This window comes from Enterococcus infantis, from assembly GCF_049166715.1.
GTDB lineage: Bacteria > Bacillota > Bacilli > Lactobacillales > Enterococcaceae > Enterococcus_C > Enterococcus_C leclercqii.
Genome location: NZ_JBMHFB010000008.1, coordinates 1 through 225,947, shown reverse-complemented (window position 1 = coordinate 225,947; position 225,947 = coordinate 1). Strand labels below are relative to the sequence as shown.

Here is a 225,947-nt window from a genome sequence, read left to right as displayed (position 1 = left end):
CTTTTTTAGCCTTTTAAGGGCTGTGTCGGTTGCAGACGTGTTGTGGAAGAATTGCACGCTAGTTGCGGATCATGAAAGTGGGCTTTAAATTTGGAAAGCGACAACAGGAGAGATAGGATTTTTCCGGTAAAAAAATATGAATTCTTCTTGAATTACCAGTGGAACCAAAATCTGAATCGCAGAAAAAGGTTGCTATTACAAGGTATTTTAGGTTGTTTAGGGATTAGCACTCGGACATCCAGAGTGCTAATTTTTGAGTTGTCTTTCTTGACTTCTGAGTCAGATATGGTATATTTATAATCGTGTTAGCACTTAAAAGAGATGAGTGCTAACGAGAGGTGATAGAAATGTTGACAAACAGGCAACAAGATATTCTACGTCTCATCATCCAGCATTACACACAGACCGGACAGCCGGTAGGTTCGAAAAAACTGATGGAAGAGGGCATCGAAGCCAGTTCTGCGACAATTCGCAACGAGATGAAAGCTCTGGAGGAACAGGGCCTTTTGCAAAAAACGCATTCTTCATCGGGACGGGTTCCTTCTATTGAAGGGTATCGGTTTTATGTGGACCACCTGCTGAAACCTGGACGGGTTGAGAAACGGGAGATGCAGACGATCCGCCGATCATTTGGCGGTGAGTTTCATGAAATCGATGAAATCATTCAACAGTCTGCGGACATTCTCTCGCAGCTGACCAGTTACACGGCCTTGTCGCTGGGTCCGGATGTCAAAGAGCGTAAGTTGACCGGTTTTCGAATCGTACCTCTTAACAACCGTCAGGTGATTGCCATCATTGTGACGGACAAAGGAAACGTTGAAAGCCAAGTCTTCACGATACCAGTCTCTGTCTCTGGAGAAGATTTGGAGAAGATGGTTCGGATTATCAATGACAAACTGGTGGGAGAATCACTAATCACCGTTTATCATCGTCTGCGGACCGAAATTCCAATGATCCTCCACAAATACTTTCAGACGACGGAAGGAATCTTGACCTTGTTTGATACGATGTTGGGTCAAGCTTTCGAAGAAAAGGTATTTGTTGGCGGGCGGATGAATCTGCTGGATTTTGAAGGATCGAATGATGTTACGCAATTCAAATTGATGTATACATTGATGAAAGATCCGGAAGAGCTAAACCAGCTGTTACTGCCAGAAAGTCAAGGCATTCAGATCCGTATCGGCAACGAGCTGGGCAATCAATTGTTTCAAAACATGAGCTTGATTCAAGCGTCTTATGAGATCGACGGACATGGTCAAGGAACGATTGCTTTGTTGGGACCAACCAGCATGCAATATTCCCGAATGTTTGGCTTGATCGACGCATTTCGTCATGAGCTGGCTTCAAAACTAGGAGATTATTACCGTTCCTTAGAGGGTGACCTTGACTGGAGCTGACGAAGACTTAAGAAGGGAAGTAACGACGTGTCAGAAAAAGAGCAAGAGTTTAACGAAGAAGTCGCTGAACTAAAAGAGTTAGAGACAGCTGAAACTGAAAAAGACGAAGCTGTAGAAGAACAGTCAGAACTGGCTAAAGTGACGGCTGAAAAAGAGGCATTGGAAGATCAATACTTGCGAGCGCAAGCGGAGATCGCCAATATGACAAAACGGAATCGTCTGGAGCGAGAAACGCTACAAAAATATCGTTCTCAAGACTTAGCCAAAAAACTCCTCCCTTCAATTGATAATTTGGAACGGGCGCTGATGACTGAGGTCTCAGATGACCAAGGTGCCGGATTGAAAAAAGGAGTAGAAATGGTACTTGAAAGCCTGCTGAACGGGCTGAAAGAAGAAGGAATCGAAGAAGTACCTGCTGAAAAGGGAACCCCTTATGATCCTAATATCCATCACGGGGTACAAATCGTGCCTGCATCAGAAGAAACTCCTGCTGATACAATAGTAGAGGTTTTCCAAAAAGGGTACAAACTCCATGATCGCGTATTGCGCCCAGCGATGGTCATCGTCGCTCAGTGAGGAACTAGAAAAAGCAGATCCAAGTAATCTGATTACTTTTCAAAATTAAACTTTATTTACAAAGGAGATTATTACTATGAGCAAAATCATCGGTATCGACTTAGGTACAACAAACTCAGCAGTTGCTGTTTTGGAAGGCAGCGAAGCTAAAATTATCGCCAATCCAGAAGGCAACCGGACAACACCATCTGTGGTTTCTTTCAAAAATGGTGAAATTCAAGTGGGGGAAGTTGCTAAACGTCAAGCTGTAACGAACCCGAATACAGTCGCTTCGATTAAACGTCACATGGGTGAAGCAGGCTACAAAGTTGAAGTGGAAGGCAAGTCTTACACACCACAAGAAATTTCTGCTATGATCTTGCAATACCTGAAAGGTTTTGCAGAAGATTACCTCGGTGAAAAAGTTGAAAAAGCGGTTATCACTGTACCTGCTTACTTCAACGATGCCCAACGTCAAGCAACCAAAGATGCTGGTAAAATTGCCGGTTTGGAAGTTGAACGTATCGTCAATGAACCTACTGCCGCAGCGTTGGCATACGGGATGGACAAAACCGACAGAGATGAAAAAATCTTAGTATTTGACCTTGGTGGCGGTACCTTCGACGTTTCCATCCTGGAATTGGGTGATGGGGTCTTTGATGTCTTGTCTACTGCTGGTGATAACCACCTTGGTGGGGATGACTTTGACAACAAGATCATTGATTACATGGTTGCAGAATTCAAAAAAGAAAACGGCATTGACTTGTCACAAGACAAAATGGCCTTGCAACGGTTAAAAGATGCAGCGGAAAAAGCGAAAAAAGATTTGTCCGGTGTAACATCAACTCAAATTAGCCTGCCATTTATTACAGCTGGTGAAGCAGGACCATTGCATTTGGAAATGACATTGACTCGTGCCAAATTTGATGAAATCACCGCCGACTTAGTTGAACGCACGAAAGTTCCTGTACGGCAAGCGCTGAAAGATGCCGGCTTGTCACAATCTGAAATCGACGAAGTTATCCTGGTGGGTGGTTCGACTCGTATCCCAGCAGTGGTGGATGCAGTGCGTAAAGAAACTGGCAAAGAACCAAATAAATCTGTGAACCCTGACGAAGTTGTTGCAATGGGTGCTGCCATCCAAGGTGGCGTAATCACTGGTGATGTTAAAGACGTGGTACTGTTGGATGTTACGCCGTTGTCATTGGGTATTGAAACAATGGGTGGTGTCTTCACTAAATTGATTGACCGCAATACGACAATTCCAACTTCTAAATCACAAGTCTTCTCAACCGCCGCTGATAGCCAACCAGCCGTAGATATTCATGTGTTGCAAGGGGAACGTCCAATGGCAGCTGACAACAAGACGTTGGGACGCTTCCAACTGACGGATATTCCACCAGCACCTCGTGGTATCCCACAAATCGAAGTTACATTTGATATCGACAAAAACGGGATCGTGAATGTTTCTGCCAAAGATTTGGGTACTCAAAAAGAACAAAAGATTACCATCAAATCTTCTTCAGGTTTATCAGATGAAGAAATCGAACGGATGGTCAAAGATGCAGAATCCAATGCGGAAGCTGATAAGCAACGCAAAGAAGAAGCAGATTTGCGTAACGATGTAGATGCCCTGCTCTTCTCAGTTGACAAAACATTGAAAGAGTTGGAAGGCAAAGTGGATGCCGATGAAGTCAAAAAGGCTGAAGATGCCCGTGACGAATTGAAAGCTGCTGTTGAAGCCAACAATTTGGAAGAAATGAAGACCAAACGGGATGCCTTGAATGAAATTGTACAAAATCTGACCGTGAAACTTTATGAACAAGCGGCGCAACAACAAGCGCAAGAAAATCCTGAAGCTGCCCAACAAGCACAAGGTGGCGCAGATGATGTGGTTGATGCCGACTTTGAAGAAGTTGACGGCGACGACAAGTAAGCAGCAAACCGGTCCCAAGCTAGTCTTTAATGAGTAGCAGTTATTGTGTTTGATGAACATTTTCATACGGCTTTTGCCGAAAGCCAGAAAGCCAAAGTTTTTGAAACTTTGGCTTTTTTGCGGGAGAAATCAGATGACAGGAAGCATTAAAACTTTGCAAAACGGGTTCAGCTTACGAGTCGAATATGTTAGAATACACGAGTGCAGAAACAAAGCAGTTGTCAGTTTTTGTGGCAATACCTGGCTGTCTTTTCGTCAAGGTGCCAGATGTAACGAAAGTGAGCAGATTAGTTTGTATGCTGACTGTCGCAAGCTGATAAAGAAGCAGGAGGAAAGCCAATGGCAGAGAAACGAGATTATTACGAAGTCCTGGGAGTCGCAAAAGGGGCAACGGATGATGAAATAAAAAAAGCATACCGCAAGCTTTCCAAACAATACCATCCAGATATCAACAAGGAAGCGGACGCTGAAACAAAATTTAAAGAAATTTCAGAAGCATATGAGATCCTCAGCGATCCTCAAAAGCGGGCAGCCTATGATCAGTACGGCCATGCCGGGACAGACCCTAACTATGGTGGTGGCGGTTACGGCGGTGGATACGGCGATTTCGGCGGATTTTCCGGTGGGGGATTCGGTGGTTTCGAAGATATTTTTGAGTCCTTCTTTGGTGGGAGCGGTCGTACGGCGAATCCAAATGCCCCTCGTCAGGGAGCGGATTTACAGTATTCCGTCAATCTAAAGTTTGAAGAGGCGATTTTCGGCGTTGAAAAAACCGTGAAATACAATCGGGAAGAGACGTGTCATACTTGTGGCGGAAACGGTGCCAAGCCTGGCACCCAGCCCGTGACTTGTTCTAAGTGTGGCGGTTCCGGTCAGATCAATGTTGAACGACAAACTCCTCTTGGACGCGTCATGAGCCGACAAACCTGTGATGTCTGCCATGGGACAGGGAAAGAAATCAAGGATCCTTGCGAAACTTGTCACGGGACTGGCCATGAAAAACGGGCCCATGAAGTCAAAGTAACTGTACCTGCTGGTGTGGAAGAAGGTCAGCAGATGCGTCTTTCCGGCCAAGGGGAAGCTGGTATGAATGGCGGCCCTTATGGCGATTTGTATGTGGTATTCCGGGTGGAAGAAAGTGATATCTTCGATCGTGACGGTGCCGAGATTTATTACGAGCTGCCGTTGAACTTTGTGCAAGCGGCTTTGGGAGACGAGGTCAATGTACCCACTGTTCATGGAGATGTGAAGCTGAAGATTCCGGCGGGTACTCAAACAGGTACTAATTTCCGCTTACGAGGCAAGGGTGCTCCGAAATTGCGGGGAACCGGTAACGGGGATCAGCAGGTCAAAGTGAAGTTAATCACACCGAAAAACTTGAGTGAAGAACAAAAAGCAGCGTTACGGCAGTTTGCTGAGGTTTCCGGCAGCAAGATTGACGAGCAGCATGCAGAAGGTTTTTTTGACAAAATGAAGGATGCGTTTAGCGGTAAGAAGAAATAAAGAGTAGACGGCCGCCCAAATTTTTCTTGGGTCGGGCGTCTTTTTTTGCTATTCTTGAATAAAATAAAGGAGGCGATGATGTGATACGCAGGTTTTCTAGTCCGCAAACTTATATTCAAGGGCCAGATGTCTTCAAAACTCAACTAGGACAACTTCGACGTTTAGGAAATTATGGAATCATTGTGACGGACGGCTTTGTCAAAGCGCACTTTGGCGACACATTGGCTGGCGATCTTGCAGCAAACGGCATACAAAGTGACTTCTATCTGGTGGATAGCTTGGATGCAGAAAAAGCAAGAAAACGAGCGCTGAACTATCAAAAAGAAGGATGTTTTGTTATCGGACTGGGTGGTGGTCGAGGGATTGATTTGGCCAAGTCCTTAGCCTACGAAGCAGCTCTACCCATCGCAGTATTGCCAACCGCCGCTTCTATGGACGCGCCGACTTCTCGAATTTCAGTAATTTATGATGACAAGGGGATTTTTCAAAGATATGACTATTACCCGACTAATCCCGAAATTCTGCTAGTGGACACGAAGGTGATTTTGGCAGCACCTAAAAAGATGCTGGCACAAGGCATCGCTGATGGGTTGTCAACTTATATTGAGGCGCGAGCTGTCTTTAAGGATGGTGGCAACAATACGACTGGTGATAAACCGACACTAGCATCATTGGCAATTGCTGAAAAATGTCGAACTGTTCTTTTAGAGAGTGCACAGCAAGCGTTGGCAGATCACAAGCAGGGTTTGTTGACCCCAGCTTTTGAAGCAGTCGTTGAAGCGAACATATTGTTGAGCGGTCTCGGCTTTGAAAACGGTGGACTGAGCCTTGCCCATGGTTTTCATAACGTCATAATGGGAGATGTTCGTTATGGCGTCAAGGCTGCGCATGGCGAGATCGTCTCGGTGGGGTTACTGCTTCAGTTAGCGGCTGAAGGTAGTGTAGATGAGTTTGACAGTTATCGAGAGTTGTTGAAAACGATTGGGATGCCGGTTACTTGTGATGAAATCGGCCTGCGTTTATCAGAAATCCCAGTAGCAGAAAAACTGATACCGGCTATCCTGGCAACAGCACAAGCTGGAAATCACATTCCAGTTGGAGTCGGAGCAACGGAATTAGTGACAGCATTCGAGACAATACAATAAAAGAGCTTGCAGCCTAATTCGGTTGCAAGCTCTTTTGTTGTCTAACTATCGTGAAAGAAATTTAGATGTTTAAGACCTTGTCCAAGAAGTCTTGTGTACGAGGATTGGTAGGGTTATTAAAGACTTCATCTGGAGTCCCGTCTTCTAAAAAGACACCACCATCGCAAAAGAGAACTCGGTCGGCCACTTCCTTGGCAAACCCCATTTCATGGGTAACAATCACCATGGTCATGCCTTTATGAGCCAGTTTTTTCATGACATTTAAAACATCTCCTACCATCTCAGGATCCAGTGCCGAAGTAGGTTCGTCAAAGAGCATAATATCCGGATTCATTGCTAAGGCACGGGCGATAGCCACCCGTTGTTTTTGACCACCGGAGAGGCTGCCGGGCTTTGCAGCCTGCTTATCTGCCAAGCCAACAGTTTCCAGTAGTGAGAGAGCCTTTTGTTCAGCTTTTTCTTTACTCATTTTGTTGAGATCAGTCGGAGCCAGTGTGATATTTTCAAGAACTGTCAAATGGGGAAACAAATTGAAATGTTGGAAGACCATACCAATGTGCTGACGAACTTGATTGATGTTGGTCTGTTTGTTCATCAAATCCGCACCGTCAATAATAATTTGGCCGCTGCTGGGCTTTTCCAGCCGATTCAAACAACGCAGAAAAGTACTTTTACCGGAACCGGATGGGCCGATAATACAGACGACTTCACCTTCTTGAATATCGATGGAGATGTCATTTAAAACCGTGTTGCTGCCGTATTTTTTTACAAGGTGTTTCACTGCGATTTTTTCAGTCATAACTCAGGCTCCTTTCTTTTCCAATTGTCTGGCCAGGCGGGTCAAACTAGTAATGACTACCAGATAAATCAAAGCGATGATTAAATACGTATAGGTACTTTGAGAAGTACGGGCGACAATGATTTTACCTGTTTGCAGCAATTCTGCGACCCCGATGACAGAAATTATTGTAGTGTCCTTCAGTGTGATGACAAATTGATTGACGAAGGAGGGGATCATAATTTTGACAGCTTGAGGCAAGATGATCTTCTGCATGGTACGAGTGTAAGAAAGACCCAAACTGCGGGAAGCTTCCATCTGTCCTTTAGGCACCGCGTTGATTCCGCCTCGTACCAATTCTGCGATATAGGCACTGGCATTCAATGTCAAAGTGATGACTCCGGCAGTGAAATCAGGGATGTTGAAGGGTAGTCCGAAGAAGATGAAAATTGCCAATACCATCATAGGAATACCTCGGATCAAATCGACATAGAGTCCGGTGAAGGTTCGCAGAGCTTTGACTGGCGAAACGCTGAACAGACCAAAAATGATTCCTAAGATAGTTGCTAAAGCAAAGGAAATCAGCGCCAATGCGATAGTTTTACCCAATCCTTTTAAGAGCGCTTGCCAATTATTTTGCAATAATCCGAAAAAAGTAGATTCGTCTGCTTTTTTCTCAGTCGAGCCAGAAGCAATGTATTTATCGACAATTTTTTGATACGTGCCGTCGGATTTCATTTTTGCTAAACCAGCATTAAACTTTTTCAGCAGCTCCTGATGGGTACCTTTTTTGACGGCAAATCCATAGGCATTTCCTTTTTGAGGATCACCCACTAATTTGAGGGGTTGGCCATTGCTGATGGCGTAGCCCAAAACCGGGTAATCATCGAAGATTGCTTGCACTTTATTACTGGTCAAAGCGTTATACAACGCATCGGCAGCGTCGTAGTTTTTGACGGTATAGCCATATTTTTCTTGATTGTCCTGTAAGAACGTTGCGCTTTCAGTTCCGACTTTGGCAGCTACTGTCTTGCCTTGTAAATCCTCATAAGTCTTGATGGTATCGTCTTTACTTGCAACTGCCATCTGAATCCCACTGTCAAAATAAGAATCCGAGAAATCAAAGTTGTTCTTGCGCTCTTCGGTGATGCTCATGCCGGCAATCATTCCATCCAACTGGCCGGATTGGACGCCCTGGATAGAACTGTCAAAGCCTAAAGGGCGCAGGTTCACTTCGAAACCCTGATCTGCAGCAATGGCTTTCAATAAGTCGACGTCAATTCCGACGTATTCATTGTCTTCGTTTTGAAATTCAAAAGGTGGGAAGGTGAGGTCCGTGCCGATCTGATAAGTTTCTTCCGCCTGGACTGAAAGTGACCCCCAACCGAATGTCAGGATTCCTGACAAGAATAGCAATGTTGTCAGAAAAGCTTTCTTTGGTTTCATAACACAACCTCCGTAGTTTAATTTGCGATGCTTTCTCCCTGGTGCGTGCTATAGCAGCGTTTTTTCACGGATATCACTGAAAGTATAACGTAAAAAAAGTGTCCCAAGAAAAAGAATCTAATGAGTATTATAAATTCTGTGACGGGTTTTGTGCAAGGTCTGATCCTAAAAAAGGAAAGAAAAACGAGGAATCCTCACTGTTCGTGTAATAAAACATGACACTAAGCTTGCAAGTGTCACTTAAAAAAACTCTAAAGACAGGTAACAGGAAGATTGTAAAAATAGCGAAAATATGTTCGGTATGGTACAATATTTTAGTTGAAGTGCTCTTGTTTTGTTTTCCACAAAGAAGAGCTTACACTTAAGTAGAATCCAATGAATTTAAAGGAGTGTGTTGGGATGATCGACAGAGATACGACCAGACGGTTTGAACTGGTTTCCAAGTACCAGCCTGCCGGCGATCAACCGGAGGCCATTCATCAATTGGTGGATGGGGTAGTGGCGGGAAAAAAAGCTCAGATCCTCTTAGGTGCTACCGGGACAGGGAAAACCTACACGATTTCCAATTTGATTAAAGAAGTCAATAAGCCGACACTGATTATCGCCCACAACAAAACATTGGCGGGACAACTCTATGGTGAGTTCAAAGAATTCTTCCCCAATAACGCAGTCGAATACTTTGTCAGCTACTATGACTATTATCAACCAGAAGCCTATGTGCCCTCTTCTGATACTTATATTGAAAAAGACTCCAGTATCAATGATGAGATTGACAAGCTTCGTCACTCGGCTACCAGTGCGTTATTGGAGCGCAATGACGTGGTGGTTGTCGCTTCTGTTTCTTGTATTTTCGGGTTGGGTTCACCGATGGAATATCAAAAACAAGTGGTTTCTTTGCGAGTGGGTATGGAAACGAGTCGCGATCAATTGCTGCGTCAGTTGATTGATATTCAATTTGAACGTAATGACATTGATTTTCAACGGGGGCGCTTTCGGGTTCGCGGCGATGTGGTAGAAATTTTCCCAGCTTCTCGAGATGAACGTGCCCTGCGAGTAGAGTTCTTCGGTGACGAGATTGATCGAATTCGCGAAGTGGATGCGTTGACCGGCGAAATTCTCGCAGAAACCGAACATGTTTCTATTTTTCCGGCTACTCACTTTGTGACAGATGAAAATCACTTGGAACACGCCATCGAAAGTATTCAAAATGAGCTGGCCTTACGTTTGCAAGTGCTGCGCAGTGAAAACAAACTGTTGGAGGCCCAACGACTGGAACAGCGGACCAATTATGATATCGAGATGCTGCGGGAGATGGGCTACACGTCCGGCATTGAAAACTACTCCCGCCACATGGATGGCCGCAAAGAAGGGGAACCCCCTTATACACTGATTGATTTCTTTCCGGAAGACTTTTTGATTGTTATCGATGAATCCCATGTAACTATGCCTCAAGTGCGGGGAATGTATAACGGTGACCGGGCCCGCAAACAGATGCTTGTGGATTATGGTTTCCGCTTGCCTTCTGCTCTGGATAACCGGCCATTGCGTTTGGAGGAATTTGAAGAACACGTCAACCAAATTGTCTATGTTTCTGCAACACCGGGACCATATGAAGAATCCCAGACAGATACGGTTGTTCAGCAGATTATCCGACCAACTGGATTATTGGATCCAGAGATTGAAGTCAGACCAATCATGGGGCAAATTGATGATCTGGTCGGTGAGATCAATGAGCGGACAGAAAAAGATCAACGGGTCTTCATCACTACTCTGACGAAGAAAATGTCAGAGGATTTAACGGATTACTTGAAAGAACTGGGAATCAAAGTCAAATACTTGCACAGTGACATCAAGACTCTGGAGCGAACAGAAATCATCCGCAATCTGCGTCTAGGAGAATTTGACGTTTTGGTGGGGATCAACTTGCTTAGAGAAGGTCTCGATGTGCCGGAAGTATCGCTGGTAGCGATTTTGGATGCTGACAAAGAAGGATTTTTGCGAAGTGAACGTTCCTTAGTGCAAACGATCGGCCGGGCTGCCCGTAATTCAGAAGGCAAGGTCATTATGTATGCAGATAAAATCACAGATTCCATGCAACGAGCGATGGATGAAACGGCCCGACGTCGCAGTATTCAACAGAAATACAATGAAGAGCACGGGATCGTGCCTAAGACGATCATCAAGGAAATTCGTGATTTGATTGCCATTACCAAAGTTGCTGAAGATGAAGAAAACTACATGACTTTGGCAGACTATGAAGACATGAGTAAAGAAGATCGGGAAACTTTGATCTTGAAGTTGGAAAAAGAAATGAAAGATGCTGCCAAAGCATTGGACTTCGAAACTGCCGCGACCTTGCGAGATACTATTTTGGAGTTGAAGGCAGCATTGTAAAGTGTTCATCATAAAAAAGACAATAGACCCAGAAAGCGACTAGCTAAGGTGAAAAGAGTTGCTTTGGGTCTGCTTTCTGCCGACAGTTACGGCTAGTGACGCAGCCATAATTGTCGCGACAGCTATTTTTAAAGGAGGCCCCACATGGCAAATGATAAAATAGTGATTCACGGTGCCAGAGCACATAATTTGAAGAACATCGACGTGACGATTCCAAGGGACCAATTAGTCGTTGTGACTGGTTTATCCGGATCAGGAAAGAGTTCATTGGCATTTGATACATTGTACGCAGAAGGGCAGCGACGCTATGTAGAGAGTCTCTCTGCCTACGCTCGACAGTTTCTGGGACAGATGGACAAACCTGATGTGGACAGCATTGATGGCTTGAGTCCGGCAATCTCCATCGATCAAAAAACCACCAGTAAAAATCCTCGTTCTACCGTCGGAACAGTGACTGAGATTAATGATTATTTGCGGCTGCTGTATGCCCGGGTCGGCCACCCAATTTGTCCTAACGACCATATTGAAATTACCAGTCAATCTGTCGAACAAATGGTTGATGCTGTAATGGCACTGCCGGATCGCACGAAAATCCAGATATTGGCGCCAGTTGTTTACCAGAAAAAGGGGCAGCATAAGAAAGTTTTCGAAATGATTCAACGGGAAGGTTATGTCCGCGTGCGGGTGGATGGTGAGATTTATGAAATTACAGAAGTACCTGAGTTGGAAAAAAACCGCAAGCATGAAATCTCCATTGTAATTGACCGGATTGTTGTGAAAGAAGGCATTCGTTCACGTTTGTTTGACTCTTTTGAAACCGCACTGCATTTGGCAAAAGGATATGCTGTAGTCGATGTGATCGGGCATGAAGAAATGCTTTTCAGTGAACATTACTCTTGTCCTTATTGCGGATTTACCGTTGGGGAATTGGAACCGCGTTTGTTTTCTTTCAATGCTCCATTTGGGGCCTGTCCTGAATGTGACGGGTTAGGTATAAAATTGGAAGTCGACGTGGATCTCGTGATACCAGATCAGACGAAAACATTGAAAGAAGGCGCCATTCTTCCCTGGAATCCTATTAGTTCTCAGTATTATCCGGAATTGCTGCGGCAAGCGTGTGACAGCTTTGGTATTGACATGGATACGCCCTTTGAAAAGCTTCCAGAAGAGCAACGTGAAATTGTTTTATACGGCTCTAATGGGGAGGTCTTCCATTTTCACTATGAGAATGATTTTGGCGGAGTGCGAGACGTTGAAGTGCCTTTTGAAGGAGTTTTAACGAATATCAAACGTCGTTATCATGAAACCAACAGTGACTTTACTCGAGAACAGATGCGTTTGTACATGACAGAGCTGACTTGTCAGGCTTGTCACGGGTACCGTTTGAATCCGCAAGCTTTGTCTGTTCAAGTGAACGGCAAAAATATTGGTGAAATCAGTGAGTTGGCGATCGACAATTCATTGGCCTTTGTGTCCGGCTTGAAATTGACAGAGCAAGAGCAAACCATCGCTTCACCAATTGTTAAAGAAATCAACGATCGGTTGAATTTCTTACGCAATGTTGGTTTGGATTATTTAACCTTAAGTCGCGCTGCGGGAACCTTATCAGGTGGAGAGGCGCAGCGAATTCGGTTAGCAACTCAAATTGGTTCAAATTTGTCGGGGGTACTGTATATCTTAGATGAGCCTTCCATCGGGTTGCATCAACGAGACAACGATCGCTTGTTGGCTTCCCTGAGAAAAATGCGGGATCTCGGCAATACGCTGATTGTAGTTGAGCATGACGAAGATACGATGCGAGCGGCTGATTATCTAATTGATGTGGGTCCTGGTGCGGGTGCTCAGGGCGGGCAAATTATTGCTGCGGGGACGCCAAAAGAAGTCGAACAGGTACCTGATTCGATCACTGGTCAATATTTGTCAGGGAAAAAGCAGATTCCGATTCCTAAAGAGCGGCGTAAAGGAAATGGTGAGAAGGTTACTGTTACTGGGGCGACAGAAAATAACCTGAAAAATATCAGTGTTGATTTCCCTCTTGGAAAATTCACTGCAGTAACGGGCGTATCCGGTTCTGGTAAGTCTACTTTGGTCAATGAAATCCTAAAAAAGGCATTGGCGCAAAAGATCAATCGCAACTCTAATAAACCTGGACGCTTTAAGAAAATTAGCGGCTATGAAAAAATTGAAAAAATCATTGATATCGATCAAAGTCCTATCGGGCGGACCCCACGAAGTAATCCAGCGACTTATACCAGCGTTTTTGACGATATTCGCGATTTGTTCGCTAAGACCAATGAAGCCAAAATACGTGGTTATAAGAAAGGACGTTTTAGTTTCAACGTCAAGGGCGGCCGTTGTGAAGCCTGTAAAGGTGACGGAATCATCAAGATTGAGATGCACTTTTTGCCAGATGTCTACGTACCTTGTGAAGTTTGTCATGGGAAACGATACAATTCTGAAACGTTAGAAGTCCATTATAAAGGGAAGAATATTTCCGAGATTTTGGACATGACTGTAGAAGATGCGGTGGAATTTTTCAAACATATTCCTAAAATCCACCGAAAGCTCCAAACCATCGTGGATGTTGGTTTGGGTTATGTTACTTTGGGGCAGCCTGCGACAACGTTATCCGGTGGGGAAGCCCAACGGATGAAATTAGCCAGCGAACTTCACAAAAATTCCAATGGCAAGAGCTTTTACATTTTAGATGAACCGACTACTGGTTTGCACACCGATGATATCGCCCGACTGTTGAAAGTGTTGGAACGATTGGCCGATGCCGGCAATACTGTGTTGGTAATCGAACACAATTTGGATGTAATCAAATCTGCGGATTGGGTGATTGACCTTGGACCGGAAGGCGGGGACGGTGGTGGAACCATTCTTGGGACTGGAACGCCGGAAGCAATTGCCAAACTGCCGGAAAGTTATACGGGACAATATTTGAAGCGTGTTTTGAAAAAAGCTGAATAGGCCTGAAATTTTTTCTAAGGGAAGATAAAGGTCACCTGGTATAAAGCGTAAAGCCTTGCTTTGCGCTTTTGCTATGGTATGATAGCGGTATTGAAAAAACGATAAAGAGTAAGATACATGGGTACTCTTTGTGACTTTAGCAGGAAAGAGGAATGTCAGGTGGAAAACTTTTTTAGTATTTTAGGTGGGATGGGTACGCTGGCTACCGAAAGTTTCGTACGGATCCTGAATCATCGGACTGTGACTCATAAAGACCAGGACTATTTGAACTATGTGTTGTTTAACCATGCAACGGTTCCTGATCGAACAGCGGCTATTTTGGATCCGCAGCATGCAAAGGATCCCTTGCCGTTTTTGTTGGACGATATTGCTAAGCAGAATCTGCTGCAGCCTAATTTTATCGTGTTGACCTGTAATACGGCTCACTATTTTTTTGACACGCTGCAAGAAGCGACGGAGATTCCAATTTTGCATATGCCGCGAGAGGCTGCTTTAGAGCTGAAACGCCAACAAAAAGGCGGCAAGGTGGCATTTTTGGGAACAGAAGGCAGTGTGAAAGCTGGTGTGTACGAACGTGAGTTGAAGCAGGCTGGCTTTGAAGTGATGATTCCTAAGCCGCAGTTGCAAAAAAAGGTCAACGATTTAATCTACCGTGACATTAAAGAGCAAGATTTCCTGAATAAGGATCTTTATTATGAGATTTTATTTGATACAGTGGAAACCTACGGCTGTGACAGCGTGGTTTTAGGCTGTACGGAATTGTCTTTGATGGAAGAGTTTGCCACCGGTCATCCGTATCATGTAGTGGATGCACAATCAATTTTAGTGGATCGCACAATTGAGCGGGCAATGGCAGATCGCAAAAAGGATGGGACGTTTTCTAAAGAGATTTAGTCACTTGTTTTAGTAGTGGAGGTTATCGGAGCGACGCGGCTTCGGTACCTTTTTTTATTTGCAGTTTCTATACTTGACTAATAGATGGGGCTTTTTTTGAGAAGAGCAGCGAAAAGGGTGAAATAGTCAACCAGAATTTGTCTACCAAAGGTTTTTGGGTGCCTTTCAGCCTAGTTATTTGTTATACTTCTTAATGATGGCAGGCAGCGATTGCCTGTCGAAGGAATCATTTAAGGAGGGGTACTCTTGACAGAAAAATCTGTTTTTCCAAAGGATTTTCTTTGGGGCTCGGCATCTGCAGCTTACCAAGTGGAAGGTGCTTGGGCTGAAGATGGCAAAGGGCCGTCCGTCTGGGATGAGTTTGTGCGGATTCCCGGAAAGACTTTTAAAGCTACAAATGGTGACTTGGCGGTAGATCATTACCACCGGTACAAAGAAGATATTGCCTTGATGAAGGAACAAGGCCTGAAAGCTTATCGCTTCTCAGTTGCCTGGACACGAATCTTTCCAGAAGGTCGCGGAAAAGTTAATCGAGCAGGGTTAGATTTTTATATTCGATTAGTGGATGAACTGATTGAAAACGGTATCGAACCAGTCCTGACTTTGTATCATTGGGACCTGCCAAAAGCATTGCAGGAAGAATATGGCGGCTGGGAATCTCGTAAAATCATTGACGACTTTGTTAATTATGCGACAGTTCTCTTTGAAACCTTCAAAGGGAAAGTTCACTATTGGGTAAGTCTGAACGAACAGAATGTCTTTATTCAATTGGGGTATATGCTGGCTGCGCATCCGCCTGGTGTGACTGATGAGAAACGGATGTATGAAGCCAATCACATTGCCAATCTGGTCAATGCTTCAGTTATTAATAAATTCCACGAGATGAAAATGCCTGGTCAAATCGGGCCGAGTTTTGCTTACACGCCAAACTATGCTTTTGATAGTGATCCCCAAAATGTGTTGGCGGCTGAAAATGCTGAAGATTTGATGGCACATTGGTGGATGGATATCTACGCTTGGGGTGAATATCCTATCGCTGTGATGGACCTGCTGAAAAAACGCGGCGTGGCTCCGACGATTGAAGAAGGAGATATGGCGCTTTTGCGTTCAGCTAAACCGGATTTCATGGGAATGAACTACTATCAGACAGCCACGAACAAATTCAACCCAATCGACGGTGTTGGTCAAGGAAAGATGAACACTACCGGTAAAAAAGGCAGTTCCGAAGAGTCTGGGATTCCCGGACTCTACAAAAAAGTCCAGAATCCTTATGTCGATCGTACCAATTGGGATTGGGAAATCGATCCGATGGGTATCCACATTGCCTTGCGTCGGATTACTAGCCGCTATCGTCTGCCGATTCTGATCACGGAAAATGGCTTAGGGGAATACGATAAGATTACCTCTGAAAACGAGATCCATGACGAGTATCGAATCAAGTACTTGAAAGATCACGTAGCGGCAGTGGGTGACGCTATTGCGGAAGGCTGTAATGTATTGGGGTACTGCACTTGGTCTTACACGGACTTACTCAGCTGGTTGAACGGTTATCAAAAGCGCTATGGTTTTGTCTATGTTGATCAAGATGAAACACAAGAAGGCAGTTTGAAACGTTACAAAAAAGATAGCTACTACTGGTACCAACGTGTGATTGCTTCAAACGGTGCCGACCTCGATTGACAAGGGAAACCTGCTTACCTGCTGTTCCATCATAAAAAGTAAGCAAATTTGATGATTTTCTTGACTACTCACCAATTCTGGTGGGTAGTTTTTTTGTCAATTCTGAAAAATCCGCAACGAGAAGGAGTTTTGTTCAGCAGTAATTCTGTGCTGTTAAATATTTTCTAAAGGTCTTTCTTTTTGGGGCGTGGTGCATGAAAGAGATGAAAAATCACTTTATAATTTTAATTAATAGAAAAATATTGAGTATTTTGAATAAAAAATGAGGGGGGGAGCTGTTATGAAGAAAATGTTGAAGTTTTTAACGGGTCTGCCACTGCTAATCAGCATTTTTATGTTGCCGCTGCTTTCAGATCAAGTGGTCCTTCATTATCGATTAGTAGGCAATTATGAAAGTTTTGGCAGTAAATATCACCTGCTTTTTCTACCTGTGATTGTATTGATTATTGGTACAGTATTGGAAGCTGCCACGGCAAGAGCGACAAAACAACCAACAGAAGAAGTCCCAGTTCTCAGAATATTGATTCTATTAGTATTGAACGGTATGAGTGTAACGGCAGTTTATGTTGCGGGAACCGGAGTTCAAGACCTTTATCAGCTTCCCGTCGGAAAAAATCACCTGCTGTTTGTCTTTGTGTCATCGGTATTCATTTTCTTAGGGCTTCTACTGCCTTATTTGCCGGTGGTGACTGGTGGTCGGAATAAAGAAGCTTGGAGCTTGTCTCGGTATACGATGGTAAAAGAAAGTCGAAAATATGAAAGCTACGCATTCTCAGCATTGGGGATTATTGGCTTGATTCTCGGCGGACTTCCTGTCAGTAATCAGCTGAGGTGGCTGCTGCTATTTACCTTGTTGTTGACAATCAGCGGAATCACCGTTGGCTGTGTCCTGACGATCCGTCGCAGACTTTTTCGAGCTCACGAACGAAGCTGAGTAATTTTCTCAAATAGAAGATAAAAGGCAAGGAAAAGAGCGGCGATATCAATCATTTTCAAGTGTTAATGGCGAACAGTTCATCGTGTTCAGCACGAAAATATATGGTACAAATCGGTGGGACAATTTTGTGTTAGTTTCCATAGAAGGAACATTGCTCTGGGTATAAGGAGAGTCAGCGTTTGAAATTTTCAACAACGAAAAGCCAAGGCCTTTCCGCTATTTTTTAATGGAAGCGCCTTGGCTTTTTTTGCTTGTGGCTCACCTTGAGTAGTGTTCGCTTGGGCAGAAGGTGATCAGAGGATTCTTATCCCCCTTTTGGTGATATGGACCAAGGACTGTTTGAGATGGAAGTAGATAGGGATTTTCTCAGCCAATCTTTGAAAAAAACAGACTTTCTGGAAAGGGCCTGTACCCTATTTAAGGCAACTGCTATAATTCAAGAAGAGGTGTAAAAAATGAAAGCATGCGGAGTGATCGTAGAATACAACCCGTTTCATAACGGACATAGATACCATGCTCAACAAGCTCGTAAACGCTCAGGAGCCGAGGTGGTGGTGGCTTGTATGAGTGGCAACTTTTTACAGCGGGGCGAGCCGGCTATTATTGACAAATGGTTGCGAACAGAAGCCGCTTTGAAAAACGGTGTCGATTTGGTTATTGAGCTGCCTCTCTGTTGGTCATTACAGGCTGCCGATTTTTTTGCTCGGGGCAGTATCAAGCTGCTTCAAGGGATTGGTTGTGAGAGTCTTTGCTTCGGGACAGATGCAGAAGACCGTTTTGACTACCAGGAGTTTGGCAATCTGGTCACGGGAAATCAGCTGCTCATTGACCAGACTTATCAGCAATTACAGGATGAAAAACTCAGTTATCCGCAAAAAATGAATCAAGTGTATTCACAACTTTTTGCAGATATGCAGCTAGCAGGGGATACCCCCAATCATATTTTGGGATTAGCTTATGCCAAAGAAAATGCAGCCTATCCTCATCCCATGAAGTTAATTTCGGTACCACGGATTGGCTCAGGATACAATGAAAGTAATCTACGACAAGGACAACTTGCCAGCGGAACCGGAATCAGAGAAGGAGTACGCAGTGGTGCCGATATTTCGAGCTTCGTTCCACCGAAGACCGCTTGGGGATTGACGCAACAATCTGCAAGTTGGGAAGGGCTCTGGCCATACCTGCGCTATCGACTATTATCAGCCAAACCGGAAGAGCTTCGACGAATCTATCAGATGACAGAAGGGCTGGAGCATCGCTTGATAGAAGCTGCCAAACAGGCGCTGGATTTTCAGCAATTCATGGCGCAAGTGAAATCTAAACGCTATACGTGGACGCGACTGCAACGTCTGTTTTGCTACGTATTGCTGGATATTAACAACCAAGAGATGCAAGCAGCCTGGCAGGAGAACCAGTTGCGGGTACTGGGCTTTACTGAAATTGGTCAGCGTTATCTCAGCCAGCAGAAGAAAAAATTGACGTTTCCTCTTGTGACTCGTGTCGGAAAAGCACAAAACCGGCAGCAAGAGTTAACATTGCGATCAGATGAGATTTATCGGTTGGCAGATCCCCGCATTCCTGAACAAGCCGTGGGACGGATTCCAATTCGTGTATGATCTGATAGAAAACTCTTCACAGATCGCGATCAGACAAGTATAATGGACAAGGACATTTTTATTGAATTTACAACAACTACAGAAAGCGAAGTGTAATTATGGGTCGTAAATGGGCAAACATCGTTGCAAAAAAGACTGCCAAGGACGGTGCGAACAGCCGGGTCTATGCCAAATTCGGTATTGAGATCTACGCTGCCGCAAAATCAGGTGATCCTGATCCCCATTCAAACCAGAAATTGCGTTTTGTCATTGAACGGGCGAAAACATACAATGTGCCTCGACATATCATTGATCGAGCCATCGAAAAAGCGAAAGGATCCGGCGATGAGACCTATCAAGAATTGCGCTATGAAGGGTTTGGTCCCAACGGCTCAATGGTAATCGTGGATGCTTTGACCAATAATGTAAATCGGACCGCTGCTGATGTTCGGGCGGCATTTGGTAAAAACGGCGGCAATATGGGTGTATCCGGTGCGGTTGCTTATATGTTCGACAATACGGCATTGTTTGGCTTTGCCGGTGATGATGCTGACGCTGTTTTGGAATATCTGATGGAAAAAGACATTGATGTTCGTGATGTGGAAGAAGAGGACGGGCAGATCATCGTTTACGGTGAGCCAGACGACTTCAGTGCTATCGATGCAGCTCTCAAAGAAAACGGAATCAACGAATTTTCTGTGGCTGAACTGCAGATGATTCCACAAAACGAAGTGACTTTAAGTGGCGACGATTTAGAAAAATTTGAAAAAATGATCGACGTATTGGAAGATTTGGAAGATGTCCAATCTGTCTACCATAACGTTGCTTTGGAAGATTAAGAAAAGCCAAAAAAACAACACCGCAGCCGACGGGAGCATCTCCAGTGGCTGTGGTGTTGTTTTGATATAGCGTGCTGCAAGACTCGCCTTGCGAGGGTTATCTAAGGCTTGTTTTTTTCTTCTTGTTGATCGGCAATCTCGTCTTGGACTTTTGCTAACATCTGCTGTAATTTCTGTTCCTTACGCTGGAGAACCACCAGATCTTCTTTGATTTCGGAGGCTTTTTCGTGCTCTGGTGGCCGAATCAAAAAATTCAAAGCGATGGCCACAAAAGTACCGATGAATGTATCAATGACCCGCTGCAAAGCGAAATAGATTGACTCATTACGGCTGACACTCAATGTAATCAAAAGCATAGTAGCGATAGCCGAAATGATGCCTGCGTTGTTGTTGATACCATCGGAGACGATGATTAAAAGAGCCACCAATAATGGTAAAAGAAAGACTTCCAATAAAAAATCTTCGTGGAAAAACTGTTTGACAAAAAAGTAAAAAATCGCAAAGGCGCCTCCGAGACTATTCCCTAAGATACGGGATTTACCAAAGGATACCGTCGTAGTCAGGTCTTGCCTCAAAGAAAAAACAGCTGCCAATGCGGCGATTAGAGGTTCACCGCGGTTGGTGAAGTGAAAGAGCAGGATGCAGATCATAACGGCAATTGCTGTTTTTAGTGTTCGCATACCGATTCGAAACCGACCCAAATGCATGGACATCACTCCCTTTCTTCGTTGGTAGGTCATCCTTATCCTTACCTTTAATGATAGCGGAAAAGATCTTAGATTGCCAATTTTAGGCGATTTTCAGTACAATGGAGAAGAAAACTGATGAAAAGGAAGATGCTTGTTGAAAATAGGATTACGTACAGTTAAAACCGCACTTTGCGCGGTATTGGCGATGATTATTGCACAAAGTTTGAATTTGCTTTATGCGCCGGCAGCTGGGATTATTGCTGTTCTAAGCGTGGGGAACACCAAGCGTTCTTCGTGGGAGATTGCCCGCAATCGGGTACTATCTCTGGTGATGGCAACTGGCATTTCATTTGTCTGTTTTTCCTTGATTGGCTACAATCCAGTTGCTTTTGGCGTTTACTTGCTGTTTTTTATCCCTTTGTCCGCCAAGTTTGGGCTGGAAGATGGGATTGTTGTCAATTCAGTATTGATTACACACTTTATGGCGGAAGCTTCGTTTGCATCGAGTATGCTGCTCAATGAGTTTTTGTTGATGGTAATTGGTGCGGGTCTGGCTTTGACGGCTAATTTATATATGCCGGATCTTGAAAAGTCATTGCGGCAAGATCAGACGGTGGCTGAAACGATGTTTGCACGTTTGTTGCTGCTGCTTTCAGAAAGCTTGAATCATCCGCAAAAGGCGGCGCAGCTGGAACAGCGCTGCCAAAATCTACTGGAATTTTTACGAGAAGCGCAAAAGAAAGCAAGTCGCCATCGAGACAATCGCTGGAGCAGTGGGGATGAGTACTTTGAAGCGTATTTTTCCATGCGACGTTCTCAATTACGCCTGCTCAATGACATGATTGGTTTTACGGCTCAAATCAGTGTAGAAGCTGAGATGGTAGCTGATTTGAAGAAACTGCTTGAAGAAACTTCGGAAACTTTTTCTGAAGAAAATGATGGTCGGGAAATCTTGGCTAAGATTATGATAATCTATGAAAATTATCGTTTGGCTCCTTTACCAAAAGATCGGGAAGAGTTTGAAAGTCGGGCGCTGTTGTTTCAATTTTTACAGAGTTTTACGAGTTTTATCGAAATCAAGGCAGAATTTGCTGAAGTCAATCAAAAACCAGCTGCCATTTAAGGCAATTAAAAAAGACCGCCGAATCGAGAAAATTCGACTGGCGGTCTAATTACGCAGGCTTTTTTAGCCTATTTTTTCCAAGCAGAAAGCATCTGATCCATTGCCGAGATGGCATCATAGGTCATAGCTAGAGACGTGTTTTCGGCTCCGTTGATAGTAGCGACCATATTGGCGACTTCGTAATTCATCGCCTGGGAGGTTTCGCCGACTTCGATGTGTTCGCGGGTGCCATCGTTATAGAAAATTTCTGCAGCTTGTGCCCGGGGGTATTCTGGAACGGTAATGTAGCCATTTTCATAAGCGACAATGCCGATTTTTGGCATTTTGGCTTGGAAGGTTAATGTGACTGCTGCCATTTCATTTTTCGCATTTTTCAAAATTGTGACAGATTGTTCATCAACACCGGTGGAAAAAGGCAGCATATCGCTAGCTACAACTTGCGGCTGGGCATTCATAAAGCGACGAACAAAGCTGACTGCATAGGTACCAATGTCCAACAGCGCACCACCAGCCAAATCCGGATTGAAGAAACGATTGCTTGGATCTGGTTCTTTATAACTGCCAAAGGGTGCTTGAATCATTTTCAGTTTTCCTAATTTACCGGAATCGGCAATCTTCTTTAACTCGGTAAACAAAGGCATGTTGAAAATGGTCATGGCTTCTTGTAAAACTAGATTTTTTTCTTTGGCAACGGCCATGACTTCTTCTAGTTCCGACAGATCCATGGTGATGGCTTTTTCGCAAAGAACGTGTTTTCCTGCGGTCAAGGCTTTTAGAATGTATTCTTTGTGGAAACGATTAGGGACAGCTACGTAGATGATATCCACTGCTTCGTCTGCCAACAGGGCGTCATAAGAACCATAGCTTGCAGGAATCTCATATTGCTTGGCGAAACGATCAGCAGTCGCCTGATTTCGGGAGCACACAGCATAGAGATTGCTTTCTGGGTTGGAAAAAGTCATCGCCAATTGATGGGCGATATCACCAGTACCGGCAATGGCCCAATTGTATTTTTTCATAACGTATAAAACTCCTCTCAAAATAACTTGAATTGACATTATTCAAATCCCACTCCTGCCGATTTTTTCCTTGCTAAGAAGCACCACTGGTCAAAAATCAAAGAAAGTGAAAAAACAAAGCCAAATCATATTTACAGTGTAACAATCCTTTAAAAAAAAGGGAAGTTCTTTGCAAAACTCTGGTATTTACAGATAATTTCAGTAAAATAGATTGAGAAGCTTTAGTAAGAGGTTGTTCGTCACAGCCGTGATTCAAGCCACTTTAGACAGAATATTTGGGAAAAGGATGAACGACTATGCATGACGTTTACATTGAAATTTTGGTTTCAACAATTAAAGAACAATATTTGACAGAAAAGAACTTTTTTGACGGGGTTCTCAGTATTTCTGAGGAAACCTGGGAAAACTGGAAGCGAGGAAGTCTCAATTTACCGGGAGAACAGAGCCAGAAAATCAAAAATCTCTTCAGTGATTATGAGTGGATGCTGGTGCAGAAGATTTTGCGTCAAACCATCATCTTTCCTGAAAAGAGAACAACTGCTGTGACAGATTATCGCCATATGAAGACTCAAATTGCCCAAAGATGGCTGAAATCCGGATTAGCAGAGGTTTCCGTAAAACAACGAGAAGAAAATCACAATGCACAGATGGTGGAGCTTTTAGTGGTGATGGATTACGGAAAATGGGGATTTGACGATATTCTGAGCTTCCGCTTGCCGGCTCGTATCCAGCAACAAATCGAAAGCGAACAGGTAGCGCTTTTGGACTGGGTCAACGAAAATCTGGAGGAAACATACCTTGAAGAGCAGTAAAATCCGCAATAAGCTTCCCGTTGGCGTGAGTTTGGGTCTGGTGATTGTTGGGGCGGCCTTAGTGATTTGGTTCTGGCCTTTTTCTGATCTGCCTTTTCGAATCGAGGGCTTTGCTACTGAAAAACAGACAACTTTTGTATCTTTTGATTCAACAGACCCGCTAAGTAAAAAATTTTCCACCGAAGATTCTACCTCAAGTGCAAGTATTGGCAAAAAACAGGTGGCAAATGACGCAGAAAGATTAAAATCACAGTTGTTGCGCGACCTTTTGCCGGAAAGTCCAACGAATTCTTTAAAACAAGGGGCAACTGCAACTCTACCGCCAGATTTTCCTAAAATAGCGGTCGCAGATTGGCGGATACAGCTCGTCGGTCCAGATCACAAACTAGCCCATGAAATGGATGAGTCACAATTGACTGAGATCAGTAGCAGTGAGCGTTTGGACAAACGTGTGGCAGATTCATTTGCTGATTTGACACAAGGAGCGGCTGATGCTGGTGTTACCATTGCTGTTGTCTCAGCGTATCGGTCAGTTGCTGATCAGACCGCTGTTTTCAATGAGAAATTTGAACGCATGAAACGTCAGGGAAAAAGTGATGAAGAAGCTGAACGCGAGACCATGACAGATATGACACGGCCGGGATACAGTGAACATCACACCGGCTTGGCTGTGGATGTTGTCGATGAATCGTGGCTGGCAAGTGACCCGGCCTGGACCTTGGAGGAGAGTTACGGAGCAACAAAAGGTGGGCAGTGGTTGGCAGCTCATGTGGCAGATTATGGGTTTGTCATTCGTTACCCGGCTGATAAAACAGCCATTACTAAAATCAGTTACGAACCGTGGCACTTGCGGTATGTTGGAAAAGATGTTGCCAAATACATGAATGCACATGGCCTTTGTCTAGAAGAGTTTGTTGCAGAAGCAGAAAAGTGGGAACAATATGGCAATTAGACGTTATCAATCCAAAAAAAAATTCAATCTACCGCTGGTTTTGTTCGGTATGCTCTTGATTGGGGTCGCCTTTGTTTTTTCATTGGCGACCCTTGCCGATTTTTCTGGAAAACCTGAAACGGAGACGACGCAAGAAGCAACGTTGTCCCGTCAGCAATTTATTGAAAAGCTGGTGCCTCACGCCCAAGAACTTCAGGCAGGCTATGGTGTTCTCCCCAGTATTATTATCGGACAGGCGGCGTTGGAGTCCAATTTTGGACAAGCAACTTTAGCCAGTGAGTACAACAATCTTTTTGGGGTCAAAGCTTTCGGAGATAAGCCCAAAGTAAATCTCGAAACACAAGAATATTTGAACGGCCAGTGGGTTACAGTCAAAGGTGATTTTCGAGTTTATGAATCTTGGGACGAATCAATGGATGCCCATACCCGCTTATTTGTGAACGGAGTGGATTGGGATCCTAAAAAATACGAGCCCGTCTTGCTGGCTAAAGATTACAAAGAGGCGGCCCAGGCTTTGCAAAAGGCGGGATATGCGACAGATCCCACCTATGCTGATAAAATAATAGCTATGATAGAAGAATATCACTTGGATCAATACGATCGTTCAAATGATCAAAAATGACTGTAAGAACAGGAGTGAGCCGATGGAGCAGAAAAAAGCTAAAAAAACTCCGGAAATTATGACTGAGTTGAGAAAGGATATTGTTCGGGTACCGGCTGTTATTCGAGAAGCCAGTGGAATTACTATCTTTGGTAAGCGAATCAAGTCGATTATCTTTACGACAGATATCGCCATTATCCGCAATACCGATGCCGATGCTGTGATTGCGGTTTATCCTTTTACACCGCATCCGGCGATTACAAAAAGTATTATTGAGGCTGCCGATATTCCGGTATTTTCCGGTGTTGGTGGTGGACTGACACAAGGAAACCGCTCTTCATATATGAGTATGTTTGCCGAGGCACAGGGATCTTTGGGCGTCGTTTTAAATGCCCCGACACCTGTTGAAACGGTAAAAATGGTGGCTCAGGTGGTGGATATTCCCGTAGTGAGTACTGTCACCTCTATCTATACGCCAATTGATGAAAAGTTGGCGGTGGGAGTCAAAATTATCAACATCAGTGCAGGAAAAGATACGGCGGCAACAGTCCGACATTTTCGCGAACGCTACCCGGATTTGGCAATTATGGCAACTGGTGGACCCACTGAAGATAGCATCAAAGAAACGATTGAGGCTGGCGCGAATGCTATTACCTATACACCACCGACTAATGGCGAGCTGTTTCGTCGCAAAATGGAGCATTACCGGGAGCAAGAAAAAGAAACTGATGAATAACCGCAATAACAATACTGACGCTTTTTATTGTTTGCGGACACAAAGCCAAATGTGATAGACAAGTAAAAGACGACAATCGCCTACTAAAAATAGAAAGGAGATTGTCGTCTTTTTAGATTAAGGGTAACTGTTTACGATACTTCAAAGAATTAGTGCATTTCCTTCTTCTTTAAAGCCGTAAATAGGCTGCAGCGCGTTGTCCTCCATGTAGAATAAATGCAGGGGGCGATGAGTCATTAGTGCGGTAAGTAGCTTTGGCATCGGTAGTGGAAGCTGGTTGTTGTCAGCTATTAGAATCAGCCGATCACCTTGATAGTCAATCCCACTGCAAGGCTTGGGTGTCCCGTTGATAGAGAGTAGTAATTGTTGCAGTTCTTGTCCTTGGCTGGGAAGCGTCAAGGCGGTTAAAAGTTCACTTGCTCGCATAAAAATCGCTACCTCTTTTCTTGGCTGGATAAGGACTCAGCTCATAATCAATCATGACTTTAGTTTTTCCCAATACCCCATAGTCTCTGGCAACAAATTGTCCTCGTTTGTTGTAGCTGCCGGAAACGACAACAGTCATACCTGGTGCGACATCAGCAAAAAAATTGAGTCCGTGGCGAGCAATCAGACAGTGTTCGTTATTTAATTGAAAATAGACTAACGGCGGATCTACTGAAATCAGTCGGCTTTTTTTTAGTTGTCCTCGTTTTGTAATCATTATGTTCATCTCCGTATCAAAGAAAGCCAGCAGGTGGAGGATAGCTTTTCAATACCTATTTAAAATGGGATTCCAGCTGCAGAAAAGTCAGCGATGGCACTTAGAAACAGAATACTTATTGATATAATTATACAAACAAATGTTCGCCTTGTAAAGCTGCAGCTTCTGTGAAAGAGAATGAAAAAATGATGAAAAGATGTTGCGACTTTCCAAAGTCGGTGTTATACTCGGCAACATAAATGGTTCAGCCTTCAAAAATTTAATAATTACCGCTTATATATCGTCGTAATCGGTCGACAGTCTCTACCCGGTACCGTAAATATCGGACTATAAGCAAAAAATGTGCGCAGACACTTTTTTTGCTTATGCAAGGAAAAGTCTGCGCTTTTTTATGACATATATCTGAGTAGATGAAAGACTTTCAGGCGACAGATGGCGGAGATCATGAAGGCCGAGCATAAAATATATTGATTAAAGGGGAGCTCTGCAAGATGAAAGAATTAATCGAACGCATCAAAACTGACGGACGCGTTTTGGGTGAAGGCGTCTTAAAAGTCGACAGCTTCGTGACCCACCAAGTAGATCCAGTATTGATGGCACAAATAGGCGAACGTTTCGCTGAGTGTTTTGCCGACAGCAATATTACGAAAGTCGTTACCATTGAAGCTTCCGGAATTGCACCGGCGCTGTATGCAGCTCAATTTTTAGGAGTTCCCATGGTATTTGCTCGTAAGTCGAAAAGCTTAACGATGAATGAAGAGCTCTTGACTTCAGAAGTTTACTCCTTCACTAAACAGATCACCAGCACGATCTCGATTTCAAGAAAGTTTCTTTCGGCAGAGGACAATGTTTTGATCATCGATGATTTTCTAGCAAATGGGCAAGCAGCTAAAGGGTTGATTGAATTGTGCCGACAAGCTGGTGCCAATGTAGAAGGTATCGGCATCGTGATTGAAAAGTCTTTCCAAGATGGCCGCCAACTGTTGGAAGACATGGGCTTAAGGGTTGTTTCATTGGCCCGAATCGAATCACTTTCAAATGGTGAAGTCAGCTTTTTGAAGGAGGATGCCTGAGTGGAAAAGCAAACACAAACAGGTAAAGCCGCGGTTTTAGGTCTGCAACACCTCTTGGCGATGTATGCGGGTGCAGTAGCGGTGCCCCTTTTGATTGGAACTGGACTTGGATTCAATGAGCAACAGATGACGTATCTGATATCCATTGATATTTTTATGTGCGGCGTAGCAACATTGCTGCAATTGACGGTCAATCGCTTTTTTGGAATCGGCTTGCCAGTGGTTTTAGGCTGTGCAATCCAAGCTGTTGCCCCTTTGATTTTAATTGGCACTAAAGCAGGTGTCGGCGCTATTTACGGATCGATTATTGCTGCTGGTATTTTCGTCGTATTGATTGCTGGTGTTTTCTCCAAGATCAAGAAATTGTTTCCCCCATTGGTTACCGGAACTGTAATTACAGTGATTGGTCTAACCTTGATTCCTGTTGCTATCACCAAGATGGGTGGTGGGGATGCGGCAGCTGGTAATTTCGGTGAGACTAACAATTTGCTCTTAGCCTTTGTTACGATTGCCTTGATTATCGGTGTTCAGATTTTTGCCAAAGGTTTTATCCGATCCATTTCAGTTTTGATTGGTTTGGTAGGTGGGACCTTGCTTGCTTATTTCATGGGAATGGTTGACTTTAGTGCGATTGGGCACGCGCCAATTTTTCATGTGCCGCAACCTTTTTACTTTGGGAAGCCGACATTTGATATTTGGTCAATTCTTTTGATGATTATTATTTCGATTGTTAGCATGGTGGAATCTACCGGGGTTTACTTCGCGTTGGGTGATATCACCGGACAGCCGATTGGCGAAGAAGATTTGAAACGAGGGTATCGTGCGGAAGGTTTAGCAGTGATTTTAGGCGGAATTTTCAACACATTTCCTTATACGGGCTTTTCACAGAACGTGGGACTTGTTCAGCTGTCAGGGATCAAAACGAAAAAGCCGATTTATTTCTCTGCTTTGTTTCTGATTATTCTAGGTCTTTTTCCAAAGATTGGCGCCATTGCGCAAATCATTCCAGAGCCTGTTTTGGGTGGCGGAATGCTGGTGATGTTTGGCATGGTGGCCGTTCAGGGGATGCGGATGCTTTCAAAAGTTGATTTTGCTAACGATAAAAATTTGTTGGTGATTGCAGTCTCCATTGGTTTTGGTTTAGGATTCAATATCATGCCACAACTGTTTGCGAAACTTCCAGAAACACTGCAAATGTTTACCGGCAATGGCATTGTGATGAGCTCCTTATGTGCGATTTTACTAAATCTGCTGTTTAATGGTATTAAAGAAGAAAGACCTTTGACTGTAATTGGGGAAGAACTTTCCCATGGATAAGGCAACGTCGGATCGATTTTTCGGTCCGACTTTTTCTTTTGAGTAAAAAGCACTTAAAAAATCCGAACGAAAAAGTTTCTTTTTTAAAAATCATTCGATATTTTTTTGACTGTTTGTCTTGAAATTGCTAAACTGTAGTGGAAAAGATGCGGTTTTTTCTGAAGTGAACTCGCAAAAAAGGAGAGACAATGATGGATGCGAAAGTTGCTGTGATCATGGGCAGCCAGTCGGATTGGGAAACCATGAAAGCTGCGTGTGAAAGCTTGGACGAATTGCAGATACCCTATTTGAAAAAGGTGATATCTGCTCATCGAACCCCAGATCTGATGTTTGAATTTGCGGAAACCGCCCGAGAAAATGGAATCAAAGTGATTATCGCCGGGGCTGGTGGAGCCGCACATTTGCCAGGAATGGTCGCAGCAAAGACGACATTGCCGGTGATCGGTGTTCCGGTGCAATCCCGAACATTGAACGGACTGGATTCGCTGCTTTCTATCGTACAGATGCCCGGAGGAGTGCCGGTGGCCACTACGGCTATTGGAAAAGCTGGCGCAGTCAATGCAGGATTACTTGCAGCTCAAATGCTTTCCATGTATGATTTAGATGTCGCGCAACGCTTGGCTGATAAGCGAGAAGCAATGCGTAAAACTGTTATGGAAAGTAGTGATCGACTTGGTTAAGCCGTTAAGACCAGGTGCTGTAATCGGCATCGTGGGAGGAGGCCAGCTGGGGCGGATGATGGCCATCAGCGCAAAAGAAATGGGATTTAGAGTCGGTGTCCTTGATCCGACAGAGGATTGCCCAGCCTCGCAGGTAGCGGATTGGCATATTGTCGCCGGCTACGGAGACATTTTTGCTTTAGAAGAGCTGGCACGACGATGTGAAGTGATCACCTATGAGTTTGAAAATGTTAGTGTCGAAGCATTAAATACGATTCTTCCTTATGCTAATGTCCCTCAAGGAACAGACCTTTTAGCGATTACACAAGATCGCTTATTGGAGAAATCTTTTTTAGAAGCCAATAACATCGTGATTGCCCCCTATGAAACGATTATCAGCCCCACCGATATTCAAGATGCCATCGATCGAATCGGTTATCCTTGTGTGTTAAAGACGACACGAGGGGGGTATGATGGAAAAGGGCAGTACGTGTTATACAGTACCGCTGATTTGGCACCATCGATGAACCTGCTGCGACAAGGTACTTGTGAACTGGAAGCTTGGATTCCTTTTGAAAAAGAGCTGTCTGTAATGGTTGCTGGAAATGGTCGAGGGGAATTCGCGGTTTTTCCGGTTGTTGAAAATATTCATCGCAACAATATTTTACATGAGACGATTGCGCCGGCGCGAGTAGCTCCCGACGTCGCTGAAGAAGCTGCCCGTATTGCTAAAGAAATTGCTCAAGCCCTAGATCTTCATGGTTGTCTGGCTATTGAGATGTTCTTGACGAAAAGCGGCAGCATTTATGTCAATGAATTAGCGCCACGCCCCCACAATTCTGGGCATTATACCATCGAAGCCTGCAATTTCAGTCAATTTGATGCCCACATTCGCGGCATCTGCGGCTGGCCGTTAGGCGAAGTTCGCCTCTTATCGGAAGCTGTGATGATCAATGTGTTAGGGGAGCACTTGACAGAAACCTATGATTTAATCGACCTTAAACCTGAGTGGCAATTTCATTATTACGGAAAAGCCGAGGCGAAAAAAGGACGTAAGATGGGGCATATTACGGTGACAACCGAAGATATTTATGGGACGTTAGAGGAAGTCTATCAGACCAATATTTGGGATTGAGAACTACCTGATTTTAAAAACAAGTAAAATGAATCCGCAAAAGGAGCACACTTATGTTAGAACGTTATTCACGACCTGAAATGAGCCATATTTGGACAGAAGAAAATCGCTACCAAGCATGGCTGGAAGTTGAAATCTTGGCTGATGAAGCCTGGGCTGAATTAGGAGAGATTCCCAAAGAAGATGTAGCGAAAATCCGGCAAAACGCCACTTTCTCCATTGAACGAATCTTGGAGATTGAAGAAAGTACCCGCCATGATGTTGTGGCCTTCACCCGTGCTGTTTCAGAATCGCTGGGAGAAGAACGTAAGTGGGTCCACTACGGACTGACCAGTACCGACGTGGTTGATACCGCCTATGGCTATTTGTTGAAGCAGGCTAACGACATTTTGCGCAAAGATTTGCAGAATTTCTTAGAGATCATCGGCAATAAGGCTAAAGAACATAAATATACCGTCTGTATGGGCCGGACTCATGGTGTGCATGCGGAACCGACGACATTTGGTCTGAAATTGGCTACTTGGTATTCCGAAATGAAGCGCAACATTGAGCGCTTTGAACACGCAGCCAAAGGAGTCGAAGCCGGCAAAATTTCTGGAGCGGTAGGGACATTTGCTAATATCCCGCCTTTTATCGAAGAGTTTGTTTGTACTAAGCTGGGTATTCGACCACAAGAAATTTCGACACAAGTGCTGCCTCGTGATCTTCATGCCGAGTACTTCGCTGCGTTGGCTTTGATTGCAACTTCTATTGAGCGTTTTGCTACTGAAATTCGTGGGTTACAAAAATCAGAGACGCGGGAAGTGGAAGAATACTTTGCTAAAGGGCAAAAGGGTTCTTCTGCCATGCCTCATAAACGCAACCCCATCGGTTCTGAAAACATGTGCGGGTTGGCTCGGGTTGTTCGTGGCCACATGTTGACAGCGTATGAAGATGTACCATTGTGGCACGAACGAGATATTTCCCACTCTTCAGCTGAACGGATCATCATTCCTGATACCACGATCCTGCTGAATTATATGCTGAATCGTTTCGGTAATATTGTGAAAAACCTGACCGTCTTCCCTGAAAACATGAAACGCAACATGAACGCAACTTTTGGCTTGATTTATAGCCAGCGTGTGATGCTGAAGCTGATCGATAAGGGGATGACCCGCGAACAAGCATATGATCTGGTGCAACCGAAAACAGCATTTGCCTGGGACCATCAAACTGCCTTTCGTCCACTGCTGGAAGAAGACGACAAAGTCACTTCCATCTTGTCTAAAGAGGATCTGGATGATGCTTTTGATTACCATTACCATTTACGCAATGTTGATGAAGTCTTCACGCGCATTGGCTTAGGAGATTAAGATAATTAAAAAGCCTTGAAAACAAGTCTGTTGAGTCTTGTTTTCAAGGCTTTTTGTATGGTTTAGGCAAAAGCGGTTTTGCTGCTGTAATAACGCATCTGTTCTTTTCGCAAGCTGTCTAGTAACAACTCAACGAATTCAAAGGATTGTTCCTCCATATTAAAGAAGACTTTGAAGTGGTAATGGTTTTTAAATAGGTGCTGTTCGTGGATCTGAGTGATCACCAACTCGTCATTTCGCTGATTACGAAATTGCAGGGTGCGTTTGCGACACTCTACATGGCGGCGACTGGCCTGACGAAATTTGCGAAAGGTGTAGAAGCTTGTCTTCCTGTTTTGCTGATAGACCGCTTCGACAGCCAGAAGATCGTTGAACAAGTCCCGTTTTTCTTCGAGGGACAAAGGATTCAGAAAATGCTCGATGGACAATTGTTGCTCTAACATACACAGGCCTCCCAAGTCACGTCTGATACGTGACTAATATAACAAAAAAAGATAATTATGTAAACGATTACCAGATGGTTTTTAAAAAATGTGTTCACAATAGAAACTCTTGTGTAAATAAAAATGAGCTGGCGTAAAGACTTGGAGTTGCTGAAAAAAGAAGAAGGATAAGAGAATCACATCATGACTTTCTTTAAATTCCGAACAATAAATGTTTTTGATAGCTTTAATATAAAGAATCGGGTTGACCCTCATAGACTGGCTTGTTAAAATAAACACAACAAAAGGCGAACATTAAGGCGCTTGTGTATAAAGATCGTTAATTTAGAGGGGTGCAGGATGGAAAAGAAGGAATTGCTCTATGAAGGCAAAGCCAAAAAGCTTTACAAAACGGATGAAGACGGTGTTTTGTGGGTAGAATACCTGGATCAGGCAACTGCTTTGAACGGCGCAAAGAAAGATGCTGTTAGCGGGAAAGGTGCGTTGAACAATCAAATTACCAGTTTGATTTTTGACCGCTTGAAAGACGAAGGAATTCCTTCTCATTTTATCGAAAAAATATCAAAAACCGAACAATTAGTCGAATCCGTAAGCATTATTCCTCTAGAAGTCGTTGTCCGTAATACTGCAGCAGGCAGCTTTTCAAAACGACTGGCGATTCCAGAGGGGACCTCGCTGGCTTTCCCTATTGTGGAGTTTTATTTTAAGGAAGACCGATTGGATGATCCGTTTATCAATGACGATCACGTTCGCGTGCTGTCTATTGCTACTACGGAAGAAATCCAAGAAATCAAGGCGTTGGCAAAGAGAGTCAACGACGCGTTGCGTACTCTTTTCCAAAAGGCTGAGATTCGTCTGATTGATTTCAAGATTGAAGTTGGTCGCGATACAAATGGCGGAATCTTACTAGCGGATGAAATCTCCCCGGATACTTGCCGGCTTTGGGATATGAAAACGCAAGAACATTTAGATAAGGATATTTACCGCCGTGATCTAGGAGATCTGGTTCCGGTGTATCAAGAAGTGCTGCAGCGTTTGGCTGACTAACCCCCATAAAAGAAAGGAAATCTGTCATGTATTTCGTGAAAGTTTATGTTACCTACAAAGAATCTGTTTTGGATCCACAAGGAGAAGCTGTGAAAGGTGCTGTCCACCGGATGGGCTTTGAAGCGATTGAAGAGATTCGAATTGGAAAGTATTTTGAAATCAAAGTCGCCAAATCCGATCGTCCGGTGGAAATGATAATCGAAGAAATCTGCGACAAATTGCTGGCAAATGTCAATATGGAAACTTACCGCTATGAAATCGCGGAGATGGAGGAAGCCTAATGAAATTTGCAGTAATCGTATTTCCCGGTTCCAACTGCGATATGGATATGCTGTGGGCGATCAAAGACATTATGGCAGCTGACGCGGAATATGTCCGCCACGACGCCGAATCATTAGCGGGCTTTGACGGGGTTTTACTGCCGGGGGGCTTTTCATATGGAGATTACTTGCGCTGTGGCGCGATTGCCCGGTTTTCACCAATCATGAAAGAAGTTGTCCGCTTTGCAAATGAAGGCAAGCCGGTTTTTGGAACCTGTAATGGATTTCAGGTGCTGACTGAAGCGGGGCTTTTACCAGGTGCTTTGATTCGCAATAAATCCTTGCACTTTATCTGTAAAACGACGCCGCTGAAGGTTGCCAACAATCAGACTGGATTTACCAGTGAGTATGAAAAAGATGAAATCATCCATATCCCAGTGGCCCACGGAGAAGGAAACTATACCTGCGACGAAGCAACTTTGGCTGAATTGAAAGCGAATAATCAAATCGTGTTCACTTATGAAGAAGACATCAACGGTAGTGTAGCAAATATTGCCGGTATCATTAATAAACAAGGCAACGTCTTGGGGATGATGCCGCATCCGGAACGAGCGATGGAAGACTTGTTGGGCTCAGCTGACGGAAAACGCTTCTTTGCTTCAATCCTGAAAAACTTTGGAAAGGTGTCTGTGACCAAATGACGAATTTAGAACCTACTCCCCAACAGATTAAAGCTGAAAAAATCTACGCGCAATGGGGACTGACAGATGAAGAATATCGCATGATTGCCGAGGATATTCTCGGACGCCTGCCAAACTACACAGAAACTGGTCTCTTTTCAGTTATGTGGAGTGAACACTGTTCCTATAAAAATTCTAAACCAGTCTTGCGCAAATTTCCGACTAGCGGCCCGCAAGTCTTGCAAGGTCCTGGTGAAGGTGCTGGGATCGTGGATATTGGTGACGGCCAAGCAGTGGTTTTTAAAGCAGAAAGCCACAATCACCCGTCAGCAGTTGAACCTTATGAAGGAGCTGCAACTGGTGTCGGAGGGATTATCCGAGACATCTTTTCTATGGGCGCCCGTCCGATTGCCATTTTGGATTCCTTGCGCTTTGGGGAACTGGACAATTCTCGTACCAAATACCTCTTGGAAGAAGTGGTAGCAGGTATTTCTGGATATGGTAACTGTATCGGTATTCCGACAGTCGGTGGCGAGGTGGCTTTTGATCCTTGTTACGAAGGCAATCCACTGGTAAACGCCATGTGTGTCGGTCTAATCGATCACAAAGACATTCAAAAAGGTCAGGCCAAAGGAGTCGGCAACGCCATCATGTATGTTGGTGCAAAAACTGGTCGTGATGGGATTCATGGGGCAACGTTTGCATCAGAAGAATTTTCAGAAGGAGAGGAACAACAGCGCTCAGCCGTGCAAGTCGGCGATCCCTTCATGGAAAAGCTGTTGTTGGAGGCCTGCCTGGAATTGATTTTGGATCATGCGGATATTTTGGTTGGAATCCAGGATATGGGAGCAGCCGGTCTGGTATCTTCCAGCTCCGAAATGGCTTCGAAAGCGGGTTCCGGTTTGAAGCTGTATCTGGACGATGTTCCACAACGAGAAACAGGTATGACACCTTATGAGATGATGCTTTCTGAATCACAAGAGCGGATGCTGATCTGTGTCAAAAAAGGCGCAGAGGATCAAGTAGAAGCGCTGTTCCAAAAATATGACTTAGATGCTGTGACGATTGGTGAAGTTACAGGTGATGGTCTGTACCGCCTGTATCACAAAGGAGTAGAAGTTGCGAATCTTCCTGTGGATGCATTGGCAGAAGATGCACCAACCTATTACAAAGAATACCAAGAACCTGCTCGAATCAAAGAATTTGCTGAAATGGCAGATTTTACACCGACTGTTGAAGATGCAACCGCTACTTTAGTGCAGCTCTTGCAGCAACCGACAATCGCTTCGAAAAAAATGATCTACGAAACATATGATGCGCAAGTACGTACCAATACGGTTGTGCTGCCTGGTTCAGATGCTGCTGTGTTACGCGTGCGGGGAACCGAAAAAGCACTGGCGATGACAACCGACTGTAATGCCCGTTATCTTTATTTGAATCCAGAGGTTGGCGGACAGATGGCAGTTGCTGAAGCGGCTCGAAACATCGTTGCTTCTGGTGGTCAACCATTGGCAATCACCGATTGTTTAAACTATGGCTCCCCTGACAAACCAGAAGGCTTCTGGGAGTTATGGACCTCGGCTGATGGCATTGCTGAAGCTTGCCGAGTTCTTGATACGCCGGTTATTTCCGGTAATGTCTCCTTATATAATGAAACAGATGGCAAAGCAATTTATCCGACACCTATGATTGGCATGGTCGGCTTGGTTGAAAAGCTCGCTCATATCACCACACAAGATTTCAAACAAGCAGAGGATTTAATTTATGTAATCGGTGAAACGAAGGCAGATTTCAACGGTTCTGAGATTCAAAAAATGCAGTTGGGACGGATTGAAGGCAAATTAATGGCATTTGATCTGGCAACAGAAAAAGCCAATCAGGATCTGGTTTTGGAAGTGATTAAAGCAGGTCTGATTCAAAGTGCCCACGACTGTGCAGAAGGCGGTCTGGCGATAGCTGTTGCAGAAAGTGCCTTTAAAAATGGGTTTGGTGTGGCGATCAACGTCGACATGACAAAAGAAAAGCTATTTTCAGAAACGCAGTCTCGCTTTGTGCTATCCGTCTCTCCAGAAAAGCAAGCTGAATTTGAAGCCAAAGCTGGTGAAAAAGCGCAATTTATCGGGAAAGTTACCGCGGATGGTCAAGTACAGATGACGGCCAATGACGGCCAAGTGCAGATCGCCACAGCGACTGCAAAGGAATTATGGGAGGAAGCCATTCCATGTCTTATGAAGTAAAAAGTTTGAACGAAGAATGTGGCATTTTCGGCGTCTGGGGTCACCCAGACGCTGCGCGTGTCACTTATTTTGGCTTACACAGTCTGCAACACCGAGGACAAGAAGGGGCGGGCATCGTATCCAACGATCAGGGGAAATTATATGGCTATCGCGATTTGGGACTGCTGTCAGAAGTCTTTAAAGACGATCGTGATTTGGAGAATTTGAAAGGTTCAGCTGCTATCGGCCATGTCCGCTACGCCACGGCTGGAAATGGGAGTGTTGACAATATTCAGCCCTTCCTCTTTAAATTCTATGATTGCTCTTGCGGCTTAGCCCATAATGGGAATCTAACCAATGCCCGTAGTTTACGAAAAGAACTGGAGCGTGATGGTGCGATTTTCCATTCCAATTCCGATACTGAAATTCTGATGCATTTGATCCGCCGCAGTAAAGCAGAAAACTGGCTGGACCAATTAAAAGAAGCTTTGAACACAGTTAAGGGCGGTTTTGCTTACATCATTATGCGAGAAGATTGTATGGTTGCAGCCTTGGATGCAAATGGCTTTCGTCCACTGGCGATCGGACAAATGAAGAACGGGGCCTATGTCATAGCCTCTGAAACCTGTGCTTTGGAAGTCATCGGTGCAGAATTCGTTCGGGACGTTCAGCCTGGCGAAATTATTATTGTCAACGATGATGGTTTTACTGTTGATAAGTTTACCGAAGATACGCAACACGCGATTTGCTCGATGGAGTATGTCTACTTTGCCCGTCCAGATTCTAATATTGCCGGAGTGAATGTTCATACTGCCCGTAAAAATATGGGGCGTATTCTTTCTAAGGAAGCTCCCGTTGACGCCGATATGGTTATCGGTGTGCCGAACTCTTCTCTTTCAGCTGCCAGCGGTTATGCAGAAGCTTCAGGGATTCCTTACGAGTTAGGTCTGGTTAAAAACCAGTACATCGCCCGCACGTTTATCCAACCGACCCAGGAGCTCCGGGAGCAAGGTGTACGCATGAAGCTTTCAGCTGTTCGTGGGGTAGTGGAAGGTAAAAAAGTGATTATGGTGGATGATTCTATCGTAAGAGGGACCACCAGCCGTCGAATCGTACAACTACTTAAAGAAGCCGGCGCGAAAGAAGTCCACGTTCGTATCGCTTCGCCACCTTTGAAATACCCGTGCTTTTACGGCATTGATATCCAGACCCGTAAAGAATTGATTGCTGCCAATCATTCAGTTGCAGAAATCTGTGAATGTATTGGTGCAGACTCCCTCAGCTTTCTGAGTGAGGAAGGGCTGATTGCTGCGATTGGTTTAAACTTTGATGCACCTTATTCCGGATTATGCATGGCCTATTTCAATGGCGATTATCCAACACCATTGTATGATTACGAAGAGCAGTACCGGGCGTCATTAAAAGAAAAAGTATCTTTCTTTGATCTATAAACGAAAAAACAAATCAAAATCCGGATCAGCAGGGATGGCTGACCAAAAAAGGAGTATTTCATTCATGGCAAATGCCTATCAAAAAGCCGGTGTCGATGTCAATGCCGGTTATGAAGTAGTGGAACGCATCAAAAAACATGTGAAAAAAACGGAGCGCTTGGGTGTTATGGGGGTGATTGGCGGTTTTGGCGGTTGTTTTGACCTCAGCTTGCTTGATGTAAAAGAGCCAGTGCTGATTTCTGGAACAGATGGGGTCGGAACCAAGCTGATGGTAGCCATTCAAGCTGATAAGCACGATACGATTGGTATCGACTGTGTAGCGATGTGTGTTAATGATATCGTAGCGCAGGGAGCAGAACCATTATATTTTCTCGATTACATCGCTACTGGTAAAAACGTTCCTGACAGATTGGAACAAGTAGTTGCCGGTGTTGCTGAAGGCTGCATGCAGGCAGGAGCGGCATTGATTGGTGGAGAAACAGCAGAAATGCCGGGAATGTATACGGCTGAAGATTATGATTTAGCCGGCTTTGCGGTAGGTATCGCAGAGAAATCACAGCTGGTCACCGGAGCAAAAATCAAAGCGGGAGATGTCCTTTTAGGTTTGGCTTCCTCAGGTATTCATTCCAACGGGTATTCACTGGTGCGCAAAGTTTTTTTTGAAATGAACGACATGACTGTCAGCAGCCGCTTGCCGGAACTTGGCGAAGAAACGCTGGGAGAGGTTTTGCTGACACCAACCCGCATCTATGTGAAACAATTGTTGCCATTAGTCAAGAAAAGTTTGGTAAATGGGATCGCTCATATTACCGGCGGCGGTTTTGTGGAAAATATTCCCCGCATGTTACCAGAAGGTCTGGCAGCAAAAATCACTGTCGGCAGCTGGCCAGTACCGGCTGTGTTCAAGGCCTTGGAAGCTTACGGCAATATTCCCCATGAAGAAATGTATGAAATCTTCAATATGGGAATTGGCATGGTCTTGGCGGTTGCGCCTGAAAAAGTGGCGACTGTGAAAGAGGTGTTGGCTGAGTTGAATGAACCTTGCTATGAACTGGGTATCGTTACAGAAAATTCAGCGCAGGTGATTACGATCAAAGGTGAGGGCCAATGAGGTTTGCAATCTTAGCCTCTGGAAACGGCAGTAATTTTGAAGCAATCGTCACAGCTTATGAAGCCGGTGACCTTCATGGTGAATTGGCTCTGGTCTTTTCCGACAAACCGGATGCGTATGTGCTGCACCGGGCTAAAGAGCATAAGGTTCCGACAAAGACATTCACCGTCAAAGAACATGGAGGAAAGGCTGGCTACGAAAAAGCGCTATTGCAAATGTTGAAAGATGAACAAATCGATTATCTGGTTTTAGCTGGGTATATGCGCATATTGGGTGAAGAATTGATTGCGGCTTTTCCTGAGGGAATCGTCAATATTCATCCTTCGCTGTTGCCATCGTTTCCCGGGCTGCACGGAATCAAGGATGCGTTTGAATACGGCGTAAAAATCACTGGCGTAACTGTTCATTTCGTCGATAAGGGTGTCGACACCGGTCCCATTATTGCACAAGAGGCAGTAACAATTGATGAAAACGAAACCCTCGACAGCTTAGAAACAAAAATCCACCAGGTAGAGCACAAGCTTTATCCGGCGGTATTGAAAAGATTGTTTGCAGAGGCAGAGTAATCTTAGGATCAAAAACGAATAATCATAACTAAAAAGGGGACAGCATGCATGAAAAAACGAGCACTTGTCAGTGTATCCGATAAAACCGGGATTGTCGAATTGGCGCAAGGACTCTTGGCTGCAGGATTGGAGATTATCTCCACTGGTGGCACAAAAAAAGCCTTGGAAGACGCTGGAATTGAAACAATCGCTATTGAAGAAGTTACTGGATTTCCAGAAATGATGGATGGGCGGGTCAAAACCTTGCATCCATTGATCCACGGAGGACTGTTGGGTCGACGAGATCTTAAAAGCCATCTGGATGCGATGAAAGCCCATGATATTACACCGATTGATGTCGTAGTGGTCAATCTCTATCCCTTCAAAGAGACCATTCAAAAAGCTGGTGTAACTGAAGCTGAGGCGATCGAAAATATTGATATTGGTGGGCCGTCAATGCTGCGTTCGGCTGCTAAAAACTTTGCCTCTGTCGTTGTGGTGGTGGATCCTAAAGATTACGCCAAAGTATTAGAGGAGCTGAAAACCTCGGGGGAAACTACGCTTGCCACACGGAAATACCTCGCAGCTAAAGTTTTCCGTCATACGGCAGCTTACGATGCACTGATTGCCGGCTACATGACTGAATTAGTAGGCGAAGAGCATCCGGAAAAACTAACATTGACGTATGATTTGAAACAAGAGCTGCGCTACGGTGAAAATAGCCATCAACAGGCCGCGTTTTATCAAGATGCGCTGCCGGCTTCTTATTCTATTGCTGCGGCAAAACAGCTTCACGGTAAAGAATTGTCCTATAACAATATCAAAGATGCCGACGCTGCGATTCGTATTGCTCGCGAGTTCGAGGCACCAACTGTCGTAGCTTTGAAACATATGAATCCTTGTGGGATCGGTACCGGTGAGACGATTGAAAAAGCCTACGATTTTGCCTACAATGCCGATCCAGTCTCCATCTTTGGCGGGATTTTAGTGGCCAATCGTGAAATCGATTTGCCGACTGCTGAAAAAATGCATCAGCTGTTTTTAGAAATTATTATCGCCCCTTCATTTACACCTGAAGCCTTGCAACTGTTAAGCAGCAAGAAGAATCTGCGGTTGATGACACTGGACTTTTCAGAAAAGAAAAGCAGTCAGGCCCCTGAAAAAGTTTCCGTGTTGGGTGGCTTATTGCTACAAGACCAGGACATTTTGAATGAAGCTCCTGAAAGTTGGGAAGTCGTCACCAAACGACAACCGACAGCAGAAGAACTGGCGGCTTTAAGTTTTGCTTGGAAAGCCGTTAAACATGTGAAATCCAACGCTATCGTCTTGGCAAACGGCCATCAAACCGTGGGAATCGGCGCCGGCCAGATGAATCGTGTGGGTTCTGTGAAAATCGCTATTCAACAAGCCGAAGAGGCAGGCAAGATGGATGGCGCAGTCTTGGCATCAGATGCTTTCTTTCCGATGGGAGATAGCGTTGAGTATGCTGCTGCCCATAAAATCAAAGCGATTGTTCAACCAGGTGGCAGTATCAAAGACCAACAGTCCATTGATGCAGCTGATGCAGCGGGGATTGCGATGGTCTTTACAGGGGTCCGTCATTTCCGCCACTAATTAGGTGCCTGCAAAGCGTTGCTTAAACTTTTATGAACTGGGAAATCTGGCCTGTTCTTTTTTGCCAGAGACAGATTGTTTGTTCGCCCAAATTTTTGACAATAAAGGAGAAATTTCCATATGAAATTGCTGGTAATCGGTTCAGGTGGTCGGGAACACGCCATCGCTAAGAAGCTGGCAGAAGACGCCACGGTCACTCAGGTGTTTTGTGCGCCAGGAAATCCTGGTATGAAAAAAGATGGCATTGAAGTGGTACCTGTAGCAGAAAACGATCAGGCTGGTTTACTTGCTTTTGCTAAAGAACAAGCAGTCGACTGGACTTTTGTTGGCCCAGAAGCTCCTCTTGCTGCTGGCTTGGTTGATGCTTTCGAGTCCGCCGGCTTAAAAGCATTTGGACCTTCAAAAGATGCGGCAATGATCGAAGGCTCAAAGGATTTTGCTAAACAGCTGATGGTGAAAAATGCCATCCCTACTGGGGCTTATCAGACATTTACGGATTTTGCCAAAGCCAAGGCCTACGTTGAAGCGCAAGGTGCCCCGATCGTCATTAAAGCGGACGGTCTAGCAGCAGGTAAGGGTGTGGTAGTAGCAGAAACAGTGCCGCAAGCCATCGCTGCACTGTCAGAAATGCTTGAGGACAACAAATTTGGTGCAAGCGGTGCCCGGGTGGTAGTCGAAGAATTTCTTGCTGGAGAAGAATTTTCATTGTTGGCTTTCGTCCGTCGTGACAAAGTTTACCCAATGGTGATCTCGCAAGACCATAAGCGCGCTTTCGATGGCGATAAAGGTCCCAACACTGGCGGCATGGGAGCCTATTCTCCGGTTCCCCAGATTCCTCAAGAGATGGTAGATGAGGCTGTTCAGAGAATTTTGATTCCTGCTGCCAAAGGGATGATTGCTAACGGTACTCCTTTTACGGGAATCTTATACGCCGGACTGATTGCAACTGAAAAAGGACCGAAAGTTATTGAGTTCAATGCGCGCTTTGGTGATCCCGAGACCCAAGTTGTCCTGCCGCGCTTAAAAAGCAGTTTGGCAGCAATTATTTCAGCGTTGTTAGCTGATGAAAAACCGGTTATCGAATGGGCAGACAACGCAGCTTTTGGTGTGGTAGTTGCCGCTGACGGATATCCTGGAACTTATGAAAAGGGGCGGCCGATTCCATTAATCGAGGATCCTGAAGTTACCGTTTATTATGCAGGGGTTTCTGAGACAGCTGGACAGCTGGTGGCTGCCGGTGGACGGCTTTTTCTAGTAGAAGCAGAAGGTGAAAACCTGCCGGAAGCGCAAGAAAAAGTCTACCGGGCATTGGCAGCGGCAAAACTGACGGGGATGTTTTACCGCAAGGATATTGGTCATCGCGCATTAAAGTAAAAATGAAAAAGTAACGGGGATTGTCTTTTACTAGACGCAGTTTGAGCAGCAAAGTTTGTTTATAGATTTTCAGATAGGTCGTTGGATGCCTGGCATCTGCTTTGCCCTGGAAATCTGCAGGCAGCTTTGGAAAAGCAAGCTGCGTCTTTTGTGCTTCAATCAAAGAAAAAATAGCCATAAAGAGAGTGGGCCTCCAAAAAAGCAACCAGAAGTACGCAATCAAAAGCTGTCAACGCTTTCTAAAGATGTGGTACACTGTTAGTGTCAATAATTTATTAGGAGGTTTGTCATGAAACAGGTCAATCTCGGTCCAAATGAAGTAGGTGCATCAAGTATTATTCTGGGGTGTATGCGTATCACCCAAGCAAAAGATCCGGTGGCAGTCATACAAACAGCTGTGGAAAACGGGATCAACTTTTTTGATCACGCGGATATTTATGGTGGCGGCGAATGCGAAGAAATTTTTGCCCAAGCTTTTAAGAAAACTGACTATAAGCGGGAAGATATGTTCATTCAATCAAAATGCGGGATTGTTCCCGGCGTGATGTTTGATTTTTCCAAAGAACACATCATCGAAGCAGTTGAAGGAAGTCTGAAACGATTGCAAGTGGATTACTTGGACAGCTTGTTATTGCATCGTCCAGATACGCTGATGGAGCCAGAAGAGGTTGCCGCTGCCTTTGATCAATTGGAGGCGCAGGGAAAAGTCAAATATTTCGGTGTCAGCAACCAGTATTCCCGCCAAATCGAACTTTTGCAAAAATATGTACGGCAGCCGCTAATCATCAATCAGCTGCAGTTTGGGGTGATGCATACCGGGATGGTGGATTTCGGGCTTCATGTGAATATGACAGATTCCCGAAGTGTCGATCATGACGACGGTGTTTTAGAATTTTCACGAATGAACGATATGACGATTCAAGCTTGGTCACCTTATCAGTACGGCTTTTTTGAAGGTGTTTTTATCGGTAATGAAAAGTTTCCTGAGCTAAATCAGAAGCTTGTGGAAATGGCAGAAAAATATCAAACGACACCTACTGGAATTGCCTCTGCCTGGATTTTGCGTCATCCGGCAAATATGCAGGTGATCGCAGGGACTATGACCCCGAGTCGGATTGAAGAAATCGCCAAGGCTGCAAATGTCCAGCTTTCCCGGGAAGATTGGTATGGGATCTACTTGGCAGCAGGAAACGATTTGCCTTGATTTTAGTAGGAGTTTCTAAAGAACGTTCGGAAAACCCGAACGTTCTTTTTGTATTGGCTTAAGAATCGAGAAAATATAGTTGCTTTCCCAAATATTCTGCGCTAAAGTACTATGGGCGCCGGAAGTAAAAACCGACAGCCCTAATATGAGTATTTTCATGGAGGATGGACAGCATGTTTGATATGAAAGTTTTTGATTATGAAGATATCCAGTTGATTCCGAATAAATGTATTGTGACCAGCCGCTCGCAATGCGACACGAGCGTAACCCTGGGGAAACACACTTTCCGGATGCCAGTGGTACCTGCCAATATGCAGACGATTATTGACGAGAAAATTGCTGAATTTTTGGCGGAAAACAACTATTTTTATATCATGCACCGTTTTGACGAAGCTGGCCGGATTCCCTTTGTTAAACGAATGAAAGAACGGGGCTTGATCAGCTCAATCAGTGTTGGGGTTAAACCTGAGGAATATGATTTTGTCGATGAATTGGCCAAACAAGAGCTGGTGCCAGACTATATCACGATTGATATTGCCCATGGTCATTCCAACAGCGTTATCGAGATGATCCAACACATCAAAAAACAATTGCCGGAAACCTTTGTCATTGCCGGCAATGTAGGCACGCCTGAAGCAGTTCGGGAATTGGAAAATGCCGGAGCCGATGCAACAAAAGTCGGAATCGGACCTGGTAAAGTTTGTATTACTAAAATCAAAACCGGTTTTGGGACCGGGGGTTGGCAGTTGGCTGCTGTGCGTTGGTGTGCCAAAGCTGCACGTAAACCAATCATCGCTGATGGTGGGATTCGAACCCACGGCGATATTGCAAAATCTGTACGTTTTGGGGCAACAATGGTTATGATTGGTTCCTTGTTTGCCGGTCACGAAGAATCGCCTGGTGAAACGAAAGTGGAAAACGGCGTAGTTTACAAAGAATACTTCGGTTCTGCTTCTGAGTTCCAAAAAGGCGAAAAGAAAAACGTAGAAGGTAAAAAAATCTGGATTCCTTACAAAGGTTCATTGTGGGACACTTTGGTGGAAATGCAGCAGGACTTACAGTCGTCGATTTCTTATGCCGGCGGAAAAGATCTGGAAGCCATCCGCAAAGTCGATTATGTGATCGTGAAAAACTCGATCTTTAACGGCGATACAATCTAATTAACTAAATAAACACCGATCTACTGGTTTTGATGAAGAGAGCTGTCATCAAGCCGGAAGTCGGTGTTTTTTTGTGACTCAAAAATGAAGAGCTGAAATCTGAGCTGTTGTTAGTAGGCAGGTGCTGAGATAGCTGGCGAGGCTGCCACAGCAAAGGCCGCGTCCTCAAGCTTCCAAAGTACTTTTTCTTGTCGAAGCTGTTGCAATTTGTGATGCAGTTGGTCAAAAGTGACGAAATTCATGAAGGGGTCTGTCAGGTAAAAAGGATGGTGCTTCAGGGCAATATCCGGAGAAAAAGTCGAGATGATTAAATCGAAATTTCCTAGATAAATATTGAGATCGTCTTTGGATAAATAGGCAGCAGGCATGGTTTCAAACGTGATATTGCGACCCAATAATTGCTGCAATTTGACAGCCATGTGTTCATCATGATTGTCGGTGAGATCACTCATCACTAGAATTCGCAATGCAATGGTTCCATAGATGATTTCCGGCAGCTCTTTCATAAGTGAAAACAGTAGATAATCTTGTGCTTGACAAGAAATTTCCAAGGATTCTTTAGCGAGAAAAGCTGCCAAGTCTTGTTTAATCTGGCTAGTTCCGTAAGGGTAAAAATCAGCTGCGCGGCTCAGAAAACTGTCTGTCGGATGACGAAAAATCCGTACAAAATCACTGTTGGTCCGAAAGGCAGTGTTTTCCTGAAGAAAGCGGGACAAAATATCCTCTAGCTGATGCTCAGTGTATGACAGCTGTTGTTGCCAAACGATTTGGTAAAGAAATCTGGCGATGCGTTCTTTTAATTGGCAAAATTCGCTGTCAGTTGCTATCGCCTGATGATAATGTTCTGAAGACAACAAATAGCAGTTGGAATAGCACAGCCAAAAAAGATCTGCATGATTCAGTTGAAGGCAGTTGCGGTCTCTCTTGGAAAAGAGGTCGGCAGTCATCGTTTGGGATTCGGCTGCCAAAAAAGTTGCTGGATCTTCAAAATAAGGATGCTGCCATGTATTTTCAAAAAGCTGATGGCCATGATGATTACGATACCAACCTATCATCATAGAAAGCAACAGTTTGGTATGTCGGTAATGATTTTCGGGAATTTTGTGATGTTTCAAAAATTTTGTCAAAAGAGTATCGATAGTATGTAATTGTGGGCTTTCAATAAAAGAGAGCGCTTCAGGTGGTCCGCCGGTTTCAGAAAAAAACTGGGTGTAAAAATGGCGGATAAACCGTTCATTCCCTGTTAGGCGCATCGGTTTGTTTATCAAAGCGATGTCGTGATCAGAAAACATTTTCTGGATTTTAAGTAGGATTCGATTGGTATGAGATACACTGAGAAAAACAGCGTCAGCACAATCTGTCTGAGTTTGGCAGTCCTCTAAAAAGAGGTGCTGCATCAATTTGACTTCTTTAGTTTTTGACAAATAGACTCGGCATAAGGCATCGTATCCTAGGGTATTCATAAAGGACATCTGGTAATTGCCATTGCTGCGAGTAAAATCAAGGCCAGGACAGCAATCAGCGAGACGAGACAGATTTTTATGCATCAAACTGGTAGAAAGTGCAAACTTTTTTTGCAACCGTAGCTCATCAACAATAAATTCATTTCTATAAAAAAAGTCCAATATTTTTAGATCACGTTGGTGCTGCTTGGTTAGAATGCTTCGAAAATCCATGCTGTTTTTGCTCCTTTTGAAAATTTCTGAAAAGAGGGGTTGACCCTTTCGTAGAATCGGGCTATGATGAGACTGTAAGTAAATAATTGTTAGGTGAGGCTCCTATTTGGACACAGGCTGCTGCCGCGAAAGGATCGAGAGACCCTTAGATGGTAGAACAGGGATGGTCGTGAAGGTCATCCATAAAGCAGCTGATAACTTTTTGTTATCTACGCCCTATAGTGCTAAAGCTCTACGATGAACAGACGTTGTATTTTTCGCGCGCTCATTGTGGAGTGCGCGTTTTTTAGTTTATTCTGATTTTGTAATTTTATCATATATAGCTATCTTTATCATCAGAAAAATATTTATATGATAAATTTTAAAGTGTGAATTAGACTACGTGCCACTCACAAGTACAACTTACCAAGAGGTAAAAGGCAAAAAAGGTATGAAAGAAAGGATGATGAACATGGAAGCACCCAGTCCCGAACCACTACAACTGAACACGTATGGCTGAGGGAGGGGCACCTTCTTCAGTCTTCGGAGAGCTTTTTTTGACAAAAGCTTGCCGATAAGAGAAGGAGGAACAAACATGTTGAACAAAAAAGCATTGTCCAAAGATACAGAATTGAAAAAATTAGCACTTTTGTCCGAACGGGAACTTTTGATGGAGTTGAGAACCTCTTTGAAAGGTCTTTCGGCTGAAGATGCACAAGAACGCTTAGAAGAATACGGTCCGAACGAGGTAAACGCTCAAAAGCCAACACCGGCGTGGCTTTTGTTTCTGGGGGCATTCAAAGACCCCTTTGTTTTAGTATTGGCATTGTTGATGATAGTTTCAGCAGCTACCGGTGACTTTGAAGCAGCTGCTGTAATGGGAATTATGATTTTAGCCAGCGCGGGAATCACTTTCGTTCAGGAATACCGTTCACAAAAAGCAAGTCTCGCTTTAAAAGAATTGATTGAAAACACGACAGCGGTGACCCGAGGTGGTGTTACACGAGAAATCCCAATGGACGAAGTAGTCCCCGGCGATATTATCACATTGGCAACAGGGGATATGATTCCTGCAGATGCCGTTTTAATCTGGACCAAAGACCTCTTTGTTAATCAGTCTTCGTTGACTGGTGAATCCATGCCAGTGGAAAAATTTGTTCGTAGCCAGACGTCTGCAGGGGCTGATTCATCGGCAATCGAGTTTCAGGATTTGGTTTTCATGGGGACAGATGTTTTGAGCGGGCAGGGAAAAGCTATCATTTTAAAGACTGGTCAGGACACTTTTTTTGGCGATATCGCTAAGAATGCTACTACTAAAAGAGGAAGTACGGCGTTTGATGTCGGCTTGAAGAAAGTTAGCCAACTGCTTTTACGCATGGTCATGGTTTTGTTCCCGGTTGTCTTTTTGATCAATGGTTTGACTAAAGGTGACTGGAGCTCTGCTTTTTTCTTTGCGATTGCGGTTGCGGTAGGTTTGACACCGGAAATGCTGCCGATGATTGTTACCAGTAACCTTGCCAAAGGAGCGTTGGCATTATCTAAGCAGAAAGTCATTGTTAAGGAGCTTCCTTCAATCCAAAACTTAGGGGCAATGGATGTATTGTGTACCGACAAGACAGGAACTATCACAGAAGATCGAGTGGTCTTAGTGCAACATCTCGACCCTTTAGGTACTGAAAATCAACAGGTGTTGGATATGGCCTACTTAAATTCTTTTTACCAGACGGGATGGAAAAACCTGATGGATATTGCCGTGATCAATTACTATGGTGAAAAGAAACAACACTTGCCATTTTCAGATGTGGTTAAAATTGATGAGATTCCCTTTGACTTTTCTCGACGGCGTTTGACGGTAGTAGTCAAGGCAGATGGACATCAAATCATGATTACTAAAGGTGCAGTGGAAGAGATGGAGCAGGTTTGCCGATATGTAGAAATCGACGGCAAAATCACGGAATTGACTGATACCTTGCGCCAAGAAATGCGACAGGTAAACCAGCGGATGAATGAACAAGGCATGCGGGTGATTACTGTAGCAATTCGTCGTGACGCACATTCAGATGCTACCTATTCTGTTGAAGATGAAAATGAAATGATTTTGATCGGGTTTATGGGTTTTCTGGATCCTGCCAAAACATCGGCTATTACTGCCATTAAGTCACTTCATCAGCATGGGGTTACGGTGAAAGTACTGACCGGCGACAATCAGATTGTCGCTAAAAAAGTTTGTCAAGATGTAGGAATCAATGTAACTACGAGTTTGCTGGGCGCAGATATCGAAAAGATGTCAGATGAAGAACTGATGGCAACAGTCGACGAAACCAATCTCTATGCCAAACTCGATCCGATGCAAAAGTCTCGTATCATTGAAATCCTTCAGAGAAAGGGCCATACAGTAGGTTTCATGGGAGACGGAATCAACGACGCACCGGCTCTCAGAAAAGCGGATGTCGGCATCTCGGTTGATACAGCAGCAGATATCACCAAAGACGCTAGTTCGATTATTCTTTTGGAAAAATCTTTGAATGTGTTGGAAACAGGTGTACTAGAGGGTAGAAAAGTCTTCAGCAATATGATGAAATATATCAAATTTACCATTTCTTCTAATTTCGGCAATGTCTTTTCTATTCTGGTAGCCAGCGCATTTCTACCGTTTCTACCGATGATTTCCATTCAACTGCTCGTGCAAAACCTGATTTACGATATGGCTCAGTTAGCGATTCCTTGGGACAACGTAGATGAAGAAGAGTTGGCACGTCCAGTTCGTTGGGAGATTCGTGATTTGTTTAAGTTTACCGTTACCATTGGGCCGGTGAGTTCAATTTTTGACATTCTCACATTTCTCGTGATGTGGTTTGTTTTTCACGCAGATACTGTCGCTCAACAGCAACTTTTCCAAACAGGCTGGTTTGTCGTAGGGTTGACGACGCAAACGTTAGTCGTTCATATGGTGCGTACGAGAAAAATCCCCTTCATTCAAAGTATTGCTTCATTGCCGGTGCTGCTATCTAGTGTTGGAGCAATTGCCGCAGGTCTAGCAATTGTTTTGTCGCCGATTCGAGAAGTCTTTGAATTTGTTCAATTGCCGAATAATTACTGGTTCTGGTTTGCCGGCATTGTCTTGTGTTACTTGATTGCCATTGAAATCGCTAAACGCCTTTATATTAGGGTCACAAAATCGTGGGTATGATTCTGACAGCCAGCAAGACAGTAAATATTTTCTAAATACAAAAAAAGTGTGCACCTCAGACGATTAGCGGTCGGGGCGCACACTTTTTTGTTATTGAGAAAGCGGGTTGCTCCCCCTCAAAGTAGCCGTTTCAATAGCAAATGAATAGTATAGAGAATTTTGCTGTGCTATAAAGATGATCGGAGTCCCGGAAAAGCTCATGATATCAGTAAGCGTTTCATATTTGTGACCGAAATCACAAATGCAAATAGTGAAATTCTGATTTTATCAGGCTTTGCTTTGCTTCAGTGGTGAGCACTTCACTTGTAAGTTCTTTGAAGAAATGATAATTTAATGATGTAAGATATTTTTGGTATTGATACAGAATACAAAGCTGTTACAACCGCCGAAAGATAATCAGAGAGGAAAGTGTGATACATGGCTAAAGAAGTAATTGATTTTAACAAGCTTTTAGAGCAAGTCAATGCCGACTTCCCGACTTACCAAGCGTTGGATAAGGACGGTAAGGTGGTAAATAAAGACTTGATTCCCGATTTGTCCGATGATGAATTGGTAGAATTGATGCGTCAGATGGTTTGGTCCCGTGTGTTGGATCAACGTTCGACTGCTCTAAATCGCCAAGGCCGCTTGGGCTTTTATGCACCAACTGCCGGACAAGAAGCCAGCCAATTGGCTAGTCATTTTGCATTTGAAAAAGAAGATCGACTGTTCCCCGGGTATCGTGATGTTCCCCAATTAGTTCAACACGGTTTGCCATTGAAAGAAGCTTTCTTGTGGTCACGAGGACATGCGGCAGGTAACCTTTACGCAGATGACCTTTATGCAATGCCACCACAAATCATTATCGGTGCTCAATATGTACAAGCTGCCGGTGTAGCGTTGGGCTTGAAAAAACGTAATAGTAAAAATGTTGCGTTTGTTTATACCGGTGATGGCGGTTCTTCACAGGGTGACTTTTATGAAGCAATCAACTTTGCTGGTGCCTATCATGCCAATGCGGTGTTCTTCATTCAAAATAACGGGTTTGCGATTTCAACCCCGCGTGAAAAACAAACCGCTGCCAAAACGTTGGCTCAAAAAGCAGCTGCAGCTGGGATTCCTGGGATTCAAGTCGACGGTATGGATGCGTTGGCAATGTATACTGTTTCTAAAGCCGCGCGAGAATGGGCAGCTAATGGCAATGGCCCTGTCTTAATTGAAACACTGACTTATCGTTATGGGCCACATACTCTTTCCGGTGATGATCCAACGCGTTACCGTTCAAAAGATCTGGACAACGAATGGCAACAAAAGGATCCGTTGATTCGTATGCGGAACTATTTGACTGAAAAAGGTCTCTGGTCTGAAGCAAAAGAAGAAGAAATCATCGAAGCTACAAAAGATGAAATCAAAGCAGCAATCGCGGAAGCGGATCGGGTACCTAAACAAAAGGTATCTGACTTCTTGAAGAACATGTATGAAGTCCAACCACAAAACATTCGCGAACAAATTGCATTCTATGAAGCGAAGGAGTCGAAATAATCATGGCGCAAAAAACGATGATCCAAGCCATCACTGATGCATTGGCTTTGGAATTGAAACGTGATGAAAACATTTTGGTATTCGGGGAAGACGTCGGTAAAAACGGTGGTGTTTTCCGTGCGACTGAAGGATTACAAGATAAATTTGGTGAAGATCGAGTCTTTGATACCCCTCTGGCAGAATCAGGTATTGGTGGTTTAGCCTTTGGTTTGGCATTGGAAGGTTATCGTCCGGTTCCTGAAATCCAATTCTTTGGTTTTGTTTTTGAAGTAATGGATGAAATTGTGGGTCAAATGGCTCGTACTCGCTACCGCATGGGGGGAACCCGTAATTTGCCTATCACAATTCGCTCACCATTTGGTGGGGGTGTGCATACACCGGAACTTCACTCAGACAACTTGGAAGGGTTAATGGCTCAATCACCTGGTTTGCGGGTTGTAATCCCTTCAAATCCTTACGATGCAAAAGGTCTTTTGATTGCATCTATTCGCAGCAATGATCCAGTCGTCTTTTTGGAACACATGAAATTGTATCGTTCTTTCCGTGACGAAGTGCCGGATGAAGCTTATGAAGTGCCATTGGACAAAGCAGCTGTAACTCGCGAAGGAAAAGATGTTTCCATCATTACTTACGGTGCGATGGTTCGTGAAGCGATTAAAGCCGCTGACAATTTGGCAAAAGAAAACATTGATGCTGAAATTATTGACTTGCGAACAGTGGCACCGTTGGACGTAAATACAATTATCGCTTCTGTTGAAAAGACCGGGCGCGTTGTTGTCGTTCAAGAAGCACAAAAACAAGCTGGTGTCGGTGCACAAGTGGTTTCAGAAATTTCAGAACGATCGATTTTGTCCTTGCAGGCACCAATTGGTCGTGTTTCTGCTCCGGATACGATTTTCCCATTCGGACAAGCAGAAAATATCTGGCTGCCTAATGCGGCTGATATTGAAGCCAAAGTCAAAGAAATCGTGAACTTTTAAGGTATAGCAGAAGGGAAGTAGAACAATGGCTTATCAATTCAAATTACCGGATATCGGTGAAGGCATCGCGGAAGGTGAAATCGTTAAGTGGTTCGTTAAACCCGGCGATACCATCAAAGAAGACGATACTTTACTGGAAGTCCAAAATGATAAATCTGTAGAAGAAATCCCCTCACCAGTTACCGGGACTGTCAAAAACGTTTTGGTACCTGAAGGGACAGTCGCACAAGTCGGCGACGTATTAGTTGAAATCGACGCGCCTGGTTTTGAAGGAAATGATGCACCAACAGCAGCTCCAGCAGCTGAAGCGCCAAAAGTAGAAGCAACACCGGCAGCTTCCGGTGGCGGTGTGTTCCAATTCAAATTGCCAGATATCGGTGAAGGTATCGCAGAAGGTGAAATCGTCAAATGGTTTGTTAAAGCCGGCGACACCATCAATGAAGATGATACTTTGTTAGAAGTTCAAAATGACAAATCCGTCGAAGAAATTCCTTCACCAGTTACTGGGACTGTCAAAAACGTCTTGGTACCTGAAGGAACAGTGGCGCAAGTTGGCGATGTGTTAGTTGAAATTGATGCACCAGGCCACAATGATGCACCAACAGCAGCCCCAGCACCGGCAGCTCCTCAAGTCGCTGCAGCACAACCGTCAAAACCAGCAGCATCAGCACCAATCACTGCTGTAGTGACAGCTGCCGATCCTAATAAACGAGTGTTGGCAATGCCATCTGTGCGTCAATACGCTCGTGAAAAAGACGTGGATATCTCACAAGTTACGGCTACCGGAAATGGCGGTCGCGTAACTAAAGAAGATATCGATGCGTTTGTTTCAGGCGGCGGCCAAGCAGTACAAGCTTCCTCAGAAACGACAGCACCACAAGCAGTCACTCAACCAGCAGCAGCTACGGCTAAAGAAGCACCAAAAGCCTTTGTTTCTAATTTGGGTGAGTTGGAAACCCGCGAAGCGTTGACACCAATGCGCAAAGCAATCGCTAAAGCAATGGTTAACAGCAAGCATACTGCTCCTCACGTAACATTGCATGATGAAGTTGAAGTTTCCAAATTGTGGGATAACCGCAAGCGTTTCAAAGAAGTGGCCGCTCAGCAAGATACTAAGCTGACTTTCTTACCATACGTAGTAAAAGCTTTGACGACTACTGTCAAAAAATATCCTGTATTGAATGCTTCAATTGACGATGCCAAACAAGAGATTGTTTATAAACACTACTATAATATTGGTATTGCAACTGATACAGATCATGGATTGTACGTACCAAATGTTAAAAATGCCGATACCAAAGGATTGTTTGCAATTGCTGATGAAATCAATGAAAAAGCGGCAATGGCTCAAGAAGGCAAACTTTCTGCTGAAGACATGCGCAATGGCACAATCACTATCAGCAACATTGGTTCAGTTGGCGGCGGCTTCTTTACACCTGTCATCAATTACCCGGAAGTTGCCATCTTAGGTGTAGGAACGATTTCTCAACAACCGATTGTCAATGCTGAGGGCGAAATCGTCGTCGGTCGTGTCATGAAACTTTCACTGAGCTTTGATCACCGCATCGTTGACGGCGCAACTGCTCAAAAAGCTATGAACAACATCAAACGTCTGTTGGCGGATCCTGAATTGATGTTGATGGAAGGATGATAAAAAAATGGTAGTTGGAGATTTTGCTATCGAATTGGATACAGTTGTAATCGGTGCTGGACCTGGCGGCTATGTGGCCGCCATCCGAGCCGCTGAAATGGGTCAAAAGGTTGCGATCATTGAACGGGAATTTATCGGCGGGGTTTGTTTGAACGTCGGTTGTATCCCTTCAAAAGCCTTGATTGCAGCTGGGCATCATCTGCAAGAATCCAAAGACTCTAGCGTTTTTGGTGTTTCTGCTGAAAATGTTCAATTGGACTTTACTAAGACTCAAGAATGGAAAGATAACAGTGTTGTTCATAAATTGACTAGCGGTGTAGAATTTCTTTTGAAAAAACATAAAGTTGAAATCTTGATGGGGGAAGCCTTTTTCGTAGATGATCATACCTTGCGTGTGATGCATCCGGATTCTGCTCAAACCTATTCTTTCAATAATGCTATCGTTGCTACTGGTTCTCGTCCTATCGAAATCAAGGGCTTCAAGTTCGGTGGTCGCGTGTTGGATTCTACTGGTGGTTTGAACTTGAAAGAAGTTCCGAAAAAATTCGTCATCATTGGTGGCGGTGTTATCGGTGCTGAATTGGGTGGCGCTTATGCCAACCTTGGTGCCGATGTGACAATCCTTGAAGGTTCTCCGCAAATTTTGCCAACATATGAAAAAGACATGGTGAAATTGGTAGAAGACGACTTCAAGAAAAAAGGCGTAACCGTTGTTACCAGCGCAATGGCTAAAGAAGCCATTGACAATGGAGACAGTGTGACCGTCAAGTATGAAGTCGACGGAAAAGAACAATCTGTAGTTGCTGATTATGTCATGGTAACTGTTGGTCGCCGTGCCAATACGGATGATCTTGGATTAGAACAAGCAGGAGTTGAAGTCGCTGAACGGGGATTGATTCCGGTAGATGCACAGGGACGGACCAATGTGAAAAATATTTTTGCTATTGGTGACATCGTAGCTGGTGCTGCCTTGGCTCATAAAGCTAGCTATGAAGCTAAAATTGCTGCTGAAGCAATTTCAGGTAAAAAAGTGGCAGTCGACTATAAAGCTATGCCAGCCGTAGCTTTCACTGACCCTGAGTTAGCTTCTGTCGGTTTGACGATTGCTGAAGCAAAAGAAAAAGGCTACGATGCCAAAGCATTCAAGTTCCCATTCTCAGGCAATGGTCGTGCTTTGTCTTTGGATAAAACGGAAGGCTTCATGCGTTTGGTAACTACCGTTGATGACAATGTCATTATCGGTGCTCAAATCGCCGGCGTTGGCGCTTCTGATATGATTTCTGAGTTGGCATTGGCCATCGAATCCGGAATGAATGCAGAAGATATCGCATTGACAATCCATCCACATCCTTCTTTGGGAGAAATCACGATGGATACAGCTGAATTGGCACTTGGTTTGCCAATCCACATTTAATTGTTGTTCAACAGTCAATCTGCCTGGAGATTCCGGGAGGTTGGCTGTTTTTTTCTATCTGTTTATGAGAAAAATCTTGTACTAGGGTGGACAGACAACTTTTACAAGCCGCTTAGTTTGTCTTCTTTTGGAAGCTGTCTGATTGTGTTACACTGGTGGAGAATGTGAGAGGTGAAACCATGCGAGATTATCAATACCCATTAGATTTGGACTGGACAACTGAGGAAATGGTAACAGTGATGAAAATGTGGGAATTACTGGAGCAAGCCTATGAAGAAGGAATTCAGGCCGAAACATTTTTGAAAGGCTATTCTCAATTCAAAAAAGTTGTTCCTTCCATTGGTGAAGAGCGGCGATTGGGCAAAGATTTCGAGAAGTTATCGGGATATTCATTGTACCGGACACTGCAGTCGGCTCGACAAAAAGAGCGAGGGCGCTTTAAAATGTCCGCTGCTTGATTAAATTGAAGTGAAGAGCACAGAAGGGAAATCATTATGACACAAATGAAACAGATTACCGAGGAAATCAAAGGCTGGATCTACGAAGCTGGTGACAAAATTAAAGCTAGTTTTGCAAACGACGATTTACAAATTGATACAAAGTCTGGACGGACGGATCTCGTTACAGAGATGGATAAAGCAACCCAGGAATTTTTGGGAAATAAAATCTTGGCTTTTGACCCGAATGCGAAAATCATGGGGGAAGAAAATGGAAAAGATCATTTAACAGACTTCTCCGGTCGCGTATTTATCATTGATCCTATTGATGGTACGATGAACTTTGTCTTAGAGCAGGAAAATTTTTGCATCATGGTGGCCATGTATGAAGACGGAATTGGCAAATTGGGCTTTGTTTATGATGTAATGAAAGACGAATTTTTATATGGTGGGCCTGACCTAGGTGTCTTTTGCAATGGTAACGTGGTAGCAGCTCCTAAAGATAAAGCATTATCTGCTGGATTAGTAGGTATGAACCATGTCATGTACCAAAGAAATGATTACCATGTGCAAGAGATTGGTGATATCGCGATGGGTGTGCGAATGTCAGGTTGTGCCGGTTACGAGCTGATTGATTTAGCCTTGGGTCGGCGAGTTGCCTATATTTCTAGATTAGCACCTTGGGACTATGCGCCTGGTGGTGTCTTGATTGAGGCCTTGGGATTGAAAATGTCCTCTATTACCGGAGATTCGTTAAAACTGGCTGGTCGCGAAGTATTTTTGGCGGGGACTCCTCAAGCTTATGAGGAGTGTTTGAAATTAGCGAGTGGAAAATAGAACGGAGTGTTTGTGAAATTGGAAATTTCTTTAAGAAAGCTTGGTTTTTTCGGAGAAATGAAACATTTTCACTATATTTCAGAAAGAGTTTCTGATATAATAAGCCGTCGAGTGAAACAATCGTGCATCGAAACCGGCCGCAATGGGCTGGTTTTTTTAAGGAAAAGAGGAGTTTACAACAGTGAAATTACGTGAAGACATCCGCAACGTGGCCATCATCGCCCACGTCGACCACGGAAAAACCACATTAGTCGATGAATTATTGAAACAATCCGATACTCTGGATAGCCATACACAGTTGGCTGAACGGGCAATGGACTCCAATGCGTTGGAAAAAGAGCGGGGAATCACCATTCTGGCGAAAAACACCGCTGTTGAATATAAAGACCACAAGATCAATATCATGGATACCCCTGGACACGCGGACTTTGGTGGCGAAGTTGAACGGATCATGAAAATGGTTGATGGTGTATTGCTGGTAGTTGATGCTTATGAAGGAACGATGCCTCAAACTCGTTTCGTATTGAAAAAAGCGTTGGAACAACATCTGATTCCAATCGTAGTAGTCAACAAAATCGACAAGCCTTCTGCTCGTCCGGAACATGTAGTTGATGAAGTGTTGGAACTGTTTATCGAATTGGGAGCCGATGATGACCAACTGGATTTTCCTGTGATCTATGCGTCTGCTTTGAATGGTACATCAAGTCTTTCCGATGATCCTGCTGACCAAGAAGCGACAATGGCTCCAATCTTTGACACTATTTTGGAACACATTCCAGCTCCGGTAGATAATAGCGACGAGCCCCTGCAATTCCAAGTATCCTTGCTAGACTATAATGAATATGTGGGACGTATCGGGATCGGTCGAGTTTTCCGTGGAACTATTCGTGTAGGTGACCAAGTGGCATTGATGAAACTGGATGGGGAAGTCAAAAAATTCCGAGTAACAAAACTGTTTGGTTTCTTCGGTTTGAAACGTCAAGAAATTCAAGAAGCCAAAGCTGGCGATTTGATTGCTGTTTCAGGGATGGAAGATATTTTCGTTGGTGAAACAGTTACGCCTGTAGACCACCAAGATGCCTTGCCAATCCTGCATATTGATGAACCAACCTTGCAGATGACTTTCTTGGTGAACAACTCACCGTTTGCTGGCCGTGAAGGGAAATTCGTCACTGCACGTAAGATTGAAGAACGTCTGATGTCTCAACTGCAAACCGATGTTTCACTGCGGGTCGATTCTATTGCACCGGATGCTTGGATTGTATCTGGTCGTGGCGAACTGCATCTGTCTATTTTGATTGAAAATATGCGTCGTGAAGGCTTTGAACTGCAAGTATCACGTCCTGAAGTAATCGAACGTGAAATCGACGGTGTCAAATGCGAACCATTTGAACGGGTGCAAATTGATACACCGGAAGAATATATGGGTTCTGTAATCGAAGCTTTGGGTGTACGTAAAGGCGAAATGCAAGACATGATCCATACCGGTAACGGACAAGTTCGGATTATCTTCTTGGTACCTGCTCGTGGCTTGATTGGGTTTAGTACAGACTTCTTATCTATGACCCGTGGTTACGGGATCATGGCTCATACCTTTGATGCGTATCTACCGATGGTTCCTGGACAGATTGGTGGTCGTCACCAAGGTGCCTTGGTTTCTATCGACCAAGGGAAAGCAACAACATATTCCATCATGTCTGTGGAAGAACGCGGAACAGTCTTTGTTGAGCCTGGGACAGAAGTTTATGAAGGCATGATCGTCGGTGAAAACTCTCGGGATAAAGACTTAACTGTCAATATTACGAAAGCCAAACAAATGACTAACGTCCGCTCTGCGACGAAAGATCAGACTTCCGTCATTAAAAAACCACGTATCTTGACGTTGGAAGAATCATTGGAATTTCTGAACGAAGACGAGTACTGCGAAGTGACACCAGAAAGTATCCGGCTACGGAAACAAATTTTGAACAAAAATGAACGTGAAAAAGCAGCTAAAAAGAAAAAAATTGCTGCCGAATAATTTTCGCAAAGAGTGCAATCTTTCCATGGTATTATTACCACAGAAAGATTGCACTCTTTTTTTTAGGAAATTTATCAAGAGAGTACGAAGAGTCTAGGTTCTACAATATTTAGTGTTGGTGGAAACTCTCCGGATTTCTTCCAACATTTTTTTGTATGCGAAGTATAGAAAAAGAGATATCCAATAGAATGAAGTCGACTAAAACAGTCTCTTTTCAAAGAAAAAGAGGCCGAAATGAGCTCTTCTTAATGAAGTCTCAGAAAGTGCCGAGACGTGCTTTTTCTTAACAATATTTTACGAACGTTATTAAAAGAGACCTTTATCAACCAAGACCTGTTTTGTTAGAGATTTCTTTATCTATGTGGAAAACTACTTTTGAAAAAAGCGAATAGATATTGTTCCAAAGGGATTTTTGTACGAAATCGGTTAGTTGGAGAAAGTCATAATCAGTCTTTGTTGTTTCACAAAAACAGTTTGTTTCACGGGTTGCTTAGTATGTCTGATTTTTATACGAATGCTTTGAACACTAGTTAGTTTTTTTGTTCGGTATTTCATTTGCTTTCTTGAAAATATTATGAAAGGTTTTTGAGAGGGTATCCAAATTGATGGTGAACTATGCTATAATAATGAAACTGAAGCGTACTGGACCTTGTCCTACGGGATAGGCAGATAGTTCAGGACCGAAAGGAAGGATAATCATGGAATTTTCGCCGGAATTCGCATTGGAGCTGCTTGTCCAAGATGCTGACCGCATCAAAAAGCTGATTAAAAATCAAAAGAACAGTCAATGCATTTCGCAATGTAAAGCTTTTGAAGAAGTGGTCGATACACAGATGTATGGTTTTTCCCGGCAAGTGACCTATGCTGTCCGTCTCGGTCTGGTTTCCAATGAAATGGGGCACCAACTGATGGCAGATTTGGAAAAAGAGCTGAATCGTCTCTACACGGAAGTTTACGAAGACCAAAAATCTGACGTCAGCAAGGAGGCTTAGGCTTTTGCCGACAAAGTTGAAAAAACGCCACCTGATGGATTATGGGATTTTAATTCCCTATTTGATTTTATGTGTTTTTGGGTTGGTGATGGTTTACAGTTCCACCTCCTATGATCAGCTGGTTAAAGGGTTAAATCCGATGGAACCGGTTATCAAGCAAGCGGCTTTCTTTGTGATTAGCCTGGTCTTGATTGGGATCATTTATAAAATGAAAACTGACTTTTTGAAACGTAAAAATTTATCTGCTATAGCTATTGTTGTGATGCTGGCGTTGTTGATCTTTACCCGTTTTTTTTACAATCATCAGGTAAATGGGGCGTACGGTTGGATCAAACTGCCAGGGATGACCATCCAACCCGCAGAGTTTTTCAAAATTATTGTCATTTGGTTTTTAGCAGTAAAACTGGCTGCTCGTCAGAAGATTATCAATGAGCCTGGTATTCCTAAACGACTGTCGATGCCTCTTCTTTATGTATTTTCAGGTATTATCATTATCGCTTTGATGCCTGACCTTGGGAATGCAGCGATTATTATGCTGATTGCGATTGCAATGTTGTTAGCTAGTGGGATTAATTTCTGGTATAGCGTTGTAGTAGGAATCGGGGGTATTATCGCTTCTGTAGGAGTCATTAAGGGTATCGCTTTGCTGGGAAATACCCTAGGAGAAAAGATCAACGCAATTCCATTTAGTCATGTGTTTGAACGATTTATTGTCTACCAAGATCCCTTTGAGTATTTGTATGATAAAGGGCACCAACTGGTAAACGGCTATTATGCTTTTTATAATGGTGGATTGTTTGGACGTGGACTGGGGAACAGTATCCAAAAGAAAGGCTTTCTACAGTTTCCTTATACGGATTATATTTTTGCCGTTGTTGTTGAAGAATTGGGGCTGATTGTAGCCATCTTAGTCTTGGCGCTGGTTTTTTATATGATTGTTCGAATTTTCTTAGTTGGTATTCGATCAACAGATCCGTTCAATTCACTAATGTCGATCGGGATTGGTGCATTGTTTATGGTCCAAGTCTTCGTCAATCTTGGTGGTGTTTTAGGAATCATCCCATTGACCGGCGTCACCTTTCCATTTCTCAGTCAAGGTGGATCCAGTTTATTGATGCTTTCTATCTGTATTGGCTTTGTGCTGAACATCAGTGCCGAGGAAAAGCGAAAGAAATATGGAATTAGTCTGGGAAGTTAAATGATTTTCCAGATCAAAAATTACACGGCATCTGAAACAGATGCCGTGTCTTTAAAAAAAGAAGTGTCACAATTTTCAAAATCATGTCTGAGATGGAAACAGAAGCTGAACATAAAAAAATCATTTCGATAAACTGAATCAAACTGTCAGTTCTACTTTCTAGGTTAGCTAGTGGAATGATATACGTAGAGAAAATAAGGCTGATTTTTCTTTGGAAAAATCATTGCTTAAATATGAACGAGGATGTCAGTTCCACTTTCTAGGTTGTCTAGTGGAATGATATACGTAGAGAAAATAAGACTGATTTTTCTTTGGAAAAATCATTACTTTAATATGAACGAGGAGTGGTAAAATGAAAAAAGTTCTGGTGGCCAATCGGGGAGAAATTGCTATTCGAGTATTTCGTGCTTGTAGTGAGCTGCGTATCAAAACTGTCGCAATCTACGCGGCAGAAGACGAGTATTCCGTCCATCGTTTTAAAGCAGATGAAGCCTACCTGGTTGGAAAAGGAAAAAAACCAATCGATGCATACCTGGATATTGATGATATTATTCGGATTGCAAAAGATTCTGGGGCAGAAGCCATTCATCCGGGTTATGGTTTTTTATCGGAAAATCTGGAATTTGCGCAGCGTTGTGAAGCAGAGGGCATCATTTTTATCGGGCCATCAACTTACCATTTAGATATTTTCGGCGACAAAATTAAAGCCAAAGAAGCGGCGATTGCTGCTGGTATCCAATCGATCCCTGGTTCAGATGGTCCTGTAGCTTCGGTGGAAGAAGTTCTGGAATTTGCCAGAACCCATGACTACCCCGTTATGATTAAAGCTGCTCTTGGTGGCGGCGGCCGCGGCATGCGGGTTGCCCATGACGAAAAAGAAGCTCGTGACGGTTATCAGCGGGCTAAAAGTGAAGCAAAAGCAGCTTTTGGTTCTGATGAAGTGTATGTGGAAAAATATATCAGTGATCCTAAGCATATTGAAGTTCAAATACTTGGGGATACCCACGGAAATGTCGTGCATTTATTTGAGCGTGATTGCTCAGTGCAGCGACGACATCAAAAAGTAGTTGAAGTTGCCCCTTGTGTATCTTTAAACGACCAACAGCGTCAAACCATTTGTCAGGCGGCGGTTCAGTTGATGAAGCACGTTGGTTATATCAATGCCGGGACAGTGGAATTTCTGGTAGAAGGGGACAAATTCTACTTTATCGAGGTCAATCCGCGGGTTCAAGTAGAGCATACAATCACAGAAATGATTACAGATGTCGATATTGTGACCTCTCAGATCCTAATTGCCCAAGGAAAAGAGCTGCATCGTGAAATTGGTATTCCCCAGCAAGATAAGATTGCAATTAAAGGAGCTGCCATCCAGTGCCGGATCACTACTGAAGATCCTTTGAATAATTTTATGCCAGATACCGGTAAGATCGATACCTATCGTTCGCCGGGTGGTTTCGGGGTGCGTCTTGACGTTGGAAATGCCTATGCTGGAGCAGTTGTTTCACCGTATTTCGATTCGCTGCTGGTAAAAGTTTGTACATTTGGTGCAAATTTTGAGCAGGCGATTCAAAAAATGCAGCGCTGCTTACGAGAATTTCGTATTCGCGGAGTTAAAACCAATATTCCTTTCATGCAAAATGTGATCAACCATCCCGAGTTTCAATCGGGGGATGCCAAAACGACTTTCATTGATAATACACCAGGTTTGTTCGAGTTTCCGAAATTGCGAGACCGGGGCAATAAAACTATGAAGTACATTGGCGAAATCACCATCAACGGTTTTCCGGGGATTGAACAGTCTAAGAAAAAATATTTTGAAGCACCACGAATTCCCAAAAAGCTGGAAACGTTGGACAGTTATCGTTCTGCTAAAAATGTTTTGGAGGAAGAGGGAGCTGAGGCTCTTTCTGCTTGGATCAAAGGCCACAAAGAATTGCTTTTGACAGATACGACTTTCCGAGATGCTCATCAAAGCTTGTTGGCAACGCGAGTGCGAACCAAAGATTTCAGCAAAATCGCTGACTTGACCGAAAAAGCAATGCCGCAGTTGTTTTCAGCAGAAATGTGGGGTGGGGCTACTTTTGACGTTGCTTATCGTTTCTTAAATGAAGACCCGTGGAAACGCCTGCGAATGATTCGGGAATTAATGCCTAATACGTTGTTACAGATGCTTTTCCGTGGGTCAAATGCAGTCGGCTATTCCAATTATCCTGACAACGTATTGGTGGAATTTATCAAAGAAGCAGCGGCACAAGGTATCGATGTGTTCCGGATCTTTGATAGCCTCAATTGGGTTCCTCAGATGGAAAAATCGATTCAAGCGGTCAGAGATACCGGGAAAATTGCTGAAGCAGCAATTTGTTACACCGGTGACATCAATGATCCAATGCGGGATAAATATACGGTCCAATACTACAAGAATATGGCAAAAGAGCTGGAAAACTGTGGCGCACATATCATTGCCATCAAGGATATGGCAGGTCTTTTGAAACCTCGTGCAGCTTATCGTTTGATCAGCGAACTAAAGGATACCGTTGATTTGCCAATTCATCTGCATACGCATGACACAGCGGGTAATGGCGTGATTACCTACTCGGCCGCCACTCAAGCAGGCGTAGATATCGTTGACGTTGCAATTAGTGCCATGAGTGCTTCTACCAGCCAGCCGAGTCTCAGTGGCTTGTATTATGCTCTAGCAGATGATGAACGTCAGCCGCAAATCAATGTAGACAATGCCCAGCAAATCAACCACTACTGGGAAGATGTCCGGATGTACTACAAACCTTTTGAAAACGGCTTAAATGCACCTCAGACTGAAGTTTACAAACACGAGATGCCTGGAGGACAGTATTCCAATTTGCAAGTCCAAGCAAAAGCGGTGGGTCTCGGAGACAAATGGGATGAAATCAAAGAGATGTACCATACAGTTAACATGATGTTCGGTGATATCGTGAAAGTGACGCCTTCTTCAAAGGTTGTCGGCGACATGGCCTTGTTCATGGTTCAAAACAATCTCACTGAAGAAGATGTCTATGAAAAAGGACTGGAATTGAACTTCCCAGAATCTGTGGTGACCTTCTTCCAAGGGGAATTAGGGCAGCCGGTTGGTGGCTTCCCTGAAAAACTTCAAAAAATCATTTTGAAAGGACGACCAGCTTTTACTGATCGCCCTGGGGCATTGGCAGCTTCAGTTGATTTTGGCAAAGTGAAACAGGAGTTGGCAGAAAAGATTGGGTATGAACCGCAACAAGATGAAATCTTGAGCTACTTGATGTATCCGCAAGTCTTTCTGGACTATCGTGATGCCTACAACATGTTTGCGGATGTCACGATGCTGGATACTCCGACTTTCTTTAAAGGCATGCGTTTAGGTGAAACGATTAATGTAGAGATTGAAAAAGGCAAGATCCTCATTATTCGTCTGGACGAAATCGGTGAGCCGGATATCGAAGGCAATCGGACCTTGTTCTTTAACTTGAATGGTCAACGCCGAGAAATTGTTGTGAAGGATAGTTCCATCAAGAGTGCAGTTCAAACCAAACGAAAAGCAGAACCGACAAATAAGGAACAGATTGGTGCTACCATGCCGGGGTCAGTTCTGCAAATATTAGTTAAAAAAGGGGATCGTGTAAAACAAGGCGACACCTTGATGGTCACTGAAGCTATGAAGATGGAGACTGCCATTGAAGCGCGCTTTGATGGTGAAATCAAGCATATCTATGTGGCTGAAGGAGAAGCTATTGCACAAGATGATCTATTGATTGAAATCGTTGAAAAATAAGTGTTGGGTAAGCCGTGACCTTTGTGGTTGCGGCTTTTTTGAAAGGACGAAGAATTCTTTCAAAAAGCGAAAATCAATGGAGAAGACTATTGCTGATTTCTATTGGATTGCAGTTCTCATTTTTACAGGAATATAGTATGATGAAGAATAGTTGGAAAAAGGAATTTCTCGTAAAAGGTTTTAAAAAGTCTTTTAGAAATAAAGGGGAGTGAAGGAATGAAGAATGGTCCGATTAAAAGACGCTGGCTGATTTTTGTGGCTCTGTTGTTCATTACGTTGATTGTCGTCTATTTACAACCAATCTTTTTTCCGAGACAGGTGCAGACGCTTCGTCCCCACGACTCGCAAGTTGTTGGTGAAGGGGGAAATACCAGTTTGCAAGTCGAGCCCATTCAGGCGGAAGGATTTGCGAAACTAATTGGAAAAAGCCAAAAAGAGTTTGAACGAACTTATGGTAGCCCTATAGTTAGTTATGATTCCGGCTATGGCTTTTTGATTAATCGCTATCAAACAGAATTGACGAATTCATATCTTGAAGTCAGTATTCAAGAAGGAAAAATAGCTGCGATTAAAACAGCAGGTATTGATGGCCCCAACATTGCACCTTTTCAGCTAAAGATGAGTATGGGTGACTTGGCTCAAATTACAATGCTATATCCCAATTTCACAGTCAAAAATGGCGAAGAAGACGTGAGCCTCGAATTGATGGAAGAAGATCTGAACTATCGTCCGTTAGTGGCTTTTGATAACGGGACGTATGGCATTTTGTTTTTCAATAATGATTCAGAATTGATTGCAGTGGCGTATCTGACAGCACAAATGCTGTTGAAGCTGGCTCCTTACAGCGTGACTGATGGGACGGTCACGGCCATTCAACCGACCACGGAAAATTGGGAGGCCATCGATCAGCAAAAAGAGACGCAAGGATTCAGATTGTTGAACATCCTGAGAACTAATGAAAATCTCCCAAATTACGATACCACCTATACTCTCCAAGGACAGAGCCGTGACTTTTTAGCGCGTTTTTTGAAAAAGCCGGAAAGCTATTTGGATGGAACAAAATTGGAGAGTTTTTTACGAGTAACCGAAGATGCTGGCAATGAGTTTTTTATCATTGGTGGCAAAGAATTTGAAGAATTGGCTGCTGCACTTGAAGTTCCCGGAGTCTACGGTTTTTTTGAGACGCCTTGTTATGATTTAACGTTTCAGATTCTTTCCTGGTACAGCGATCCTTATATACACACTCGCTTTACAAAAGAGAGTCCGCAGGCGACAGCTATTGGCATCTCGCAGCAGAATATGGTAATCTTATTTGAGGACAGAACGTCGACAGAGGACAGTGAATAACTATGATTTACGATGAAAATATGTTGGCAGTCGACCAGCAGATTCAACAATTGCTTACTGTGATTAGCGACAGTCCCTTTTGCAGGGAATACCAGATAGCTCGCAGATCATTGCAAACAAATCTTGAAGCGCAAGGATTACGGAAAGCTTTCAACGATAAAAAAAATAATTATGAATCAGTAGCAGCTTATGGAGAGTATGCTCCGGGATTTAAAGAAACCCGCTTGGCGGTTATGGGGGCGAAACGACAGCTGGATTTGCATCCGATAGTTGCTAACTTCCGAGTGCAAGAAACGCGCTTGCAGGGATTGTTGGATGAGATATCTGGAACGATTGCCCACAAAATTGATGCTGCAATCAAAGTCGATGCGGGCAATCCATTTTTTGAAACGAAAAACCATCACGAGGGTTGCGGAGGAAATTGTCATGGAAGTTGATACAACAGCAGCATTTGAAATTAATAAAAGACGCGGCCTGGTTGTTTGGGTCTATAGCTTGAAACAATTGAAGAATTTGAAACGGTATGGTTTAGTCCATTATGTTTCCAGAAAAATGAAGTATGTGTATCTGTATTTGGATGAAGAGCGCTTTGCTGAAAATATGGAAAAAATTCAGCGCTTGCATTTTGTACGAAGTGTGGAGCCTTCTTATCGTCCAGATGTTGAAATGAACTTCGCAGACAAGATTGGAACAAGGGCAGCGTATCAAATGGATGAAGACGGCTTTGAAGTTGAAGAGCTCTCTACAACGATCCGTTTGGCGGAAGATGTTTGAGAAACGATTGATAAAAAGCGATAAAAGGCGGGAGTCCTGGGGATGATCTCCGCCTTTTTTGTGCCTGACAAAGGGCTGGAAAAAACGTTGGATTTCGAAGGATTTTCAACCTTTTTTCATTGTCATCGCGGACATCCGGTGGTAGGATCAAAAGCAACGACCCATTTGAGAACAGAAAGCAGGGAAACATATGAGAGTGATCTCCGGTGAGTTTCGGGGAAGAAAATTGAAGAGCTTGTCAGGAGACAACACTAGGCCAACGACTGACAAAGTAAAAGAATCTATATTCAACATGATTGGCCCTTATTTTGACGGCGGCACTTGTCTTGACTTATTTGCTGGAAGCGGTGGCTTGGCAATTGAAGCCGTCTCTCGAGGAATGGATCATGCGTATCTTGTAGATCGCAGTTACCCTGCAACCAAGGTGATCAAAGAAAACATTGCAATCACTAAAGTTGAGGAACGATTTACTGTTTGGAAAATGACCGCTGAGGCAGCGCTTCGTCAGTTGACTGCGGAAGGTCAGCAGTTTGATTTAGTTTTATTGGATCCCCCTTATGCCAAGCAGCAGTTGGTTACACAATTGACTGAAATGGCGAATGGCGGATTATTAAGGGAGGATGCGCTGGTTGTCTGTGAAACGGATAAGCAAGTCACGTTGCCTGAAACCATCGGGGCAAGCTTACAGCAGATTCGACAGCAAACTTACGGAATTACGGCTGTCACCATCTATCGCTTCCAATTAGAGGAGGAGAATCTATGAAAAAGGCGTTGTTTCCCGGCAGTTTTGATCCATTTACTAAGGGGCATTTGGATACGGTAGAAAGAGCGGCACGCTTATTTGATGAAGTGATTATTGGTGTATTTATCAATACTTCAAAAGCCGGTTGGTTCTCAGCTGCAGAACGAACAGAACTGATTCAAACTGCGGTGGCTCATCTGCCTAATGTACGAGTGGTGACCCAAGATTCCGAGTTGACAGTAACGGCTGCTCAAAAACTAGGCGCTGACTTTTTGCTGCGAGGCATTCGCAGTGTCAAAGATTACGAGTATGAAAAAGATATCATGACCATGAATAATCATTTAGCGTCAGAGATCGAGACCGTTTTTTTGTTGGCTAAACCCGAGTATAGCCACATCAGCTCAAGTTTGCTAAAGGAAGTACTGCTCTTTAACGGTGATGTGAAAAAGTACTTACCTCCAGCGATTTATGAAGCCTATTTAAGAAAGCGGGATACCCATGAAAAAGCAAAATAAAGTACCAGTGAAACAACTGCTGCTTTTATTGGCAGCACTGGCAGTTTTGGCAAGCCTGATAGTTCCCATTCCATATTACATTGAAGCACCAGGTGCTACGATCAAACTAGACGAGCTAATCACTGTTAACGATCAAAAAGATCAGCATTCCGGGTCATTTGCGTTGACATCTGTAGGTATCCGGCAAGCGACAGTAGCCACTGCTGTACGGGCGAAATTTTCTGATTTTCAGGACCTGATTACAAAGCAAGAATTGATGGGCAATGCGACTAATGAAGAATATGATCGTATCCAGAATTACTACATGGAGTCTTCGCAAAATGCCGCCATTGAACAAGCGTTGAAGCTGGCCGATAAGAAATATGAAATGCGCTACTTGGGAGTCTATGTTCTAGCCATCGATCCAACTTCCAATTTTTACGGGAAAATTTCAGTAGGGGATACTGTAACCAAAGTGGATGGGAAAAGTTTTGAAAATGCAGATGATCTGGTGAAATATGTCCACAGTCAAAAAGTAGATCAAAGCGTCACCGTGACATATTTGCAAGATGGGAAAGAAAAAGAAGCTTCCGGCAAGCTGATTTCTCTCCCTAAACCAAATCAAGGCAAAGCCGGTATTGGCATCACACTGACCAGCCACACGGAGATTGAGTCTGCTGAAAAAGTCACCTTCAATGTTGACAATATCGGCGGCCCTTCCGCTGGGTTGATGTTCACTTTGGAGATCTATCAACAGCTGATTGCAAAAGACCTGCGCCATGGGTTGGCAATCGCCGGTACGGGTACTATGAATGCCGATGGGACAGTAGGTCAAATCGGCGGAATCGATAAAAAGGTTGCTTCAGCCGATGCCAGTGGCGCCAAGATCTTCTTTGCGCCAAAAGGAGAAAGCAAAGACGATACCAATTACCAAGAAGCCAAAGCTGCAGCCGAAAAGCTCGGAACAGAGATGAAAATTGTCCCTGTAAGCACGTTAAAAGATGCCGTTGACTATCTGGAAAATGAAGTGAAATAGTTTAATTTCCAGCTTTAATCTTTGTTTTAAGAGAGACGAAAATCTGATTGTTTGCCTCTGATAATAAAATAGATTCATCAGACCAAGACACCGAAAAATTCCTGTGAAAAGCAGTGGGAGTTTTTCGTGTCTTGGTCTCTTTGATTCTGTAAAGGGAGCTTTTTTTGAAAGAAAATTGCAAAGCCTGCTACCTTATAGAAGGGCAGTGGTTGCAGTTTGAATAGGCATAAAACATTTTTATTGCTTTAAATGGAAAGGCTCTTTTAAGGTGTGTTATAATCTTTTTATAACAAAGTAGCCGGGAAATCGTACAAGACCACAGTGGTGGGTTCCAGCTTTTTCCAGACAACTTTGATAAAACGGAAAGCACGCTAAGTCGGCGGGACTAACAGTTTGATAGGTACCTTGCCAGACCTTTGCCACAATCCGTTATCAGGAGGATAAAAATGAAAATTGAACGTCATAAACCAGTGGTAGAAAGCTATCACTACGATCACCGTATTCCTGAACAAGAATACGAAACAAAGCTGAATGTGGGATTTGCCCCTTTGCAGACCTCTGACCCTGATTATCCGAAAGAAAACAGTATTCTTGGCGCACGTCTTGAGTTCAATCTGATTTTTAAAGAATACATTCTCTCCGGCAGTATCAGTCAGGTGAATCATCTGGTCAATCGCAAAGTGGAACAACAAGAAGATCTCACCAAAGAAGAGATTGATGAAATTGTTGCGCCGTTGTTTGATATCGTGGAACGGATTACTTATGAAGTGACAGAAATTGCCACTGACGAACCAGGGCTTAAATTGAATTTTCAATCAAATGCCAGTCAAGCTGAGGAAGTGTAATCATGTTTAATGCGAAAACGCAAGTGATGCTTTACATGGAGGATGTAGCAAATGCCATTGCTTTTTGGGAAGCATTGGGTTTTGTGCTGCTTGATACGCAGGAAGCTGATGGTACTTTGGTAGCTGAAATCGCACCGACTGCCACCGCTGATTTGAGTTTTGTCTTGTACGACCTAACCTATGTCCAAAGTCATTCGCCTGAGGTCAATGTTGCAGCACCGTCAATTATGTTTTCAACAGATGATGCGATGGCCTTGTATCAGAAAATGCTGGAGCAAGGTGTCCAATTAGGGGAATTGGTCCAATTAGAAGAAGGACTGATCTTTAATTTCGCCGATCCTGAAGGAAACTATTTTGCGGTCAGTGGGACGGCCAACTAACGCAGGTAGAAGAATAGCACTGAACCGGAAGCCCTAAGCTTCCGGTTTTTTTGAATGCAAATTATTTTTTAGGTAAAATTGAAAATTTTTAGGTCTCGTGCTATTATAAGTTGAAACGCTTACAGATGTCGGAGCTTCTGCAACGGACTATTCCTTGCACCGGCCACACCCGTAGCGCTGAAAATGAATGATTTCAGGGGGTAAAACACAATGTCGAAATTATTGAAAGGCGGGGTTGTCGTCACAGCACGAGGACGGCTGCAGTTGGATGTTCGGATTGATGGTGAAAAGATTGTCGAGATGGGGACGAATCTGCCACAAGCAGGCGCCGAGGTGGAAGATGTCACGGGACGGTATTTGCTGCCCGGGTTTATCGATGCCCATACTCATTTGGAGTTAAACAATGGACCAGGTACCCAAGGAAGTGCGGATAATTTTTATACCGGAAGCAAGGCAGCTGTCGCAAAAGGTACGACTACTGTTATTGATATGGCCACACCTACCAAAGGGCAAAGTTTACAAGAATGTCTTGCGGTTTGGAACAACTTTGCTGAACATACGAGCTCATGTGATTATACTTATCACATGTCGATTATTGAATGGAACGAAGCGATAAAAAAAGAAATCGCGGAAATGATTGATCAGGGGATCACGTCATTTAAAATGTATCTGGCCTATGACAATCTGCGGGTTACTGACGGGGAACTTTTTGAAGCCATGGTGGAATTGCAAAAGCAAGGAGCCATGCTGGGGGTTCATTGCGAAAATGGCGATTTAGTCAATGAGAAGATTCATCAATTGTTAGCGGCAGGGAAAACTACGCCCCACTATCATCCTTTGTCAAGACCAGATGCAATTGAAGCAGAAGCGGTGGAACGTTACCTGATGATTGCTAAAGAAGCCGGTTTGACAGTCAATATCGTACATCTTTCCACTCGGCGTTCTTTAGAAGCTGTTCGCAGAGCGAGAAAGCGCGGCCAGCAATTATTCGTCGAAACTTGCCCGCAATACCTTCTTTTGGATGACAGCGTTTATGATCAACCGAATTTTCTGGGGGCCAAGTTTGTCTGTTCACCACCTATCCGAAAAATAACGGATCAGAAAGCACTGTGGGAAGGCATCACAGATGGTTCCATCAACACGATTTCTACGGATCATTGCAGTTTCAATTTTGCAGGCCAAAAAACATTGGGGGTTGATGACTTCAGTAAAATTCCCAATGGTATGCCAGGGGTTGAAACAAGGCCGGAGTTGATCTACACAGCCGGTGTGGATACGGGTAGAATTACTTTAGAAAAAATGGTGGCTTTGTTATCGGAAAACATCGCCCGGCAGTTCCACCTCTTTCCTCAAAAAGGAATTTTACAAGAAGGATCAGATGCAGATATTGTCGTCTGGGATCCAGACAAAGCCGGCTTGATCTCAGCTGCAACACAGCTGCAAAATGTTGATTACACCCCTTATGATGGATTTGTGACTAAAGGGGCAGCGGAGGCTGTCTACCTGAGAGGCGAAAAAGTTGCCGAAAACGGTGCAGTCTTGAAAGAAAAGCAAGGCCGTTTTGTTTATCGTAAAATACCAGTGACGGAGTAAAAATACAGGATCTACTGCTTCTCTGCAGACTTTTTTTAGCAGAGGGTGGGTAGATCCTTTTTTGTGTCTGAAGTTCTAAAACGAATGCCTTTATAAAGATTTATTCTGGGGAAAACGGAGCAGACTTTCGCAATTTATTTACCAGTGGCGTACACTTAGATTAACGAGAGCCGGAATTTTTAGAGAAGGGAGCACAAAAAATGAAACCTTATGTTTTTGCCATCAGTGATATTCATGGCATGTATGATCTGTTTGAAAAGGAAGTGGCCAACTATGATCCGGAGCATCATCAATTGGTGCTGATTGGTGATCTGAACGATCGCGGACCACGAAGCAAGGAGAGCCTGTTGTTAGGCAAAAGACTAGTGGAAGAATCAGGTGCAGTTTACCTAATGGGCAACCACGAAGAGTATTTGCTGGATTTTTTGCAACAACCGGAAGATGTGGCGCCGATGTATCTTTACAATGGCGGCAAAGAAACAGTGGAGAGTTTGCTTCATAAAGGCGCCTGGGAGGAATACTCCCCCACAGAAATAGCTATGATGATCCGCAGCCGTTACCAAGATCTGATTGCCTTTTTAAAAGAACGACCCCTCTATTATGAATGGGGGCCTTATGTATTTGTCCATGCCGGTGTTGATTTGACCAAAAAGGATTGGCGCAAAACCACTCCTCACGATTTTGTTTGGATCAGAGAGCCTTTTCACACTGGAAAAAATAATACTGGCAAGATCATCGTCTTTGGCCACACCATTACTCCAATGCTTCATGGGGACATGCAGACCACGGATCTTTGGCTCTCAGACAACAAAATCGGCATCGATGGAGGAGCAGTTTTTGGAGGCAGTGTACATGGTGTGATTTTTGATACAACTGGGATCCTACAAGACATTGAGTATCAAAACACCACGGGTCCATGGCAGCCGGACAGGTAATCTTAGCTGCCAGAGAAACTGTTTGCCGGTTTTTCTTTTTTGAAGAAAGATATGGTAAAATAAATCGGTATGGCATCAAAAGCTGTCAGGCATGTATCAAAACGGCGCCTTTGTTTTGATTCGCATGCCTTTTTGGCGGCCACTGTCAAGAAAGGTGTGACGCAGATGGATCAGGCAATTTTGGATCTTTTAAAACAAGAGTTGAAACAGTATCATCCTGGGCAGTTAAAACGGGTGTTGGAATTATTAACAGAGGGCAATACGGTTCCTTTTATTGCTCGTTATCGTAAAGAAGTGACTGGGAACCTGGATGAAGTACAGATTCGGGAGATTGAAGAACGTTACCAGTATTTGAGCAACCTGGAAAAGCGTAAAGAAGAAGTATTGCGTTTGATTCAAGAGCAGGAGAAATTGACGCCCCAACTGGCGCAAGCAATCAACGCCGCAGTGAAAATGCAACAGGTGGAGGACCTTTACCGACCCTTTAAGCAAAAACGCCGGACAAAAGCTACCATTGCAAAAGAGCGGGGATTGGAAGCTTTGGCACAATGGTTGCTGACGTTTCCTGCCGCTGGGGATGTCAATCAACAGGCGGCACAATTTGTTGACCCTGACAAGGAAGTATTCACACCAGAAGAAGCATTGGCTGGTGCTCATGAAATCTTGGCGGAACAGTTTGGTGACGTTGCTGAGTTTAGAAGCTGGATTCGGGAGTATACTTTTTCTCACGGCAGTTATACCAGTGTGGTCAAAGATGCAGAGAAGGACGAAAAAGGCGTTTATGAAATGTATTATGATTTTAGTGAACCCTTGAAAAAGATGGTCTCTCATCGAATACTGGCCACTAATCGCGGCGAGAATGAAGATATTCTAAAAGTGACAATCCAAGTGGATGAAGCCAAAATCATGACTTATTTCAGCAGTAAACTGCTGAAATCCCATTCTTCACCAGCGACACCTCTTGTAACAGCGGCCTATGAAGATGCCTATAAACGATTTATTGGACCAGCCATCGAACGGGAACTGCGGAATCAGTTGACTGAAGCAGCGGATGAACAGGCAATCCAAGTCTTCGGTGAAAACCTTCGTAATCTTTTGTTGCAACCGCCTTTGAAGGGAAAGGTCGTCTTGGGATTTGATCCCGCCTATCGAACTGGTTGTAAATTGGCTGTTTTAGATGCTACCGGCAAAGTACTTGATATTGCAGTAATCTATCCTCATAAGCCAGCCAATGAAGCCAAACGCGCAGCAGCCGGGCCGGCCTTTTTCAAGCTGATTGAAAAGTACCAAGTAGACATGGTAGCCATTGGCAATGGGACAGCTAGCCGAGAATCAGAACAATTTGTCGCAGAACAGCTTCGTGAGACAGAGCGGGAAGTATTTTATGTCATCGTCAATGAAGCCGGCGCCTCTGTCTATTCTGCAAGTGATACAGCTCGGGCAGAATTTCCCGACTTGGCAGTTGAAGAACGTAGTGCCATCAGTATTGGCCGCCGTTTACAAGATCCATTGGCAGAATTAGTAAAAATTGATCCTCAGGCAGTAGGTGTGGGGCAATACCAACATGATGTTTCCCAAAAACGATTGGCTGAGCAGCTGGATTTTGTCGTAGAGACAGTCGTTAACCAGGTAGGGGTGGATGTCAATACTGCCAGCCCTCAGCTTTTACAACGAGTGGCCGGCTTGAACAAAACCACCGCGCAAAATATCTTTACTTATCGAGAGGAAAATGGGGCTTTTACTGCCCGTAATCAACTGAAAAAAGTACCACGACTGGGACCTAAAGCCTACGAACAAGCCATTGGATTTTTGAGGATTCCAGCGGGGAAACATATTTTGGACAATACCGGTATTCACCCGGAAAGCTATCCAGCAACCAAAGAAATCCTTGCGCTGGCAGCAGTTACAGAAAAACAGTTGGGGTCTGAAACAGCCCAAGAGGCTTTGAAAAAACTGAAGCCAGAAGAGTTGAGTCGTAAACTTGGCATCGGTAAAGAGACCGTTGTAGATATTTTGAAGGCATTGTTGCAACCAGGACGGGATATGCGAGAAGAAATGCCTGCGCCCCTTTTACGAAAAGATGTCTTGAAAATGGAAGACCTCAAAGCCGGCATGGAGCTTAAGGGAACAGTGAGAAATGTGATTGATTTTGGCGCCTTCGTTGACATTGGTGTCAAACAAGATGGCTTAGTGCATATTTCCAAACTCAGCAATAAATTTGTGAAGCAGCCGAAAGACGTCGTTGCAGTAGGTGATGTGGTCACTGTCTGGGTGGAACAAGTTGATCTGAAAAAAGGCCGTATCAGTTTGACCATGAAAAATCCGGTGCAGGAAAAGTAAGATGACCCAAGAAGAATTGCAACAGTTGGTAGAAACAACTTCCTTGGCTACTTTTCAACGTCCTTTTCGCCACCAAGCTGTCTTCAATAAGCGGCTGAAAACAACTGGTGGCAGATACCATTTGCGAGATCATCATTTAGATTTTAATCCGAGTCTTTTTGCAGCTGTTGACCAACAGACGATCATTGGCATCATTAAGCACGAATTGTGTCACTATCATCTGCATTTATGCGGTAGAGGCTACCGACATCAAGACCGTGATTTCAAAAATTTACTTAAGCAAAGTGGAGGACTGCGGTATGCGCCTAGATTAGAAGATTCACAACGACAACTATCTTCGCCTAAGCTGCTCTACTACTGTCGACAATGCGGTCAAACGTATCCTCGGCAACGACGCATCAATACAACGAAATATCGCTGTGGTGTCTGCCGAGGAGAACTGTCCTTAAAAGAAAATTTGAAATAAAGGTGCTAGGCCTAAAGCAGCCGATTAATACAAGATGAATGACTGAGCTGCCGGGTTCAGCGAGTGATGTTGTGGAGACTGCTAATAGCAAAAAGAATGCCAAAATTGGCTGTCGAGAAAACTTTGTTGCACAAACCGCGGATTTGTTAGATAATATGTTTCGTGAAAAGGGGTCTGACCCTTTCTGACCAATGACACTGATACCACCGGAATTGGCTCCGGTCTGGTTTTATGATTGAGAAAAGAGGCTAATCACTATGATTACAGATAAAGATAAGGTTTATCATTTCGTCGGCATCAAGGGTTCTGGGATGAGTTCCTTGGCGCTGGTGCTCCATGAAAAAGGTTACCATGTACAAGGTTCTGATGTGGACGAATATTTCTTCACCCAACGAGATTTAGAAAAAGCGAGTATCCCGTTATTGCCTTTTGATGCAGACAATATCAAAGCAGGGATGGTTGTCATTGCCGGAAATGCTTTTCCTGATACGAATCCGGAAATCCAAAGAGCTCATGAAATTGGTGCGGAAGTGGTGCGCTACCACGACTTTATCGGTAACTTTATTCAAGATTACACCAGTATTGCCGTGACTGGTTCTCATGGGAAGACGAGTACGACTGGCTTGTTGGCCCACGTCTTTAGTGGTGTTAGCCCTACTAGTTATCTGATTGGTGACGGGACCGGGCATGGGGTTCCCGATGCGGACTTCTTTGCGTTTGAAGCCTGTGAATACCGCCGTCATTTTCTAGCCTATGCGCCAGATTATGCCATTATGACCAATATTGACTTTGATCATCCAGATTACTACCACAGTATCGATGATGTCTTCACTGCCTTCCAAAGCCTGGCTTTCCAAGTGAAAAAGGGAATCTTTGCTTTTGGTGATGACAAATACCTGCGAAAAATTGAAGCCAATGTGCCGATTTACTATTATGGTGTCAATGAAGACGACGACATCCAAGCGCGGAACATCACGCGGACAACAAAGGGCTCTGAATTTGATGTCTTTGTTAAAGGTGAAAAAATCGGTCATTTCGAATTGCCAGCTTTCGGTAAACACAACATCTTTAATGCGTTGGGTGTAATCGGTATTGCCCACTTAGAAGGCATTCCTATGGCCGAAGTAGCAGAAGAGATGAAGAGCTTTGCCGGTGTTAAACGCCGCTTCTCCGAGAAAAAAGTTGCGGACATGACCATCGTGGATGATTACGCCCATCATCCGGCTGAAATCAAGGCAACCATCGATGCTGCGCGGCAAAAATATCCTAAAAAGGAAATCATTGCGGTTTTCCAACCCCATACCTTTACTCGTACCATTGCCTTAATGGATGACTTTGCTGAAGCTTTGGATTTGGCTGATAAAGTCTTCTTGTGTGATATTTTTGGCTCAGCTCGTGAAAAGCAAGGCGACGTAAAAATCGAAGACTTGGGCAACAAGATCAAAAAAGGCGGACAAGTAATCAAAGAAGACAATGTTTCACCACTGTTGGATTTTGAAAATGCCGTAATCATCTTCATGGGTGCCGGCGATGTTCAAAAGTTCGAACAAGCCTACGAAAAATTACTCAGCAGCACAACACGTAACGTATTGTAAGAAGGCGGTGGCAAATTTTTGTCACCCTCATCTTTCCTGCGAAGTGAAATTACCAAATGTGATCCACAAGCAAAAGACAAGTCACTTCCCACTGTCTTCAATGGAAGTGACTTGTCTTTTTGTTGTCAAAATTTTAAGGTGCGGTGACAATAGTTGAGTCACCGTCCTACGAACCGAACAATACCAAACATGAGGCCCCAAAAGTCGACAATCTTCCATTAAAATCATTGGAAGATAATCGGCTTTTCATTGCTAAAAGTTTCAAACGCTGACTAACCTTGATTTCATCAAGCTAATTCAGCATAATTCACTTTTTCTCGTGACACGTATGGTGTTGTTCTCTCTTCGGACAAAACATCAAGCGGGTCACAATTTTTCTCATCCGTATATTTTTTATTAATTGGGGTTAAACAACCACTGTTTAGCGCTTGGAAATTACTTAGGTCACATTTCCCATTCATTGATGGATTGACACTGGGTTAGCGAACTATTTTTTTGCAGAATTGAGATTTCCAACAGCTACCATCAAAAATGGTAAGTATAAGAAGAGTAAGTTCAGCCGTTGCCATAATCCGCGATGAGCGACTTGAAAGTCACTAGCAATCGGTATTTTTGGCATCGCAAACAAAAACATGAAGATGGTAGACAAAACGAAAATAATCGGGAGTGCGATAACCATGAAGCTGTTGTGCTCCATATAATACAGTCTAATCAACAGAAATGTGCCAATCAACAGCGCGACGAAGCCGGCTCCCGATGCATAATTATGAAGCAGACTGGTAAATCCGACTTCTTCAGTCGTAGCGGCGCGATCCACTAGTCCGGTGATAATACAATCGCCAATTCCGAATAAGGCAATCAAGATGCCTGTCCAGAGGGCTAAGGGTGCCGATGTGCCCCGAAATCGTTCATAAAAAGCAGGAGCGGATAAAACGAAAAGCGTACCATTGATGACCTCCCAAATTTTGAAAGCCCATTTTGTTGGCATGCCTGTCTCGCCAAAATTTGAGATTAGCATTTCAATCTGATTGTAACCCGGGAGAAACCGCCCCAAAATAAACGGAAGTGCCAACTCACTGATAACTGCGAGAATCAGTAGATAAAAGCCATATCGTTTTAATGAATCCATATTATTTTCCTTCAATCTCTGCAAATTTCATTTCTTTTCAATTGATATTTTACTCATTTCTCCCCAAAAAGAAAAATCAAACGAGTCGAACTTGAAAAAGATTTTTTGCAAGTTATGATATACTTAACCGTATTTTTAATGTAAAGGCAGGTCAAAAACTGTGGAAGAACACTATATTTTATCCTTGGATCAAGGGACCACCAGTACGCGAGCGATTTTATTCGATCATAACGGAAAGGCAGCTGCTAGTGGGCAACGGGAATTCACACAAATTTTTCCGCAAGCCGGTTGGGTGGAACATAATCCTGTTGAAATCTGGAACTCCGCGCAGTCAGTAATGGCGGATGTTTTGATTGATGGCAATATTCGTCCAGAGCAGATTGCGGCCATCGGGATTACTAACCAACGGGAAACGACTGTGATTTGGGATAAAGCTACGGGAGAACCCATCTACAATGCCATTGTTTGGCAATCCAAACAAACCAATGAAATTGCTGATTGGCTGAAGAATGCTGGCCATGAAAAGCTCATCAAAGAAAAAACCGGCTTGATCATCGACTCTTATTTTTCAGCGACGAAAATTAAGTGGATTCTAGATCAAGTACCCAACAGCCGCGAGCGGGCCCAAGCTGGTGAATTATTGTTTGGTACTATTGATACTTGGCTTTTATGGAAGTTGACAAATGGCAAGGCCCATAAAACGGATTACACCAATGCTTCTCGAACGATGCTGTTTAATATCCATCAGCTGAAATGGGATGAAGAGATTTTGGCACTTTTGGATATTCCTGCTGTGATGCTACCAGAAGTTTGCTCAAACTCTGAGATTTATGGCTACACTGAAGATTACCTTTTTTACGGTCAGCAGATACCAATCAGTGGAATGGCAGGAGACCAACAAGCCGCGTTATTTGGTCAGCAAGCCTTTGAAAAAGGAATGGTAAAAAATACGTACGGCACCGGGGCCTTTATTGTCATGAATACGGGTGCTGAGGCGATTCCTTCTGAAAATGGGCTGTTGACCACCATTGCTTATGGCTTGGCTGGTGAAATCACTTATGCTTTAGAGGGGAGTATTTTTGTTGCTGGATCTTCCATCCAATGGCTAAGAGACGGCTTACGAATGTTTACATCAGCTGCTGAGTCAGAGGAATATGCCTCTCGAGTGGCAGATAGTGACAATGTGTATGTTGTGCCGGCTTTCACTGGACTAGGGGCACCTTATTGGGATCAAGAAGCTCGTGGTGCTGTCTTTGGGTTGACTAGAGGAACTACAAAAGAGCATTTCATTCGCGCAACGTTGGAATCTTTGGCTTATCAAACACGAGATGTGGTTGAGACGATGGGAAAAGATGCCGGCGTTCCTATCAAGCTATTGCGAGTGGATGGTGGTGCCTCTCAAAATGATCTATTGCTGCAGTTTCAAGCAGATATTCTACAAACACAAGTCCAGCGTGCGGCTTACTCGGAAACAACTGCGCTAGGTGTGGCTTTTCTGGCTGGCTTGGCTGTGGGATTCTGGCAATCGCGGGAAGAATTGGCAGGATTTGTCAGTAATGGCGAAGTTTTTGAACCTGCCATGGAAGGTGCAGTTTCTGAAAACCTGTATGCTGGTTGGCAGGAAGCAGTTCAAGCGACGATGGGCTTTAAGCATCGTCCGTTAAAAAAATCGTAAACAAACGATCGCTAATTTCAGCAGTGACCGCTAAAAAGGAGGACTAGTTTCCGACTTTTTGGCGGTCGTTTTTAATTTGAAAAAACAGGTTAGGATGTGGAAAAAAGGGCTCAAAAAGAATTGTGTCGTTTTCACTGTTTTTATTGAATAAAACCGACGTTATTATAAGCGTTTTACTGTTGTTTTCAGCAAGATGTGCTACAATTAAATTACAAAAAAATGAGCTTAAGATTAGATAAACGCAGTAACCTTATCAGTGGTATCCTGTTTTAAATAGATATCAGCAATCAAAAAATCAACAATAAAAAGCAGCAGTTAACTCACGAGCAATTTGGCAAAGGCTACAAATTTTTTCGAGAAAGCAGGGGATGAGCATGGAAATCTTATTGGAACCGGTGAATCAGGCGGTATCCTGTTCAGTGATTTCAAAAGAAGTGGCAGTTCCGATTCGTCAGTGTTCGTTGCTGGTGGAACGATGTCACGATTTGGGTGTTGAAGGTTATCAGGTGGGAGAGTTTTATGGCGCCGGCTTTTTGAATCGCTATATGCCCATCAGGATTCCCTATGCCCCCATGTTAATCTATAAGAATAATGTCCAAATTCCTTTGGTTTTTCGAAAAGATGCGGCCGCCAAAGCCTTGGTCAACGACCCATTACGGTTGCCGGCATTTTTTAAATTGTTGGACTGGTATCTCAGCTATGATGATGAAGCTGAAAAAGTGGTTTTTGGCTATGAAAGTAGTCATGGTTCTCTGCAGCGCTTCACGCGGGTAAAAGTCATCGATAGTGCACTGGTGGCTTTTCGTTTATCGGAAATCATTGATGCAGCGGGATACTCCTTGAAAACATTGCACTGCGAAGAGGATTTTATTGAATGGAACCGAAAACATCGCCTTGTATCAGAGCAACAAATTGGTCGTCATAGTCGTGTTCTTAATCTGGAGGATCCAAAACGTTTGGCGGAAGTTCAGATGATTTTTGATATTGTACGTTTGAAATATCCGGAGGTCCCATTATTTCCCAAAAAACAGTTGACGGTTGTCGGTTGAAATTATTTAAGAACGCAAAAAGCGGTCCCTCTTATGTTGTGAGGGGACCGCTTTTTGCATGTTGTCTTTGATTTTTGCAGTTGTGCTGTTTAGGCAACTCAATAATTGGATACAGGCACAAAAGCGACTCAATTTGCAGTCAGCAATTGGTAAGTCAATGGGTTTGCCTGCTGTAGTAGTGGACTTTCTGTAATCGTCGTGAACAAAGTCAACTGGTGCATCGCTCTGGTACAGATGGTATATAAAATCAAACGGTCCTGTTGGGTCGTAAAGTTCTCGTTAATGTTCCAAGCAAAGACACGATCAAACTCAAGTCCTTTTGCTAAAAATGCCGGAATAATCATGATGTTTCGCTTCATGAAGTCATCTTCTGACACGATCAGTTGAATTTCTTTTTGGAAGGCCGGCTCTAACTGATCATAAAGCGCTTGACATTCCTCTGTTGTTTTACAGATGATCGCTGTCCGCCAATATTTCGCTGTAGCCCGTTCTGCTTCCAAAATGCCAGTCAGCGTCAGCAGGTTTTCTGCATTGGATCCACCTCGGACTAATCGTGGAAGATCTCCGGTGCGGGCGGTCATTTCGACAGTATCTTCATGACTTAAAAACTGATTGGCAAAGTCAGTGATTTCTTTTGTCGAACGATAGCTGGTCGTCAATTGGTAACGAGTGACTGCCGTGTCGCCAAAGAGGGCGGGGAGTGAACCTACGATTGTCTCATTGCCAAAGACCTTTTGATTTAAATCACCACATAAAGTGATACCGGCATTGGGATACAAAGCACGCAGCAGAGCGACTTGTGCCGGGGGAAAATCCTGCATCTCATCAACGAAGATAAAGCGCGCTTTCAGTGGGACCTCTATCGGGTAGAGACCACGGCTCAACAGAAAGAACAAAACGGCATCTTCTTGACTGAGACGGCGTTTTTTGAGACTGTCACGTACTTTCTCAAGCGCTGCTGCCCATTCTTCATCGGAAACACCAGCTTTTACCAACAGAGAGCGGGGCACTGTTTTTAGAAAATGCAAGTACTGCTTAGAATAGTTAATATACTGGAACCTTTCGACAGCTCGTACCAATGGTCTAAAGTGGCGTTTTACGACTGCTTTACGAATCTGAGCGCGGATTTTCCGCTCATTTGCCTCGGTATCCTCAACATCTGGGTGTGTCTCGTAATATTCTTGAAGCCGCTCTTCAACAGCTTCTTTGACCCACGGCTTTTTGGCTTCATCTTTTTGCAGACCACCTGCTTTTTTCAGCAGCTTGGTCTGTAACAATTGAGTTCTTTGGTATAGCGGTAAATTGGGGTTGGTTTCTTGGTACCATTGCCGCATTTGACGAGTGCTTAGGTAAGTTTCACCGTTAATTTTTAAGTCGCGGAACAAAGGGCCTAATTCGGTGATCGTTTGTAAATAGCGGTGACTGTGCTGCACCAGTGCCAGTCCGCTTTTTAAACGTTGTGTACGATTTTCGGCACCAGAGAGAAAAACAGCTTCTTGTTCTTCTTCTTTTTCAATTTCCAATTGAGGCAGCAGTTGCTGCATGAAGCTGCGGAAAGTTCGAGTAGGTACGGCGCTTTCTCCTAAAGATGGCAAAACCATCGAAATGTAGTCGGAAAATAGATGGTTGGGAGAAAACAACAGCACTTGATCATCGGCTAGCCATTTCCGGTGACGGTACAGTAAAAACGCAATGCGCTGCAAGAGTGCAGAAGTTTTTCCCGAACCGGCAATTCCTTCAATCAGCATAACTTTGCTGTGGGTATCGCGAATAATTTTGTTTTGCGCCTTTTGAATCGTGGAAACGATATTTTTCATCTGGGAAGAAGAGGCTTCATCTAAAATCTCCAATAAGAACTCGTCATTGATGACTTCAGACGTATCCACCATGGATAGGAGGGTGCCTTCTTGAATCTTGAATTGCCGTTTTAGCAAAAGTTCGACTTCAAATCGGTCATGATCGGTTTCATAATGGGTTGGACCTAATTCTCCTTCATAATAAAGGTTGGCAATAGGAGCCCGCCAGTCGATTACGATGGTATTTTCGTCTTTGTCTCGCAAGGAAGCAATCCCCAGATAGAGGGTTTCAGGTGCTTCGGCTGCCTCTGTGAAATCAATTCTGGCGAAATAAGGATTTCCCGACATCGCCGCTAAGGTCTTGAGGCGCTTTTCGACGGCATCCGCAGAATGGTATTTCAGCATCAATTCTTCTTCGTGCTGACGGTATTCCAAGACTGATTCATAAAAGGCCTCGTCATCTCCGCCACGAATTTTGCGGTCAGCAACCCCTTGTAATTGATCGTGCAGCTCACCAGCTAAGGCTTGCTGCTGCTTTTTTAAAAGTTGTTCTTCAGTATGGATCAAACGGACGGTATCGTCGGCGTGTTGTTGTTCTTTAAGACGTTCTGGATTCATGTCAGAGAAAAGCTCCTTTGATTTGCTGTCATTTGTTGTCGTCAGTAAAATTTAAAGACCGGGGCCTTTAAAAATACGTCATAAAATTATAGCACAAAAAAACTTGACGGAGAAGGCAGGGCAAGAGGTGTGCTACAATAATAGAAAACGAAAGGAGCAACCGGTTATGCGCAGTGAGCAAGAAATGATTGATTTAATCTTAAATACTGCCAAAAGTCTGCCACAAGTTGACGCAGTGGCAATGGAAGGGTCGCGAATGAACCAACATGCGCCAAAAGATATCTTTCAAGATTATGATGTGGTCTATGTAGTTAACGACAAGACAAGTCTCTTAGCGGATCGTAGTTGGTTAGCAGCTTTTGGGCCGGTGTTGATTCAACAGCGGCCGGAAGAGATGACGTTGTTTCCTCCCACACTAGGGGAACGTTTTACTTTCTTGACGCTTTTTGAAGACGGCAATCGGATCGATTTGATGCTGTGCCCTCACTCGGAATTGGAGATTTTACTGGCAGAAGATCCTTTTTTGACCGTACTTTGGGATCCGAAGCGTGTTTTTCCGCCACTGCCTGATGCAGGAGATCAGAAATTTTGGGTACAACCACCACAAGAAGTGCTGTTTCAGGATTGCTGCAATGAGTTTTGGTGGGTGTCAACCTACGTGGTCAAGGGACTTTGGCGCAAAGAAACTTTGTATGCCACAGACCACCTCTATGAAATCTGCCAAAAAGAACTGCTACGCGTGTTAAGCTGGCTGGTAGGAAATGAAAGCGGCTGGAATCAAAGCTTTGGCAAAAATTTCAAGTATCTGCCAGATTATCTGGATGAAGCAACCAGACAACTGTTGTTTGAAATTCGTGACTTCACCAGCCTCACTACTATTTGGCAGAGTCTGTTCACTACACAGGAACTCTTTCATGAGGTGGCTGGCAAATTAGCAGAGGAAATGGGTTTTACCTATGACAAGGAGACTGCTGAAAAAATCATGCAATATAGTCGCAGCTGGTTTGAGGATCAAAAACATATCGACACAGAGATTGAAGGGTAATCTGCTGTAAAGGGTAATGATTGCTGAGGCCTAACAAAAAATTAATTGAAGGAGGAATTGGAAATGCCGTTTGTTCATATTGTTTAAACAGTAAAGTGCTTAAAATGCTTATATAATAGCTTTTAATACAAAAAATATGTGTAAAATTGTGCAGTAAATGTGCCGTGCGGTTGCTGTGCCGTTAAATGAAAAGCTGATAAATACCTTGCCATGTATTTTTAAGAAAGTCAAGCGCCTTTTTTGACACCAAATTGATGCGGAACTCATCCAGAAGCCACAGGATTGTACATGTGAAGAGAGTTATCCTTTAAATGTAATCAAGAACAACGGATAAACGAAAGGATGATAATCGATGAGTACGACATCAAAAATCAAGGATAAACTAATCAAACTGGTAAACATGGAACAATACAAGGGCGGAATTACATTTGGTCAAGTATGGGCGGAACTGGAAAGAAGCGAATTTTCGGCGGAACTATTTAATTCTAAAGGCGAAAAAAGGAGCGGGACTTTGGTAGGCTTAACAACAAGAATTAAAGCAAACAAGGTGCCAGGGGTTCGGGTGGTTAAAGATTCAAACAACCGTCTGCTTTATGTTTCGGATTCTTCAAAGTATGGGTATTATGTTCAAGCCACCGAGGAGTTTCTACAAAAAGTATGGGATATAACTGAAGCAGGTGGGGAACTAACGAAACAACAGGTGCAGGTAGTTAAAGACTACAAGGAGTGCCTAATGCTACTCCGAACGACTGGCATGCGGTTGGATACTCTTAACGATGAACTGATGGCGCAAGCCAAAAAGCCAGATGCTCCAAAAAATGAACCTGCAACCCAACCAACCAAAAAAGCGCCCGTTGAAAAAGTAGCACCAACAGCTGATAAAAAAGACATTACTCAACCAAAGCCAAAAGCCCAAACAAAGGAAAAAGCTACTGATACCGCTAAAAAATAAACATCTGGAGGTCATTTGACCTCCTATTTTTATCCTCCAAACCACCATCCAGATGAGCTTATTTTTGGCAGGCAAAAAGTCCGCATGGTTATTGATTAAAAATTACCCCCATTTTTACCATATCCGCCAACCCCTGAAGAGCCATTTCGCCCTTTATTCATGCATGGTTTCGCCCTGTTTTTACCAAAAAATTAGATGCAAAGAATGCATTTAAATGCGAAACTACATCCAGATGTGGGTAGTTGTTCGGAGGTCAATGCACAAATGCATTCTTTATAAGTTTATGGGATGGCAAATAGTGGCATGGTCTACTTTATAACTATGCTTATTGTATTTTTTTCAACCTGTGGGATAATAATCAAGTACATAGTTCCCAACCTATTAAATACCAACAAATTTATGCCTATAAATACTACAAAAAAGACCCCTTCGCCTATAAGGGGTCTAATTTGCGTTCTAAGGCGTTTCAGGTATAGGTGGGGTATTTATACCAAAATGGTTTTAAAAGCTCTCAGAGGGGCTGACAATGGCACACGTTGCGAGTTAGGTTGAAAGTAAAATATAACTCAACCAAAAATAAAAATGTTAATGTACCAACTTGTTGAGGTACATTAGGATAACAATCTGATAAAAATTATTTTATAAAAAAGTTTCAGCCGTAATCAACTACAAACATTGAAGAAGATAACAACTGGTAAAAATAATTCTGTAATTTTTAAAAAATAGGTCTTAAGTCGTAGGCGTTAATTATCCCTTTATTTAAACCATTTATAAGACTATGGAAATTTTGAACGCTCGAAAATGCCTATAAACATTGAGGAATAAAATAACGATTTTAATTTGACTAAATGATATTAGGATGCTATCCTATACATGTAATAAGATAACCCGTGTCATTGAAAACAGTAATTTTATTACAATACATATTGATACAAAGTCGAAACAATCAACAAGGAGGGAGGCAAATGAAACAACGTTATACGCTTGACAATCCTGCAGGAGCAGGTATGGTATGCTTTGTTTGCGGATTAATAGCAAACGGGCAAACACAAAGGGACATCCGTCAAAAGACAGGACTAACCTTTGCAACTATTGTAAAAATTAAAAGGGAAAACCAGGATTTAATTAATAGGATAAAGGAGGAGATGCACCGTGGCATATAAAGAATTTAAAGTAGGGAAAGCGGAACAGCTAACAACCTTAGCAACTAATCTAATGAGAGAGTGCTTTAGCATGGATGTTTGGGCAGATGATGATAAGTTGATGTTTCAAATTTTCGGGCATATCCCGAGGACAAAGGACAAAATGGGTAAAATTACAATTTCAAGGGAGGACATTGAAGAGACTACAATGACGACTTTATGGTTGCGTTTCAACTTGATGTTGGCGGATGAATTTGACCCATTCCAATATGGTTATCTGGTCAAGTATGTGCAACTATTAGACCCAAATTATGTTCCAAAAATTTCTGCTAAAATTTTGGAAAAGGTTCCCGCTAAATTTCAAGCAGATTATGATGTGCAAACATTGACTAAAATAGTTGAAGCAGATGCAAAAGCTATCGGTTATACAATACCCGCCAAAGTTTCCGAGTTTAAAGAAACGGCTGACAAATTAGTGATGAATGCCCTACAAGCGAAAAAGTTTGATAAAAATTATTTTATATCAAACTTTGAACAGGGTCGGGAGTCGCAAGAATATCTTTATTATAACGTTTATAAGGCGTTGGCTCAAAATAGGAGAGTAATCAAACCTATCTTTTGGGACGAGTTGACCGCCAATGCCTTAGGCTTTGACCAAGTCAATTATAAGCTCCAAGATGTTGATGTTGTGCTGTTAAAATTGACGGGTGTTAATTTGGCGGATGACTTGAGGGCATTGAGGATGGTTTGGGAAAAGGCTGTAGCCAATAATACAAAAGTGGTTGTATTCTCAAAATTTAGCCCAAAACAACTATATGGAAATGACCCGCTCAACCAGCAACTGGTTTATGACAATCCTATGGAGTCTGATTATCTCTACCATCGGGGTATTGTGAAAGATGGGTTCAGACCATTTAAAAAATAAGGGGGTGCAAAATGGAAAAAGTTTACGTGGCGATAATCCAATACCAGAAAAACAACAAACAGATGTTGAAGGAATCTTATGTAGTAGAAAGTTCTGGTAAAGGATTTTATGGAAAAGAACAGGAGCGGGTAAAAAGTCCTGCTCCTCGAATTAATAAGATAAATAGGATAAAGATTGTAATGACCGCTATTAAAGACGCTATAGTATGGTCTAAAAAAATGGGACTGCAGGACGTTGAATTTTTGACCCATGACAAAGAAGTCTTTGACCTGATTGACCAAAACGTCTATTTTCAACGGGAGTCGAAAGAAGTTAATGCTCTTATTTTCTTTATTTCCAACTTGTTGAAAGAGGAAAATTACCGACTATCATTGATTAAAAGCGTTCCTGCGGTCAAGGATGGGGACAAAGTGGTGGTGCCTGCTATTAAAGCCAAAAGTTTGAATCAAGCCTTTGACTACGCTAAAAAGCGGACGGCAGATGCCAAAATGTGGCAACAAATTGAATGGTGGAACCATCTACGTGAAGTTAAAAATGAGGGCAACTGGGTTAAAATTTCGGAAGATGATGGAACCCAAAGCGCCGAACCTGCAGAAACAGTGTCATTTTTCGACACCTTGGATGACTTTTAATCATTCACACCAAATTCTAATCTAATTATTAGTGAATTATTAGAATAAGATTTGAATATAAAAATAAGGTTGTAATGATAGGCAGTTTCAACTGCTTGACAAAATATTCAAACCCTAATAAGACAGCAAAAATAAGCCAAACCATGCGGAAATAAAGGGCAAAAAAATAATTAGAGAATGGTGAAATAAATTTGACAATTAGAAGTTTAGACGTTAAACTTAGATAGGTCGTAAAGCGGAAGCTTTATGACATGGGGTTTGTAGGTCGTAATTTAGAACATAGTTATCTTTAGGACAAAGCCCTCTTTGAGAAATAATAAGAATTGAAGCGAAGGGAGTGGGTTTAAAGAACGGGTTTAAGAGATGGGTTTAAGGTATTACTACAAGCGCGCCAAAATTTGGCAAGCGGAGCCGAAAGGTTAAAAACAAAGGGAAAGGATTGATAAATGGACAAATAGGAGGAGAGGTAAATGAAGAGGTACAAATATATGACAGAGGCAGAAAAAAAGGAATTTGGGGAAAATTTGGAGCGGTTGGCGAGTGAATACTGCGCTCCGATATTAGTTAAAACGCAAGTATTATATGAGACTGGTACGGTATCATACCTAAGGATAATCCAAACGGGTGATTACATAATGAATAGGGGTGTAAGAGAAGCGCCAAAAGTTTATGGTGTAGATGGTCAAACGACTTCAGTATTAAATACAATGGCATGTTTGGAACAAACGATTGATTACTTAGTAGCGAATGAATATAATGACAATTTGACCATACTGGTCGAAAATATGGCGGTAGTGAATTATATAGGTTCACCTATATATGATGTAAGTAGTATCAAGTACATAAATGTGGCAACATATCGTTTAAAAGAAAAGTTATCAAGCCATCCGAACATAAAAGTGGACTGGTATTCACCGAGGGATGACGTGGAAATGTCTGAATTCGCATCCAAGTTTGAAGTATATTTTTAATAGGTATAAAAGCAAAGGTATCAGCTACTCGCCACGGCATAAGCCAAAGCGAGCATCTAATACCTTTTTTTATTATTATAGTTATATTTTGGGGGTCAGGGGATTAGCTACTCGCCAAAACATAAACCAAAGCGAGTACCGAATCCCCTTCCGAAGATGATAACGAAGAGCCAAAAAGAAGAGAATAACTACCGTAAAGATTGAACATTCTGAAAAAATGACGTAATGATGACGATAAAAGACGATAAAAGACGATAAATGACGTATTTTTTTTAAAAAGTTGGCATTTTTACTGGTTGAAAATTACCATTTTTTCACTGAAACAAAATGAAAGCATTTGCAAAAAGTTAACAACAGAGTTATCCTCCGAGTACCTAAAAAATAGAAGACCGAAGGGTTGTGAAGAAGATGATTATTGGAATAATAGCGGTATTAATTACATTTTTTATCCTCAAAAATTTTTGGAAAGAAATAATCGGGATGGCATTTTTTGGAGCTTTTGTTGTGTTAATGGCGATTATATTTGGATTATTTGGTGGCTCTGCCGATGTGATGTTAAAGATAATTATAGCGGTGGTGGCAGTGGTTGTAGTTGGAGGTGCTGTGTTAGGAAACCTATTCGATGGTATTATCAGCAGGATTTTTAATCGTTAAAGATTATTTTAAAAAATATTTTTATACATGGGCATGCCAAAATGTGGCGTGTCCTTTTTTTATTGAATGCATTACATTCTTGTTCACTCGGATGCTGAAACAAAAACAAAGCTGAAAGCATCCAAGTATTGAAAGTTGTTATATATACACATGGGCGATGGAAATTTTAAAGTAGGCGAAGATGATTAAATTACTACAAACATTGGACTATTTAAAGAATCGCCAAACTCTCCACATTTTATAACATAAATTGGACATCCGATGGGTGTCCACCCTTTGCACATTGTCAGCATCAATCTGGGAGCGAAACTCGGTAAATATGTAAGTGCCAAACTTTCAAGGGTGTTAAATGATGAGGAGGGAAAAAGGTTGATTTTGTGTTTAGGTCAACCTGCAAAGGATGCCACAGGGGGTCTTTTAGAATCCCAAAGGGGGGGTACCCCATCCAAAAATGGGGACAAATTGATAAAAATTTTATAGGAAATAGGAGGAGATAATTATGAACAAAAAAATGAATGAGGTGTTATTTAAAAAAGTGAAAAATTCAGAGAGGAGTTTGGGTTCAGGTGAACTGGCAACGTTGATAAGTGGAGCGGGTACGATAAGCCGTCAAGATGTGCAACGTATGACTGGCAACATAGTAAGAAGCGACCTCGCAAAAATGGTAAAAGCTGGAACTATTAAAACATTACAATCTAATGCCATGAGTAAAACGGCACCCGAAAGTTATTATTACACCAAGGCTTTTGATTTAAAACGTGCAGGAATGGTCAACTTATTGAGTTATGGTGTCTATGCATTACGCCAGTTCAAAAATATAGGCATGGTGTCTATTAATGAAGGGGGCAACGGGATGGCGCAGTTAAAATTGACCGATGAGTTATATGTTCCGCTGATGTTAGTGGTAGCCGATGGTCAATCGTATGAACGCAAGCTATACGAAAGAGATAGCCAAGCGGAACAATTATGCATCGTTGTTGATGGAACTGCTCTATTCAAGCAGTTGACAAAAAATAATCTTATTAAAGATTCAATAGCATTAGTGGTAGATGATACTCCAGAGGGCAAAATTATAAGATGTTTCTATATAACTCAATACCAAAAGGGCAAACTAATAACAAACGACTTTGACTGGTCTATGTTAAAGACCGATAAGTCATCTGCGGTAGTGGATGCGATTGATTCTGGATACGTTAAAGCACAACTCGCTCGGCAACGTTCGCAACTACCAAATGTTAGCAAATAAATAAAAAAGGGGTGTTAGAAAATGGGAGAAGATAAAAAAAACAAAGTAATAACGGACTTGTTTGCAGAATTTGACCAAGCCAAAAAAGAAGCCAAAGAAGCAAAGAAGGCAGTAAAAATGCCAGAGCCATACATTGAAGTACCAACAAAAAAGGAAAGATTAGAATATAAAGCTCTGGCGGTTAAAGCCAAAGTTAGGGATACAGCCAAACAAGCAAAGCGAAAACGGTTAGAAAAACAACATGCAGGTGTGGAAACGTTTGACCAGATGTTCTGGAGGTGGTTGAAGTCTATAGGTTTAGTTTCAACATTTTACCGGTTGCGGACGAACCGAACTCTCAAGCCGTACAAACAAGCGGAAAAAGAGGAGAAAGACGGTGTAATGTCAACTTTTGACTGGAGGACAAGGTTATGGATTTATGTAGTGGTTGGTGGCGTTGGTATTTTTCTATTGATGTCTGCGCTTAAAAACTTGTCAACGGTATTACCTGCTTTATTTGTAGTTTGGTATGTTAAAACGCACATAACCTTTGCGCTCAATGCCAAACTATTCGATTATTTTTGGCTCTACAAGGTTAAAAAGCAGGATACGAGGTGGCAAAAGCTACCACTGAATGTAATCTATTACAAAATGCCTTTATATACCGTTAATCGGGACAATCAGTTGGAAGATTATCTGGAACAACGTGGTCGGAAAGGTATGGATTCAGGACAAAAAGAATTTGCCAGTATAACAAAATCCTCGGTAGCATTTGATGATACCTATGGTTGGGTTAGAATTTTCAGTATTTCAAATAAATGGTTTAGAAAACCAGTTGCAAGTATGGAGGAGCCCGAATTGACGGATTACTTTTTAATTCCGCAACGTTCGACCTCTAATACGTTGACCTCAAAGGTTTATTACCAAGTTCATGGCGAAGTTCACCAGTCAATAGCAGGTCTTGTAGGTGAGATTGACCGTTCGGAATTTATAGACCAAATAGCCCAAGATGATGCCATAAACTTCGCTTTTCCTGAAATAGCCGAAAAACTTGAAGCTATTAAAGCGGAACAAGAAGCACAAGCGCAACAAGAAGCACAAGCAAAAGAACTTCAAGCGTTGAACGAAATGATAACAAGCAAAGGATTGAGCCAAGAAGTTGCATCGATACTGATGAAAATTAGAAGCAAAGCGGACGTCTGGAACTATAACATCTGGAACGGAAATGACAATATAAGCGGAAACGGTAGCTATTTTAAAGTGCGCTGTATCCTCCGCAACGGGAAAGCTCTCAAAGATATCCGTGCCATACAACCTGCCATCGAGTCAGAACTACGCCATACCATTGTGTTAAATGAACGGCAGGACAAACGTGCCTTTGATTTGACCGTTATATTGGAAAGCCAACTCAAACCGTTCTCAATGCGGTGCCAAGATTTAATTGAATACAATAAACAAAAGAAAATTTACATCGGACGTTCGTATACAGGCGAGTTATTGACTGAATGGAACTACCAAGCGAACCACTTTGTAATTGCGGGTAAAAGTGGTAGTGGTAAGTCCGAAGCTATAAGGGAGTTATTACTACAATTATCGCATTTAGATGAGGATGGTTCGGACTTTGATTATACAACCATGTTCTTGACTTCAAGTAGCAAAATCGGGGACTTTGCCGACTTCGGTAAAAATGGGGCTTTGGTTGCATCCGGTATAGATAAACAGATTCAAGTATTCGGTTATATTCTCAAGATGTTAGAAGACCGTGAAGCTCAATTCTACAAAGAATCGGTGCAAAATATAAAGGACTACAATCAAAAGTATCCTGATAATCGCATGAAGCAAATAGTATTGTTAGCGGATGAGTATGAAAACACAAGGGGCGACCTTGATAAAAAGAAAGCACAAGAAGCAGAATCGCTGATGGTTTCTATCTTAAATATTGCTCGGAGTTCGGGTTGTATTGTATTAATCGGCGCCCAAAGTATATTAAAACAAGACATCGGTACGATAAAAGACAAAATGACCATAAGATTTTCGGGTAAGAATGAAAAGAATGTCTTGAATACTGTAGACCCGTCAATAGCAAGCTACTACTCAAGTTATCGTGGCAAACCTCAAGGTGTATTTTTCTATCAAAGTGATAATTTAGCGATTAATGGTGATTATATTACTCAAGGGGAGACTTCGTTTACGTTAGTCCAAACTCCATACATAACCGACATCTCTACCAAAACATTACCTCAATTACATGGTTCCGAGTTTGAAGATGAAATATTTGGAAATAATTCTGTGGTAGCATCTGAACCTATGGAAGAGGTGGAAGGCGAAGACCTATTGATTTAATTGATTAGATTCTTATTTTATAGAAATTTTTTTATGGATAACTGAAACGGTTTACATACTGAAACGACTCAATAACATTATAAGGGGCAGACAGAGCAACAGTTAAATAACCAAAAATAAACAAACTGCTCCTTATTATTAAGTGGATTTATTACAAAAAGGGGGGAATTAAAATGGTGGACAAGAGAGAAAATGAATTACAAGAATTAAAAGAAAAGGTGTCAAAGTTGGAACAACGGCTCAAAGAAGAGCGGAAAAATTATGATGCGGACGTTCAGTTCTATATTGAAATCATTGAAGTACTATCAAATGAAAGGGGGATAAATAAATGAAAAAAATAACTTTGAATAAAATAATTACAAGCGGAGCGGTAGCCATGGTGTTGGCTACTCCTGCGGTTAGTATGGCGGAAACGGTTGACGGTGTATTAAATACCGACCAAACAGTAGAAGTTTCTGCGGTAGCAGATGATGATGTAGTAGAAGTAGAAAATAGTGAAGTAGTAGCAAATGAACCAACTACTATCGAAGCAGTAGCGGATGAGGTAGTAGAAGCAAATGAACCAAATAGCGAAGTGGTAGAAAATTCTGATGCTCCTGCTTTAGAGGTAGAAGTTCCTGAAGAGTTGCCAGTAGTAGAAGATGCAACGGTTGAAGCGGAAACTTTAGAGGCAGATGTTCCTGTAGAAGTTCCTGAAGTAGTGGCACCAGATGCTCCAGTTGAAGAGCCACAAGTAGCTGATAATAGTAAAGAATTACCCGATACGGGTTCGGGTGCGGTGGTAGAAAATGAAGCACCTGCGCCTGCAACTTTTGAAACTACTGGTTGGGTATTAATAGATGAAAATACCTACCAAATAACGGTTAGTAATGGCATTTTTAAATACAACTTTTTGGATGTTCCGTGGTCAAGTTGGCAAAATTATTCCATTTTAGTTGAAGGTCAAGGCTCGTATGGGATAATGCATTATCCCGAATCTACCGAGCCAGACCAATGGGGTATCACACCTGGGCCTGTGGGAAATGCTACGATTGTACGACCAGATGACCCATATTATAGTGATAATAACAACTATTCCGAGTTAGATGACTTTACTTTCTATCTAAAAGAAGGTCAAACGTTAACGTTGACGGTGAAAAATTTAGATGCGGAGGAGGTTGTTGACCCTGAACCAACGGAACCAACCGAGCCAGAGCAACCAAGTGAACCAGAGCAACCAGTAGAACCTGAAACTCCAGAGGTTCCAACTATTGAAGAGCCGAAAGATACTGATACCAGTGGCGAAAGCGAGGCTCCTGTGGTTAATGATGCAAAAGATACAACTGGCAAAGATGGTACGGATGCAAACACTGGCTTTGGCGGTATAGATGCATCTATTAAAGATAAAGCTACACCAAAAAAAGAAGCACCAACAGTAGAAAAAAATGAAACCGAAGCAGTAAAAGCAACTGAAGAAAAAGCAAATGATGTACCCAAAACTGGGGCAACCTTTATAGGTGGTATTTCTTCAGTTATAGCTTCAATGGTTGCGGTTATTGGATTATTCATTAAAAGGAGGGGTTAATTATGGCAAAAAATAAATATAGTTCGGTAGATTTAAATAGGGTTATGTGGGATTTTAGCTGTGCTATAACCAGCAGATTAAACAAACGGGCAACAGAGCATGGTTTAGATTACCGATGGCGGACTGTGGATTATGTGCTTTATGAGCCAACGGTATGCAGTGGTATTAGCGTTATAGACCTGTTCCCGCTTGGGATTAATGATGCGGTGGATTTGGTATGGGAGGACAGTTTAGGGGCGCTTTAGCATTGCTCAAGCGACTTCAATGGAGGTGATGACTCGTGAACATATTAAAAAATAAGGTATTTAAAAGCATTTTTGCCATTTTAATTCTGGCGATAATGTTCGGAGCAGGTTATGGTACGGCAAAAGTTATAAACCAAAAAGAAGATGATGATACTTGTGCGGTATTAAAGCAAATGGAAGAGGAGAGCCGACAGCGGGAGAAGGAACACATCGAGTGCTTCAAGCGAGGAGGCATAAGAGTTGGCTTTAAAACAGGTACAGGTAATTGTTCGATTTAGTGGATTATGGGGGCGCTTTAGCCCCTTTACTTCAGGTAAAAGTGTTCAACAATTTAAAAAATTAGGGACACAAAAATTAAAATGTAAAAATGGGACTTGAGCCTGTTCGGAAATATAGTCCGAAAAGTAAAACAAAAAAAGGGGGTAATTAGATGGATTATGGTTATATTCGGGTGTCAACGATTAATCAAGATTACAAAGTACAAGAAGATTGGGCAAAAGGTAAAGACATACCGTTGGAAAATATATATGCGGATAAAAAAAGCGGGAAAAGTATTGAAAGGAGTGGTTTAAATGAACTTATGGAGGTATTAAAAGAAAATGACCGTCTATATGTTTACAAGCTTGACCGACTTTCAAGGGATACCAAAAGTGCGCTTGAATTGTTAGAATATTTTAGAAGCAAAAACATAACGGTTATATTCGGAGACTTGGGAACGGTAGATAACACGGACGTTGGGGACTTGGTGTTTACAATTTTTAGCGCTATAGCTACCATGGAGCGGAAACGTATAGTAGAAAGAACGCAAGCAGGTCGGAAATGGAAACGGGAAAATATTGAAGGATACAAAGAGGGTAGAAAGCGGAAACTAAGCAAGAAGCAAGTGGAAAGTATGTACAAACTCTGGAAGAGTGGTGAAACTGCGACAGAAGTTGCGAAGCTCTACAATATAGGGCGCACCTCGTTCTACACGTACATGAAAGAGTATGAAGCGGAAAATAATTAGTAATAGGTAGGGCTTGGATTGTTTCCGAGTCCTTTTTTGTTGCGGAAATTGCTCGCTTATTATTTTGTGCAGAGTTATACTAATGGCATAATAAAAAAGGGGAGGGTTAATGTGTCGGTATATAAATATAAGAGCGCAAAAGGGCGCAATGGCTACATGTGGCGAGCATCAATATATGTTGGTAAAGACGCACCCAAAATAACAAAAGCGGGATTTCGTACAAAAAGCGAAGCTCAAGAATATGAGTCAACGATTCGCCGAGATATGGGTCGTATTCGTGATTCAACCCGCTTTAAGATGACGGTAGGTGAGGCTTATGACCTTATGGTAAAAAATAAGTTGGAACGTGGTGAAATTAGTAAGTCAACAGTAGATAACTACAAAATATCTTTCAACAAAATTTTTGACTATCGTTATGTAAATTTATTATTGGTAGATATAACGTACGAAAGACTCCAAAAGTGGCTTGATGAGATAGTCAAGACAGTAAGCGGTCAACGTGAATTTGCCTTTTTAAAGCTATTTTTTAAGTATTGTTATATGCGCAACTGGATACTGATTGACCCAAGCGTTGACCTGTTTATCAATAAGACTATTAAGAAGACTCCGAAAGCACAAGAAAAAGCAGATAGGCTAGCCAAAAAAATGAATTGGTTGGAGGGAGATGATTATACTAAGTTTATGACATGCCTGCAAGATTGGGATGTAGACCCTCAAGACCGTGCTATTGTTAAGTTAGGACTGGGAACTGGATTACGAAAAGGAGAAATACGTGCATTAACAGTAGCAGATGTAGATTTTGATAAGAGACGGGTCAACGTATCAAAACAGCTCAACAAGTATAACGAAGTAGCAGAGTTAAAAGGAGCGGGTATCAAGCATCAAGTTCCTCTTTCCACTGAATTAATTGCGGAACTCAAAGAATTTCTTTCTATTAAAAAGGCAAAATATGAATCAAAGGGTTGGAAATATAGTGATGATACCTATTTATTCAATTCAAGAACTGCGGACATGGCGATTGGCAAAGAATATATAGTTGAAGTCCTGAATAAATTTTATCGCAACTTCAAGGATGAGAATATTAATCGCATCACGGTGCATGGTATGCGACATACGTTTGCGAGTCAGTTGTACCATAATAGTGCTATGAATTTATACGATATATCGTTGCTTATGGGTCATTCAAACGTGCAAACAACTATTAAGTATTATATTCATACGTTTGATACTGCATACGATGCGTTAGAGACAAAATTATATAAGTCTAATAGCTAAATTGTGCAGTCGTGTGCAGTCTATCTATAATAATTGTGCAGTATTTGTGCCGATATGTATTGACTTTAAGAAAAAAGCTGGTATAAAAAAATCACATTGTTTATAGTTGGTTTCGCTCGAAATGCTTATATAGCGGGGTTATAACAGCCTTTTTAATGAAAGTCAAGCGTATAAATAACTGATAGAAAGGGGGTGGAAAATATGCCGTTTGTCCATATTGAATTAGTTGAAGACGCAGCCAAGAAGCGTTGACCAAAATGATGGAAGAGATTACTGAGGCTGTCCATAAGAATACGGGTGCCCCAAAAGAACATATTCATGTGATTATCAATGAAATGAAAAAAGGGACATACGCTGTGAATGGTGAATGGAAGGAATAATTTTTTGATTTGCGACTGTTTGGGTAATTTTTGAAAACAAAAAGATTTTCCTTGCAAAAATTTTTCAAGAGTGTTTAAATGTAACCATACTTGATCGATAAAAAAGCCAACTGAACCTGAGAGTCTTTTTACAGAGAGGGTCGCAATTGCTGCAAGCGAGCCAAAAGAAAACCGGGGAATGACCACTTTTTTGCCAAGACTTCTGTCAAATACAGAAGCGGCCTGCACCGTTACCGCAATGAGGAACACGAATCATCGTGTTTGAATTTAGGTGGAACCACGTCTGTTACGTCCTAGTGCTTGTCAACATATAGTTGATAGGTGCTGGGACTTTTTTGTTTCCCGACGTTCGTTGCAATCGATCAGCAAAAAAATTATAAGGGGAGAAACTACTATGTCAATTAAAATCACATTTCCGGACGGCGCTGTAAAGGAATTTTCAGCCGGTGTCACCACTAAAGACATCGCAGCGGGAATTTCCAATAGCCTGGCGAAAAAAGCGCTCGCGGGCAAGTTTAATGGCGAGCTCATCGATCTAAATCGCGCAATCGAAACAGATGGCAGTATTGAAATCGTCACACCGGATTCTGAAGAAGCGCTGCCACTTTTGCGTCACTCCGCAGCTCATCTGATGGCCCAGGCTGCTCGCCGTCTATTTCCAACTATCCACTTTGGCGTAGGTCCAGCAATCGATAGCGGTTTTTATTATGATACAGACAACGGCGAACATCCGATTACTGCGGAAGATCTGCCAGCCATTGAAGCTGAAATGATGAAAATCGTTAAAGAAAATTTGCCTATCGAACGTCATGTATTGACTCGTGCTGAAGCTTTGGAACTTTTTGCTGGCGATCCTTATAAAGAAGAGCTGATCAGCGAAATGCCAGAAGATGAAGTAATTACCGCCTACAGCCAAGGAGAATTTGTTGATCTGTGTCGTGGACCTCATGTACCATCTACTGGACGTATCCAAGTCTTCCAACTGCTTTCTGTGGCAGGAGCCTACTGGCGGGGAGATTCAAAAAATCACATGATGCAACGGGTCTACGGAACAGCTTTCTTTGATAAAAAGGATTTGAAAGAATTCATCCGCTTGCGTGAAGAAGCCAAAGAACGCGATCACCGTAAATTAGGGAAAGAGTTGGACTTGTTCATGGTCTCTCCTGAAGTTGGTTCCGGGCTGCCATTCTGGTTGCCAAAAGGTGCCACCATCCGTCGTATCATCGAACGGTATATCGTGGATAAAGAAGTTAGCCTAGGGTACCAACACGTATACACACCAATCATGGCAGATGTCAATTTGTACAAAACATCTGGACACTGGGATCATTACCATGAAGATATGTTCCCACCAATGGATATGGGAGACGGTGAGATGCTGGTGTTGCGTCCAATGAACTGCCCGCACCACATGATGGTCTACAAAAACCATATTCATTCCTATCGTGAGCTGCCAATTCGTATCGCTGAATTAGGCATGATGCACCGCTACGAAAAATCCGGTGCGCTGAGCGGCTTGCAACGGGTTCGGGAAATGACTTTGAATGACGGGCACACATTTGTACGACCAGATCAAATCAAAGACGAATTTAAGCGGACACTAGATCTGATGACTTCCGTTTATGCAGATTTCAACGTAACTGATTACCGGTTCCGTTTGAGTTATCGTGATCCCAACAATACAGAAAAGTATTTTGATGACGATGCAATGTGGGAAAATGCCCAAACTATGCTGAAAGCTGCTATGGATGAACTGGGTCTGGACTACTTTGAAGCAGAAGGAGAAGCAGCCTTTTACGGACCAAAACTCGACGTCCAAGTAAAAACAGCTTTGGGGATGGAAGAAACACTATCCACTATCCAATTGGACTTCTTGCTGCCAGAGCGTTTTGATCTGACTTATGTCGGTGAAGATGGTGAAAATAATCACCGTCCGGTAGTTATCCACCGGGGGATTGTCTCTACGATGGAACGCTTTGTTGCTTACTTGACCGAAGTTTACAAGGGGGCTTTCCCAACTTGGCTGTCACCTGTACAAGCAACTATTATTCCGGTTTCTGTGGAAGCTCATAGTGATTACGCTTATGAGTTGAAAGAACGGATGCAAGTATTGGGCTTGCGCGTAGAAGTTGATGACCGCAATGAAAAGATGGGCTACAAGATTCGGGCTTCTCAAACACAAAAAATTCCGTATCAAATCGTCGTTGGCGATCAAGAAGTCAAAGATGCCACAGTCAATATCCGTAAATACGGCAGCAAAGAAACAGAAGTCTTGGAAGCCAACTTGTTTTTGGATGCCATTGCCGCTGAAGTCAAAAACTACAGTCGTGTTTAACAAAATCAGCAGAAAAACAAACAGGAACTTTTCTCTGATTGATTAAAAGAGCACCTTCAGAAATCTGTCGTAATCAAAGGCCGAACTTTGATTGCGACAGATTTTTGTTTTAAGGACTACCCGGAATTTGAGAGATAAGCAAGCTACTCATAAAAATGTAAGAAGTGACTGTCGCAATAAAAGGGGGACAGGCAAAAGCCAATCTGCGGATTGAAGCTCACCGCTGTCAGCTAAAGGGATTCGGTCTAAAGGCCGATTTTTTATTCGAAGTAAGGTGCTATACTGATTCAACTTTCTATTTTATAAGTGACCGTTGATTAAGTGACCGTTGATTTTTAGCGGATTGGAAAGACAAAACTTGCACTTTTAAAGGGTTTTGATAAAATTAGGTTAATCTAAATACAACCACTTTCGGAGGAATATGTTTTGCAGATAAACAGAAGCAAGAAAATAGGTAAGAATATTGATGAAATCGAGGAAGGGGACTCGTTGTCTTTAACGGAATCGATTGAAGATAGCCAGTTGTTGATTTATCTTGGGTTGACCAATGATGCCAATCCCCTTTACATTCAACACGACTACGCACAGGAGACGGAATATCAGCGCCCAATTGTGCCTTCAGTGATGTTGATGGGGATTATTACGTCAGCCATCAGTAAGCATCTGCCGGGACCGGGTTCTCATGTTGTTAATTTTTCGGTGAACTTTATTGAACCTGTCTACCACTACGAAACGCTGACCTTTGAATTTGAAGTCATCAAGGTCGATAAGATGAAAGACGTAGTGACCATTTCTGTTGAAGCCACAAATACAGAAGAAAGCCGTGTTCTGGATGCAGTCGTGATGGTGCAACCGCCATCAAAGAAAGAGAGTGATCACATTGGATAATCAAAATAATCTGCAACATCCCGGCCAATATGCGCCACAATTAAACGTGAGTGCACTGAATAAATTTTATGGCAAAGTCTATGGTATTTTTGCAGGCGGCTTGGGGCTGAGTGCCTTGACCGCTTGGTTGGGTGCAAATGTCTTTCGTACCCAGTTTTTAAATTTCATCGATCGCTTTCCACTTGGCTTTTGGGGACTTTGGATTGCGCAATTAGTCTTAGTGCTGCTGATGGGCAAAAAGGCTACTAAAAATCCTTCCTTCACGCTGGCAGGTTTTATCGTCTATTCACTTTTGACTGGCCTGACACTGACAGTGACGCTGATGACCTACAGCAAAGCAACCGTCGTTCAAGCTTTTGTAACTGCCACAGTGACCTTTGCCGGTGCAGCTTTGGTGGGGATGTTTATCAAAAAGGATCTAAGCGTTGTCGGTCGAGTGAGTCTGATTCTAGTTTGGGGTTTGATTATCACCATGTTGCTGAATGTATTTATTTTTCACAGCACCGGGTTGGATCTCATGCTGGCCATCGGGGGCGTCCTTGTATTCACAGGGCTGACTGCCTATGACAATCAGATGATTCGCACCTATTATTACCAATTCCAAAACCAAGAAAACACAGGGATTGCCGCCTTCGTAGCTTTGCAGTTGTACTTGGACTTCATCAATATCTTCTTGTACTTGCTGCGAATCTTCGGGTATGACGACAATTAACAATTTTGAAACTGTTTTGTCGGCGTTCTGCCGATAAAACAGTTTTTTTGAACTGAGAAAAACTGACGAGAGGAGGGAATAAAATAATGAAAGTGTTGTTTATTTTTGACGATCAAAAAGAATCGACATTTTACTTGTATGATTTAAAAGACGGGAAAAACCAATTGCTTCGGTTTTCTCCGGAAATCTTGATTGGAGAAAAAACGCTGGGCCAATTGTTTGTAGAGCACCCCATCGAAAAATTCATGGCTTATTTTAGTGTGGCCTTCGAAATTACGGTAGAGAAATATCTAGTCATGAAAAAAAGTGAGGGACTGGCTGCCGTCAAAGAATCTGGACTGGACAATGCCGGCTTCTTTCAAGTAGAAAATCCCACATCATTTACCGCACTGCAAAATGTCCGGCATTACGATTCGGGAACACTTTTTCTAACGATGACTGAAGTGGCTGCTTATATCAGCTGGCAAATTGATGATGATGGAACCTTTGGCGTTTTTACACGGCAAGAAGATGTGATTCGTTTGATGAAGAAAAAGCTGTTGAAACCACGCCTTTCCACAATCACCAAAAACATAGGCAACGTTAATTCCCATACACAAACGAACCTAGGGATAAAAGACATGCTGAAATTGGGCCAAGGTTATCTGGCAAAAGGAGATGACAGAATGGCCAAAACTACTTTGCCAGCAGCCGGAACCTATCAGTTAGCAGGAGATTTTCCTTACCGAATCACAGCAATCGACTGGCAGAACAATCCGATTCAATTGCACCCAGAGTTGCGCTGACGGGAATAGCAGTTTTGAAACGCAAAATTTTAGAGGGGCACTGACTTTTCATGAATAGTTATCTGCTGCAAAACATCGCTGAAATTTCAACACGTCAGCGATGTTTTGCGGCTGTTTTTTTGTTAGAATGAAAGAGGATAACCATCACTGTGAAAAGTAAAAAATGGTGAACAGCAGGCAGACCGTAGTTTAAGCGGGTTGCCAAAGATGATCAACTACAACAAAGGGGTAAAACCATGACCAAGAAAAAATTATTGCTGATTGACGGCAACAGTGTCGCTTTCAGAGCCTTTTTTGCACTCCACAATTCTTTGGAGCGGTTTAAAAACAATAGCGGACTACACACCAATGCAATTTATGCCTTTAACACCATGTTTGACAACGTGATGGCAAAAGAAAAACCGACGCATGTTTTGGTGGCTTTTGATGCGGGGAAGACGACATTTCGGACGGAAATGTACAAAGACTACAAAGCGGGTCGTGCCAAAACACCTGGAGAATTTCGAGAGCAGCTGCCTTATATCCGTGAATTAATCAATGGACTTGGCGTGCAGTATTATGAACTGCCAAACTATGAAGCTGACGATATTATCGGCACACTGGCGAAACAAGTGGACAAAGAGGAATTCGATGTGGTGATCGTTTCAGGTGACCGAGATTTGACACAGTTGGCAACCGATGAGATCAAAGTGGATATTACGGTGAAGGGCGTCTCTGAAATTGAGACCTATACTCCGGCTCATATTGCTGAAAAATACGATGGGCTGACGCCGGCACAAATCATCGATATGAAAGGTCTGGCAGGAGATACCTCTGACAACATTCCCGGAGTTACCAAGATTGGCGAAAAAACAGCAATCAAGTTATTGAAGGAATACGGCTCTGTGGAAGGCATCTACGAACATATTGATGAATTGAAAAAAAGCAAAATGAAGGAAAATCTGATTAACGACAAAGAGCAGGCCTTCTTATCCAAAAAGTTAGCGACAATCAATACCGAAGCACCAGTGGATGTAGCGATTGATAGTCTTATTTACACTGGCAAAGATTTGGAAAAACTGATTCCTTTTTATCAGGAAATGAACTTTAAAAGCTTTTTGGATAAATTGAATGTTACGGAAGATACTTCGGCATTGGAAGAGGTTTCTTTCAAAGTCGTCGATAGGTTTTCTGCGGATATGTTTACTTCAGAGATGGCGCTTTATGTTGAGATGTTAGGGGACAATTATCATACCGAAGACGTAGTAGCTGTTGCCTGGGGAACTAAAAAGCAGATTTACGTGACCACAGATTTGGCACTTTTTGAAAACGAAGCTTTTCTCACTTGGTTGGAAGCAGCCAACTCGAAGCAGGTTTATGATGCCAAAAGAACCTATGTCGCATTGAAGCGCTACACTGAAAAGCAGGCACAGGGAATCGCTTTTGACGTCCTGTTGGCGGCGTATTTGCTGGATACTAACGACAACTCCAACGACATTGCCGGCGTGGCACGACATTATGACTACAATGAGGTGCAGTCTGACGAGGCTGTTTATGGCAAAGGCGCCAAACGCGGGTTACCAGAAGATGAGGAGACCATGTTTGCTCATTTGGCACGGAAAATCCAAGCTATCCACTGGCTGAGTGACAGATTAGATGCCGATTTGAAAGCAAAAGACCAGTCCGCTTTATTTTATGAGATGGAACTCCCGTTGTCTTTCATTTTGGCAGAGATGGAAATTGCGGGTATCACGGTAGATCCGACACGCTTGCAGAAAATGAAAGGCGAGTTTTCCGTTCGCTTGCAGGAAATCGAAAAAAAGATTTTTGAAGAAGCAGGAGAAGTCTTCAATATCAATTCACCCAAACAGCTGGGTGTGATTTTATTTGAAAAAATGGGTCTGCCAGTAATTAAAAAGACGAAGACTGGTTATTCCACGGCAGTCGATGTTTTAGAGCAGCTGCGGGAACAAGCACCAATCGTTGACGATATTTTAAACTATCGGCAGATTGCCAAGATTCAATCGACTTATGTGGAAGGTTTGTTGAAAGTTATTGCACAAGACGGGAAAATTCACACACGATATGTGCAGACACTTACGCAAACAGGACGGCTGAGTTCAGTGGACCCTAATCTACAAAATATTCCGATTCGTTTAGAAGAGGGACGGAAAATCAGACAGGCATTTGTTCCTCGAGATAAGAACTGGTTAATCTACTCTTCTGACTATTCACAAATTGAACTGCGGGTGTTGGCCCACATTTCCGATGATGAACATTTGAAAGAAGCCTTTGTGGAAGGTCAAGATATCCACGCTTCCACTGCAATGCGGGTTTTCGGAATTGAAAAAGCAGAGGATGTCACACCGAATATGCGCCGTCAAGCCAAAGCGGTTAACTTCGGGATCGTCTACGGTATTTCTGACTATGGCTTGTCACAAAACCTGGGAATCACACGAAAAGCCGCGCAGCAGTACATTGATACCTATTTTGAAAAGTATCCTGGGGTCAAAAAGTACATGGAAGAAATCGTGCGAGAAGCCAAAGACAAAGGCTATGTTGAGACACTATATCATCGTCGGCGTTATTTACCGGAGATCAACTCCCGCAACTTCAACCTGCGAAGCTTTGCAGAGCGGACAGCGATTAACACGCCAATTCAAGGCAGTGCCGCCGATATTTTGAAAATTGCCATGATTGATTTAGCTCGTCGTCTAAAAGAAGAAGAGCTGGATGCAGTTATGTTACTGCAGGTCCACGATGAACTGGTTTTTGAAGTACCTGAAGACCAGTTGGAAAGATTGGATGCTTTGGTCAAGGAAGTCATGGAACAGGCAGTAAGTCTCAGTGTGCCTTTAATCACTGATTCATCTTGGGGCAAGACTTGGTACGAAGCGAAATAGCAAAAAGTCGTCGGGCAATCGGTTATTTCGATCGCACGGCGTCTTTGATTTTCTTATAGGAAGGCAAAATCCTTGTCAAAACTTAAGGGCGTCTTTTAAGCTGTTATAGTTATTGAGTTATAAAAGTACAGACAAAAAATGTCTCGTGAGGAGATGGATTCAGATGCCGGAATTGCCGGAAGTAGAAACTGTCCGAAAAGGCCTGGAACAGTTGGTGGTTGGAAAAACGATTGAAAAAGTTGAAGTTCGCTGGCCGAAAATCATCGAAATGCCAGAAGTTCCGTTGTTTCAAGTGTTGTTGGAAGGACAAACAATCAAAGAAGTCCACCGTAGAGGGAAGTTTCTTATTTTTAAACTGACAGATCACGATTTGATTAGTCATTTGCGGATGGAGGGAAAATACGAGTTCTTTCCCGCAGCAACGTCGAAAGAAGAGGTTGTGGAGTTGGGAGACACCTCGCTTTTAGCAGCAGAATCTAATGCTGCCCTTCGTTTAACAGAAGAACAGTTAAAAAAAGCAAAACTCGACCACGACTTGGAGAAAAAAAGGGAGCTTTTTCCCATCACAAAGCATACCCACGTCCTCTTTACCTTTACTGACCACAGCCAACTGCAATACCGGGATGTCCGTAAGTTTGGCCGGATGGCATTGGTAGCCAAAGACAGTGCAGATCAATACAAAGGAATTCGCCAGTTGGGTCCTGAGCCGCGACCAGAGTTGTTCACCTTTGACAATTTTAAGACAGGTCTACTGCGTTCTAAAAAGGCGATTAAGCCACTGTTGTTGGATCAGCGGTTGGTGACAGGGTTGGGAAATATCTATGTCGATGAGGCATTGTGGCAGGCAAAAATTCATCCGGAACAGCCGGCAGACACGTTGGCAGATAAAGAAATCCAACAGCTAAGGACTGCGATTATCGACGTCTTGGAGCGGGCTGTTCTAGCGGGTGGCACCACGATTCGAACCTATCTCAATGCATTGGGAGAGGCTGGGAAATTTCAATTGTCGCTGAATGTTTATGGACAAACCGCTAAGCCCTGCCCCCGCTGCGGTAGCCCAATTATCAAGATTAAAGTTGCTCAGCGGGGAACGCATTTGTGTCCCCACTGTCAAAAGCTGCAGCATCGTCAGCCGCGACAACCGCAAAATAGACGCGGCAAGGAGGAGAAATGACGTGACATTTGTACTTGGTGTGACTGGTTCTATTGCGACTGGTAAAACAACAGCTGTAAATGTATTCAAAGAATTTGGCATTCCGGTAGTGGACGGCGATCAAGTCGCTAGAAAAATTGTAGCACCCAATGAGCCAGCTTTAGCAGCCATCGTTTCGACCTTTGGCCAAGAGATGTTAACAAAAACCGGGCAGCTTAATCGCAAGCGCTTAGGCGACATTGTATTCAATGATCCCCAAAAAAGAAAACAATTGGATGATCTATTAGATGGTTATTTAAGAGAAGAGATTTTGCGACAGATTCGTACATCAGCTGCGCAGGCGTCCTTAGTAGTAGCTGATATTCCGCTGTTGTTTGAGCGGGGATATGAACAATACATGGATCAAGTGGCTGTTGTTTATATTCCGCAAACACTCCAGTTGGAGCGGCTAATGAGTCGAGATCAACTATCGGAAAAAGAAGCCCAGCAACGCATTGATAGTCAACTGTCCATTGAGGAAAAGGCAGCACGAGGAGATTGGGTCATCGACAATCAAGGGGAGCCTTCGCAAACTCGTCAGCAGATCCAAGATTGGCTGCAAGCCCATCATTTTATTGAAAACTAGTTAAATACTGTATCAACCGCGGAGAGTTTTAGCTAAGCAGCTTCGCGGTTTTTTCGGTGTTCTCTGCTTACTTCATCGGGTTTTTCTGTTATAATTATGAAAGATAAAGAATATGGAATCACGGCCTAAAAGCTGTTTGTAGAATAGTTTTCAGTGAAAGTAGAACAGTCTTTCAATCGTCTACGAATTATTATTTATTAAAAAAAGAAGGTGGAATTTATGCGTTGCCCAAAATGTCATCATAATTCAAGCCGCGTCATCGACAGTCGCCAGACGGATGACGGTCGCACGATCCGCCGCCGTCGCGAATGTGAGAACTGCGGCTACCGTTTTACAACTTTTGAACGAATTGAAGAAACACCACTTTTGGTGATTAAAAAAGACGGCAAACGGGAAGAGTTCAGCCGTGATAAAATTTTGCGTGGTTTGATCCGTTCCGCTGAGAAGCGACCGGTGGCAATGGAACAAATGGAGCAGATTGTGGACCATGTGGAAGAACGAGTGAGAGGTCTCGGAGAAAATGAAGTCTCTACCATCAAAATCGGTGAATATGTGATGGAGGAATTGAAAGAAGTCGATGAGATTTCCTATATTCGCTTTGCCAGTGTCTATCGCCAGTTCAAAGATATGTCGGTGTTTTTGAAAGAGCTACAAGAAATCGTCGAAAAAGCTAAGAATGGGGAAAATTGATGGGTTTATTTTGCAATAAGCGCTTTGCAAGAGTTTCTCTTCACCGCTGTATTGCTATGATCAAGGAGCTGTAAACTTGGACTATTCGAAAGAACAATTAAAACCAAAAGAAATTTATCGTCCTTTTAAAGCTCGTCCTTTACAAAGGGATGGAGAACAGGCGCTGTGCCATCTGTATCAACCAATCATTGGCAGCGATGCCGTGGCGGTTTATCTCTCTTTATTGACAGATGCAGAAGATGTTTCGCAAGATGAGTTTCTTCACATGGATGCACTGACTGCATTGGATATGGGGATACCACGCTTTGTTAGTGCCCGTGTCCGTTTGGAAGCAATTGGATTGTTGCGAGTATATACCAAAAATGACCGAGAATTAGGTCGACAATTTTTATATGAACTATTGGAGCCCGTGACACCAACGGCTTTTTTTCAAGACTCTCGTTATTGTCAATTACTTTTGCAAAAGGTCTCTCAGCACAAGTTCAATCAGCTGGCTATCCGCTTTGCTCCCAAGGACTTAGTTTTAGACGGATATCGTCAAGTGACTAAACGCTTTGCTGAAGTCTTTGGTGGAAAAACTGACTCAGAAAACTGGGCCTTAAACAATGCGGCAACATTAGACATCGAAAAGCAAACAGCAGCCTATCAAAATTTTGAGGACACCGGTGATTTGAAGGTGACATTGACAGATCTGGATTGGACTTTTATGAAAGATCTTGCCGAGAAGGAACACTTGGAAGCAATCGTCTTCACTGACGAACTTCGGGAGAGATTAGCCTTTTATCACGAGTTGTATGGCTATAATGAGATGGAGCTGGTTCAGCTGTTAGCAGATACGCTCCTGTTAGAAAATGGCAGCTTGACCATGAAACAGTTGGATCGTTTGGCAGAAATGCGGATGAAAGAGGCCCCTGTTGTTAAGCAATCAAGTGGATCAACTGATGGGGATGAGTTGATTCGCCGCAAAAACACTTTTTTAGCACAGGGGTATACAGAAGCAGACTGGCAAGCCATCCAAGCGGCCGAAACCTATCCGCCGTTGAAATACTTGCAAGGACTAAAAAAGGCCAAGCGGAGTTTTGTTACTAAAAATGAAGAATGGTTGTTAAAGGACTTAGTAGAAAAATCACCGCTGCCAAACAGTGTAATCAATCAGCTGATGAGTTATGTATTAGTGGATCAAAACAAGAGTGATCTTAACTCACGATTGGTAAATACTATTGCTACCGATTGGTCAGAGAAACAGTTGAAGACACCGGAAGACGCGATTACCTATGTGCGTCAAAGAAAGCTTGAGCTTGAAGAAGAAAAACAGAAAAAAGAAACCCGCAAGCAGGAAAATGCCAAGCGCTTTTCCAGCAATCGGCCCCAACGAACCGAGAAGCTGGAAGACTGGTCCAAATATCAGACAAAAACTGATCCAAAGCTTCAGGAGGAACTGGAACGGCGCATGAAAGAATTTTTGAAGGAAGAAGGTGATGGGTGATGGAAGACGTCGGTAAAACTATCAGCAATATGATGCGTGGCAACAACTATCAAGGACGTTATCAGGAAATGGTGGCAGCTATTTTGAAAGACCCAGATGTCCAAGACTTTTTGCATGAAAATCAAGAACGTTTGACACAAGAAGATATTGAAAAGAGTTATTCGAAACTCTATGAATTTGTCAAAGAAAAGCGCAAATTCCAATTAAAGGATCCAACGATGATTGCGCCGGGGTATGAGCCACGCCTGACGCTGAATTACCATTATGTGGATGTCTCTTACGTACCAACAGATGAACTGCTGGCTCAACGAGAACAAGAAGAGATAAAAAAACGTATCCAAACCTATGACATACCAAAAGATATTCGCAACGCTACCATGAAAACAGTATCACAGACCGCTGAGCGAACAGCGATTATTCTTCAGATTCTGCAGTTTGTCGAGGACTATTCCAAGGCACCTGGTGAATTTCATAAAGGACTGTATTTAGCTGGTGACGTGGGTCGAGGAAAGACTTATCTTTTAGGTGCAATGGCCAATGAGCTGGCAAAACGGGGCTTTGAAACTATGTTGGTTCATTACCCCACTTTTTCTTACAATATCAAGCGCAGTATCGGTGATAATACTGTCAATGAGAAGATGGATCCAGTCAGAAGAGCTCCTATCTTGGTACTAGACGATGTCGGTGCAGATGCGATTACCTCTTGGACCCGAGATGAAATTTTCGGTGTTATCCTGCAATATCGTATGCAAGAACAACTACCAACCTTCTTCACCTCCAATATGACGATGGCTGCATTAGAGGGATTTTTGACCTTTTCAAAAGATGGGGACGAACCTTTAAAAGCAAAACGCCTAATGGAACGGATTCGTTACTTGGCAAAAGAAGAAATTCTTCAGGGCCCAAATCTGCGTAATCCTTAGTCAATCTGTTAAATAAGAGATATCAATGGGAAATTTAGGGAGGGGATTATCATCGAAACGATTTTTTGGGGAACGTTAAAAGAAGACAGCGAGTCTACAAAGAACGCAGGAAATATCCGATTATGGCTGGAAAATATTACAGCGGACAAAGATCCTGAGAATATTCTGCCGCTTTTTCAAAGCGCAGGGGTGATTGTGCATCTCGTACCTGAACAGGTAAAGAACCTCCCCACTGATAGCAGCCTAAAAAAAGGAACACGGCTTAAACTCACACTTTCGGGATTGCCTATCATGACGATGTCGATTCCACCACAAATTCCCGGGCGCTCCGTAGCCTTTGTTGAACCAGCTTCGGAGGAGACCCTTATGAACCATTTAGAGAAAAAATGATCGCCAAATGGCAAAAGTCGAAGGATTACCGACTAATGGTGAGTTAAATCGGCTCTTTGTTGCCGAAAAACCACTGGATTGAGAAAAATGAATGAATTATTGGGAGTGTTTTCCTTTGAATGAACACAGTTTATCAAAACGACTAGCAATGGTAGGCGCTGAAGTGCCGTCTGGTGCGCGTTTGGCAGACATTGGCTCAGATCATGCTTATTTACCGACAGCATTGATGCTTGAGGGGAAAATCCAATACGCCGTTGCTGGTGAAGTAGTAAAAGGTCCGTTTGAATCGGCCAAAAGACAGGTGGCTAAAAATGGATTGTCAAACAAAATAACTGTACGTTTAGCGGACGGATTGGCGGCTATTGTTCCGGAAGACCGTATAGATACTGTAACAATTGCCGGAATGGGTGGAACGTTGACTGCTCATATTCTGGATGAAGGAGTTCGCAGTGGAAATCTGCAGAAAACTGAGCGACTGATTCTACAGCCAAATGTTGGGGAACAAAATGTCCGCCAATGGTTGATCGCCAACGAGTATTGGATTGAAAGAGAACATATTCTAGAAGAAAATGACAAAATCTATGAAATCATCGTTGCCCTTCCAGTAACAGCGGCGAAGATAGACTCACGTAAAGGGGAATACACGGAAAAAGATCTCTTCTTTGGTCCCTTATTGGCAGTTGAAAAATCACCGATCTTTCTTAAAAAATGGCAGAAGGAACGACAAAATCGGCAGCGCGTGTGGAATCAGTTGCAACAAGCAAGCACCCCTCAAACAGAAAAAATCACGGAGATAAAAGAACAGTTATCCTGGATTGAGGAGATACTGGCGGACTAGGATAGGCCTAAAAACACCGGTAGCTTATTTGTCTATCGGAGTTTTTTTGCTGTTTAACGGTGTGTATTTAGTTTAGATTATTTTGCGAGGAGGAAGCGTAGATGAGTATCGCAGCAAAAACATTTATTCGTCGATTTGAAGAATTTTGTCCCCTTTGGCTGGCTGAAGAAGGAGATCCGGTAGGTCTTCACATTGGGACGTTAGATAAATCAGTTAAACGGATTATGATGACCCTGGATGTCCGACCGGAAGTTGTTGCCGAAGCTGTCGCCAAACAAGTGGATTTGATTGTTGCCAAACATCCCCCTATTTTTCGACCAATTAAACGGTTGACCTCGGATGATCCCCAAAATGCTATGTATATGACATTGGTCAAGCATGACATTGCAGTCTATGCTGCCCATACCAATATGGATATCATTCATGATGGTCTCAACGACTGGTTTTGTGAGATGCTCGGCATACAGGTAGATGATTATATGACTCGCACCCATGTCGAAGGACTGAAAAAATTGGTGGTCTATGTACCGAAAGCAGCGGCTGAAAAGATGCGCTTGGCATTGGGTGCTGCCGGGGCTGGTCAACAGGGAAACTATCAGGATACTTCCTACACGATGTTTGGGGAAGGTCGTTTTACGCCAACGAAGGCTGCCCAGCCTTTAATCGGTCACGCTGAAGTTCCGGAAACTGTTGAAGAAGCTCGGATTGAAGTTATTTTCCCGGAGAAGAAGCAAGGAGAAGTTTTGAAAGCCATGTTTGCGGTTCATCCCTATGAAGAACCAGCATATGATCTGCTTTCTTTGGATAACGACCCGGTGACTTATGGGATTGGCCGCGTGGGGAACCTCGCGCAATTGCTGGCGATTGAAGACTTCTGTCAGCAGGTAAAAAAAGTATTTGATTTAGATGGGCTGCGTCTAGTAGAACCTCAGCAGGACGCCAAAAAGATGGTTCAGCGAATCGCCATCTGTGGCGGCAGTGGGGGGAACTTTTACTTGGATGCCCTAGCTAAAAAAGCAGATGTTTATCTCACGGGTGATGTCTATTATCATACGGCCCACGATATGCAGGCACATGGCTTGACGGTAATCGATCCGGGGCATAACATTGAACGTGTCTGCATTCCGCGCTTTATTGATAAGATGGAAGCTTGGAAAAAAGAACAAAACTGGGATGTGGAGTTTATCGCTTCTGAAACGAATACAAATCCCTTCCAGTACCGTTGAGAGGCTATTGTTAGCTAGTCCGCTTTTTTTGAAACAATACATTTGTCACACACTAATTTTTTGGAGGAATCAACATGTACGAAAATTTACTGCCACGCTTTTTGAAATATGTGAAAACTGAAACTCGCTCAAATTCACAGAGTAAAACGACACCGTCAACTGTTACTCAGGTTGCCTTCGCTCATGAATTGGAAAAAGAGATGACGGAGTTGGGACTGCAAGAAGTTTTTTATAATGAATCAAACGGTTTTGTGATTGGTACTCTACCAGCCAACACCGATAAAGACGTACGCACAATTGGTTTTATTGCCCACATGGATACTGCGGATTTCAATGCCGAAAATGTTAATCCTCAAATCATTGAAAATTACGATGGGGAATCTACTGTTCAATTGGATGAAGAGGGGAAGTATACCTTAAACACTAAGGATTTTCCGAATCTGAAAAATTACGCGGGTCAAACATTGATCACAACAGATGGTACGACGCTTTTAGGAGCTGATGATAAGTCAGGTATTGCTGAAATTATGACAGCAATGGAAATTTTGATTAAAAATCCTGAAATTAAGCATGGCACAATCAAAGTCGCTTTTGGACCGGATGAAGAAATCGGTATCGGCGCTGATAAATTTGATGTCGCTGAGTTTGGGGCAGACTTCGCTTATACGATGGACGGCGGACCGGTTGGTGAATTGCAGTTTGAAACCTTCAATGCTGCACAAGCGGAAATCACGATTGAAGGAAAAAATGTGCATCCGGGTACGGCAAAAGATACGATGATCAATGCGATTCAATTGGCCATTGATTTTCAAAATGCCTTGCCGCAAGATGAAGTTCCAGAAAAAACTGACGGCGCCCAAGGCTTTTTCCATTTGATGGCAATCTCAGGTTCTCCTGAAGAGGCTAAAATGAGCTATATTATCAGAGACCACGATCGCAAGGCTTTCGAGGAACGCAAACAGTTGATTGAAGCAACCGCTGAAAAAATCAATGCCCGCTTTGATCATTCTCGCGTCCACGTCGAACAATACGATCAATACTACAATATGCGGGAAATTATCGAAAAAGACATGTCTATCGTTGAACTGGCTAAAAATGCGATGCTGGCATTAAGCATTGAACCTGTGATTGAACCTGTTCGTGGTGGAACAGACGGATCCAAACTTTCTCAGATGGGCTTGCCGACACCAAATATTTTTGCCGGTGGTGAAAATATGCACGGCCGCTTTGAATTTGTTTCTCTACAGGCCATGGAAAAGGCTACAGATGTTATTGTGAAGATTGCTGAATTGAATGCAGCTGAATAAATGTAAAAAAACTTCTGAAAAACTGGTTGAGTCTGTCAGTTTTTCAGAAGTTTTTGTGTGCCAAAGCTGTGTTCCAGACAATCAGTTTTGCTCCAGATTTTAAGGAAGCAAATCTTTTGGTTGATCTGTATCTTGGGAAAGTAGCTGGTGATCAAGAGCAGTCATTTTTTGATTGGCCTCCTCGTACAAGGCGGGGATTTGCTTTAATAGCTGCTGTGATAAGGCCAGGGGATCTTCTACACTGGTAGTTTTAAGTTCTACCGTCGAAACTTCTTTTACCAGTTTCTCTATGATGCCGCGGGTTTGATCCACAACTTCAGCTGGTAATAAGGCTGTATTATAGGAAGCGTAGAGGGTACTCACCGCTGTGATAGTAGCGGCATATTGCAATAACCAGGTGAAAATGTACTGTAGGTCCAATTCGGCTACATCTTTAGAAGCAATCCTAGAAACGAGAGTTGCGACTGGAAGGAGCAGTGAGGGAGGCTGCAGTTCATTTAGCGACAAGTTTTCTTCTTCAAGATTTTGATGTTGGGCCAAGTCTAATCGATAGGAGACAAAAAGGAGCTGATCCAAGGTTTCTAGTACAAAAACACCGGTGGCTTTATCTTTTTTGTAAGTAGTCGTTTCTGGAAGTGCGGTTTGCGCCTGTTTTTTACTGATCAACCAGGGAGTCGGTTTGATATAGAGGTTGAGATACCGTTCTTTTGAACTGACCAGCTGATTTAGCAGCGATTTCTTTGAAGTGGATGCTGTCAATTCTTCCGCCCATTGCTTATCAGTTATTTTTTTTAAGATTATCAGGTAATCCTCCCGAAGACTCAGCTCGTTTACCGCTTTTTTATCGGAAGCATTGAAGCCTTGCACAGCATAATAAGCAACCTTCCAGCAGTTGGCTTGTCTTGCCAACTCATTGAGCGCAGACACTTCAATGACTTTCCCCGGCTGTGAAGACAGAGAAGATTTCATGGCAGCAAGAAATTCTGTTTGTGCCTCGCTTAAAAGTGACTTGTTGGAAAAAAAGGCCATTATTCATCACCTCGGTTTTTCTTATTATTCTAGCGTTTTTAAGGTGGCTGTACAAGGCAAAGACAACCGCGGTACTTTTGAGGGAGCTTTTGGGATTGAACACCTACCTTAATTTGTGTGGCACTTTGATTGAATCATTTGCACCGATGACGTGAAAAAGGTAGAATAAACAGTGTTTTGCCAAAGGGGGCAAGCTAGTCTTTTTATACACACCGGGAGAAGCTACAAGACTTTTGAAAAGTCGGCACCGGAAAAATATGACACGATCTGAAAGAAAGCAGGAAGATTATCATGACGAAGTTTCTTATCAAACGTTTTTCCCATACCGACCTGGATGGTGTCGGTTCAGCATTATTATTGCCAAATGTTTTACAAGAATTTCCGGAGTTTGCAGATGCAGATTATTTGCCAGTCACCTATAGTGAGCCGGGAAACGAAGGAACCATTGATCCAAATGTAGAAAGTTTTATGGAACATAATACAGAAGCCGTTACTCATCTGTTTATCACAGATATTTGTCCCTCGCTTCCAGTCGTTCGCAAATTGGCTGCGTATTGCCAAGAAAAAAATATTCAATGGAAAATCTATGACCATCATATTTCCTCAATGGAAATCAAAGAGGCATTTCCCGAAAATGCCCGAATTGCAGTTATGGACGAGACGACTGGGCTCAAACATTCTGGGACATCGGTGATTTTCAAAGAATTACTCAAAAAAATGCCTACTCAGCTGTTTGCCGATGAAAAATGGGAGCGATTGGCGCGGGTAGCAGATTGCATTCGCTGTTACGACTGTTGGGACTGGCAGGCGAATCCTACAGCTGCTTATAAAGAAGAGGCCAAAGACTTCAATAACCTTTTTTACTTTTTCAGCTCTGAAAAGCGAATTGAATTGATGGCTTCAGTGATGGTAAACGGATTGAGCTATTTGGATCAGTATCAGGATATTGTCACGGCGATGCAGGAAAAAGAAGCAGACTACATCCATGGCAAATTGAAACGCGCCCAGTTTGGCACGTTGGCTGATTTACGCTTTGCTTATGTTTTTGGCGAGCAGTATCAATCTTCGTTGGGGAATGCACTGGCAGCTATGGAAGATCCAGAGACGGGTGAGGTTGTTGATTTTGGTATGGTGATTGTCGGTGGTGGAGTTTCCTTGCGGGGAATCAAAGAAGATGTCGATTTATCTGTGATTGCAAAACGTTTCTTTAACGGTGGTGGTCATCAGAAAGCCTCAGGAGGCAGCTTCTTCAAACAGGAATTGTTTATTAAAGATTATGCAGCTCCTTCTGATGAAGAGAAACTGTTATTATCGATTACAAATAGCTGAAAAAACGTGGTAGCTGTTGCTGCCACGTTTTTTTGCCAAAAGCTCCGGCTATCTCTTTTTATTTTGATAAAATGAGCAGATGAATTTCCTATTTTTCTAGTAACGTGTATCATAATAACTGTAAAAAGTATTAATTAATGAGCATTTTTTGTATGACGAAGATAGAAGGAGGAAGTTGAAATGGGATTTATTTGGTCATTAATCGTAGGTGGAATCATTGGTGTAATTGCCGGGGCTATTACTAATAAAGGTGGCTCTATGGGCTTGATTGCAAATGTAGTAGCAGGCCTGGTGGGTTCTGCTGTAGGACAAGCACTTTTCGGCAGTTGGGGCCCAATCATTGGCGGGATGGCAGTTGTACCTTCCATTATTGGTGCTGTCATTGTGGTGGCAGTTGTTTCATTTTTCTTTGGACGCAGTAAATAGCCGTAATTCATTTGGACTTTTAACAATGAAAAGCCAAGTCATTTCCACTTTTTAATGGAAGTGACTTGGCTTTTCTGGGCTCACGTTTCCTAGTATTCCCTTCGGAGGACGGAGACTAGGTGATTGCCACAGTTGTTGTACCCAAAATTCAGTTGTTTAAGCGAAATAATTAATTCCCATGGCTGATTTGACTTCGGCCAAAGTCGCAGCAGCCACTTGCTCTGCATCCTCACTGCCTTTTTTCAACATCGCCATCACAGCAGCCGGGTCTTTTGCAAACTCTTCACGACGTGCACGGATTGGACCAAACTCAGCTTCTAAAATATCAATCAGGTAGCGTTTGATCTTCACATCGCCCAAACCGCCGCGACGATAGTGAGCTTTCATTTCCTCGATTGCTTCTTTGTCGGTTCCAAAGACATCCAGGTAAGTAAAGACCATGTTGCCTTCTACTTGGCCGGGATCTTCCACATGAATGTGCTTGGGATCGGTATACATGCTCATAACTTTTTTAGCCAAGACATCGGCAGGATCGGAAATATAGATACCATTGCCCAATGATTTACTCATTTTACCGTTACCATCGATACCGGGAAGACGGCCTTGTCCTTTTGGTGGCAGAACGGCTTTAGGTTCCACTAAAACCTCTCTATAAGTATTGTTAAAGGAATGAACGATTTCTTGAGTCTGTTCTAACATCGGTTTTTGGTCTTCACCGACGGGCACTAGATTAGCCTTAAATGCTGTGATGTCAGCAGCTTGAGAGACGGGGTAAATAAAGAAACCTGTTGGAACACCTTCACCGAAGTTTTTTTGTTCAATCTCTGTTTTAACGGTTGGGTTGCGTCGAACGCGCCCAACAGAGACAAGATTCAGATAATACATAGTCAGTTCCGCCAACTGAGGAATCATAGATTGGATAAAGATAGTCGTTTTTGAAGGATCCAAGCCGATTGCCAGGTAATCCAAAGCGACTTCCAGAACATTAGCAGAAACTTTTTCGGGATTTTTTGCATTATCTGTCAAGGCCTGCATATCCGCAATCATGATGTACAATTTGTTGTCAGGATCTGCCTGCATTTCAACACGTTTTTTTAAAGATCCAACGTAGTGTCCCAAATGGAGTTTTCCGGTGGGGCGATCGCCGGTTAGTATGGTATTACTCAATGATTTCACCTGCTCCTTAATTATTGTTTCTGTTTCAGTGTACCTTTTTTTAGAAGAATAGACAACTGACTCTATCAAGAAGTTGGACCTTTAGGACACTGCTTGCCAGCGGATTCAAATCCGCAAAAAATGAAAGAAAATTGCTAGTGACTATTATGAATATTTGATGAATAAAAAACTTGATATTTCTCGCAATTTGCATTGAATCACGAATGTTGTTGCTTGGATTTGCCGAATAATTTCGGGAATATTCAGAAAATAACCGGTATAAAGAGATTTTTTTCTTTACAAGTTCTCAAAAATATCGCTATAATAATGAGTAAATGCCAAAATGAGTATGAAATAAGGGGGATGACTGCATGGCGATGATCGAGTTTGCGAATGTAGAAAAATTTTACGGAAAGTTTCATGCATTAAAAAATATTAATTTACAATTTGAACAGGGTGAAGTCGTTGTTGTAATTGGGCCATCTGGTTCCGGGAAAAGCACCATGTTACGCTGCATCAATGGTCTTGAAAGTATTACTTCCGGTGAACTTTTGATTAATGACAAGGATTTGCATGATAAAAATACCAAGTTGACTGAGGTTCGCAAAAATATCGGGATGGTTTTCCAACATTTCAACCTCTATCCAAACAAGACCGTTTTGGAAAATATCACCTTGGCACCGATTAAAGTATTGAAAGAGTCTCAAGAAGAAGCGACGAAAACCGCTGAAAAACTGTTGGATCGTGTCGGAATGTTGGATAAAAAAGATGTGTATCCATCAACACTTTCCGGTGGCCAGCAGCAACGGGTGGCTATTGCTCGCGGACTGGCTATGAAACCCGAAGTCTTGTTGTTCGATGAACCAACGTCAGCGCTGGATCCGGAAATGATCGGTGACGTCTTGAATGTTATGAAAAAAATCGCGAAAGACGGAATGACGATGATTGTAGTTACTCACGAAATGGGCTTTGCACGAGAAGTTGCCGATCGAGTGATTTTCATGGCAGATGGCGAAGTCGTTGAAGAAAGTCGCAATCCGGAAGATTTCTTTGAAAATCCTCAGTCTGATCGCGCCCAACAATTTATCAGTAAAGTTATCAATCATTGATTCGGAGGGGAACATATGAAGAAAAGACTGCTTTCACTACTATCCCTCTGTTTACTTGTCATCACGCTGACTGCTTGTGGTGAAAAAGTAGCCGATCGGGATATTGCAAAAACCAGTAAAGAGGAAAACCAGATCACCTGGGGAGTCAAAAACGACACCCGTTTGTTTGGGATGATGGACGTCAAGACCAAAGAGGTCAAAGGATTTGATATTGATATTGCTCGCGGGATTACAGAAAAAATCTTAGGGGCTGACGGCAGTGCTGTTTTTGTGGAAGTGACTTCCAAAACGCGCATTCCTTTATTGAAAAACGGCAATATTGACGCTATCATCGCTACTATGACTATTACAGAAGAACGCAAGCAGCAAGTGAATTTCTCAGATGTTTATTTTGATGCCGGTCAGTCACTGCTTGTAAAAAAGGGCAGCAAAATCAAGAGCATCAATGATTTGGGGGCTGACACCACCGTTTTGGCGGTAAAAGGTTCAACTTCTGTGGACAATATCAAAAAAGCTGCCCCCGAAGCCAAAGTTTTGGAGTGGGAAAACTACGCAGAGTGCTTTACTGCTCTTCAATCCGGACAAGGGGATGCAATGACTACCGATAACGCGATTCTTTTGGGGATGGCCTCACAAAATCCGGATTATGAATTGGCAGGAGGTGCTTTTACCAAGGAACCCTATGGAATTGCCATCAACAAAGGCCAGGATAACTTTTTAGCTGAGGTTAACCAAGCACTTCATGAAATGCATGAGGATGGAACCTATGATCGCATTTATGACAAGTGGTTTCCGGATTCTGATGATGGCCGAGTGAAAGAATAAGAAAGGAGCAGCGCGCATGATCCAACTATTCCAAGAGTATCACAGCTTGTTTTTTGAAGGCTTTAAAGTCACTATTTACTCCAGTGTTATTGCGCTGGTCTTCAGTTTGGTCATTGGCACCTTAATGGCTATCCTACAGTTATCTCAAAATAGACTGGTTGCCGGTTTAGCGAAAGCTTACGTGGAATTTTTTCGTAACATCCCGCTTTTGATCATTGCCATGTTCTTTGTAGTGGTAGTTCCAATGTATTGGGTTGTCCTGGATGGTTTTCAAGCTGGGACGATTGCACTGATTATTTATACCTCGGCTTTTATTGCTGAGACGGTTCGTTCCGGTATTCAAACTGTGCCGAAAGGGCAAATGGAGGCAGGGTTATCTGCTGGGTTCACCTACTGGCAAACAATGCGCTATATCGTATTGCCGCAAGCTTTCAAAATCGTGATCCCGCCATTGGGAAATCAGTTTATCAATCTGGTGAAGAATTCTTCAGTCTTGGCCATGGTGGCCGGCCTGGATCTGATGTATCAAGCCGATTCAGTGGCAAATACGACGTTTGATACCTTTAATACCTATATTATCGCTGCCTTGTTTTATCTAGTGTTGACATTGCCATTGTCTTACTTGATGAGTCATTTAGAAAAACACTGGGCATTGACGGACTAGAAAGGAGACGTGACCTGTTATGCAAAACTTTATTGATGCTTATTCCTATGCAAATTTAAGCTTTTTGATGGATGGTTTGCTGGTGACGATCTTAGTCTCCGTCGTTTCTATCTTACTGAGCTTTATCATCGGTGGCATCTTGGGGGTGCTGCGCTTTGCCAATATCCCCCTGTTGTCCAAAATCGTAGGACTAGTGGTAGATATCATCCGAAACTTGCCACTGCTGCTGATTATTTTCTTTACGTATTTTGCTTTACCTCAGATTGGTATCAAATTGTCGATTTTTTGGGCCGCAGTTGCCGCGTTGACAATTTTTGAATCTGCAATGCTTTCTGAGATTTTCCGGGCGGGGTTAAATGCTGTGCCAAAAGGACAGATGGAAGCGGGGCTATCCACTGGGTTGACTTACACGGAGACTATGACAAGTATCGTTATTCCTCAGGCTTTTAAATCGATGATTCCCGCATTAGTCAGTCAATTGATTTCATTAATCAAAGATACCTCGCTGGCAGTTATTATCAGTCTGCCGGAGCTTACTCATAATGCGAAGATTATTTATGGCCAAAATGAAAGCTACGTCATTCCTATGTTTGTGGCAATGACCGTGATGTATTTTATTGTTTGTTATGTATTGTCGCTATTATCCAAGTATTTGGAAAAACGTCAGTACAATTATTAAGCCAGCTTTTCCGGCCGAGTACTTGGGCCGGATTTTTTTGTGGTGTTAACTCAGCGTTTTTATTAAACAAATTTGCGCTTCAAAGACAGATACTTGAAATCTCCGGTAAAAAAGGTGAAAATAGGTTATCTGTTATGTTTTTGATCTTTTGGCTTTCCAAAATCAGGTTCACTTACCAGCAACCAGAGTAAAAAGATTGGTAGTGAATCTTGTTTATGGAGAAATTCAAGAAAGCAGACAGAATGTGCCTAAAGGATAAAGGATTGAATCATATGACGAATCAACGTGCAATCGGCTTTATCGATTCTGGAGTCGGTGGCTTAACTGTAGTCAAAGAAGCACTGCGACAGCTTCCAAATGAGGGCTTTGTATATTTGGGAGATACTGCCCGTTGCCCTTATGGACCGCGTCCGGCAGAACAAGTAATCGAGTTTACTCGCCAAATGGCTGCTTTTTTAATGGAACAAAACATCAAGCTGTTGGTAATTGCCTGCAATACAGCAACTGCTGTGGCTTTAGATATTATTCGGGAAGAGTTGCCAATCCCTGTTGTTGGAGTGATTTTGCCAGGAACCAGAGCTGCTGTAAAAGCAACCCGCAGCCGCCGTATTGGTGTTATCGGCACCCAAGGGACGATCAAGAGTCATTCTTATCGGCGAGCAATTGAATCAAAAACGGACAAGACAGCGATTTTTGGATTGGCTTGTCCTAAGTTTGTCCCAATCGTTGAAAGTAATGAATACCACTCACCAATTGCAAAAAAAATTGTGGCCGAGACCTTGAAACCGCTGCAGCTGAAAAAGATTGATACCTTAATTTTAGGGTGTACCCACTACCCATTGCTGCGACCAATCATTCAAAATTATATGGGCAGTAGTGTGACTTTGATCGACTCTGGTGCGGAAACAGTTGGGGAGGTCAGTGTCTTGCTGGATTATTTTAATATCGCCAATCCTGATCCATCAAAAATTGGTGATTGTCGATTTTTCACCACTGGTTCCACTAAACTCTTTGATGAAATTGCAAATGATTGGTTGCCGGTGAAAGTTCATTCTCAACACGTAGATCTTGACTAACAACGACTTTAAAGGAGAAATAAATGATCAGACATGATGGACGAACTCCGCAAGAACTGCGGAAAATTTCGATTAAAACCAATGTTTACAAACATCCCGATGGCTCTTGTGTCATTCGCTTCGGTGATACAGAAGTCATCTGTTCGGCGACGGTGGAAGAACGGCTTCCTCCTTTTTTGAAGGATAGCGGACAAGGCTGGGTGACCGCTGAGTACAGCATGTTGCCTCGAGCGACAGATACCCGCAATCGAAGAGAGAGCGCCAAAGGAAAGCTCAGCGGCCGTACCATGGAAATTCAACGCTTAATTGCCCGGGCGTTGCGGGCAGTGGTGGATCTGGAAAAATTGGGTGAACGTAGTATCCTGGTGGATTGTGACGTGACCCAAGCAGACGGCGGAACCCGCACAGCCAGCATTACCGGCGCTTTTGTAGCCTTGCGTTTAGCGGTGGACAAGCTTTTAGCGCAAAATATCTTGAAAGAAGACCCCATCAAAGAGCATTTAGCAGCGGTCAGCGTAGGGATTCTTCCAGATGGCAACTGCGTGACTGACTTGGATTTTGCTGAGGATCATTCTGCTGCTGTGGACATGAATTTGGTGATGACTGAAAAGGGACGCTTTGTAGAAATTCAAGGGACTGGAGAAGAAGCTGCTTTTTCAGGAGAAGAGCTCAATGAAATGATTCTTTACGGAAAAACCGCCATCGAATCGCTGATTGCTTTTCAAAAAGAAGCCTTGCTGGAAATGGATTATCCTGAAGTCGATGAAAAAACGATTGTCATTGCTACCGGAAATCCCGGTAAAGCGAAAGAATTTGAAGCGATGTTTGCTGCTGCCGGCTATCAGATTAAGACTTTGAAAGATTTCCCGGAATTGACAGAAGTGGAAGAAACGGGAAAAACGTTTGAAGAAAATGCCCGCCTAAAAGCTGAAACCATCGCCCAGATTCTGAAACAGCCGGTTTTAGCAGATGACAGCGGCTTGATGGTCGATGCGTTGGGGGGGATGCCGGGAATATATTCTGCCCGCTTTGCCGGGGAACACAAAAGTGACGCGGCTAACAATGCCAAACTGCTCCACGAGCTGACAGAAGTGCCAGATGACAAACGCACGGCCCAATTTCACTGCACACTGGTTTTTGCCGCACCTAGAAAGGACAGCCTGGTGGTGGAGGCAGACTGGCCGGGGCACATTGGCCGTATTCCAAGAGGTGAACAGGGCTTTGGCTACGATCCGCTTTTTGTACCTGAAGGGTTGGAAAAAACGGCTGCCGAGCTGCCGCCGGAAGAGAAAAACCATCTGAGCCATCGTGGTCTGGCACTTGCGAAAATGCAAAAGTTGTGGCAAGACTGGTTAGAAGCTGAGGATAACAAGGAAGCAAAAGAGGGAGAAAATAGATGAAATATTTAGTTGTATCTGATAGCCACGGCGACCGTCAAATTCTAGAAGAAATTGCCGCTCATTTTCGTGAGACAGTGGATTTGTTTATCCACTGCGGAGACTCAGAATTACCGGCAGACGACAAATTATTCGAAACGTTTCAGGTAGTGGGGGGCAATTGTGATTTTGATGCCGGCTACAAAGAACGACTACTGTTAACAACACCTTTGGACCGCATTTATGTGACTCATGGACATCTATCTGACGTTCGCTTTGGTCTGAGCAAAATTGCCTATGAAGCGGCGGAAAACGATGCGACGATTGCTCTTTTTGGTCACACCCATCAGATCGGCTGTGAAGTCGTTCAGCATCGGCTATACTTAAATCCCGGAAGTATCACTCAGCCTCGAGGACCAATTCAAAAGAAAGCCTTCGCTATCATTGATGCTGATGCCAAAGGTTGGGATATCCAATATTTTGGTCGTGACTTTGCGCCTTATACAGATTTGCATTTTACGTTTCCTCGTTGAGTGATTAAAGTGAAAGGGCTTTTTGACTACCTTAATAACGACTGAAAACTGCGTAAGAATTTTATAAAGGAAGGAGGAGAGGTAAACTTTTCTCCTTCCTTTTTTGATACAATCAAGGTGAGCTTTAGGAAACGGAGGCTACTCTTTTGATAGGTAAAGATACGCAAGCACTGCTTTTGGAAAATCAAGACAACTTTCTGATTCCAGCAGATAATGTCGCGACAGTTATGTACAATCATTCACTGGATCATGCTTTGTTGGTATTGGCCAATGTCGGTTACAGCAAAATTCCTGTATTGGACAAGGACGACCATTTTGTTGGTCTGCTAGGATTAAATGATATTGTTCGGAAAATGGTTTCACTGACCAATATTGATACGGACAATTTGGCAGGATTGACTGTTGCCGATGTGATGGAGATTGGTGTGGACTGTCTGACAGATGAATCAGACCTGGAAGACATCTTACATCTCTTAGTCAATAATCCATTTCTGCCAATGATTAATAAGGATCGAATCTTCTTGGGAATTATTACCCGCAAAGAGATTCTGAAATGCACCAACCATCTGGTTCACGAGTTGGAACGCCGCTACCAGCTGCTGCCCAAAACGGACAAAAATCAAGGCCCAACAAAAAAAGGGCTAAAAGTTGTTTGATGTTTTCAATAACCTTTGAGTCACGGACAGTCGCCTGATACACTTGGCTGTTGGTGGCTTATTTGTTTTGCTGGAAAGTAAGGAAATAAAAGTGTGAAGAAAAACAAAGCCTTTTTCCTGTTTTTATTCCTGTGGTATGATGAGGTGAATTGGAGGAATTGAAATGAAGAAAGTTTTGAAAATTGTAGCTGGGTTGGTTGCCCTGCTCTTGGTCATTGTGATTTGTTATGTGGGATATGTTTTCATCAGCTACAAACGGCTGCCAGATCAGATGAGCTTGTCGGTGGCAGACCACAACGAGGCATCTCTGGAAAAGAGCAAGAGTTATGACATCATGAGCTACAATATCGGTTATGCTGCCTATCCGGCTGACTACAGCTTTTTCATGGATGGTGGGAAATATTCGCGGGCTTATGATAAAGCGACAGTAGAAGACAACATGGCGGGAATTTTGAAGACCACTAAAGCCCTTGATCCTGATTTGGCCCTGTTTCAGGAAGTAGATCAAGATGGTGATCGTTCCCAACATGTGGATGAAGTAGCTGGTTTACAAAAAGGTTTGGCGGAGTATAGTAATGTGTATGCTCAAAATTATGACTCGGCTTATCTTTTTTATCCCGTGACTGATCCCATCGGAAAAGCCAAATCCGGTCTGTTGACCTTCGCCAAAGCCCATATGACTGAAAGCACGCGGTATTCACTGCCAATTGATACGGATTTCAACAAGTTTTTTGACTTGGATCGGGCTTTTTCTGCCACTAAAATTCCGGTGACAGACGGGCGGACATTGACTTTGATCAACTTGCACATGTCAGCCTTCACTAAAAACCGCGACATTCGCCAAGCGCAGTTGGATAAACTATTCAACTTTATGAAGCAGGAGTATGAAAATGGCCATCATGTGATCGTTGGTGGCGATTTTAATCACGACATGTTGGGAAATAGCCCGGAAGTATTTGGCACCCAAACAGAGCCTTTCAACTGGACCCATGCGTTTCCGACTGACCAATTGCCTGCCCACTTCCGCGTAGCTACTGACGGGCTGGCAGAGGCCAAAATCCCATCGGTTCGTCGAAACAATGAGCCCTATAAAGCGGGTTCTTCCTTTGTCTCCGTCGTGGACGGGTTTTTAGTTTCTGACAATGTATCTGTTGAAAAAGTCGCTGTCCATGACCAGGGTTTTGCGAATTCAGACCACAATCCTATTGTGATGACCTTTCAGTTAAAGTAAGGATAGGATTTCTGTGACAGATTAGCCAGCTTCCCGTATTAAAGCTATGAAGACCAGACTAAGAGTAGAGAGTAGAGGATAGAATCATCGCTGGATGGTTTTATCCTCTTATTTTGCTTAGAGGCAAGACAAAATGGTGGCGAAAATTTTTTTGCGAATGGTGATGCTCCAAAAGGTAAAAAAACGACTATCCGCCATTCGTTTGGAATAACAGATAGCCGTCTTTTGCTGGCGTCTTTCGTTTGGGGTGTTCGGTTGAGAGAAAATTGTGATGCCAATCATTGAATTAACTCATTTAAGCGGGGCAGTAACCGGACCCGTGGGAATGGTGAACCCGGCTTCAGTCAAGGCGTCGATACCCGCTGCCAGAAACTCTTCTTTTAAAGCTCCTTGGCTGCCATTGACAGCATAAAAGGTGGTGCGAATCACGTAGTTGCCTCCGCCAATATCAACCAGCCCGAAGACGACTGGCGGTGTCGTAATTTTTTGCTGTTCGAGCTCAGCCAAGCGACTATTGCTTTTTTCGACGACTTCGCGAATCTTATCTAAGCCTTCAGCTGGCAGAATCCGGACATCGACGATTACTTGCATATCTGCTCGAGAGTTGTTGCTGATAGTCGTAATGTTGCGATTAGGAATAAAGTGAACCGTCCCATTTAATGACCGCAGTTCTAAGGTGCGGATGCCCACAGCGATGACCGTGCCTTCAATTCCCAAATTTTGTAAGACGACATAATCACCGACATCTACTTGCTGTTCCAAAATGATGAAAAAACCGGTGATGATATCATTCATGAAGCCCTGTGCACCAAGACCAATGGCTAAACCGGCGATCCCAGCACCTGCCAATAGGGAACCCACGGGAACGCCTAATGTGGAGAGAACCGAATAGACAAAAAAGAAACCCAGAGTATAATGAACGACATTTCTCATCAAGGTGTGGATTGTCCGTACGCGACCTTCGTTGGCGCGATCGCGTTTTTGATAGGAGCGGTAACTGCGATCTACTAAAAAATCCCCAACTTTAAATAAGATAGCGAAAAGCAGAAGTAAAAAGAGCAGCATCAACCCTTTTTGGATGGCAGAACCGGCAATTGCTTCCCAGTCGATATTTGACCACCAACGCTGCAACGCATTTAGCTGTTTAGCCGCGGGTTCTGTTATTTTTGAGCCGGTTGAATCAGTGGTACTACTTTCAGTAAGTAATCTTAGCGGTGTCATTATAAAATCAACCTCCATTAGTCAGAAATCAGTCAATAGTTCTAGTCGTTGAGCAACAGTTTTTATTGTAACAAAAAGCTGCCTGTGTGTCATAGATGACCAGCTAATAAAAAATGCAAAGTGTAGTTACTTATTTATATTAGCAAGGGGAGCTCAGTTGGGATATAAAAAACGTATCACACACCGGAAACTGACAGTCTCAGAAACTACCGGTGATGTGATACGGATTGGATTACTATTTATTCAAGGCATTGCTGTTGGATTCAGGCCCTTGTTTTTCCGATGCCAGCAATGTTAATGACCGTTTGGAATGAAGCTCAGTCTGCTGGTGGTAAGTCGCAGGTGTTTTAAAGCCGTATTCATTTCCTAGAATATATTTTGCAATATGCAGCGTCCGGTCACTGGATCGCTCCAGATTAGAACTGATATCAATGAACAAGATACCATCCGCAGCCCGGCCTTCCCCGTGATTCATCAGACGAATGTACTTGTTGCGCAAGAGTTCTACCAGTCGGTTGACTTCTTGTTCTCGTTCCAGCATTTTCTCAGCCAATGCCATGTCATCGTTTTCTAATACATCCAATGCATCCCGAACATTTTTGCGTACTTTATCAAATAATAGCAACAAGTCATCGTCAAATAGGAGCAGGTTTTCCCGGTGTTTAGTTTCAATCCCTTTGCGTTTTTCCCGTGCTCGCTGTTTTTGTTCTACTTCACAGGCTTCTTCGACAAAATTCACAATATTTTTGCTGTGATCGCCGATTCGCTCAAAATCTTTCGTGAATTCCAAAAGCATGGCTTGTTCTTGGCTTTCAGTATCTGAGAGCTCAAAGGTAGCAGCTTTGGCAAGGAAATCGGTCAGCTCCACATCAAATTGATTGATGGCTTCTTCGTATTGATAGACGTCATTTTTTAGTTCTTCGTCAGGCTTAATGTAATAATTTTTGGCTGCATCTAATGAGCGAAGGACGTAAGAACCCATTTGAATTACCTCTGAGGAAGCTTGTCTTAAGCCAATAGATGGGGAGGTATAAAGGAAATCCTCGTTCAGTTCCACTGGGCGAATCTCCAGTGATTTTTCTTCACCTGGAATGATTTTTTTCACAAGCAGTTCAATTTGTGGAATAAACCAGAATTGAATAGCCAAGTTGGTGACATTGAATAATCCGTGAGCAAAGGCAATCTGCATGCTGGGGTTTAGGCCCAACGCGCCGGCAATCATCGTTACTACATGAGTAAAGGGCGTTAGCAGTAGAGTAAAGATCACCGCACCCACTAAATTGAAGGTTACGTGGGCGGCAGCGGTTCGTTTGGCTGCAACACTAGCACCCAGGGCTGCAATGACTGCTGTAATGGTCGTCCCAATATTGTCGCCAAACAAAATCGGCAGAGCAGCGGCTAACCCAACGCTACCTTGAGCATATAGCTGCTGTAAGATGCCGATTGTCGCGCTAGAGCTTTGTAGAATCATCGTCAACAACGTACCAATCCCAACTCCAAGAATCGGGTGGTGGGAAACATCAACCATCAATTGGTTGAATTGGGGCAGCTCTTTTAATGGTGCCATCGCATTGCCCATCAGGGTCAATCCGAAAAAAAGGCAGCCGAAACCAAATAGAATCTGGCCGATATTCTGTAATGATTTTCGTTTGAAGAAGAAGAGTAACAGTGAACCTACTCCGATGATTGGTAACGCGTAGGCACTCAGATTAAATCCGATGATAAAAGCCGTGACCGTGGTCCCAACATTGGCCCCCATGATAACCCCGATCGCTTGTCGTAACGTCATAAAGCCAGCAGATACCAAACCTACTGCCAATACCGTAGTTCCTGAACTTGATTGAATCAATCCGGTGACAATGATACCGGCTAAAACAGCCCGCAACGGCGTAGAGGTAAAACGATTCAAGACCTCCCGTAAGCGGTCACCGGCTGCTTTTTGTAAACCGTCTCCCATGAATTTGATTCCGTACAAGAAGATTCCCAAACCACCTAAAAAAGTGAACAACATTTCTTGATAAGACATCTCTTACCCCCGGATATGTTTGATTTTGGACAGGCGTCCTTTTTATAGCATTCATCGATAGCATACGGGAAAAAAACAAAGTTGTAAACGGATTTTTCAGATGTGAAAAGCAAAAAAAAAACGAATTACTGAAAAAACCGACTTTTTTTGAAAAAGTACGCACGTATAAATAGAAATGAATCAAAAAGCCGTGCCTTATGTTGCGTCACGAAGATTTCTAAAACTAGTCGAGACTCTTGAACTGTGACAATAATTGAGTCACCATCCACTAAAGCAACCATTGCCAAACGTGAGACCCTAAAAGCCGACCATCCTCCTTAAAATCATTGGAAGATCGTCGGCTTTTCATTGTTAAAAATTTTAAACGCAGCTTTCCCTTGACTTCATCAGGCGAAATCAGTGTCGTTCACGCTTTTTCTTTTTCGAGATGGGATTGTTCTCTTTTTAGACTAGGACCTAAAGAGTGTCACAAATTTCCTCATCCATCTACTTTTTATTCATTGTGATTAAACCTACGCTGTTTAACACTTGAAAATTACCTATGTCACATTCTCTCAAAAGGATGTCTTAGGAAAGATGAACCCCTTTGTCGACGAAAATTACTTCTCCGATAATGCCACTTGCTGCTGGACTGATGAGAAAAGCAGCCGCATTTCCGACTTCTTCAATCGTCACGCCGATATGATCGGGGGTGCGTTCTTCAGAAAGTTGGATCAGCTTTTGATAATCTTGAACACCAGTTACCGCTAGTGTCTTAATGGCCCCGGCAGAAACACCGTTGACACGAATTCCTTGAGGAGAAAGCTCTGCTGCCAGATAACGGACTTCGGCTTCTAAAGCTGCTTTTGCGATTCCCATCATATTGTAGTTAGGTACAGCCCGTTCAGCCCCTAAGTAACTCATGGTTACGATGCCGCTGTTTGGTGCCAAGATTGGTTTGGCATACTTTGTCACTGCAATCAGCGAATACGCGCTGATGTCTTGCGCCAAGGCAAAACCTTCCCGACTAATGTTCAGGATATCTCCGGAAAGATCCTCCTTGTTGGCGTAAGCGATAGCGTGCACAATCCCGTGAATTTCGCCGGCATTTTCACCGATTTGTTGGAAGGCATTCTCGATACTTTCATCTGAGGAAGCATCACATTCCACCATAAATGAATTTTCCGGCACTAATTTATCCAATTGCTTTTTCATACGTTCATTTTGGTAGGTATAGATGACTTCAGCGCCTTGCTCTATCAATGCTTTGGCGCATCCCCAAGCAATACTGCGCTTGTTTGCAACACCCATAACTACGACTTTTTTTCCTTGTAATAAGCTCATGCTGACACTCCTTGAAATGAGAATAGTATAATTGCAGATCAAAAAATAAAGGTTTTCTGTTGCCATTCCCATTATTAGGGAAAAAGGTTTGATTGTCAAACTATTTTTTTGATTAAATTTATTAGGGAGCTTCCCAGTTGCTGTAATTTCAGAGTTGTGATATTTTGATAATCAAACTAAATAGTTTGTTAGTTTGCCCTGATGAACTTATAGCCAGTGTGTTGCTATTGTTACGGGGATTTTAGATGAAAGGGGTTTGCCAAATGACGCAAATCATGAATACCGAAGAAATCAAACAAGTGATTCCAAATCGTTATCCTATATATTACATGGATCAAGTCATTCAACTGGTTCCTGGTGAGACGATCACTGCAGTTAAAAATGTGACTGTGAATGAGGACTTTATGCAGGGAAATTTTCCGGAAGATCCCCACATGCCGGGCACTTTGATTTTGGAAGCTTTGGCTCAAGCTGGATCAATTTTGATCCTCAAGTCGCCACAATTTGCTGGGCAGACAGCTTATATTGGCGGTATCGACAAGGCGCAATTTATTGAAAAAGTCCGTGCAGGAGACGTGTTGCACCTGCAGTTTACGATCACCAAAATCAAAGGAAATGTTGGTCGTGCAGATGCGGTGGCCACTGTTGCCGGAAAAACCACAGCTTGTTGTTGTTTCACCTTTATTGTCGGTGCTAAGTAGTACTGCTTAGCCAATGAGATTATGAGAATATTGGAAATGATAATTGCTTTAAGAGAATACAAGAAAGCTTAGCAAATGTATTCTACAAAAAAAAGAGGTGCCGTTTTTCCGAAGTTTCGGAAGAAGGCCCTCTTTTTCACTTATTTTATTCCTGCGTTCTTAATTGATTCTTATTTTGCTTCTTGAATGATCTTAATCTTATTGATTTTTACTTCTTTTTTCAGAGTCGCATTTTCACCTAAACTATTTGCCTCATCGGTTTTTTCAGCAGTGGCAATCTTATCGACAACTTCCATGCCGTTATCAATCACTTGACCAAAGACGGTATACTGGCCATCCAACTGTGGCACACCGCCTTTTTTGTAAGCGTTGATGATGTCTTCAGGATAATATTGTTTTGCTAAACCGTCAGAAACATCATTCTTATTTTGGATGATGAAAAATTGGCTGCCATTAGAATTTGGATCTTGACTGCGAGCCATTGCTAGAGCACCACGAATGTTATAAAGCTGGTTGCTGGCTTCCAACTCGAAGCCGTCGCCCCAAATGCTTTCGCCGCCAGTACCGTCACCGTTGGGATCGCCACCTTGGATCATGAAATCTTCAACTACCCGATGGAATTTCGTGCCATCGTAATAGCCATCTTTGGCGTGGGTCACAAAATTTTCTACCGCTTTTGGAGCAATTTTGGGGAATAGCTTAATCTTGATATTGCCAGCGGTTGTTTCCATCTCTACGACCGTCTCATCGGCGGTCACCTCGTCAGATAGTTGGGGCAGATCCAGGCTGTTCAGATCAACAGAAGAAGAGGTGGTCGTCTCTTGCGTTGTGCTAGAAGCATCCTTTTCGGAATCGGCAGTGTTGCTACTGCCGCAAGCACCTAGTAAAAGCAGTGCTGCTAAAGTGGTAAAGCCGGTGATCAATCGTTTTTGTTTCATTATTGATTTCCTTTCTGTCGGATCGGTACGCTTATGAAGTCCTCAAGGAGAATCTTCATACCCGATACGGATTCTTTCCATAATAGGATAACAAAGAAATGCGCCCCTGACTATACTCGTATGTGAACTTTTTGTAAACCTTTTCCGATTTTTAAGGTAAAGGTGTAGACCAATTAAAAAGCCAGTGCTATACTAAATATGCTACTAAAACCGATTTCGAAATGCCCGCTAGATCAGGTTACCTATTCGTAAGAAAATCAGAGGGAACGCTGGTTGGTAAGTTTTTCGAAACGCTATTCAGGAGGATCATTTCATGGGTAAATTAGGTATTTCCATCTATCCGGAACGTTCAACATTTGAAAAGGACAAAGCCTACTTGGATTTGGCACATAAGTATGGCTTTAAACGCGTATTTACCAGCTTGCTGCAAATCTCTGGCGACAAGGAACAAGTGTTGGCAGACTTTAAAAAAGTGGTAGACTATGCAAACTCGCTGGACATGGAAGTGATGGTGGACATCAATCCGGCTTTGTTTGAACAATTAGAAATTTCATATGACGATTTGTCATTCTTCGACAACATGGGCGCATACGGTGTCCGTCTGGATGTCGGATTTACTGGGGCAGAAGAAGCCCGCATGACGCGTAATCCATACGGCATCAAAATCGAAATCAATATGTCTTCTGGTACCAACTATGTCGATAATATTATGAGCTATTCACCAAATACTAACAATTTGCTGGGTTCTCACAATTTCTATCCGCATCGCTATTCTGGGCTGAGTTATGATCATTTTGTTTTCTGTTCAGAAAAATTCCGTAAATACAATCTGAACACGATGGCCTTTGTCAACTCTCATGATGCGACTTTTGGACCTTGGCCGACACAAGACGGTTTGTGCTCACTGGAAGATCACCGAGATCTGGAATTGGCGACACAGGTCAAGCACCTGGTTTTGACTGGCTTGATCGACGACATTTCCATTGGCAATGCCTATGCTTCAGAAGCTGAACTGGCGGCTATGGCTGAAGCCTTCAATGGGGAATACCCAACTTTGAAAGTAGTTGTGGAAGATGATATTACAGAAGATGAGCGGATTTGTCTGTTTGACAATCTTCATAGCTATCGTGGGGATCGTTCTGAATACATCCTGCGTTCAACTATGACTCGGGTATACTATAAAGACAAACCATTCCCGGCACACAATACTCGAGATATTACACGAGGGGATGTTTTGATTGATAACGTAGATTACGGGCAATATAAAGGGGAAACTCAGATTGCTTTGAAAGAAATGAAAAATGATGGACGGGTTAACGTTGTCGGCCGCATTTCTGATGATGAATTGTTCTTGTTAGGCTTTTTGAAACCATGGTCAAACTTCAAACTGAAGGAAAGCCAAGGCTGATTGTTTGATGCATTGCCGCTTCTCACTTGTGAGAGGCGGTTTTTTCCTTACAGCAACAATCTATATCTGTAAAATTTGCTAAAATATAAGTTTACATAATGCAATTACTGACGTTTAAAAAATCGGCTCTTAAAGTGCTGCAAAAAGCTGAAACCAATGTGTTACAATTACATAAGAAATCTTGCATCCCCATAAAGAAAATGGGATGAATCAGTCTGGGGGAAGCGGAATGCTGGTAGAAATTGATGCGCTTAGTGTGGGTCAATTGTATCTGGATCAAAATAAAATCGAAAAAAACGGACAATTGTTGCGAGCCGCTCAGTTTGAAGGTTATCCGCCAATTGAAGTGTATGAAATTTTCCCTGGACAATTGACAATTCTGGATGGAAATTCTCGTTGCTATCTCTTATATTTATTTGGCAGGAAAAAAAGAGGTCGAAGTCACTTTTGCAGCAACAGAGGAAGTGGAGACGATGATTATGCGGCCACTGTACGAGGCCTGTCTGCGTTGGTGCCAAAAATCGGGTGTGTATCACATTGCCGATTTGTCCCAGCGAATCCTTCCAACCAATGTCTTTATGAAAGAATGGGTGGGCAGATGTCAGCAGATGATTGCTCTTTTACAGGCCTGCCAAGAAGACTCTAACCTTGCGATCTTATTTGAAGAAGCGTTGCAAGCGGGCAAGGAGCCAATTGCACTTTCAGGAGAAAGAAAATTGCTATTGGACGAAGTTTTATCTCAGAAAAATTGATTTTGAAAGGAGGAAGATTCATGAATCGTATCGATGAACAAGCCCTCTTGTTAAATTTAAGCCGCCTGCAAGCAATTGCACAAAGTGGAAAAGCCTACAGCAAAGACGTTTTTGATCAAGAACGCTATGAAGAGTTGACAGCTGTCACTGAGAGCTTGATCGCACAGTTAACCCCAGTTCCTGAGAAGCAACTTGCGGTTTTTATGACCGCTGATGAAGGATACGCCACACCAAAAGTAGATATTCGGGCAGCGGTGTTCAACGAAAAGAATCAGTTGTTGTTAGTGAAAGAAAAACGGGAAGGATGCTGGGCGCTTCCTGGTGGTTGGGGAGATGTCGGTTATTCTCCCTTTGAAGTCGCTAAAAAAGAAACGCTGGAAGAGGCTGGGGTGAATATCATTCCTCAAAAACTGATTGCCTTGCGTGACATGGCCAAGCACGATTATCCGTATCGTTTGACCTATGTCTACAAATTGTTTATCTATTGTCGTTGGCAAAGTGGCCAACCGGTTTCTGGAGTTGAGACCAGTGATGCCCGCTTTTTCGACATTGACGAAATTCAAAGTCTGGATCTGTCCCTGTCGCGGAACTCGTTTGCAGATCTGATGATGGCCTATGCTTATCATCAAACACCCTTTCCAACTATTTGTGATTGAGACTGGCTAATCACCTGTGGAAGAAAAATTTGTTATAGAAAATGAAAATGTAAAGGAAGTATATAAATGAAGTGGACTATACGCATTGGACTGATCGCTTTGGTCCTAGTGGCAGCTGTCTTGCTTTTTGCTGGTAATTATTTTTATACGTATGCCTTTGTACCGGCACCAAAAGACTTCTTGGCTAGTGAAGAAACTACTGATAGCAAGAAAACCACTCCCGAACAAGCTTGGTTTAATGGTAAGACCCGAAAACGCTGGCAAATCAAATCAGAGGATAACTTGCTTTTGTCAGCTATTTATTTGCCGGCGAAGACACCTCAGAATAAGACGGCGATCCTTGCCCATGGCTATATGGCAAACGCGGACTCCCTTTGGCAAGTTGCCAATATTTATCATGATTTGGGTTATGATGTCTTATTGCCTGATGCTCGAGGACATGGACAAAGTCAAGGAGAAGTGATTGGTTTTGGCTGGCCTGAGCGAAAAGATTACTTGGGCTGGATCAACAAAGTCCTGGAAGAAAAAGGGTCTGACGAAAAAATCACGCTATATGGCATCAGCATGGGAGCGGCCACCGTGATGAATACCAGTGGAGAAAAACTGCCGGAAAATGTTTTTGCTATTGTGGAAGATTGCGGCTATGCCAGTATCAAAGAAGAACTGACCTACCAATACAAGGCCATGTTTGATCTCCCCACATTTCCTATCATGCAGGTAACCAATTTAGTTACTCGTGTGCGGGCCGGCTTCTTTTATACAGATGGGGATGTTCGAAAACAATTGGCTAAAAATAAGACGCCTATGCTGTTTATCCACGGGACAGCAGATACCTTTGTGCCGTTTTCAATGTTGGATGAAGTCTACAAAGCAACCGATGCACCGAAAGAGCGTTGGGAAGTCGCTGGCGCCGAACATGCCAAAAGTTACGATACTGAACCGGAAAAGTATCGAGAAAAGATCAAAAACTTTTTGCAAAAATATGAATAGAGGGTGCAAAATGAAGTATCAAGTAAAACCAATGGAGGAACATGAGGCGATAGAATATTTGCAGTGGCGTTATCCTGAGCCTTACACATTTTATAATGTACCTGCTGCCGGTTTTGCTGAGTGTCTTGCTGAAATCTTGACCCCTGACAACGGCACTGATTATTATGCGGTCTATCGTAAAGGGAGCTATTACGGCATCTTTTGTTTCAATTATCAATTGCAAGACCTGGAACTGGGATTGGGTATTCGACCAGAGGAGTGTGGCAAGCATCACGGTCGCCAGTTTACTTTGGCGGCCGTCGATTACATTCGCCGTAATCTTCTGTTCAAGGGACGGATTTGGCTACGTGTGGCGGATTTCAATAAACGCGCTCAGCGTTCCTATGAAGGTGCCGGCTTTAAACCTTTCGATCAGCAATTGGCAATCAGCTGGCACGGTCTGACCAACTTTATTCATATGGAATTACCTGAAACCTAAAAAAGTTTGATTTTACTGTTTAGGAGCGATTATGATGGAAGAACGTCAGAAAAGAACAGGACAGCTAATCGGTAGTCTTGTCCTATTGCTTGTTGTTATGGTGGGGCTGGGATATCCCAAGGCTCAGCGACTTATCGAAAAGCAGCAGCAAGCTGTGGCAATAGAGAAAATAGCGGTTCTTAAAAAGCAGTTGCAGCAAGGCGGCGAAATTGGCAGCAGCATTTCAGCTTTACAGCTCTCTGATGGTTTTATGTCAGAAAGCTGCAATCGCGAGGTCATAGAGACGCTGACTGTCAAAGTCAATCAAATCAAACAAGAAGTAGAGGAGTTGGCCGCTGAAAAAGCGCTCTCTTTCACCACTATCAAGCTAGCAAATAAACACTTGCAAACATTAGCTTCTCTTAAAACAAAACTCTTGATCCAAAGTGCAGTCAATGGGCTTTTTGATAATCAGCAGGAAGCGGCAATCAAAGGAACACAAGTCACTTTTGATCATCCTTTGAGTCTTGCTCTTACAGACGGCAGCAGCCTTGCTAAAATAGACGAGTTAGTGGCCCCATTGTCAAAGGATGGTTGGAAAACAGCGATTCAGCAGGCAATTGAGACGGTGAGGTGGCAATTGGAGATTGGCCACCTAATCGATGGACAACTTCAAAAGCTACAAATTGAATTGTCGGAGGGACAGACCTCTATGACAAAAGAAACTCACGATATGATCCAGACTATGATTGCCAATGTCAAAACGCCATTGTATCGGGAAAATTATCAAAATAGATTCCAGGAAGTGCTTAAGAAAATGACGGTAATACCAGTACAATAAGACAAAGAAGAGGATGAAAAAAATTGAAAATCACTGTTTTAGACGGTTATGCTTTGAATCCAGGAGACATTAGTTGGCAGCAATTTAAGGAGCTGGGAGAATTTACTTTATATGACCGTACTCCGCCAGAAGATAGCGCTGAAATTATTCGACGAATCGGTTCTAGCGATGTCATCTTGCTAAATAAGGTTCCCATTACCAAGAAAATTGTTGTAGCTTGTCCTAATCTGAAATACATCGGTGTCCTGGCAACCGGCTATAATGTGGTGGATCTGGAGGCTTGCCGCAGTGCCGGTATCACCGTCACCAATATCCCAGCTTATGGGACTGATGCAGTGGCCCAGTTCACATTTGCACTATTATTGGAAATCTGTTCGCAAGTGGGGCGCCACAATGCTTCTGTTCATAAAGGCGACTGGCAAAAGTCACCAGACTTTACTTATTGGTTACAACCGCTGACCGAACTCAAGGGGAAAACGCTGGGTTTGATTGGCTATGGAGCCATCGCTCAAGCGGTAGCAGAGATTGCTCATGCCTTTAAGATGGAAGTTGTTTATTGGAACCATCGCTCCAAAGAACCGCAAGCACCTTGGATTAAGCAGCTGTCACTTGAAAAATTGCTAGCCAAATCAGATGTTGTCAGCTTACATGTCCCGTTGTTTCCTGAGACGGAAAAAATTATCAATGAGCGAACTTTGGCTCAGATGAAAATGGGCAGCATTCTTTTGAATACGTCTAGGGGCGGTTTATTAGATGAAACCGCTGTATCAGTGGCCCTTTCTAAGGGGAAACTGGCAGCTTGTGGTGTTGATGTAGTCAGCCAGGAGCCAATCTTGGCAGATAATCCGTTGCTGCACGCCAAAAATTGTTGGATCACACCGCATATCGCTTGGGCACCTTCTGAAACCAGAGGACGTCTGATGGCGATTGCTGTTGAGAATTTAACTGCTTTTTTACAAGGCACCAGACAAAATGTGGTTTCCTGAAGAATTTTGTGAAAAAGTATTGAAAATAACTCTTTCTTAAAGATTTATCGGTCGTTTGACAATAGACAAACGTTGTTTTGATAGGTACAATAGGAAAGACGTTTTGAAACAGTTTTGTGAAAAGAAATGGAGGACAAATGATGTCCATGTTTTTAGATCAAGTAACCATTGACGTTAAAGCCGGTAAGGGCGGTGACGGGATGGTAGCTTTTAGACGGGAAAAATATGTTCCCGATGGTGGCCCGGCCGGCGGTGACGGTGGTCGCGGTGGCGATGTGGTCTTGATGGTTGAAGAAGGCTTGCGCACATTGATGGATTTTCGTTACAATCGTCATTTCCGTGCCCATCCCGGCGAAAATGGAATGAGTAAAGGAATGCACGGTCGTGGCTCAGAGGATACCTTTGTTAAAGTTCCACCGGGCACGACGGTTCGTGATGCCGATACCGGCGCTTTACTGGGCGACCTCATTGAAAACGGTCAGACCTTGGTTGTTGCTAAAGGCGGACGCGGAGGGCGGGGCAACATTCGTTTTGCTTCCCCACGAAACCCAGCACCAGAAATTGCCGAAAATGGTGAGCCTGGCCAAGAACGCCGGATCGAGTTGGAACTGAAAGTCTTAGCAGATGTGGGGCTGGTAGGCTTTCCTTCAGTTGGGAAGTCGACTTTGTTGTCTGTCATTTCCGCCGCACGTCCTAAAATCGGTGCCTATCATTTTACGACTTTGGTGCCAAATCTTGGGATGGTCAATACTTCTGATAATCGCAGCTTTGTAGTCGCAGATCTTCCAGGATTGATTGAAGGTGCTTCTCAAGGTGTAGGACTGGGAACTCAGTTTTTACGACATATCGAACGAACTCGAGTGATTCTTCATGTAATTGATATGAGCGGAATGGAGGGCCGTGATCCTTACGAGGATTATCTGGCGATCAACAAAGAGCTGGGCGAACACAATTTACGTTTGTTGGAACGGCCTCAGATTATTGTAGCCAATAAGATGGATATGCCAAATTCAGAAGAAAATCTAGCTCAGTTTAAAGAAGAGCTAGCGAAAGAAAAAACGGATGAGTTTGCAGAGGATCTTCTGATTTTCCCAATTTCAGCGGTAACCCGTAAAGGCTTGGATAATCTGCTAAACGCAACAGCTGACCTGTTAGAAAAGACACCGGAATTCCCGCTTTACGAGGAAGAGGAAGTGGAAGAAGAAGCAGTTCACTATGGCTTTACCTCCGATGAACCGGAATTTGCTATTGACCGTGAGCCAGATGCAACGTGGGTCTTGAGTGGACCGAAGATTGAGAAGCTCTTCCAGATGACCAACTTCGCCCATGATGAAACAGTGATGCGTTTTGCTCGCCAATTACGCTCTTTAGGAGTTGATGAAGCATTGCGTGCCCGTGGCGCCAAAGATGGCGACATCGTTCGGATCGGCAATTTTGAGTTTGAGTTTGTTGAATAAATAATTTCACAAAAAAGATGGTGACAAGTATCTTGTCACTATCCTATGATGAGAAATGACCAAACCTGAGTCACAAGTAAAAAGGCTCTTTATCATCAGCTTCCTTCTTAGAAGATATTATTTTGATCAAATCCTATAAAAAGGGAAATGCTTCGGTATTTCCTTTTTTTGTTAGTAAGACAAGCAGCTTCCGCTAAAGAATAGTGGAGGTTGCATTTTTATTTTAGAAAGGATTGCGTCACAAGAAAATCAGAAAAAGGCAGCTTTGCAATGGTTTGCTAATGATTACCCAAACGCAAGGGTCACCAGCAGTGTGGCAAATGGCAGAAAAGAGCGAATCTTTTTCAATCTTTCTGGTTATTGGTAAAATAAGTAAAAGTGAGTTGTCACAAATGAAGGAGGAAGAAAAAATGACAAAACGTGTAATCGTAATGAACTTCGAGATGGAGTCACTGGCATACCAAGGCTTTTCTGAGCTGAAGAGATTAGCAGCCACAGGGCAAGTTAAAGGAGAGCAGATGGCTGTCGTGACCCATTCGAATGACGGACAGCATAAATTTAAAATAGAAGACTTTGTTGATTTTACCGGTAGCAATAAGACCTCAACCGGCGGGCTGATTGGGATGCTGGTTGGTATTTTGGTGGGTCCGTTGACGATGCTTTTAGGCTGGGTCGGTGGCAGTATGATTGGCGCAACCCAAGATGCCCGGGAGATTAAAAATGCGCGCAACATCTTTGAATTCCTCGTTTCTGATATTGCTGAAGGACAGACTGGCCTAATTTTGATTGCTGAAGAAGAAGACAATCGGCCGATCAATGAAATCATTATCAATCAATTGCGCGGCGGTATTAGTCGTTTTGATTACCAGGAAGTCGAAGAAGAAATCAAAAAGGCCCAACAGGTGGAAAAAGACACGAAAAATAATGCCCAGCAAGCTTGGCAAAAACAACATGATAATACCAATGAAGAGACAGACAGTTCAAATGCTTCTGCAAAGGACTGACAGCCTATTGTAAAAAATGCTATACTGAGGACTGGCTAAATACAGGCGACGAGTAGAGTAAATTTAAGAATTTATACAAGTCGAGCAGTGGCCCAGTTTAACAGAAAGTCAGGAATAACACTCATGGAAATCGAATTTTTAGGAACCGGAGCCGGTGTACCGGCGAAACATCGCAATGTGACCGGTATTGCTTTAAAGCTGCTAGATGAGCGCAATGCGGTCTGGCTATTTGATTGTGGGGAAGGAACTCAGATGCAGATCCTGCGTTCAACCATCCGCCCGCGAAAAATTGAAAAAATATTTATCACCCATCTTCATGGCGATCATATTTTTGGGTTGCCGGGCTTAATTTCCAGTCGCTCTTTTCAAGGTGGGACAGAGCCCCTTGAAATTTATGGCCCCAGAGGTATACGAGATTTTGTCCAAATGGCACTGCGAGTGTCCCAGACCCGCCTGTCGTATCCACTGAAATTTATTGAAATTGCAGAAAATGGTGTTGTCTTTGAAGACAAGCAATTCAAAGTGATTTGTGAAAAGCTTGATCACGGGATTGACAGCTTCGGTTATCGTGTGGTAGAAGCGGATCATGAAGGGGAACTGCAAGCCGACAAGCTGTTGGCATTGGGAGTTAAACCCGGACCGTTATTTGGTCGCTTGAAAAAAGGAGAAACAGTAACCTTGCCTGACGGACGTAAAATCAATGGTTTAGATTTTGTGGGACAAAAGCGCCGTGGCCGTATTGTAACTATATTGGGGGATACCCGCTTTACGCAAGCTTCAATTCGATTGGCTGAAAATGCTGATGTATTGGTCCATGAAAGTACATTTAATAAAAATGAAGCCCAAATGGCCTGCTCCTATTTCCATTCCACTACTGAACAAGCAGCACAGGTAGCCAAAGAAGCAGGTGCAACTTGCTTATTATTGACCCATATCTCAGCTCGGTATTTAGCGAAAGACGCGATTGAGTTGGAAAAAGAAGCACAGGGAGTCTTTCCCAATAGCCGTATCGTGAAAGATTTCGATGTGGTGGAAGTCCCCTTTAACTGATTTATAGAAGAAAGTGAGGAAGTTGGCATGAATTTACAAGATAAAGTAGTTTTGGTGACTGGTGGTTCAGCGGGATTAGGGGAACAGATCTGCTACGCTGCTGCGAAAAAAGGCGCTATTGTTGTAACCTGTGCCCGCCGCATCAATCTTATCGGTCAGGTCAAGGAAAAATGTGCAGAATTCAGCGGAAAAGCGGCCTATGCTTTTCAGCTGGATGTTGCGGAGCCCACCAGTGTCGACAGTCTATTGGAAAAAGTCGCAGCTGAAGTAGGCCCGATAGATGTTCTGATTAATAACGCCGGCTTCGGTATTTTTGAAAACTTTACCGATTTTGAGCGGGAAAATATTTTTAAGATGTTTGAAGTCAATGTGTTGGGTATGATGGTCTTAACGCAAAAAGTTGTGCTTGATATGGTGGCAGCAGCACGTCCAGGTCATATTATCAACATTGCTTCGATGGCTGGCAAAATGGCTACACCGAAATCGACGGTCTACTCGGCAACAAAATTTGCCGTATTAGGTTTTTCCAATGCGCTGCGCCTGGAGTTGAAGCCGGCCAATATTGCAGTAACAACTGTTAATCCCGGTCCCATCAAAACGGAATTTTTTGATAAAGCAGATCCTTCCGGTAATTATTTGCAGACTTTGGGCAATCACGTGTTGGATCCCGAAAAACTTGCAAGAAGAATCATTGCCAGCGTAGAACATCCTAAACGGGAGATCAATGCGCCAGGGTATATGGAAATCGCGGCACGGTTTTATACTTTGTTTCCTACTATGGGGGATTTCTTGGCGGGTGGACTGTTCAATAAGAAATAAGTGGTGCACCTTTGTAAATGACGTTTTGTGAGAATCCGGTGAATGGTAGTGAACTATGAATGGGAGGGAATACCGATGAAAAAACAATGGCGACTCATCGCAGGTTTTGTTTTGATTTTTGTAATCGTGCTATTTGCGGTGTTTAATAACCAATCTGTTGCGGTCAATTTCCTGCTTGCCCAAGTGGAAGCACCCTTGATTATAGTTATCATTGCGTCTGCATTTGTCGGTGCTTTGATTATGTCTTTGGTATCTACAGGTACTCTTTGGCAGCAAAAAAAGCAGATCAAGACCTTGAAACGAGAGTTGACGACTCAACGAGACACTGTTTCCGAGGCTGAGACTGCTTCTTCCAGCGGAGAAAAAATAGTTGTAGAAAAGGTAACTTTAAATAACGAGAAAGATAAGAAAGCAGAAGGCGACTAAAGCTTTCTAAATGTTTCTACCCAAAAGAACAGCTTTGTGGGATCTTTCCCCAAAGCTGTTCTTTTGCTTAAATTTTACAGCGCGTCAAAGATTTACTTGCGGGATTCTTTTCAGAAGGCAACTGCTTTGCTATAATTATTCAGTTGGGAGTGATCATGTGCGCAATGCAAGATATCAATGGAAAATGCCGGAAGAAACCTCTTTTTCGGCAGAATTTCGGGATTTAATTACACAGCAAGGCTTCTCAGAAACTATAGCCAGAATTTTGTGGCAACGAAACATTCGTACATCGGAAGCCTTGGAACATTTTACAAATCCACAGTTGGCTGATCTCTATGATCCTTTTTTGTTTTACGACATGGAAAAGGTTATCCAGCGGTTGCAGGAGGCTGTTGAAAACGGCGAGCGAATCTTAGTCTATGGCGATTATGATGCAGATGGCATTACCAGTGCAACTGTTATGAAAGAAGCACTGGAACTTTTAGGCGCTGACGTAACTGTTTATCTGCCAAATCGTTTTACAGACGGCTATGGACCTAATAAACAGGTTTATCAAGATATGATTGAAAGCGGCATTCAACTGATTGTCACCGTGGACAATGGAGTTTCCGGTCATGAGGCTATCGACTATGCCAACAGTGTCGGCGTAGATGTCATTGTGACTGACCATCACGAACTACCCACAGAGCTGCCAAATGCGTTTGGAATCATCCATCCCCGTCATCCAAATGGCAATTATCCTTTTGGCGAACTGGCGGGTGTTGGGGTGGCCTTCAAGGTTGCCTGTGCCTTATTGGATGAGGTGCCGTTGGAATTTTTAGATATGGTAGCAATCGGGACAATTGCTGATATGGTTTCGCTGACGGATGAAAACCGTGCGTTAGTAACCATTGGCTTACAAATCATTAAACAAACGGAGCGCATCGGCTTACAGGAACTCTTTAAAGCAGCCCAAAGTAAAATCTCTGAAGTTGATGAAACTATGATTGGCTTTGCAATCAGTCCTCGGCTGAATGCTATTGGACGGTTGGAAGATCCCAATCCTGCGGTTACCTTAATGACCACCTTTGATGATGCAGAGGCTCGCCAATTAGCATTGGAACTGGATCGAATTAATGAAGAACGTAAAGCGCTGGTAACAGCCATTACGGAAGAAGCACAACAATTATTGGATCCGGAAAGTCCGATCAATTTGATAGCTGCTCCTGGTTGGCATGAAGGAGTCTTAGGCATCGTAGCAGGAAGAATCCTACGCAATACCGGCAAACCGACAATTGTTATGACCATTAAAGAAGATGGCATTGCGAAAGGTTCTGGCCGCAGTATTGAAGCGGTAAACCTCTATGAGATGTTAAACGGGATGCGGGAACTATTCACCAGTTTTGGTGGTCACCACGCAGCTGTCGGCTTGAGCCTTGCAAAAGAGAATCTACCGCTGTTGCAGAAACAGATGGTAGCGTATCTGTCTGAAACCCAGAGCAAGCTCGATCAGGGGGAAGAACTGGTCATTGATGAGGTGCTAACTGTCAAGGACGTTACCTTATCCTTTGTAGAAGAACTCAGAAAAATCGCCCCCTTTGGAACCGATAACCCGATTCCCCGCTTTGCTTTAAAAGGAGAAGGGACTTCTGTTCTCAGGCAGATTGGTTCAAATCAGCAACATTTGAAGATGGAAGTGCAGGACGCTTCCTCAACTGAGGCGCTGGATGTGATTGGCTTTGATTTTGGAAATGAAATTGCTGAGTTTCGCAATGATCGTTTCACTATTGTCGGTGAGCTCTCTGTGAATGAATGGAATGGCAATAAGAAACCTCAGATGCAGCTCTTGGACTTTCAAGTGAAGGGCATTCAACTATTTGATTTGCGAGCAAAGAAAAATCGACGTCAATTCAATCCAACAAATGACACGCTTTTGATTGCATTTGAGAAAGCTTCCAATAGTAAAGTTGATCTGCCTGCAAGAGATATTCATTATTATCATGACCAAGAACAATTGCAACAATACTTATCTAGTGGCAGTTTTAGCGAATTGGCTTTTCTTGATTGCCCAGAGGAACCAACTCAGATTAAGGAAATCACGAAACTTACCGGAATCAAGCGGATTATGCTGATTTTGCAAGCAGAAGATGAAGCCTATTTAGATGGGATCGGTACAAGAGAACAGTATGCTAGGTTATTCAAACTAATTGCTGCTCAAAGCAGAATTGATGTCCGTAATAAACTACCACAGATTGCGCAATACCTGCAGATTCCGCAGAAATTATTGATTTTCATGATCCAGGTGTTTTTTGACTTGGAATTTGTTACAATAAGCGATGGTGTTTTAACACCTGCTGTGGTGGCGGATAAAAAACCACTGGATTCTAGCAGTGTGTACCAACGCAGGTTGAAAAAAATAAAAAGTGAAGAGTTTTTGTTGTTGAGCGATTCTGCTGCATTGAAAGCCTGGCTGACAGATTGAGTTGACTTTTATGTGGTTTAGCAAAGAACAGGGCAAACAGACGCTCTGCCAATCGTTCAATGAAAAATTAGGAGGAACCAACATGGATTTAAAAGACTATATTGCCAGCATTCCCGATTACCCTCAAAAAGGAATCGTTTTTCGGGATATTTCGCCTCTGATGGCAGACGGCATGGCCTATCGAGAAGCAACTAAACAAATCGTGGATTATGCAAAAGAAAAAGGCATTGATATGGTGGTTGGACCGGAAGCCCGTGGATTTATCGTAGGTTGTCCAGTCGCATACGAACTCGGCGTTGGTTTTGCACCGGTGCGCAAACCAGGAAAGCTTCCCCGCGAAACGATTTCTGTTTCCTATGATTTGGAATACGGGAGCGACACATTGACGTTGCACGCTGACGCCATTAAACCAGGTCAAAAAGTATTGGTATGTGATGATCTCTTGGCAACCGGTGGTACTGTCAAAGCCACTATCGACTTGGTTGAAAAATTGGGTGGAATCGTTGTAGGTTGCGCATTTTTGATTGAACTAAAAGAGTTACATGGACGTGACAAAATCGCAAATTATGAAATCAAAACGTTGATGGACTACTGAGTTACGAAAAAAACCTGCTGAGGTGCATTCCTCGGCAGGTTTTTTTGTAATCATATAAGAAACTCAATAAAAAAGCCACTATAAAAAGCTACTATAAAAAGCCTCGCAAAAGCTGCTTATGACTGCTTTTGCGGGGCTCTTTCCTGTTGGTCTTTCTATTTTAAAAAGAGAAAATACTTGGGTTAATCTATTAATATTTTCCACTGTGAGGGTAACTGACCGTCCGATTTTGTTGCCGTTCGGCTTGTTTGACCTTTTTATCATCCCAAAGTGTGAACCACAGGAAAAATAAGGGCACAAAAATCAGAGCAGCCAATGGGGCACCATAGTTGACAACCACGAAGCTAATCAACAAGCCTAAACCGACCAATGCAATATTACGAATTCCGTTCATTATCGTCACCTCATTTAATTTATACGAACAAATGTTTGTATTCTTATTATACGAATGTTTGTTCGGTTTGTAAAGCAAAAAAATAGAAATCCTCAAAATTACTTTGAAGATTTCCAACTGTTAGCCAATGTGATTACGGTAAAGACCGACTACTTGGCCTAAAATGGTCACGTCAGGCAGAATAATAGGATCCATAAAATCATTTTCCGGCTGTAAGCGAATATGGTCCTTTTCTCGGAAAAATCGTTTGCAAGTCGCCTCATTTTCATCCGTCATTGCAATGACAATATCGCCATTTTGAGCATCCCGCTGCTGTCTCACGATGACTTGATCACCATCTAAGATACCAATGTTAATCATACTCTCGCCTTTGATGGTCAACATGAACAAACTGCCGACATCATTTGAAAGGTTTGGCGGAATGGGGAAGAAATCAGAAGCTTCTTCTACAGCCAAAATCGGCTCTCCGGCAGTCACCACACCCAACATCGGAATCGCCTCATCTTTAATGCCAATTAAATCTAATCCTAAGCGAGTAAGCTCGATTGCTCGCGGTTTGGTGGGATCTCGTTGTAAGAGGCCTCTTTTCTCCAGGCGGGATAGATGACCATGAACCGTAGAGGTGGAAGACAGATTCACTGCTTCGCCAATTTCTCTAACTGTGGGCGGGTACCCTTTGTTTTCTACCCGTTCATGAATGAAGCGTAGGATCTCCTCTTGACGGGAGTCTGTTCGTTTCGCCATGACTGCACCTACTTTCTTTTCTAAATCCAGTGTACCATAGGAAAAAAGCGAAATCAAACAAATGTTCGTCTTTTAGCAAAACTTGTTCCCTTTTTGTTCCCTGGGAGCTAGGCGAATAAATTTTGCCGGAAAGCATGAAAAAGGGGGCACTGATGATCGAAAAGGCAAACTGAAAATCAAAAACCTTCGATGAATTAGGACTATAAATTTAAGCAGGATTAGTTTATGATAAGGGGGATGGAATGCCATTAAGAACAAGAAAACAGCGGGTTGGCAAATGATTGTCCGGATAAGGGGCAAACATGACATCGCTGGTTGAGTCAAAGGAGGTAGACAAATGCTGTCAGAAGAAAAAATGGCACGAATCAATGAACTGGGTCGCAAGAAGAAAGCTGGAACATTGACTGCTGCTGAAGAAAAAGAACAGATATTGCTACGAAAAGAATACTTGGAGGCCTTTCGCTCCGGCATGCGGCACCATATCGAAGGGATGAAAGTTGTCGATCCCGAAGGCAATGATGTGACACCGGACAAATTGAAACAGATTCAAAAGGAAAAGGGTCTGCACGGTCGGGAATAATCTATTCAATTACAGTCACATTGTTTTGCATGGAAGAACAAATAAAGGTATAATATACCTAAACGAAAATATAGGAGGAATTTCAATTGTTTGATAAAGTCGATCAATTAGGCGTCAACACCTTGCGCACACTAAGTATTGAAGCAATTCAAAAAGCTAATTCTGGACACCCGGGACTCCCGATGGGGGCAGCACCAATGGCATACGCCCTCTGGACCCGTCATCTGAAAGTTAATCCATTGACGTCTAGAGACTGGGCTGACCGTGACCGTTTCGTGTTATCTGCTGGCCACGGTTCTGCACTACTTTACAGCTTATTGCACTGCGCTGGTTATGAAGTCAGCATCGATGATTTGAAAGGATTCCGCCAATGGGGCAGCAAAACCCCTGGTCATCCGGAAGTCGATCATACAGATGGGGTTGAGGCTACGACAGGTCCATTGGGTCAGGGGATTGCAATGGCCGTCGGAATGGCGATGGCTGAAGCGCATTTAGCGGCTAAATTCAATCAACCTGATTTTTCAGTTGTTGATCACTATACTTATGCAATTTGCGGAGACGGCGACTTGATGGAAGGTGTTTCTCAAGAAGCCAGCTCAATGGCTGGTCATATGAAATTGGATAAGTTGATTGTCTTGTATGATTCCAATGATATCTCCTTAGACGGTCCTACTTCAATGGCCTTCACTGAAAATGTCGGTCAACGATTTGAAGCATACGGTTGGCAGCATATCTTGGTAAAAGACGGCAATGATATGGAAGCTATCAACCGAGCAATTGAAGAAGCAAAAGCGGAAAAAGAAAAGCCGACTTTAATCGAAGTGAAGACAGTTATCGGTTTTGGCGCACCAAACGAAGGCACTAACAAAGTTCACGGTGCACCACTGGGGGCAGAAGGTCTGGCCGCAGCGAAAAAAGTTTATGGTTGGGATTACCCAGAATTTACAGTTCCAGAAGAAGCTGCTGCCCGCTTCAAGGAAACAATCATGGATCGTGGCGCTCAAGCACAGGCTGCATGGGAAGGAATGTTTGAACGTTATAGTTTAGAATACCCAGAGCTGGCTGCTGAATTCAAAGCTGCTTTTGCAAACAAGCTGCCTGAAAATTGGGATGCTGAATTGCCAGTTTACGAAGAAGGTTCTAGTCAGGCTAGTCGAGTATCCAGTAAAGAAATGATCCAGGCCATTTCACAAGCAGTACCTGGTTTTTGGGGCGGTTCTGCCGATCTTTCTTCCTCCAACAATACGATGGTTGCTGCTGAAAAGGCCTTTGAGCCGGGGAACTATGATGGCCGAAATATTTGGTTTGGGGTCCGTGAATTTGCGATGGCTGCGGCGATGAACGGTATCCAGTTGCATGGTGGCACAAGAATCTATGGTGGGACTTTCTTCGTGTTCACTGATTACTTGCGACCAGCATTACGGCTGTCTGCTATTCAACATTTACCGGTCACTTATGTTTTGACCCACGACTCGGTTGCTGTGGGTGAAGATGGTCCGACACATGAACCAATTGAACAACTGGCTAGTCTGCGTTGCATGCCAAATGTGCACGTTATTCGTCCAGCAGATGGTAATGAAACACGAGCAGCTTGGAAAATTGCTATGAACTCTCAAAAAACTCCAACTGTTTTAGTTCTGAGTCGGCAAAATCTACCAGTTCTTCCAGGTACAGCAGAACAAGCTGACAAAAATGTTGCCAAAGGTGGGTACGTATTATCCGCCTCTAAGGGGGAAACACCTGAAGGCATCTTGATTGCCACCGGGTCTGAAGTAGGTTTGGCTTATGAAGCTCAAAAAGCTTTGGCTGAAGAGGGCGTCGATGTTTCTGTTGTCTCCATTCCAAGCTTTGACTTATTTGAAGCGCAATCTGAAGAATACAAAGAAGCAGTTCTTCCGAAAACAGTTACTAAGCGTGTAGCTGTTGAGGCTGCGGCTTCCTTTGGTTGGGAGAAGTATACAGGGACCTCTGGAAAAGTGATTGCCATTGATCATTTTGGTGCTTCTGCTCCTGGAGATAAAGTTTTGTCAGAATTCGGATTTACTGTTGAAAACGTCGTTGAAACTTTTAAAAGTCTTTGATTAATCTGAGCCTGCACAGTTCCTTTCTGTGCAGGTTTTTCTTTTTTTTATGTGACTAAAAGAACTGTTGTGTAAATTTTGAAGCTATATCACTTGTCCTTTTCTCACAGCACTCGTATAATGATGACAGTTAATTAGAATGACTTGTGTTATCGAAGTCTCTTTAAAGACTTAATCAGGAGGGAAACATGAATACCTACAAATCCCGCAGCGAACGTAGAATTGCCAAGCAGCGTGCCCAGCAGAAAAATTTACAACGGGCAGCAGTAGTGGTGGGAACCGGATTGGTCACTTTGCCAACTGTTGGTCTCACGAATGGCCAAAGCGTTCAAGCATCAGAATACAATTATCAACAGCCGGATGCAGCGGCTGCATTGATTGCTCAAATTGCGCCTGCCGCAAGCCAAATTGCGGATGCCAATGATTTATATGCATCTGTTATGATTGCCCAGGCATTACTGGAAAGTGGCAATGGTGGCTCGACACTTGCTCAGGCGCCTTATTACAATCTTTTCGGTGTAAAAGGAACATACAACGGCATGGCTGTCTATATGCCAACTCTTGAATACCTGAATGGGCAGTGGGTAACCATTAACGAACCTTTTCGCCAATATGGTTCCTATTGGGAATCAATCCAGGATCATGCCAATGTTCTTCGGAGTACGAGTTTTTCCAGCGGGGTGTATCACTATTCCGGTGCCTTTAAGAGCAATACCAGCAGCTATCTTGATGCAACTGCTTACTTGACTGGTCGCTATGCAACGGACCCTGGGTATGCCAGCAAACTGAACTACTTGATTGCGGCGTATGGACTAACACAGTACGACACTTCCAGCACATCAAATACCTATGTTGCCAATTCCAATACCCAAACTACTCAAGCAACAAGTTATGCAGAAAATACGACAAGTTCCGAAAGTAGTGAGGAAGTGCAGGTGAAATCAAGTACATCCGTTCATAAAGTAGTTTCTGGGGATACTTTATGGGGCATTGCCAATACTTATGGTATAACTGTTGATCAATTGATGACACAAAATGGGCTCAGCAGTGATTTGATTGTCGTTGGTCAGGAATTGATCGTCTAATCGTTATTCCAGACAGTTGAAATGGCTTTCGAGACAGCCTCTCGGAAGCTTTTTTTGGTGGATTCTCAATTTTCGTGTTTTTTCGTGGATTTTGCTTGCTCATTTTTTTGAGAGGAGTAGAGAAGACCGCTCAAAGATACCCTGGTTTGTGTAAACGATTTTATTTTTCTTAAATGCAATGCCATCGTTTTTTTATGAAAAGGTGAGATTTGCTGGATCTGGCTAGAATTTTTGTGAATCTTTTAGTATCATGAAGAAAAAAGAAGAGGAGGCTATCGTGATGGAGCATCTGACTGTCGAAGAGGCGATTCAGCATCTGAAAGAAGATAATGTACGAATCACGCCGCAGCGCTATGCAATCATGGAGTATTTAGCCAATCACAAAAGTCATCCCACTGCTGACGAGATTTATCAGGAGATGGCGGGACGTTTTTCTGGAATGAGCGTTGCCACTGTCTACAATAATCTGCGTCTATTGGTAGACAAGGGCTTAGTAATTGAAATGAAATACGGCGATGCTTCGAGCCGTTTTGATTTTACAAACAAGCCGCATTACCATGCGATTTGTAAAAATTGTGGCCGAATAGAAGATTTCTATTATCCAGGGTTGGAAGATGTGGAGATGGCTGCTGGTCAACTGACGGGTTATGAAATCACCGAACATCGACTGGAAGTCTATGGACTCTGTTCTGACTGTCAAAAATTGGAGGGATTTGTTGATGAAAGTCATTCAAACAACTGACGCACCACAAGCTATTGGGCCTTATGTCCAAGGGAAAATTGCAAATGGCTTTCTGTTTGCTTCCGGCCAGATCCCGCTAGATCCAATTAGTGGTGCAGTCGTAGGTAACGACATCCGTTCTCAAGCTTGTCGTGTCTTCCAGAATATTGAGGGACTGTTGAAGGCAGCCGCCAGCAATAAAAATGCGGTGGTAAAAACTACCTGCTTTTTGAAGAATATGGAAGATTTCGCAGCCTTCAATGAAGTTTATGCGGAGTTCTTTGATGATGAATTGCCTGCACGTTCGGCGGTAGAAGTGGCCCGGCTGCCAAAAGATGTCTTGATTGAAGTTGAGATCATCGCAGCTGTAAATAACTGAACCAGAAAAAGGCAGAGGTGCAGGCTTCTGTCTTTCTTTTTCGAGCACAGGCATCATAAATTCAGGAAGAAGGATAGAGTGAGCTATGGATTTTTTGGAATCATTTATTACCACCGGGCAGGTTGTCATCCCGAGACTGCTTTTGGAGCAATACCAGCAATTAGGATTAACGACTGAAGAGCTGGTTTTTTGGTTAGAGCTTAACAGTTGCCAGCAAACCGGAGACAGCTTCCCTGATCCAGATCTGATTGCACGTCGTATGGGAATTACACAAGCTCAGGTTTTTGATTTGTTGCAGCGGGTAATCGCTAAAGGCTGCCTGCAGATTGTCACGCAGCAAGACGAGAGTGGGCGGCAAACCGACCACTATGATTTTCTGCCAATGTACAAAAGGCTGGCAGTGTTGCTGGAAGATGCGCAAAAGAAAGAAGCTGATAACGAGAAAGATGATCAGATTAGTCGTTTGTATCAGCTGTTTGAACAGGAGTTTGGCCGTCCGTTGTCTCCTTTGGAATTTGAAAAGATAGCTGGCTGGCTTGATGAGGACCATTACGACCCTGAACTGATTCGACTGGCGTTGAAAGAAGCAGTAACCCATCAGGCTCGCAGTCTCAATTATATTGACAGAATTCTTTTGAGTTGGGAAGGGAAAAATCTTACCACCAAAGAAGAAGTCATGTCTGAGCAGTCTCGGCGCAAATTAGCTTTGTTGCAAAAAGAAGCCGAAAGTCCTCGAAGGATTCAGAGTCAAGAGACAAAAAAATTGCCTCCGATCACACTTCATAACCCATTCAAGGAGGAATAGCCGTCATGTTGAATAAACAGCAAACCCAAGAAGCCATTGCGATTATGGGCGAAATGTTTCCAGATGCCCACGGTGAATTGATTCACGAAAATTCGTTTCAATTATTGATTGCAGTCATCCTATCCGCACAGGCGACAGATGTTTCGGTTAACAAAGCCACACCGGCACTGTTTGCTGCTTATCCGGATCCGACGGCCTTAGCACAAGCACCGTTGGATGATATTATCGCTAAAATCAAGACAATTGGGCTTTACCGAAACAAAGCAAAGAATATCAAAGCTTGTGCGGAAAAACTATTGCGGGAGTTTGGTGGCAAAGTCCCACACACTCGTGAGGAATTGATGTCACTTCCTGGAGTAGGGCGTAAAACTGCAAATGTCGTTTTAGGCGACGCATTCAAAATCCCCGCAATCGCCGTGGATACTCATGTGGAGCGGGTATCCAAACGCTTACGAATCTGTAAACAAAAGGCAAGTGTTCTGGAAGTTGAAGAAATACTGATGAAAAAGTTACCTCAAGATAGCTGGGTGACCGCCCACCATCGCATGATTTTCTTTGGGCGCTACCATTGTTTGGCTCGCTCGCCGAAATGTGAAGGCTGTCCGCTCTTGTTTATGTGTAAGGATGGTCAAATACGTTTAGGGATTAAGGCTACTTAAAGGTTGAAAATGAAGAGTAGAAAAAGTGCTGTGAAAAATGTAGAAGGTTAGCCAGTGTTTGAAATTTTTGACAAAGAAAAGAGCCAAGTCACTTCCAATGATTTTTAATGGAAGTGACTTGGCTCTGCTTGTCTCTCGCGTTTAGTATTCGCTTTGGAGGAGATTGTTACTGGCCAGCGCCATTTGTAGCTGGTTTCTCACTGCTGGTGGTAGTTTCTGAAGAAGCCGTACTTTCAGAACTTGTTACCGGTGGCTCAGAACTTTCTACAGGTTGTGTAGACTGCACTTCAGAACTCGTTTCTGAAGAAGCTGGTTTATCAGAAGAGGCCACTGTAGATGAAGTTTCTGCTGTGGATGATTCGCTGATTGACGATTCGGAGGTGACCGAAGCTGTTGTGGATTGTGTAGTCGAAGAAGGTGCGACAGAGCTCACTGGCGGCACGTAGTTATCTTTGAAATACAATTCACCACCAGAGCGCACGAGGTCATCGGGCATCTCCCAATCCTTGACTGTGCTGTTACGAGTAACGTAGGCCATTAATTCACGATAGACCGCAGAAGCAATCATGTTGGATTGATCCGTAACCGGTGTTAAATGGTCGTTGTATCCTGTCCAAACTGCCATAGAGTAGTCTGGTGTGTAGCCGGCAAATAAAATATCCGGATAAACGCCGCTTGTAGTGCCTAAGCGTTCCAAGTCTTCATCGGTATAATTAGAGGTCCCGGTTTTTCCGGCTTGAATCAATCCTGGAATCTGAGCATTGGTTCCGGTACCTTCAGTGATGACATCTTTCAAGATATCCGTGACCATATAAGCTGTTCCTTGTGACATGGCACGTTTACCTTCCGGGGTGAACTCATCCACCGAGCCGTCTTGGTACACGATTTTAGAGATGTATAACGGCTTGTAGTAGGTTCCGCCATTGGCAAAGGCGCTGTAGGCAGCCGCCAATTTTTCAGAAGAGGCACCATACTTGGTTCCGTCTTGTTTTGTATTGCTGGAAATGGCATTGGAGTATTCCATTGTTTGATAATCGATGCCTAAACCAGAAAGAAATTCTTTGGCTTTGTCGAGACCGACGGCATCCAAGGTTTTGACTGCAGGCACATTTCGGGAATAGGCCAGGGCAGTGCGTAGGCTGATATTACCAAAGTACTTCCCATCCCAGTTACGAACCTGGATATCAGTTCCAGGGTAAGTGTAAGGTTCATCATCAACACGTAGGGCAGTGGAGTCTTTCAAGTATTCAAAAGCAGGACCATAATCGGTGACTGGCTTCATGGTAGAGCCAAAGTCACGGGAGGTATTGACAGCCAAATTATTTCCCAGAACGACGCCTTTTTCAATGTTACGTCCACCGATTTGGGCAATGACTTTCCCGCTGGAAGTATCCATTAAAGTGGCTGCTACTTGCATCTTGTCATCGGGATATTGGATATATTGGTCACTATTGACAATCTCATATAAGCGTTTTTGAGCATCCAAATCTAAATTAGTGTAAACCTGGAGTCCGTCCGTATAGACATCTTTACCGGTAAGTTCTTTGACTTGGGCAATGACTTCTTTGATATAACCATCATACTCAGCCCAGTCTTGACGTGTATCTTCAAATTTGATCAAGCCGTCATCAATTGGTGTCTTGACGGCATCGTCGTATTCTTTCTGGGTGATTTTCTTGTTTTCAAGCATCGTATACAAAACGATGTCCCGCCGTTTTTTTGCCACATCACCGTGGCGGTAAGGATCATAACTTTCAGGAGCTTGTGGCATACCCGCCAGCAGAGCGGTCTGGGCTAAATTCAGTTCCTTTAGCGGCTTGCCAAAATAAGCTAGTGAGGCGGTCTGCATCCCAGAAATTCCGTTTGACATATAGACTTTATTAATATAATAGGTGAGGATTTCCTCCTTTGACTTTTCTTTCTCCAACTGAACGGCCATCCATGCTTCTTGGGCTTTTCGCTTCAAGGTTTGGTCGCTGGCTTTCGTAGAGAAAAAGGAGAGCTTAATTAGCTGCTGGGTCAACGTAGAACCACCTTGCATGCCGCCGGAAGTCACATTTGACAGTGCTGAGCCTACAATACGAATCGGATCGACACCGATATGTTTGTAAAAGCGGCGGTCTTCCACAGAAACAATGGCATCTTCCAACAATTGCGGGATGTCTTGGGAGTCTACTTTTTCCCTTCGTTCAGCTCCTAAGTCGGCAATCGGTGTATCACCGGCATAAAATGTGGAAGAAGCGGCAGCATCCAGCTTACTATCTTCAATCTTTGGTGCATCTTTGGCATAGTACCAAAAGAGCCCTACGCCATTGAGAAATGCCAAACACCCTAAGATGAATAAAGTCGCAAAGGTTCGCCAGATAATTTTTCCGACAGTAAGTTTTTTCTTAGGCGCTTTTTGGGGTTGCTTTTTCGTAGTTGGCTTGTTTTGTCCAGTTTGTCCCCGTCGTTGTGTTCGCGACAGGTTCTCTTCGTTGTTATTGGCCATTAAACAGGCCCTCCTTTGATTTCAAATAACGATCTATTGCATCCAGGTAGGGAATACGTGGTGCGATTTTACGAGGCAGTTCGATGCCTTCTTTTTCGATGACTGCAAGGGGTAACGATTTTTTGCCGGTGCTTTTTTGCTGTTGCCAATAATGGATCAATGTTTGGCTGTCCAAAAAGAAACAACGCTCCAACGTGGAAAACCACAACAGTACAAAGCAAATGCCCTCCTGAGCTAAACAGGCTTCCATGTGCCGAATCTGATGGTCGTGAAAATTCTTAAAAGGAAAAGACAGTTTATTTTTAGTTTCCTTTGCTTCAAAATCCAAATAAAAGCCTTTGTACACACCGTTATAGTCCGTTGTCGACGCTTCTTTGAAATACGCTTCTTTAATAACCGCAGCGCTTCGTTTCGGGTAGTCAACACTGACAATCTGAATGGGTGTAGGTTTTTTATGGACGACAGCCATCTGCCGGTTCAAATAATAGAGGTTGCTTTCATTGATTGCTTCTTCCAACCGCATCCCGCGATTGCCAAAACTTTGTTTAGTCAGGTCTTTTTTTAAAGCTGTCTGAGATGGTTGCTTTTGGGCAGACAGTTGGGTATGCTTAGAAGCAGTTGCGTTTGAATAACTGCGTCCGTCGGGATAGTTGAAAACCATAATTTCACGCTCCTTGCGGCATTATTATACCAAAAAGGCTAGTAAGAAGGAAAAAAACTGTGGAAGAAAGTATCAAAACACTGGTTCTTACCGGATACCGAAGCTATGAGCTGGGGGTTTTTCAGGACAACGATCCTAAAATTGAAGTCATTAAGAAAGTCCTAAAGGAGCGCTTGACAGCCTATCTGGAAGAGGGTTTGGAGTGGCTATTGATTGGTGGCAACCTCGGTGTAGAACTCTGGGGCGCACAAACTGCATTTTTGTTGCGGGAAGAGTACCCTGAATTTAAAATCGGCGTCATCTTTCCCTTTGCCGATTTTGGAAGCCAGTGGCAAGAAAAAAATGCGTCTTTGTTAACTGAGGTCAAGCTGAAGGCAGATTTTGTCGAAGCCGTCAGTCATAAGCCTTATGAAAGCCCGGCGCAGTTGAAAAATCATACACAATTTTTATTGGAACACTCCGGTGGCTCATTGATTTTGTATGATGATGAATTTCCCGGCAAGCCTCAGTGGTTTTTGAAAGATGCCTTAGATTTTTCAGCAAAGAGACCTTATCAAATTGAAAAAATTACAATGGACGATTTACAAAATACGTTATCTGAGGGATAGTGTTTGATTTATGGCGTTTTTTTGATAGAATAAGTGAGAAAGAGCAATCTTTTTAAAAAGTGGATGAGGTGTAGATAGAGATGGCAAACTTGAATTATAGTCCAAAAGACATTTTGCAACAAGAATTCAAAACGAAGATGCGGGGATATGATCCAGTCGAAGTTGATGAATTTTTGGATAATATCATCAAAGATTATGAAAGCTACAACAAAGAGATTTTGGCATTGCAAGAAGAAAATGATCGTTTGACTGCCCGCGTAGCCCAGTTGGAAAAAAGTAGTGCTGTGACTTCTCGCGTAGCTCCAGAAGCGCCAAAGAGCCAGACAGTAACGAACTTCGATATCTTGAAACGTCTGTCCAATTTGGAAAAAGAAGTTTTTGGCAAAAAATTGGATCAAGACGCTTCTGCTACAGATATCGGTGGCGTGACTCGCGCTTCCGTGAATGCAGCCAACTACACAAATGACGACAATTCCGACGACAACGAACGGACACGTCAGTTTTAATTAAGGTATAATGCTGTGATTTTCAGGCAATCGCGGTCCGGCTAGACCGGGCTGAGGAAAGTCCATGCTCGCACCGGCTGAGATGCCGGTAGTGTTCGTGCCTGACGAAACCATAAGTCAGGGTACCGGGAGACCGGTAACGGCAGGAAAACTCCCTAAAGCTTCGGCCATGGGACAGTATCCTTGAAAGTGCCACAGTGACGAAGCGCTGACTGGAAACGGCGGCGGTGGAACGCGGTAAACCCCTCGAGCGAGCAACCCAAACAATGGTAGGGGCGCTTCTTTGACGGAATCAAACGAATACAAGAAGGCAAGCAATTGCAGATAGATGATTGCCCACGCTGCTCATTTCCCTGAAATGGCAGCTGGACAGAACATGGCTTACAGAAAATCACAGTCTTTCAGGGTATAGCGGCAGGCTCATGATTGTTTCTTAACGGAAACAGTTGTGAGCCTGTCGAGTTTTATGAAAAGAAGCGGCAGACTAATTGCCTAGGTAGTTGATCTGATACCGCTGAATAAATCACAGTTTTCTCCCACTGGACCAGACTGCAGATTCGTAGTATTGTCCAATGGTAAATGGTAATGTAAATAAAGAACTCTTTTTTGGACTATTGTCTTGGGCAAAAGTTGACAAGAGAGGGAGTCATTTCAAAAAGATCGGAGCAAAAATATGGAAAAAAAGCAAGAATTCTCACTGGTGGCTACTGCCGCTAGCGGATTAGAAGCCTTGGTAGGAAAAGAACTGAGAGATTTGGGAATCGACTGTCAAGTTGAAAATGGTCGGGCACGATTCAAAGGAACAATGGAAACTATCGCTACGGCCAACTTGTGGCTGCGAACAGCAGATCGCATCAAAATCGTAGTCGGAGAGTTTGATGCATTTACCTTTGATGAACTCTTTGAAAAAGTCAAAGCATTGCCATGGGAGGATTTCTTACCGTTGGATGCCACTTTCCCGGTGGCAGGCAAGTCCATCAAGTCAAAACTCTACAGTGTTCCCGATTGTCAAGCCATCACGAAAAAAGCGATTGTCGAACGCTTGCGTGGCTATTATCATCGTCCAGCCAGTGTGCCATTGGCTGAAACAGGAGCTTTGTTCCAACTGGAAGTGGCTCTATTAAAAGACCATGTACTGGTTACATTGGATACCACAGGACCAAGCTTGTTCAAACGAGGCTATCGTTTAGAAAAAGGTGGGGCACCCTTAAAAGAGAACATGGCGGCAGCTTTGGTGATGCTTACTAATTGGCGCAAAGACCGTCCCTTTGTAGATCCTGTTTGCGGCTCAGGAACACTGTGTATCGAGGCTGCATTGATTGGACATAACATTGCGCCAGGATTTAACCGCAGCTTTGCTTGTGAAGAATGGGACTGGTTTTCTGATGAAACCTTTGAAGCGGTTCGAACCCATGCAGAAGAACAAGCGGACTACGATATTCAACTAGATATTTCTGGTTTTGATATCAACGGCAGGATGGTAGAAATTGCTGCTGCCAACGCTGAGGAAATCGGATTGGGAGATTCCATCGTCTTCAAACAACAAGCAGTTAAAGACTTCACCACTGAAAAAGAATACGGCGTAATTGTGGCCAACCCACCCTATGGTGAACGTTTAGGAGAAGAAGAAACCGTCCGAGAACTGTACAAACAGATGGGGGATGCCTTCCGACCATTGAAGACTTGGAGTAAATACATTCTTACCAGCGATTTGCAATTTGAAGAATTTTATGGCGCGAAAGCAACGAAGAAGCGCAAACTTTATAACGGTGCGCTGCGGACCGATTTCTTCCAATACTGGGGAACACGCCCGCCACGTCAGCCTAAGGAGGACTAGGGATGAAAGAAGCAGAATTTTTGGCAGAGCTAAAGGAGCTGGATCTGTTAAAACAAGCGATGTATCTTTTGGATTGGGATAGCCAGACCGGCATGCCCGAAGCTGCACAGGACTATCGGAGTGAAGTGGACAGCTATCTTAACGGGCTGTATTTTGAAAGAGCCACTGGTCCAAAAATCAACGAAGCCATCACTTATTTTGCAGAACGCCAGGATGAACTTTCGGAAGTAGGGCAAGCTGCTTATCGAATTGTTAAACGGGAGTATGAATTAAATCATGGGGTTCCCAAAAAAGTGATGGCAGCATATTCTCAGGCGGTTTCCAAAGCTCATGGTGCGTGGTCCAAGGCGCGAAAAGCCAAAGACTTCGAACTTTTTAAAGAAGCACTGGCTGACAATATTCGATTGACCAAGGAGTTAATCACTTACCAAAGAAAAGATCAAAGCACTGCTTATGATGTTTTGTTGGATCAATACGAACCGGGCATGACCACTAAAGAGCTGGACAGTGTGTTTGCGACATTGCGAGAAGGAATCATGGATATCCGGCATACTCTTGCTGCCAAAGGAACAGCACCAGACAATAGCTTTATCCACCGCTATATGTCTCGACAAGGACAAGAAAAGTTTGTGAAATCCGTTATTCAGCAGTTGGGCTATGATTTTTCCAGAGGGCGTTTGGACGATACAATTCATCCTTTTGCTACTGGAATCAATCACAACGATGTTCGCTTGACGACCCGCTGGAACGAAACAGATTTCATGATGGGAATTTTTGGTGTGATTCATGAGGGTGGTCATGGCATCTATGAGCAAAATATCGCCGAAAAATATGAATTGACGCCAGTCCATGAAGGGGCATCGATGGGGATTCATGAATCCCAGTCGTTGTTTAACGAGCTGATTATTGGCGGAAACCGTAATTTCTGGGAAAAGCAGTACCCATTTTTTAAAGAATGTGCGGAAGGTGCCTTTGATGACATCGACTTTGAAACATTTTATCGGGGACTGAAATACTCAAAATCCAGCTTGATCCGGATTGAAGCTGACAGTCTGACTTACCCGCTGCATATCATTATCCGCTATGAAATCGAAAAAGAACTCTTCAATGGTGAGATCCAAGTAGAAGATTTACCTGCAGTTTGGAATCAAAAGTATGAAGAGTATTTGGGCGTTCGTCCACAAAACGATTTAGAAGGCATCTTACAAGATGTTCACTGGTCCGGAGGGATGTTTGGGTATTTTCCATCTTACGCACTGGGTTATATGTATGCCGCACAACTGTATCACACGATGAAGGAGACCATTGATTTTGCTGAAGTTCTTCGATCTGATGATTATTCACCAATTCGTCTTTGGTTGACAGAACAGGTGCACCGCTTTGGACAATCTAAGACACCTTCTGAAATTATTCTGGCTGCGACTGGTGAGAGTTTAAATCCACGGTATCTGCTGGATTATCTCCAAGAGTTGTACTTCAATGTTTATCAAGTGGAGGAAAACTGATGGAAAAAAAGTTGGCCAAAATCATCGCTTATGCCCAAGAACGCTTGTCTGAAGAGCAAAGTGGTCACGGCTTCGATCATGCTTGCCGCGTGGCTAAATTGGCAGAAAAAATTATGGCAGACCTTAATGATCCCTCGGTGGATTCTTTGGTTGTGATTGCGGCAGCCTATCTACATGATACCATCGATGATAAAGTCGTTGACGATCCTGATGAAGCAGTGGAAGAGCTGAGAAACTTTTTAACCTTTGAAAAAATTCCGACGACTCAAGTTTTAGAGATTTTGTTTATCATTGATAATCTTTCTTTTTCTAAAGAACAATTCGGCGCTGCCTCTGAATTGACGATCAACGGGCAAATCGTTCAAGATGCCGATCGTTTAGAAGCTCTGGGGGCTATTGGAATCATGCGTACTGCTTATTTTGGTGGTGCCCATGGAAATGTTTTGTATGATCCGACTATCCCACCTAGAAATTTGCAGACAAAAGCGGAATATCGTGAAGAGTCAACAGTCATCAATCATTTTTATGAAAAGCTGTTTTTGATTGTCGATCAGATGAAGACGCCTTTTGGAAAGCAAGAAGCTCAGCGTAGAAAGACCTTTATGGAAGAATTTTTGAAGGAATTTTATCGCGAATGGAATGATTAAGAAAAGATTAGTGAGAAATCTAAATGTTTTTATTCTGGCAACTCTTCTTCTATAATTGATTCATACGAGGAGTGAGGCCGATGTTTTATCAGCAGGCATTGAAGCCGGATCAGTTGGCACAGATTTTGCCCCATGTATCCGAGTGTTTTATTACGATAGAGGGACATTTTATCAATAAGGAATACCGAGTGGCGGTCTATAAGTATGATCACGAGTATTTTCTTTTGACAGATCACCGGGTGTTTAGAGAAATTTCCAGAACCCGCAGTCATCAAGAAGGTGATGAAAATCTGGTCTTACCCTATATTGAAGAAGCATTGGAAGAAAACAAATACCATCTGATTGATAAAAGTTACCTTTTCTTGGAATTAGGGACATTGTCAAAAATGGCTGCCAAAAATGCCATCGATATCCACTATTATGAATTTATCGACTAAAGCTGTCGGCGGAGATTTTTTCCGTGACAGCTTTTTTCTTATTTAACTTCAGACAAAAAAACGGATCGTAGTGAGCATATTCCCACCTGATCCGATAAATAATAAAACGTTTCGTGTAGCTGGTTTTTCTAATTGGCGCGGCTACCTTTGATCCGCCGATACCCACGAAATATATTAACTGCCGCAAGCAGGAGCCCAACCGCCAGTCCGATAAATAAGGTCCACAAAGGATACGCAAGCTGCTGCTCCAAAGCCATCTCGCCGATACGAGCGCGTTCATGATAGGCATACTGAAGAATTTGGAAGCAAAAGGCTGCCATGAATCCTGAGATGATAAAAAGTGCAAATCCCAGATAGGTGATTTTGGTTTTTTTGCGGACAATGGCAAAAATGCCGTACAAGATTAACAAGCCACAGGGTACACCGAAGGCAAAATATGGATTTAACATCGTATTCTTTGGCACCTCCTTTTATTTATGATACTGTATTTTCAGCAAAATGAAAAATATCTTAGCATTTGGAGGCAGAGTGTTATGCAGGCATATTTAGGACCCTTGAAGACAGCAATGCTGGTTTTTCCCTTTCTAGCATTGTTCATCTCCGCGTTTTTTTTCGTTCATGAATACAGAAAGTATGGCCGTTTTTTGGTAGCGCGAGGGATTATTATGTATTCCTTTGTGTTTTATCTGTTGTGTGCCTACCTCTTGGTGATTTTGCCACTGCCACCGATTGCGGAAGTTGCAAAGATGACAGGGCCAACTATGGAACTAAATCTAGGCGCTTCTTGGCAGCATTTTATTCAACAGACCGTGCTGGATATCAGAAATCCCGCGACTTATTTGCCCGCGATGAAGCAAAATGTATTTCTCGAACCCCTCTTTAATATTCTTTTGTTAGTACCCTTTGGCGTTTATCTGCGTTATTTCTTTAATATCAGCTGGTATAAGACCATGTTGGCTGCATTTTTACTCTCGCTATTTTTCGAACTTACCCAACTGACGGGACTTTATTTTATTTATCCACGTTCCTATCGACTATTTGATGTGAATGACCTGTTGCATAATACCCTCGGTGGTATGATTGGCTTTTGGATCGAACCAGTGCTGACGTTTCTTTTGCCCAGTCGAACTCAATTGGATGAAGAAGCCTATGAAAAAGGCCGCGATGTGACACTTGTTCGGCGCTTGGCAGCCTTTTTAATCGACTGGGGGTTCATTACTTTTGCCAGTATCCTCATTGAAATTGTCGCGCGATTAGTAACGGGAAACTACAAGTTGGATTTTGTCGATTCTGCTTGGTGGTATTTATTAACAGTTTTTGGCTATTTTATGTTGCTACCGACAGCAACGAACGGCAAGACACCGGGAAAAGCGCTGGTAAAAATCCGTATCGCAGAAAACGGACATGAGAAAATCAGTTTTTGGGCATTGTTCAAACGCTACGGAATCCTGTACTTTTTCTATGGGGGATACAGTCATCTGTTGCAAGCGGTACTGCCGCTGATCCGCAGTGACAATCACTTTTTGACAGCCATCAGTAGTGGACTTTCCTTGGTAGGGCTGCTTTTATCCGGAGGGTTTGCCGTCACTATTGGCTGGTCTTTTATCACTCGCAAGCGCATCTTGTTTTATGAGCGTTCCAGTCATACTTACACAGTTAGTACCGTGGCGGCCAAAGAAAGTTAGAAAAGCGGCGATAAGTGTGCTATAATCGCAAAGATCGTAAAGAAAGAAGGTGGAACAAATGACCTTTGATGCATTTGAATTCAAACCATTTATAAAAAACGCACTTGAGGATCTGAGATTTCAACAACCGACAGAAGTCCAGGAACGTCTGATTCCTTTGATCCAAAAGGGTAAGAGTGTAGTAGGCCAATCTCAGACAGGAACCGGTAAGACCCACACATTTTTACTCCCATTGATGGATCGGATTGATCCAAAAAAAGATGAAGTTCAAGTAGTGGTGACCGCCCCCAGTCGTGAACTTGCGACACAGATTTATCAAGCAGCACGGCAAATTGCCGGCTTTTCTGATCCTGAGATTCGTGTGACTAATTTCGTCGGCGGCACGGATAAACAGCGCCAGTTGAGTCGCTTAAAAAACCAGCAGCCACATCTTGTGATTGGCACACCTGGACGGATTTTAGACATGATTAATGAGCAGGCACTGGATGTGCATACCGCGCAAGCCTTTGTAGTGGATGAAGCGGATATGACATTAGATATGGGATTTTTGACGGAAGTTGATCAGATTGCCGGTCGTTTGCCGGAACGTCTGCAGATTCTTGTATTCTCAGCGACCATTCCTGAAAAATTACGGCCTTTCCTACGTAAATATTTGCAAAATCCCATCATTGAAGAAATCAAGCCGAAAGCTGTTATCTCAGAAACAATCGAAAACTGGCTGATCTCTACAAAAGGGCGCAAACCAGAGCAGCAGATTTACAAATTGCTGACTATCGGACATCCCTATCTGGCGATTGTATTTGCGAATACAAAACAGCGAGTGGATGAAATCACTGATTATTTGAAGAACCAGGGCTTAAAAGTAGCGAAAATTCATGGAGACATTTCTCCTCGGGAACGCAAGCGAGTAATGCGTCAGGTTCAGAACATGGATTACCAATATGTCGTAGCGACGGATTTGGCTGCACGAGGAATCGATATTGAGGGCGTCTCCCATGTGATCAATGCCGAACTACCAGAAGATCTGGAGTTTTTCATCCATCGCGTGGGACGGACTGGGCGTAACGGTCTTCCAGGTACTGCAATTACGCTGTACGACCCTTCAGATGAACAGGCGATTATCTCTTTGGAAAAAATCGGCGTCGCCTTTGAACCCAAAGAGATCAAAGATGGCGAAATAGTTGACAGCTATGATCGTAACCGCCGGAAAAAACGTGAAAAATCACGAGATGAGTTGGATCCGACCCTGATTGGTCTGGTGAAAAAGAAAAAGAAAAAAATTAAACCAGGTTATAAGAAGAAGATTCAACGAGCAGTACAAGACAGCAATCGTCAAAAAAGAAAAGTCGAACGTCGCCAAGAGCAGCGTTCTGCGAGAAAACACAAGAAAAACTCAAATAAAGGCTAAGCATTACCTTCAAAAAAAGACCTTGATTGCCGTTTTGGCAGCTCAAGGTTTTTTTTGAATGTTTTTTGGCCAGCAAAAAGGAGGCTGTTAAAAACTGGGCGTTTTTTAAAAGACGAGTAGAAACCGTTGTGTCATAAGTATCGCTAAAAGGCAGGCACTTTTTGCTGAAGGAAAAGCTGGAAGGAGAACTATTCATTCAGCGATTTTTTCATTTGGATGCAGGCAATCCCGTCTTCTTGAAAAACATCACCAAAGGCAATATAGCCCAGCTTTCGATAAAAATCTGTAGCAGTAATTTCAGCAGTAAGGCAGCTTTCAAGATACCCCTCGTGGCGAGCTTGTTTTTCGAAATGCAGCAACAAACGGCGACCGATTCCTTGACCTCTGTAATCTTTTAAGACACAAAAGCGATCAGGTTGGATACAGTTTTTTCGAGTAGGATGCGGCTGGTAGCGAATGGTGGCAAGTGGCGTTTGATTGAAGAAAGTGACAAAGAAGTTTTGCTGGTCGGTATCCAATGAGTCAAACTCCAAATCAGCAGGGATTTGCTGTTCTTTGACGAAGACTTCATACCGTAGATAAAAGGCCGCTGCTCTGAGGTACACCTCATTTCCAAAAACGATCCTTTCCATAGAAATTCCCCTCCTTCGTGTTATACTGAATGATAGCAGATTCAACATGTAGACAAAAGGGGAAGAGGACATGAATTTACTGGAAATGATGGAATGGAGCAACTGGAAAAATCTTACCGATGAAACAAAGCAGCAGGTATTGGGAAAGGTCTTGATGTATTTTGTTAGTCCATTGAAATTAGTCACGAATATCCAGTTGCGGGATTTTGAACTGGCAGGTGTTAAGTGTCGCAGCTTTGAACTGGAAATCGATGGTGATCCTTTTGTCTTTATACCCGGGAATGCCGAAGCAATCCTTGGCTGGGAACTTGGCGTCCAAGGACTGGCAACAGCTGTCTGGGCCAAACCTTTTCCAGAAGAATTGTCATTAAAAACACAACAGCTGATCAAGGAATATGGCTTGAAGACCGCCGATGAATGGGATCATTTCATTGACCTGCATACCACACCTTTGCGAAAGGCTGCTATTCCACCGATGCTGGTTGAAAAATACTCAGTTCCTTTTGGTAGTCGTTATATTGGTTCTTTGGACACAATTACGGGTGAATTTTCTGGTGACGTAGACGAATTTTCTGCAGTAGAAGCTTCTGTACGGGAACTTTTTTTGCCCCCTACCTCTTTTGAAGAAAGTCTAAGTAAGACGCTGCCGGAACGTCTGGAAGTAAATGAAAACTGGTATATTGAACTTTCTCAGGAGCTGGACTGTTATTATGTTTTCAAACGCTTTGCCAGTGATCAGGAAACTTTGAAAAAGAGTATCAGAAAAGGTGGTTTTCAGCTATTGAATGAAGATCAGTGGGAGTACGCTGTCGGTGCTGGGACAAGAAGACTGTTTCGCTGGGGCAACGATTTGGATACCGACGACTCTTACTGGGGGCGCCAAGTCCGCCGTTATCTGAAAATGCCGAATATGTTTGGTCTGTATATAGATGATCGGCTGAATCGTTATGAAATCACTGAGAATTCAGTTTTAAAATTAGATAAATGGGAACAAACCGGAATTACGTTGTTAGACTTTTTGCCAATGGCTAGTTATTATCGTGCGCCTCGTCTGCTGGAGCCCTCAGAAAGCCTATCAGTTTTAGACTTTTCCTATCGCCGCGGCATCATTATCGCTAAATGACATGGAGGTGGAAGCATCATGACTAAGCCAAATACGCTCCAGCTATCGACTCATATCCAGGCGGCAGCTGGAATTGTTTTAAATGAACAAGGAGAACTTCTTTTAGTAAAAACCCACCGACATGGCTGGGTGATGCCTGGAGGAATAGTAGAAGAAGGGGAGACTGTCTTAGAAGGACTTCAACGAGAAATAAGAGAAGAAACCGGTATCTTAGCTGACGTCGAAGTGCTGTACTGCTTGTCTTCCAATGTCTCCAGCCATCCAGGATACAACGGTGTAAAAAGAGTTCCCACTAAGGTTATTTCAGATTTTATCTGTCGTTACCGTTCTGGTCTTCCCCGTCCGTCAGCTGAAAACAGTCAGACAGCATGGATGTCTTTAGAAAAAGCCCAAGAACAGATTATGGCAGAGCCTTTCAAATCCCGTTTTGAATGCTATTTGGCTTATCAAGGGCGGCCATTTTACCTAGCTTACGAGACGGTACCTGAGTTTCAATTGCTGGCAAAGCAGTTGATTTGATCATTGGTAGCAAAGAATGACCGCATTTTTAGTCATTGACAAAAAGCAGCTGGTCTTCTATACTTTACGAGAATCACAAAGGACATGGCTTATGGATCGTTTCTTACAGAAAGCTCTCGATGCTGAGAAGAGAGTAGAATCACCAGCGGTTGCTCCCTTTGGATGAGATTTTGGTGGAAACATCAACGCTGACTCCGCGTTAACGAGTTTAAGAGGTAATGTTTGACAGCATTGCAACTGGGGTGGTACCGCGCGAAGACGTCCCCGGCTTGCAGTGGTGTCTTTTTTTGCCTAATAAAAGAAAAAGAGGGATCTGACATCATGAAACAATTATCAAGTGCACAAGTTCGTCAAATGTTTTTGGACTTCTTCAAATCAAAAGGCCACTCAATAGAACCCAGCGCTTCTTTAGTGCCGGTCAATGACCCGACACTGCTATGGATCAACTCCGGTGTAGCGACCTTGAAAAAATACTTTGACGGTTCTGTTGTTCCGGAAAATCCACGGATTACCAACGCCCAAAAATCAATTCGAACCAATGATATCGAAAATGTTGGGAAAACTGCGCGCCACCATACGATGTTTGAAATGTTGGGGAATTTTTCTATTGGCGATTACTTTAAAAAAGAAGCCATTCACTGGGCGTGGGAATTTTTGACTGCACCAGAATGGATGGCCTTTGATCCGGAAAAACTTTATGTGACAGTTTATCCAAAAGACGTTGAAGCTAAGCGTATCTGGGCTGAAGAAGTAGGCTTGTCTTCTGATCATATCGTGGAAGTTGAAGACAATTTCTGGGATATCGGTGCAGGACCATGTGGACCGGACTCTGAGATTTTTTACGATCGAGGCGTAGAGTTCAATGACCTGCCTGCGGGAGATCCAGAAGATTATCCTGGCGGGGAAAATGAACGCTATTTAGAAATCTGGAATCTGGTGTTCTCTGAATTCAACCATCAACCAGATGGTAGTTATGAACCATTACCACATAAAAACATTGATACTGGGATGGGTCTGGAACGGATGGTTTCTATCGTTCAAGATGCACCAACAAACTTTGAGACCGACCTGTTCATGCCCATCATCAAAAAAGTAGAAGAGCTCAGCGGAAAATTCCAATATGGCGATGCACCGCAGACAGATATTTCCTTCAAAGTAATTGCTGATCACATTCGAGCTTTGGCATTTGCCATTGGCGATGGAGCTTTGCCGTCAAATGAAGGCCGCGGTTATGTATTGCGCCGACTATTGCGTCGGGCAGTTATGCATGGGAAAAAGCTGGGAATCGATACCGCCTTTTTGTATCAACTGGTTCCTGTGGTGGGTCATATCATGGAAAGTTATTATCCGGAAGTCTTAAACCAACAAGACTTTATCGAAAAAGTTGTTCGCAATGAAGAAGAACGCTTCCATGAAACCATTAACGAAGGCTTGGAAATCCTGACAGAAGTAATTGCCAAAGTGAAAGCAGAAAATGGCGCCATCCTTTCAGGAGCCGATATTTTCAAATTGTATGACACCTATGGCTTCCCAGTTGAATTGACAGAAGAAGTCGCTGAGGATGAAGGCTTGAAAGTGGATCATGCAGGGTTTGAAAAAGAAATGGATGCCCAACGTGAACGGGCTCGGGCAGCTCGCAGCACGGAACTTTCGATGGGGGTACAATCTGCATTATTGACAGACATTAAAGTCGACAGCCGTTTTGTAGGCTATGACCAAGAAGAAGCACAAAGCGAGCTTTTGGTCATTATCAAAGACGATGAGTTAGTGAGCGCCGCTTCTGAGGGAAAAGTTCAACTGATTTTTGCTGAAACACCTTTCTATGCGGAAATGGGTGGGCAAGTTGCAGATACAGGTATGGTTGCAGATGCTGACGGGAATTTCGTAGCAGAAGTTTATGATGTTCAAAAAGCACCGAATGGGCAGTTCCTTCATAAAGCAGCATTGAAGGGTGTACTTAAAGAAGGAGAACGCTACTTCTTACAAGTCAACGCAGCTCGTCGAAACCGTATCGTGAAAAATCATACCGCTACCCATCTTTTGCACAAAGCGCTGAAGGAAGTCTTGGGTAATCACGCCAATCAAGCTGGTTCTTTAGTTGCACCGGGGCATTTGCGTTTTGACTTCACTCATTTTGGTCAAGTCACCGCTGATGAACTGAAGGAAATGGAAGCTATCGTCAACCGTAAAATCTGGGAAGCTGTTCCAGTTGTAACGATTGAAACGGACATCGATACTGCCAAAGAAATGGGCGCTATGGCGTTGTTCGGCGAGAAATACGGACATGATGTCAGAGTGGTAAACGTTGGTGACTGGTCGATTGAGTTGTGTGGTGGGACCCACGTTAAAAATACCGAAGACATCGGAATTTTCAAGATTGTTGCTGAATCAGGGATCGGTGCCGGCGTACGACGAATCGAAGCAGTTACTAGCAAAGAAGCCTATGAGTTGTTCCACGAAGAAGAAAAACAACTCAAAGCCATCGCGCAAATCGTAAAATCGCCTCAGATCAAGGAAGTTGTCGCAAAAACTGAGCAACTGCAGCAACAATTGCGGGAATTACAAAAAGAAAATGAAGCATTGGCCTCAAAACTCGCGAACCAACAAGCAGGTGACATCTTCAACAATATCCAAAAAGCTGGAGATATCAGCTACGTTGCAGCCAAAGTTCAAGTAAAAGACATGAATCAACTGCGACAGCTTGCTGACCAATGGAAACAAAAAGCCGTTTCTGATGTTTTGGTCTTGGCTACTGCCTCTGAAGGAAAAGTCAATTTACTGGCAGCCATGAGTCCTCAGGCAAACGAACAAGGGCTTAAAGCCGGAGACCTTATCAAGGCCATTGCGCCTCTTGTAGGTGGTGGCGGCGGTGGCCGTCCAGACATGGCACAAGCCGGCGGAAAAAAACCAGCTGGGATCGACGATGCTTTGGCAGAAGTTGCCAATTGGTTGAACAAATAAGCCAGGACAGTCGATTGGCTATCTAAAAGGGTCAGTGCTTGAAATTTTGACAATGAAAAGCCAAGTTCCTTCCATGGTTCTTTAATGGAAGGGACTTGGCTTTTGTTTTTGCTTGTGGCTTACGTTTGGTAGTGTTCGCTTCGGAGAACGGTAGCAGGAGATAGTCACAGCTCGTTTTCAGTTGGGCAGGTCATCAGATGCAAGACTCCTGCGATTTTTAGTGAGGTAACTGAAAACAACGAAGAGAAGGCCCAAGACTAATCACAAACTGATAAATAATCTCAGTAAATGACTGGCATCAATCTTGATAAAAAACAGCCTTTCGCGTTACAATAGTTGAAGACTATTTTCCGACACTTTTTACTAATCCTAAGGTAAACTGCCGGATTCCATGAAGGAGCGCTCTCCATGATTCGTTTTCTAATTCGAAAATTTGCAGCACAAGATACTCCGGAGAAACGCAGGACGGGTATCGGACGTTTGGCGGGTATTTTAGGATTTCTCTCCAATGCCATACTCTTTATCGGCAAATTTGCAATTGGTTTAGCTGCCGGATCAGTATCCATTATGGCCGATGCTATCAATTCCTTGACAGATACTGCAAGTTCCATACTGACATTAGTGGGCTTTCAAATTGCAGCTAAGCCGGCTGACAAAGAACATCCTTTTGGCCATGAACGTTTTGAATACATCTCTGGCTTCTTGATTAGTTTGGTGATGACTTTTGTCGGATTCCAATTCTTATTGTCCTCATTTGAAAAAATTCGCCATCCACAAAGTGTGAAACTTCATCTGATTGTCTTTTTAGTGTTGATTCTTTCCATTCTGATAAAAGTCTGGCAGAGTCGTATGTATCGGACATTAGGCAGTACGATTCAGTCATCTACTCTAAAAGCTACTGGACAAGATGCCTTAAACGATGTATTGACGACTGTCGCAGTGTTGCTTTCTGCAGTAATCGAAGGCGTGACCGGCTGGCGAGTGGATGGTTGGATTGGGTTTTTGATTGCTTGTTACATTATTTATAGCGGAATCACGATGGTCAAAAGTTTTATCGATGAACTGATGGGAAGCCGCCCTACGCAAGAAGAACTGACCGCTATGGAGAAGATGTTGAAGGGCTATCCTGATATTTTAGGCTATCACGATCTATTGGTGCACAATTATGGTCCCCAAAAGAAGTTTGCTTCTGTTCACATTGAAGTCGATGATCGATGGACATTAAATCAAGCCCACGATGTCATTAACCACATTGAAAAAGACTTTCGCAACCAATTGGATGTGGAGTTGGTGTGTCATTTGGATCCAGTGGCACTGCAAAACGACGCCTATCAGAAACAGCGGGCTCTGGTAGAAGCCATTGTGATCAATGTTGCACCCGGGTTGACAATGCACGATTTCAGGATTCTCAGCCCACAGCGCATGAGCTTTGATGTGGTGGTTCCCAAAAAATGTCCTCTGACAGATCAGGAGCTCAAAGAAACACTTCAATTCAAGATACAACAACAGCTAGGGGAGCAAAAACTCGAGATCACTTTTGATCACACCTATCTTTTGGATTAAACAGCAGCACGACGGCCACTGCAGAATAAGGCTGCCGACAGATGCAAAAAGGAGAACAACTATATGCATTTTCAAATGGATATCAGCTTGATCAATACCGTCGTTTACGGTGTGATTTTGATCAATACAATCGGTGCCATCATCACCGTATTTCGCAAACCACGGTCCATCACCAGTATCTTAGCCTGGCTGATGACGCTGGTCTTTTTACCGATTGTCGGCTTTATTTTCTACCTGTTTTGTGGACGAGGGATCGATGGAGAAACAGTCTACAAATTCGACAATGAGGACCGAAAAAAAATTGGTGAAATCAACACTCGCATCCACGAGCACAACCGCCAATACCATCGCAGTGTAAAAACATCCGGTTCTCAATTGCTGGAGCGCTACCTTCGAAATGTGGAAGAGTCGCCTTTATCAAAGGGAAACGATATTCAGCTGTACACAGACGGTCACGAAAAATTTGCTGCCTTGTTTGCGGATATCCGTAAAGCCACAGACAATGTGCATGTGGAATATTATGCCTTTTTTCCAGACAAAATTGGCACGGCCTTTCGAGATATTTTAGTGGAAAAAGCCAAAGAAGGGGTCGAGGTACGTGTCATCTATGATCCCTGGGGCGCACGGGGATCTGATCGAAAGTTTTTCCAACCAATCGTTGATGCTGGTGGTCGTGTGACCCGCTTTATTACCTCACGAGATTTGATTCGGAAGACGAGATTGAACTATCACCTTCATCGAAAAATTGTTGTGATTGATGGTCAAATCGGTTGGACCGGGGGCTTCAATGTAGGGGATCAATATTTAGGGGAATACAAACGCTTCGGCTATTGGCGAGATACCCATGCCAGAATCTCTGGTACGGCGGTTTTTACATTGCAAGAAATCTTCATCAAAGACTGGAATGCCTCGGTCTCTGGCAAAACCAATCAGCTAGCCTATGAGGATCGCTATTTTATCGAGCCTGCAGGAGACATTGGCAATGTAGCGATGCAAATCGTCTCAGACGGCCCGGAAAATGGAGTCGACATCTTAAAAAGCGCTTTTGTAAAAATGCTCTTAGCTGCCGAAGAAAAGGTTTGGATTCAAACCCCCTACTTAATTCCAGACGATACTATGACAAATGCCATTCTTATTGCTCAACAATCCGGTGTTGATGTTCGGATCATGGTTCCTTCTATGCCAGACCATCCTTTCATTTACCGTGCTACACAATATTATTGCAATTTTTTCAAAAAAAATGGGGTTAAAATTTACCACTACCAAAAAGACGGCAAGGGCTTTTTGCATTCCAAAACTATCGTGATGGATGATACTATCTGTTCGGTGGGCTCGACTAACCAGGATATCCGCAGCTATTCACTGAATTTTGAAGTCAGCGCCTTTATCTATGATCAGCCGACAACGCTGGAAATGCAGCGAATCTTTTTAAAAGATATGGAAGATTGTTTTGAATTGACAGATGAAATGATCGAAAATCAGAGCTATTGGTTACGCTTCAAGCAAAATTTTTCTCGTTTGCTGTCACCAATTCTGTAATTTAAGGGCCTTTTTCAAGCCTTGACGGGCTAAATTGTCGGCGCCTTTATTGTTTGCTTCTGGAAGCCACTGCAAAATCAAAAGCTCAAACGCAACCAGTTTTTGTTGAATTAACTCTAAATAGGGAAGAAAATCAGTGTTTGCAGTATGGTTTTTATCAACCGTACTCACGAGTACCTTGCTGTCGGAATAAACCATAATCGTCTCATGTTGACTTTTTTCTTGGAGCAAGAGATCAAGCAAATTGACAAAAACAGCAAATTCCGCTTGGTGATTTGATAGTTTTCCGGGAAGAGCGAAGGCAAGTTGACGTTGGTGACCAGTATTATCAATCAGGAGGATGCCACCTCCAGCACTTCCGGGATTGCCTTTGACAGAGGCATCAATATACGCTTTAATCATGAAATAATTTCCTTTCTGAGAGGGACTGTGATAGAATTTTTACTAGTGTTGGCAGGGTATGTTGTACCTGTAAACAAGGGTGGAAGGGATGAACCATGAAAGAAAAACGTTACCACTGGCAACCTGAACTGGCTGCTTCGATCATCTATTGGTCGGTGACTATGATCATTTTGTTTTACAGCCTAACATTATCATTGGAAAATACCGGTCCTTATTGGAAAAGTAATTTAGTGATGGGATTTTTTCTTTTTTTAGCTGTGATTGGCTGTCGGCGAGTCATGTATTTTGCCGAAGATCGGTTGATTGTTCACTATGCTCGCCCTTGGAAGACAAAAGCCTTTCTTTTTTCAGATATTACGCAATTAACGGTTAATCCAAATGGTATCTCATTTCACTATGAGGGAAAAGAAGAATCATTTATTTTTCGAAAAAAGACACTCGCTCGATTAAAGCTTGAACTGTACAGCCGTTTTCCCGAAGAAACAATCACCATTATTGATGAAATTGAGCTTAGGTAAAATGCATTATCGTATTTTTTGCAATTCACTGATTTACCTCGTCTGTTAATGTCACAGGTTAAATGCACCCGTAACATATCTTTTCATAAAAGAGACAGGCTTGGTTTTCCATCAACTGCAGGCAAGGAGAAAAAAATGCCGTTTTTTGATAATCAGGACACCAAAAACTTTTCCAGTACTGATCTGGTCATTTACAACTATATCTTAAATCATTACCAAGACATTCCGCAAATGCGTGTGCGGGAAATTGCCCATGAAGCACATGCCTCAGCAACGTCTGTCATGCGCTTTGTCCGTAAGATGGGCTTTGACAGCTTCCCGGAATTTCAATCAGCATTACGAGTCAAAATTGAAGAAGGCGAGCGACGAGAAGCCGATGATTTCTGGAAAAGAGCTGCTCAGTCTGTTGAAAAAAGAACTTACGCCGCCGATTTGGATGAAAACATCCATATTTTGGCTGAAAAAGTACTGGCCAGCGACAATATCGTACTAATCGGAATTGGTATTTCGGGTATTTTGTGTGAATACGGTGCTCGCCGGTTAGCAACCCTGGGCTTTAACAGCTTCTCAGTTACTGATCCTTATTATCCGTTGCGTCCAAGGCTGATCAACACGACAGACAATCTGATCATCACCATTTCTAATTCTGGTGAGACCCCGGATGTAGTAGACATGGTAGCCTATTATCAGCCTTTGTTAGATTTTGAGCGTGTCTGCATCACCGGAAATGGCAATAGTACATTGGCTCGAATCAGCAACATAGTTTTAACCCATCAAGCACCTGAACCACGGAAATATGGTCTTTTTGATAATAGCAGTCAAATCCCTACAATGTTGATCTTGGAAAAATTATTGGAGGAAATCAGTAATCATCCCGATCTTTTTAAGTATCAATCAATTGATCGTTAAAAAAGACAAAATAAACAAGAGCTTCTCTTTTCGGTACGCAGATGACTGAAAAGAGAAGCTCTTGTTTTATTTAATTTATTGCCGATATCTCACAAAATGGCAGGCAGATTTATTCAGGGCTAGCTTGCTTTTCGGCTGCTAGTTCGCGACTATCTGCGACTTTGAAAAATGGATACCACAGTCCGATGATTACCACCATGATAATCACGGCAATTAAGAGGAACTTCCAGCCGCCAATCAAGAAAGCAAAAATCGGTGTCGGAGTCGTCCAAGGCATCTGAACCGCGGCATTGTAAGAATCCACTTTCAATAGTGTTGCCAAAAGATAGGCCAGGCCACCTTGAATTGCTGGACCGAATACCATTGGGAAAAAGTACAAAGGATTGAGCATGATTGGTGTTCCGAATACTAGTGGTTCGTTGATATTGAACAATGATGGAGCTAATGCCAAACGGAATAACTGTTTGTAGCGTGCCGATCGAGCTCGCCACATAGAAAAGATCAGTCCATAAGTGCCACCTTGTCCGCCAAATGCATTGGAAGTGAAGGCATATACAACAGCCATCATTAAGTAAGGAACCGGTTTTCCACTGAGATAGGCATTGACGTTTTCATTAAAGTTTGCCAGCAGTAATGGTGTGACGACACTGTAAACGACAGTCGGATGAATCCCGAAAAACCAGAACAAGTTGGCCAATGTATAGATAATGATGATTGAAACTGGTGAAGCCGTTAATGATTGCAAAGGGGCTTGCAGTAATCCATAGACCAAACTGAAGACATCGTTAAATGGTGTGTAACTCATAAGAATACGAATGATTAAAAAGAGACCGAAGATGATGCCGGCAATAAAAGTAGGTGCCAAAGATTCACTGACATTTGGTGGTACAGAGGCAGGCATTTTGATAACCAAGTTACGTTTTTTCAAAAAGTGATACAAAGAGGCCGTGATAAAGCCGACAAAAATCGCAACAATCAGCCCTGGACCACCAGTTTGGGCCGTTTGGAAAGATTCGACATAGTTTATTCCAGTCACGGTTGCTGCGCCAGGGAACTCAGCAACTGCCGTTTCCAATTGAGGAACGGAAATAATTTGAGGAGCTAAAAGTAAAAACGATGCAGCCGATAACAAACCGGGAGATAAAGGAGCATCTCCGACTTTTTCAGCATAGCAATAGGCGATGTTGAAGGCGATGTAGATTGCCAAAGCATTCAAAGTAGCACCAACAACCGCATTAAAATGGACATTTAGACCCACAGAAGCTAACCAATTGGTCCAAGCTGGGATCGGAAAATTACCAATCAGCATGATAAAGGCAGCACCTAATGTAATAGGGGTCGTTCGGATAAACGCATTAGTCAAAGTGGAAAAAAAGATACTTTGGTTCATCTTGTTAGCAATTGGTCCCAGAATATTGTTCAGTATTTTTTCAAAATTTTTCACAATTGGACGCCTCCATTTTTTATTACTTGTTGATACCAGTAAAAGCTGTCTTTTTTGTAACGTTTTAAATCCAGTAGCAGTTCATCAGTGCGATGAACATAGATAAATCCATATCGTTTGGCGATTCCCTCGTGAGTACTAATAAGATCAAGTGCGCTCCAAGGACAATAACCGAACACATCAGCGCCTTCTTTTATTGCTATTTGAAGAACTTCAATATGGGCTGCTAAATAGTCAATTCGATACTGATCGTGGATCTGACCATCAATCAGCTCATCTTTACTCCCGAGACCGTTTTCAGTAACAATCAAAGGAAGGTGGTAGCGACTATAGAGTTCATTGATCGTTGTAGCAAACCCCAGTGGATCGACTTCCCAGCCAAACTCAGTGATGGCTAGGTGGGGATTAGGAGTGCTTTTAAAAAATCCAGGCAGGCCAAACCCTGTCTGCTGGTCCCCCTCTAAGATTTCCTGGCCGTCATAAGCAGAGACAGTATTCGTATTGTAGTAATTAAAAGCAATGAAGTCTGGCTTACCGCCTTGTAAGATCTCTTCATCACCTGGTGCAAATTCAGGGACGGCATCAAGGCTTTCTAAAATATGCCAGGCCTGATGATTGTAGTGTCCAAAGACCGGGACGTCCAGAAAGAGCCAGTTGCGCAAAGCATTAAACTGCTGTGCAGCCCGTATATCTAAAGGATCTGAGGAAGCTGGGTTGACGTAAGCAATGTTAGGTGCCGGGCCGATTTTTCCTGGATAGTGTTGATCATGGTAATGTTTCATGACCAATGCTTGTGCAATTAACATGTGATGATTTTCTTGATAATTGGCTTTCAGGCTCTTTTTTCCAGAGAGAACTGCTGAGCTTGCTAAAACCATCATATTCTGTTCATTGATCGTCAGCCAATAGTTTACGCGAGTACCGAAATGTTCAAACAAAATATCGCAATAGCGGACAAAGGCGTTAACAGTTGCTCTATTTTGCCAGCCACCTTCCTTTTCTAACTTCGCTGGGAGGTCAAAATGATAAACCGTCACAATCGGCTCGATGCCATTGGCAATCAACAGATCAATCAAGCGATCGTAAAAAGCGAGTCCCAACTGATTTACTTCGCCGTCACCCGTCGGAATGATCCTTGACCAAGAAATCGAGAAGCGATAGGCAGTCAATCCCAGTTCTTTAAACAATGCGACGTCTTCTTCAAAACGATGGTAGTGGTCTGCTGCAACTTTGAAATCACTGGTTCCAGCGGGAATTGTTTTGATATCTTGAACAGAGAGTCCTTTCCCATCCTCGTTCCATGCCCCTTCTGCTTGGTAGGCACTTGTCGAAGCTCCCCATAGAAAATCATGTTCCATAAGAATTCTCCTTTACATTTTTTTGTAACAGTAGTTGTTGACGAACTTACTTTAACGGATAGAGCCAGCAAAAGAAAGCGTTTGCTATGAGTCTGGTACGGTGGAACAGAAGTGGTTTCTCGTTTCTGGTTTGGTACAAGTTATACCATAGAGGAAAGAAAGCGAACGATTAAAAGCTTTGTGAAAAAAAAGAGGGAAAAGCGGTGGTTTTTTATTTCTCTTCGTTATAAGATAGATATAACTTAACAAAAGAACTAAGATAGCAAATATTGTTCGGGAAAAAGATGAAAAACTAAAGGAGTAGGGAAGATGACGACAGACATAGAGATTGCACAACAAGCGCAAATTCGACCGATTACCGAAATAGCAGCCAAAGTCGGGCTATCTCCGGATGATTTGGAATTATACGGCAATTATAAAGCAAAAATTGATATGGCCAAGATCCGTGAATTGGCAGCTGTACCGGAAGGAAAACTAATTCTGGTGACTTCCATCAATCCAACCCCTGCCGGAGAAGGAAAATCCACAATTACAATCGGGTTGGCGGACGCCTTGAACAAGATTGGTAAAAAGACTGTGATTGCGCTGCGAGAACCTTCTTTAGGGCCGGTAATGGGAATTAAAGGGGGCGCAACTGGTGGCGGCTATGCACAAGTTCTACCCATGGAAGATATCAACCTGCATTTTACCGGTGACATGCATGCCATCACTACCGCTAACAACGCCTTGTCTGCTTTATTGGACAACCATATCCAACAAGGAAACGAACTGAAGATTGATCCTCGTCGTATCATTTGGAAACGAGTAGTGGACTTGAACGATCGGGCGTTACGAAATGTTATCGTCGGACTGGGTGGCCCAATTCAAGGGGTGCCAAGAGAAGATGGCTTTGATATCACTGTTGCCAGCGAGATCATGGCAATTTTGTGCTTAGCAACGGATATTGAAAATTTGAAAGAACGCTTGGGCAATATCGTTATTGCCTACACTTATCAACGTGAACCAGTTTACGTTCGCGACCTCAAAATTGAAGGCGCATTGGCTTTGTTGTTAAAAGATGCAATCAAACCTAATCTTGTACAAACAATTGAAGGAACCCCGGCATTTGTTCACGGGGGGCCATTTGCCAATATCGCTCATGGATGTAACTCTATTATGGCTTCCAAATTAGCACTGAAACTAGGAGATTATGCCGTGACAGAGGCCGGTTTTGGCGCTGATCTGGGGGCCGAGAAATTTTTGGATATCAAAGTACCTCATTTGGGAAAAGCGCCGGATGCAGTCGTGATTGTTGCAACCATCCGTGCCTTAAAAATGCACGGTGGCGTGGAAAAAGACCGTTTGGCTGAAGAAAATGTTCCTGCTGTTGCTAAAGGCTTTGCCAATTTGAAGCGACATATCGAAAATATGCAAAGCTACGGGTTACCGGTAGTTGTGGCAATCAATGAATTTATTACAGATACAGAAGCTGAATTTTCTCAACTGGAAGAACTTTGCGGGCAGGTTGGTGTCACGGTGAAGCGTGCTCAAGTTTGGGCCAAAGGAGGCGCAGGTGGGCAAGAGTTAGCTGAAGCAGTCGTGGCTGCAATTGAAGACGATAGTGCTGCTTATCACCGTTTATATGACGACTCCCTCAGTATTGCTGAAAAGGTTACAGCCATCGTGGAAAAAATCTATCACGGTCAAAATGTCATTTTTGAAAAGAAGGCAGCGACACAACTGAAAACATTCGCAAAAGAGGGCTGGGACAAACTCCCAATCTGTATGGCGAAAACGCAGTATTCTTTTTCTGACGATCCGACCAAGCTGGGAGCTCCGGAAGATTTTACCGTGTCCATTCGTGAATTTGTACCAAAACTCGGCGCTGGCTTTTTAGTGGCTTTGACAGGAGATGTCATGACGATGCCAGGATTACCGAAAAAACCAGCTGCGTTGAACATGGACGTGGACGAAAATGGCAATGCAGTCGGTCTATTCTGATTTTTAAACGAAAATACTTTGGTTGATAAAGTCTTATTATTTTCCAATTGAGGCTTGAAATCTCCCAACAAGAAATAGTAGTAAAAAAGCGAGCAACTAGCTGAAAGTCAAGTTAGTTGTTCGCTTATTCGTTTCATTTTTTAAGGTTCATTCTCCGCTGCATGGTACAATGTAAACTAAGAAATCGTAAAAGAGGGGTAGTATGCACAAACTAACTGTCGCACAACTGCAAAAATACTTAGAACTGAAATACAAAGATACCGGCATCACAGAAAGTCTCTTCATGAAACTAGTTGAAGAGATTGGGGAAGTAGCGGAAGTTCTTAACCAAATCCAAGGCCGAAAAAAGAAAACAACTGACAACTCCCTGGCAAATGAATTGGCTGACGTCATTCATTACACTTTTGCAATTGCAGCTCTCAATGGCATTGACTTGGAACAAGCGATTATTGAAAAAGACAAAGCAGGCTCCCTCAAATACAATCAAACCCCCAACCTTTTTGAATTTGTCCAAAATAACGAGGAATAATGTCAGTTAAAAGGAGCGGGGTCTGCATTTGTTCAAACGGGAGTCACTTTGCTGAAGAAAAGATTACTACATGATCACCGTTTTTTTGAATGTAGGCCATTTTTTGGAACAGATTGTCCAGGATACAATTTCTTCTAGAAAATGGCAGCTATTTCTACCCATGATCAAGCAAACTGTTTCAATAATTCTGGTTATCCTAGATTAGAAGAAAAGCGACTTGTATTTTATCGAGCCTTCGGGGATAATAAGAAAGGTTCCCAACTGCGTGAGACTGCAATCAATAATAATGAAGGAAAAGAAACGAGGTGGTGCAGATGGGATTGAAACTTTCTCGAAAAACCGGATTTTACGGCATGGGTAGTGGTTTTCGTGTGACAATTAACGGCAGGCCTCAAGGCAGCATTGGTAATGAGGAAACAAAAGTGTATGAACTGCCGGAAGATCAAGCTACCGGCACGGTACAAATCAGTTTTTCGCTATTAAAGAGTAAGCCCTACTATTATGATTTGAGAAAAAAGCCACAACTACATCTTGAAGTGACAATGAATCCTTCTGTTGTATTGGTTTATCTCTTTTTATTTGTCCTTTTACTGGTTGCCACTCAAAACTTGCTCTTGCTAGCCGGGGGATTAGTGGCCTTTGTCATTTTTCTGACGGTTATGCTGAGGCAGGCTTTTTTGATTAAAGAAGCTTCTGAGAATTAAAGCAACTTACAAATCATTAATGGAGGAATCGCTATGGGAGAACGCGCAGAACAATTTCTATCAAGTTTTAATCGAATCGAAAAATGGTTGCGAGATGAACTAGGCAATCCGCGAAATATAGGCTTTAGTGAGATGGTCAGACGATTGGATAAACAGCGTAACCCGGCGATCACAGAAGCAGCCGATGATTTACTGCAAATGGCGCAACTGCGTAATGCAATTGTACACGAACAGGTAGGTGAGAATTTCGTTATCGCTGAGCCCAACGAATGGGCAGTCAAGCGCATGGCTGAAATCGAAGGCCAACTGTTAAAGCCAGAAAAAGTTTTGCCTCGGTTTGGCAAGCGGGTCACTGGGTTTGAGATCACGCTGTCTATTACTGAGATATTGCGGACGATTGCAGAAAAACGCTATTCTCAATTCCCCCTTTATCAACAAGGGCACTTTAAAGGCCTTATTACGTTACGAGCGTTAGGTTATTGGTTTGCTAAAGAAAGTCTAAAAGGCGATGTTCGTTTACAAGGTCGGACTGCGGATGAACTGATTATGTCCGACGGAAAAATCACCAATTACCGCTTTGTAAACAGTGAGATGCCGGTAGCAGAGGTTAAGGCTCTTTTTGAAAAAGAACCGATGCTGGAAGCGATTCTAATCACAAAAGATGGCGACCCCGACGGCAATTTACTAGGAATTATCCGACCGCGGGATCTGTACCAGGATAATTGACGATGCGCGGCGGTTTAAGATTTAAGTCCATCGCTTAAAGGAGAAATGAACGTGTTTATACTATCGATATTGATTGCACTGGCTATGGTTGTCATTGACCAGCTGGTAAAATGGTGGGTTGCTGGCCATTTGGCGTTGGGGGAAACGATGACCTTTATTCCTAAGGTCTTATCCTTGACCCATTACCAAAACAACGGTGCGGCTTGGAGTATTTTAGAAGGACAGATGTGGTTTTTTGCTATTGTAACCTTTATTGCGGTACCCGTCTGTTTATGGCTTTTATGGAAAAATCGCAGGGGCAGCAAATTTTATTCTCTTGGCTTAGGTTTGATTATTGCTGGCGCCTTAGGAAACTTTATCGATCGGGTGCGTCTGGGCTATGTCGTGGATATGTTCCGAACTGAATTTATCAATTTTCCGATCTTTAATGTCGCAGATATGTGTTTAACTGTTGGGGTCGCGATAGTCTTTATCTATGCGATCTTCGAAGAGCGTTTTGAAAGGAAGACTAAATGAACGAACAAATTGAAATCAAAGCTGCTGAGGATTTAGGGCGAATCGATAAACTATTAGGGAGTCGTCTGGCGGCTTACAGTCGCTCACAGGTACAAAGCTGGCTAAAAGAAAATTTAGTCATGGTCAATGGTACTCCAGTGAAAGCCAATTACAAAGTCAAAAAAGCCGACCTGATTACGATTACAGTTCCAGAACCCCAAGAACTTAAGCTAGAAGCTGAGGATCTCCCACTGGAAATCGTTTATCAAGATGAAGACGTTGCTGTTGTAAATAAGCCGCAGGGAATGGTGGTTCATCCTTCAGCTGGTCACCCAAACGGCACTTTGGTAAATGCGTTATTGTTCCACTTGAAAGATTTATCTACCATTAATGATGTCATCCGTCCGGGAATCGTGCACCGCATTGACAAAGATACCTCGGGCCTGTTGATGATTGCTAAAAATGATGCCGCCCATGAAGCACTGGCTAAACAGCTGAAAGACAAAACTTCATTGCGACGCTACATCGCGTTGGTTCACGGCAATATTCCCCATGATAAAGGGGTCATCGAAGCGCCTATTGGCCGTTCAAAAATTGATCGTAAAACACAGGCAGTGGTAGAAGAAGGAAAACCCGCTGTCACTCATTTTGAAGTATTGGAACGCTTTGGTGACTATACCTTAATCAAGTTGCAACTGGAGACGGGACGTACCCATCAGATTCGTGTGCATATGCAATACATCGGTTACCCAGTTGCTGGCGATCCGGTCTATGGTCCAAAGAAAACCCTGCAAGGCCACGGACAGTTTCTCCACGCCCAGCTACTGGGATTCACGCATCCCCGTACCGGTGAAAATATGGTCTTTGAAGCACCGTTACCGGAAATTTTCGAGAAAACATTAACCGATTTGAGAAAAAAAGATTGATTTTTTAGCAATGAACGTGTACAGTAGGCATAGTGAAAACAACATACGAGAACCTTTAATTTAGTCCTGTGAGGCTGAGAAGGATTGGGTGAGCGATGCTTGGTGCGCCAAGAGAGTTCGCAACCTGAAGACAACATGTATCCGTAAAGTAGGATGCAGGTATAACTAAGTCTGAAAACAAACCTCTTGTCCAACTGGGCAAGAGGTTTTTTATATGGTCAAAAAAAAAACAAATAATTTTCGGAGGGGACAACATGTCACAAAAAGAAGTCGTAGATGCAGTAACTATGAAACGGGCATTGACTCGTATCGCCTACGAGATCATCGAGCGCAATCGCGGGCTAGAAGATCTTGTGTTGGTAGGGATCAAAACCAGAGGAATTTATATCGCACAGCGAATTGCAGACCGCTTGGAGCAGCTGGAAGATATTAAAGTACCCGTGGGAGAGTTAGACATCACATTGTATCGCGACGATGTTAAAGGCAAAGAACTGGAAGACCCGGAAGTGCACTCATCAACAATTCCAGTGGCTTTGGAAGGAAAAGAAGTGATTGTTGTCGATGACGTTTTATATACCGGTCGCACGATTCGAGCAGCCTTAGATGCAATCATGGATTTTGGACGCCCCAATAAGATCCAGTTGGCGGTTTTAGTAGACCGAGGCCATCGAGAATTACCCATTCGAGCGGACTACGTGGGGAAAAATATTCCCACCGCGCAATCAGAAGCAATCATTGTAGAAATGGAAGAAACTGACGACCAAGACCGGATCTTGATCGAAAAATAGGAGATGGAACCTGTGGCACAAGAATTTCACAACGAAGATGTCGTATTAGATATCCATGACAAACCAAAACCGCTGCCTTGGCTGGGCTTGTCGATCCAGCACTTATTTACCATGTTCGGTGCTACCGTACTGGTACCAATCTTAGTTGGGATTGATCCCGGGATCGCTTTAGTAAGTTCTGGGCTAGGAACAATTGTCTATCTCTTTGTTACAAAAGGAAAAATTCCAGCTTATCTGGGATCCAGCTTTGCCTTTATCGCCGCAATGAAGTTGTTGATGTCAACTGATGGTTATCCAGCAATCGCACAAGGGGCAATCACTACAGGATTGGTTTACTTGATTGTAGCCTTCGTGGTAAAGAAGATTGGTGCTGCTTGGATGGACAAAATTTTGCCACCAATCGTTGTCGGTCCGGTAATTATGGTTATCGGCCTGGGGTTGGCTGCCAATGCCGCTAACAATGCCATGTTCAATGATGGCAAGTATGACTATAAATTTTTGATAGTCGCTCTGGTCACGATGGGAATCACAATTTTTTTCAATATGTTTTTAAAAGGATTTCTGGGATTAATTCCGATCTTGCTTGGAATTATCAGTGGTTACCTCTTCGCTTTGATCATGGGGATTGTGGACACTGAGCCGATTAGGCAAGCCGCTTGGTTCGCATTGCCGAACTTCGAGATTCCTTTTGTCAACTATCAGCCGAAGTTTTACTTGAGTGCGATTATTACCATGGCACCTATTGCCTTTGTCACTATGACCGAACACATCGGCCACCTGATGGTTTTAAACAAGCTCACTAAGCGAAATTTCTTTCAAGATCCAGGTTTGAATCGAACCTTGATGGGGGATGGGTTAGCACAGATTGTCGCTGGTCTGGTAGGCGGACCTCCTGTGACTAGTTACGGTGAGAACATCGGCGTGCTGGCTATTACGCGAGTCCACAGTGTCTTTGTAATTGCCGGGGCCGCAGTTCTCGCAGTGGTCTTAGGCTTTGTAGGCAAACTTAGCGCACTTATTCTAAGTATCCCTAATCCAGTGATTTCTGGTATCAGCTTCATCCTGTTCGGCGTAATCGCCGCCAGCGGACTGAAAATTTTGATTGAAAATAAAATCAATTTTGACAAAAAGAAAAATTTGATCATCGCTTCTGTAATCTTGGTGATCGGAATTGGCGGTTTGTATGTAGAAGCCGGCACCTTCACATTATCTGCAATGGCTTTGGCAACCGTCTTAGGTATCATCTTAAACTTAATTTTGCCGGAAACATCCCGCAGCGAAGAAGCTTAAAATAATTAATCGATGAAAAATCATTTCCACATTCGACAGGGGGAACCACAATGATCATCCAATCCGAACGTATCAGTTTGAAACATCTGCTAAGTATCGAGGCTCTGACAGATCAAGAAGTCATGGGCCTGATCAGACGCGGCCGTGAGTTCAAACGAGGAGCCAAATGGACACCGGAAAAAGATCAGTATTTTGCGACCAATCTCTTTTTTGAAAACAGTACACGAACTCATAAAAGTTTTGATGTTGCTGAGAAAAAACTGGGTATCGAAGTGATCGAATTTGACGCCGGACACAGTTCCGTTCAAAAAGGGGAAACGCTCTACGATACAGTACTGACCATGTCAGCTTTGGGTGTGGATGTGGCAGTAATCCGCCACGGAGATGAAGCCTATTATGATGAATTAATCGAATCAAAAACCATCCAGTGTGCCATCGTCAATGGCGGGGATGGCAGTGGCCAACATCCTTCCCAATGCTTGTTAGACCTCATGACCATCCACGAAGAGTTCGGCAGCTTTGAAGGATTAAAAGTCGCGATTGTCGGGGATATCACCCACTCGCGAGTGGCAAAATCCAATATGCAAATGCTGAAACGATTGGGAGCTGAGGTCTTCTTCTCGGGCCCGGCGGAATGGTATGACGAAAGTTTTGAAGTTTACGGTCACTACCTGCCATTGGATGAGCTGGTGGAAACAGTTGATGTCATGATGATGTTACGGGTCCAGCACGAGCGTCATGCTGACGGGGAAGATACCGGCTTTACCAAAGAAGGCTACCATCAACAATACGGCCTGACCGTCGAACGGGCAGCAAAAATGAAAAAAGGCGCAATTATCATGCACCCAGCTCCAGTGAATCGGGATGTCGAATTGGCTGATTCACTGGTAGAAGGCTTGCAGTCGCGAATCGTCCAACAGATGACTAATGGTGTCTACGTGCGGATGGCAATTTTAGAAGCGATACTTGCGGGTCGGGCGTAAGGTAAAAATTGCCCCTTTGCAGTATGCCACTCAACAAACTAAAAAAACGGAGGACAACACCACCATGAAAACATTGATCAAAAACGGAAAGCTCAACACCTTCGGAAACGAACTGACAGACGGTGCCATCTGGATCGAGGAAGGCTTGATCAAAGCCATTGGGACCGGCTTTGATGAGGCGGATTTCGAGGAAGTCTACGATGCCAAAGGACAGTTGATCACACAAGGGTTGGTGGATGTCCATGTCCATTTAAGAGAACCCGGTTTCACTTACAAAGAAACGATAAAATCAGGCAGTGAAGCAGCAGCCAGAGGTGGTTTCACTACTGTTTGTGCGATGCCGAACTTAAACCCGGTACCAGATACCCCGGAGAAACTGACCGCCATTTATGACATCATCAAAAAAGATGCCATCGTCAATGTGCTCCAATACGCGCCTATCACAGAAGATTTGCGTAGCGAAGTTTTGACAGATATGCAAGCTTTGAAAGCAGCTGGTGCTTTTGCATTCACCAACGATGGCGTAGGCGTGCAGACGGCCGGAACGATGTATCTGGCCATGAAAGAAGCTGCCGCTAACGATATGGCACTGGTGGCCCACACTGAAGACGAATCATTGTTGTTTGGCGGAGTGATGCATGCCGGCAAACGCGCAGAAGAATTAGGTTTACCAGGGATTTTAAGCGTGACGGAGTCCTCTCAGATTGCAAGGGATCTTCTCTTGGCAGAAGCAACTGGCTGTCATTATCACGTCTGCCACGTTTCGACAAAAGAAAGCGTCCGGGTAATCCGAGATGCCAAACAAGCAGGAATCAAGGTGACTGCTGAGGTATCGCCTCACCATCTGATCTTGGCAGACCAGGATATTCCTGAAGATTTCGGTTACTGGAAAATGAATCCGCCATTGCGGGGGATCGATGACCGGAAAGCACTGATTGAAGGGCTTTTGGATGGCACGATTGACTGTATTGCAACCGATCATGCCCCTCATGGCTTTGACGAAAAGAATCAGAGCTTTTTGAAAGCACCCTTTGGGATCGTAGGCTCAGAATATGCCTTCCAACTGATTTATACGCATTTTGTGAAGACTGGCCGCTTTACACTGGAACAAGTCATCGATTGGATGGCCGTCAAGCCTAGCGCTATCTTCGGTTTGAAGACCGGTCGTCTGGCGGTCGGCCAGCCGGCAGACCTGGCAGTTTTTGCCATTGACGAAGAGTACACGATTGATGACAAAGAATTTAAATCACAAGCCGTCAATACACCGTTTGTAGGATGGAAGAATTACGGCGACACACTATACACATTTGTAAACGGCAAAGTAGTTTGGCAAAAGGGGAGTAAATAAATGAAACGTTGGTTGATTTTAGAAGACGGCACTTATTTTGAAGGAGAAGGTTTCGGAGCCGAGACAAATGTCTTTGGCGAAATCGTCTTTACCACCAGTATGACTGGTTACCAAGAAACCATCACCGACCAAAGTTTCAACGGTCAAATCATCACTTTCACTTATCCGATGGTGGGAAACTACGGCATCAATCGGGATGATTACGAGTCTATCGCACCTACTTGTAAAGGCGTGGTGGTAAAAGAACACGCGCGCCGAGCCAGCAACTGGCGAAATCTGATCAGTTTAGATGAATTTTTGAAACGTAAAGAAATCCCCGGCATTGCCGGTATCGATACACGAGCATTGACTCGCAAAATTCGCCAACACGGCACGATGAAGGCGTCTATTGTATCAGAAGAGGATTTCACTCATGCGTATGATCAGCTGAAGGCAGTCGTCCTACCTACCAATCAAGTAGAACAAGTCTCCACCTCAAAACCATACCCGAGTCCAGGTATCGGACACAATGTAGTGGTTATCGATTTTGGTCTAAAGCATTCCATCTTACGGGAATTATCCAATCGCAACTGTAATCTGACTGTGTTGCCTTACAATACGCCGGCTGAAACTATCCTGGAGCTGGCGCCGGATGGGGTGATGCTGACTAACGGTCCCGGAGATCCGAAAGATGTACCGGAGGCTATCGAAATGATTCAACAGATTCAAGGAAAAGTGCCGATTTTTGGTATTTGTCTGGGCCATCAGCTGTTTGCCTTAGCCAACGGAGCGGATACCTACAAATTGAAATTCGGCCATCGAGGACTGAACCATCCGGTACGGGAAATTGCAACAGGTCGCATCGACTTTACTTCTCAAAATCACGGCTATGCTGTTGACGAGAATTCCATCGATCCTAAGCGTCTACTAGTTACTCATGTGGAAGTCAACGATGGGACTGTCGAAGGGGTTCGTCACAAAAAATATCCAGCCTTCACAGTTCAATTCCACCCCGATGCAGCACCGGGGCCTCACGATGCCCTGCACCTGTTTGATGAATTCATCGAAATGATGGATGCTGAAAAGGAGAAGAGATAATGCCAAAACGTACAGATATCAAAAAAATTATGGTGATCGGTTCAGGGCCGATTATTATCGGTCAAGCTGCCGAGTTTGATTATGCCGGTACCCAGGCGTGTCTTGCTTTGAAAGAGGAAGGCTATGAAGTCATCTTAGTCAACTCCAATCCCGCCACTATCATGACGGATAAAGAAATCGCCGACAAAGTCTATATCGAGCCAATCACATTTGAATTTGTTTCCCGTATTCTCCGCAAAGAAAACCCAGACGCACTCTTGCCAACTCTGGGGGGACAAACTGGGTTGAACATGGCGATGGAACTAGCTGAATCTGGAATTTTAGAAGAACTGGACATCGAATTGCTGGGTACTAAACTTTCTGCTATCGACCAAGCCGAAGACCGGGATCTTTTCAAACAACTAATGGAAGATTTGGGTCAACCCATTCCGGAATCAGAAATCGTATCAACTGTCGAACAAGCGGTGGCCTTTGCTAATCAAATCGGTTATCCAATCATCGTACGACCGGCATTTACCCTTGGTGGTACCGGCGGCGGAATGTGTGACAATGAAGAAGAACTCCGCACGATTGCAGAGAACGGCTTAAAACTGTCGCCAGTGACCCAATGTCTGATTGAAAAATCAATTGCCGGCTTCAAAGAAATCGAATATGAAGTGATGCGAGACTCTGCTGACAATGCGATTGTGGTCTGTAACATGGAAAACTTCGACCCCGTGGGAATCCACACGGGAGACTCCATCGTATTTGCGCCAAGTCAAACTTTGAGTGACTACGAATACCAAATGTTGCGAGATGCGTCTTTGTCGATTATTCGCGCTCTGAAAATTGAAGGCGGCTGTAATGTTCAGTTGGCCCTGGATCCTGACAGCTTCAACTATTATGTTATTGAAGTCAATCCGCGGGTCTCTCGTTCTTCAGCCCTGGCTTCAAAAGCAACAGGGTACCCGATTGCAAAGCTCGCTGCAAAAATTGCTGTCGGATTAACCTTGGATGAAATGAAAAACCCAGTGACTGAAACGACTTACGCTGAATTTGAACCGGCATTGGACTACGTGGTAGCGAAAATTCCTCGTTGGCCTTTCGACAAATTCGAAAGCGGTGAGCGAGTATTGGGTACCCAGATGAAAGCCACTGGTGAAGTCATGGCAATCGGCCGTAACATCGAAGAGTCCTTGTTAAAAGCTGTTCGCTCGCTGGAAATCGGCACCTATCACGCCGAAATTGCTGAGTTGGCAACAGTAACTGATGCGGAATTGACGAAAAAGATGGTTCGGGCGCAAGATGACCGCTTGTTTTATGTCACTGAAGCTATCCGCCGCGGCTATACGATTGAAGAAATTGCTGAATTAACTAAAATCGATCTTTTCTTCTTGGATAAACTCCTTCACATCGTGGAAATTGAGCAATCCTTAGCTGCGACACCAAAAGATTTGGACTTGTTGAAACAAGCAAAACAAAATGGTTTTGCCGATAAGAAGATTGGTCAATTATGGAATATGACTGAAAATGAGATTCGCCAGTTGCGCCAAGAAGAAAAGCTGCTGCCTGTCTACAAAATGGTGGATACTTGTGCAGCTGAGTTTGAATCTGAAACCCCATATTTTTACAGCACCTATGAATTTGAAAATGAAAGTCACCGTTCAAAAACACCGTCAGTTCTTGTTCTGGGTTCTGGTCCTATTCGAATCGGACAAGGGGTAGAATTTGACTATGCGACTGTTCATTCTGTTAAAGCGATTCAAGCTGCAGGCTATGAAGCAATCATCATGAACAGTAACCCAGAAACAGTTTCTACCGACTTCTCCATCTCCGATAAACTGTACTTTGAACCGCTGACTTTGGAAGATGTCATGAACGTCATTGATCTGGAACAACCAGAAGGGGTCATCGTCCAATTCGGCGGGCAAACGGCGATCAACTTGGCGGAACCATTGGTCAAAGCTGGTGTGAAAATTTTAGGTACGTCGATTGAAGATCTGGATCGCGCAGAAAATCGTGACCTTTTCGAGCAAGCTTTAAAAGCCTTAGACATTCCGCAACCACCAGGAGATACCGCGACCAATAAAGAAGAAGCTGTGGCTATCGCTGAAAGAATCGGCTATCCGGTTTTGGTACGTCCAAGTTATGTGTTGGGGGGGCGTGCGATGGAAATTGTTGAAAATCAAGCGGATCTGGAAAACTATATGGAGACTGCTGTCAAAGCTTCACCAGAACACCCCGTCCTAGTAGATAGTTACCTGACAGGTTCCGAATGTGAAGTCGATGCAATCTGCGACGGTGAAACGGTCTTGATTCCGGGAATTATGGAACACATCGAGCGAGCTGGGGTCCACTCTGGAGACTCAATGGCTGTTTATCCACCACAATTCATGAGCGCAGAAATCAAAGCAACCATTGCTGACTATACACAAAAATTAGCTTTGGGTCTGAACTGTATCGGAATGATGAACATCCAGTTTGTTATCCATGAAAATAAAGTCTATGTGATTGAAGTCAATCCACGGGCTAGCCGGACAGTTCCTTTTTTGAGCAAAGTCACCGGTATTCCTATGGCGCAAATTGCAACCAAAGCCATCTTAGGAACCAAGCTGAAGGATCTAGGGTATGAAAACGGCTTGTATCCGGAAGATAATAACGTGCACATCAAAGCACCAGTCTTCTCTTTTACTAAGTTACAGAAAGTTGATACCTATTTGGGCCCTGAAATGAAATCAACCGGCGAAGTCATGGGGTCAGACCGCAGTTTGGAAAAAGCACTGTACAAAGCTTTTGAAGCAGCTGGATTGAAAATTCCGGAATTTGGTGCCGTCTTGTTCACAATTGCTGACGATGCTAAAGAAGAAGCCCTCGCTTTGGCACGCCGTTTTCAAGAAGTGGGCTTCAGCCTGCTAGCCACTAAAGGAACCGCAGATTATTTCCAACAGCAAGGATTGGCTGTGAAACCGATCTGCAAAATTTCTGAAACCAATTGCGAAGAAAACGTCATCGACCTCATTCGCAGCGGCAATACACAACTGGTGATCAATACGATGGACAAGAACCGGCAAGGCGCGTCAGAAGACGGCTTTATCATCCGTCGGGAGGCTGTTGAGCACGGTGTACCGCTCTTCACTTCGTTGGACACTGCCGATGCAATTTTGAAAGTCATGGAAGACCGAGCGTTCTCTACGCAAGCGATTTGATTCATCACACATCAGTTTTTCTAACGGCAAAAGGCCATAGACAAAAGCTGTAATCTATTTGCAAAAGCTATTTTTCTCCGCTCTGTAACCAGGGCAAGTGGGAAAAATAGCTTTCGCTGAGAATAATGACTGTCGCTTAGGCAACTGCGGCAACCAAAGGGGAGTTTTCATTGAAACAGGAAATGATGACCATCACACAACAACGTCAATTGGCTCCGCGTATCTACGAAATGACACTGTCCGGACATCTGGTACAGGAAATGAAAAAAAGCGGACAGTTTTTGCATATTCGAGTGCCGCGGGAAGATATGTTGTTGCGGCGACCAATCAGTATCAATCACATTGATCGTGAAGCAGGAACTTGTCGAATTATTTACCGGACAGAAGGAGAAGGTACCAAAGTTTTTGCTCAGCTGCAAGCAGGGGAGCAACTAGATGTTTTGGGTCCTTTGGGGAATGGCTTTGACTTGTCACAGATTCAAGCTGGTGATGAGGTCTACATCATTGGTGGGGGGATTGGGATTCCACCTCTGTATGAACTTTCCCGCCGGATTTTGGCTCTTGGGGCTGTCCCAATCCATTTTCTGGGCTTTGCTTCAAAAGAAGTCATGTATTACACAGAAGAATTCAAGGCTCTTGGGGAGTGTCGTTTTGCAACTGATGATGGCAGCTTTGGGGTTCACGGCAATGTGGGAAACCTTTTGTTAACAGCTTTAGCAGCAGAAGACTATGGGGATAATCCACCGGCTGCCGTCTTTGCTTGCGGGAACAATGGGATGTTGAAAACGGTCGATCAATTGTTTTCTGATCACCCGAATGCGCAGATTTCTTTAGAATCCCGTATGGCCTGTGGGATAGGTGCATGCTATGCCTGTGTCTGTCACATTGCCGATGATGAAACCGGTCAAAAGAGTGTGAAGGTCTGCGATCAAGGGCCAATTTTCCCAGTCGGAAAGGTGGTCATCTAATATGAATGAAAACTTACGTATACAACTCCCCGGATTGGATTTGAAAAACCCTATCATTCCTGCTAGCGGGTGTTTCGGATTTGGTAAGGAGTATGGCGAATATTATGATTTAAATGAACTCGGGTCAATCATGATCAAAGCGACTACCCCAAAAGAGCGTTTTGGCAATGAAACACCGCGAGTTGCTGAAACTCCCAGTGGCATGTTGAATGCGATCGGCTTACAAAATCCCGGCATGAAAGTCGTGATGGAAGAACACCTGACGTATTTAGCAGAGCGTTATCCAACATTGCCGATCATCGCCAATGTTGCAGGCTCTTGTGAAGAAGATTATGTAGAGGTTTGCGCCAAAATCGGTGATGCGCCAAACGTAAAAGCGATTGAATTAAATATCTCTTGTCCCAACGTCCGTCATGGTGGGATGGCGTTTGGAACTGAGCCAGATGTCGCTGGAAGTTTGACGGCTGCTGTCAAAAAGGTGGCTAAGGTGCCGGTATATGTCAAACTTTCACCAAATGTCACAGATATCGTTCCTATCGCCAAAGCCGTTGAAGCTGGTGGCGCTGACGGGTTTACGATGATCAATACACTTTTGGGGATGCGCATTGACCTTAACACCCGCAAACCAATTTTAGCCAATTTAACTGGAGGCTTGTCTGGTCCGGCCATCAAGCCGGTAGCAATTCGGCTGATTCATCAAGTGGCAGGTGTTAGCGATTTGCCAATCATCGGCATGGGCGGTGTTATGACAGTAGACGATGTTTTAGAGATGTTTATGGCTGGCGCTTCCGCTGTTGCAGTAGGAACCGCTAATTTCACGGATCCTTACATTTGTCCGAAACTAATTGATCAGCTGCCCCTGCGAATGGCTGAGTTAGGTATAGAGTCTTTAGAAAAACTGATTCAAGAAGTTCGAGAGGAGCGCAAAAAAGTATGAACACACGTCCGATTATTGCCTTAGACTTCCCAGATCTTGGCAGCGTCCAACTCTTTTTAAAAAACTTTCCTCACGAGGAAAAATTATTCGTCAAAGTAGGCATGGAATTGTTTTATGAAGACGGACCAGAAGTGGTTCGTTACTTAAAGCGACAAGGTCATGATATTTTCTTAGATTTGAAACTTCATGATATTCCGAATACGGTCGAAAGCGGTATGAGGCGAATCGCGGGAATGGGGGTTGCCATTGCCAACGTGCATGCCGCTGGTGGAATTGAGATGATGGAGGCTGCCCTTAGAGGTTTGGAAGCCGGCAAGCCAGCTGGTCAAGAACGAGCGAAGTTGATTGCCGTCACCCAATTGACATCTACATCAGAAGAACAAATGCATCAAGATCAACTGATCCAAGTCTCACTGGAAGAAAGTGTCCGTCATTATGCGCAATGCGCTAAAAAGGCTGGCTTGGACGGCGTGGTCTGCTCTGCTCAAGAAGTCACAGCGATCAAACAGGCCACCGACGAAGACTTTATCTGCTTGACTCCGGGAATTCGTCCAACAGGAGCTGACGCAGGAGACCAAAAACGGGTCATGACCCCTGCTGCTGCGCGAAAAATCGGTTCTGATTATATTGTCGTGGGCCGTCCCATTACACAAGCAACAAACCCTTATGAAGCCTATACTCAAATCAAAAAAGAATGGAATGGTGAAGCTTGATGACAACGATTGAAACTGCTGTAGCTAAAGACCTTTTAGAGATTGAAGCTGTCTTTTTGAGTCCCAATGAACCTTTTACGTGGGCCTCAGGTATCAAGAGCCCGATTTATTGTGACAACCGCATTACGATCAGCTATCCGAAAGTTCGTAAGCAGATTGCACAAGGCTTGGCAGAAAAGATTAAAGCCGAATATCCAGAGGTGGAAGTCATTGCAGGCGCCGCTACTGGTGGTGTGCCTCATGCTGCTTGGGTGGCGGATATTCTGGATTTGCCAATGGTCTATATTCGTTCCAAAGCAAAAGATCACGGCAAAGGAAATCAAATAGAAGGGCGCATTCAAAAAGGCCAAAAAATGGTTATTATTGAAGATTTGATTTCTACCGGCGGTTCTGTTTTGGGGACGGCAGAAGCTGCCAAACGTGAAGGGGCAGAAGTTCTAGCGGTAGCTGCCATTTTTACCTATGAATTGCCAAAAGGAAAAGAAAACTTTGAAAAGGCGGGCATTCCGCTTTTGACATTGACTAACTATTCTACATTGATTCAAGCTGCTTTGGAAACTAATTATATTAATGAAGCAGATCTCGAACTTTTAAAAAAATTCAAGGAAGATCCGAACGGCTGGTTGGCAAATTAAGCGGTTTTTGCGGTAAAATGCAGACAACTCTTTTTTACGAAAGGATTGAGGCAGATGATTAAACGGAATATGGATGTTCCGTGGAGCTATCAAGGAGAAAATGGTCCCGAACACTGGCACACTTTATGTGACTGGTATCGAGAAGGGGCTGAGTTTGCCTACCAATCACCGATCCATCTTCGACACGAAGGGGCTGTTTCCGGGAAACAGGCTGCTTTTGAGAGCCTGCATTTTTCTTACCGAACCGAACGTTTCACTGAAAAAGAATTTAAAAATACGATTCACTTTATTCCCTTTGAATGCGAAAGCCATGTGGTTTTTAAAGGTGTGAGCTATGCTCTGACAGATATCCACTATCACTTGCCAAGTGAGCATTGGATTGACGGTGAGCAAAAGCCGGTGGAAATTCATCTCGTTCATATGAACAATGAAGGAACCAACTTGGTGGTAGGAGTACTGTGTGAGATTGTTCCAGAAATTTTGGAAGAGAGCCCGTTACGGCAATCAGAAATTTGGGATTTGGATCAGCATTTAGAAGTTTTCGATCCAAGCGTGTTTTTGCCACGATCAAAAAGTCATTTTCACTATGTCGGTTCCTTGACGACTCCACCTACCAAGGGGCCAATCAACTGGTTTGTATTTGACGAGACGACAAAACTTTCAAGAGTCTTTTTGTCTCAATTCCAAGAAGAGATTTTGCAAGGAAATAATCGGCCACTTCAAGAGAGTAAAGATCGCAGAATTTATTATTTTGACGAAGTTGAGGAATAAAAAAATTCCCGTTGGTCGGTCATAGCATATAAAAAAGACTCGGTCCCTGATGATCGAGTCTTTTTAACGTTCTGTTTGAAAACACAGGATTATCCTCGAAGTTTAGCTATTTCAGTTTCTTCTGGGGTAACATAAAGGGTTTTCTGATTCTCATAGATGACATACCCTGGTTTGGCACCGTTTGGCTTACGAATGTATTTCACCTGCACATAGTCAACCGGGACTTGAGCAGAGTTGCGATACTTGGAATAATAAGCCGCCAAATTTGCTGCCTGCATCAACGTTTTTTCAGAAGGCGTATCAGTCCGGATGATGACATGAGAGCCTGGGATGTTTTTGGCGTGTAACCAAGTATCCGTCTTGCGAGCCGTTCGCAAAGTCAGTTGGTCATTTTGCAGATTATTTTTTCCAACCAAGATTTCAGTGCCATCTGAAGCATGAAATACTTCTGGCTGTGAAGGTTTCTCTTTGCGCTTTTTCGGATTACGATTTCTGATATAGCCTTGAGCGGTCAATTCTTCGCGAATCACTGATAAATCCATTGGCCCAGCGATTTCTAATTGCGCCAGTACAGATTCCAGATAAGCGATTTCCGCCTTGGTTTCAGCAATCTGTTGATAGACCAGCTTGACGGCATTTTTAAGCTTTTGATAGCGCGTAAAATACTTCTGGGCATTTTGGTTAGGAGTCAGCGCCGGATCCAGTTGGATAGACAAGAGGCGATCTTCATCGTAATAATTAGCAACTTCGACTGTTTTAGCACCGCGGGGAACTTGATATAAAAAGGTAGTTAACAGTTCACCTTTTTGGCGGAATTCTTCGGCATTTTCCGAATCTTTTAAGGTCTGTTCCCGCTTTGCCAGCTTACTGCGGTTGCGCTTCAATTCATTTTCTACTTTACGAATCAACTCGCCGCCTTGTTGCTTCACACGATCCCGCTCGGCTTTGTCATGATAGAAGGCATCTAAAAGACTGCTGAGAGACTCATAGTCTTGTGCTTTTTCTGCTGACTCAGCTAAGGATTGAAAAGCCGTGGGTGTGAAAAATTCTTTTTGTCCTACAAGGTAATAAGTAGGCTGTTTTTTCTGCTGAAGACTTTCAAAAAACTCCTGCCAAACAGGTAATTTTTCATTTGGTCGCTTTAATAGCCGGAAAGCAAGTTCGTCTGCTGTATCACGTCCCAAACCTTGGAATTGCTGCTGTAGTGCTTTTCCGGTTAGTTCCGGCAAGCGAGACAATCGCTCAAAAACCTCGTGATCAGAAGCAAGGTAGGGATTGATTGTTTCTTGTTTGGGCGGCGCGATATATTCGAGGCCTGGAAGGAGTGAGCGGTAAGTATTTTGACTGGAGCCGATATGCTTGATAGCATCCAATATTTTTCCACTCTCTTGATTCAGCAGTAAAATCGTACTGTGGCGGCCCATCAATTCCACCACCAAAAGAATGTTTTGAAGATCCCCCAGCTCATCGCGACGACTAAAGGTAAAATGAATCACGCGATCATTGTCAACTTGCTGGATGGCTTCTAAAATGGCACCTTCCAAGTATTTTCTGAGCATCATCACAAAATTAGGTGGGGTGTCTGGATTGCTATAAGACATATTAGTAATTTGCACTCGGGCATACGCAGGGTGGGCGGACAAAAGTAATTTGCGATTTTTTCCCTGACTGCGGATCACCAGAACAACTTCGTTTGGATAGGGTTGGTGGATCTTACTCACCCGACCACTTATGAGAGTCGCTTGCAGTTCATCTACCATCTGATGGGTGAATATTCCGTCAAAGGACATCAGTCATTCCTCATTTCTATAAAAATCAATAGTTTCGTATTGTCAGTGTGTTGTCTACTAAAAAAGGTGACAAAAGTGGCTGGCTTTAAAGCACACCTATTCATTATAAGCGACTTTTCACCAAATAAAAAGAACGGCCCACCGAGAGTAGACCGTCCACACCTGTTCAGCGCAATTTTCGTTGGATTTTTTGCCGTTCTTCTTGATTGTGTTCTTCTTCGTCCAATGCCTCCTGGATTTCACGATGCAAGAAAAATGAAATCACTGTTCGAATCACGACCACCGCGGCTAGTCGAAGAATGTCTTCAAAGGTAGGATTGACGATGGATTCAATGATATCGGCAGCAATTAAAATTTCCAAGCTCAATAGAATGTAGCTGCCCAAAAAATTACGAATGAAGTTATTGTGCCGTGCAGCCCGAACATGGTCTGGCTGGGTGCATTCTGTTTTGATAAAGTCATAGCCGGAAATCACCACGCCCCAGATCAAAACCAGGATGGACAGTGTATTGAGGCCGGTTACGATTAATTGAAAAACCGGGCTCATAAAATTCATAATTACATCGGATAAGTGCGTCATAGTATTCCTCCCACCGCTGAAAAAATCAGCGAAGCTTTTGTCAAAAAACCTTCGACTTTGTAAAATCGGAGGTCAACAGTCCCTCAGCAGTTATCAGCTGTTTCTCTTTTTTAATCATAACCAAACTTGCCTGAGAAAGAAAGTTTTTGCTTGTAACTATTCTTTTTGTATTTTTTGTTTAAAGCGTTTCTCTTTGACCTTGCTCGTTACCGGAGCAAATGCTAGTATTAAGGATAATCTGATGGAAAAAGGCACGGTTGACCGATAAGTTCAGACCTTGCCGACTACAGGAGGAACACCATGGATCGGATAAGACGCACCTTGAAGGCTATTAAAAATGGCGTGAGAGATTTCTATGAAGATTTGGAAGGCTGGTTTTATACCAATCAGCGAAGGGGCTTACTAACTTTTGCCGGTATCTTAGCCTGTGTGGCGCTTTTTTCAGTTTCTATGGTCGTGGCTCAAGCTCGTGTCAGACAATCAGAATATGAAGAAATCATCTACCCAGGTCTGGTTTCTGAGCGTATGAAGACGATTGAGTATGGCAAAGAGGATCAATGGATTGCTTCAAAAAGTGCGATTTCAGTGATGTTTGCGCCGCCCCACGGTGATGAGCGCAATCAGGTGGATCATTTACTGGAGCAAAAGCACAAGGAGCTGAATCGCGACTTTTACTACTATCCTCTCGTTTATGACACCGTCAATATCGGAGAAAAATACAACATCGATCCTACAAAAGTAACCTTTGTCTTCTTTGAAAAAGGGGTTGAGAAAAATCGTTTGGAATTTTCTAAGCTAACAGACAAAGACTCTTCTTTCATTCCAGAGCTGAATCGCCTGCCTATGTGGAACATTAAAAGCCTGGATGAGGAATAATTTTCATTGTCGGGGGACTGGATACTGGTTGATTATTCAGATTTTTTCAGAAATTGATTGACGGAAAGATTTTCATAGCGTATTCTGTTTTTAACAATAATTTATTAAAAGAGGAGTGACCATCATGACAACAACTATTTTCAACTCAGGACGATCTCAAGCATGGCGTATCTGGCGTAGGTAGTTGTATTGGTGGAGCTTTTTTCCATAGATACAACTTTTTAGAGTATCCTTCTAAAATTTGTATCTATGACGGACGATTCGAATTTATTGACCGCATAGACACTATCTATGCGGTTTTTTTCTTTATCAAAATCGGGGGATAGTGATGAAGGATACTCAATTTCAAGCTCTGTTGGCAATATTTCTTTAAAAAGTAACAAGGGTTTATGACGAGAAGGAATAAGAAAGGATGACTAATTATGAAAAACAAAGGACTTTTGGCAGCTGTTGCAGTAATCGTAATCGTATTGGGAGGCTTTGCTCTTTTTCAAGGATTCCAAAAAGACAACAAATCAGCCAAAACCACTACTTCGACAACTAGCAATCAGAAGCAATATACAGTAGGAGTACTTCAGCTGATGAGTCACCCGGCATTGGATCAAATTTATGAAGGAATCAAGGAAGGCTTGGCAGAAGAGGGCTTAAAAGAAGGCGAAAATCTAACAATTAATTTCCAAAATGGTCAAGGTGATCAAAGCAAACTCAACACGATGAGTCAACAACTGGTCCAAGACAAATCAGAAGTCTTGATAGGCATTGCAACTCCAGCTGCCCAAGCTCTCGACAACAACGTCAAGAAAAAAGATATACCTATTGTGTTAGGAGCCGTTACCGATCCTGAAGGGGCTGGTCTCGTCGCTTCCAATGATGCTCCAGGTGCCAATATCACCGGTGTCTCTGACCAGCCGCCTGTAGAAGAAATCATTGCGCTGGCTAAAAAAATGTTGCCCAACGCTAAAAAAGTTGGAATGCTTTACGCCTCTTCAGAAGCCAACTCGAAGTTCCAAGTGGCCAAAGCCTCTGAAAAAGCCAAAGAACTGGGTATGGAAGTTGTCAACAAACCAGTAGCTTCTACAAATGAAGTTGCTCAGACGGTTCAAATTTTGGCCAATGAAGTTGACTTTGTCTTTATTCCTTTAGACAACACCATTGCCAATGCGATGGAAACCGTTGCACAAGAAGCCGAAAAACAAAAGCTACCGGTCTTTCCTTCTGTTGAGACTATGGTTCAACAAGGTGGCGTGGCAACGATTGGGGTCAGTCAAAAAGAACTAGGTGTGCAGACGGGAAAAATGGCTGCTCAAATCGTAAAGGGTGAAGCCGAACCAGCAACTACGCCGATTTTCACTTTTTCAAAAGGGGAAACCATCATTAACCAAAAACAAGCAGAAGCATTGGAAATCCATCTATCCGATGAGCTGACCAAAGATGCCCGCTTCACAGAATAATCCTGGAGTGTAACTACCACAATAAGTGTGTGGAACTTGTAAAAAAGCAGTTCGCTAAACATGAGCCGCCGCATAATCGGAGACAAGGGGAGAAAAATTATGATCGTTTCAACAATCGGCCAAGGACTGTTATGGTCGTTACTGGCAATCGGTATCTTTATGACTTATCGGATTTTAAACTTTCCAGACATGACTACAGAAGGAACCTTTCCTTTAGGTGGGGCTGTTTGTGTGACGGCCATCACCAATGGCATTCATCCAGTCTTGGCAACACTTTTAGGCGTATTGGCCGGCATGTGCGCCGGCTTTGTGACTGGGGTGTTATACACGAAGGGTAAGATTCCAGTCATTTTGGCAGGGATTTTGGTTATGTCCGGTTTAAATTCAGTCATTCTTTATGTGATGAAAAGTCCCAACAAAGGGCTGGGGCATCAATATCCCAAGATTCAGGACTTCTTCACAAAAATGAATCTGCCAGACTACTTTGATATTGTCCTTTTAGGCGCATTGTTCGTGGTACTGACGATTGTTTTGCTACTATTTTTCTTCAATACCGATCTGGGGCAAGCTTACATTGCTACCGGTGACAATGAAACGATGGCGCGCTCTTTGGGTATCAAAACAGATCGGATGAAAATTTTAGGTTTGACCCTTTCAAACGGAGTTATCGCATTATCCGGCGCGTTGATTTCTCAAAATGACGGGTATGCTGATGTTTCAAAAGGCGTGGGGGTCATTGTCATCGGTTTGGCGGCAATTATTATCGGTGAAGTGCTCTTTGGCGAGTTGACCTTTGCCGAACGATTGATTGCTATCGTCGTAGGCAGTATTATCTACCAACTGATTGTCTTCTTGATTATTTTCGCTGGCTTTGACACGACTTACTTGAAGATCATCTCTTCAGCTATCCTGGCAGTCTGCTTGATAATTCCACAATTGAAGCAAGCACTGCATCTGAAGACAGGCTTTGAAAAAGAGGAGGCAGGACAATGACTCGTTTAACCATCGAAAAGGGCTACAAAACGATTAAAAACGGAATGGATGAGACGCGTGTCCTGTTAGATCATATTGATTTGACCATCAATCCTGGGGAATTTGTCACTGTAGTGGGGGGAAACGGTGCTGGTAAGAGTACACTTTTTAACAGCATTGCCGGTACACTGCCGATGACTTCCGGAAAAATACGGATCAACGAACACGATGTGACCAGAAGATCAGAAGAGGATCGGGCAAAGTACATCGCCCGTGTTTTTCAAGATCCTAAAATGGGGACGGCTCCCCGCATGACGGTTGCCGAAAATCTTTTATTGGCTGAAAAACGCGGCCAGCATCGTCTTTTAGCACCTCGAAAGCTCAATGAACGCAAAGAATATTATGGTAAGCTGTGCCAACGAGTAGGAAACGGCTTGGAAAATCATTTGGATACCCCTACTGGAAATTTGTCTGGCGGGCAGCGTCAGGCATTGAGTCTATTAATGGCAACTTTAACGGAACCAGAATTGCTGCTTTTGGATGAACACACTGCTGCTTTAGACCCCAAAACTTCTAAAAATCTGATGCAGCTCACCAATGACATGGTGACGGATCAAAACCTCACTTGTTTGATGATCACACATCATATGGAGGATGCTCTGGCATTTGGCAATCGCTTGATCCTGATGAAAAAGGGCAGAATTGCCAAAGACTTGGATGCAAAAGAAAAGCAGCTTCTCACCTTGTCAGAACTATTATTGTTCTTTGAAGACGACTTGTAATCGTGAACATCTTCAATGAAAGTAACAGGATTTTCGGCTTCTTTTCTTGAAAAACTGAATATTTCTTGCAAATACTGTTGACAGGGGTTTGCAAGGAGTCTATACTGAACTCAACCTTAAACCAGTTTGGAGCGATTCTTGATGAAAAGATCATTGACCCCACAACTGAATAAGTATTACTTTAGCTATTTTAGATAGGCTGTATTCATGAAACCATGGGTACAGACGCAGCAGTTTGTATCTATGATGGCTAAGGGATTTTGACTTGACTTACTCGCCACCGTAGAGAATATCTATAGTGGCTTTTCTTTTACGCTTTGTCCGGACAAGGCATTTGAGGGTGTTCACTGTAGATTCGTCGCGGTGGATGCCCTTTTTTTGTCAAACAAGAGAAGGCGGTCAAGAACAAAGACTCTTCGATAAAATCTTAATTTGTGATCACTTCACAAGGAGTTGTCGGAGCGCTTCAATTTGTTTAAAACAGATTGGACGGCTTTTGGAAAAGTAGTCAGGATTGGAGGAAACCCATGAAAAAAATGATCACGGGGCATACCCGTCTTGCTGGATTGATCGGCAAACCAACACATCACAGCATTTCACCACTGATGCACACCACCGCTTTTGCAGCTTGTGGCATTGATGCTGTCTATCTTTCTTTTGATATCGAGTCTGAAGAAGTAGCAGCTGCACTAGAGGCAATCAAAACACTGTCATTTATCGGTGCCAATGTGACCATGCCCCATAAAGCTGCAGTCCTGCCTTACTTGGATGACGTATCACCAGCGGCTCGATTAATCGGTGCTGTAAATACAATTGTTCCGAGTGACGGCAAATTGGTAGGACACAACACTGACGGCAGCGGCTTTATGCGCAGCTTGCAAGACATTGATGTGAATCCCATCAATCAACAGATAACAATTTTAGGAGCTGGTGGGGCAGCAACCGCCATCATCACTCAAGCAGCCTTGGACGGCGTTAAAGCGATTCACGTCTACAATCGTAAAGATCAATTTTTTGCAAAAAGTGCGGAAAAACTACAAGTGATTGCCGCAGAAACCGGCTGCCAGATTCAGCTCTTTGATTTAGAAGCACAAGCAGACCAATTGTCCGAATCACTGGCCGATAGTTGCCTGCTGGTCAATGCTACTGGCGTGGGGATGGCGCCGCATACGGCTGCCAGCGCTTTGCCGGACTTTGAGCTTTTAAAAGGGGAGCTGGCCGTATATGATGTCATTTACGATCCTCGGGAAACCTTACTTTTGCAAGAAGCCAAAGCAAGGGGCCTCAAAACAGCAAACGGCTTAGGTATGTTGTTGTATCAAGGGGCCGCAGCCTTCAAATTGTGGACTGGCAAAGAAATGCCCACTGCCACGATCAAGCCGTTGATTGAAGCGCAGTAATACTTGAAAATAAAAGGAACAATCACACAGTTTAGCGATGAAAAACAGGAACATTGCCAATCTGTTCAATGATTTACAAAAAAGGAGAAATGAAAATGATCGTCATTATGAAACCCGGGGCTACCCGCGAACAAGTAGAAAATGTGGTTAAGCGTATAAAAAAAGAAGGACTAGATGTTAATATTGATGAAGGTTCTGAACATATCGTCATCGGTTTGAAAGGTGATACCCGCAATGTCCAGGATGTCGCTTTTTACAGCTACGATGGGGTAGAAAAAGCGGTCCGAATCTCCAATACTTACAAATTGACTTCTCGCGAATTTCACCCTGGAGACACTGTCGTGGATGTCGATGGTGTGAAAATCGGTGACGGAAATTTTGTTACGATGGCAGGCCCTTGTTCCATTGAAGGACTGGATCAAATCAGAGAGTGTGCCCGTATCGCAAAAGCCGGCGGCGCCCAAATTTTACGTGGGGGAGCCTTCAAGCCCCGTACCTCTCCTTACGCTTTCCAAGGTCTGGAAGAAGAAGGGCTGAAATACATCCGCCAGGCAGCCGATGAATTTGATATGAAGGTCATTACTGAAGTTATGGATGAAAGCCATATCGAGATGGTTGCTGAATACAGTGACATTTTGCAGATTGGTGCTCGGAACATGCAAAACTACAAGTTGCTCCAAGCTGTCGGTAAAACGGGGAAACCCATTGGTCTTAAACGCGGGATTGCCGGGACCATTGATGAATGGCTCAATGCGGCAGAATACATCGCAATTTCTGACAAGTCACCGGTGATTTTCATTGAACGAGGGATTCGAACCTACGAAACCGCCACAAGAAACACCTTTGATCTTAGTGCTGTTCCTCTAATCAAAAAACTCAGTCATTTCCCAATCATCGTCGATCCTTCCCACGGTACCGGGATTTGGGACTTGGTACCACCAATGGCTAGAGCGGGTGTTGCTGCCGGCGCAGACGGTATGATCGTAGAGATTCATCCAGATCCAGCCAATGCTTGGTCAGATGGCCCTCAATCGTTGAATGAAAAAACTTACATGAGAATGATGAAGGAAGTCACAATCATGGAAAAAGCCATGAAAGAAATCAAAGCATTGGAAATCGGTGGCTGATTCAAACCAAAAGTTGTTCATCCAAAAAGTCGGGGATTGCTGAGACCAAGCTCTCGGTAATCCCTCAAGGGGGAAATAAAATGCTGACCATCCATTTAAAAGACCATCAATACGATATTCATATCCGAAAAGGTTGCTTAAAAGAAGTCGGTTCTTTGCTAAAAGAGCTTTGGCAGCCACAAAAAGTTGCCATTATCACGGATGACAATGTGGCGCCTCTCTACGCTGAAATCGTCCGACAAGCTGTAGAGAAAGCCGGCTTTGAACCAGTTATTCACGTTGTTGCCAATGGAGAGGCGAGTAAATCATTGGCAGAGGCAGAGAATATCTACAGCTTTTTAGCCGATGAAGGGTTCACTCGTTCTGACGGCATTATTGCCTTAGGTGGGGGCGTTATCGGCGATTTAGCTGCTTTTGCGGCATCTACGTATATGCGTGGGATCCATTTTATTCAAATCCCCACGACCCTTTTGGCACAAGTAGACTCAAGCATTGGTGGTAAGACAGCTGTCAACACAGCCAAAGCCAAAAACCTAGTCGGCACTTTCAGTCAACCAGATGGCGTACTGATCGATCCGGAAGTCTTGACAACTTTGGATAGGAGAAGGATCAGAGAAGGTATTGCGGAAATCATCAAGTCAGCTGCTATTGCGGATCTTGACCTTTGGAATTTTTTGAATAATTTGACAGATGAAAACGATTTGTTGGCCCAGGCTGACTATGTGATTACAGAAACTTTGAAAGTGAAACAAAAAGTCGTGGAAGAAGATGAGTTTGACAACGGCATTCGACTGATTTTGAACTTTGGCCACACGATTGGCCACGCAGTTGAAAAAACATCAGGCTATGGCGTAGTCAGTCATGGTGAGGGCGTTGCGATTGGCATGATGCAGATCAATGCTCACGCAGAGAAAATTGGGTTGTCTCCTGTGGGAAGTACGGCCCGGTTAAAAGCCATGATTGAAAAATTTCATCTGCCAATTCATGCAGAGAATTGGGATGAAGCGCGTTTGTTTGAAGCAATTACCCATGACAAGAAAGCCCGTGGGACAAATTTGAAGCTGATTTTATTAACCGATATCGGTGAAGCCAAAATCGTGACGGTGCCACTTGAAGAACTACGACAATACTTAGATAGAGAGGATGTAAGCTAATGCGCTATATTACAGCAGGGGAATCACACGGCCCGCAATTGACGGCTATCATTGAAGGACTACCGGCAGGATTACCGTTGACGACAGAAGACATCAACATTGAATTGGCACGGCGGCAAACCGGCTATGGTCGAGGAGGTCGCATGAAGATTGAAAAAGACCAGGTGCAGATTCTATCGGGGGTGCGCCATGGCAAGACGATTGGGGCACCGGTTACTTTAGTAGTCGAAAATCGTGACTGGAAAAACTGGACGACGATTATGGCAGCTGAGGATGTTTCCGAAGAAGCAAAGGCTGTCAGAAAAGTGACTCGGCCCCGGCCTGGTCACGCGGATCTAGTTGGAGGCATGAAATATCACCATCGGGACCTGCGAAATGTTTTAGAACGCTCTTCTGCCAGAGAAACAACGATGCGGGTTGCAATTGGCGCAGTAGCAAAGAAATTATTGTCGGAGCTCGGGGTGATTGTTGCCGGGCACGTGACAGTTTTAGGTGGCATCAAAGCGACGATTCCTGATGGTATGTCGATTCAAGAAATCAAGGAACGTTCGGAAGCATCAGAAATTCGAGTTGTTGACCCAACTGTGGAAGAAGAAATCAAAGCCCTGATTGATGCGACCAAGAAAAAAGGCGATACGATTGGTGGCGTAGTTGAAGTCATCATTGGCGGCGTTCCTGCTGGATTAGGCAGTTATGTGCAATGGGATAAAAAACTTGATGCCAAGTTGGCCCAAGCCATTGTCAGTATCAATGCCTTCAAGGGAGTAGAGTTTGGGGTTGGTTTTGAAGCAGGTAATCTGCCGGGATCATTGGTAATGGATGAAATCCAATGGAGTGAGGCAGATGGCTACACACGAAAAAACGATAATCTCGGCGGCTTTGAAGGAGGCATGACAAATGGTGAAGCCATTGTCATCAAAGGAGTCATGAAACCAATCCCGACTTTATATAAGCCGCTACAGACCATCGATATTGAAACAAAAGAGCCTTACAAGGCCAGTGTGGAACGATCAGACAGTACAGCTGTCCCAGCAGCTTCCGTCGTTGCTGAAAATGTAGCAGCGACAGTATTAGCCACAGCCTTTTTAGAAAAATTCGGCAGCGACTCATTCGATGAGCTGAAGGCGGCAGTTGCCGCATATAGAGAGTACTTGAAAAATTACTGAGAGGGGAAACCAGTGTGGAACAGCAAGTTTTAATCACCGGCTTAGGATTGATTGGGGCTTCATTGGCCCGCTGTATCCGGCGTGATCACCCTCAATGCACCGTAATCGGCTGGGATAAATCTTCAGTGACCCGTCAAACAGCGCTTGAAAAAGGCATTATCCAAACGGCAGCGACTGATTTCAAGACAGCGGCAACACAAGCAGATATCATCGTTTTTGCTACTCCGGTCAGTGTGACCTTGGACTATCTACAGACGCTTTGTCAATTGACACTAAAGACCGGGGTCATCGTGACAGATGCCGGCAGCACCAAAAAAGTTATCAGTGAAGCTGCTGCTTCGTGTTCTTTTACATTCATCGGTGGGCACCCGATGGCAGGTTCTCATAAATCCGGAGTCAATGCTTGCGATGAAGATTTGTTTGAAAATGCCTACTATATTTTTACTCCTAAAGAAAAAGATCATGACTCACTGGACGTGTTAAAGGAATTATTTTCGGGTACCCGGGCAAAATATGTTGAACTTTCACCAGAGGAACACGATGAAATCACCGGAATGTTGAGTCATCTGCCACATATCATTGCAGCTGGTTTAGTAACACAAGCTGATGTTTTCAATCAAGAACACCCCCGGGCTAAACAGCTGGCTGCCGGAGGTTTTCGTGACATTACTCGGATTGCTTCATCCGATCCCAAAATGTGGACAGACATTTTATTGAGTAATCGGGAAACATTGATGTCTCAACTGACCCTTTGGCAAGAGCAGATGTCTCAAGTCCAACGACTGTTAATTCACCGTGACCAACAGGGAATCTATGATTTTTTCGACCATGCGAGAGACACTCGCGACCGACTTCCTGTTCATAAAAATGGGGCCATTCCAGCCTTCTATGATCTTTATGTGGATGTCCCAGATGTTCCCGGCGTTGTTGCCGAGGTTACAGGACTGCTGGGAAAAGCTGAACTGTCAATCATCAATCTAAAAATTCAAGAGACTAGAGAAGATATCAATGGGGTCTTGCAGATTACGTTCAAAAATGAACGGGATTTGCAAGCGGGCATGAATTGTCTGCAAACTTATACAGATTACCCTTGTCGCTTAAAATAAAACCTGTGGTACACGAATAAGCGTATTAAAAAGCAGCGCACTATCAAAGGAGGATATTATGAAATTAGGACCTACCGCCAATGGTTTAAAAGGAACGATCCAAATCCCTGCGGACAAATCTATTTCCCACCGGAGCATCATGTTCGGAGCTTTAGCAGAAGGAACCACTACAATCCGTAATTTTTTGCGAGGGGAAGACTGTTTCTCCACGTTAAATGCTTTTCGCGCTTTGGGGGTTCCCATTGAAGATGATGGAGAAACAATTACAGTTACCGGTGTCGGTTTCCGCGGCTTAAAAGCTGCCTCTGGGGCAATTGACGTGGGGAACTCAGGTACCACCATCCGCTTGATGATGGGAATTTTGGCGGGACAGCCCTTCACGACCACTCTTTTTGGTGATGATTCTTTAGCAAAACGGCCAATGAATCGTGTTATGTTGCCTTTGCGAGAAATGGGGGCAAGGCTTACCGGAAGCTCTGGTAGTGAATTTCCACCCATCACAGTGTCCGGTTCTGATCAATTAAAGCCTATCCATTATCAACTGCCGGTTGCTAGTGCTCAAGTGAAATCTGCGGTGATTTTTGCTGCGTTACAGGCGCAGGGAACCTCTACTATCATTGAAAAAGAACCAACCCGCAATCACACAGAAGAGATGATCAAACAGTTTGGTGGAGAAATCAGCTGTGCCAAAGATGGTAAGACGATCACAGTCACTGGTCCTCAAACTTTCAAAGCACAAGAAGTCTCTGTGCCGGGGGACATTTCATCTGCTGCCTTTTTCCTCGTTGCCGCAGCAATCACAGCAGACAGCCAGATTACCTTAACAAATGTCGGGATCAATCCTTCCCGCACAGGTATCTTGGAAGTTATGACGGCAATGGGAGCAAAGTTATCCATGCTATCTGTCGATCAACAAAATCAATCTGCTGATCTGGAAATCATGACAAGTCAGTTACAGGCTACCACGATATCCGGAGCCATTATTCCCAGATTAATCGATGAACTGCCCATTATTGCGCTCTTGGCAACTCAAGCAACAGGACAAACGATAATCAAAGATGCCGAAGAATTGAAGATCAAAGAAACCAATCGAATCGACGCAACTGCTGAAGAATTGAAGAAGATGGGTGCAGACATCACCCCAACAGAAGACGGACTGATTATCAATGGTCCGACTCCTTTACAAGGCGCTACCGTAGATTCCCGCGGTGATCACCGAATTGGTATGATGTTAGCCATTGCTGCGTTGATTGCTAAAGGTGAAACGCAACTACAAAGAGAAGAAGCCGTCGCCGTTTCTTATCCGGAGTTCTTCGCTGACCTTCACACACTCAGTATCAAAGGAGGAAAATAAGATGGCCGGCATTTTGCTAATCGGTTTCATGGGCGCCGGGAAAAGTACCATTGGAAGACAGCTGGCAGCAGAATTGGCGCGCCCGTTTATTGATTTGGATCAAATGATTGAAAGTGAAATTGGTATGTCGATTCCGGCCTATTTCAAAACGGCGGGGGAGGCGGCCTTTCGAAAAGCTGAAACTCAGGCGCTGGCAAAGGCGTTGACTGGTAATGAGGTAGTTGCTTGCGGTGGCGGAATCGTCTTGAAAGAACAAAATCGCAGTTTGTTAAAAAAGCATCCCACAGTTATCTACTTAAAAGCAGATCCGGATCAGCTGTACCAACGAATTGTGCAAGATCAAATCAACAAACGGCCCTTAGCTGATGATAAGACTGCCTCAGAGGTTCGGGAAATTTTGCAACCCCGGCTGCCCTTGTATGAAGAAGCCGCAGTGATTCAAGTAGACACTACTGGAAAAGAACCTGTTGCCATCGTAACGGAAATTGTGGAAAGGTTGGCGAAGCAATGAAAATTGGTTATTTGGGCCCGAAAAGTTCCTTCACCCATCAAGCTGCTCAGAAAATTGCACTTGATGCAGAACTAATTGCTTTTCCTTCAATTCCCAAGTGTCTTTTAGCAGCAGAACAACAGCTGGTAGATTTTGCAGTCGTTCCGGTTGAGAATTCTTTGGAAGGATCCGTTCATGCAACCATCGACCACCTTTTTCATAAATGCGGACTAACGGTGGTGCAAGAAATCATTCTGCCCATTAAGCAGCAGCTATTAATTGCCCCCACCACGCCAATCGATGCTCTCACCAAGATTATGAGTCATCCGCAGGCACTGGCTCAATGCCAAGATTACCTGGAAAGCCAGTTTCCGGATGTCTTGCTAGAAGCAGTTGCTTCAACAACCTATGCTGCCGAGTATGTCAGCCAGCACCCTCATGAAAAAATTGCCGCAATCGCTTCAATGCAGGCTGCCCAGCAATATGCATTGACAGTTGCCGCAACTGCTATTCAAGACAACGACTTCAATCAGACCCGATTTTGGCTGGTTGCGTCACAAAAAAATGATAGCAGTCAAAAGATTCAGCCCTCTTCAGCCGATAAAATGACCATCCTATTAACCTTGCCCTCCAATCAGCCAGGCGCTTTACACAAAGCACTGGCAGCATTTGGCTGGCGGAACATCGGTTTGTCAAAAATCGAATCCCGGCCATTGAAAACTAGCTTAGGAGAGTATTTTTTCGTGGTGGATCTGGTTTGTGAACAATCCGAGCGCTTAATAAAAAATGCACTAGAAGAGATCCAGCTGCTTGGCGTTGTAGTTCGTAATCTGGGGGCTTACCCGGTACGTACGATTCCAGAGGAGTGACATCGATGAAAAGCACGTTTGTGATACTTCTTTTTTAAACGCAGTTGAATAATCCACCGACTTACTCTTTGCAGATTTCACCTCAAAGTCCCTTACTTTCTACAAAGAATAAGTCGTTTTTTGTAATTAAACGTGCGGACCTTTTCGCGCCTCGGTTGTAAGGTAAGGCCTCATTTTCCAAAAAAATGACAGGTCCTGACAAGAGTGTTCGTTGCAGTGTTTCCTAAAAAAGGGTAAAATTTTGCGAGACAACAGATTTTCCTAAAGCAGTAGGGTATCCTGTTGTTAAACAAAGACAAGGAGTGGAAGATTTGGACAGCCGTAAAGACCGCAATAAAAAACTTTACGAGGAGCTGGAGGACGGCAAGAAAGGCAAGCTGTTTGCCAGAAGACCTTTGGATGAAGAGCCTCGCCAATCCAATCAATATTTGGGATCAGATGACTATGATCCTACGAACTATCAAGACGACCGACATGCTGGCAGCGGTGGTCGACCACCCCGAGGCCCACAAGACAGAAAGCAACCAGCAAACAAGAAGCCAAAAAAGAAGCGCAAAAGACACCCTGTTCGCCGCTTTTTGCTTAGCCTGATAGTCATTCTATTGGTTTATAGTATCGGCTCGTTTTATGCTGGCAAAACTTTTTCTCAGCAGGGAGAATTTTTGTCCAAGCAGGAGAAGATTACCTTTAACGGCTTTAAAAACAGCAATGGTTCAAGTAATATCCTATTGATTGGCAGCGACAGCCGCGACGGAGAAGCCGCCCGTGCAGATACGATCATGGTGCTTCAATTGGATGGGCCAGCGAAAAAGCCAAAACTGGTTTCTTTTATGCGAGATACCCTGGTAGACATTCCCGGTGTCGGACAAACCAAACTGAATGCCTCTTATGCCTATGGCGGAGCGGAACTGGTACGAAAGACGTTGAATCAGAATTTTGGAGTTGATTGTCGCTATTATACGATTGTTGACTTTCAATCCTTCGAGCAGGTTATCGATACGCTGTTTCCAAGCGGTGTACAAATCGATGCTGAAAAAGATATGAGTGCTTACATTGACGTAGCTATCAAAGCCGGTCCCAAAAAAATGGATGGGCATACTCTTTTACAATACGCTCGCTTTCGGATGGACGAAGAAGGGGATTTTGGTCGCGTGCGACGGCAACAACAAGTCATGAATGCAGTCTTCAGCGGGATGAAAAATCCCCTCACATTAATGAAACTCCCTTATGCTGCTGGTCAAGTCATGGGAGAAGCCGCAACGGATCTGCCTATGAGTTACCTCGTGAAAAATACGATTTCCATCGCCAAGGGAGCAGGTGGAATTGACCGCTTGTCTGTTCCAATTGCAGACTCCTGGACTTACGGATACGATGCCAATGGCGGCAGTGTTTTAGTTGTTGATCAGGAGAAAAATCAAAAAGCGATTCAGACGTTTTGGGAAAAATAATTAAATCGGTAGTCCATTTCAAAAAGGTCACGCTCTTGTTGGTGGCCTTTTTGAATTGATAAAAATCAAAGAGATTGGCTGACTTTCTGCCTTTAAACAGTACTTAAAGAAAATAAAACCTCCACAACTTTACGATTTCTTAGTGAAGCGGCTACAGTTATTTTAGTTTTTGCTTTGAGTCGCTGTTGATTTCCTGGAGAGGGGATCTGCGGACAGTTGTGTTTTTAAATATGCGCTGTTTGGATATATTCATCATTCGGTATTTATGCTATATTTATATTAGTGTATTTTTTTGTAGTTTAGCTAAGCAGTTTTTTGCATTTATTTTGTTTTGAAATGAGGATAATTATGAAACTCGCAGTTGTGACAGACAGCACGGCAATCTTGCCGGAAACTGTCGTGAACCATCCTGATTTGTATGTCGTTGCAATCCCAGTGATCATCGATGGCAAGTTATATAACGAAGGAATCGACATCGAAGCCGATGAATATTATGACCTGCTGAACAGCAGCAAAGAATTTCCCACAACTTCCCAGCCGGCGATTGGTGAAGTGATGGCTTTATATGAACGCCTAAAAAAAGCCGGCTATGATACTATTTTGAGTATTCATCTTTCTGGGGGAATCTCGGGTTTTGTCAATACTTTGGCTGGAATCAAAGATGAGTTTTCTGATTTAGAAGTTGTTCCCTTTGATTCTGAAATTACCTCGATGCCAATGGGAAATATGGTAGAGGCAGCTTTGACTATGAAAGATGCAGGTGCTGATCTGAGAGCAATTTTGGAGCACCTTCGTATGATTCGTGACAATACCTATGCCTATCTCATTGTCGATGATCTGAATAACTTGGTTCGAGGCGGTCGTTTGACAAATGGGGCTGCCCTGATTGGCGGGTTACTGAAAATCAAGCCAATTTTGACTTTTGATAAAGGTAAAATCGTTTTATCAGAAAAGATTCGTTCCTCGAAAAAAGCCTTTAATCGTGCTGAAGATCTGATTGGACAACGAGCGAAGGAAATTGCTCGTCCGGTACATTTTTACGTGATCCATGCGAATAATATATCGGCAGCCCAAGAAGAAAAAGAAAAGCTGCAGGCAAAATATCCTGATGCAGAAATCACTATCGGTCATTTTGGACCTGTGATTGGTACCCACTTGGGTGAAAAAGCCATTGGCATCGCCTGTTCCGCTATTTAAGACAGAGACAAAGCTGATCTGAAATGGTCGGCTTTTTTCTATACCCGAAACCTGTTTTACATCCGCTGCACCGAGCATAAGACGAAAAGACCTTTAAAAATTTCAACTGATTACCAGCGGATTGGTTAAGAAGTAAGACCAATCGTTTGATGCAACCAATGACCACCGTTATAATTTAGTAAACTACTAATTTACTAAAGGACTGATTTAAATGAAAATACCTACCACTTTGAAGCATAAACCCGTAATCGTAGTCGAGAATTATGATCGTATCGATGGACACAACGCATTTGAAAGCGAAGCAAAAGGATTATCTTTAGGCTTGGCACAATGGAACGATCGGGGCAAGGTCGATATTTCTGGAAAAGTTTGGCGGTACACTGGTGAAAAATGGTCTCGCCAATCCGAAGAAATGCCTTTGACGCGAATTTTGGACATGGCCATTTTAGTGGCGCGGACAAATCTCTATTTTCAAGAAGCCTATCGCTATGAAAAATTCTATGATCCGGAAAACCCTGTCATTGATATTCTGGGGTTACAGGGCAATCGAATGACAGTAGAGGTAGATACCGACAACCCCAAGATTGACGAAGATATCCTGATGTTTCATGATGCTCTTCAAAAAGACGGTGAATTGCTAGGAGAACGTTTCCGTACCTTAAAACGTCTGTTGGAAGAAGCTGGCTATTGACAAGCAGACGCAGACAAAATTTACACACCAATTGCCGACACACACCTGAAACAAAAGAAAATAACAGAGGCAAGGACAAGGAGCAATCATTATGCAGACACCCTATTCCGTAACTGAAGGCCGGCCTTTCACCAAAGTCGAAAAGATGATGATTTGGCAAAAACCCGCCAGTCATCAAACCGGCGAGATTGAGCTGCGCTTAGCTTCCGAGATAAAAAATAATTGGAATGATCCAGAGCTGAAACTCTTCAATGTCTTACTGGAAGGCGATGCCGGTTCTGGTAAAACAGAGATGGCCAAGGCGCTTTCTTACCACTTACAACTACCCTATACCAAAGTCACCTGTTTTGCTGATATGGACAAATCTGATGTTTTTGGTGCCTTATTACCAGTGGTGGCCGTTGATGAGGAAGAGGACAGTGAGTTGCTGGAAGCCATCTATCAAACGGACTCATTACAGGCTGTTCTAGAGCTGATCCAGCGACACTTTTCGATTTCGGCAGAAGTTGCCAAAGAAAAATTGGCGCAACTGGTAAATCGAATAGAAGAGACAGCTGCGACAACGCCTGTCCAGTATAAATTTTATCCATCAGAGATTGTGCGAGCATTAGAAAAAGGCTACCTGCTGGAGATTCAAGAACCCACCGTTATCAGGGATGCTTCTGTCTTAGTCGCTTTGAATTCCGCACTAGAAGCAAATGGTATGCTGAATATTCCCACTGGGATCATTCGCAGACATTCCGACTGTGTGATTGTAGTCACCGCTAATCGCAATTATCAAGGCAATCGGCCATTGAACGAATCTCTTCGTGACCGGATGCAACATGCAGAGAAAATGGATTTACCACCTCTTGAGGTCATGGTAGAGCGGGGGAGAGTCAAAACCGGCTGTCAAGAGCTTGAAGCGATGACTGTAATGGCTCGAATCATTCGTTTATTAGAAGAAACGGCTAAAGCAAATGCAATCAAAGGTGTTGCTGGCATGCGTTCGTATTTTTACTGGGTGAACACGCTAAAGCAAGGACAACCTCCTCAAGAATCTATTTATCCCAAAGTTCTATACAAACTTACAACGGATCCTGACGAGCTGAAGATTCTAGAACAAGTATTAGAAACGAGTGGCTTGCTGTCAGAACTGATTGCGATTGTCTCAGGTCGACAACTGCGGGCATTTCGCGACCAACAAGCCGGTCGGCGTCTTTCCAAAGAAGAAGCCGCAGCTAGAAACATCACAGAAGAGGCTGAAAATGGAACCTTGATTGCAGCTGATCCTGGAATTGAAGAAACAGCAGAAACAGGTAAAGCAGAGGGGGATACTGCCCAAAAGAGCCCCCAAGACAATGAAGCTGCAGCGTCTTTACCGGAGATTTCCTCTGAGAAAGCGACTGACACTGTCAGCCAAGCTGATGTAGGGATGACAGATCCTGACCAAGAGGATACGATTCGCACCGGAGCAACTGCTCAAACAGAAGCGGATCTTGCCCAGCAAGAAAAACTCTTAAAAAAGCGGCTGAATCAAGAGGCACGTAAACTCTTCAAAAATACTATTCACGCCAAAGAAGGCCTCTTGATTCATCGACCACAATTGACCCATCTTGAACGTGAAGAAGGCCGTCTTTTGACTCGCGCTGTTCGACCTCAAGTTGAGACTGTAGTTAAACGACTAAAAGAGATTCTGGAAAATCAACAAAGTGACATTTATGGGAAAGGCAAGTTCACTGGGACGCGTTTTGATGCCAGCCGGGTAGCTTACGGAGATTACCGAACTTTCGAGAAAAAGACACCCCCGCAAGACTCCCCTTCACTTGCTATCGCGTTACGCGTCGACGAATCCGGTTCCATGGTGCGTGACGGTCGGATTGCCGCCGCTCGTTTGGCAGCAGTTGCTGTTGCCGAGTTTGCTGCTGAGCTGGATTTGCCACTGATGATTTATGGCGATACGGCAGATCTTTCGCAGCGAGAAAAAACTTCAATTTATTCATACAAAGAGTTCGGCGATAGTTTTACCGATTTACCTGCAAAATTAGCAGGAATGAAGCCTCGCCAAAACAATCGTGATGGCGTACCATTGCGCTTACTCAGTGAGGCACTGGTCAAAGAAACGGCGACGACCAAACTGCTTATCTCAATTTCTGATGGTCAGCCGAAAGCCTTACCGGATTATACCGGTGAGAAGGCGAAAGAAGACATTCAGGGGGTCATTCACGACTACGAGCGTCAAGGGATTATCTACCTTGCAGCTGCTATCGGGGAAGACCAGGAAACGATTCGCAATATTTATGGAGAAAACCGTTTTTTGGATATCAGCGATTTGAAAAAATTTCCAGAAGAGCTTGTGAAACTTTTGGCGCGCTACTTGGATAATTAATTTTTAAACTATGAGAAGAATATAAAAATATTATGTAAACTCGTGTTCGAAAATAATCAAAATCTAGTCTTGCAAATGTTTTTTTATTCAGCTACAGTTAATAGTAGACACGGTTGTAAAGAGACTCGGGACGTTTTTAGTCGCCGCGTCTCTTTCTTGTTGAATCAGAGGAGTTGCTACTAGTCGTCTGAAAAGCAAGCCGGGTTTTCGTGTGCTTTTCTGTACGAAAGGTATTCATGTCTTTATACATTTGTTTTTTCAGAAAGGAAGGACGCTATGCTAAAAACACTCTTAGCCAATGTGGGGCAGTATAAAAAAGATTCCATTCTGACCCCTATCTATGTGGCAGGGGAAGTGGTGATGGACGTCGTGATGCCTTTAATCATGGCTGCCATGATTGACCAAGGAATCGAAAAGGGCAACAGCAGCGCAATCTTAAAATACGGTGGCTTGTTATTTCTTTGCGGTCTTTTCGCATTGGTTTGCGGAACCATGGGCGCCAGAACAGCTGCAACTGCTTCAGCCGGCTTTGCCCGTAACTTACGTCGCAATATCTTTGACCGTATCCAAAACTTCTCCTTTGCCAATATTGACCGCTTTTCAACAGCTGGCTTGATCACACGAATGACCACTGACGTCACCAACGTGCAAAATGCGTATCAGATGATCATTCGAATGTTGGTCCGCAGTCCGTTGATCTTAATCTTTTCATTGACGATGGTTTCCATCATTAATGCCCAAATGGTGTTGATTTATTTGGCAGTCGTGCCGTTTTTAGCTATCGGGCTGGCCATTGTCATCCATTTTGCCCACCCATTGTTTATCAAAGTTTTTCATACTTATGACCACTTGAACAACGTGGTTCAGGAAAATCTACAAGGGATTCGTGTCGTGAAATCTTTTGTTCGAGAAAAGCAGCAAGAAAAAGTCTTTGGCGAGGTTTCTGAGAAAGTCTACAAAAATTTCACGTTAGCTCAACGAATCGTTGCTTTTAATATGCCGCTGCTACAATTTTCCGTTTATACCTGTATGCTGCTGTTGTCTTGGCTGGGGGCACAGTTCATCGTAGACAAAGGAACATTGACAACCGGTGAACTGGTTAGTATGTTCAATTATACGATGCAGATCCTGATGAGTTTGATGATGATCTCGATGGCGTTTGTTCAGATTTTGATTGCACGCACTTCAGCTGACCGAATCGTTGAAGTGCTTGATGAAAAAAGCAGCATCACCAATAAACCTGAGCCGCTTAAAGAAATTGCCGATGGCAGCATTCAGTTCAAAGATGTCTGCTTTAGCTATGCTGATGATATGAACAAATTGGCATTGATTGATGTCGATTTACAAATCAATGCCGGTGAGGTCGTTGGGATTATCGGGGGCACTGGTAGCTCAAAATCCACACTAGTTCAATTGATTCCCCGACTTTATGATGTTACTCAGGGCGCGGTGCTGGTAGGGGGCCACGATGTGCGGGATTACGACATGGTCACACTCAGAGACCAAGTGTCGATGGTCCTGCAAAACAACGTTCTTTTCTCCGGTACTATTAAAGACAATCTTAAATGGGGAAATGAAAACGCCACTGATGAAGAAATTATCGCCGCTGCTAAAATCGCACAAGCAGATCCTTTTATTCAGGAATTTCCGGATAAATACGATACGATGATTGCGCAAGGAGGCACCAATGTCTCTGGCGGACAAAAACAACGTCTGACCATTGCTCGTGCCCTTTTGAAAAAGCCTAAGATTCTGATCTTAGATGACTCCACCAGTGCTGTTGATACCAAAACCGACCGCGAAATTCAAGCAGGATTGAAAGAAGCGATCCCTGGTACGACTACCATCATCATTGCCCAACGAATCACATCAATTCAAGATGCTGATCGAATCATCGTGATGGATGACGGCCGCATTGACGGAATCGGTACGCACGAAGAACTTTTGGCGACAAATAAAATTTATCAAGAAGTAAGTGACTCTCAAGAGAAAGGATTTGGGGAACATGTTGACGAATAATCAAAAAAGACCGGCTTCTTCGCCGATTAAGACCCTAAAACGTCTCTTGGGGATCATGTTCGGTGATTATAAATTACAGTTGATCATCGTACTGGTGATGATCTTGCTTTCGGCATTTGCCAATGTCCGTGGCGCACTGTTTTTGCAAACAGTTATTGACCAATATATCACACCACTAATTGGCACGAGTAACCCAAACTTTTCTGGATTGTTAAAAGCAATCATGCAGATGGCCTTGATTTACGTGATTGGCGTACTGGCAGGTTTGACTTACAATTTCATGATGGTTCGTATCAGTGAAGGAACGCAAAAGAAAATCCGCGATCAGATGTTCACGCATATGGAGTCACTGCCAATCCGTTACTTTGATCAAAACTCTCATGGGGATATCATGAGTCACTTCACCAATGATACCGACACTCTACGGCAAATGATTTCCCAAAGTATTCCTAACCTGATGATGGCGATGGTAACCTTTGTCTCAGTTTTTATTGCCATGTTCACCCTCAGTATTCCTTTAACCTTATTTGTAATTGTTTCCGTCTTTTTGATGTTGAATGTCGTCCGTTTCATTTCCAAACGCAGTGGTCGCTTTTTTGGGGCCCAACAGCGGGATCTAGGCGCAGTAAACGGCTATATTGAAGAAATGATGCACGGGCAAAAAGTCGTTAAGGTTTTCAATCACGAAAAGCAGGCGATGGCAGATTTTGACGAACTAAATGATGCCTTGCAATCTAGTGCCACTCAAGCCAATGTAAACGCCAATCAGCTGATGCCGATTATGATGAACCTGTTGAATGTGCAATACATCCTCGTTGCTATCATTGGTGGGATGTTTGCAATCAACGGAATCAGTGGGCTAACTGTGGGGATGATTGCTTCATTTCTACAGCTAAGCCGCTCTTTAAACGGTCCTATCAGCCAAATTTCTCAACAGATTAATTTCGTCATTATGGCGTTGGCAGGTGCTGACCGAATCTTTGGTTTGCTAGATGAAAAATCAGAGGATGACGAGGGCTACGTGACTCTAGTCAATGCCCAAGAAGTCAAGGGTGTCATTACAGAGGCAAAAGAACGAACAGGCATGTGGGCTTGGAAACATCCTCACAAGGACGGCTCGGTTACTTATACGAAGCTGACCGGTGACGTTGTCTTTGAAGATGTGGACTTTGGCTATGTTCCTAGCAACATTGTTCTTCATGACATCAATATCTATGCCAATCCTGGCCAGAAAGTCGCGTTTGTAGGGGCTACTGGTGCCGGCAAGACCACCATCACCAATTTGATCAATCGCTTTTACGATATTCAAGAGGGAAAGATTCGCTATGATGGTATCAATATCAAGAAAATCAAAAAAGATTCCCTGAGACGTTCATTAGGAATCGTGCTGCAAGATACCCACTTATTTACAGGAACCATTCGTGACAATATTCGTTTTGGTAAACTGACCGCCACTGATGAGGAAGTGGAGGCGGCAGCCAAGTTGGCCAATGCGGATACGTTTATCCACCATCTCCCGGACGGCTACGAAACGGTTATCACCGGAGATGGAGAGGGGATTTCCCAAGGACAGCGACAGCTTTTGGCAATCGCACGAGCAGCTATTGCTGATCCGCCCGTAATGATTTTAGATGAAGCGACCTCCAGTATCGATACCCGAACCGAGCGAATCGTTCAGGAAGGGATGGATAAATTGATGAAAGGACGGACTGTTTTTGTAATTGCGCACCGATTGTCCACCATTCAAAACTCCGATGTCATCATGGTCTTAGATCACGGTCGAATCATCGAGCGCGGGGACCATGAGTCGCTCCTTGCTGAAAAAGGTCTTTATTACCAGCTGTATACTGGAAAAGTTGAATTGGATTAATGTTTTTCAAAAAAAAATGCCCTCCATTATCAGGAGAGCGGTTTTTTTATTAATCACTACTGTTTCTAAAATATCGAAGGCCCTGTTCAACTATCATCTAAAAAATTGACTTTCATTTTTACGGAGCGCTGAGCTATAATAGAACTCCAAGCAATCAAACCTATACTAGGAGGCGTTCTTTTGAAGCGAGTGATTTCAGCTTTCTTTGTACTTGTCGACTCTTTTCGCCGCTTCTGGAAGAAACGTGTTCAATGGAGACATTATCTGGTACAAACCAGTCTATTGGCATTACTTTTTTTCAGTGCGCGTGTGACATTTTTCTTCAATAACTGGCGCCAATTGGAAAATACCCTCAGCTTATTTGCAGCCACTCATCAGTTCTCGCCTTTTTCTCTTTTGATAGATCTCTTAGGTGGTGGTGCTTTTGTCTTATCCTTGACACTAGTCATAGTCATCTGGTTCTTTTGTATCAGCGAATATCGTCGAATGCATCCTCCACGTATCCAAGAAGCGGTAATTACCACGAAGGAGTTCGGTCAACAACGTCTGGCTCTTTTTAGTGATTTATTGGCAGAAGTCTGGTGGTTTTTAGGATTAGGCGCGATAGCGCATCTCCTAAGTACCGAAATCACCGCAAGTTTTTTAAAAGACTTCCACCGTTTTGCTTCTTGGAAGGATGCGGTTGCGACATTTTACTTCAATGATCAAGGAGATCTTTGGTTTTGCTTGATTATGGCTACGATCGTCTTTTTCTTTTTATTCTTCACTGAATCTCGTAGGATACGACTTAATAATCAGTTAAAGAAAGAACATCTTGTTTCCATAAAATAGACACCGCTACACTTCTTGCTGTCAACAAGAGAGGTGTAGCGGTGTCTATTTAATTACTGTGGGTCAGACAAATCTTCCACTTTTTCAGTGGCTAGTTTCTTTTGCAATTGAATATCATAGTCTCTGGCTGCAGAAATCAAGATATTTAAAATGCCACAGACCACTGTGCCGACACCGGCGATAATAAAAAGTTTTTCTACACCGATTTTATCAGCTAACGGTCCTGCAAAAATCAAACCGACAGGGCCAGTAATACTCATCAGCGAATTCAGAACACCTAATACTCGTCCAAGATATACCGGCTCATAGCTTTGCTGAATCATTGCCATCAGCAAAGTATTGAAAAATGGTGTTGCAAGACCGGCAATTGCATTGAGAAGAACAAACCAGATAAAACCAGTTTGATTTCCTGGTAAAATACCACTTAATGCAAAGGCGCCGCCGATAATAAAGTAAGCGATCAGCACCGGAATCATCCGATTTTTCCATTTTCCAAAAACGCCAATGATCAGACCACCAGCCAACATACCGACTGAATAAATAACCTCAATCAAGCCCGCCTGTCCCACGGTTCCTTGAAAGTAGTCCATCGTCATTAACGGATACATACTGACGGCCGGCATGAAAATCAAGGTGAAGGCCGCACCAAGTAAAGTAATGTACCAAAGGCCTTTGTTTTTGACCAATAGAGAAAAGCCCATTTTGGTGTCCGTCAGCACATGGACTACTTCGCCCTGTGCTTGGGTCTTAGGAATGCGAACAAACAAAAGCAAGCCCACACCGAAGACTGCCCCTAATACATCCAATAAGATCAGAAAGTTCATAGGTACAACTGCAAATAAAAAAGCGCCTAGTGCAGGTGCAATAATCATATTCGCTGACTGCACCATTCCCAGCTGCCCATTTACTCTGGTTAATTCCTTCTGGGGAACCATCTGAGGCAAAATCGACTGAATAGTCGGCATTTGAAAGGTTTGTGCGACAGAGCGCATAAACAAAGAGACAAAGACCAACCACAAGGGAAAGTGCTCAGATACTGTCCCTACAATCGACAGCACCAAAGCGAACAGGGCCACGATGATATCGGTAAAGATCAATAGCTTTTTCTTGTCCAGCCGATCTACAAATGGGCCGACAAAGGGACTCAACAATACCATCGGCAGCATGCCTAAAAGTGTAGCCAAACTCAAAACAGTGGCGGAACCAGTTTCCCGCGTCAAATACCAAATAATAGCGTATTGAACCACCATACTGGTAATTCCTGAAAGAAACTGTCCCGACAAAAACAAACCAATATTCTTTTTCCAGCCTGTTAAATCAAACTGTGGGCCCAAAGAGTGTTCTGCTTTCATAAAACCTCCTGAAAATAACTTTTTTTACGTGAGATACGTTCATTTTACCTTACTTTCTAAATAGAAAATACTAGAATATTGGTAATTTCTTGGTTTTTCTAATTTTCCATGCTATCATAATTTTGTATAAGAAAATTTTGTCACAAAAGGAGGGAACTGTCATGTCGTGTATGTCAAAAATAACAGCTGACAATGAGCGTCAACTGTTGCACATCAGTTTTTGTCATACGATTACTTTCAAATTGGCAACAAAGGGCGAAGTTTACCCAAAAACAGCTAAATTTGAAGTGAATCAGCGAACTTGACCGGTTTCCCAAGTAATTGAAACAGTTTAACATAACACGGCCATGCTTTTTTATGGCCGTGTTTTTTTGTTACGTTGCTGAACTGCCTGGCTGATAGATTCTGTCAGTCAGTAACAGCTGCTACTAAAAAAGCAGAAAGCCGGTCTCTAGTGATAACTTCAATCAAAATGTAGCGCTGAAAAAAGACAAGGAGACTGAACATGTTAATTCAAGCAAATAATATTACCAAAAATTACGGCACACTTCCGCTATTTCAAGGACTCTCTCTGACACTGGCTCCTGGTGACAAGATTGGATTGGTAGGGGCAAACGGCTGTGGGAAAACCACACTCCTACAGATATTAACCGATGAAGAGGGGCTCACCGAGGGCATCGTTTCTCGGCAAAAAGGCTTGACTATCGGTTATATTCCACAAAAGTTGCCTCGTTCCCCTGAGACCCTGCGTAATTACCTGCTAGACAGTTTTCAAAATATTAAAGACTTACGAGCTGATTTGCAGCGGGTGGAAAAGCAAATGGCTGCGCCAGATGCCAATTATGAGCGTCTGTTGCTGCGCTATGGGCAATTACAGGAAACATACGAAGAAGCCGGCGGATATAGCCTTGAGGACCGAGTGATTGGCACGTTAAAAGGACTAGGCCTTGGCGATAAAACCGAAACCCCTTTACAAGAGCTAAGTGGCGGACAACGGGTTCGAGTGGAATTGGCTCGTGTGCTAATTGAAGAAGCGGATGTTCTATTGTTGGATGAGCCTACCAATCATTTGGACTCTACAGGCATTCAATGGCTGGAAAGTTGGTTGTTTCACACCAAGCAGACCTTTTTAGTGATCAGTCATGACCGGCAGTTCTTAGACAATGTGGTCACAGGGATTGCTGAGATTGAAGAAGGAAAACTAATCCGTTATCCCGGAAACTACGCGAAATTTGCTTCCTTAAAAAAGGAACGACTAAAAGCGCTGCAAAAAAGTTTCCAACTTCAGCAAAAGGAAATCAGACGCTTAGAAGCGATGATTCGCCGTTATCGGCAATGGGCCAATGAAGCAGACAACGAGGACTTCTACCGTAAAGCCAAAGAACTGGAAAGGCGGGTAGAAAAACTGCGAGCCACCTTGAGTAGACCCCCACAAGAACCCCAAAAGCGCCTACAGGAAATTTCCCAGGCAGGCCGCTCTGGAAAAGAAGTTCTGGTAGCCACCGATATCGGAAAGCTAGTGGGGGAACAACTCTTATTTTCTGACAGCAGCTTTGTCTTTTATCGTCAAGAAAAAATTGCACTTATGGGAGACAATGGCAGCGGAAAAAGTACCTTAATTCGCTGCTTACTGGGTGAACTCCCTTTAGATGAAGGTCAGATTCGCATTGGCAACAGTGTAAAAATTGGCTATCTGCCTCAGCAACTCCACTTTGATGATCCCCAATTACGGCTAGTCGACCACGTAAAAAGGCAGATTACAGACGAACAAAAGGCGCGGCAAGTATTGGCTCACTTTGGCTTTTATGCAGATGATGTCACCAAGCGTATCAAGGACCTTTCCGGTGGCGAACAGATGCGCCTGTATCTCTTAGGATTGCTGCAGCAGAAAATCAACTTTCTGATTCTCGATGAGCCGACGAATCATCTGGATATCTATGGCAAAGAAGAGCTGGAGGAAATATTGGAGGAGTACAAAGAAAGCCTGCTAGTGGTTTCTCACGATCGCTATTTTCTCAACAAGATTGCTACTTCCGGCAAGTTACTCATCCAAGACGGCAGGATCACGAAGAAGTAGCATTTATCCCAGATAAAAATCAGCATTCAAAAAAGAACCCTCTGCCAGAAATCATTTTAGAAAAGCAGCTTTTCAGCTGTTTTTT

201 protein-coding genes, 1 other RNA gene, 2 pseudogenes and 2 riboswitches are annotated in these 225,947 nt (G+C 43.4%); of the genes and pseudogenes, 176 read left to right on the top strand and 28 right to left on the bottom strand.

Translation table 11 applies throughout. The features are described 5' to 3' along the window. Positions 1-347 precede the first annotated feature (347 nt). From hrcA to ACOMA8_RS11275, 5 genes are all read left to right on the top strand, one after another. The gene (hrcA, locus tag ACOMA8_RS11295) at positions 348-1,397 is read left to right on the top strand and encodes a heat-inducible transcriptional repressor HrcA (RefSeq protein ID WP_421370826.1); all 1,050 of its coding nucleotides are present in this window, start codon (positions 348-350) and stop codon (positions 1,395-1,397) included. Positions 1,398-1,424: 27 nt separating this feature from the next. Further along, complete coding sequence (gene grpE / locus ACOMA8_RS11290) at positions 1,425-1,973, top strand: nucleotide exchange factor GrpE (protein ID WP_421370823.1); 549 nt, start codon at positions 1,425-1,427, stop codon at positions 1,971-1,973. A gap of 76 nt (positions 1,974-2,049) precedes the next feature. Beyond that, positions 2,050-3,888 (top strand): molecular chaperone DnaK, encoded by a 1,839-nt coding sequence (gene dnaK / locus ACOMA8_RS11285; RefSeq protein WP_161899643.1) that lies wholly within the window; start codon positions 2,050-2,052, stop codon positions 3,886-3,888. Positions 3,889-4,227: 339 nt separating this feature from the next. Further along, positions 4,228-5,391, top strand: a complete 1,164-nt coding sequence (gene dnaJ / locus ACOMA8_RS11280) for a molecular chaperone DnaJ (protein WP_161899644.1) — start codon at positions 4,228-4,230, stop codon at positions 5,389-5,391. A gap of 80 nt (positions 5,392-5,471) precedes the next feature. Further along, positions 5,472-6,536: an iron-containing alcohol dehydrogenase gene (locus tag ACOMA8_RS11275; protein WP_421370820.1), complete on the top strand. Its 1,065-nt coding sequence runs from the start codon at positions 5,472-5,474 to the stop codon at positions 6,534-6,536. 61 nt (positions 6,537-6,597) lie between these two features. Here ACOMA8_RS11275 and ACOMA8_RS11270 read toward each other — a convergent pair whose 3' ends face one another. Together ACOMA8_RS11270 and ACOMA8_RS11265 are read right to left on the bottom strand one after the other, a co-directional pair. Beyond that, a complete protein-coding gene (locus tag ACOMA8_RS11270) occupies positions 6,598-7,335 on the bottom strand; it encodes an amino acid ABC transporter ATP-binding protein (RefSeq protein ID WP_421370818.1) in 738 nt (245 codons plus the stop codon). A gap of 3 nt (positions 7,336-7,338) precedes the next feature. Then, complete coding sequence (locus ACOMA8_RS11265) at positions 7,339-8,760, bottom strand: amino acid ABC transporter substrate-binding protein/permease (protein WP_421370815.1); 1,422 nt, start codon at positions 8,758-8,760, stop codon at positions 7,339-7,341. Positions 8,761-9,159: 399 nt separating this feature from the next. Here ACOMA8_RS11265 and uvrB point away from each other — a divergent pair, with 399 nt between their 5' ends. From uvrB to ACOMA8_RS11230, 7 genes are all read left to right on the top strand, one after another. Further along, positions 9,160-11,154 carry an excinuclease ABC subunit UvrB gene (gene uvrB / locus ACOMA8_RS11260; RefSeq protein WP_161899648.1) on the top strand — a complete coding sequence of 665 codons (1,995 nt, stop codon included), beginning with the start codon at positions 9,160-9,162 and terminating at the stop codon, positions 11,152-11,154. Positions 11,155-11,298: 144 nt separating this feature from the next. Next, positions 11,299-14,127, top strand: a complete 2,829-nt coding sequence (gene uvrA / locus ACOMA8_RS11255) for an excinuclease ABC subunit UvrA (protein WP_421370812.1) — start codon at positions 11,299-11,301, stop codon at positions 14,125-14,127. Positions 14,128-14,286: 159 nt separating this feature from the next. After that, positions 14,287-15,021, top strand: a complete 735-nt coding sequence (locus ACOMA8_RS11250) for an amino acid racemase (protein ID WP_421370810.1) — start codon at positions 14,287-14,289, stop codon at positions 15,019-15,021. A gap of 246 nt (positions 15,022-15,267) precedes the next feature. After that, positions 15,268-16,701, top strand: coding sequence for a glycoside hydrolase family 1 protein (locus ACOMA8_RS11245; protein ID WP_421370808.1), 1,434 nt, complete (start codon positions 15,268-15,270; stop codon positions 16,699-16,701). 280 nt (positions 16,702-16,981) lie between these two features. Beyond that, positions 16,982-17,635, top strand: coding sequence for a DUF1648 domain-containing protein (locus ACOMA8_RS11240; protein ID WP_161899652.1), 654 nt, complete (start codon positions 16,982-16,984; stop codon positions 17,633-17,635). 458 nt (positions 17,636-18,093) lie between these two features. Then, the gene (locus ACOMA8_RS11235) at positions 18,094-19,254 is read left to right on the top strand and encodes a nucleotidyltransferase (RefSeq protein WP_421370805.1); all 1,161 of its coding nucleotides are present in this window, start codon (positions 18,094-18,096) and stop codon (positions 19,252-19,254) included. A gap of 98 nt (positions 19,255-19,352) precedes the next feature. Next, complete coding sequence (locus tag ACOMA8_RS11230; protein ID WP_161899654.1) at positions 19,353-20,072, top strand: YebC/PmpR family DNA-binding transcriptional regulator; 720 nt, start codon at positions 19,353-19,355, stop codon at positions 20,070-20,072. A gap of 101 nt (positions 20,073-20,173) precedes the next feature. On the opposite strand, the gene ACOMA8_RS11225 is transcribed toward ACOMA8_RS11230, so the two are convergent. Further along, positions 20,174-20,779: an FUSC family protein gene (locus tag ACOMA8_RS11225; RefSeq protein WP_161899655.1), complete on the bottom strand. Its 606-nt coding sequence runs from the start codon at positions 20,777-20,779 to the stop codon at positions 20,174-20,176. A gap of 136 nt (positions 20,780-20,915) precedes the next feature. Between ACOMA8_RS11225 and ACOMA8_RS11220 the strand changes: the two genes are divergently transcribed. Beyond that, positions 20,916-21,884, top strand: coding sequence for an aromatic acid exporter family protein (locus ACOMA8_RS11220; RefSeq protein ID WP_421370803.1), 969 nt, complete (start codon positions 20,916-20,918; stop codon positions 21,882-21,884). 68 nt (positions 21,885-21,952) lie between these two features. Here ACOMA8_RS11220 and ACOMA8_RS11215 read toward each other — a convergent pair whose 3' ends face one another. Then, a complete protein-coding gene (locus ACOMA8_RS11215) occupies positions 21,953-22,903 on the bottom strand; it encodes a Gfo/Idh/MocA family protein (protein WP_161899657.1) in 951 nt (316 codons plus the stop codon). A gap of 296 nt (positions 22,904-23,199) precedes the next feature. Here ACOMA8_RS11215 and ACOMA8_RS11210 point away from each other — a divergent pair, with 296 nt between their 5' ends. The 4 genes from ACOMA8_RS11210 to ACOMA8_RS11195 are packed head-to-tail and all read left to right on the top strand — an operon-like array spanning position 23,200 to position 26,004. Continuing rightward, the gene (locus tag ACOMA8_RS11210; RefSeq protein ID WP_421370799.1) at positions 23,200-23,715 is read left to right on the top strand and encodes a hypothetical protein; all 516 of its coding nucleotides are present in this window, start codon (positions 23,200-23,202) and stop codon (positions 23,713-23,715) included. Beyond that, complete coding sequence (locus ACOMA8_RS11205) at positions 23,702-24,667, top strand: M15 family metallopeptidase (protein ID WP_421370797.1); 966 nt, start codon at positions 23,702-23,704, stop codon at positions 24,665-24,667. Before ACOMA8_RS11210 ends, ACOMA8_RS11205 begins: the two co-directional genes overlap by 14 nt. Next, entirely contained in the window at positions 24,657-25,289 is a 633-nt protein-coding gene (locus ACOMA8_RS11200) for a glycoside hydrolase family 73 protein (protein WP_421370795.1), read from the top strand. The genes ACOMA8_RS11205 and ACOMA8_RS11200 overlap by 11 nt, the downstream gene beginning before the upstream one ends. A gap of 22 nt (positions 25,290-25,311) precedes the next feature. After that, positions 25,312-26,004, top strand: coding sequence for a beta/alpha barrel domain-containing protein (locus ACOMA8_RS11195; RefSeq protein ID WP_161899661.1), 693 nt, complete (start codon positions 25,312-25,314; stop codon positions 26,002-26,004). Between the two features lie 141 nt (positions 26,005-26,145). Here ACOMA8_RS11195 and ACOMA8_RS11190 read toward each other — a convergent pair whose 3' ends face one another. Beyond that, positions 26,146-26,430: a hypothetical protein gene (locus tag ACOMA8_RS11190; RefSeq protein WP_161899662.1), complete on the bottom strand. Its 285-nt coding sequence runs from the start codon at positions 26,428-26,430 to the stop codon at positions 26,146-26,148. Continuing rightward, positions 26,417-26,707: a hypothetical protein gene (locus ACOMA8_RS11185; protein WP_161899663.1), complete on the bottom strand. Its 291-nt coding sequence runs from the start codon at positions 26,705-26,707 to the stop codon at positions 26,417-26,419. Before ACOMA8_RS11185 ends, ACOMA8_RS11190 begins: the two co-directional genes overlap by 14 nt. 253 nt (positions 26,708-26,960) lie before the next feature. Then, positions 26,961-27,057, top strand: a riboswitch (purine riboswitch). Positions 27,058-27,198: 141 nt separating this feature from the next. Between ACOMA8_RS11185 and ACOMA8_RS11180 the strand changes: the two genes are divergently transcribed. From ACOMA8_RS11180 to purB, 5 genes are all read left to right on the top strand, one after another. Beyond that, positions 27,199-27,780: a xanthine phosphoribosyltransferase gene (locus ACOMA8_RS11180; RefSeq protein ID WP_421370791.1), complete on the top strand. Its 582-nt coding sequence runs from the start codon at positions 27,199-27,201 to the stop codon at positions 27,778-27,780. Then, complete coding sequence (locus ACOMA8_RS11175) at positions 27,781-29,097, top strand: nucleobase:cation symporter-2 family protein (protein WP_421370789.1); 1,317 nt, start codon at positions 27,781-27,783, stop codon at positions 29,095-29,097. It begins immediately after the preceding gene. A gap of 191 nt (positions 29,098-29,288) precedes the next feature. Beyond that, positions 29,289-29,777 (top strand): 5-(carboxyamino)imidazole ribonucleotide mutase, encoded by a 489-nt coding sequence (gene purE, locus ACOMA8_RS11170; protein WP_161899666.1) that lies wholly within the window; start codon positions 29,289-29,291, stop codon positions 29,775-29,777. Further along, positions 29,761-30,891, top strand: a complete 1,131-nt coding sequence (gene purK, locus ACOMA8_RS11165; protein ID WP_421370787.1) for a 5-(carboxyamino)imidazole ribonucleotide synthase — start codon at positions 29,761-29,763, stop codon at positions 30,889-30,891. The genes purE and purK overlap by 17 nt, the downstream gene beginning before the upstream one ends. A gap of 53 nt (positions 30,892-30,944) precedes the next feature. After that, on the top strand, positions 30,945-32,243 hold the full coding sequence (gene purB, locus ACOMA8_RS11160) for an adenylosuccinate lyase (protein ID WP_161899668.1): 1,299 nt from the start codon (positions 30,945-30,947) through the stop codon (positions 32,241-32,243). Between the two features lie 62 nt (positions 32,244-32,305). Here purB and ACOMA8_RS11155 read toward each other — a convergent pair whose 3' ends face one another. Beyond that, positions 32,306-32,686, bottom strand: coding sequence for a hypothetical protein (locus ACOMA8_RS11155; RefSeq protein ID WP_161899669.1), 381 nt, complete (start codon positions 32,684-32,686; stop codon positions 32,306-32,308). A gap of 339 nt (positions 32,687-33,025) precedes the next feature. Here ACOMA8_RS11155 and purC point away from each other — a divergent pair, with 339 nt between their 5' ends. From purC to guaC, 11 genes are all read left to right on the top strand, one after another. Beyond that, positions 33,026-33,733, top strand: a complete 708-nt coding sequence (purC, locus tag ACOMA8_RS11150) for a phosphoribosylaminoimidazolesuccinocarboxamide synthase (protein ID WP_421370784.1) — start codon at positions 33,026-33,028, stop codon at positions 33,731-33,733. Positions 33,734-33,759: 26 nt separating this feature from the next. Continuing rightward, entirely contained in the window at positions 33,760-34,014 is a 255-nt protein-coding gene (purS, locus tag ACOMA8_RS11145; RefSeq protein WP_161899671.1) for a phosphoribosylformylglycinamidine synthase subunit PurS, read from the top strand. Beyond that, entirely contained in the window at positions 34,014-34,694 is a 681-nt protein-coding gene (purQ, locus tag ACOMA8_RS11140; protein WP_161899672.1) for a phosphoribosylformylglycinamidine synthase subunit PurQ, read from the top strand. The genes purS and purQ overlap by 1 nt, the downstream gene beginning before the upstream one ends. After that, positions 34,691-36,910, top strand: coding sequence for a phosphoribosylformylglycinamidine synthase subunit PurL (purL, locus tag ACOMA8_RS11135; protein ID WP_161899673.1), 2,220 nt, complete (start codon positions 34,691-34,693; stop codon positions 36,908-36,910). Before purQ ends, purL begins: the two co-directional genes overlap by 4 nt. After that, a complete protein-coding gene (purF, locus tag ACOMA8_RS11130; protein ID WP_161899674.1) occupies positions 36,895-38,340 on the top strand; it encodes an amidophosphoribosyltransferase in 1,446 nt (481 codons plus the stop codon). The genes purL and purF overlap by 16 nt, the downstream gene beginning before the upstream one ends. A 64-nt stretch (positions 38,341-38,404) precedes the next feature. Further along, positions 38,405-39,451, top strand: coding sequence for a phosphoribosylformylglycinamidine cyclo-ligase (purM, locus tag ACOMA8_RS11125; RefSeq protein ID WP_421370781.1), 1,047 nt, complete (start codon positions 38,405-38,407; stop codon positions 39,449-39,451). Then, positions 39,448-40,017, top strand: coding sequence for a phosphoribosylglycinamide formyltransferase (gene purN, locus ACOMA8_RS11120; protein ID WP_421370779.1), 570 nt, complete (start codon positions 39,448-39,450; stop codon positions 40,015-40,017). Before purM ends, purN begins: the two co-directional genes overlap by 4 nt. 48 nt (positions 40,018-40,065) lie before the next feature. After that, positions 40,066-41,610, top strand: coding sequence for a bifunctional phosphoribosylaminoimidazolecarboxamide formyltransferase/IMP cyclohydrolase (purH, locus tag ACOMA8_RS11115; protein WP_421370777.1), 1,545 nt, complete (start codon positions 40,066-40,068; stop codon positions 41,608-41,610). Positions 41,611-41,730: 120 nt separating this feature from the next. Continuing rightward, the gene (gene purD, locus ACOMA8_RS11110; RefSeq protein WP_421370775.1) at positions 41,731-42,984 is read left to right on the top strand and encodes a phosphoribosylamine--glycine ligase; all 1,254 of its coding nucleotides are present in this window, start codon (positions 41,731-41,733) and stop codon (positions 42,982-42,984) included. 289 nt (positions 42,985-43,273) lie between these two features. Next, positions 43,274-44,188, top strand: a complete 915-nt coding sequence (locus tag ACOMA8_RS11105; RefSeq protein ID WP_421370773.1) for an aldo/keto reductase — start codon at positions 43,274-43,276, stop codon at positions 44,186-44,188. 182 nt (positions 44,189-44,370) lie between these two features. Next, on the top strand, positions 44,371-45,348 hold the full coding sequence (guaC, locus tag ACOMA8_RS11100; RefSeq protein WP_421370837.1) for a GMP reductase: 978 nt from the start codon (positions 44,371-44,373) through the stop codon (positions 45,346-45,348). Between the two features lie 110 nt (positions 45,349-45,458). Here the strand turns inward: guaC and ACOMA8_RS11095 are convergent, their stop codons facing one another. After that, positions 45,459-47,024: an AcpB/EbpR/MafR family transcriptional regulator gene (locus ACOMA8_RS11095; RefSeq protein ID WP_421370772.1), complete on the bottom strand. Its 1,566-nt coding sequence runs from the start codon at positions 47,022-47,024 to the stop codon at positions 45,459-45,461. A 78-nt stretch (positions 47,025-47,102) separates the two neighbouring features. Beyond that, a riboswitch (M-box (ykoK) riboswitch) is annotated at positions 47,103-47,274 on the top strand. A 324-nt stretch (positions 47,275-47,598) separates the two neighbouring features. On the opposite strand from ACOMA8_RS11095, the gene mgtA reads away from it, so the two are divergent. The 24 genes from mgtA to murC all read left to right on the top strand — a co-directional run bounded on the left by mgtA (position 47,599) and on the right by murC (position 77,571). Continuing rightward, entirely contained in the window at positions 47,599-50,193 is a 2,595-nt protein-coding gene (gene mgtA, locus ACOMA8_RS11090; protein ID WP_161899682.1) for a magnesium-translocating P-type ATPase, read from the top strand. Positions 50,194-50,610: 417 nt separating this feature from the next. Beyond that, positions 50,611-51,714 carry a pyruvate dehydrogenase (acetyl-transferring) E1 component subunit alpha gene (pdhA, locus tag ACOMA8_RS11085; RefSeq protein WP_161899683.1) on the top strand — a complete coding sequence of 368 codons (1,104 nt, stop codon included), beginning with the start codon at positions 50,611-50,613 and terminating at the stop codon, positions 51,712-51,714. A gap of 2 nt (positions 51,715-51,716) precedes the next feature. Continuing rightward, positions 51,717-52,694 carry an alpha-ketoacid dehydrogenase subunit beta gene (locus tag ACOMA8_RS11080; protein ID WP_161899684.1) on the top strand — a complete coding sequence of 326 codons (978 nt, stop codon included), beginning with the start codon at positions 51,717-51,719 and terminating at the stop codon, positions 52,692-52,694. A gap of 25 nt (positions 52,695-52,719) precedes the next feature. Further along, a complete protein-coding gene (locus ACOMA8_RS11075; RefSeq protein WP_421370768.1) occupies positions 52,720-54,345 on the top strand; it encodes a dihydrolipoyllysine-residue acetyltransferase in 1,626 nt (541 codons plus the stop codon). A 7-nt stretch (positions 54,346-54,352) separates the two neighbouring features. After that, positions 54,353-55,759, top strand: coding sequence for a dihydrolipoyl dehydrogenase (lpdA, locus tag ACOMA8_RS11070; RefSeq protein WP_421370766.1), 1,407 nt, complete (start codon positions 54,353-54,355; stop codon positions 55,757-55,759). 179 nt (positions 55,760-55,938) lie between these two features. Further along, positions 55,939-56,217, top strand: a complete 279-nt coding sequence (locus ACOMA8_RS11065) for a UPF0223 family protein (RefSeq protein WP_161899687.1) — start codon at positions 55,939-55,941, stop codon at positions 56,215-56,217. 45 nt (positions 56,218-56,262) lie between these two features. Continuing rightward, positions 56,263-57,033: an inositol monophosphatase family protein gene (locus ACOMA8_RS11060; RefSeq protein WP_421370835.1), complete on the top strand. Its 771-nt coding sequence runs from the start codon at positions 56,263-56,265 to the stop codon at positions 57,031-57,033. Positions 57,034-57,214: 181 nt separating this feature from the next. Further along, positions 57,215-59,053, top strand: coding sequence for a translational GTPase TypA (gene typA / locus ACOMA8_RS11055; RefSeq protein ID WP_161899688.1), 1,839 nt, complete (start codon positions 57,215-57,217; stop codon positions 59,051-59,053). A 698-nt stretch (positions 59,054-59,751) separates the two neighbouring features. Beyond that, complete coding sequence (locus ACOMA8_RS11050) at positions 59,752-60,045, top strand: Fpa/YlaN family protein (RefSeq protein WP_161899689.1); 294 nt, start codon at positions 59,752-59,754, stop codon at positions 60,043-60,045. Between the two features lie 4 nt (positions 60,046-60,049). Beyond that, the gene (locus ACOMA8_RS11045) at positions 60,050-61,243 is read left to right on the top strand and encodes an FtsW/RodA/SpoVE family cell cycle protein (RefSeq protein ID WP_421370763.1); all 1,194 of its coding nucleotides are present in this window, start codon (positions 60,050-60,052) and stop codon (positions 61,241-61,243) included. 352 nt (positions 61,244-61,595) lie between these two features. Beyond that, complete coding sequence (locus tag ACOMA8_RS11040; protein WP_421370761.1) at positions 61,596-65,024, top strand: pyruvate carboxylase; 3,429 nt, start codon at positions 61,596-61,598, stop codon at positions 65,022-65,024. A 216-nt stretch (positions 65,025-65,240) separates the two neighbouring features. Then, positions 65,241-66,371 (top strand): CAP-associated domain-containing protein, encoded by a 1,131-nt coding sequence (locus ACOMA8_RS11035; RefSeq protein ID WP_421370759.1) that lies wholly within the window; start codon positions 65,241-65,243, stop codon positions 66,369-66,371. A gap of 2 nt (positions 66,372-66,373) precedes the next feature. Then, positions 66,374-66,808, top strand: coding sequence for a YlbF/YmcA family competence regulator (locus ACOMA8_RS11030; protein WP_161899693.1), 435 nt, complete (start codon positions 66,374-66,376; stop codon positions 66,806-66,808). Then, positions 66,798-67,145, top strand: coding sequence for a YlbG family protein (locus tag ACOMA8_RS11025; protein WP_161899694.1), 348 nt, complete (start codon positions 66,798-66,800; stop codon positions 67,143-67,145). Before ACOMA8_RS11030 ends, ACOMA8_RS11025 begins: the two co-directional genes overlap by 11 nt. 190 nt (positions 67,146-67,335) lie before the next feature. After that, positions 67,336-67,908, top strand: coding sequence for a 16S rRNA (guanine(966)-N(2))-methyltransferase RsmD (gene rsmD / locus ACOMA8_RS11020; RefSeq protein ID WP_161899695.1), 573 nt, complete (start codon positions 67,336-67,338; stop codon positions 67,906-67,908). Continuing rightward, the gene (gene coaD, locus ACOMA8_RS11015) at positions 67,905-68,402 is read left to right on the top strand and encodes a pantetheine-phosphate adenylyltransferase (protein WP_421370754.1); all 498 of its coding nucleotides are present in this window, start codon (positions 67,905-67,907) and stop codon (positions 68,400-68,402) included. Before rsmD ends, coaD begins: the two co-directional genes overlap by 4 nt. Next, positions 68,386-69,417, top strand: a complete 1,032-nt coding sequence (locus tag ACOMA8_RS11010) for a SepM family pheromone-processing serine protease (RefSeq protein ID WP_421370752.1) — start codon at positions 68,386-68,388, stop codon at positions 69,415-69,417. Before coaD ends, ACOMA8_RS11010 begins: the two co-directional genes overlap by 17 nt. A 446-nt stretch (positions 69,418-69,863) precedes the next feature. Then, positions 69,864-70,262, top strand: a complete 399-nt coding sequence (locus ACOMA8_RS11005) for a DUF1149 family protein (RefSeq protein ID WP_161899698.1) — start codon at positions 69,864-69,866, stop codon at positions 70,260-70,262. Between the two features lie 2 nt (positions 70,263-70,264). Continuing rightward, entirely contained in the window at positions 70,265-70,642 is a 378-nt protein-coding gene (locus ACOMA8_RS11000; protein WP_161899699.1) for a VOC family protein, read from the top strand. Between the two features lie 210 nt (positions 70,643-70,852). Continuing rightward, a complete protein-coding gene (hydA, locus tag ACOMA8_RS10995) occupies positions 70,853-72,235 on the top strand; it encodes a dihydropyrimidinase (protein ID WP_161899700.1) in 1,383 nt (460 codons plus the stop codon). A 200-nt stretch (positions 72,236-72,435) separates the two neighbouring features. Next, positions 72,436-73,170, top strand: a complete 735-nt coding sequence (locus ACOMA8_RS10990) for a metallophosphoesterase (protein ID WP_421370748.1) — start codon at positions 72,436-72,438, stop codon at positions 73,168-73,170. A gap of 165 nt (positions 73,171-73,335) precedes the next feature. Continuing rightward, positions 73,336-75,510 (top strand): Tex family protein, encoded by a 2,175-nt coding sequence (locus tag ACOMA8_RS10985; RefSeq protein ID WP_421370746.1) that lies wholly within the window; start codon positions 73,336-73,338, stop codon positions 75,508-75,510. A gap of 1 nt (position 75,511) precedes the next feature. After that, positions 75,512-75,976 (top strand): SprT family protein, encoded by a 465-nt coding sequence (locus ACOMA8_RS10980; RefSeq protein ID WP_161899703.1) that lies wholly within the window; start codon positions 75,512-75,514, stop codon positions 75,974-75,976. Positions 75,977-76,233: 257 nt separating this feature from the next. Next, positions 76,234-77,571: a UDP-N-acetylmuramate--L-alanine ligase gene (gene murC, locus ACOMA8_RS10975; RefSeq protein ID WP_420022084.1), complete on the top strand. Its 1,338-nt coding sequence runs from the start codon at positions 76,234-76,236 to the stop codon at positions 77,569-77,571. A 487-nt stretch (positions 77,572-78,058) separates the two neighbouring features. Here the strand turns inward: murC and ACOMA8_RS10970 are convergent, their stop codons facing one another. Then, complete coding sequence (locus tag ACOMA8_RS10970) at positions 78,059-78,700, bottom strand: DUF998 domain-containing protein (RefSeq protein WP_421370744.1); 642 nt, start codon at positions 78,698-78,700, stop codon at positions 78,059-78,061. A 160-nt stretch (positions 78,701-78,860) separates the two neighbouring features. Between ACOMA8_RS10970 and glpK the strand changes: the two genes are divergently transcribed. Both glpK and ACOMA8_RS10960 read left to right on the top strand, forming a co-directional pair. Continuing rightward, positions 78,861-80,375 carry a glycerol kinase GlpK gene (glpK, locus tag ACOMA8_RS10965; RefSeq protein ID WP_421370742.1) on the top strand — a complete coding sequence of 505 codons (1,515 nt, stop codon included), beginning with the start codon at positions 78,861-78,863 and terminating at the stop codon, positions 80,373-80,375. Between the two features lie 374 nt (positions 80,376-80,749). Then, complete coding sequence (locus ACOMA8_RS10960) at positions 80,750-81,424, top strand: hypothetical protein (protein ID WP_421370739.1); 675 nt, start codon at positions 80,750-80,752, stop codon at positions 81,422-81,424. Positions 81,425-81,552: 128 nt separating this feature from the next. Here the strand turns inward: ACOMA8_RS10960 and helD are convergent, their stop codons facing one another. After that, positions 81,553-83,838 (bottom strand): RNA polymerase recycling motor HelD, encoded by a 2,286-nt coding sequence (helD, locus tag ACOMA8_RS10955; protein ID WP_421370737.1) that lies wholly within the window; start codon positions 83,836-83,838, stop codon positions 81,553-81,555. A 166-nt stretch (positions 83,839-84,004) separates the two neighbouring features. On the opposite strand from helD, the gene ACOMA8_RS10950 reads away from it, so the two are divergent. From ACOMA8_RS10950 to pepT, 29 genes and pseudogenes are all read left to right on the top strand, one after another. Continuing rightward, positions 84,005-84,883, top strand: a complete 879-nt coding sequence (locus tag ACOMA8_RS10950) for an aminoglycoside 6-adenylyltransferase (protein ID WP_421370735.1) — start codon at positions 84,005-84,007, stop codon at positions 84,881-84,883. Positions 84,884-85,235: 352 nt separating this feature from the next. Beyond that, positions 85,236-85,835: a hypothetical protein gene (locus tag ACOMA8_RS10945; protein ID WP_421370733.1), complete on the top strand. Its 600-nt coding sequence runs from the start codon at positions 85,236-85,238 to the stop codon at positions 85,833-85,835. A gap of 965 nt (positions 85,836-86,800) precedes the next feature. Beyond that, positions 86,801-86,998, top strand: a complete 198-nt coding sequence (locus tag ACOMA8_RS10940; protein WP_421370731.1) for a hypothetical protein — start codon at positions 86,801-86,803, stop codon at positions 86,996-86,998. After that, the gene (locus ACOMA8_RS10935) at positions 86,988-87,902 is read left to right on the top strand and encodes a hypothetical protein (protein WP_421370729.1); all 915 of its coding nucleotides are present in this window, start codon (positions 86,988-86,990) and stop codon (positions 87,900-87,902) included. The genes ACOMA8_RS10940 and ACOMA8_RS10935 overlap by 11 nt, the downstream gene beginning before the upstream one ends. A gap of 11 nt (positions 87,903-87,913) precedes the next feature. Beyond that, the gene (locus ACOMA8_RS10930) at positions 87,914-88,534 is read left to right on the top strand and encodes a hypothetical protein (RefSeq protein ID WP_421370727.1); all 621 of its coding nucleotides are present in this window, start codon (positions 87,914-87,916) and stop codon (positions 88,532-88,534) included. A gap of 488 nt (positions 88,535-89,022) precedes the next feature. After that, positions 89,023-89,505 (top strand): hypothetical protein, encoded by a 483-nt coding sequence (locus tag ACOMA8_RS10925; RefSeq protein ID WP_421370725.1) that lies wholly within the window; start codon positions 89,023-89,025, stop codon positions 89,503-89,505. A gap of 399 nt (positions 89,506-89,904) precedes the next feature. Then, positions 89,905-90,159 (top strand): hypothetical protein, encoded by a 255-nt coding sequence (locus ACOMA8_RS10920; RefSeq protein ID WP_421370723.1) that lies wholly within the window; start codon positions 89,905-89,907, stop codon positions 90,157-90,159. 499 nt (positions 90,160-90,658) lie between these two features. Next, complete coding sequence (locus ACOMA8_RS10915; RefSeq protein ID WP_421370721.1) at positions 90,659-91,405, top strand: hypothetical protein; 747 nt, start codon at positions 90,659-90,661, stop codon at positions 91,403-91,405. A 21-nt stretch (positions 91,406-91,426) separates the two neighbouring features. Beyond that, positions 91,427-93,727, top strand: coding sequence for an FtsK/SpoIIIE domain-containing protein (locus ACOMA8_RS10910; RefSeq protein WP_421370719.1), 2,301 nt, complete (start codon positions 91,427-91,429; stop codon positions 93,725-93,727). Between the two features lie 173 nt (positions 93,728-93,900). Next, positions 93,901-94,059 (top strand): hypothetical protein, encoded by a 159-nt coding sequence (locus ACOMA8_RS10905; RefSeq protein WP_421370717.1) that lies wholly within the window; start codon positions 93,901-93,903, stop codon positions 94,057-94,059. Continuing rightward, entirely contained in the window at positions 94,056-95,291 is a 1,236-nt protein-coding gene (locus tag ACOMA8_RS10900) for a hypothetical protein (protein ID WP_421370715.1), read from the top strand. The genes ACOMA8_RS10905 and ACOMA8_RS10900 overlap by 4 nt, the downstream gene beginning before the upstream one ends. Before the next feature lie 2 nt (positions 95,292-95,293). Then, entirely contained in the window at positions 95,294-95,536 is a 243-nt protein-coding gene (locus ACOMA8_RS10895; RefSeq protein WP_421370712.1) for a hypothetical protein, read from the top strand. Between the two features lie 35 nt (positions 95,537-95,571). After that, positions 95,572-95,814: a hypothetical protein gene (locus ACOMA8_RS10890; protein WP_421370710.1), complete on the top strand. Its 243-nt coding sequence runs from the start codon at positions 95,572-95,574 to the stop codon at positions 95,812-95,814. Between the two features lie 152 nt (positions 95,815-95,966). Next, on the top strand, positions 95,967-96,542 hold the full coding sequence (locus ACOMA8_RS10885; RefSeq protein WP_421370708.1) for a recombinase family protein: 576 nt from the start codon (positions 95,967-95,969) through the stop codon (positions 96,540-96,542). 111 nt (positions 96,543-96,653) lie between these two features. Beyond that, the gene (locus ACOMA8_RS10880) at positions 96,654-97,817 is read left to right on the top strand and encodes a tyrosine-type recombinase/integrase (RefSeq protein WP_421370706.1); all 1,164 of its coding nucleotides are present in this window, start codon (positions 96,654-96,656) and stop codon (positions 97,815-97,817) included. A 201-nt stretch (positions 97,818-98,018) separates the two neighbouring features. Further along, positions 98,019-98,197 (top strand): annotated as a pseudogene (locus ACOMA8_RS10875) (2-hydroxymuconate tautomerase). 394 nt (positions 98,198-98,591) lie between these two features. Further along, positions 98,592-100,532, top strand: coding sequence for a threonine--tRNA ligase (gene thrS / locus ACOMA8_RS10870; RefSeq protein WP_161899710.1), 1,941 nt, complete (start codon positions 98,592-98,594; stop codon positions 100,530-100,532). Positions 100,533-100,958: 426 nt separating this feature from the next. Beyond that, on the top strand, positions 100,959-101,420 hold the full coding sequence (locus ACOMA8_RS10865) for a MaoC family dehydratase (protein WP_161899711.1): 462 nt from the start codon (positions 100,959-100,961) through the stop codon (positions 101,418-101,420). Beyond that, on the top strand, positions 101,413-102,132 hold the full coding sequence (locus tag ACOMA8_RS10860; RefSeq protein ID WP_421370703.1) for a Bax inhibitor-1/YccA family protein: 720 nt from the start codon (positions 101,413-101,415) through the stop codon (positions 102,130-102,132). The genes ACOMA8_RS10865 and ACOMA8_RS10860 overlap by 8 nt, the downstream gene beginning before the upstream one ends. An 86-nt stretch (positions 102,133-102,218) precedes the next feature. Beyond that, a complete protein-coding gene (locus ACOMA8_RS10855; RefSeq protein ID WP_421370701.1) occupies positions 102,219-102,917 on the top strand; it encodes an LCP family protein in 699 nt (232 codons plus the stop codon). A gap of 236 nt (positions 102,918-103,153) precedes the next feature. Beyond that, positions 103,154-105,799, top strand: coding sequence for a DNA polymerase I (polA, locus tag ACOMA8_RS10850; RefSeq protein WP_161899713.1), 2,646 nt, complete (start codon positions 103,154-103,156; stop codon positions 105,797-105,799). Between the two features lie 163 nt (positions 105,800-105,962). Then, positions 105,963-106,973, top strand: coding sequence for a DNA-formamidopyrimidine glycosylase (mutM, locus tag ACOMA8_RS10845; protein WP_421370699.1), 1,011 nt, complete (start codon positions 105,963-105,965; stop codon positions 106,971-106,973). Between the two features lies 1 nt (position 106,974). After that, entirely contained in the window at positions 106,975-107,577 is a 603-nt protein-coding gene (gene coaE, locus ACOMA8_RS10840) for a dephospho-CoA kinase (protein ID WP_421370697.1), read from the top strand. 219 nt (positions 107,578-107,796) lie between these two features. Continuing rightward, a complete protein-coding gene (gene nrdR / locus ACOMA8_RS10835) occupies positions 107,797-108,267 on the top strand; it encodes a transcriptional regulator NrdR (protein ID WP_161899716.1) in 471 nt (156 codons plus the stop codon). A 76-nt stretch (positions 108,268-108,343) separates the two neighbouring features. Beyond that, entirely contained in the window at positions 108,344-109,753 is a 1,410-nt protein-coding gene (locus ACOMA8_RS10830) for a DnaD domain protein (RefSeq protein WP_421370693.1), read from the top strand. After that, a complete protein-coding gene (gene dnaI / locus ACOMA8_RS10825; RefSeq protein ID WP_421370691.1) occupies positions 109,753-110,676 on the top strand; it encodes a primosomal protein DnaI in 924 nt (307 codons plus the stop codon). Before ACOMA8_RS10830 ends, dnaI begins: the two co-directional genes overlap by 1 nt. Positions 110,677-111,181: 505 nt before the next feature. Continuing rightward, positions 111,182-111,904 carry a tRNA (adenine(22)-N(1))-methyltransferase gene (locus ACOMA8_RS10820; protein ID WP_421370689.1) on the top strand — a complete coding sequence of 241 codons (723 nt, stop codon included), beginning with the start codon at positions 111,182-111,184 and terminating at the stop codon, positions 111,902-111,904. 101 nt (positions 111,905-112,005) lie between these two features. Beyond that, complete coding sequence (locus ACOMA8_RS10815) at positions 112,006-113,130, top strand: Nif3-like dinuclear metal center hexameric protein (RefSeq protein WP_421370687.1); 1,125 nt, start codon at positions 112,006-112,008, stop codon at positions 113,128-113,130. 74 nt (positions 113,131-113,204) lie between these two features. Next, positions 113,205-114,437: a peptidase T gene (gene pepT / locus ACOMA8_RS10810; RefSeq protein WP_421370685.1), complete on the top strand. Its 1,233-nt coding sequence runs from the start codon at positions 113,205-113,207 to the stop codon at positions 114,435-114,437. 99 nt (positions 114,438-114,536) lie between these two features. Here the strand turns inward: pepT and ACOMA8_RS10805 are convergent, their stop codons facing one another. Next, positions 114,537-115,406 (bottom strand): hypothetical protein, encoded by an 870-nt coding sequence (locus ACOMA8_RS10805; protein ID WP_421370683.1) that lies wholly within the window; start codon positions 115,404-115,406, stop codon positions 114,537-114,539. Here ACOMA8_RS10805 and ACOMA8_RS10800 point away from each other — a divergent pair. From ACOMA8_RS10800 to ACOMA8_RS10790, 3 genes are all read left to right on the top strand, one after another. Further along, on the top strand, positions 115,405-115,578 hold the full coding sequence (locus tag ACOMA8_RS10800) for a hypothetical protein (protein WP_421370681.1): 174 nt from the start codon (positions 115,405-115,407) through the stop codon (positions 115,576-115,578). The genes ACOMA8_RS10805 and ACOMA8_RS10800 overlap by 2 nt on opposite strands. Before the next feature lie 179 nt (positions 115,579-115,757). After that, positions 115,758-116,795, top strand: a complete 1,038-nt coding sequence (locus ACOMA8_RS10795; protein ID WP_421370680.1) for a DHH family phosphoesterase — start codon at positions 115,758-115,760, stop codon at positions 116,793-116,795. A gap of 180 nt (positions 116,796-116,975) precedes the next feature. Beyond that, positions 116,976-117,221 carry a GlsB/YeaQ/YmgE family stress response membrane protein gene (locus ACOMA8_RS10790; protein ID WP_161899724.1) on the top strand — a complete coding sequence of 82 codons (246 nt, stop codon included), beginning with the start codon at positions 116,976-116,978 and terminating at the stop codon, positions 117,219-117,221. Between the two features lie 156 nt (positions 117,222-117,377). On the opposite strand, the gene trpS is transcribed toward ACOMA8_RS10790, so the two are convergent. Beyond that, positions 117,378-118,388, bottom strand: a complete 1,011-nt coding sequence (gene trpS, locus ACOMA8_RS10785) for a tryptophan--tRNA ligase (RefSeq protein WP_161899725.1) — start codon at positions 118,386-118,388, stop codon at positions 117,378-117,380. Positions 118,389-118,747: 359 nt separating this feature from the next. Between trpS and ACOMA8_RS10780 the strand changes: the two genes are divergently transcribed. From ACOMA8_RS10780 to ACOMA8_RS10740, 9 genes are all read left to right on the top strand, one after another. Continuing rightward, positions 118,748-119,485 (top strand): amino acid ABC transporter ATP-binding protein, encoded by a 738-nt coding sequence (locus ACOMA8_RS10780; RefSeq protein ID WP_161899726.1) that lies wholly within the window; start codon positions 118,748-118,750, stop codon positions 119,483-119,485. 15 nt (positions 119,486-119,500) lie between these two features. Further along, complete coding sequence (locus ACOMA8_RS10775; RefSeq protein WP_161899727.1) at positions 119,501-120,310, top strand: transporter substrate-binding domain-containing protein; 810 nt, start codon at positions 119,501-119,503, stop codon at positions 120,308-120,310. A 16-nt stretch (positions 120,311-120,326) separates the two neighbouring features. Continuing rightward, on the top strand, positions 120,327-120,974 hold the full coding sequence (locus tag ACOMA8_RS10770; protein ID WP_161899728.1) for an amino acid ABC transporter permease: 648 nt from the start codon (positions 120,327-120,329) through the stop codon (positions 120,972-120,974). A 19-nt stretch (positions 120,975-120,993) separates the two neighbouring features. Continuing rightward, positions 120,994-121,653 carry an amino acid ABC transporter permease gene (locus ACOMA8_RS10765; RefSeq protein WP_161899729.1) on the top strand — a complete coding sequence of 220 codons (660 nt, stop codon included), beginning with the start codon at positions 120,994-120,996 and terminating at the stop codon, positions 121,651-121,653. A gap of 272 nt (positions 121,654-121,925) precedes the next feature. Beyond that, positions 121,926-122,729 (top strand): glutamate racemase, encoded by an 804-nt coding sequence (gene racE / locus ACOMA8_RS10760; protein WP_421370676.1) that lies wholly within the window; start codon positions 121,926-121,928, stop codon positions 122,727-122,729. Positions 122,730-122,755: 26 nt separating this feature from the next. Further along, positions 122,756-124,129, top strand: coding sequence for a ribonuclease PH (gene rph, locus ACOMA8_RS10755; RefSeq protein WP_421370832.1), 1,374 nt, complete (start codon positions 122,756-122,758; stop codon positions 124,127-124,129). Continuing rightward, positions 124,126-124,638 carry a metallophosphoesterase family protein gene (locus tag ACOMA8_RS10750; protein WP_421370674.1) on the top strand — a complete coding sequence of 171 codons (513 nt, stop codon included), beginning with the start codon at positions 124,126-124,128 and terminating at the stop codon, positions 124,636-124,638. The genes rph and ACOMA8_RS10750 overlap by 4 nt, the downstream gene beginning before the upstream one ends. A 146-nt stretch (positions 124,639-124,784) precedes the next feature. Further along, positions 124,785-125,294, top strand: a complete 510-nt coding sequence (cbpB, locus tag ACOMA8_RS10745; protein ID WP_161899732.1) for a cyclic-di-AMP-binding protein CbpB — start codon at positions 124,785-124,787, stop codon at positions 125,292-125,294. A gap of 163 nt (positions 125,295-125,457) precedes the next feature. After that, on the top strand, positions 125,458-126,525 hold the full coding sequence (locus ACOMA8_RS10740) for an endonuclease/exonuclease/phosphatase family protein (protein ID WP_421370671.1): 1,068 nt from the start codon (positions 125,458-125,460) through the stop codon (positions 126,523-126,525). Positions 126,526-126,816: 291 nt separating this feature from the next. Here the strand turns inward: ACOMA8_RS10740 and ACOMA8_RS10735 are convergent, their stop codons facing one another. The 3 genes from ACOMA8_RS10735 to fabI form a co-directional block, all read right to left on the bottom strand. Beyond that, positions 126,817-127,746, bottom strand: a complete 930-nt coding sequence (locus ACOMA8_RS10735) for a mechanosensitive ion channel family protein (RefSeq protein WP_421370669.1) — start codon at positions 127,744-127,746, stop codon at positions 126,817-126,819. 235 nt (positions 127,747-127,981) lie between these two features. After that, positions 127,982-129,772, bottom strand: a complete 1,791-nt coding sequence (locus tag ACOMA8_RS10730; protein ID WP_161899735.1) for a Na/Pi cotransporter family protein — start codon at positions 129,770-129,772, stop codon at positions 127,982-127,984. A gap of 567 nt (positions 129,773-130,339) precedes the next feature. Beyond that, positions 130,340-131,095 (bottom strand): enoyl-ACP reductase FabI, encoded by a 756-nt coding sequence (gene fabI, locus ACOMA8_RS10725; protein WP_161899736.1) that lies wholly within the window; start codon positions 131,093-131,095, stop codon positions 130,340-130,342. A gap of 263 nt (positions 131,096-131,358) precedes the next feature. Between fabI and fabZ the strand changes: the two genes are divergently transcribed. Continuing rightward, positions 131,359-131,796, top strand: coding sequence for a 3-hydroxyacyl-ACP dehydratase FabZ (fabZ, locus tag ACOMA8_RS10720; protein WP_421370666.1), 438 nt, complete (start codon positions 131,359-131,361; stop codon positions 131,794-131,796). Positions 131,797-131,966: 170 nt separating this feature from the next. Here the strand turns inward: fabZ and ACOMA8_RS10715 are convergent, their stop codons facing one another. Beyond that, entirely contained in the window at positions 131,967-132,734 is a 768-nt protein-coding gene (locus ACOMA8_RS10715) for a peptidylprolyl isomerase (RefSeq protein ID WP_161899738.1), read from the bottom strand. Positions 132,735-133,047: 313 nt separating this feature from the next. On the opposite strand from ACOMA8_RS10715, the gene ACOMA8_RS10710 reads away from it, so the two are divergent. The 14 genes from ACOMA8_RS10710 (at position 133,048) to ACOMA8_RS10645 (ending at position 146,636) form a co-directional block, all read left to right on the top strand. Beyond that, positions 133,048-134,142 carry a DUF871 domain-containing protein gene (locus tag ACOMA8_RS10710; RefSeq protein WP_161899739.1) on the top strand — a complete coding sequence of 365 codons (1,095 nt, stop codon included), beginning with the start codon at positions 133,048-133,050 and terminating at the stop codon, positions 134,140-134,142. Positions 134,143-134,525: 383 nt separating this feature from the next. Further along, positions 134,526-134,894, top strand: a complete 369-nt coding sequence (locus ACOMA8_RS10705; RefSeq protein ID WP_421370663.1) for a hypothetical protein — start codon at positions 134,526-134,528, stop codon at positions 134,892-134,894. 20 nt (positions 134,895-134,914) lie between these two features. Beyond that, positions 134,915-135,550 (top strand): NUDIX hydrolase, encoded by a 636-nt coding sequence (locus ACOMA8_RS10700; RefSeq protein WP_421370661.1) that lies wholly within the window; start codon positions 134,915-134,917, stop codon positions 135,548-135,550. Positions 135,551-135,616: 66 nt separating this feature from the next. After that, positions 135,617-136,540: an alpha/beta hydrolase gene (locus ACOMA8_RS10695; protein WP_421370659.1), complete on the top strand. Its 924-nt coding sequence runs from the start codon at positions 135,617-135,619 to the stop codon at positions 136,538-136,540. Positions 136,541-136,550: 10 nt separating this feature from the next. Next, on the top strand, positions 136,551-137,018 hold the full coding sequence (locus ACOMA8_RS10690; protein WP_421370657.1) for a GNAT family N-acetyltransferase: 468 nt from the start codon (positions 136,551-136,553) through the stop codon (positions 137,016-137,018). Positions 137,019-137,052: 34 nt separating this feature from the next. Beyond that, positions 137,053-137,838, top strand: a complete 786-nt coding sequence (locus tag ACOMA8_RS10685; RefSeq protein WP_421370655.1) for a hypothetical protein — start codon at positions 137,053-137,055, stop codon at positions 137,836-137,838. A 23-nt stretch (positions 137,839-137,861) separates the two neighbouring features. Continuing rightward, positions 137,862-138,824: a D-2-hydroxyacid dehydrogenase gene (locus tag ACOMA8_RS10680; protein WP_421370652.1), complete on the top strand. Its 963-nt coding sequence runs from the start codon at positions 137,862-137,864 to the stop codon at positions 138,822-138,824. A 140-nt stretch (positions 138,825-138,964) separates the two neighbouring features. Then, complete coding sequence (gene obgE / locus ACOMA8_RS10675) at positions 138,965-140,281, top strand: GTPase ObgE (RefSeq protein ID WP_161899745.1); 1,317 nt, start codon at positions 138,965-138,967, stop codon at positions 140,279-140,281. Positions 140,282-140,691: 410 nt separating this feature from the next. Next, positions 140,692-141,285: a DUF1269 domain-containing protein gene (locus ACOMA8_RS10670; protein ID WP_421370648.1), complete on the top strand. Its 594-nt coding sequence runs from the start codon at positions 140,692-140,694 to the stop codon at positions 141,283-141,285. Positions 141,286-141,408: 123 nt separating this feature from the next. After that, positions 141,409-142,335, top strand: a complete 927-nt coding sequence (gene rnz, locus ACOMA8_RS10665; RefSeq protein ID WP_421370646.1) for a ribonuclease Z — start codon at positions 141,409-141,411, stop codon at positions 142,333-142,335. A gap of 27 nt (positions 142,336-142,362) precedes the next feature. Then, the gene (locus ACOMA8_RS10660; RefSeq protein WP_421370644.1) at positions 142,363-143,154 is read left to right on the top strand and encodes an SDR family NAD(P)-dependent oxidoreductase; all 792 of its coding nucleotides are present in this window, start codon (positions 142,363-142,365) and stop codon (positions 143,152-143,154) included. 75 nt (positions 143,155-143,229) lie between these two features. After that, positions 143,230-143,580 carry a LapA family protein gene (locus ACOMA8_RS10655; RefSeq protein WP_421370641.1) on the top strand — a complete coding sequence of 117 codons (351 nt, stop codon included), beginning with the start codon at positions 143,230-143,232 and terminating at the stop codon, positions 143,578-143,580. A 157-nt stretch (positions 143,581-143,737) separates the two neighbouring features. Next, positions 143,738-146,041, top strand: a complete 2,304-nt coding sequence (gene recJ, locus ACOMA8_RS10650) for a single-stranded-DNA-specific exonuclease RecJ (RefSeq protein WP_421370639.1) — start codon at positions 143,738-143,740, stop codon at positions 146,039-146,041. An 82-nt stretch (positions 146,042-146,123) separates the two neighbouring features. Beyond that, the gene (locus ACOMA8_RS10645) at positions 146,124-146,636 is read left to right on the top strand and encodes an adenine phosphoribosyltransferase (protein ID WP_161899750.1); all 513 of its coding nucleotides are present in this window, start codon (positions 146,124-146,126) and stop codon (positions 146,634-146,636) included. A 190-nt stretch (positions 146,637-146,826) separates the two neighbouring features. Here the strand turns inward: ACOMA8_RS10645 and ACOMA8_RS10640 are convergent, their stop codons facing one another. Both ACOMA8_RS10640 and lexA read right to left on the bottom strand, forming a co-directional pair. Beyond that, a complete protein-coding gene (locus tag ACOMA8_RS10640; RefSeq protein ID WP_161899751.1) occupies positions 146,827-147,030 on the bottom strand; it encodes a hypothetical protein in 204 nt (67 codons plus the stop codon). A gap of 120 nt (positions 147,031-147,150) precedes the next feature. After that, positions 147,151-147,774 (bottom strand): transcriptional repressor LexA, encoded by a 624-nt coding sequence (gene lexA, locus ACOMA8_RS10635; RefSeq protein WP_161899752.1) that lies wholly within the window; start codon positions 147,772-147,774, stop codon positions 147,151-147,153. A gap of 337 nt (positions 147,775-148,111) precedes the next feature. Here lexA and ACOMA8_RS10630 point away from each other — a divergent pair, with 337 nt between their 5' ends. The 7 genes from ACOMA8_RS10630 to nth all read left to right on the top strand — a co-directional run bounded on the left by ACOMA8_RS10630 (position 148,112) and on the right by nth (position 154,084). After that, positions 148,112-148,354: a DUF896 family protein gene (locus tag ACOMA8_RS10630; RefSeq protein WP_161899753.1), complete on the top strand. Its 243-nt coding sequence runs from the start codon at positions 148,112-148,114 to the stop codon at positions 148,352-148,354. Between the two features lie 86 nt (positions 148,355-148,440). Further along, positions 148,441-150,435, top strand: coding sequence for a transketolase (gene tkt / locus ACOMA8_RS10625; protein WP_161899754.1), 1,995 nt, complete (start codon positions 148,441-148,443; stop codon positions 150,433-150,435). A gap of 188 nt (positions 150,436-150,623) precedes the next feature. Continuing rightward, positions 150,624-151,520, top strand: coding sequence for a glucosaminidase domain-containing protein (locus tag ACOMA8_RS10620; protein WP_421370635.1), 897 nt, complete (start codon positions 150,624-150,626; stop codon positions 151,518-151,520). Between the two features lie 280 nt (positions 151,521-151,800). Beyond that, a complete protein-coding gene (locus tag ACOMA8_RS10615) occupies positions 151,801-152,262 on the top strand; it encodes a Fur family transcriptional regulator (protein ID WP_421370633.1) in 462 nt (153 codons plus the stop codon). Next, a complete protein-coding gene (locus tag ACOMA8_RS10610; protein WP_421370632.1) occupies positions 152,240-152,620 on the top strand; it encodes a RidA family protein in 381 nt (126 codons plus the stop codon). The genes ACOMA8_RS10615 and ACOMA8_RS10610 overlap by 23 nt, the downstream gene beginning before the upstream one ends. Before the next feature lie 85 nt (positions 152,621-152,705). Beyond that, entirely contained in the window at positions 152,706-153,425 is a 720-nt protein-coding gene (locus ACOMA8_RS10605; protein ID WP_421370630.1) for a DnaD domain protein, read from the top strand. 5 nt (positions 153,426-153,430) lie between these two features. Next, positions 153,431-154,084, top strand: a complete 654-nt coding sequence (nth, locus tag ACOMA8_RS10600; RefSeq protein WP_421370628.1) for an endonuclease III — start codon at positions 153,431-153,433, stop codon at positions 154,082-154,084. A gap of 166 nt (positions 154,085-154,250) precedes the next feature. On the opposite strand, the gene ACOMA8_RS10595 is transcribed toward nth, so the two are convergent. Both ACOMA8_RS10595 and recU read right to left on the bottom strand, forming a co-directional pair. Then, entirely contained in the window at positions 154,251-156,551 is a 2,301-nt protein-coding gene (locus ACOMA8_RS10595; protein WP_421370830.1) for a transglycosylase domain-containing protein, read from the bottom strand. A 13-nt stretch (positions 156,552-156,564) separates the two neighbouring features. Continuing rightward, positions 156,565-157,236, bottom strand: coding sequence for a Holliday junction resolvase RecU (gene recU / locus ACOMA8_RS10590; protein WP_421370626.1), 672 nt, complete (start codon positions 157,234-157,236; stop codon positions 156,565-156,567). 71 nt (positions 157,237-157,307) lie between these two features. Here recU and ACOMA8_RS10585 point away from each other — a divergent pair, with 71 nt between their 5' ends. From ACOMA8_RS10585 to ACOMA8_RS10555, 7 genes are all read left to right on the top strand, one after another. Next, a complete protein-coding gene (locus tag ACOMA8_RS10585; RefSeq protein WP_421370828.1) occupies positions 157,308-157,844 on the top strand; it encodes an SLOG family protein in 537 nt (178 codons plus the stop codon). Between the two features lie 80 nt (positions 157,845-157,924). After that, positions 157,925-158,350: a cell division regulator GpsB gene (gene gpsB / locus ACOMA8_RS10580; protein WP_421370623.1), complete on the top strand. Its 426-nt coding sequence runs from the start codon at positions 157,925-157,927 to the stop codon at positions 158,348-158,350. Between the two features lie 18 nt (positions 158,351-158,368). Continuing rightward, positions 158,369-158,739, top strand: an RNA gene (rnpB, locus tag ACOMA8_RS10575) — RNase P RNA component class B. 284 nt (positions 158,740-159,023) lie between these two features. Further along, positions 159,024-160,187, top strand: coding sequence for a THUMP domain-containing class I SAM-dependent RNA methyltransferase (locus ACOMA8_RS10570; protein WP_161899763.1), 1,164 nt, complete (start codon positions 159,024-159,026; stop codon positions 160,185-160,187). 2 nt (positions 160,188-160,189) lie between these two features. Further along, a complete protein-coding gene (locus ACOMA8_RS10565) occupies positions 160,190-161,692 on the top strand; it encodes a carboxypeptidase M32 (RefSeq protein ID WP_421370621.1) in 1,503 nt (500 codons plus the stop codon). Next, complete coding sequence (locus ACOMA8_RS10560) at positions 161,692-162,339, top strand: HD domain-containing protein (protein ID WP_161899765.1); 648 nt, start codon at positions 161,692-161,694, stop codon at positions 162,337-162,339. The genes ACOMA8_RS10565 and ACOMA8_RS10560 overlap by 1 nt, the downstream gene beginning before the upstream one ends. A gap of 80 nt (positions 162,340-162,419) precedes the next feature. Beyond that, positions 162,420-162,776 carry a hypothetical protein gene (locus tag ACOMA8_RS10555; RefSeq protein ID WP_161899766.1) on the top strand — a complete coding sequence of 119 codons (357 nt, stop codon included), beginning with the start codon at positions 162,420-162,422 and terminating at the stop codon, positions 162,774-162,776. Positions 162,777-162,904: 128 nt separating this feature from the next. On the opposite strand, the gene ACOMA8_RS10550 is transcribed toward ACOMA8_RS10555, so the two are convergent. Further along, positions 162,905-163,225 (bottom strand): hypothetical protein, encoded by a 321-nt coding sequence (locus ACOMA8_RS10550; protein ID WP_161899767.1) that lies wholly within the window; start codon positions 163,223-163,225, stop codon positions 162,905-162,907. 84 nt (positions 163,226-163,309) lie between these two features. On the opposite strand from ACOMA8_RS10550, the gene ACOMA8_RS10545 reads away from it, so the two are divergent. After that, on the top strand, positions 163,310-164,461 hold the full coding sequence (locus ACOMA8_RS10545) for a VanZ family protein (RefSeq protein WP_421370619.1): 1,152 nt from the start codon (positions 163,310-163,312) through the stop codon (positions 164,459-164,461). Positions 164,462-164,519: 58 nt separating this feature from the next. Beyond that, positions 164,520-165,869 carry a DEAD/DEAH box helicase gene (locus ACOMA8_RS10540; protein ID WP_421370616.1) on the top strand — a complete coding sequence of 450 codons (1,350 nt, stop codon included), beginning with the start codon at positions 164,520-164,522 and terminating at the stop codon, positions 165,867-165,869. A gap of 188 nt (positions 165,870-166,057) precedes the next feature. On the opposite strand, the gene ACOMA8_RS10535 is transcribed toward ACOMA8_RS10540, so the two are convergent. Continuing rightward, positions 166,058-166,501, bottom strand: coding sequence for a GNAT family N-acetyltransferase (locus ACOMA8_RS10535; protein ID WP_421370614.1), 444 nt, complete (start codon positions 166,499-166,501; stop codon positions 166,058-166,060). A 70-nt stretch (positions 166,502-166,571) separates the two neighbouring features. On the opposite strand from ACOMA8_RS10535, the gene ACOMA8_RS10530 reads away from it, so the two are divergent. From ACOMA8_RS10530 to cls, 5 genes are all read left to right on the top strand, one after another. Next, a complete protein-coding gene (locus ACOMA8_RS10530) occupies positions 166,572-167,624 on the top strand; it encodes a DUF7278 family profilin-like fold-containing protein (RefSeq protein WP_421370612.1) in 1,053 nt (350 codons plus the stop codon). Positions 167,625-167,642: 18 nt separating this feature from the next. Beyond that, the gene (locus ACOMA8_RS10525; protein ID WP_421370610.1) at positions 167,643-168,143 is read left to right on the top strand and encodes an NUDIX hydrolase; all 501 of its coding nucleotides are present in this window, start codon (positions 167,643-167,645) and stop codon (positions 168,141-168,143) included. A 321-nt stretch (positions 168,144-168,464) separates the two neighbouring features. Further along, positions 168,465-171,104, top strand: coding sequence for an alanine--tRNA ligase (gene alaS, locus ACOMA8_RS10520; protein WP_421370608.1), 2,640 nt, complete (start codon positions 168,465-168,467; stop codon positions 171,102-171,104). A 408-nt stretch (positions 171,105-171,512) separates the two neighbouring features. After that, entirely contained in the window at positions 171,513-172,667 is a 1,155-nt protein-coding gene (locus ACOMA8_RS10515; protein WP_421370606.1) for a cation diffusion facilitator family transporter, read from the top strand. Positions 172,668-172,730: 63 nt separating this feature from the next. Further along, entirely contained in the window at positions 172,731-174,206 is a 1,476-nt protein-coding gene (cls, locus tag ACOMA8_RS10510) for a cardiolipin synthase (protein ID WP_161899775.1), read from the top strand. Here cls and ACOMA8_RS10505 read toward each other — a convergent pair. Beyond that, positions 174,192-174,608 carry a ribonuclease HI family protein gene (locus tag ACOMA8_RS10505; RefSeq protein ID WP_421370604.1) on the bottom strand — a complete coding sequence of 139 codons (417 nt, stop codon included), beginning with the start codon at positions 174,606-174,608 and terminating at the stop codon, positions 174,192-174,194. The genes cls and ACOMA8_RS10505 overlap by 15 nt on opposite strands. A 95-nt stretch (positions 174,609-174,703) precedes the next feature. Here ACOMA8_RS10505 and ACOMA8_RS10500 point away from each other — a divergent pair, with 95 nt between their 5' ends. Together ACOMA8_RS10500 and ACOMA8_RS10495 are read left to right on the top strand one after the other, a co-directional pair. After that, positions 174,704-175,126, top strand: a complete 423-nt coding sequence (locus ACOMA8_RS10500; RefSeq protein WP_421370603.1) for an EbsA family protein — start codon at positions 174,704-174,706, stop codon at positions 175,124-175,126. Positions 175,127-175,261: 135 nt separating this feature from the next. Next, complete coding sequence (locus ACOMA8_RS10495; protein ID WP_161899778.1) at positions 175,262-176,035, top strand: MurR/RpiR family transcriptional regulator; 774 nt, start codon at positions 175,262-175,264, stop codon at positions 176,033-176,035. A 109-nt stretch (positions 176,036-176,144) separates the two neighbouring features. Here ACOMA8_RS10495 and ACOMA8_RS10490 read toward each other — a convergent pair whose 3' ends face one another. Then, positions 176,145-177,479 carry a PTS sugar transporter subunit IIC gene (locus ACOMA8_RS10490; RefSeq protein ID WP_161899779.1) on the bottom strand — a complete coding sequence of 445 codons (1,335 nt, stop codon included), beginning with the start codon at positions 177,477-177,479 and terminating at the stop codon, positions 176,145-176,147. Beyond that, positions 177,476-178,837 (bottom strand): glycoside hydrolase family 1 protein, encoded by a 1,362-nt coding sequence (locus ACOMA8_RS10485; RefSeq protein ID WP_161899780.1) that lies wholly within the window; start codon positions 178,835-178,837, stop codon positions 177,476-177,478. Before ACOMA8_RS10485 ends, ACOMA8_RS10490 begins: the two co-directional genes overlap by 4 nt. Before the next feature lie 309 nt (positions 178,838-179,146). Here ACOMA8_RS10485 and ACOMA8_RS10480 point away from each other — a divergent pair, with 309 nt between their 5' ends. The 17 genes and pseudogenes from ACOMA8_RS10480 to ACOMA8_RS10400 all read left to right on the top strand — a co-directional run bounded on the left by ACOMA8_RS10480 (position 179,147) and on the right by ACOMA8_RS10400 (position 196,892). Beyond that, positions 179,147-180,817, top strand: a complete 1,671-nt coding sequence (locus ACOMA8_RS10480) for a formate--tetrahydrofolate ligase (RefSeq protein ID WP_161899781.1) — start codon at positions 179,147-179,149, stop codon at positions 180,815-180,817. Positions 180,818-181,019: 202 nt separating this feature from the next. Further along, entirely contained in the window at positions 181,020-181,346 is a 327-nt protein-coding gene (locus ACOMA8_RS10475; RefSeq protein WP_421370600.1) for a MazG nucleotide pyrophosphohydrolase domain-containing protein, read from the top strand. A gap of 314 nt (positions 181,347-181,660) precedes the next feature. Continuing rightward, positions 181,661-182,050: a hypothetical protein gene (locus ACOMA8_RS10470; protein ID WP_421370598.1), complete on the top strand. Its 390-nt coding sequence runs from the start codon at positions 181,661-181,663 to the stop codon at positions 182,048-182,050. Between the two features lie 33 nt (positions 182,051-182,083). After that, the gene (locus ACOMA8_RS10465) at positions 182,084-182,776 is read left to right on the top strand and encodes a CBS domain-containing protein (RefSeq protein WP_421370596.1); all 693 of its coding nucleotides are present in this window, start codon (positions 182,084-182,086) and stop codon (positions 182,774-182,776) included. 51 nt (positions 182,777-182,827) lie between these two features. Beyond that, entirely contained in the window at positions 182,828-183,292 is a 465-nt protein-coding gene (gene lspA, locus ACOMA8_RS10460; protein WP_420022086.1) for a signal peptidase II, read from the top strand. Further along, positions 183,289-184,197, top strand: coding sequence for an RluA family pseudouridine synthase (locus ACOMA8_RS10455; protein WP_421370594.1), 909 nt, complete (start codon positions 183,289-183,291; stop codon positions 184,195-184,197). Before lspA ends, ACOMA8_RS10455 begins: the two co-directional genes overlap by 4 nt. Positions 184,198-184,451: 254 nt before the next feature. Continuing rightward, positions 184,452-184,985, top strand: coding sequence for a bifunctional pyr operon transcriptional regulator/uracil phosphoribosyltransferase PyrR (pyrR, locus tag ACOMA8_RS10450; protein WP_161899787.1), 534 nt, complete (start codon positions 184,452-184,454; stop codon positions 184,983-184,985). Positions 184,986-184,997: 12 nt separating this feature from the next. Further along, positions 184,998-186,275 (top strand): uracil permease, encoded by a 1,278-nt coding sequence (uraA, locus tag ACOMA8_RS10445; protein WP_272927973.1) that lies wholly within the window; start codon positions 184,998-185,000, stop codon positions 186,273-186,275. 50 nt (positions 186,276-186,325) lie between these two features. Further along, the gene (locus tag ACOMA8_RS10440; RefSeq protein ID WP_161899789.1) at positions 186,326-187,258 is read left to right on the top strand and encodes an aspartate carbamoyltransferase catalytic subunit; all 933 of its coding nucleotides are present in this window, start codon (positions 186,326-186,328) and stop codon (positions 187,256-187,258) included. A 64-nt stretch (positions 187,259-187,322) separates the two neighbouring features. Further along, complete coding sequence (locus ACOMA8_RS10435; RefSeq protein ID WP_421370591.1) at positions 187,323-188,606, top strand: dihydroorotase; 1,284 nt, start codon at positions 187,323-187,325, stop codon at positions 188,604-188,606. Then, positions 188,607-189,683 carry a carbamoyl phosphate synthase small subunit gene (locus tag ACOMA8_RS10430; RefSeq protein WP_421370589.1) on the top strand — a complete coding sequence of 359 codons (1,077 nt, stop codon included), beginning with the start codon at positions 188,607-188,609 and terminating at the stop codon, positions 189,681-189,683. Then, positions 189,683-192,868: a carbamoyl-phosphate synthase large subunit gene (carB, locus tag ACOMA8_RS10425; protein WP_421370587.1), complete on the top strand. Its 3,186-nt coding sequence runs from the start codon at positions 189,683-189,685 to the stop codon at positions 192,866-192,868. Before ACOMA8_RS10430 ends, carB begins: the two co-directional genes overlap by 1 nt. Before the next feature lie 164 nt (positions 192,869-193,032). Further along, a pseudogene (locus tag ACOMA8_RS10420) lies at positions 193,033-193,836 on the top strand (dihydroorotate dehydrogenase electron transfer subunit); the annotation flags it as partial. A 1-nt stretch (position 193,837) separates the two neighbouring features. Continuing rightward, on the top strand, positions 193,838-194,773 hold the full coding sequence (locus ACOMA8_RS10415; protein ID WP_421370584.1) for a dihydroorotate dehydrogenase: 936 nt from the start codon (positions 193,838-193,840) through the stop codon (positions 194,771-194,773). Beyond that, positions 194,770-195,486 (top strand): orotidine-5'-phosphate decarboxylase, encoded by a 717-nt coding sequence (gene pyrF / locus ACOMA8_RS10410; RefSeq protein WP_161899795.1) that lies wholly within the window; start codon positions 194,770-194,772, stop codon positions 195,484-195,486. The genes ACOMA8_RS10415 and pyrF overlap by 4 nt, the downstream gene beginning before the upstream one ends. After that, complete coding sequence (gene pyrE / locus ACOMA8_RS10405) at positions 195,486-196,121, top strand: orotate phosphoribosyltransferase (RefSeq protein WP_421370581.1); 636 nt, start codon at positions 195,486-195,488, stop codon at positions 196,119-196,121. Before pyrF ends, pyrE begins: the two co-directional genes overlap by 1 nt. 54 nt (positions 196,122-196,175) lie before the next feature. Next, positions 196,176-196,892 (top strand): carbonic anhydrase family protein, encoded by a 717-nt coding sequence (locus tag ACOMA8_RS10400; protein WP_421370579.1) that lies wholly within the window; start codon positions 196,176-196,178, stop codon positions 196,890-196,892. Positions 196,893-196,981: 89 nt separating this feature from the next. Here ACOMA8_RS10400 and efbA read toward each other — a convergent pair whose 3' ends face one another. Beyond that, entirely contained in the window at positions 196,982-198,682 is a 1,701-nt protein-coding gene (efbA, locus tag ACOMA8_RS10395) for a fibronectin-binding protein EfbA (RefSeq protein ID WP_421370577.1), read from the bottom strand. 166 nt (positions 198,683-198,848) lie between these two features. Continuing rightward, positions 198,849-199,262 (bottom strand): DUF1622 domain-containing protein, encoded by a 414-nt coding sequence (locus ACOMA8_RS10390; protein ID WP_161899798.1) that lies wholly within the window; start codon positions 199,260-199,262, stop codon positions 198,849-198,851. A 300-nt stretch (positions 199,263-199,562) separates the two neighbouring features. On the opposite strand from ACOMA8_RS10390, the gene ACOMA8_RS10385 reads away from it, so the two are divergent. From ACOMA8_RS10385 to ACOMA8_RS10295, 19 genes are all read left to right on the top strand, one after another. Next, positions 199,563-200,138, top strand: a complete 576-nt coding sequence (locus tag ACOMA8_RS10385; protein ID WP_421370575.1) for a hypothetical protein — start codon at positions 199,563-199,565, stop codon at positions 200,136-200,138. Between the two features lie 422 nt (positions 200,139-200,560). Continuing rightward, a complete protein-coding gene (gene trpX, locus ACOMA8_RS10380; RefSeq protein ID WP_421370573.1) occupies positions 200,561-201,589 on the top strand; it encodes a tryptophan ABC transporter substrate-binding protein in 1,029 nt (342 codons plus the stop codon). Between the two features lie 99 nt (positions 201,590-201,688). Next, positions 201,689-202,582, top strand: a complete 894-nt coding sequence (locus tag ACOMA8_RS10375; RefSeq protein ID WP_421370571.1) for an ABC transporter permease — start codon at positions 201,689-201,691, stop codon at positions 202,580-202,582. After that, the gene (locus tag ACOMA8_RS10370) at positions 202,579-203,343 is read left to right on the top strand and encodes an ABC transporter ATP-binding protein (protein ID WP_421370568.1); all 765 of its coding nucleotides are present in this window, start codon (positions 202,579-202,581) and stop codon (positions 203,341-203,343) included. Before ACOMA8_RS10375 ends, ACOMA8_RS10370 begins: the two co-directional genes overlap by 4 nt. Before the next feature lie 527 nt (positions 203,344-203,870). Then, positions 203,871-204,743, top strand: a complete 873-nt coding sequence (locus ACOMA8_RS10365) for a shikimate dehydrogenase (protein WP_421370566.1) — start codon at positions 203,871-203,873, stop codon at positions 204,741-204,743. Positions 204,744-204,838: 95 nt separating this feature from the next. Further along, entirely contained in the window at positions 204,839-205,870 is a 1,032-nt protein-coding gene (gene aroF / locus ACOMA8_RS10360) for a 3-deoxy-7-phosphoheptulonate synthase (protein ID WP_161899804.1), read from the top strand. Between the two features lie 80 nt (positions 205,871-205,950). Beyond that, on the top strand, positions 205,951-207,024 hold the full coding sequence (aroB, locus tag ACOMA8_RS10355) for a 3-dehydroquinate synthase (RefSeq protein WP_161899805.1): 1,074 nt from the start codon (positions 205,951-205,953) through the stop codon (positions 207,022-207,024). Then, entirely contained in the window at positions 207,024-208,190 is a 1,167-nt protein-coding gene (gene aroC, locus ACOMA8_RS10350; RefSeq protein ID WP_421370562.1) for a chorismate synthase, read from the top strand. The genes aroB and aroC overlap by 1 nt, the downstream gene beginning before the upstream one ends. Before the next feature lie 14 nt (positions 208,191-208,204). After that, on the top strand, positions 208,205-209,296 hold the full coding sequence (locus tag ACOMA8_RS10345; protein ID WP_421370560.1) for a prephenate dehydrogenase: 1,092 nt from the start codon (positions 208,205-208,207) through the stop codon (positions 209,294-209,296). Between the two features lie 58 nt (positions 209,297-209,354). Continuing rightward, the gene (gene aroA / locus ACOMA8_RS10340) at positions 209,355-210,650 is read left to right on the top strand and encodes a 3-phosphoshikimate 1-carboxyvinyltransferase (protein WP_421370558.1); all 1,296 of its coding nucleotides are present in this window, start codon (positions 209,355-209,357) and stop codon (positions 210,648-210,650) included. Between the two features lies 1 nt (position 210,651). Continuing rightward, positions 210,652-211,161, top strand: coding sequence for a shikimate kinase (locus tag ACOMA8_RS10335; RefSeq protein ID WP_421370556.1), 510 nt, complete (start codon positions 210,652-210,654; stop codon positions 211,159-211,161). Beyond that, positions 211,158-212,009 (top strand): prephenate dehydratase, encoded by an 852-nt coding sequence (gene pheA, locus ACOMA8_RS10330; RefSeq protein WP_421370553.1) that lies wholly within the window; start codon positions 211,158-211,160, stop codon positions 212,007-212,009. The genes ACOMA8_RS10335 and pheA overlap by 4 nt, the downstream gene beginning before the upstream one ends. A gap of 311 nt (positions 212,010-212,320) precedes the next feature. Continuing rightward, on the top strand, positions 212,321-213,457 hold the full coding sequence (locus ACOMA8_RS10325; protein ID WP_421370551.1) for an LCP family protein: 1,137 nt from the start codon (positions 212,321-212,323) through the stop codon (positions 213,455-213,457). 348 nt (positions 213,458-213,805) lie between these two features. Beyond that, entirely contained in the window at positions 213,806-214,654 is an 849-nt protein-coding gene (locus tag ACOMA8_RS10320; protein ID WP_421370549.1) for a DegV family protein, read from the top strand. Between the two features lie 211 nt (positions 214,655-214,865). Continuing rightward, entirely contained in the window at positions 214,866-215,345 is a 480-nt protein-coding gene (locus ACOMA8_RS10315; RefSeq protein ID WP_161899813.1) for a DUF6530 family protein, read from the top strand. A gap of 91 nt (positions 215,346-215,436) precedes the next feature. Beyond that, positions 215,437-217,713, top strand: a complete 2,277-nt coding sequence (locus ACOMA8_RS10310; RefSeq protein ID WP_421370546.1) for an AAA family ATPase — start codon at positions 215,437-215,439, stop codon at positions 217,711-217,713. Positions 217,714-217,989: 276 nt separating this feature from the next. Further along, positions 217,990-219,732 carry an ABC transporter ATP-binding protein gene (locus tag ACOMA8_RS10305; protein ID WP_161899815.1) on the top strand — a complete coding sequence of 581 codons (1,743 nt, stop codon included), beginning with the start codon at positions 217,990-217,992 and terminating at the stop codon, positions 219,730-219,732. Then, positions 219,719-221,602 carry an ABC transporter ATP-binding protein gene (locus ACOMA8_RS10300; protein ID WP_421370542.1) on the top strand — a complete coding sequence of 628 codons (1,884 nt, stop codon included), beginning with the start codon at positions 219,719-219,721 and terminating at the stop codon, positions 221,600-221,602. The genes ACOMA8_RS10305 and ACOMA8_RS10300 overlap by 14 nt, the downstream gene beginning before the upstream one ends. 180 nt (positions 221,603-221,782) lie before the next feature. After that, positions 221,783-222,433 carry a hypothetical protein gene (locus tag ACOMA8_RS10295; RefSeq protein ID WP_421370540.1) on the top strand — a complete coding sequence of 217 codons (651 nt, stop codon included), beginning with the start codon at positions 221,783-221,785 and terminating at the stop codon, positions 222,431-222,433. 53 nt (positions 222,434-222,486) lie between these two features. Here the strand turns inward: ACOMA8_RS10295 and ACOMA8_RS10290 are convergent, their stop codons facing one another. After that, positions 222,487-223,785 (bottom strand): MFS transporter, encoded by a 1,299-nt coding sequence (locus ACOMA8_RS10290; protein ID WP_421370538.1) that lies wholly within the window; start codon positions 223,783-223,785, stop codon positions 222,487-222,489. A gap of 161 nt (positions 223,786-223,946) precedes the next feature. Here ACOMA8_RS10290 and ACOMA8_RS10285 point away from each other — a divergent pair, with 161 nt between their 5' ends. After that, positions 223,947-224,090 carry a hypothetical protein gene (locus ACOMA8_RS10285; protein ID WP_202622190.1) on the top strand — a complete coding sequence of 48 codons (144 nt, stop codon included), beginning with the start codon at positions 223,947-223,949 and terminating at the stop codon, positions 224,088-224,090. Between the two features lie 200 nt (positions 224,091-224,290). Next, entirely contained in the window at positions 224,291-225,862 is a 1,572-nt protein-coding gene (gene abc-f, locus ACOMA8_RS10280) for a ribosomal protection-like ABC-F family protein (RefSeq protein WP_421370536.1), read from the top strand. Positions 225,863-225,947 lie beyond the last annotated feature (85 nt).

Excerpts from the sequence above, each read along its gene's own strand:
- ACOMA8_RS10930 (WP_421370727.1), top strand. The coding sequence starts at position 87,914 with ATGGAAAAAGTTTACGTGGCGATAATCCAATACCAGAAAAACAACAAA.
- ACOMA8_RS10730 (WP_161899735.1), bottom strand. The coding sequence starts at position 129,772 with ATGTCTTATCAAGAAATGTTGTTCACTTTTTTAGGTGGTTTGGGAATC.
- pyrE (WP_421370581.1), top strand. The coding sequence starts at position 195,486 with ATGACAACGATTGAAACTGCTGTAGCTAAAGACCTTTTAGAGATTGAA.
- ACOMA8_RS10455 (WP_421370594.1), top strand. The coding sequence starts at position 183,289 with ATGAACGAACAAATTGAAATCAAAGCTGCTGAGGATTTAGGGCGAATC.
- ACOMA8_RS10535 (WP_421370614.1), bottom strand. The coding sequence starts at position 166,501 with ATGGAAAGGATCGTTTTTGGAAATGAGGTGTACCTCAGAGCAGCGGCC.
- purC (WP_421370784.1), top strand. The coding sequence starts at position 33,026 with ATGGAAAAGAAGGAATTGCTCTATGAAGGCAAAGCCAAAAAGCTTTAC.
- coaD (WP_421370754.1), top strand. The coding sequence starts at position 67,905 with ATGAAAAAGGCGTTGTTTCCCGGCAGTTTTGATCCATTTACTAAGGGG.
- ACOMA8_RS10655 (WP_421370641.1), top strand. The coding sequence starts at position 143,230 with ATGAAAAAACAATGGCGACTCATCGCAGGTTTTGTTTTGATTTTTGTA.
- ACOMA8_RS10615 (WP_421370633.1), top strand. The coding sequence starts at position 151,801 with ATGGAGCATCTGACTGTCGAAGAGGCGATTCAGCATCTGAAAGAAGAT.
- ACOMA8_RS11210 (WP_421370799.1), top strand. The coding sequence starts at position 23,200 with ATGCATGACGTTTACATTGAAATTTTGGTTTCAACAATTAAAGAACAA.
- ACOMA8_RS10780 (WP_161899726.1), top strand. The coding sequence starts at position 118,748 with ATGGCGATGATCGAGTTTGCGAATGTAGAAAAATTTTACGGAAAGTTT.
- purS (WP_161899671.1), top strand. The coding sequence starts at position 33,760 with ATGTATTTCGTGAAAGTTTATGTTACCTACAAAGAATCTGTTTTGGAT.
- ACOMA8_RS10415 (WP_421370584.1), top strand. The coding sequence starts at position 193,838 with ATGAATGAAAACTTACGTATACAACTCCCCGGATTGGATTTGAAAAAC.
- dnaJ (WP_161899644.1), top strand. The coding sequence starts at position 4,228 with ATGGCAGAGAAACGAGATTATTACGAAGTCCTGGGAGTCGCAAAAGGG.
- ACOMA8_RS10690 (WP_421370657.1), top strand. The coding sequence starts at position 136,551 with ATGAAGTATCAAGTAAAACCAATGGAGGAACATGAGGCGATAGAATAT.
- ACOMA8_RS11215 (WP_161899657.1), bottom strand. The coding sequence starts at position 22,903 with ATGAAAAAATACAATTGGGCCATTGCCGGTACTGGTGATATCGCCCAT.
- purL (WP_161899673.1), top strand. The coding sequence starts at position 34,691 with ATGACGAATTTAGAACCTACTCCCCAACAGATTAAAGCTGAAAAAATC.
- ACOMA8_RS11265 (WP_421370815.1), bottom strand. The coding sequence starts at position 8,760 with ATGAAACCAAAGAAAGCTTTTCTGACAACATTGCTATTCTTGTCAGGA.
- ACOMA8_RS11230 (WP_161899654.1), top strand. The coding sequence starts at position 19,353 with ATGGGTCGTAAATGGGCAAACATCGTTGCAAAAAAGACTGCCAAGGAC.
- ACOMA8_RS11240 (WP_161899652.1), top strand. The coding sequence starts at position 16,982 with ATGAAGAAAATGTTGAAGTTTTTAACGGGTCTGCCACTGCTAATCAGC.
- ACOMA8_RS10315 (WP_161899813.1), top strand. The coding sequence starts at position 214,866 with ATGAAAATACCTACCACTTTGAAGCATAAACCCGTAATCGTAGTCGAG.
- dnaI (WP_421370691.1), top strand. The coding sequence starts at position 109,753 with ATGGAAGACGTCGGTAAAACTATCAGCAATATGATGCGTGGCAACAAC.
- uvrA (WP_421370812.1), top strand. The coding sequence starts at position 11,299 with ATGGCAAATGATAAAATAGTGATTCACGGTGCCAGAGCACATAATTTG.
- ACOMA8_RS10670 (WP_421370648.1), top strand. The coding sequence starts at position 140,692 with ATGACAAAACGTGTAATCGTAATGAACTTCGAGATGGAGTCACTGGCA.
- aroF (WP_161899804.1), top strand. The coding sequence starts at position 204,839 with ATGATCGTCATTATGAAACCCGGGGCTACCCGCGAACAAGTAGAAAAT.
- ACOMA8_RS10660 (WP_421370644.1), top strand. The coding sequence starts at position 142,363 with ATGAATTTACAAGATAAAGTAGTTTTGGTGACTGGTGGTTCAGCGGGA.
- purH (WP_421370777.1), top strand. The coding sequence starts at position 40,066 with ATGAAAAAACGAGCACTTGTCAGTGTATCCGATAAAACCGGGATTGTC.
- ACOMA8_RS10400 (WP_421370579.1), top strand. The coding sequence starts at position 196,176 with ATGATTAAACGGAATATGGATGTTCCGTGGAGCTATCAAGGAGAAAAT.
- ACOMA8_RS10735 (WP_421370669.1), bottom strand. The coding sequence starts at position 127,746 with ATGACACCGCTAAGATTACTTACTGAAAGTAGTACCACTGATTCAACC.
- ACOMA8_RS11105 (WP_421370773.1), top strand. The coding sequence starts at position 43,274 with ATGAAACAGGTCAATCTCGGTCCAAATGAAGTAGGTGCATCAAGTATT.
- ACOMA8_RS10715 (WP_161899738.1), bottom strand. The coding sequence starts at position 132,734 with ATGAAACAAAAACGATTGATCACCGGCTTTACCACTTTAGCAGCACTG.
- ACOMA8_RS10630 (WP_161899753.1), top strand. The coding sequence starts at position 148,112 with ATGCTGTCAGAAGAAAAAATGGCACGAATCAATGAACTGGGTCGCAAG.
- ACOMA8_RS10365 (WP_421370566.1), top strand. The coding sequence starts at position 203,871 with ATGAAAAAAATGATCACGGGGCATACCCGTCTTGCTGGATTGATCGGC.
- ACOMA8_RS10560 (WP_161899765.1), top strand. The coding sequence starts at position 161,692 with ATGGAAAAAAAGTTGGCCAAAATCATCGCTTATGCCCAAGAACGCTTG.
- guaC (WP_421370837.1), top strand. The coding sequence starts at position 44,371 with ATGAAAGTTTTTGATTATGAAGATATCCAGTTGATTCCGAATAAATGT.
- ACOMA8_RS10940 (WP_421370731.1), top strand. The coding sequence starts at position 86,801 with ATGAAACAACGTTATACGCTTGACAATCCTGCAGGAGCAGGTATGGTA.
- ACOMA8_RS10470 (WP_421370598.1), top strand. The coding sequence starts at position 181,661 with ATGGGATTGAAACTTTCTCGAAAAACCGGATTTTACGGCATGGGTAGT.
- carB (WP_421370587.1), top strand. The coding sequence starts at position 189,683 with ATGCCAAAACGTACAGATATCAAAAAAATTATGGTGATCGGTTCAGGG.
- ACOMA8_RS11185 (WP_161899663.1), bottom strand. The coding sequence starts at position 26,707 with ATGATTACAAAACGAGGACAACTAAAAAAAAGCCGACTGATTTCAGTA.
- purB (WP_161899668.1), top strand. The coding sequence starts at position 30,945 with ATGTTAGAACGTTATTCACGACCTGAAATGAGCCATATTTGGACAGAA.
- ACOMA8_RS10705 (WP_421370663.1), top strand. The coding sequence starts at position 134,526 with ATGGAAATTCTCGTTGCTATCTCTTATATTTATTTGGCAGGAAAAAAA.
- ACOMA8_RS10335 (WP_421370556.1), top strand. The coding sequence starts at position 210,652 with ATGGCCGGCATTTTGCTAATCGGTTTCATGGGCGCCGGGAAAAGTACC.
- murC (WP_420022084.1), top strand. The coding sequence starts at position 76,234 with ATGATTACAGATAAAGATAAGGTTTATCATTTCGTCGGCATCAAGGGT.
- rnz (WP_421370646.1), top strand. The coding sequence starts at position 141,409 with ATGGAAATCGAATTTTTAGGAACCGGAGCCGGTGTACCGGCGAAACAT.
- ACOMA8_RS10385 (WP_421370575.1), top strand. The coding sequence starts at position 199,563 with ATGGATCGGATAAGACGCACCTTGAAGGCTATTAAAAATGGCGTGAGA.
- ACOMA8_RS10320 (WP_421370549.1), top strand. The coding sequence starts at position 213,806 with ATGAAACTCGCAGTTGTGACAGACAGCACGGCAATCTTGCCGGAAACT.
- ACOMA8_RS10485 (WP_161899780.1), bottom strand. The coding sequence starts at position 178,837 with ATGGAACATGATTTTCTATGGGGAGCTTCGACAAGTGCCTACCAAGCA.
- ACOMA8_RS11005 (WP_161899698.1), top strand. The coding sequence starts at position 69,864 with ATGAAAATTGAACGTCATAAACCAGTGGTAGAAAGCTATCACTACGAT.
- ACOMA8_RS11050 (WP_161899689.1), top strand. The coding sequence starts at position 59,752 with ATGGAATTTTCGCCGGAATTCGCATTGGAGCTGCTTGTCCAAGATGCT.
- pyrR (WP_161899787.1), top strand. The coding sequence starts at position 184,452 with ATGTCACAAAAAGAAGTCGTAGATGCAGTAACTATGAAACGGGCATTG.
- ACOMA8_RS10475 (WP_421370600.1), top strand. The coding sequence starts at position 181,020 with ATGCACAAACTAACTGTCGCACAACTGCAAAAATACTTAGAACTGAAA.
- ACOMA8_RS10290 (WP_421370538.1), bottom strand. The coding sequence starts at position 223,785 with ATGAAAGCAGAACACTCTTTGGGCCCACAGTTTGATTTAACAGGCTGG.
- pyrF (WP_161899795.1), top strand. The coding sequence starts at position 194,770 with ATGAACACACGTCCGATTATTGCCTTAGACTTCCCAGATCTTGGCAGC.
- ACOMA8_RS10620 (WP_421370635.1), top strand. The coding sequence starts at position 150,624 with ATGAATACCTACAAATCCCGCAGCGAACGTAGAATTGCCAAGCAGCGT.
- ACOMA8_RS10640 (WP_161899751.1), bottom strand. The coding sequence starts at position 147,030 with ATGAACGGAATTCGTAATATTGCATTGGTCGGTTTAGGCTTGTTGATT.
- purE (WP_161899666.1), top strand. The coding sequence starts at position 29,289 with ATGGATGCGAAAGTTGCTGTGATCATGGGCAGCCAGTCGGATTGGGAA.
- ACOMA8_RS11010 (WP_421370752.1), top strand. The coding sequence starts at position 68,386 with ATGAAAAAGCAAAATAAAGTACCAGTGAAACAACTGCTGCTTTTATTG.
- ACOMA8_RS10540 (WP_421370616.1), top strand. The coding sequence starts at position 164,520 with ATGACCTTTGATGCATTTGAATTCAAACCATTTATAAAAAACGCACTT.
- polA (WP_161899713.1), top strand. The coding sequence starts at position 103,154 with ATGACCAAGAAAAAATTATTGCTGATTGACGGCAACAGTGTCGCTTTC.
- ACOMA8_RS10795 (WP_421370680.1), top strand. The coding sequence starts at position 115,758 with ATGACGAAGTTTCTTATCAAACGTTTTTCCCATACCGACCTGGATGGT.
- dnaK (WP_161899643.1), top strand. The coding sequence starts at position 2,050 with ATGAGCAAAATCATCGGTATCGACTTAGGTACAACAAACTCAGCAGTT.
- ACOMA8_RS10440 (WP_161899789.1), top strand. The coding sequence starts at position 186,326 with ATGATCATCCAATCCGAACGTATCAGTTTGAAACATCTGCTAAGTATC.
- racE (WP_421370676.1), top strand. The coding sequence starts at position 121,926 with ATGACGAATCAACGTGCAATCGGCTTTATCGATTCTGGAGTCGGTGGC.
- ACOMA8_RS10570 (WP_161899763.1), top strand. The coding sequence starts at position 159,024 with ATGGAAAAAAAGCAAGAATTCTCACTGGTGGCTACTGCCGCTAGCGGA.
- ACOMA8_RS11035 (WP_421370759.1), top strand. The coding sequence starts at position 65,241 with ATGAAGAATGGTCCGATTAAAAGACGCTGGCTGATTTTTGTGGCTCTG.
- thrS (WP_161899710.1), top strand. The coding sequence starts at position 98,592 with ATGTCAATTAAAATCACATTTCCGGACGGCGCTGTAAAGGAATTTTCA.
- ACOMA8_RS10765 (WP_161899729.1), top strand. The coding sequence starts at position 120,994 with ATGCAAAACTTTATTGATGCTTATTCCTATGCAAATTTAAGCTTTTTG.
- ACOMA8_RS10390 (WP_161899798.1), bottom strand. The coding sequence starts at position 199,262 with ATGACGCACTTATCCGATGTAATTATGAATTTTATGAGCCCGGTTTTT.
- ACOMA8_RS11225 (WP_161899655.1), bottom strand. The coding sequence starts at position 20,779 with ATGCATTTGGGTCGGTTTCGAATCGGTATGCGAACACTAAAAACAGCA.
- hydA (WP_161899700.1), top strand. The coding sequence starts at position 70,853 with ATGTCGAAATTATTGAAAGGCGGGGTTGTCGTCACAGCACGAGGACGG.
- helD (WP_421370737.1), bottom strand. The coding sequence starts at position 83,838 with ATGAATCCAGAACGTCTTAAAGAACAACAACACGCCGACGATACCGTC.
- ACOMA8_RS10305 (WP_161899815.1), top strand. The coding sequence starts at position 217,990 with ATGCTAAAAACACTCTTAGCCAATGTGGGGCAGTATAAAAAAGATTCC.
- ACOMA8_RS11030 (WP_161899693.1), top strand. The coding sequence starts at position 66,374 with ATGATTTACGATGAAAATATGTTGGCAGTCGACCAGCAGATTCAACAA.
- efbA (WP_421370577.1), bottom strand. The coding sequence starts at position 198,682 with ATGTCCTTTGACGGAATATTCACCCATCAGATGGTAGATGAACTGCAA.
- ACOMA8_RS10770 (WP_161899728.1), top strand. The coding sequence starts at position 120,327 with ATGATCCAACTATTCCAAGAGTATCACAGCTTGTTTTTTGAAGGCTTT.
- purQ (WP_161899672.1), top strand. The coding sequence starts at position 34,014 with ATGAAATTTGCAGTAATCGTATTTCCCGGTTCCAACTGCGATATGGAT.
- ACOMA8_RS10775 (WP_161899727.1), top strand. The coding sequence starts at position 119,501 with ATGAAGAAAAGACTGCTTTCACTACTATCCCTCTGTTTACTTGTCATC.
- ACOMA8_RS10805 (WP_421370683.1), bottom strand. The coding sequence starts at position 115,406 with ATGAAATCTTCTCTGTCTTCACAGCCGGGGAAAGTCATTGAAGTGTCT.
- aroA (WP_421370558.1), top strand. The coding sequence starts at position 209,355 with ATGAAATTAGGACCTACCGCCAATGGTTTAAAAGGAACGATCCAAATC.
- ACOMA8_RS10900 (WP_421370715.1), top strand. The coding sequence starts at position 94,056 with ATGAAAAAAATAACTTTGAATAAAATAATTACAAGCGGAGCGGTAGCC.
- ACOMA8_RS11200 (WP_421370795.1), top strand. The coding sequence starts at position 24,657 with ATGGCAATTAGACGTTATCAATCCAAAAAAAAATTCAATCTACCGCTG.
- fabZ (WP_421370666.1), top strand. The coding sequence starts at position 131,359 with ATGACGCAAATCATGAATACCGAAGAAATCAAACAAGTGATTCCAAAT.
- ACOMA8_RS11095 (WP_421370772.1), bottom strand. The coding sequence starts at position 47,024 with ATGGATTTTCGAAGCATTCTAACCAAGCAGCACCAACGTGATCTAAAA.
- hrcA (WP_421370826.1), top strand. The coding sequence starts at position 348 with ATGTTGACAAACAGGCAACAAGATATTCTACGTCTCATCATCCAGCAT.
- ACOMA8_RS11190 (WP_161899662.1), bottom strand. The coding sequence starts at position 26,430 with ATGCGAGCAAGTGAACTTTTAACCGCCTTGACGCTTCCCAGCCAAGGA.
- abc-f (WP_421370536.1), top strand. The coding sequence starts at position 224,291 with ATGTTAATTCAAGCAAATAATATTACCAAAAATTACGGCACACTTCCG.
- ACOMA8_RS11155 (WP_161899669.1), bottom strand. The coding sequence starts at position 32,686 with ATGTTAGAGCAACAATTGTCCATCGAGCATTTTCTGAATCCTTTGTCC.
- aroB (WP_161899805.1), top strand. The coding sequence starts at position 205,951 with ATGCTGACCATCCATTTAAAAGACCATCAATACGATATTCATATCCGA.
- ACOMA8_RS10985 (WP_421370746.1), top strand. The coding sequence starts at position 73,336 with ATGGATCAGGCAATTTTGGATCTTTTAAAACAAGAGTTGAAACAGTAT.
- ACOMA8_RS10960 (WP_421370739.1), top strand. The coding sequence starts at position 80,750 with ATGGAAATCTTATTGGAACCGGTGAATCAGGCGGTATCCTGTTCAGTG.
- ACOMA8_RS10790 (WP_161899724.1), top strand. The coding sequence starts at position 116,976 with ATGGGATTTATTTGGTCATTAATCGTAGGTGGAATCATTGGTGTAATT.
- cls (WP_161899775.1), top strand. The coding sequence starts at position 172,731 with ATGCATTTTCAAATGGATATCAGCTTGATCAATACCGTCGTTTACGGT.
- ACOMA8_RS11065 (WP_161899687.1), top strand. The coding sequence starts at position 55,939 with ATGCGAGATTATCAATACCCATTAGATTTGGACTGGACAACTGAGGAA.
- ACOMA8_RS10505 (WP_421370604.1), bottom strand. The coding sequence starts at position 174,608 with ATGATTAAAGCGTATATTGATGCCTCTGTCAAAGGCAATCCCGGAAGT.
- nth (WP_421370628.1), top strand. The coding sequence starts at position 153,431 with ATGTTGAATAAACAGCAAACCCAAGAAGCCATTGCGATTATGGGCGAA.
- ACOMA8_RS10480 (WP_161899781.1), top strand. The coding sequence starts at position 179,147 with ATGACGACAGACATAGAGATTGCACAACAAGCGCAAATTCGACCGATT.
- uvrB (WP_161899648.1), top strand. The coding sequence starts at position 9,160 with ATGATCGACAGAGATACGACCAGACGGTTTGAACTGGTTTCCAAGTAC.
- recU (WP_421370626.1), bottom strand. The coding sequence starts at position 157,236 with ATGGTTTTCAACTATCCCGACGGACGCAGTTATTCAAACGCAACTGCT.
- ACOMA8_RS10565 (WP_421370621.1), top strand. The coding sequence starts at position 160,190 with ATGAAAGAAGCAGAATTTTTGGCAGAGCTAAAGGAGCTGGATCTGTTA.
- ACOMA8_RS10310 (WP_421370546.1), top strand. The coding sequence starts at position 215,437 with ATGCAGACACCCTATTCCGTAACTGAAGGCCGGCCTTTCACCAAAGTC.
- ACOMA8_RS11000 (WP_161899699.1), top strand. The coding sequence starts at position 70,265 with ATGTTTAATGCGAAAACGCAAGTGATGCTTTACATGGAGGATGTAGCA.
- ACOMA8_RS10970 (WP_421370744.1), bottom strand. The coding sequence starts at position 78,700 with ATGGATTCATTAAAACGATATGGCTTTTATCTACTGATTCTCGCAGTT.
- ACOMA8_RS11195 (WP_161899661.1), top strand. The coding sequence starts at position 25,312 with ATGGAGCAGAAAAAAGCTAAAAAAACTCCGGAAATTATGACTGAGTTG.
- ACOMA8_RS10530 (WP_421370612.1), top strand. The coding sequence starts at position 166,572 with ATGAATTTACTGGAAATGATGGAATGGAGCAACTGGAAAAATCTTACC.
- ACOMA8_RS10300 (WP_421370542.1), top strand. The coding sequence starts at position 219,719 with ATGTTGACGAATAATCAAAAAAGACCGGCTTCTTCGCCGATTAAGACC.
- ACOMA8_RS10910 (WP_421370719.1), top strand. The coding sequence starts at position 91,427 with ATGGGAGAAGATAAAAAAAACAAAGTAATAACGGACTTGTTTGCAGAA.
- lpdA (WP_421370766.1), top strand. The coding sequence starts at position 54,353 with ATGGTAGTTGGAGATTTTGCTATCGAATTGGATACAGTTGTAATCGGT.
- pheA (WP_421370553.1), top strand. The coding sequence starts at position 211,158 with ATGAAAATTGGTTATTTGGGCCCGAAAAGTTCCTTCACCCATCAAGCT.
- ACOMA8_RS10465 (WP_421370596.1), top strand. The coding sequence starts at position 182,084 with ATGGGAGAACGCGCAGAACAATTTCTATCAAGTTTTAATCGAATCGAA.
- rsmD (WP_161899695.1), top strand. The coding sequence starts at position 67,336 with ATGAGAGTGATCTCCGGTGAGTTTCGGGGAAGAAAATTGAAGAGCTTG.
- ACOMA8_RS10800 (WP_421370681.1), top strand. The coding sequence starts at position 115,405 with ATGGCAGCAAGAAATTCTGTTTGTGCCTCGCTTAAAAGTGACTTGTTG.
- ACOMA8_RS10515 (WP_421370606.1), top strand. The coding sequence starts at position 171,513 with ATGATTCGTTTTCTAATTCGAAAATTTGCAGCACAAGATACTCCGGAG.
- aroC (WP_421370562.1), top strand. The coding sequence starts at position 207,024 with ATGCGCTATATTACAGCAGGGGAATCACACGGCCCGCAATTGACGGCT.
- ACOMA8_RS10430 (WP_421370589.1), top strand. The coding sequence starts at position 188,607 with ATGAAACGTTGGTTGATTTTAGAAGACGGCACTTATTTTGAAGGAGAA.
- ACOMA8_RS10495 (WP_161899778.1), top strand. The coding sequence starts at position 175,262 with ATGCCGTTTTTTGATAATCAGGACACCAAAAACTTTTCCAGTACTGAT.
- ACOMA8_RS11075 (WP_421370768.1), top strand. The coding sequence starts at position 52,720 with ATGGCTTATCAATTCAAATTACCGGATATCGGTGAAGGCATCGCGGAA.
- ACOMA8_RS10285 (WP_202622190.1), top strand. The coding sequence starts at position 223,947 with ATGTCGTGTATGTCAAAAATAACAGCTGACAATGAGCGTCAACTGTTG.
- ACOMA8_RS10980 (WP_161899703.1), top strand. The coding sequence starts at position 75,512 with ATGACCCAAGAAGAATTGCAACAGTTGGTAGAAACAACTTCCTTGGCT.
- ACOMA8_RS10915 (WP_421370721.1), top strand. The coding sequence starts at position 90,659 with ATGAACAAAAAAATGAATGAGGTGTTATTTAAAAAAGTGAAAAATTCA.
- ACOMA8_RS11080 (WP_161899684.1), top strand. The coding sequence starts at position 51,717 with ATGGCGCAAAAAACGATGATCCAAGCCATCACTGATGCATTGGCTTTG.
- obgE (WP_161899745.1), top strand. The coding sequence starts at position 138,965 with ATGTCCATGTTTTTAGATCAAGTAACCATTGACGTTAAAGCCGGTAAG.
- ACOMA8_RS11040 (WP_421370761.1), top strand. The coding sequence starts at position 61,596 with ATGAAAAAAGTTCTGGTGGCCAATCGGGGAGAAATTGCTATTCGAGTA.
- ACOMA8_RS10885 (WP_421370708.1), top strand. The coding sequence starts at position 95,967 with ATGGATTATGGTTATATTCGGGTGTCAACGATTAATCAAGATTACAAA.
- ACOMA8_RS10895 (WP_421370712.1), top strand. The coding sequence starts at position 95,294 with ATGGCAAAAAATAAATATAGTTCGGTAGATTTAAATAGGGTTATGTGG.
- trpX (WP_421370573.1), top strand. The coding sequence starts at position 200,561 with ATGAAAAACAAAGGACTTTTGGCAGCTGTTGCAGTAATCGTAATCGTA.
- nrdR (WP_161899716.1), top strand. The coding sequence starts at position 107,797 with ATGCGTTGCCCAAAATGTCATCATAATTCAAGCCGCGTCATCGACAGT.
- ACOMA8_RS10500 (WP_421370603.1), top strand. The coding sequence starts at position 174,704 with ATGAAAGAAAAACGTTACCACTGGCAACCTGAACTGGCTGCTTCGATC.
- ACOMA8_RS10435 (WP_421370591.1), top strand. The coding sequence starts at position 187,323 with ATGAAAACATTGATCAAAAACGGAAAGCTCAACACCTTCGGAAACGAA.
- ACOMA8_RS10545 (WP_421370619.1), top strand. The coding sequence starts at position 163,310 with ATGCAGGCATATTTAGGACCCTTGAAGACAGCAATGCTGGTTTTTCCC.
- ACOMA8_RS10815 (WP_421370687.1), top strand. The coding sequence starts at position 112,006 with ATGAGTATCGCAGCAAAAACATTTATTCGTCGATTTGAAGAATTTTGT.
- ACOMA8_RS10555 (WP_161899766.1), top strand. The coding sequence starts at position 162,420 with ATGTTTTATCAGCAGGCATTGAAGCCGGATCAGTTGGCACAGATTTTG.
- fabI (WP_161899736.1), bottom strand. The coding sequence starts at position 131,095 with ATGAGCTTATTACAAGGAAAAAAAGTCGTAGTTATGGGTGTTGCAAAC.
- purF (WP_161899674.1), top strand. The coding sequence starts at position 36,895 with ATGTCTTATGAAGTAAAAAGTTTGAACGAAGAATGTGGCATTTTCGGC.
- ACOMA8_RS10605 (WP_421370630.1), top strand. The coding sequence starts at position 152,706 with ATGGATTTTTTGGAATCATTTATTACCACCGGGCAGGTTGTCATCCCG.
- purD (WP_421370775.1), top strand. The coding sequence starts at position 41,731 with ATGAAATTGCTGGTAATCGGTTCAGGTGGTCGGGAACACGCCATCGCT.
- ACOMA8_RS10945 (WP_421370733.1), top strand. The coding sequence starts at position 85,236 with ATGAGTACGACATCAAAAATCAAGGATAAACTAATCAAACTGGTAAAC.
- ACOMA8_RS10370 (WP_421370568.1), top strand. The coding sequence starts at position 202,579 with ATGACTCGTTTAACCATCGAAAAGGGCTACAAAACGATTAAAAACGGA.
- purN (WP_421370779.1), top strand. The coding sequence starts at position 39,448 with ATGAGGTTTGCAATCTTAGCCTCTGGAAACGGCAGTAATTTTGAAGCA.
- lexA (WP_161899752.1), bottom strand. The coding sequence starts at position 147,774 with ATGGCGAAACGAACAGACTCCCGTCAAGAGGAGATCCTACGCTTCATT.
- ACOMA8_RS10685 (WP_421370655.1), top strand. The coding sequence starts at position 137,053 with ATGGAAGAACGTCAGAAAAGAACAGGACAGCTAATCGGTAGTCTTGTC.
- ACOMA8_RS10855 (WP_421370701.1), top strand. The coding sequence starts at position 102,219 with ATGAAAGTGTTGTTTATTTTTGACGATCAAAAAGAATCGACATTTTAC.
- mgtA (WP_161899682.1), top strand. The coding sequence starts at position 47,599 with ATGTTGAACAAAAAAGCATTGTCCAAAGATACAGAATTGAAAAAATTA.
- ACOMA8_RS11180 (WP_421370791.1), top strand. The coding sequence starts at position 27,199 with ATGAAAGAATTAATCGAACGCATCAAAACTGACGGACGCGTTTTGGGT.
- ACOMA8_RS10695 (WP_421370659.1), top strand. The coding sequence starts at position 135,617 with ATGAAGTGGACTATACGCATTGGACTGATCGCTTTGGTCCTAGTGGCA.
- ACOMA8_RS10990 (WP_421370748.1), top strand. The coding sequence starts at position 72,436 with ATGAAACCTTATGTTTTTGCCATCAGTGATATTCATGGCATGTATGAT.
- ACOMA8_RS10550 (WP_161899767.1), bottom strand. The coding sequence starts at position 163,225 with ATGTTAAATCCATATTTTGCCTTCGGTGTACCCTGTGGCTTGTTAATC.
- ACOMA8_RS10645 (WP_161899750.1), top strand. The coding sequence starts at position 146,124 with ATGGATTTAAAAGACTATATTGCCAGCATTCCCGATTACCCTCAAAAA.
- ACOMA8_RS10740 (WP_421370671.1), top strand. The coding sequence starts at position 125,458 with ATGAAGAAAGTTTTGAAAATTGTAGCTGGGTTGGTTGCCCTGCTCTTG.
- ACOMA8_RS11025 (WP_161899694.1), top strand. The coding sequence starts at position 66,798 with ATGGAAGTTGATACAACAGCAGCATTTGAAATTAATAAAAGACGCGGC.
- ACOMA8_RS10525 (WP_421370610.1), top strand. The coding sequence starts at position 167,643 with ATGACTAAGCCAAATACGCTCCAGCTATCGACTCATATCCAGGCGGCA.
- ACOMA8_RS11060 (WP_421370835.1), top strand. The coding sequence starts at position 56,263 with ATGAAACAGATTACCGAGGAAATCAAAGGCTGGATCTACGAAGCTGGT.
- gpsB (WP_421370623.1), top strand. The coding sequence starts at position 157,925 with ATGGCAAACTTGAATTATAGTCCAAAAGACATTTTGCAACAAGAATTC.
- ACOMA8_RS10700 (WP_421370661.1), top strand. The coding sequence starts at position 134,915 with ATGAATCGTATCGATGAACAAGCCCTCTTGTTAAATTTAAGCCGCCTG.
- alaS (WP_421370608.1), top strand. The coding sequence starts at position 168,465 with ATGAAACAATTATCAAGTGCACAAGTTCGTCAAATGTTTTTGGACTTC.
- ACOMA8_RS10710 (WP_161899739.1), top strand. The coding sequence starts at position 133,048 with ATGGGTAAATTAGGTATTTCCATCTATCCGGAACGTTCAACATTTGAA.
- ACOMA8_RS11270 (WP_421370818.1), bottom strand. The coding sequence starts at position 7,335 with ATGACTGAAAAAATCGCAGTGAAACACCTTGTAAAAAAATACGGCAGC.
- ACOMA8_RS10925 (WP_421370725.1), top strand. The coding sequence starts at position 89,023 with ATGACAGAGGCAGAAAAAAAGGAATTTGGGGAAAATTTGGAGCGGTTG.
- purM (WP_421370781.1), top strand. The coding sequence starts at position 38,405 with ATGGCAAATGCCTATCAAAAAGCCGGTGTCGATGTCAATGCCGGTTAT.
- ACOMA8_RS11235 (WP_421370805.1), top strand. The coding sequence starts at position 18,094 with ATGAAAGCATGCGGAGTGATCGTAGAATACAACCCGTTTCATAACGGA.
- pepT (WP_421370685.1), top strand. The coding sequence starts at position 113,205 with ATGTACGAAAATTTACTGCCACGCTTTTTGAAATATGTGAAAACTGAA.
- mutM (WP_421370699.1), top strand. The coding sequence starts at position 105,963 with ATGCCGGAATTGCCGGAAGTAGAAACTGTCCGAAAAGGCCTGGAACAG.
- ACOMA8_RS10750 (WP_421370674.1), top strand. The coding sequence starts at position 124,126 with ATGAAATATTTAGTTGTATCTGATAGCCACGGCGACCGTCAAATTCTA.
- ACOMA8_RS10610 (WP_421370632.1), top strand. The coding sequence starts at position 152,240 with ATGAAAGTCATTCAAACAACTGACGCACCACAAGCTATTGGGCCTTAT.
- ACOMA8_RS10905 (WP_421370717.1), top strand. The coding sequence starts at position 93,901 with ATGGTGGACAAGAGAGAAAATGAATTACAAGAATTAAAAGAAAAGGTG.
- pdhA (WP_161899683.1), top strand. The coding sequence starts at position 50,611 with ATGGCTAAAGAAGTAATTGATTTTAACAAGCTTTTAGAGCAAGTCAAT.
- ACOMA8_RS10950 (WP_421370735.1), top strand. The coding sequence starts at position 84,005 with ATGCGCAGTGAGCAAGAAATGATTGATTTAATCTTAAATACTGCCAAA.
- ACOMA8_RS10375 (WP_421370571.1), top strand. The coding sequence starts at position 201,689 with ATGATCGTTTCAACAATCGGCCAAGGACTGTTATGGTCGTTACTGGCA.